The organism is Lentzea sp. NBRC 102530 (assembly GCF_030269365.1).
Taxonomy (GTDB): domain Bacteria; phylum Actinomycetota; class Actinomycetes; order Mycobacteriales; family Pseudonocardiaceae; genus Lentzea.
On the sequence record NZ_BSTF01000001.1, the window covers coordinates 567,082 to 794,466 of the forward strand.

Consider the following 227,385-nt stretch of genomic DNA (forward strand, 5'->3'; position numbering starts at 1 on the left):
GGCGTTCGGCCTAGCCTCGGAAGGGATTTCCGGGTACACGAGTGGAGAAGTGGTTGAAATCGCTGCCAGGCAGACGGCCGACAGTTCTCGTGACCGATCCGGACCGCAGTGCGCACGCGATCTTGACCACCGAGTTGGAATTGATCGGGTTCGTCGTGCTGACCGCCGGCACGGGTGCCGAAGGCGCGTACCTGGCGGCCGCGCGGTCACCGGACCTCGTCGTGCTCGCGCAGCGCCTGCCGGATCTCGGGTACCGCATCGCGCTGAGCCGGATCAGGGCCGTCCACACCGGTCCCGTGGTGCTCGCGGCGGAGGCGGTGGCGCAGGACGTGGTGGTGACGGCGTTCGAGGCGGGCGTCGACGACGTGGTCGGCAAGCCGCTGAACGTGCCCGTGGTCGTGGCCCGGATCAAAGCCCTGCTGCGCCGGGTGGCGCTCGACCGGGAGTCCGGGAACGCGCTGCGGGTCGGTTCGCTGGAGATCGACCCGAGGAGCAGGCGGGTGGTCGTGGGGGACCGCGAGGTCGAACTGACGAGGCTGGAGTTCGACCTGCTCGTCCTGCTCGCCGGCGGACGGGGCCGGGTGGTGAAGCGGGAAGCGGTCCTCAGCGCGCTGTGGGGTGAGCACGCGGACGCGGGCAAGCGGCTGGACGTCCACGTCGCCGCACTGCGCCGCAAGCTGGGTGAGAACGCGGCGCGGCCACGTTTCCTGCACACCGTGAAGCGCGTCGGGTTCCGCTTCGGAGAAGAGGTGTGAGGAGCGACTCGTTCTTTCGTGAAATCCGCGGAGGGACTTTCGTCCAGGAACCGGTCAGAGATCGGGCAATTTCAGTGAATTCCCGCCCGGGCACTTCTAGTGTTCCCGGTGTGGCGAACCGCGCCACTGCATTCCGCGCCACGGAGTGCCCGTCCCGGGTTCCGGTTCGCACCGGAACCCGGGACGGCCGTGCCGCCTGACAACGGGGAGCCAGGCAGCGGCGCGGGTGCCCGCGGCCGCAGCGCGGGCACCGTGGTCTGCCGTCAGCCGATCAACTGCCGGGGCGCCGGGCGCTCGGCTCGCCACCGCGGTCGCGACGACGGCCGGGTCGCGGCGATGATCGCGTCGAGCACGGCGCTCGCCGGGAACAGCCACCTCGACTCGGGATCCGGGGCGACGAACCACTTGCGGTGCTGCCCGAGCCGGTCGAGCAGCGGCAGTTCGACCACGCCGGGACACGTCAGGTACGAGACGCCGACCGGCATCTGGAACTGGCCGAGCACACCGCCGTCCGCCTCCGCCAGGAACACGCCGCGGACCTCGAGCGCGCTCGTCACGGTCATCACGGGCGTGCTGACGTCGTGGCGCAGCAACAGTTCGTGCACGTGGATCATCCGGTCGCCGGGCACGTCGAACGCCACCGTGCCCGACCCGAGGTGGAGGTGGACGGCGTTGTCCGCCTTCCGGGTGTCCCAGGCCATCTTCTCCCGGTACCACCGCGCGCTGCTGCGCGCCGCGATCGCGCTGTGGGTCGCCACCGTCGCCTCCTCGAGTCCCCGCCGCGGCTCCGCACGGCGCGGTACGAGGTGACGCTAGGCCGGACTTGAGGCTTCGGCGACGAACTCGGGAGGTTCGGGAAGAAATCGCTTCTTTTGGTGCAGCGGGGAAAGCCGGGCTGGTTGCAACGTGCCGAGGTCGTCGGACGAACGGGCAGCCGGCTGGTGGGGTGGCGGCGGCCGACCTACGTTCGACTCCTCGCGACAGGGGGAGGCGGCGTTGGCCGAGAACAGGAACACATCGGATCTGGACCTGAGGTCCGAGGTCCTCGCATCGGCGGCGCGCGTGCACGACCACCTGCTCGGCGGGCACCACGGTTTCGCGTTCGACCGCGAGTTCGCGCAGGCGCACTCCAGCGCGGTTCCGTTGGTACGCCGGCTGTTGCGCCTCGAACGCGACTTCCTCAACGACGCGGTGCTGATGATGTTGCGGCGTGGGATCCGCCAGTTCCTCGACCTGGGGGCGGGGCTGCCGTCGTGGGGCGGGGTGCACGACGTCGCGTCCTACCTGGAACGCGGAACCGTCGTCGTGCACGTCGACCACGACCTCGCGGCGGTCGAGCACGGCAGCCTGCTGTTGCGCGACAGCGGCTCGGGCCACTACCTGCACGCCGACCTCGTGGACGTGGACGGGGTGCTCGTCACCTGCGCGGGCAACGGCTGGCTGGACCTGGACCGGCCGGTCGGGGTGCTCGCGGTGGGCGTGCTCGACCTGCTCGGCGCCGAGGACGACGCCGAGCGGACCATGACGCGCTACGCCGCGGAACTGGCCGCGGACAGCATGTTCGCGATCACCCACCGGGCACCGGGCTTCGCCGGCCCGCACCGCGCGACGGCCGCCTCCCTGCTGACCGCAGGCAGGGGATCGTTGTGCCATCGGGAGATCGCCGGCGTCCGCGCGATGTTCGGGGGAACGACCCTCGTCAAACCCGGAGTCGTCGCCCTCCCGCACGTCTGGCCCGGTCTGCGGCCCCGTCTCGTGGACCCCGCCGTCCCCCGCGACGCGGTCCTCGCGGGTGTCTCGGTCAAGCGCCGCTGACCGTCCACAACGGAGTGTCAGGAGAGTTCCGTGTCATCGGAAGAAGAGCACGAGAACACCATCGCGTCGCTCGTGCACCGCGTCGCCCGGGAGGCGGCGGAATCGTCGGAGGACGTCGTGGCGGCCGCACGAGCCCGGCTGGCGGCGCTGCGGGAGAACCGTGGTCCGGAAGGCGGATGAGGTCGTGCGCAGGGGCACGGATCCCTGCCGTCGGTCTCCCGATGCCGCGAAAACACCGGGCGCGGCGGTGTTCACCGCTCCAATGACACGATGATCTGCTGGGATCGCTGCGGCGACGAGGTGGTCGGGTACCTGGACGAGTTCGAGGTCGAGGTGCTGCGCGGCTACGGCGAGAGCCTGCTGAAGCTGCTGGAGCACCGGGCGGGCTCCTACGAGTCGTGGTCCGGGTCGGCGTCGATCCCCTCCACCGCCACGGACGACCCGCGGATCCTCGCGATCCTGCGCTGCGAGATCGGTGCGGCGGAACCGGACTGGGTGCTGGCGTGCCAGGAGGTCCGGTGCGTCGCCGAGGCGGTCCGGCACGTGCGGGAGAAGCTCACCACGCTGCCGCACTCCGGGGGAGCGGTGCGGCTGACGACGCCCCAGGTGACGTCGTGGCTCAAGGCGCTCGGCTGGTACCTCGCGTCGATCGACGCGATGACCGACGCGAGCGGGGTCGCCGCGGGGAAAGTCGCGGAACCCACGGTCACCTGGCTGACGGGCCTCGTCTCCGGCCTTCGCGCGCAGTCGCGCACCGGGGTCGTCGCGGTGGAACAACCGCACGACCGCCAACGCTGACCGGTCGTCCACCCACGACCTGGTGCGTCGCCGAGTCGGTCGCGCGACTCGACCGGAAACCTGCGCTGCCGAGGTGCTTCCCGGCGGAGCGCCACTCAGTCGTCGAGTGCGGCGGCCGCCTGCCGGATCCGGGACCGGAGCCACTGGTGGGCAGGGGAACGTTCGCTGCGCGGGTGCCAGTACATCGTCATCGTCAGCGAGGGCAACGTCGCCGCGACCTCGACCTCCTCCAGGCCGAGCGACTCCCGCTTCTGCTCGAACAGGCGCCGCTGGATCGTCGTGACGAGATCGGTGCGGGCCACCATCTCCAGCGCCAGGGCGAACGTGCTGACGGTCGCCACCGCGGCCGGTGCCGACTCCGCGGTGATCGGGTCGAGGGTCTCCTCGGGACTGGTGATCGACGCGAGGCGCACGCTGGGCGTCGTGGCCAGGTCCTGCTCGGTCAGCGGCCGGTCGAACGACGCCATCCCCCGCGCACCGACCAGGACGAAGTCGTCGGTGAACAGGCCCGCGTGCGGAAACCTCTCCAGTTCGGGCGTCGGGAAGTGCGACGGCCAGAACAGCAGGTCGCACCGGCCGGAACGCACCTGGTCGACGTGGTCCCCCCGCGGTTGCGCGATCTTGATCCGCACCCCGGGGGCCTCCTCGATGAGCCTGGGCAGCAGCGGCGCCAGCAGGACCGCGGCCGTGTAGTCGCTCGCGACGATCGTGAAGGCGCGGCTGTCCGTCGCCGGGTCGAAGTGCTGGTTCGACATCAGCATGTCGCGTGCGGAGAACAGCAACTGCTGCACGGGAACGCGCAACGACTCGGCGAACGAGGTGAGCACGAGCTCGCGGCCGTCGCGCACGAGCAGCGGGTCGTCGAACACCCGGCGCAGCTTGGCGAGCGCCGCGCTCATCGCGGGCTGAGTGACGAAGATGCGTTCCGCGGCCTTGGTGACGTTGCGCTCGATCAGCAGTGCGTTGAGCGGGATGAAGAGGTTCAGGTCGATCCGGCCCCAGTCCGGGCCGGAGGGCTTGTCGTCTTCCGCCACTCGCCCGCCTCCAGCCGCCTGCGCCGAAGTTCACCATAGCGTGCCCGATTGATCACGCGGCGCATCCTTCGGCCATACGTGTGTCGCAGGTCACCCGGCCGTTTCGGTGGGACCACAGCAAACGACCGCATTCGTTGTCGGGCCGCCCTGAGCAGGCACATCCTTCGGCCATCGGTTCGAGACAGCCCACGCGTGGAGGTCGCATGTACAGCACGTTGATCGTCGCCCGGTTCGACCCGCGGCACCAGCCCGACATCGCGAAGTTGTTCGGGGAGTTCGACGACTCCGACATGCCGGAGCGGATGGGCACGCTGCGGCGCCAGCTCTTCGGCTACCACGACCTGTACTTCCACCTGCAGGACTTCGCTTCGGAGGACGGCAAGCAGGCCATCGAGGCGGCGCGCACGGAACCGCGCTTCCAGCAGATCAGCGCGGACATGCGCCCGTTCGTCGAGGCCTACAACCCCGAGACCTGGCGGTCGCCGGCGGACGCGATGGCGACGCGGTTCTACCACTGGGAGCGTTCCTGATGAACCGCCGCCGGGTCGTCGTCACCGGGCTCGGCGTGGTCGCGCCCGGCGGCGTCGGCGCAGACGCCTTCTGGTCCCTGTTGAGCGAGGGACGCACGGCCACGCGCCGCCTCTCGCTGTTCGACCCCGGCCCGTACCGGTCCCAGGTGGCGGCCGAGGTGGACTTCGACCCCTACGCCAACGGGTTGCGGCCACCGGAGGTCCGCCGCATGGACCGCGCCGCGCAGTTCGCCGTGGTGAGCACCCGGCAGGCGGTCGCCGACAGCGGGATCGACCTCGCGCGCACCGACCCGTACCGGGTGGCCGTGGCCTACGGCAGCGCGGTCGGCGGGTCGATCGGGCTGGAGTCGGAGTACCGGGTGCTCAGCGACGACGGTCAGCTCGACCTCGTCGACCACCGCTACGCCGCGCCGCACCTCTACAACTACGTCGTGCCGAGCTCGTTCGTGCAGGAGGTCGCGAACGACGTCGGCGCGCAGGGGCCGGGATCGCTGGTGTCCACGGGATGCACGTCCGGCATCGACGTGCTCGGGTACGCCGCGCAGCTCATCCGGGACGGGTCGGCGGACGTCGTGGTCACGGGCGCGGCCGACGCGCCGATCACCCCGATCACGTCGGCGTGCTTCGACGCGGTGAAGGCGACCAGCGTCCACAACGACTCCCCGGAGACCGCGTCCCGCCCGTACGACCGCTCTCGCAACGGTTTCGTGCTCGGCGAAGGCGGCGCGGGCCTCGTGCTCGAGGAGTACGAGAGCGCGAAACGGCGTGGCGCGAGGATCTACGCCGAGATCGGCGGGTACGCCACGTACGCCAACGCGTTCCACATGACCGGCCTCAAGGCCGACGGCGCGGAGATGGCGGCGGCGATCACGGCGGCACTCGGCGAGGCGCGGGTCAACGCGGACCAGGTCGACTACGTCAACGCCCACGGCACCGCCACCAAGCAGAACGACGTGCACGAGACGGCCGCGTTCAAGCACGCGCTGGGAGACCACGCCTACCGGACGCCGGTCAGCTCGATCAAGTCGATGATCGGCCACTCGCTGGGCGCCATCGGGTCGATCGAGGCGGTGGCCTGCCTCCTGGCCATGCAGAACGACGTCGTGCCGCCGACCGCGAACCTGCACGAGCAGGATCCCGCGCTGGACCTCGACTACGTGCCGCTGACGGCCAGGGACCGGCGCACCGACGTGGTCGTGTGCGTCGGCAGCGGGTTCGGCGGGTTCCAGAGCGCACTCGTGTTGCACGAACCCGGGAGGGCAGCCGCATGACCCCAGTGATCACGGGCCTGGGCATCACCGCGCCGACGGGCCTCGGCGTCGAGGCGTACTGGACCGCGACGCTCGCGGGCAAGAGCGGTCTCGGTCGGATCACCCGGTTCGACCCGGACGTCTACCCGGCGACGCTCGCCGGCGAGATCCACGACTTCGACCCGGCCGAGCACCTGCCGGGCAAGTTGTTGCCGCAGACCGATCTCATGACCCAGCTGGCGCTCGCCGCCGCGGACTGGGCGTTCGAGGACGCGGGCATCGTGCCGGAGCAGGCGGACTCGCTGCGCACCGGCGTGGTGACCGCCAGCTCGACCGGCGGGTTCGAGTTCGGTCAGCGGGTCATGCAGAGCATGTGGAGCCGCGGCAACAAGCACGTCAGCGCCTACCAGTCCTACGCGTGGTTCTACGCGGTCAACAGCGGCCAGATCTCGATCCGCAACGGCCTGCGCGGCGCGTGCGGTGTGGTCGTGAGCGACGCGGCCGGCGGCCTCGACGCCCTCGGCCAGGCACGACGGCAGCTGCGCAGGGACTGCTCGGCGGTGCTCGCGGGCGGCGTCGACTCGTCGATCTGCTCGTTCGGCCTGGTGTCACAGCTCGCGACCGGACGGCTGAGCACCGGCGACGACCCCGACCGCGCGTACCTGCCGTTCGACGACCGGGCGGCCGGGCACGTGTTCGGCGAGGGCGGCGCGTTGCTGGTGATGGAGACGCCCGAGAACGCGCTCGCCCGTGGCGCGCACCAGGTCTACGGCCACCTCGCCGGGTACGCGGCCACGATGGACCCGCGTCCCGGCAGCGGTCGCGAGCCCGCCCTGCGTCGTGCGGTCGAGCTCGCGCTCGACGACGCGGAGGTCTCGCCCACGGAGGTCGACGTCGTGTTCGCCGATGCCGCGGGCGTGCCCGAGCTCGACGCGATCGAGGCCCAGGTGATCAGCGACGTGTTCGGAGCGGGCCAGGTTCCCGTGACCGCGCCGAAGACCGCGACCGGACGGCTCAACGCGGGCGGCGGTTCGCTCGACGTCGCGACGGCACTGCTGTCCATCCGCGACGGTGTGGTCCCGCCGACCCCGCACGTCGAGCGCTCACCGCGGTACGACATCGAACTCGTCACCGGATCGCCGATGGTGGCCCGGTTGCGGACCGCCGTCGTGCTCGCGCGCGGCATCGGCGGGTTCAACTCGGCGGTCGTCGTGCGCGGCGGCCTGCCCACGCGCTGAGGGTGGAACCGTGCGACTGAAGACCAGACCACGACGGCACAGCGCGGTGCTCGGCATGGGCTCCTACCGGCCGCGCACCACCGTGTCGAACGAGGAGATCGGCGCGACGCTGCGCCTGGGCGCCCGGTGGATCGAATCGCGGTCGGGCATCGCCTCCCGCCGGTTCGCCGCGCCGGACGAGACCGTGCTGTCCATGGCGGTGGCGGCGGGACGGCGGGCCCTCGACCGCGCGGGCGTCCCGGCGGACCGGGTCAGCCGCGTGATCGTGGCGACCTGCTCCAACCAGGTGCGCGTGCCGGCGGTCGCCAACGCGGTGGCGCGCGACCTGGGCGTGGTCAACGCGTCCGGGTTCGACGTGAACGCCGCGTGCGCCGGCTTCTGCTACGCGCTGGCGCTCGCGAGCGACGCGGTCAGCGTCGGCGAGGCGGACCACGTGCTGGTGATCGGCGTCGAGCGGATGCGCGACATCGTCGACGAGCACGACAAGGGCACGTCGTTCCTGTTCGCGGACGGCGCCGGAGCCGCCGTCGTCGGGCCGTCCGCGGAACCCGGCATCGGTCCGTCGGTGTCCGGTTCGGACATCGACTCCGTCGAGGCCGTGCGCATGTCTTCTCTTTGGGGCGACTACGAAGAAGCCCCGCGGGAAGGCGGTGCGACGTTGCGGATGAACGGCATGCGCGTGTTCCGCTGGGCGATGGCCGACGTGCTCGACGGTGCCCGGCTCGCGCTGACCGAGGCCGGTGTCGGGGTCGGGGACCTCGCCGCGTTCGTACCGCACCAGGCCAACGAGCGGATGCTCGACATCCTGGTGGCGGAACTGGGACTCCCACCGTCCACAGTGGTCGCCCGCGACATCCGCGAGACCGGCAACACCTCGGCGGCGTCGGTGCCGCTCGCGCTGTGCCGGCTCGTCGAGGAGGGGACCGTCAGGACCGGCGACCCCGTGCTGCTGCTCGGGTTCGGCGCCGGACTCACCTACTGCGGCCAGGTCGTCCTGGCCCCCTGAAATCGGAACAGAGGACCACCATGAGCACCTTCACCCTCGACGACCTGATCGAGACCATCCACAAGTGCCTCGGCGCGGGGGAGGGCGAGGCCGTCACCGCCCGGTCCGCCGACCACGCGTTCGCCGACCTGGGCTACGACTCGCTCGCCGTCTACGAGCTGATGACCCGGCTGCAGGACGACACCGGCATCGAGATCAGCGACGACGACATCGAGACGATCGAGACGCCGCGCCAGGCGCTGGACTTCGTCAACTCGCGGCTGAAGCAGGCGAGCTAGGTGCCCGTCGAGGTCCGGGTCGACCGCGGGCGCTGCCGCGGTCTCGGGTTGTGCTCCGGCATGGCGCCGGAGCACTTCCGCGTCACGAGCAACGGTTACTCCGTCCCGCTGGTGCCGGTCGTGCGACCACCGGACGACGTGGCGCTCGTGCAGGACGTCGCCCGGTGCTGCCCGATGGAGGCCGTCGAGGTCACCGGTGTGGAACACCCCGTCGCAGGAGAGGCAGGAAGATGACCACCGAGACGCAGGAGGTGCTGGACTACCCGTTCGGTGCCGCCACCGGGCTGGAACTGGACCCGCGCTACGCCCGCGTGCGCACCGCGAAGGGCCTGACCAGGGTCCAGCCCCCGCACGGGGAGCAGGCCTGGCTCGCCACGCGCTACGAGGACGTCAAGGCGGTCCTGGGCGACCGCCGGTTCAGCCGCGCGATGGGCCGCGAACGCGACGAGCCCAGGACCACCGAGGCACCGCGCCCGGACGGCCTGCTGTCGATGGACGCCCCGCAGCACACCCGGTTGCGGGTGCTGCTCGCGCAGGCGTTCACCCCGCGCCGCGTCGAGCTGCAACGCCCCGCCGTGCGCGCGATCGCCGAGGAGCTCGTCGGCGCGATGAAGGCCAAGGGCGCGCCCGCCGAGCTGATCGAGGACTACGCCCTGCCGCTGCCGGTGCGGGTGATCTGCTCGATGCTCGGCGTGCCGCTGGAGGACCGCGAGCGGTTCGCCGTGTGGACCAACGCGATGGTGTCCATGACGCTCACCGCCGACGAGACCGCCCGGCACTTCGGCGAGATGGCCGGCTACATCACCGGCCTGATCACCCGGCGCCGCGCGGAACCGGCCGACGACCTGATGTCGTTGCTGATCCAGGCCCGCGACGACGGTGACCGGCTCAGCGAGCAGGAACTGCTGATCCTGTGCGTGCAGCTGCTGGTGGCGGGCCACGAGAGCACGTCCACGCAGATCCCGAACTTCGTGCACGTGCTGCTGGAACGCCCGGAACTGCTCGAGCGGATCGCCGCGGACCACTCGGTCATCCCGGACGCCGTCGAGGAGCTGATGCGGTTCGTGCCGCTCAACGTCGACGCGGTGTTCGCCCGCTACGCCACCGAGGACGTCGAGGTCGGCGGCACGCTCGTGCGCGCGGGGGAGCCGGTGCTGGTGGAGATCAGCTCGGCGAACCGCGACGCCGCCCGGTTCGCCGACCCGGACGAGATCAGGTTCGACCGCCCCGGCAACCAGCACGTCGGTTTCGGGCACGGCATCCACCACTGCCTGGGGGCGCAGCTCGCACGCCTGGAGCTGCAGGAGACCCTGCGCGCGATCGTCGTCCACCTGCCAGGACTGCGACTCGCGGGTGAGGTCGAGTGGAAGTCGCGGACGTTGTTGCGGGGACCGCTGAAGCTGCCCGTCGCCTGGTGAGGACACGCGAAGGAGGGGCCACCGGCCGGTGGCCCCTCCTTCGCATGTCCTCAGAGGACTTCGACGTGCAGGGAGTCGATGCGGCGCAACGCGAAGCTCTCGATGAACCGGACGTCCGCGCGGTCACCGACGAGCCGCAGGTCCGGAAAACGACGGAAGAACGCGGGCACGGCGATCTCACCCTCGAGCCTCGCCAGTGCCGCGCCCATGCAGTTGTGGATGCCGTGCCCCCAGCCCAGGTGGCGGTTGTTCTCCCGCAGCAGGTCGAGCCGGTCGGGGTCGGTGAACCTCGCCGGGTCGCGGTTCGCGGCCGCCTGGCACATGATCACCGCGTCTCCGGCCGGGATCGTGACGCCGCCGTGCGTGACGTCCTCCTTGGCCAGCCGGAACATCACGGTCGTGAACGGCGCGTCGTAGCGGACGAACTCCTCGACCGCCGCCGGCGCCAGAGAAGGGTCGGCGACCAGCAGGTCCCGCTGGCCGGGGTGGTCGATCAACGCCAGGATCGCGCTGCCGAGGAACGCCCGGATGGTGTCGCCGCCGCCCAGCGCGATGGACGCGACCATCGCGACCACCTCGTCGTCGGTGAGCCGTTCGCCGCCTTCGGTGCCGTCGAGCAGCGCCGTGGTGAGGTCGTCTCCGGGGGACAGGCGCTTCTCCGCGACGATGTCCGCCGCGTAGTCGCAGATCGCGCTGAACGCCTGGGGCACCTCGGCCTGCAGCGCCGGGTCGGCGGGGAAGCAGCGGGAGAGGTTCTCGACGAGCTCCGCGTGCCGTTCGATGCGGATGCCGAGGATCTCCGCGAGCACGGTCGAGGAGATCACGCCGGCGTAGTCGTCGAGCACGTCGATCTCGCCCTTGCGCGCGCACGCGTCGAGCGTCTCGTTCACGATCCGGCTGATGGTGTCGCGCCACGTGGCGATGCGGCGCGGGGTGAACGCGCCCATCGCGACGCGGCGCAGGCGGGTGTGGGCGGGCGCGTCGACGACCGAGATGCCGTCCTCCAGCAGGCTTCCGGTGCCCGCGGTGAGACCCAGCGCGTTGAACGCCTCGCTGCCCCACTTGCGGCCCTCGGTGCTGAACCTGGTGTCGCCCAGCAACGCGCGCACGTCGTCGTACCGCGTGACCATCCACATCCGGACGTCCCCGATGGGGAAACGGAACTCGTGGATCGGCGAGTGCTCGCGCAGCCACGCGTACACGGGGTAGGGGTTCTGCGTGTACTCGGGACCGAACAGCGCCGAGGGCGGGGAGAGCGTGGTCATGGCGTACTTCCGTTCCATTCCGTGAGTGCTGCGGGACTGAGGTCGGTGCGCACGTGCGCGACCGCGACGCCGTCGCACGCGACGACGATCTCGACGGCGTCGCGGCCCGCCCGCGCGCCGACGTCCAGGTGGACCCCGGAGCCGACGACGACGGGCTGGGTGAACACGGCCTCGAACCAGGTGAGGTCCCGGGGGACGAGGCTCAGGGCGAGGCCGGCGGTGAGCATGCCGTGCGCGATCACGCCGGGAAACCCGGCCGCACGGGCCGCGGCCGGGTCGAGGTGGATCGGGTTGTGATCACCGGAGGCGTCGGCGTAGCGCGTGACGAGGTCCTGGTCGACGAACACCCGGCCGAGCGGCACGGCCTCGGTGGCCTTGCCGGGGGCCGCCGGTGCTCCGCCCTGGACGAGCGTGGTGAGCGCCGAGCACACCACTCCGGCGTCGTCGTGCAACTCCACCGAGAAGCGGCCTATCACGTTGCCGCGGAACGAACGCACGTCCAGCGTGCGTGCCCGCACCTCCACCCGGTCCGTGCACGGGCGGAGGTGGTGGATCCGCTGGGCGCGGTGCACGATCCGGTCGTAGTCGAGGCCGAGGTCGTCGCCCCGCACCAGTTCCTCGACGGCTTCGAGCACGGGCCCGATCACGAACGTGGGCGGCACGGTGGCGCGCGTGTGCCCGATGACCTGAGCGAACTGTTCTGGCGTCACGGCGTCAGCACCACCTGACCGCAGTAGCCGAGACCGGACCCGAACCCCATCAGCAGTGCCGGTTCGCCGCTGCCGACCGCGCCTTCCTCCAGCAACGCGTGCAGTGCCAGCGGGATGGACGCGGCCGAGGTGTTGCCGCTGCGCCGCACGTCGAACGCGACCGCCGCGCCCGGCCGGAGTCCCAGCTCGGCCGCCATGATCGTGATCATCCGCGCGTTCGCCTGGTGCGGCACGAAAGCGGCGATGTCGGCGGGGGTCAGTCCGGCGGCCGCGACGGCGCGGGCGGCGGCGGGCAGCACGTCGGTCATCGACCACCGGAAGACCCGGCGCCCGTCCATGCGCAGCCACGACTCGTCCATCCGCACGGCCTCCAGCGAGTCCTGGCTCGCCCCGCGCACCGCCGGACCGATGCCCGGTTCGGCGGACCGGCCGACGACCACGGCGCCCGCGCCGTCCGCGAACAGGAACGACGTGCCGCGGTCGTGCGGGTCGACGATGTCGCGCATCCGCTCGACGCCGACCACGAGCACGTTCTCCGCCTGTCCCGAGCACACCGCGTCGCTCGCCACCGCCAGTGCGTGCCCGAAGCTCGCGCACGCGGCGTTGAGGTCGAACCCGCTCGCGGTGTGCGCGCCGACCTGTTGTGCCACAACGGTGGCGAGCGCGGGCATGTGCACCTTGTTGGACGAGGTCGCGGCGATGACGTGGTCGATCCGGTCGGCGTTCAGGCCAGCGCGCTTGATCGCCTCGGTGGCGGCCTCGGCGCCCATCATCGGCAACGTCTCGTCGGCGGCGGCGAATCCACGCGTGACGATGCCCGACCGCGTCTCGATCCACTCCTCGGTGGTGTCGATCAACGTCCGGATCTCGCTGTTGGGCACCGAACGCCGGGGCCGGTAGGCGCCGACGCCGAGCACCCGGCTGTGGGTGCGAGGGGTGACGGCGAGGGTCCGGGGACGGCCGAACCAGCGGTCCAGCACCACCGTCACGTCCTCGTCGTCACCCGGCTGCCACGCGATCTCGCCGTCGGGCCTGACCAGCGCGGTGACGTCCGACTCGACGACGACGATCCGCGGCCGGCGCGCGACCGCCTGCCGCAGCCCGTCGTCCGCGCGCACCAACGCGACGGCGGCGCCGGACGCGGTGATCGAACCGGGAGGGGACGGCCTGCCCCCGCTCAGCCCGGCGACCACCCGTGCGAGGTGCTCGCGCGCGGTCGGCAGGCCGATCAGCTCGCCGAAGACCTCCCGCAGCGGATCGATCTCGCTGCCGCCGAACAACAGGCGGGCCTGGGCGCGGACCGAGGACAGCGCGCGGACTCCGGCCGCGTGCCGTTCGTCGTGGTAGGTGTCGAGCAACGCGACGGGGGAGTGCCCGGTGACGACGGCGGCGAGCTTCCAGCCGAGGTTCGCCGCGTCGAGCAGGCCGAGGTTGAGCGACTGACCGCCGATCGGCAGCTGCCGGTGCGCGGCGTCACCGGCGAAGAGCACCCGGCCGTCGCGGTACCGGGTGACCTGGCGTGCCTCGTCGTCGAACCTGTTGACCCACAACGGGGTTCCGGCGCTGATGTCCTCACCGGTGACCCGCCGCCACACCGCGACGAGGTCGTCGAACGACGCACCGGGATCCGCGCCGAACTCGTGCACCATCAGCCGCGTGACGCCGTTGGGCAAGCGGCCCGAGGTCACCACACCCCTGGCCAGCCGGGTGAACCGGCGCGCGGGGACGTCGATCCCGTCGACGTCGGCGCGGATCATCGCCAGGGTGGCGGGGGTGCCCTCGAACGGCACTCCCGCCAGGTCCCGGACCGTGCTGTCCTCACCGTCGCACGCCACCACGTAATCCGCGTGCACCCGCAACTTGGTGCTGGTGCGCACTTCCACCGAGTCGTCGTGCCGCACGAGCTTGCGCACCCGTTCGCCGCGCCGCACGTCCGCCCCCAGCGCGACCGCCCGTTCCTCCAGCCGCCGTGCCAGGTCCGCCTGCAACACCTTCCACTGGCCGGGGTGCGCGGTCACGGGCGTCGAGAGGTCGAGCGCGATGCCGCCGTAGTGCCCGCGCGGGTCGTTGGGCACCTGCTCGCCGAGCACCCCGCGGCCCGCGAGGAAGCCGGCGCTGCGCGCGTGCAGGGTGGACGCACGGGACTCGGTCGACGGCTCGCTCCCGGCCTCCAGCACGACCACCTCGGCCCCGCCCAGCCGCAGCTCGGTGGCGAGCAGGAGGCCGACCGGTCCGGCACCGACGACCACCACCTGGCTGCGTGCGACCCGCTTCGCCATGCTCAGGCCGCCTCGGCCTGCTGCTCGACGTGCTGCTTGGCGTGCTGCAGCGTGGCCCGGCTGTTGCCGCCCAGCGCGTCGCGCACCAGCTTGCGGGCGGACGCGGCGTCGCCGTCCGGCCCGAGCACCTCGGTGATCGCGTTCCTGCTGATCACGACCGAGTGGTGCGAGGTGACCAGCACGCCGTCGCCGTCGGGCTCGAACGTCCAGCAGCCGGTGTGCGCGACGAGCGACGCGGGCAGGGTGACCTGCTTGTAGGCGATCTTGTCCGGCAGGCACACGCGGTGCGACCTGGTGGTGTGCGTGCTGCCGTCGTGCGAGCGGGTCCGCATCTCCAGCGTCTGGACGCCGTCGGGCAGTTCGGTCAGGTCGACCGACGCGACGTGCGGCAGGCGGTCCGGCCACCGCGCCGCGTCCCGGATGAACTCGCGGGCCTGGTCGGCGGAACCGTTGACGTGCAGGCTGTCCGCGAACGAGAACGTGAGGTCGCGTGCGGACACGGCGAACTCGGCCGTGGACTTGAGCGACGCCAGTTCGCTGCGGGAGTTCGCGTCCACGGCGGCGGAGATGCGGGCGAGGTCGTCGGGGTCGTCGTCGATCGCGCGGAACTCGTGCAGCAGCCGGACGCGGCACTCGTCGGCGGACAACGGTTCCACGATCCAGCCACCGCTCATGAACTCGACCGGCGCGGGAGAGACCTCCTGCCGGAACGTGATGGTGAGCGCGTCCGCGTCGAGCGTGCGACGGGACGTCCAGTCGCGCACGTCGCCGTGCGCGGTGGCCCAGATGCGCAACCGCTCGGTGCCCTCACCGCGTTCGAGTTGCTCGACGTGCACGGTCGGCGGGAACACCCTCGGCCATTCGACCGCGTTCGCGAGCAGGTCGTAGACGTCGCGCGCGTGCGCCGACACCGTGATCTCGTGTTCCACCCTGGCGGTGGCCATGGTCATCGTCTCCCTGGGGTCAGAAGTTGCCGAGCCCGCCGCAGACGTTGAGCGCCTGCGCGGTGATCGAGGCCGCCGCGTCGGAGGCGAGGTAGCCGACGAGACCGGCGACCTCCTCCGGCGTGCCGTAGCGGCCGAGCGGGATCTTGGCGGTGAACTTGGCGTGGATCTTGTCCTCGGTGGTGTCGAACGCGGTGGCGTGGTTGCGCCGGATCTTCTGCGCCATGGGGGTTTCGACGTAACCGGGGCACACGGCGTTGACGGTCACGCCGGTGGGGCCGAGCTCGTTGCCCAGCGACTTGGTGAAGCCGACGACCCCGTGCTTGGACGCGGAGTACGGCGCCGCCCACACGACACCCTGTTTCCCGGCGGTCGAGGCGATGTTGATGATCCGCCCGCGCCCGCGCTCCAGCATGCCGCCGACGCGCAGCACCGCCCTGCTCATGCGGAAGACGCTGTTGAGGTTGACGTTGACGACGTCGTCCCACACCTCGTCGGAGAGGTCCTTGGTGATGCCGCCACCGCTGCGACCGGCGTTGTTGACGAGCACGTCGATGCGGCCCCACCGGTCGTTCGCGGCCTGTGCGAACGCCAGGACCTGTGTGGCGTCTCCGACGTCCACGGTCGTGCCGTCCGCGTCGAGTCCCTCTTCCTGCAACGCTTTCACGGTGGCGGCGACGTCGTCGGCCGTGCGGGCACCGAGGAAGACGCGGTGGCCCTGCGTGCCGAGCGTGCGGGCCACCGCCAGGCCGATGCCGCTGGTCGCGCCGGTGACGACGGCGACGGGCGCGCTCACCGGCTCGCCGCCGTGGCGAGTCCCTTGTTGACCAGGGCGATCAGCTCGCGCGGGGTGTCGACCCCGGTCAGCACCGAGTCGTCGAGGTCGACGCCGAACCGCTGGCGCACCAGCACGGTGACCTCCAGCAGCTGCAGGGACTCGAAGCCGATGTCGGAGAACGCGGTGTCCAGCTGGTCCTCGGTGAGACCGCCGTCGTCGCCGGCTCCTTCTCGCAGCACCGAACGCAGGTCGTCGATCGTGAAGGCCATCGGGGGTTCCTTTCAGCGGGAGGGGCCGAACCAGCGCGTGAGCGCGGTGCGGAGGTCGTGGTGGGTGCCGGGCGCGGCCCAGGCGACGTGCCCGTCCGGCCTGATCAGCACGGCGGTGGTGGCGCCGCGGTCCGCGGAGCCGGCGGTGACGACGTCGATGCGGTTGGTCCACGGCAACGTGAGGTCGCGCAGCACGGCGTTGCCGGTGAGGTCGAGCAGGACTCCGCGTCCCGCGCGCAGCAGTTCGGTGGTGGTGCCGTCACCGACACGCCACCGCGGCATCCGCCTGCCCAGCAACGGGTTCGTGCCGGTGCCGACGTCGTAGCGGATCTCCAGGCCGCTGACCACCGCGGCCAGGTGCGCGTGCACCTCCGGCAACGTGCTCAGTTCGGCGATGACGGACCGCAGCGGCACGACCTCCGGGCCGGACAGCATCAGCTCGCCCTGGGCGCGCGTGACCTGCAGCAGCCGCGCGCCGACGGGGTGGCGCTCGTCGTGGTAGGTGTCGAGCAACTCCTCGGGAGCGCGCCCGCGCACCACCGCGGCGAGCTTCCAGCCGAGGTTCACCGAGTCCTGGATGCTCGTGTTCATGCCCTGCCCGCCCGCGGCGAGGTGGATGTGCGCGGCGTCGCCCGCGAGCAGCACGCGGCCGATCCGGTAGCGGTCCGCCTGGCGTGCGGCGTCCCCGAAAGCGCTGGCCCACAACGGTGTCGCGGCGGAGACGTCCTCGCCCGTGACGCGCAGCCACGCGTCGGCGACGTCGGAGAAGCCGGCGGCGAGGTGCCTGGGCCGGGGCCGCACGCCGTACTCGCTCACCACCAGCCGCGTCGTGCCGTCGGGCATGCGGCCCGCGAGCACCATGCCGCGTTCGAGCTTCTCCCCGGTCATGCGCGGGGCGACCTCGATGTCGCGCACGTCGGCGAGCAGCAGTTCCCGGCGCGCGTCCGTGCCGGGGAAGCCGAAGCCCGCGAGTTTCCTGACCGCGCTGCGGCCGCCGTCGCAGCCCACGACGAACCGGGCGCGCAAGGTCCGTTCACCATCCACTGTGGACACGGTGACCTCGGCGCCGTCGTCGTCCTGGGTCAGGCCGACGACCTCGTGGCCCCGGCGCAGGTCGGCTCCCAGGCCGACGGCCCACTTCTCCAGCACCAGCTCGATCTGCGACTGCGGCACGGTCTTCGCGGGTTCGTGCGCGGCGCCGAGCACCGACAGGTCGAGCGGAACACCGCCGAAGTGGCCGAAGTTCGCGGTGTCGAGCGGGCCGAACCGGCCGAGCAGGCCGCGTTCGTCGAGGATCTCCACCGTCCGCGTCGTGGCGCCGATGCCGCGTGACTGGCCGGTGCGCTCGTCCAGCCGGTCGAGCACGAGCACGCCGACCCCGGCGAGCCGCAGCTCACCGGCCAGCATCAGTCCGGCGGGCCCGGCGCCCACGACGATCACCGCAGCGTCCACAAGAGAACTCCCGTCGCTGGTGAACCCCTTGCCCGGCAAGGAGAGGAGAAGTCGCGAGGAGTGCGACGGAAGCCAGCGTCGGCAGCGGTGCGCGGGCGGGTCAAGCAGGCGGGGGCATTGCTGTGGGACCACCGCAACGTCGGTGTGTCCCAGGCCACATCGACGTGGCCGGTCCGGTCCGTGGCCTGGAACAACTGTTCTCGCCACCCCCGCCCCACCGAAGGAGTCCGGTCATGTCCTCCGACCCGCCCGACCCAGTCGCCCGTGCGGCGACGTTGCGCCCGTTGCTGGCCGAGCACGCCGCCGAGGCCGATCGCGGCAGCGTGCTGTCCCCGCAGGTGGTCGAGGCGGTGCGGGAGGCAGGCCTGTTCCGGCTGGAGGTGCCCGCGGAACTGGGCGGCTGGGGCGCGAGCATGCGCACCCAGTCCGAGGTGCTCGTGGAACTGGCGCGGGCCTGCCCGTCCACCGCCTGGCTGGTCGGGCTCAACACCAGTTCCACGCGGCTCGCGTTGCGCACGTACGGCGACGAGGTGTTCCGCGAGAACCCGGACGTGCTGCTGTCCAGCGTCGGCAACTCCCGCAGCACCGCCCGTGCGGTCGACGGCGGGTACGTGCTCACCGGCAGGGGCGGGTTCGCGTCCGGCTGCGAGATCGCCGACCGCGTCCTGTTCTGGGGCGTGCCGCTGGCGGACTCCACGACCACCCGCGTCTCCTTCTCGTTCCCCGCCAAGGAGATCACCGTCGACCGCACCTGGGACTTCGCCGGCATGCGGGGGACCGGCAGCCACACCGCGTGCGTGGACGAGCTGTTCGTACCCGACGAGTGCGCGTCGGTCGCCACGTTCGACCCGGGCGCCCGCACGTTCGCGAACATGCCCAAGCCGCAGCACGTCCTGAAGTCCATCGCGATCGCGCTACCGGTGTTCGTCGGTGCCACGCACGGCGCCCTGGACCTGGTGCGGGACCTGTTGCCCGCCAAGCCGATCAGCGACACCGTCTACCGGCAGGCGGTCGACTCGCCCTCGGCCAGGCTCTGGTTCGCCGAGGCGCAACACCTGCTCGACACCGCCTACCAGCACCTCTGGCTCGTCGCGGACGAGTGCGACGACGCACCAGAAGACGACGTGATGGCGATCGAGGACCGCGTCCGCGTCCGGCTGCACATGTCGTCGGCGATCTCGGGCTGTCGCACGGCCCTGAGCAAGATCCTCGACCTCGCCGGCGCGTCGGCGTTCGCCACCGGCAACCCGTTGCAGCGCTTCTGGCGCGACTTCGAGGTCGGCACCCGGCACGCCCGCTTCAACCCGTTCATCGCGCTGGAGGACGCGGGCCAGTTGCTGGCCGGCGGTTCCCCGGTCGCGACCATGATCTGAGAGGACCTCCCCGCATGAGCAAGCTCGCAGGAAAGACGGCACTGGTCACCGGTTCCAGCCGGGGCATCGGACGGGCCACGGCCGTGCGCCTGGCCGCGGAGGGCGCGCTCGTCGCCGTCCACTACGCCGAGAACGCCGACGGGGCCGAGCAGACCGTGAAGACGATCGAGTCCGACGGCGGCGCGGCGTTCGCGGTCCGCGCGGTGCTCGGCACGTCCGGCGGCGTGCAGGACCTGTTCCACGGCCTCGAGGAAGGCCTCAAGGAGCGCGCGGGTTCGGCCGCGCTGGACGTGCTGGTCAACAACGCCGGCACCGCGACGATGGGCACCCCGTTCGACCAGACGAGCGAGGAGGAGCTGGACCAGCTCTTCGCGGTCAACGCCCAGGCGCCGTTCCTCATCGCCCAGCGCGCGCTCGCGGTCATGCGCGACAACGGCCGGATCATCAACATCTCCTCCGGCCTGACCAGGGTCGCCACGCCCGACCAGACGGCGTACGCGATGACCAAGGGCGCGATCGAGCAGCTCACCCTGCACCTCGCGAAGCTCCTCGCCCCGCGCGGCATCACCGTCAACAGCGTCGCGCCGGGCATCACCGACAACGGCAACCCCGTCTTCGGCATCCCCGAGGTCGCCCGGCAGATGGCACAGCTCTCGGCGTTCAAGAAGGTCGGCGACGCCGCCGACGTGGCCTCCGTGATCGCGTTCCTCGCCTCGCCCGACGGCCGCTGGGTGACCGGCTCGTTCGTCGACGCGACCGGCGGGACGCTGCTCGGCTGATGGCGCACCAGACGTCCGTTCGGGCGAGCGCCGTGCTGCTGGTGGTGGCCGGCACGTTGCTGATCGACTCGCTGGTGGTGGCGCTGCTCGGCGTGGCGCTCCCGTCCATCGGGGCCGAGTTCGGCGGGAACGTGGCGGCCCAGTGGGCGCTGACCGCGTTCCCGGCCGGGTTCGCCGCCGCGTTGCTCGGCGGCGGCCCGGTCGCCCGGCGCTGGGGCCGGCGGCGGGCGTACCTCGCCGCGCTGTCCGGGTTCGCCGCCGCCGCCACGGCGGCCGCCCTCGCCCCGGCTCTGTGGGCTCTCGTCGCGGCGACGTTCGTGATGGGCGTGTGCGCGGGCATCACCGCACCGGCAGGGGGCGCGGTGATCGGGGCGACGTTCGAGGCGGGCCCGGCGCAACGGCGGGCGGCTCGCGTCTACGCGACGTTCGGCACCGCCGGGGCGACGCTGGGGCTGGTGCTGTCCGGGGTGCTCGCGGAGTGGAGCTGGCGGCTGGCCGTGCTCGCCCCAGCCCCGGCGGCCGTGGTGCTGCTCGGGATGGGGTTGCGGTGTCTGCCCGACACACCCGTGCCGCCTGCCCGGCCGGTACCGCTGCCGTCCGCCCTCGTGCGCGCCGCCCTCGGCGCGGCGTCGCTCAACGGAGCTTCGGTCGCCCTGGTCGTGGTGGCGAACTTCCTGCTCCAGCAACAGTTCGGCTGGGCGCCGTGGCAGAGCGCGTTGCTGTGCGTGCCCGCCTTCGTCACCCTCGCCCTCTCGGTGGTGCTGGCCGAGCGGTTCGGCACCACCAGGCCGATCCGGGCGGGGGCGGTGCTCGCGGTGGCGGGGTGCGCGTTGCCCGCGCTGAGCCCGACGCCGGTCGCCCTGCTGGGCGCGACCGTGCTGCTCGGTGCGGCCTACCTGCTGTCCTTCGCCCCGCTGAACGTCGCCGCCACCGCGTCGGTCGCCCCGCCGGACCGGCCCGCCGCGGGTCTCGCGGTGCAGCTGCTCGTGCAGCTCGGGGCCGTGGCGACGGTCCCGCTCGCGACCGCGTTGCTGCTGGCCGGCCCACACCCGGCGGTGTTGTTCACGACCGCCGTGGCCGTGGTCGGCCTCGGCGCGAGCCTGTCCACCCCGAACCACGCAGAGGAACAGAGATGACCACACCCCCTGTCCGGCTGGCCCTGATCGTGGGCAGCGCACGGGAGCAGTCCACCAGCGCGACGATCGCCCGCTGGTTCGCCGACGAGGTGCGCACCCGGCCGGAGTTCGAACTCGACGTGCTGCACCTGGCCGACTTCCCGCTCACCACGTCCGGCCCGAGCTGGCAGCCCGGCCAGGCCGAACGCGACGTGCTGGCCACGTCGGTGCCGCGGCTGAGCGAGGCCGAGGCGTTCGTCGTGGTGACGCCCGAGTACAACCGCAGCTTCCCGGCCGCGCTGAAGAACTTCATCGACTGGCACCTCACCGAGTGGCGCGCGAAGCCCGTCGGGTTCGTCTCCCACGGCGGCGGGATCGGCGCCGGACTGCGCGCCGTCGAGCAGTTGCGGCTGGTGTTCGCGGAACTGCGCGCCACGACCGTGCGGGAGTCGGTGAGCTTCCGCGGTGGTGCCACCGCGTTCGACGGCGACCGGCCGCGCGACGAGGCCGACGCCAAGCTCGCCGTGACCGCCCTGCTCGACGAGCTCGCCTGGTGGTCGCTCGCCCTGCGGCACGGCCGCGCCGCCCTCGCCTACCCCGCCTGACAGGAGCCCGACCATGACCTCCCTCCTCGACCACGCCGACTCCGTGTTCCTCAAGCCCACCGGGAGCACGGACGCCGCCGCCGTCCTCGACCAGGTGCGCTCCGGCCGGTGGCCCGCCGGCGTCGACAGCGTGGCCGTGCTCGTCGACGTGATCAGCGGCGCGGTGGTGCTCTACGGCCAGTCGTCCCGTGACGTCCCCGCGCCGGCCGACTGGGTCCGCTACCGGCGCCACCGCGGGACCCCGGTGCTGGGAGAGGCGCCGTACTTCGCGCTCAACACGTTCGACGCGCCGGACCACGAGAGCGCGCGGCGGTGGATCGACGCCGTGCAGGAGGTGGAGGGCGGCGCCGGTGTTCCCGCCGGGATCGTCGGCGCTCACACGAACATCAAGGACGACGGCACCGGACTGCTGAACTGCTCGGGCTGGCTCGACGGCGGCTCGCACGCCGAGTTCGTCGCGAGCGGTGTGCTCGCCGAGGCGTTCTCCCGGCTGCCACCGCCGGGTCCGGCCGGCCGGGTCAACGGTGGATTCCTCGTGCACGCGACGGTGACCGCGCCCGAGCCGCGGCCGTCCGTCTTCACCGAGGCGGAACTGGACTACCTGGACGGTCAGCGTCTCGGTAGGCTCGCGACCGTTCACCCGGATGGAACCCTTCAGGCGAATCCCGTGGACTTCCGTCACAACCCCGCCACCGACACGATCGACATCGGCGGTTACGGAATGGCACGAAGCCGCAAGTACCGCAACATCGCCGACAACGGCAGGGCCGCGTTCGTGGTCGACGACATCGCCTCCTACGAACCTTGGCGGGTGCGCTGTCTCGACCTGCGCGGACGTGCCGAGGTGATCGAGGAGCCGACGGACTCGGTGATCGGTTCCGCGATCGGCCTGGAGGGTCCGATCATCCGGTTCCACCCGTCACGCATCGTGAGCTTCGGCATCGAGGAGGCGGACACGGAGGCGCACGAGTTGACGGTGAACGCCCGCACCGTTGCTTGACGAGTGATGGTGGAAACGCTCTCATGGAGTGCGTGTCCACGGATGTGAACGGCCGCGCCTCGCTCGTCCACTCCGGACGGTGGGCGGAAGCCGACGAGGCACTGCTCGGTGAGCTCGACGGCGCGTCCGGTGCGCGGGCACTGGAACTCGTCGAGTGCCCCAGACCTCCGGCGTCCACGCCCGCTCCTGCACCGTCTCACGTGGTCGGCCTCGCGCGTTGCGCGGCGGCACGGGCCGTGGTCCTGGCGAACGCCGGGCACGACCGCGCCGCCGCCGTGCGGCACGCGGACGAGGCGTTCGCGCTGGCGGGGGAGATCGACCCGGACACCTTCTGGCACTCCATGCTGGTGCTCCTGCACGCGGAGGAACTGGACCGGGTCGAAGACGAATGCCGTGTGCTCGCGCGATCTCCGCGGCACCGGACCGTCGTTCCGCTGCTGCTGGCCCGTGTGCTCGCGCTGTCCGGTGACCTCACCAACGCGCACGGGGTGCTGTCCGGTGTCGTCGAGCGCACGGGTTCCTCGCTCGCCGTCGCCTGGCTGGTCGAGGTGATGGCCGAACTCGGCCATCCCGACCGCGCGGTGGCGTTGCTGGAGTCCCGCGGGTTGCGCGGCGCGATGAGGGGCGCCGAGCACCGGGCGCACCTGCTGGCGGCGCGGGGCGCGGCGGGGCTCGCGGCCGGCCGGTTCCGCCCCGCCCTGCAGGACCTGCTCGACGCCGGTCGCGTGCTCGCCTCGCTGGGAGTGCGCAACCCCTCGGTGGTGATGTGGCAGGCGCGGGCGGCGCTGTGCGCGTCCGCGTTGAGGCAGCCCGATCTCGCGGTGGCGCTGGCGGAGGAGCAGTACGCGGCGGCGCAGCGCTGGAACTCGCCGTGGGGCCGCGCGACGGCACTGCACGCGCTCGCCATCGCGCGCACCGACGAGCGCAGCATGCAGCGGTTGCAGCACGCGATCGAGCTGGTCGCCGCCGGCCGCGCCCAGGGCGGGCGCACGAGGATGTGTTACGACCTGGCGGTGCTGCTGCGGGAACGGCAGTCCTTCCGCGACGCCGAGTCCCTTTTGGACACCGCGATGCAGGCGGCCCGCAGTGCGGGCAACGTGACCTGGGCCGACCGGGTCGCGCGGGCGACCGAGGCCGTCGTCTCCGCGCGCACCACCGCCGGTGGGCGGTTGAGCAGTCAGGAGATCACGACGGCCCGCCTGGCCCGTTCCGGTCTCTCCAACCGGGAAATCGCCGCTCAGCTCTGTCTCACCACGCGCACGGTCGAACACCACCTGTCCGGCGTCTACCAAAAACTCGGCATCTCAGGACGGCCGGATCTCGCTTTTGCCCTGGGGGCTCTGTCTTGATTCGCGCGAACTGCTGAACCACCTTCGTCTCGTTAGGTGTTCGCGCTGCTCAACGCCCCTTGAGCAGGTCGCATCGAATCTTCTTATGCTCCGCATAACCGCTCCTGGGCTTCCGGGGCGGCACGGCCCGCCGCTAACTTCGCAATCGGTCAAGAAAACGTTCCGCAGTCGCGTGAACACGCACCGAAAGCGATTCCGCCGTGGACACAGTCATCGCGTTGAACCCTGCCCTGCCCGCGTTTCCCGCCATGCGGTTCGCGTCGGGGGAGTCCCACGCGACGTGTCACGCCGTCACCGCGCTGGCCCTGGTCCGCGCGGGAGCGGATCGACCGGCCGCCATCCACCACGCGGAGTCCGCGTTGGACGACCCCGGCTGCGCGGCCCACGTCTCGTGCACCTGGACGAGCCTGGTGACGCTGCTCGCCGCGGCGGCGCCCCACGCGCTGGACGCCCGCCTGCACGAGCTCGAACGCTCCTCGCAGCTGGCGGCGCGCGCAGGGGGTGAGACCGTGGTCGAACTGCTCCGCGCCCGCTGTGACTTCTTGCTGGGACAACAGGACCGGGCCCGTGCCGTGCTGACCCGGGTCGTCCACGACCGCGCGACCGCGCTGGACCTCCGCTGCCTGGCGCTGGCCTGGCTCACCCACGTCCTGGTGGCGGCGAGACAGCACACCGCCGCCCGTCACCTGCTGGAAACGAACGACATCGAGCGTTTGCTGGCCCGCCGCACGACCTACCGCCCGCTGCTGCTGATGGCCCGCGGGGCCGTGCACACCGGAGCCGGCCGATTCGCCCGCGGCCTCGAGGACTTCCAGGAGGCGGGCCGCGGCCTCACCGAGGCGGGCGTGCACAACCCGGCCCTCGTCACGTGGCGGCCACCCGCGGTGAAAGCCGCACTGCGGCTGGGAAACCGCGCCCTGGCCGCCGAACTCGCCACCGAGGAGCTCGCGGCGGCCCGCCGCTGGGGTTCCCCGCACGCCGTGGGGACCGCGTTGCACACCAGGAGCCTCGTGACCGGGGACAACGCGGAGCTGGAGGACTCGATCAGCCTGATGGAGCTGGGAGGCACGCACTTCCTGCTCCCCGAGGCGTTGCTGGAGCTGGGCGGCAGGCTGGCGGCCGAGGGCTCGGCCGCGGCCCGTCCACGGCTGGAACGCGCCGCGGAGGTCGCCGCCCTGATGGGGCACCACCACCAGGTGCACGAGGCGCAGCGACTGCTCGCGACCCTGTCCCGCGCGGCCGAGGTCAGGCTGAGCGACCAGGAGACCCGCGTGCTGTCCCTGGCCCAGTCGGGCTGCACCAACAAGCAGATCGCGGCGAAGCTGTGCCTGACCGTGCGCGGCGTCGAGTTCCACCTCTCGTCGTGCTACCGCAAGCTCGGCCTGTCGGGGCGGCGTGACCTCGCCGCCGTGCGCATCGCGACCTGACGCCCGCCCGTCGGTGCCGTGCGTTCGTCCAATTCGGACTCCTGAACGCACGGCGCCTCGTCGTGCGACGGACCGGGTCGTGCCGGGACGGGTCGCCGGGGAAGAGAACCCGGAAGAAAGCGCACAGCTCGATCGCAGGTACCCCACAGCGGCCGTCGACCGTGTTCATTCACCACCAGATACCCCGGATGGGCCTTGTGCCGCCCCTTGTTCATCCTCGTGGGCCGCGAGTTCCCGTTCGAACGAGCTGTTCGTGTCCGTCCTGCGATCGGAGTTGCCATGACGGTGGTGCAAGAGAGTTCCGAGTACCGGCTGGGTGCGGCGCCGGGCGGGCTGCCGCTGGTCGGCAACGCCCTGCAGATCTTCACGGATCCGCTGAACTTCCTGCCGGCGCTGCGGCACCAGGGCGACCTCGTCACGGTGCGGCTGGGCCGGGAGATCGCCTACATGGCGGTGACGCACGACGTCGTGCAGGAGGTGTTGCAGAACCCGCGCACGTTCGACAAGGGCGGGGAGTTCATCGACAAGATGCGCGTCATCCTGGGTGACGGCATCGGCACCTGCAGCTCAACCGTCCACAAGCGACAACGCTCGTTCGTGCAGCCCGCGTTCCAGAAGTCGCGGATCGCCGGGTACACGGCGGTCATGGCGTCCCACGTCGGCGAACTGGCCGGCACCTGGGAGCCGGGTACGCGGGTGAACGTGCTGGAGGAGATGAGCAGGCTCACCACGCGGGTCACCGCGCAGGCCATGTTCTCCGACGAACGGGTCAGCGGCGCGGCCATCGCGGAGGTGCAGCGGTCGTTCCCGATCGTCTGGCACGGCGTGTACCGGCGGATGTTCCTGCCGCTGCCGCTGCTCCACGAGTTGCCGCTCAAGGCGAACAGGGACTTCCGTGCCGCGTTGCAGCGCCTGGACGACGTCATCGCGGACATGGTGGCCGCTTACCGCGCGGACGACCGCGAGCGCGACGACATCCTGTCGATCCTGTTGTCCGGCAGGGACTCCGACGGCGCGGGGCTGACCGACGAGCAGATCCGCGACGAGCTGATGACGGTGCTCGCCGCCGGTGTCGAGACGCCCGCCTCGGGGCTGGCGTGGACGTTCTGGTTGCTCAGCGGGCACCCGGAGGTCGAGGCGCGGCTGCACGAGGAGGTCGACCGGGTGCTGGACGGCCGCACCGCGACGTTCGAGGACTACCAGAACCTGCCGTACACCAACAGGATCATCAACGAGGCGCTGCGGATGTACCCGCCGGTGTGGTTCATCACCCGGCGTGCGGTCGCCGACACGACGCTGGCGGGGCATCCGATCCCGGCTGGTTCGAGCATCCTGTTCAGCCCGTACGCGCTGCACCGCGATCCGGCGGTGTTCGAGAACCCGGACGAGTTCGTGCCGGACCGGTGGGAGGTCGAGCGGCTGAAGCAGCTGCCGCGCAACGCCGTGATCTCGTTCAGCGGTGGCAGCCGCAAGTGCATCGGTGACGTGCTGGCCAACCACGAGATGACCATCGCCGTCGCGTCCATCGCCGCGAAGTGGCGCCTCACCGCCGTTCCCGGCCACGAGATGAAGCCGTTCGTGAAGGCGGAGCTCACCCCCGGTGACCTGCCGCTCGTGCTCGAACGCCGCTGAACCGGCAGGAGTCGTGTCATGACCTTGTTGTCCCACCGGACCACCGAGCTGGTCCTGTCCCCGCCGCCGGGGCACCCCCTGCTGGACCTCCGGCCCGAGATCTCCCCGCTCCGCGACGTCATCGAGCAGAGCATTCTCGACTGGGCCGACGAGTTCGACCTGCTGGACGGCGAGCAGGCCCGCCGCAAGCTGGCCCGCACGCACCTCGGCGAGCTCGTCGCCCGCGCCTACCCGCGCATCGAACCGGATCGTGTGCGCGCGATCGCGGGATGGTTCACCTGGGCGTTCGTCATCGACGACTGCTACGACCGACCCGTCGGCGGGCACGCGGACGCCGTCACCCGGCTGCTGCACGTGCTGACACCGGACGGCACCGAGGCCACGACCGTGAGAACGCGACTCGACGGCGCGCTGGCACGGGTGTGGTCGGAGCTGGCACGCGACCGCAGCCCGTTGTGGCGCATGAGGTTCACGCAGCACATGGTGCAGTTCGTGGCCGCGTTCAAGTACGAGGCCCTCAACCGCGGCCACCGCCACACGCCGAGCCTGGTGAGCTACACCCAGCTCCGGCGGGCCTCCGGCGGGATCACCCCGTCGCTCGACCTGCTGGAGGCGGCGACCGGTCAGGAGGTGCCGGCGCTGCTGCACGAGTCCGAGCAGCTGCGCACGATGTTCGACCGCGCCTCCGATGTCGTCGTCTGGGTCAACGACATCGTGTCGCTGCCCAAGGAACTGCGCAACGGTGAGACCACCAACGGGGTCCTGGTGCTCGCCCAGGCCCGCGGCCTCGACCCGCAAAGCGCGGTGACCGCCGCCTACGACCTCGTCGCGCGGCAGATGGAGGAGTTCGCCGCGGCGGAACAGGACCTCGACCTCCTGGTGCGGGGCTGGCTCGGTCTGGACCGGGCCGAGCTCGACGCACTGTCGTCGTTCGTCGCGGGCATGAAGTCGTGGATGCGCGCCAACCTCGACTGGTCGAACGGCTGCGCGCGTTACCTGGTCGCGGACGGCGTCCACCTCGCCACGGACCCCGGTCTGGTCGCGCCGCTGCCCGGTGCCACCGCTCACCGGGAGCAGCCATGACCCTCGCCCGGACACCAGCGCTCGACCCGCGCGGGATCCACGCCGAGGTGGCTCGCGCGGTGCAGGACACCGTGATCCGCCTGTGCCCGGGGGTCTCCGCCATCGCCGGTTACCACGCGGGCTGGCTCACGGAGGAGGGCGCACCCGCGGTCGGCGGCCTGGGCAAGGCGTTGCGCTCCCGCCTCGCCGTGCTGGGAGGAGCAGCTGCCGGAGCCAGCACCGGCATGTGCGTGGCCGCGGGCGTCGCGGTCGAGTTCGTGCACGACTTCAGCCTGTTGCAGGACGACGTGATGGACGGCGACACCGAACGTCGCCACCGGCCCGCCGCGTGGACCGTTTTCGGTGCTCCCGCAGCACTTCTCACGAGCGACGCCCTGCTCGCGGCGGCGGCCGAGGTGCTGCTCGAAGCGGACTCGCCGCACGCCGCGTGCGCCACCCGCGTGCTGCTCAAGACGGTGCGCGCGCTGGTCCTGGGGCAGACCAGGGACCTCGCCTTCGAACAGCGCCTGGACGTCACGCCGGAGGAGTACCTGGCGATGGCGGCGGGCAAGACGGCGGCCCTGATCAGCTGTTCGGCCTCGCTCGGAGCCGTGCTGGCGGGTGCGCCCACCGAGGTCGTGATGGGCCTCGCGGAGTACGGCACGAACCTCGGACTCGCGTTCCAGCTCACCGACGACCTGCTCGGCATCTGGGGTGACGCCCAGCTCACCGGCAAGCCGGTGCTCGCGGACCTGCGCAGGCGCAAGAAGTCGGCGCCGGTGGTCGCCGCGCTGAACAGCGGTGGCCTGCACGCGCTGGAGCTCAGGGACTTCTACGAGGACCCCGGCCCGCTCAGCGAGACCGACGTGCCGCGGATGGCCCTGCTGGTCGAACAGTGCCACGGCAGGCGGTGGACCATCGACCGCATCGCGCTGCACACGGCGGAAGCCCTGCGCTGCCTGTCCGGCCTGCGCCTGCCCCAGGACGTGGCGGCCGAACTCGCCGAGATCGCCCAGTCCGTGCCGAGCAGGCGCAAGTGACGTTCCGAAACTGCGAAAGGCAGGCACCGTTGAACACGAACGACGAAGCAGGCTCCCACCCCCGTGGCCCGCGATCCGGCCCGCACGTCGTCCTGCTGGGCGTCGGCTACGTCTCGGTCTGGGCCTACCGCGCGTTGCGGCGGAGCCTGGGAGACCAGGTGCACATCACGGTCGTCGCGCCGGTCGACGCGCACTCGTACCACGGCTGGACGGGTGAGGTCCTGTCCGGCGAGCTGCCTCCGGAAGCACAGCGCAGCCCGATCGCCGAAGCTCTTCCCGCGGCGGCACATGTGCGGGGCTGGGCGCGCCGCGTGGACCGCGACCGCCGCACCGTCGAGGTGGAGTGCGCCGACGGCGCGACGGTGACGGTCACCTACGACCACCTGGTGGTCGGCATCGGGTCCACAGAGGACGTTTCGTCCGTGCCGGGCCTGCAGGAGCACGGTTTCCGCCTGCGGCACCTCGGGCAGGCCGGTGCCCTGGCGGCCCACCTCGACCAGTGCGTGGCCGAGGCCGCGCGCTCCTCGTACGACCGGTCCACGTCGCTGACCGTCGTGGTGGCGGGCGGGGGGCTGGCGGGCGTCGAGAGTTCCATCGCCGTCTCCCAGCGGCTGGCCGCGGCCACCGGTGCTCCCACCGGCTCGGCGGGAGGACCGAGGGTGGTGCTGGTGAGCTCCAGGGCGGAGCTCGCGCAGGAACTCCGCGAGGGCGGCCGCGAACTCGTCCGGCAGGCGTTGCGCCGCAACGGTGTCGAGGTCCTGACCGGCACGAGGGTGGTGGAGGTGGCGGCCGACGGCGTGAAGCTCGACGACGGCCTGTGGATCCCGGCGCACACGACCCTCGCGACCGTCGGCAACCGCGTGATGCCGCTGCCAGGCCTGGACGACCTGCCCGTGGACGACCGCGGCCGGTGGATCGCCGACCGCAACCTCCAGGTGGCGCAGGACGTGTGGGCGGCGGGTGACGCGGCGGTCGTGCCGCTGAAGTCCGGCGCGCCCGCACCCGTCGACGCGGGCTGGGCGATCGGCGAAGGCGGCTGGGTCGGCGACAACATCGCCCGCGTGATCCGCGGGAAGCAGCAGAAGCCGTTCGGGTTCAAGAGCATCGGCGTGGCCGCGGGCTTCGGGCAGAGGTCCGGTGTGCTGGAGGCGTGGGGGATCGCGTACCGCGGCCGCACGGCCTGGTTCTCCCGCATGCTGTTCTTCCTGTACTACATGCCTTCCCGGGAGCAGGCGAAGCGCGTGTACCGCATGCTGCGCGCCAAGTCCGGCGACTGACGGTGGCCCAACGTGCGAACACGACCGACATGAGTCAGCCGGCTTCCACTTCGTCGCCGGTGATCAGCTCGCCGTTCGCGGCGGCGTGGACGACCGAGGACACCGTGACGTCGCGGTCGAAGCGCAGTGCTCGGGTGCCTGAGGCGTCCGACACCGCCGCGGCGGTGCGGGTCGTGCCGAGATCGACACCCAGACCGCAGGACGTGCTGCGTCTCCACGTTCGAAGCGCCGGTGCGACTCGGGTGCTGATCGCTGTGTCCGAGATGGACTTCCGACCCGAGGGTGATCGAGCGGCGGCACCGCGTTCGAGGCGAGCCGGTTCAACCTCCCCGCTCCGGGCGCGACCGCGCCGACCACGTTGAAGTGATCTTCTGTCGGCGTTCTCCGCACGTTCGACCACGTGTCGTGGCGGTCTGCGGTGTACCTCACTCGCGCCCTGCGGCGTGGCGGAGGCCGTGGTCGATCAGGTCGATGAGCCATTCGAAGCTCTCGCCGACGTCGGTCGACCACTGGAACCCGTTGGTGGCCTCGAGGTTCGCGAAGCCGTGGAAGGTGCTGCGCAACGCCCGCAACGCGTGGGTCATCTTCTCCGGCGGGATGTCGTACCCCCGCAGGACTGCCTCGAACGGCCCGAGGCCGCGCAGGGAGGCGGTGGCGACCGGGTCGTCGGGGCCGGTCGGGGTCAGGCCGACGGTGGAGGCGTAGCGGCCGGGGTGGGTGACCACGAAGTCGCGCAGCGCGTGAGCGGCGGCGGCCAGGGCGTCGCGGCCCGCGCGGCCCTGGGTGGCCGCGCCGAGGGCGTCGGCCATCTCCGCGTAGGCGAGTGCCGCGATGCGGCGGTTGAGGTCGTCCTGGCTGGCGACGTGCTTGTACAGCGACGGGGAACGCACGCCGAGGCGTTCGGCCAGCTTGCCCATGGTCAGTTCGGTGAAGCCGATCTCGTCGGCCAGCGCGGCGCCGGCCGCCGTGATCGTGGCCGCGTCCAGGCCTGCCCTAGGCACGGACACCGGCCAGGAACGTCAGGATCGCGGCGAGGGTCTCCCCGGGGTACTGGACGTGCGGGTAGTGGCCCGCGCCGTCGATCATCGTGAGCGTGCCCAGGCCCGCCGGCAGGTCGGCGACGATCGCCTCGCCCTCTGCGCGCGGTGAGGCCCAGTCGGGGTCGTCCGTGCCCTGCACCACGAGCACCGGGCAGGTGACGTTCGCCAGCTGCTCGCCGGCGTCGGCGGGGGAGGTCTTGCCCATCGCCTGGAGGACCTTCATGCGTCCTGGCTCCTCGAGCTTCGCGGTGATCTGCGCCAGGCGGGCGTCCCAGTCCGCCGGTTTGACGCCGGGGTAGGCGATGTCGAGGTACTTGGCCCACTGGCCGGTGCTGCCGAGCAGGGCGGTGCCGAGCAGACGCGTCATGCCGCGGCGGTAGCCGGGCACCCGGAAGTCGGACAGCTTCACCTGCTGCCTGCGGGTGAACGGTGCGAGCTCGACCAGCGCGGTGACGAGCTCCGGTGCCTTGGCCGCGGCGATCGTGACCGCGCCGCCCGAGATGGAGTGGCCGATCAGCACGGCGGGCTCGCCGAGGTGCTTGACCAGGGCGATCAGGTCGCCGGCCAGGTCGGTGCGGCGGTAGGACGGCCAGTCGGCGCTGGACTCGCCGTGGCCGCGCAGGTCCGTGGTGACGACCCGGTGGCCGGCCTCGGCCAGCGCGGGGGCGAGGAAGCGGTAGGCCTCACGGCTGTCGCCCATGCCGTGCGCGAGCACGACCAGCGGTCCGGCGCCGGTGACCTCGTAGGCGATGGTGCCGCCGCCGACGTCGAGGAACTCGGTCATGTCCGCCTCCTTGGCTAATTGAATTAGCTAAAAGCTATCACGATTAGCCAAGGAGTCAACCGCGTGGTCTCACGGCGCGGCGAGCGCCTCCGTCGGGGTCAGTCGCGACGCCCGCACGGCCGGGTACACGCCGGCCACCACACCGGTCACCACGGCCGCGCCCAGCCCGGCCAGCACCACCTCCAGCGGGATCGCCGCTGGCCAGCGGTGGAAGTAGGCGTACCCGGCGGTGCCCGCCAGGCCCAGCAGCACGCCCGCCACACCGCCGAGCACGCACAGCACCACCGACTCGGTCAGGAACTGCGTCCGGATCTGGCCCCGGTGAGCTCCCAGCGCACGCCGCAGGCCGATCTCGCGTTTGCGTTCCAGCACGGAGATCACCATGGTGTTGGCGACGCCGATACCGCCGACCAGCAACGCCACGCCGGCGAGTCCGAGCATCAACGCCGAGAAGGTGGTCTCGGTGAGGCGCTTGGCCGTCAGGGCGTCGGACGGGCGGCTCACCCGCACCTGCATCGGCTTCTCCGGGTAGACGCTTTGCGGCAGCACCGCGCGCACGTCGTCGATCGCGGATTCCTGCGCCCGCAGGTAGAGGACGGTGGGGCGTTGGTCGAAACCGATGTCCCTTGCGGCGTCCCAGCCGACGAGTGCCGCGCGCTCGACTTCGGGGGCGAGCGGCAGGGGGTCGAGGATGCCGATCACGGTGAACCAGCGGTCGTTGATCCTCACCTGCGCGTCCGGGGCGGTGATGCCGAGGCGGGTCGCGGCCACGTCGCCGAGGACGACGGTCGGGAACTTCTCGGTGGCATCGCTGAAGAACGTGCCGGTGCGGACTCGTCCGTTCAAGGTCTCGAGCAGGTTGAGCTTCGTGGCCAGAACCGTCAGCCCCGACGTCTCCGAGTCCGGGATCTGATCTGAGCGGCGGATGACGGCGTGCGTGTTGGCTACAGCGCTCACGTCGCTGGCGGGGCCGATGCGGGACGCCATCGTCACCGACTCGGGCGGTAGGGAGGCGGCCTCGTCGTTGGTGCCCGGGGCGGCTTCGGCGCGCAGGAGGTTGGTGCCCAGGGCGGCGAACTCCTCCATCAGCGCCGCTCGGCTCGACGCCGGGATGCCGGTGACGACGACCAGGGTGGCGATGCCGATGGAGATGCCCAGCGCGGACAGCACGGCGCGCATCGGCCTGGTCCGCAACGGGGAGAGGCCCAGCCGCAGGAGGTCGGCGGCGCTGAGCCTGGCCGGTGTGACGTCGCGGGGATCGGCGGAGCGGGTGGGCCGGGGTGCGATGTGCACGCTCACACCGTCACCTCCGCCCGGATGCGACCGTCCCTGATCTCCACCCGGCGGGGCAGCCGGGCGGCCACCTCGCGGTCGTGGGTGATCACGGCGAGGGTGGTGCCCTCGCGGTGGAGGTCCAGCAGGAGGTCCAGGACGGCGTGGCCGGTCGCGGTGTCCAGGGCACCGGTCGGTTCGTCGGCGAGCAGCAGTGCCGGGCGGTTGACCACGGCGCGGGCGATGGCCACGCGCTGGCGTTCACCGCCGGACAGTTCGTGCGGGCGGTGCTTCAGCCGGTGGCCCAGGCCGACCCTGGTCAGGGCTTCGGTGGCCAGGGCGGTCCGCCACTTGTGCGGGGTGCCCGCGTAGAGCAGGCCGGTGGCGACGTTGTCGAGCGCGCTCAGGCCGTCGGTCAGGTGGAACTGCTGGAAGACGAAACCGATGCGGCGGCCGCGCAACGCGGAGAGCCTGCGGTCGGAGAGCGTGGCGATGTCGTGGCCGTCGAGCATCACCGTGCCGCTGGACGGGCGGTCGAGCGTGCCCAGGAGGTTGAGCAACGTCGACTTGCCCGAGCCGGACGGGCCGACGATCGCGACCGCCTCGCCCTCGTGCAGGGTCAGGGACACGCCGTCCAACGCGCGCACGCCTCCCGCGTACTCCTTGACGGCGTCGACGATCTGCAGGACCGGGGTCATGACGTCGTCACCACCTTGAGGCCCTCGGTGAGGCCGCCGCCGCTGATCTCCACCAGGCCGCCGGCGAACAGCCCGGTCTTCACGGCGACCAGGCCCGTCTCGGTCTGCACGGCGTAACCGCCCTCGCGCAACGCCAGCAGGGCGGTGACCGGGACGGCCAGAACGCCCTGGCGGGCGGTGCTGGTCACGCGCAGGCGGACCGGGCCGGAGTCGAAGTCGCCGACCTCGGTGTCGAGGCCGATGTCCACGGCGATCTTCGGGGTGTCCTCGCCGTTGCCGTTCTTCTCCGCCGTCGCCTCGGTGCTCACCGACCGGACGGTGCCGGTGGTCTCCTTGCCGTCGGGCAGGACCACGGTCACCTTCAAGTCCTTTGTGAACACCGCGGCCTCGCGCGCGTCGACGGAGGCGGCCACGGCCTTGTCGGTGGCGGTGACGGTCATCAGCGGGCCCTCGCCGGACGCCGACAGCTTCGCGGTGACCGCCTCGACCCGGACCTTGCCGGGCAGCACGACGACGTCACCGGGGTCGAGCACACCGCTCTCGTCGACCTTCTCGGCCTTCTGCCAGCGCTTGACGGCGTCGATGGTGGCCTGGGTGAACTCGTCGGGGGCGCCACCGAGTTTGTAGCCGAGAGCGCCGAGGTTGTCCTTCACGGTCTTGACGTCCGGACCCTTGAGGCCGGGCTTGTCGAGCTTGCGCCACAACGGGGTGTCGCCGAGGAACAGCCACACCGGCCGGTTGTCCACTTTGTACACGGCGTTGCCGCGGTCGACCGCGGTGCCGGGGGAGGGCAGCCAGGTGAGCGTGCCCGTGAGGCGTCCGGTCACCTGCTGGGAGGTGCCGAAGCCGAGGTTCGCCTTGAACTCGCGGACGTCGGTCAGGTCGGTCTTCACCACGGCGACCGTCCTGGGCGCCGCGGGTGGTGCGCTCTGGGCGGGGGAGCGGCGCGTCCAGGTGAGCGCGAACACGCCGGCTGCCAGCAGGAGGACGACGACCCCGGCGATGATCCACCGCTTCACTTGCGTCCCCCGCCGAAGACATCCTGCTCGCAGTCCTTCTCGATCTTGAGCCGCTGGTCCTCGGGCAGCGTCTGCACGCCGTCGTAGGTCCAGCTGCCCGGCTCGGTCTCGATGACCTTCACGCCGCGGCTGTTGAGGCACTGGACGTTCTTGTGCCAGTTGTCCTTGAACGTCGGGTTGCCGGAGTCCATCTCCCACGGCGGCAACGGCCACTTCTTCGCGCACGCCTTCCACGCCTCGTCGTTGTACCGCTGGCGCGTGCCGCTCATGTCGGTCGGACCGGCGCCGGTGCCCGTCGCGTTCGGGTCCTTCTCGGCCAGGCAGGCGGTGTGGGCGTCGTACAACCGCTGCTTGTCCCCCTCGGTCATGTCCATGCGCAGTCGCGGCTGCTCGCCGTCGGACGGCGTCGTCACGGTGGTCGAGGGCGTGCCGGCACCGGAGGACTCCAAGGACGCGACGTTCGACAACGGTGGCGCGGCCTGGCTGCACGCCGACAGCGACAGCGCGGCGGCAGCGGTCAACAGCCTGGGGTTCATGGCGGCGATGCTGCCGCGCGGTTGTGCGGAAGATGTGCGCTCAGCGTGCCGGAAGGGTGATCGTGAACGTCGTGCCGCGCCCGAGTTCGCTCTGTACGGTGATCGTGCCGTGGTGAGCGCTCACGATCGCCTGCGCGATGGCCAGGCCGAGCCCGCTGCCGCCGGTGTCGCGGGTGCGGGAGCGGTCCGCGCGCCAGAACCTGTCGAACACGTGCGGCAGGTCCTCGGCCGAGATGCCGGAGCCGGTGTCGACCACCTCGATCCGGCCGCCCGCCGAGACGATGCGGACCGTTCCGTCCGAAGGCGTGTAGCGGAACGCGTTGGTGACGAGGTTGGTCAGCACCTGCCGCAGCCGCACGGGGTCGGCGATCACGACACCGCCGCCCTCCACGACCAGGCCGGGGTGCGCGGCGGCCAGCTGCTCGAACAGGTCCCGCAGGTCGACGGGCTCGGGGTGCAGCCGCAGCTCGCCCGCCTCGGCCTGGGCCAGGTCCTGCAGGTCGTCGATCAGGCGTTGCAGCACCAGGGCCTCGTCGAGCAACGCCGTCAGCGTCGGGCGGTCCAGGTCGACCACGCCGTCGCGCGCGCCCTCGAGCCAGCTGCGGATCGTGCCGAGGGGGTTGCGCAGCTCGTGCGAGATGTCGCTGGTCATCGCCTTGCGCTGGGCGTCGGTGCGGGCCCGGTGCGCGGCCATGTCGTTGAACGCCCGCGCGAGCTGGCCGATCTCGCTGCGCGACCGGATGTCCACCTGGGCGTCGTCGCCGTGCCGCAACTGCTCGGCGGCGGCGGTGAGCGTGCGCAACGGCCTGGTCATGCGAAGTCCGACGAGCACGCTGACCCCGACCGTCAGGATCAGCACGACGGCCGCGACCAGCACGATCCGGCCGACGTCGAACCGCAGCACGGTCGCCTGGGTGGTCTTGCCGGCCGCGTCGGTGACGAACAGCAGCGCGGGCGGTGCCACGTACGGCCGCAACTGGGTGCGGCGGGCGCTGGCCGTGCACTCGGCGTTGGACGAGACGGGCCTCCACGACGCGTCCATCGTGATCTTCTCGGCGGGCAGGCCGCGCTGCTGGAGGCATTCGTTGACGAGGAGGCCGAGCTCGTTGAACGCGGCGGACTCGCCCGGTGTGAGCGTGCTCAGCCGGGTCCCCACCTCGGTGCAGACGGGGCTGGCCGGCCGGGCGGCGGTCCTGTCCACGTTGAGGATCGGGCGCCCCCACGCGGTCGTCCGCGGTGGCGTGGTCTCCGCCGCCTGCGCGGCGGACTCGCAACGGGCCGTGTACAGCTCGGCGTCCGCGTCCAGGCCCTCCTTCTCCTGCGGGGTGAGCGCGAAGGGGCCGGCGATGCGCGCGTCGATCCGGTCCTGGGGCGCGTCCTGGGCCTGGGCGAGGTCCAGTTCCAGCGGGTTGATCACGGCGGACGGCGTGGCGGGCAGCTGGGAGGGGTCGAGGTCGGCACCGGTGTCGGCGATGACCTCGCGGTCCGCGGTGGTGAGGATGAGCCGGCGGGTGCCGGACGGCAGGGTGACGCCGTTCCAGTCGCGGTGCCGCACGGCGAACGTGATCAGCTCGCGGTAGGTGGCGGCGTCGCTCTCGACCGCGTTGCCGAGTTCCTGGCGGATCGACGTCGACGTGCTCTGGGCGACGAGCCACGCGGTCGCCGTGATCGAGCAGAGCGCGACGAGCACCGACGCGGCCAGCAGCCGCGCGAGAACGCTATGCACCCGAGCCGTCCACCAGCTTGTAGCCCACGCCGTGCACGGTCAGCAGGTACGCGGGCTTGCGCGGCTGCACCTCGATCTTCTTGCGCAGGTTCATGACGTGGGCGTCGATGGTGCGGACCGTGATGTACCCGTCGAGCCCGTGCACCGCGCTGAGCAGCTGCGCGCGGCTGAACACCCGGCCGGGGCTCGCCGCCATCGTGTGCAGGATGCGGAACTCCGACGCCGTGCAGTCGGTCACCTCTCCGCGCACCCGCACCTCGTGCCGGTCGGGGGCGACGGTGAGCTCGCCCAGCGACAGGTCGTTCGTGGACGTCCGCTGCACCCGCCGCAGCAACGTGCGCACGCGCGCCACCAGTTCGCGCGGGCTGTAGGGCTTGGTGACGTAGTCGTCGGCGCCGAGGTCGAGGCCGTGCAGCAGATCGTCCTCAGTGGACTTGGCGGTGAGCATCAGCACCGGGATGTCGGTCTCGTTGCGCAACGTGCGCACGACTTCCAGCCCGTCGACCTTCGGCATCATCACGTCGAGGACGAGCAGGTCCGGCGGGTTGCGGCGGACCTCGTCGAGCGCGGCGGACCCGTCGTGCACGATCCGCACCCGGTAGCCCTCCTGGCGCAGGTACCGCCCGAGCATGTCGGCCTGCATCACGTTGTCCTCGGCCACCAGCACGCACATGCCCATACGTCGCAAGATAGTCACTCCCGGCGCCGCCGCACGGGATGAGGACCTGTTCCGCACAGGATGCTCACAACTCGCTGTCACGGTCGCTGCCATGCGGATACCCAGCGCGGTCGCGTCGCTGCTGCACGTTCGGCGGCATGACAGGATGTGCGCGGGAGCTCCCGCCAGTGGAGATCACCAGTGGGACGGAGTCCGTCATGATCACCGGCTTCGACACCGTCCTGCTCGCCGCGGGGCGCGCCGGTCCCGCTGTCGGCCGGTTCCTCGAGCAGTGGGGACGTGGGTGGCCCGACATGCGGATATCAGTCGGCGATCCGGCGCAGCCGCCGTTCGTCTCGTGGCGGGACACCCGCCCGGATGTTCCCGAGGCGTGCGGTGAGGTCCTGGTCGCCCGGGACGAGCGGATGGTCTCGGATTGGGACGACCACGGCTACGAGATACCGGGCTCGGCCGCCGGTCCTTTCGCCCTGCTGTACCAGCCGTGCCCGGCTCCGCAGTTCGAGGCACTGGTTCAGCGTGACCCCTATGCCAGGGGGCTTCCCTTCGATCCACACCCGGTCACGGTCGTGGCCACGGACCTGTCGCTGATCACCATCGTGACCCCGGACGACGACAGCGAGTTCTCCCAGAGCGTCATCAACGGCGTGATCGCCGCACTGGCACGGTGAAGACCCACGTCGGGCGGGTCGTACCCCTCGACCTGGAGCACCCGCTCCAGCGACTCACGGATGGCCGCCTCGTCATCCGCGATCATGATCCGCACCCGGCCCCGCCCCTCCGGTCGACGCTGTGGCCGCTCATCGTCCCCGACCAACCTGAGGCCACGATCAGAACGGCGCCGCTGTGCTGCCCTCAGGCCGTGTTCCGGTACGCGATGAGCTCGGTGATCGGGATTCCCGGAGTGCCGGGTGCGGCGACGGCCTGCTCGCGGCGGTTCGGTGAGCGGCGAACTGCGACGAGATGACCGCGCGGGCGGAGCACGTCGCGGTAGCCTGAGCCCTCGAATTCCAGGGATGGCGACCTCTCGCCGTGGACGCGGAGAACAGGGGCGACGCAAGGCGATGAGCCGCACCATCGTGATCTCCGGCGAGGCCGCCGGAGAGTCCTGCGTGGTGCCGGTCGACCTGCACGGGCCGGGCACCGCCGGAGCGCCGGGGCCGGTGTACCGGTGAGCCTGACCAGCCAGCTGCACCGCGGCGAGCTGGGCCGCTGGTGTGCGGTGACGTTCCCCGGCACGCCCGAGGCCGCCCGTCAGGTCGCCGCCGCCGCCAGGTCCGCCGGAAAAGGCCTGGTCCGACCTGCTGGACGCCCCGACGGACGACACTGGGCCGACATCGGGGGAGCTTTCGGTCAACGCCTGGCGGACCTGGTCGACCCCGCCCCGCCGCACGCCGCGCTGCTGGGCATGATCCGGGCCGGATGGCTGTCGTTCGCCCAGGCGCACGCGGAGGCCGCCGCGTATCCGAGCCACCAGGAGCTCGACGGTGAACACCGCGCCCGTGCACTGTCGTTGCGCCGCACCCCGGACGGCTGGCTCGACCTGGGGCGGACCGGCGACGTCCGCGGCGTCGACCAGGCCGCGAGTGCCGTGCTGCGCGAACTCCTCGCCCGCACCCGCGCCTACCAGGCCACGCACGCCCCGGTCGGGCAGTTCGGTTCGGACGGCGCCGAGGCCGGGCTGGCCCGCTCGGCCTGGGTGATCTCCGCGTGCGAGGGCATCTACCGTTCCGGCGAGGTCGACGAGCGCCTGGCCCGTGCACTGCGCACCGGTGGCCGTCCCGAGGACCTGCGTGCCCTGCCCGGCGAGCAGGCGGTGACCGAGCTGGTCGAGCTGACCCGGCACGTCCGGCACACCGCGCTCGACGAGTTCCGGCGTCTGGCCGGCAGTCCTGGTCCAGGTGTTCCCCTCGGCGTCGCCGCCCCCACGTTCGTGCCGAACTGGGCCGACGGCGACCTGCTGGTGGGCACCGGCAGCGAGACGGTGCTGGTCGACGTCAAGACGGTGATGTCGGTGGCGGACCCGGCCAGGGTCTCGCGGTGGCTGTGGCAGGTTCTGCTGTACGCGTGGCTCGACACCGATGACCTCCACCACGTCCGCGCCGTGGGGCTCTATCTCGCGCGGCACGGAGCCCTGGTCACGTGGGGTCTCGACGAGCTTGCCGAGCTGCTGCTCGCAGACACCGGCGGTGAGCACCGGGAACGGACCCGCCGCGAGTTCGAAGCGCTTGCGGCCAGGGTCGTCACCGCTGAGGGTGGACGCTTCCCGATCGGCTGAACGCCCAGGTCCGCTGTGGTGGATCGCGCGGTCGAGACCTGGAGGAGGACTTCTCCCTGCCACGTCGGGGAGTTCGTCCGCCGAGCCGGCCACGAAGCGGGTTCGCGCTGCGCTTTGCGGACCCTTCGAACAGCAGCGAGCCGCAGACGGGCGCGACGAAGTGCGTGGGGCCGTTTGGCCGTGGGGAGCGCGGGTAGTCCGGCCACGTCGGGCGACGTTGGTGGGGAGGATCGTGCTGGAGTTCCTGGCGGACGCGAGCGAGAACCTGTATCCGGCGCGGATGCAGATGGCGCTGTCGCTGGGGTGGCACATCGTGTTCGCCTGCTTCGGCATCGCGTTCCCGGCGATCGTCGTGTTCGTCGAGTGGCGGGGTCATCGGCGCGGTGACGAGGTGTTGATCGCCTTGGCGCACAAGTGGGCCAAGGCGATGGCCGTGTTGTTCGCCGCGGGTGCGGTGTCGGGCACGTTGCTGTCGTTCGAGATGGGGATTCTCTGGCCGGGGCTGATGGGCCGGTTCGGTGAGGTGTTCGGGTTCCCGTTCGTGCTGGAGGGGTTCGCGTTCTTCGTCGAGGCCATCTTCGTCGGCGTCTACCTGTTCGGCTGGAACCGGTTGTCGCCGCGGGCGCACATGTTCAGCGCGCTGCCGATGGTGGCGGCGGGCATCGTGGGGGCGTTCTGCGTGGTGTCCGCCAACGCGTGGATGAACAACCCCACCGGGTTCCGGCTGGACGAGCAGGGGAACGTGGTCGACGCGAGGCCGTGGTCGGCCATGTTCGGTCCGTCGACGTGGGCGCAGTTCGTCCACATGTGGCTGGCCGCCTTCATGGTGACGGGGTTCCTGATCGCCTCGGTGTACGCGGTGGGCATGTTGCGCGGCCGGCGGGACCGCTACCACCGGGCGGGTCTGCTCATCCCGCTGACCGTCGCGGCTCTGGCGACGCCGGTGCAGATCGGCGTGGGGGACTGGATCGCGAACGTGGTGGCCGACAACCAGCCCGCGAAGCTCGCGGCGATGGAGGGCCAGTACGAGACGACTTCGGGCGCCGGGTTGTCCCTCGGTGGCCTCTACCGGGACGACCGGTTGCACTACGCCGTCGAGATCCCGTACGGGCTGTCGTTGCTGATCCACCACGACCCGGACGGCGTCGTGCCCGGCCTGGAGGAGGTGCCGGCCGACGAACGGCCGCCGGTCAACGTCGTGCACCTCGCCTACAACGCCATGGTCGGCATCGGTGTCGCGCTGCTGCTCCTCAGCGCTTGGTACGGCCTGGTGTGGTGGCGGAGGCGGCGGCTGCCGGACACCGCGTGGTTCCTGCGCGCTGTCGCGGTGTCGGGTGCCGGGGCGGTGGTCGCGATGGAGGCCGGGTGGATCACCACCGAGGTGGGGAGGCAGCCGTGGGTGGTGTACGGCATCCTGCGCACCGCTGATGCCGTGAGTCCGGCGCCAGGGCTCGGCTGGGGCCTGGTCGCGGTGGCGGGCGTCTACACCGTGCTCACGGTCTTCACCGTGGTGGTGCTGCGCAGGCTGGCTCGCGATCGGGACACGCCGGTGCCGCAGGAGCAGCGGTGACTCTCGCGGAAGTGGTGCTCGCAGCCGCGTTCGCGGGTCTGGTGGCCTACGCGTTGTTCGGCGGCGCGGACTTCGGCGGCGGGGTGTGGGACCTGCTGGCGGGCGGCGCGGAACGCGGACACCGGGTGCGGGACCGGATCGAGCGGTCGATCGGCCCGGTCTGGGAGGCCAACCACGTGTGGCTGATCTTCGTGCTGGTGGTGCTGTGGACCGGCTTCTCCCGCGCTTTCGCCGCGGCGGTGACCACGCTGCACGTCCCGCTCACGCTGGCGGCGTTCGGCATCATCGCCAGGGGAGCGGCGTTCGCCTACCGCAAGAGCGTCAGCACGCCGGGCATGCGCCGTTTCTTCGGCGCCGCGTTCGCGTTGTCGTCGTTGCTGACGCCGTTCTTCCTCGGCGCGGTGGTCGGCGGTGTGGCCTCCGGCCGGGTCCCGCCCGGCATCGCCGAGGGCGACGTGGTGCGCAGCTGGGTCAACCCGACCTCGTTGCTGGGCGGCAGCCTCGCCGTGCTGGTCTGCGCGTACCTGGCGGCGGTGTTCCTGTGCGGCGACGCCCGCCGCGACGGTGAACACGACCTGGCCGACGCGTTCCGCCTGCGCGCCTTGGTGACGGGGGCCGTCACGGGTGCGGTGGGGCTGGCCGGGATCGCCGTCCTCCACGCCGACGCGCCGGAGTTGTTCGACGGACTCGTCGGACGCGGCCTGCCGGTCGTGGTGGCGTCCGTCGTCGCCGGGCTCGGCGCACTCGTCCTGCTGCTGACCCGCCGCTACACCCTCGCGAGGATCGCCTCCGCGCTCGCCGTCACGGCGATCCTGATCGGATGGGCGGCCGGCCAGTACCCGTACGTGCTGCTGCCGTCCCTGACCGTCGAGCAGGCCGCGACCGGCCGCAGCACTCTCCTCGCGCTGCTGGTGGCGTTGGGCGCCGGGGCCCTGATCCTGGTGCCGTCACTGACCTGTCTCTACGTGCTGTTCCAACGCCCACGCGCGGCCGGTCGCAAGTGAGGTGCTGGTCTTGGCGACGTCGCCGCCGGGACCAGCACCTCACCGCACCGCCTACGGGGCTTTGGCGAACTCCTGCACGATGCGCTCGCAGAAGGCCGGCAGGTCGTCGGGCGACCGGCTGGTGGTGATGTTGCCGTCGGTGACGACCTGCTCGTCGACCACCTCGGCCCCCGCGTTGCGCAGGTCGGTGCGCACGCTCGGCCACGAGGTCAGCCGGCGTCCGCGGGCGACGTCGGCCTCGACGAAGTTCCACGGACCGTGGCAGATCGAGGCCACCGGCTTGCCCGACTGGACGAAGTCGCGGACGAACCGCACCGCGGTGGGGTCCATCCGCAGCTTGTCCGGGTTCACCGTGCCGCCCGGCAGGAGCAACGCGTCGTAGTCGTCGACCGACACGTCGCCGACCAGCCGGTCCACCGCGAAGGTGCCGGCGTCCTCGAGGTCGTTGTTGCGCGCCTGGATCTCGCCCTCGGCGAGGGAGACCACGACAGTGCCGGCGCCGGCGTCGTCGAGCGCCTTCCTGGGCTGTTCCAGCTCGACCCGCTCCACGCCGTCGGCGGCGAGGATGGCGACCCTGCGTCCGTTCAGCTCCCCGGCCATGTCAGGCACCCGCCATCGCGGGGTGCAGGACGACCTTCGTCCAACCTTCGTCCCGCTTGTCGAAGTGCTCGTACGCCTCCGGTGCGCGGTCGAGGGGCAGCTCGTGGCTGACGATGAACGACGGTTCGGCCTTGCCTCCGGCGATCAGGTCGCGCAGCTGGCGGTTGTACTTCTTGACCGGGGCCTGGCCGCTGCCGATGTGCTGGCCCTTGAACCAGAACATGCCGTAGTCGAAGGCGAGTTTGCCCTGCTTGGCCAGCTCGTCGCTCGCGCCGGGGTCCTCGGGCACGAAGACGCCGACGTTGCCGATCTTCCCGGTGAACCGGACGGAGGCGACGAGCCGGTTCATCGTCAGGGCGGGGTCCTCCTTGCCGTCGGGATCGTGCGCCTGGTAACCGACGCACTCGCAGCCGTTGTCGGCGCCCAGCCCCAGCGTCTCGTCCAGCACCGCCTGCACCGGGTCGACCTTCGAGTCGTCGATGGCGATCGCGCCGATCGACTCGGCCAGCCGCAGCCGGTCGGGGTTCCGGTCGACGACCATCACCTTGCCCGCGCCCCGGATGGTGGCCGAGAGGGCGGCCATCAGCCCGACCGGGCCCGCGCCGTAGATGACCGTCTGGTCGCCCGGTTTCACGCCGGCCAGCTCGGTGGCGTGGTAGCCGGTGGGGAAGATGTCGGCGAGCATCACGTAGTCGGTCTGGCGTTCCTCGGCGTCCTCGCCCAGCCGCAGGCAGTTGAAGTCGCCCCACGGCACGCGCAGGAACTCGGCCTGCCCGCCCGCCCACGGGCCCATGTCGGCGAAGCCGTACGCGGCGCCCGCCATCTTCGGCTCCGGCTGGGCGGTCAGGCAGTAGTTCGTCAGCTGCCGCTCGCAGTTCTTGCAGTGCCCGCACGCGACGTTGAACGGCAGGACGACCCAGTCGCCCACCTGGACCTTGTCGACGCCGGTGCCGACCTCGACCACCTGACCCAGGTTCTCGTGCCCGAACCAGCGCCCGGTCTCGAAGTCGGTGCGGCCCTCGTACATGTGCAGGTCCGAACCGCAGATGTTCGCGGACGTGATCCGCACCAGCACGTCGGTCGGCCGCTCGATCCGCGCGTCCGGTACGTCCTCGACCCTGACATCTCGCGGTCCCTCGTACACCACTGCCTTCACGACTACCTCCTAGTCCTGGGTGACTGCCTCCTCTCAGGCAGACCCGTCAGGGCCGAATACCCTTGAGAAACCGTCCAAACCAGTTGTCCACTGTGGATGAAGTCCGCACGTTTGCCGCCCACCCGTCACAGCAGCAGGTCGAACAGGCGGAACGCCGCCTCCCAGTGCGTGGTCCGCGGGTTGGTGAGGTCCGGCTCGATGATCTTGAAGGTGTGGGCGAGCCCGAGGCTGATCCCGCCCGCGATGCGCGGCACCCAGTCCTCGGCCTCCTCGGACAGGGTGATGTCCGGTGGCCGCGGCGCCATCTCGTCGAGGACGTCCTCGAGCTCGGCGAAGACCCCTGTCGAACTCGCGGATGCGTTCCTGCAGGCCTTTGGTGATCGGGAAGTCGTAGGCCTGCACCACGTCGCGTGCGTTGGTCTTCGCCGTGACTGCGGCCATCAGGTACATGTCCTGCAGTTGCTGATCGATGAACTCGTTGTAGCGCTTGAGGTCCTCCTTGTCGACGTCGAGGCCTGCCGCGGTGCGGAAGAAGTGTTCGAACCTGGTTACGTTCATGACGGGCACGGTGAGCTCCTACGTGTTGGGGGCGTGTCATTCACTGCGTGCAGGGACGCGGTTTCACCGTCCGCTGACCAGTTCGAGACCGCGTCCGTCGCGTGTGGCCGCTCGTGCCACGACCGATCGGTAGACCGACTCGTAGCGCCGCGCCATCAGCGAGACGTCGAAGCGCCGCTCGGCGTCCGCCCGGCACCGTGCGGGACTCAGCGATCCGGCCCGGCGCAGTGCGTCCACGAGTTCGTCGTGGATGTCGCACACCCAGCCGGTCTCGCCGTGCGTCACCACTTCCGGCACGGAGCCCCGACGCAGTGCCACCACCGGTGTCCCGCATGCCAGCGCCTCCGCCATCACGAGGCCGAACGGCTCCTCCCACTGGATCGGGAACAGCAGGCACCTGGCCGCGGCGAGCAACGCGAGTTTGCGCTCGCGGTCCGCCTCGCCGAGCCACTCGACGCCGTCGCCCTCGACGAGCAACGGTTCCACCACTTCGTCGAAGTAGCGGATCTCGTCCCGTTCACGGCACTTCGCCGCGATCAGCAGGCGGACACCCGCCGCTCTGGCCGCCTTGATCGCTTCGTGATCGTCAGCGGCCTCGTGCAGGTGCTGGAGAACGGTGCAGTGGTGCGGACCCACGGGCCGGGCCGGTTCCTCGGCGAACTCGGTCTGCTGGAAGGACAACCGTCGTTCGTGACCGCCGTCGTCGCGGAGCCCGGCGAGGTCGTCCTGCTGACCGCGCACCAGCTGAACGAGCTGGTGCGCACCGATCCCGACCTCGGCGACCTGGTCCTGCGGACCTACCTGACGCGGCGGGCCGTGCTGATCGGCAGGGGCGGCGGGCTGCAGATCGTCGGCTCGTGCTTCTCCCCGGACACCAAGCGGCTGCTGGAGTTCGCCGCGCGCAACCGGATTCCGCACCGGTTGGAGGACAAGTTCGGCAACCTGCGCGCGTGGGCGGGACCGGGCCTTCCGGACCCCTATCCGAAGGTGCCCGCGCGGCGCAGGGAGGACCTGTTGCGCCGCGCCGCCCGCCTCACGTACCCGGTGCGAGAGAAGGACCGGCTGATCTCGCTGGTGAAGCCGCACCACGAGGTGCTGGGCGTGGTCGTCCTGGTCGATCCGGCGAAGTCCGCGCGCGATCAGGAGGTCTTCACGCTGGAGTACGGCACGACGGTGCTCGCGCTCGAACTGGCTCACCAGCGCAACCTCGCCGAGATGGAGCTGCGGTTGCACCGCGAGCTCCTCGACGACCTGGTAGCCGGCACCGACAACGCCAGCGCCTACGCCCGTGCCGACGCGCTGGGGCACGACCTGCGGGGAACACACCACGTGCTGGTGGTCCAGTGGGGCGCCGACCGGACCGACGCCGCGCTCTCGGACGCGCTGTTGCACGCGATGGTCGAGCTGGAGTGGAGGGCGCTGTGCACACGCCGTTCCGGCGTCATGGTGGTGCTGGTCTCCGGCCATCCGGACGGTGAGGCGCTGTTCCGGTCCGTGGCGAACCGACTGGGCACCGACACGGGAGTGGTGGCCATCGGCGGCAGCTGCGAGACGCCGGACGGGCTGCCGCGCTCGTTCACCGAGGCGGTGCGCACGCTGCGCATCCGGCAGGCCTCGGGCACTCCCCGGGGTGTGGCGTCGTTCAGCCAGCTCGGCCTCTACCGCATCCTCGACGCGGGGGAGAGCCGCGCCGAGGTCACGTCGTTCGTGCGGCAGTGGCTGGGCGCCCTGATCGACTACGACGACGCACGGGACGCGGACATGGTCCGGACGCTCTCTCACTTCCTGGAGTGCGGCGGCAGCTACGACAGGACCGCGTCCGCGCTGACGATCCACCGCAGCACGTTGCGGTACCGGCTGAGCAGGATGCGGGAGATCAGCGGGTTCGACCTCGGCGACGTGGAGACCCGGTTGAACGTCCACGTCGCGGCTCGAGCGTGGCACGTGTTGCGGGGCCAACCGCTGGAGGGCCGGTGACGACGGCCGTGTTCGACGGCGCACCGCTCGAGATGCACTCGCACCTGTGCGTGTTCCACCACGGCCCGGCCGAGCGGGACGAGCTGCTGATCCCGTTCCTGGCGGACGGCCTTCGCCGCGGCGAAGCCTGCCAGTACTTCGCCGCGGCGGGGGAGAGGGCCGGCGCGGAGCGCGAGCTGGGAGGCCCGGGTCCCCGGCTCGAGGTGAACGAGGCGGCAAGCCGTTACCGGTGCGACGACGCCCTGGACAGCGACGCGTTCATGGCGGAACTGGACGACTGGACGCGCGAACAGGGCACTCCCTGCCGCGTCGCGGGCGACATGCGCTGGGCCGGGAGGTCGCTGAGCCGGCCGGGACAGCTCGACGCGCTCTTCCAGCACGAGATGAACGCGAGCAGATGGGTGTCCACGCGCCCGGTGTACGCGTTGTGCTTCTACGACCTCGACCTGTTCGACGGTGACGTGATCGTCCCGATGGTGAACGCCCACCCGCAGATCTGGATGATCGGTGTGCTCCTCGACAACCCCTACCACCAGCGGCCGACGCCGTGACCGTGGTCAGAACGCGGTCGAGTATCCGGGTATTCGCCGGGTACTCGACGGCACATGCAGAAAACCGTTGTGCTTGGTCTGCTCGCCGATCCCGGCCTGGCGACCGACATCGTGGAGGACCTGGCCGAAGATCTGCCGCGGCGCCTGAGCCGGGACGTGGACGCCGACGTGCGTTGGCGGGTGGTGCCGGTCTGCGACCAGTTCGCCGCCGACGAGCACGGCTCGGTGCGGCACGTGGTGCAGGCGGTGCGGGACCAGGTCGTGGAGGAGCGGTGCGACCTGTGGGTGTGCCTGACCGATCTGCCGCGCAGGGACGGCACCGATCCGGTGGTGGCGGACGCCAGTGCCGACGACGGGCTGGCCGTGGCGTCGCTCCCGGCTCTCGGCGGCTGGGGGCTGCGCCGCAAGACCGGTGACGTCGTCAGCGCCGTCGTCGCGGAGCTCAGGGACCGCGAGGTCCCGATGAAACGGCTCGCCCGGCGGGTGGACTCACCGACCGACGACATCGGTGTGCGTTTCGTGGCGCCCGGCCTGCGCGGCCGGGCGCGGATGTTCGCGGGCATGGTGCGCGCGAACCGGCCGTGGCGGCTCGCGATGGGGCTGTCCAGCATGCTCGTCGCCGCCTTCGGCACGGGGGCGTACACGTTGATCAGCCCGACCATGTGGATGCTCGGCGCCCAGTCGAGCGTGGTCAGGCTGCTCGCGGCGATGCTGTTGTCGATCACCGCCATGGTCACGTGGCTGGTCGTCACCCACAAGCTGTGGGAGCGGCCGTCCGACGCGGAGGGCAAGGAGCGGGCGCGGCTGTACAACCTCACGACGGTGGTCACGCTGGTGCTGGGGATCTCCACCTTGTACGCGGCGTTGTTCCTGGTGGTGCTCGGGGCGGCGGCGCTCGCGCTCGAACCGTCCGTGATGGCACAGCAGATCGGCCACTCGCCGGCCTTGCGCGACTACCTGGGTCTGGCGTGGCTGGCCGCGTCGGTCGCGACCGTGGCGGGTGCGCTCGGTGCGCGCCTGGAGAGCGACGACGCGGTGCGCAACGCCGCCTACGGTTATCGACAGCAGGAACGCCGCGAGAACCTCCAGAAGTGACCTCGCAGGACCACAGTCCGCTGTGGAGTTCCGCCTCGCGGACCGAAGCGCCGCGCAGGCGTGGTGCGAGACCGTCTTCCTCCCGAAGAGCTGCTGGAGGTGAGCATGGTGGTTCCCGTCGCCGTCGCGAAGGTGATCAGAGTCCGTGTGAGTGGGGAGATCGACGCGTCCACCGTGGACCTGCTGGTCCGCGCGATCGAGCCCCATCTGGACATTTCGAACGCGAGGATCTTGGTGGACCTGAGCGAGGTCACGTTCCTGGGAACCGCCGGCCTGAGGGCGCTGGCACGGGCCGAGCAGTACGCGCGCAGGGTGGGATCGGAGCTGTGCCTGCTCGGTCCCACCACCGCTGTGCGGCGATCGCTCGCGCTGCTGGACCTGCTGCGTGCGTGACCTGCCGGCGCGCTTTCGGTCACCGCGGCGGGAACGGTGGCCGAAAGCGCTTTCCCGTCAGGGTTTGAGGACGACCTTCTCGCAGTCGTCCTGCTTGTTCTTGAACATCTCGAAGCCGCGCTCCGCCTCCTCGAGCGAGAGGGTGTGGGTGATGATCCGGGTCGGATCGAGCTCCCCGCGCTCGATGCGCTCCAGCAGCGGCTTCATGTAGCGCTGGACGTGGCACTGCCCGGTGCGCAGGGTCAGCGAGCGGTTCATCCACGCGCCGGCCGGGAACTTGTCGACCAGCCCGCCGTAGACGCCGATCACCGAGACGACACCGCCGCTGCGGCACGACATGATCGCCTGGCGCAGCGCGTGCGGGCGGTCGGTCTCGGACTTGACGGCCTGCTTGACCCGGTCGTAGGCGGAGATGTGCGCGCTGCCGTGCGTGGCCTCCAGCCCGACGGCGTCGATGCACTTGTCAGGTCCGCGCCCACCGGTCAGCTCGAGCAACCGGGACCGCACGTCGACCTCCTCGAAGTTCACGGGGACGTGACCGGCCCGTTCCGCCATCCGCAGCCGGTAGGGCTCCTTGTCGATGGCGATGACCTTCGCGGCGCCGAGGACCCTGGCGCTGTCCATGGCGAACTGGCCGACCGGGCCGGCACCCCAGACCGCCACCACGTCGCTGGGCTGGATGTCGCACATGTCGGCACCCATGTACCCGGTGGGCAGGATGTCGGAGAGGAACAGCACCTGCTCGTCGGTCAGGTCCGACTCGATCTTCAACGGACCGACGTCGGCGAACGGCACGCGCGCGTACTGCGCCTGCCCGCCCGCGTACCCGCCGGTCAGGTGCGAGTAGCCGAAGATCCCCGCGACCGGGTGCCCGAACATCTTCTCCGCGATCCCGGCGTTGGGATTGGTGTTCTCGCAACAGGAGTACAGCTCGGCGGCGCAGGCGGCACACGCACCGCAGGCGATGGGGAACGGCACGACGACCCGGTCGCCGACGCTCAGGCGGTCCGCGGCGACGCCGGAGCCGACCTCGACGACCTCGCCCATGAACTCGTGCCCCAGCACGTCGCCGTCCTGCATGGTCGGCACGTAGCCGTCGACCAGGTGCAGGTCCGAGCCGCAGATCGCGGTGGAGGTGATCCGGACGATGGCGTCACGGCTGTTGAGGATCTTCGGGTCCGGCACGTCGCGGACCTCGACCTTGTTGCGGCCCGCCCAGGTGTTCGCCCTCATGCGTCCGGTCCCTTCTCCCACTCGGCGTCCGACAGCGGCTGCGCGGGCCGCTGGGGGAACTCCTTGCGCGCCCGCTTGCCCCACGGCGCCCCGTCGGACCGGACGACCTCACCGGTCTCCAGCACCTGCTTGAACCGGCGCAGGTCGTCGTCGAGCTGCTGGTGTGGTTCCTCACCGAAGTACCGGGCGACCGCCTTGCCGATCGCGCCGCCCGGGATGTCGTAGACCAGTCCGACGTGGACCTCGGTGCTCTCGCCGTCCGGGGCGGGCACGAACAGGACCGTGCCGCCGTTGGGCACGTCGGCGTCCCCGGTCGAGCGCCAGGCGATCTTCTCGGCGGACACCTCTTCGGTGATCTCCGCGTCCCACTCGACGTTCTTCCCGAACGGGGCGTCGGCGACCCAGTGGCTCGTCCGTTCGCCGGTGGTGCGGACTTCCTCCAGATGTCCCATGAACGCCGGGAGGTTCCGCAGATCGCGCCAGAACGCGAACACCTCCGCCACGGGTTTGCGAACTGTGGTCGCAGCAGTCAGTTCCATGGATTCTCCTTCCCGTGCTCCGAACCGACGGAGCCGGTGGTCCTGGTTCGGTCAAAGCCGGGTCCGACCCGAACTACCCGTCGGAACTGCGCCTAACCTCCCCGGCCGATCCGAAACGCTCTGCCGGCAAAGCGGTTTCGCCGTGTAGACGCCCGGACAGCGGGAACACCCGGCACATGGACATGTCGAAGTTGCGAGACGTAGCCACGGCGCCCGGTCCGTTCGCATCGGTCTACCTCGACGCGTCGCACGACACGGAGGACGCGGCGAAGGTGGACGAACTGCGCTGGCGGGGACTTCGCGACCAGCTCGCGGACCAGGGCGCACCGGAGGAGACGCTCGCCGCCCTGGACGAGGCCGTGTCTGCGGCCGACCCGCCTGCCGGCAAGGCCGGACGCGTGCTGATCGCCTCGGGCGCGACGGTGGTGGTGGACACGCTTCTGCCGTTGCCGCCGCCCGTCGACACCACGCGGTTCTCGCCGTTGCCGGACCTGCTGCCGCTCGCCTCCTACCTGCCACCGCCCCTGCCGCACGTCGTCGTGGTCGCCGACTCGTCCGGCGCCGACCTGCACTCGTTCGACGGGCGGGTGGACCTGGTCGAGTCCGTGCGCGGCAGGCAACACCCCCTGCACAAGATCCGCGGTGGGGGATGGGCGCACAAACGGATGCAGCAGCGCGTCGAAGACACCGTCAAGCACAACGTGAAGCAGGTGGCCGAAGAGGTCGAAAGGCTCGTGCGTGAGGTACGCGCCGAACTGGTCGTGCTCGGCGGTGAGGTGCAGGCGCGCAGCGCGGTGCACAACGAGCTCGGCCTCGACGACGATCTGGTCGTGGAGGTCGAAGGCACCGGTCTGACCGCGGGCACCGATGACGAGGAGTTCGACAACGCCGTGCGCGCCCTTGTCGCACAACGCCAACAGCAGCACGACGCGGAGGCCGTCGACCGGTTCCGCGCCGAGCTGGGCAGGGACGGGCTCGCGGTCGAGGGCCTCGCCGAGGTCGCGGACGCGCTGCGACAGGCCAATGTGGACACGTTGGTGGTGAACACCGGCGTCCTCGCGGACCACCTGGTGTGGACGAGTGATCGCCCCGATCAGATCGCCGTCGGCGAGGCCGACGTTCGTCAGGGCGCTTCAGCCGAGGTGGCCCGCAACCGCGCGGACGACGCGTTGGCGCGTGCGGCGGCGGTGACCGGTGCGAACGTGGTCGTCGGTGATGACATCGAATTGAGGCAAGGTGTCGGAGCCCTCCTGCGTCACCGCCCCTGAGCGCTCCCCGTGACGGTCGCGTGGCCCGCGCTGGGACGACTCGGCTCCGGCAGGCCCGCCAGCCGTCGCGCGAGTGCGGACTCCGACATGGCCCGCAGACCCGCGGGTGGGGCGGAGCAGCGGCCGGCCAGGACGGCCCGGGCGAACGAGACGACCGCCGCCGGTTCGGTCAGCACGTCGCCCCCCAGGGACGCCGTGATCAGCAGGTCCTCGCCGCAGCCGCTCTCCACCGCGACCGACCAGCCCTGGTCGGCGGACCAGATCAGCGCGGCGTCCTGCCCGGGGTGAGCGGTCAGCGGGTGTTCCAAGGCGATGTAGGCGCTGGGCGCGTCCGCCCACTCGGACCAGACCGCCTCCGGCCCGACGTCCAGTGCGGCGGCGATCTGCAGGACGTAGCGACGCAGGCCGTGCTCGGCGAGTTCGGCCACGACCTCGTCGTTCGCGGGCAGTTCGTCGCACGAGGTGACGGGCATCGTCGCGGTGGCGTGCCCCTGGTGCCGCCGGGGAGCGGGGAGGCAGGGGTGTGAGGTGGCCAGATTCGTGATCACTCGGGTCCTCGGCGGTGCGCGTGTTCGGCATGAGCGTTCGTGGCTCATGGGCTGTCGTGCTCTGGCGATCTGGTGTCGGGGGTGGTCCCGGCTCTCCGCCGGGACCACCCGGTGGTGAACGAGGCTGCCAGCGCGGCTCGCCGGGTCACACCGCTCGGTAGGCGGTCACGGGCCTGCCGTGCAGACCTGCGGTGTCTCGGTCGTCATGGCGAGCGACCTGGCAGCACGCTCCGGTCGGGCTTCGGGTCTCAGGCGATCACCCCCTTTCCGGCGGTCCGCTGCGGTGCACCGCGTCACCTCACCGGTCAGGCTTCGATCTCCTCGCGGGTGGCCGGTTCCCGGCCGATCTGGATCCTGCGCGGCTTGGCCTGCTCCGAGACCGGGATGCGCAGGGTCAGCACGCCGGCGTCGTAACCGGCCCTGATCCGGCCGGTGTCCAGGGTGTCGCCGAGGAACAGCCGGCGGGAGAACACGCCCAGCGGGCGTTCGGCGACCTGCATCTCCACCGCGTCGGCGGACGGGGCGGGCCTGCGCTCAGCCTTGAGGGTGAGCACGTCGTGCTCGACGGTCAACTCGATCGCGTCCGGATCGACGCCGGGAAGGTCGAAGGCGACGACGAACTCGTCCCCGGCGCGGTGGGCGTCCATCGGCACCGCGGTGGGGCGCGACCAGGTTCCGGTGGCGTTGCCGGGCACCTGCTGCTTCACCCGGTCGAGATCCCGGAACGGGTCGGTGCGCATCAACATGACATCCCTCCCTGCTGTGGTCGTTGGTGTCAACGCGCGACACAGGTATAGCACGTCATCGGAATGACGACAATCATCATGTCATCGGAAAGACGACGAATCCGGTCGCTCGCGTGAGATCGGGCATCGCATGTTCACGTCGCTGAAACCAACGCGGTGCCGTTGCTGACTTAGCGTTTCGCCATCCTCGACGAGATCGATCCATTCATCGGAACGGCTGCCACCTCACTGCCCGCGGCGCAGGGGCTGGCGGCGACCTGGTGGTGGCCGAAAGCCCAGATCGGCAACACCCACCCCGGTGCGACGTCCCCGCTGGGCATGGTGTCCGCCTGCGCCTACTCCGGTGCCTATCCCACCGGGTACGGCCTCTACGCGAAGAACACCGAGGGACAGCCGGAAGAGTTGTTCGACCGGCTGCAGGCGTCCGGTTTCACCCACTTCCAGCAGTCCGGCACGGGTGCGATCCGCAAGTACTACAACTACGTGCGGGTGACGCCGATGGTGCAGCAGCTGGACGTCCTCGGCGAGGCCTGGCCACTGCACGACGAGACCGCCGAAGCCGGCTACTACGCGGCCACCCTCGACACCGGCATCCGATGCGAGGTCACCGTCGGCACCAAGGTCGCCGTGCACCGGTACGTCTTTCCCGAGCACCGCAGCGCACGGGTCGTCGTCGACCTCTCCTGCGGCGGCCTGGCCATCGACCTCGGCCGCACGGTGCCGCTGCGGGCGCACGTGGAAAGCCTCGGCAACGGTCACGCGCAGGGAACGGTCGTGGTCGAGGGCGTGCCGCTCTCGGTGTACATCAAGGTCGACAGCCCGGGCTGGCGGCAGATGCTCTGGCACGACCGCCGGCTGATCGAGGGAGGCACGCGGCTCGACTTCGACCGCATCAGGCAGACCACGCTGCGCCCGTTCGGGATGCTCTACATGGGCCCCACCACCGCCGGGCAGAGCGTCGAGATCCAGATCGGGTTCTCCCTGCGCGGCTGCGAACAGGCCAGGGAGAACCTGTACCGCGAATGCGGTCGAGGGGTGCCGGCGTTCGACCCCGTCCGGGCGCAGACCAGGGCGCGGTGGCAGGACCACCTGGGCCGGGTGGAGGTCGAGGGCGGGTCACCGGCGCGGCGGCAGGTGTTCGCGACGGCCCTGTACCACTCCCTGATCAAGCCGTGCTTCGCCGACGACGAGAGCCCGTTCTGGCCGTCCTCCGGACCGTTCGTGTTCGACATCTGCACGATGTGGGACATCTACAAGACCCAGCTGCCGTTGCTCATGGCGATCTGCCCTGACCGGGCCGTCGACCTCCTCGAGTCGCTGATCCGGGTCTGCGAGGAGGAGGGGAACTTCCCCATCGGGTACCGGATGGCTCGCGGCGCGGACAGGTTCTTCCGGCAGGCGAGCGCGTTGGTCCACACCGCGCTCGCCGACGTGCACGCCCTCCGCCTCGGCGACCTGGACTGGACCTGGGCGCTGGTGCACATGTACGACGACCTGCGCCGGATGTACGGCGAGGACTTCTACGAGCACGGCGTCGTGCACCCGATCTCGCACACGCTCGACCTCGCCTACGCCTGCCACTGCACCTCCGGCGTCGCCCGGAACCTGAACGACGTGCAGCTCGCCGACGACCTGGACGCGCGCAGCCGCCTGTGGTCCAACGCGTTCGACCCGGACACCGGGCTGCTCCTCGACTCGTCGTTCTACGAGGGCGGCAAGTGGAACTACTCGTTCCGGCTGCTGCACGACATGGCCGCGCGCATCGCGATGGTCGGCGGGAACGAGGCCTTCGTCGGCATGCTCGACGCGTTCTTCGGCTACGGCGCCCGGCGCGTGACGCAGCCCGGGAGACGGCCCGACCCGGCGGAGATGGCGGCCGGCTACCTGCTGAACCGGTTCGAGGGGCTGAACAACGAGCCGGACATGGAAGCGCCGTGGTCCTACCACTACGCGGCGCGGCCGGACCGCACAGCCGAGATCGTGCACGCGGCCCTGACGTGGCAGTTCGGCACCGGGCGCGGCGGCCTGCCCGGCAACGACGACTCGGGCGGCCTGAGCTCCTGGTACGTGTGGGCGTCGCTGGGCCTGTTCCCGGTCGCCGGGCAGAACCTGTTCCTCGTCAACGCCCCCGCCTTCAGCCACGCCACCCTGCACCTCGGGGACCGCGACTTCGTGATCGAGACGCGGGGTCACCGCGAGACGTCCATCAGTTCTGACGGGGTGGAGGAGAACCCGCCGCCGCAGTACGTGCAGTCCGCCCAGCTCAACGGCACACCGCTGGACGCGGCACACCTGCGCGCCACCGACGTCCACGCCGGTGGCCGGCTGGTCCTCGAACTCGGCCCGCGGCCCTCGGAATGGGGACGCAGGATCCTGCCGCCGTCCGTGTCCGAACCGTCCGGAAAGGGGGCTCGCCCGTGACCAGGCCACGTCGCCGTCTCGTCATCGTGGTCCGGGCCGACCCGGTCATCTGCGGTCACTCGGGAGAAGCGCGCAACCTGGCCGAGGTCGCACTCACCCGCGGCTTCGACGACGTCCGGCTGCTGACCTGGCCGATTCCCGTGCTGCAGGCGGCGGGTCTGCCGCTCAAGCCGCTGGATCGGATCCTGCCCTACAGCGAGGGCATCACCGTGGAGCGGCCAGAGCCGGTCGGTGACTACCGGGTACCCGACGGCCGGTACCTGGCCGGGCTGACCGGGCGCCTGGTGGAACTGCTCGCCGAACCGGTCCCCACCACGTGCGTGTCGATGTACCTCGCTCCCCACGACGCCGTGGTCCGCGACGCCGTCGACGCGGCCCGCGCGGCCGGCTACGCGCCGGACGTCCACACCATCGCGAAGGCGGTCGGCTCGGACGTCACCAACGTGATCCGCTCGTGCCTGCGCGAGGAGCGGTTCGGGGCGGCCGTGGTCCTGTTCACCCGGTTCCTCGCCAACGACCAGGTGATCGCCGTCTCGGAGTACACCAAGCAGGAGATCATCGCCTGCGCGGAGACCGTGGACACGCACTGCGGCACCAGGTTCGCCCGCCAGTGCGCGCGCCGGATCTCGGTCAGCTACCCGCCGATCGACACCTCGGCCTACCTGGACCTCGATCCGTCGCTGGTGGACACCGCTCTGCGACGGCGCGGCCTGGAACGGGACGGCTACGTGCTGTTCCTGTCTCGGGTGACACGGGCCAAGGGCGTCTACGACCTGGTGGAGGCCTACGCGCGGTGCCGGGCGCGGTCACGGGTGAAGCTCGTGGTCGCCGGCAACGGCCCCGAACTGGAGCACCTCCAGGCGATCACCCGGCACGACGACCGGATCCTCTTCCTCACCGACGTGGAGGACGAGGAGAAGCCGATGCTGATGAACGGCTGCGCCGCGTACGCACTGCCGACCAAGCCCGAACCGGACTTCGTCGAGACCTTCGGCATCGCGCTGACCGAGAAGATGCTCGCGGGCGGCGGGCCGGTGATCACCACCGGCACCGGAGGCGTCGGCGAAGCGGTGGGCGGGACGGCCGTCGTCGTCGAGGCGGGCAACCCCGCCCACATCGCCGCCGCGATGGACCGGGTGGTACTCGACATGACAGCCGAGGAACGGGAACTCATGGCGGACCGAGCACGCGAGCACGCCCTGTCCTTCGACCGCGTGCGGGTGTTCGACGACCTCTTCGCCACGTCCGGCACAGCGGCCGCTCTCACGGGGTGACCCCGTGCCTGCCCAGCAGACCTGACGACCCCGCCGGCGTGCGGCAGCAGCGTCCGCACCTCGCCGACGACGTCGGTGATGTGCGAGGTGGCGAGGATCTCGGTGCCCTTGGTGACGCCGTGGACGGCGGCGGTGGTGAGGCCGGAGACCACGCTCAGGCGGTGTCGTCGTCGAACTGCCGCAGACGGCTGGTCCCGCCCTTCCCGTGCGGTCAACGCGTCATCGCTGCGGGAACGTCGAGGACAGGGTGATCGTCCCGGCGGCGTCCCGGACGACGAAACCGGACGCGTTCGCGCGCAGGACCGAGCTGTTCAGGTTGCAGTGCATGACGTTCGTGCCGGTGCCGATGAACGAGCCCGCGGACACCTCGCCGCCGTCGGCGCGGGTGACGGCGACCTGGTAGGTCTGCCCGGCGGCGAACCCCTGGCCGTCGAGCTTGATCTCGACGCCCCAGGTGTGCGGGACGAGGGACGCCTCCGCGGTGACACCGGGAGCCTGCCGGTCGAGCGCGACCGGTTCGAGCGGCACGCTCGGGCTCAGGAACCACCACGTCGCGCCCGCGATCACCACGGCGGCAGCGGCCGCGAGGAGGAGCGGAGTGCGCCCGCGTCGTCCGCGCTGGGCGTCGACCCGTTGCACGACGAGCTCTTCCAGGTGCGCGGGCACGGTGACGTCGTCGGCGTCCACGCGGGCCAGCGCGCGGACGACCGGGGCGAGCTCGGCGACCGTGCGCCGGCATTCCGCGCAGTCGTCGAGGTGGTCCTGCACGGCGGCGAGTTCGGGGCCGGTGAGGTGGTTCAGGACGTAGGTGCCGAGCAGTTCGGTTCGCCGGTGGTGCACGAAGTCGTTCACAGTCGCACCCCCATCTCCTCCATCGCCAGCCGCAACGCTTTCAGGCCGAAGAAGACCCGGCTGCGCAGCGTCACCTGTGACACGCCCTGTTCGGCCGCGACGTCCGGGTAGGACCGGCCGCGCAGGTAAGTCTCCACCAGGGCCACGCGGTGGTTGTCGCTGATCCGCAGGAGTGCCTGCTCGACCAGGCGCTGGTCGAGCACCGCGTCGGCGTGGTCGGAGGCGGCTTCCGGCCGGTTCGCCGCCGCCGCGACCAGCCGCCGGTCGTGCCGGGCACGCGCCCGCAGCTCGTCGATGACGACGTTGCGCGCGATCGCGAACAACCACACGCGCGCGCTCGCCACGTCCGGATCGAACCGTTCGGCGGACCGCCACGCTCGCAGGAACACCTCCTGCACCACCTCCTCGGCCGCCTGGCGGTCCCCGAGCTGCCGCAGGGCGAACCGGTAGACCTCCGGGCCGTGCGCGGCGTACACGGTTCTGAGGTCGAGCTCCGCCCGCTTGCCGATGATCGCCATGAGCTCCCCGTCGCCACTCCTGAACCGGGTTCGGCGCCGGAGTCCGCGCGGATGGGTCTGATTTGTTCGGTTCGTGCTTCAACACCGGGCCAGGAGGCGCCGTACACACCTGTGTTCCGCGTTCACCGCACTTGGGAGAGACCATGCGCATCGTTCGCACGACCGTCATCGCCGCGGCGGCGGCACTGCTCGCCGGCGTGCTCGGCGCGGCGCCCGCCTCGGCGTCCGGCGACCAGCTCCGCGTCCACCTGCTCACCGACGACGGCGTGCTCAGCACCCGCAGCTGGTCGTCCCCGCTGTTGGACCGGCAGCGCGTCCGCGTCACCGGCCTGAAGGCGCACGACCGGCTGGTGGGCATCGACGTGCGGCCCGCCACCGGCGTCCTCTACGCGATCGGCCGCTCGGGCCAGCTCTACACCCTCGACGCCCGCACCGGCCGCGCCACCGCCGTCGGCACCCCGATCACCCTCAGCGGCAGGGCCATCGGGTTCGACTTCAACCCGACCGTCGACCGCATCCGCCTGGTCACCTCGGCCGGTCAGAACCTGCGCCTCGTTCCCGACACGGGCGCGCTCGCCGCGACGGACACCCCTCTCGCCTACGCACCGGGGGATCGGGCGGCGGGCTCCACCCCCGAGGTGTCCGCGGCCGGCTACACCAACAGCGTCGCCGGCGCCACGTCCACGACGCTCTACGACCTCGACAGCGCCAAGGACACCCTCGTCACCCAGGGCACCGCCGCCGGCGTCACCCCGGTCGTCTCGCCGAACACCGGCCAGCTGTTCACCGTCGGCAAGCTCGGCGTCGACGTCGAGAAGACCAACGGCTTCGACATCGCGACCGTCAACGGCCGCCACCACGCCCTCGCCGCCGTGGGGCAGGGCCTGCCGCTGCTGGGCGGCTCGCTGCTGGTGAAGATCAACCTGGAGACCGGGCGCGCCTCGGTCGTCGGACTCGCGGGCGGGCAGGTCGTCGGCGTGGCCTTCGCGAAGTAACCCGCGTGCCGCTGGAGTTCCTCCGCCGTCACCTCGCGAACGCCTGGCGGAGGAACTCCAGCACGACGAAACGCGCGGCCTGCGCTGGAATCGAGCCCCAGACGAGGTCGAAGCAGTGATCGGCCCGCTTGAGCGAGACCAGCGTCGGCAGCTCCGGCGCCACCATGTACGGCGTGATGGTCTCCAGCGGCACCCACTGGTCCTGCGCGCCTGTGACGACGCAGACACGCGCGGGCGCGGACTCGACGTGAGCGATGGGCGAACTCCACTCCCAGCGGTCCGCCACCTCCTGCGGCGTGCCACCGAGGAAGTCGACCAGCGGAGCCACCTCCCGGCCGACCGGGCTGACGCGCTTGTGCCGCAACGTGTCGTAGAGCGACAGCAGGTCCACCGGCCCGTACACCGACACGACGGCCCGCGGGCGCGGGTGCTCCCCGAGGCTCGCCGCGAGCAACGCGAGGTGCCCGCCCGCGGACGAACCGAACAACGCGACCCGGTCCGGGTCGACGCCGAGCGCGCCCGCGTGCGCCTCCACCCACCGCACACCGTCGATCACGTCGAACGGAGCGACGTCCCACCGCGCGGGCGGAGCCAGCCGGTAGCTGATGCAGACAGCGCGATAACCGTTGTCCGCCAACCAGTTCGCGTACGCACGCAGCTGCCGCCAGTTCCCGCCCGCCCAGCCTCCGCCGTGCACGAGCACGACAGCGGGTCCCGTCGTCGTGCGGTCCGCCGGATGCCAGACGCCGAGCGGAAGGGACACACCGTCGCGGGTGACGAGTTCGCGGGTCTCCGGTGCCCGCGCGCGAAGGAACCCCGTGAGGTCCAGGAACGCGGAAGCCAGCGAGGGCCGGACGCCCATCGCCAACGCCTGCCCCCACTGCGCTCCGGCCACGCACACCTGCGCACCCGCGGTCACCGCCGCGACGACCGCGAAGACGAGATCGCCGGCGAACACGGCCACCACGGCCAGCGCTGCGGCCAGCAGTGCCAGCGGAGGCGCGAGGCTGAGCGTCAGCGCGCGGACGACCCACAACACCGGTGCGGGGGAGGGGAGCAGCGACACCGCCGCGAGTGCGGCGATCAGGACGATGCCGGTCTGGTACAAGCGGATCGGCCTCTCCGACGGGCTCCAGCGCCGAGCCACACCGCCCAACGCCGCGGACACCGGTGATTCGGCGACTCCCGCGGCGCGGATTGGTGTGACGGCATCGCCCGCGGTCGCTGGAGCACCGTGAACTGCCGGTACGTGCGCAACACCGGTCTGGTCGCGCTCGGCGGGCACCGGTACTGGCGCCGACGGTGGTGGCGGGCCGGTCGGACTCGTCGAGGCCTCCGTGCCGAGGGCTGAGTGCGGCAGCGCGCCGGTGGAGCTGCTGGTGGGCACCGCGAGCACGGTCTTCTGGCCGGGGACTCTCGTGCGGTGGCCAAGCGTCCGGACCTCATACCGGGCACGAGCTCGACCACGAGGCCGGCCGCCTACCTGTTCACTCGAAAGTGCGACTGATTCGGTAGTTGCGGGTGGCCAGTGGTATCTGGTTTCCACCGCGACTTTCCCGGTGCTCTTCGATGCGTGCCGCGTGGCACGACGCGCGCCTCACCCGTCCGAGTGGGTGTCGGCTCCGCTCGGAGGTCGGTCAGGTGACGAAGAGGAGCAGGATGCGGGATCTGGATCAACCCCGGTCGACCCTTCCCCACGGGATCGGGGACCCGGAGGAACCCGCGGGCGCGGGTGAGTTGCTGCTGCAGGTGTCGCGGGGTGACGAGACCGCGTTCGGTCAGCTGTACGACCTGGTGTCAGGAGCTGTGTTCGGGCTCGTGCGCCGGGTGTTGCGGGACCAGGCCCAGTCGGAGGAGGTGTTCCAGGAGGTCATGCTGGAGGTGTGGCGGACGGCGAGCCGGTTCGACCCCGATCGGGGCAAGGCCATGACCTGGATCCTGACGATGGCGCACCGGCGTGCGGTCGACCGGGTGAGGTCCGCCCGGGCGGCGGCCGGCCGGGACGAGCGGGCCGCGGCGCTGGGCGTGGTGACGCCGTTCGACGAGGTCGCCGAGCAGGTCGCTGAACGCCTGGAACAGCGCAAGGTCCGACGGTGCTTGCAGTTCCTGACCCAGTTGCAGCGCGAGTCCGTGGTGATGGCCTACTACCGCGGTTACAGCTATGCGGAGGTGGCGAGCCTGCTGGACGTTCCGCTGGGCACGGTGAAGACTCGGATGCGCGACGGCCTGATCAGGCTGCGGGACTGCCTGGGGGTGGCGGTGTGACCGCGTCGGACGTGCGCCTGCCGCAGGTCGGCGCGCCTAGCCGAGGCGTTCCACCACGAACGCCGTGAGGAACCCGGCGGTGGTGCACAGCCCGGTGTAGAGGTGGGCGCGCTCGAAGGCCTCGGGGATCATGGTGTCGGCGACCATCGCGAGGATCGCGCCGGCGGCGACGGCCGTGATCACCGCGACGACCTGCGGGGAAGCACCGTCGAGCAGCACGTTGCCCAGTGCCGCCGACAGGCCGCTGGCCAGGGCGATCGCGCCCCACACGCCGAACACGTAGCCCGGCCCGCGGCCTGCCTGCTTCATGCCAGCGACGCTGGAGAGGCCCTCCGGGACGTTCGAGATCACCACAGCGGCGACCATCGCCGCGCCGACCCCTCCACCACCCAGCAACGACACCCCCAGCACGACCGACTCGGGCACTCCGTCGAGCAGCGCGCCGACCGCGATCGCCGTGCCGCTGCCCGCCTGCTCGGACTCGCTGGGCTGGTCGCTGCTGCGCTTGCGGTGCCGCGCCCCGTACCGGGCGAGCCCGACGTTGGCCAGCACGTACACGACAGCGCCACCGAGGAAGCCGGCTGTGGTCGCGAGCAGGCCGCCGGTCTTCTCCGCCTCGTCGACCAGTTCGAACGCGGCCGCCGCGATCAGCACCCCGGCGCCGAACGCCATCACGACCGCGACCACGTGCCGAGGCACCCGCGCGAACCAGGCGACGAGCGCGCCCGCCACGAGCGCGCCGCCACCGGCCAGTCCCCAGAGTCCTGCTTCCACCCACTGCGGCATGCCACTGGATGACCATGATCGCGATGGAGTACACCTCCAGGTCCTGCACGACCAGTGCCGGCACCCGGTGGGTGCCGGAGGCCCGGGAACTGCCCTCGATCTCGTTCTGCCAGGTCTGGCGCCGCCGGTCCCGCGCCAGGTCGACGGTGTTGCGCAAGGCCTGCCGAGGCGTCGATCCCCGCACGACCGGAGACGTGTCCGGCACCGGCGGCCGCAGGCCCGTCACCGCAGGATCGTCGGTTCCGTCAGCTCCTGCACCTTCTCGAACGTCACGTCCGGCGCCAGTTCGACGAGGCGGAGGCCGTCCGGGGTCACGTCGAACACGCCCAGGTCGGTGATCACGCGGTCGACGCACGCCTTGCCGGTCAACGGGAGCGTGCACTCGTCGACGAGCTTGGCGCCGCCGTCCTTGGCCGAGTGCGTCATCACGACGATCACGCGGCGCGCGCCGTGCACGAGGTCCATGGCGCCGCCGATGCCGGTGACGAGCTTGCCGGGCACCGCCCAGTTCGCCAGGTCGCCGCGCGCCGACACCTGCATCGCGCCGAGCACCGCCACGTCGACGTGGCCGCCGCGGATCATGCCGAACGACAGGGAGGAGTCGAAGAACGACGCTCCCGGCAGGACGGTCACGGTCTCCTTGCCCGCGTTGATGAGGTCGGGGTCCACGTCGGACGACGCCGGGTACGGGCCGACGCCGAGGATGCCGTTCTCGGACTCCAGCACGACCTCGACGCCGGGTGGCAGGTGGTTCGGGATCAGCGTCGGCACGCCGATGCCGAGGTTGACGTACTCGCCGTCGCGCAGCTCCAGCGCGGCGCGGGCGGCCATCTCGTCACGATTCCAGGGCATCGCTCACCGTCCTGAACTCCACGCTCTTCTCGGCGGCCTGCTCGGCCGTCAGCTCCACGACCCGCTGCACGAAGATGCCCGGCAGGTGCACCTCGTCGGGGTCGATCGCGTCCACCAACTGCTCGGCCTCGGCGATCGTCACGCGGCCCGCCATCGCGGCGAGCGGGTTGAAGTTGCGGGACGACTTCGCGAACACCAGGTTCCCGAACCGGTCCGCCTTCGCGGCCCGGACCAGCGCGAAGTCGGTGCGGATGCTCTGCTCCAGCACGTACTCGCGGCCGTCGAACTCGCGCACCTCCTTGGGCGGCGAGGCCTTCGCGACCGTGCCGTCCGGGTGGTAGCGCCACGGCAGGCCGCCGTCCGCGACGAGCGTGCCGACCCCGGCGGGCGTGTAGAACGCCGGGATGCCCGCGCCGCCCGCGCGCAGCCGTTCGGCCAGCGTTCCCTGCGGGATCAGCTCGACCTCCAGCTCGCCGGCGAGGTACTGGCGGGCGAACTCCTTGTTCTGCCCGATGTACGACCCGGTGACGCGCGCGATCCGACCGGCCGACAGCAGCACGGCGAGGCCCTGGTCCATCGCGCCGCAGTTGTTCGACACGATGCCGAGCGACCCGACTCCCTTGTCCAGCACCGCGTTGATGAGGAACTTCGGCACACCGCTCAGCCCGAAGCCGCCGACCGCGATGGTCGCGCCGTCGTCCACATCGGATACGGCGGCGGCCGCGGAGGCCACAACCTTGTTCATGACACCCTCTCGAAGACCGCGGCGAGCCCCTGCCCGCCGCCGATGCACATCGTCTCCAGCGCGTACCGGCCGTCCCGGCGTTCCAGTTCCCGCAGCATGGTCGCGAGGATCCGCGCGCCCGTCGCGCCGACCGGGTGGCCCAGCGCGATGCCGGAACCGTTGACGTTGATCCGGTCGAAGTCGGTGACGCCCCACTCGCGCGTCACCGCGAGCACCTGAGCGGCGAACGCCTCGTTCAGCTCGATCAGGTCCATGTCGTCGAGCTTCAGGCCCGCGATCCGCAACGCCCGCGCGGACGACGGCACCGGCCCGATGCCCATGCGTGCGGGCTCGACCCCGGCCGACGCCCAGGACACCAGGCGTGCCAACGGTCGCAGGCCCAGCTCGGCGGCCCGCTCCGGGTGCGTGACGACGCAGAGCGCGGCGCCGTCGTTCTGCCCGGACGCGTTGCCGGCGGTGACGGTGGCGCCCTCGACGTCCATGACCGGCTTCAGCGAGGCGAGCTTCTCGAGCGTCGACCCCGGTCGCGGGTGCTCGTCCGCGACGAAGTCGCCGACCGGCACCAGTTCGTCGGCGAACCGTCCGGACACCTGTGCCGCGACCGCGCGTTCGTGGCTGCGCAACGCCAGTTCGTCCTGTTCCTCGCGCGGGACGGAGTACTCGCGGCGCAGGTTCTCGGCCGTCTCCAGCATGCCGCCGGGCACCGGGTAGCGCACGCCACCCGCGGTCGTGCGCCCTCGCGTGAGGGCGTCGGTGCCCGCGTTCGACATGCTCTCCACGCCGCCCGCGAGCACCAGGTCCTGCGCGCCGGTCTGCACGGCCATCGCCGCGTTCAGCACGGCCTGCAACCCGGAGCCGCACCGGCGGTCGAGCTGCACGCCCGGCACGCCGACGCCGAGACCCGCGTCCAGCGCGACGACCCGGCCGATCGCGGGCGCGTCCATGGTGGGGTAGCAGTGGCCGAGAACCAGGTCATCCACTGTGGACGGATCGAGTCCGGTGCGGCGCAGCAGCTCACTGACGACGATCGCCCCGAGCTCCTGCGCCGTCCGGTCCTTCAGCGCACCGTTGTAGCGGCCCACCGGTGTGCGGATGGGCTCGCAGATGACGGCGTCACGCATGAACACTCCTCGTCAGATGTTCCGCGATCATGGTGTTCACGACCTCGGGACGTTCGGCGGTCAGCAGGTGAGCCGAGTCCGCCACGACTTCGAACCGCGCCCCGGGAATCCCGTCGGCGATCTCGCGCACCAGGCCGGGCGGCGTCGCGGGGTCGCCGGCACCCGCGATCACCAACGTCGGCGCGGTGACACGGCCCAGGTCGGCGCGCACGTCGAACGCCCCGATCGCCTCGCAACACCCCGCGTACCCCTCGGCGGACGTCGCGCGCAGCATGTCCAGCAGCCGCTGCGCCTCCTCCGGCTCACGGGCCGCGAACTCGTGCGTGAACCACGTGCCGGGCCGGGACGCCACCATCGCCTCGACGCCCTCCGAACGCACGGTCGCGGCCCGCACCGGCCACTGCGGCGGGTCGGCGAACCGCGCGGCGGACGCGCAGACGGTGAGCGTCAACACCCGTGCAGGGTAAGACAAAGCGAGCTGCTGGCCGATCGCCCCGCCGATCGACACCCCGAGGTAGTGGAACGTGCGCACGCCCAGGTCGTCGAGCAGTTCCACGACGTCGGACGCCAGGCCGGCCATCGAGTACGGGCCGGGCGCGGCCGGAGTTCCACCGTGACCGCGCAGGTCGAACCGGACCACGCGCCAGCGGTCGGCGAGCCCGGCGACCTGGGCGTCGAAGAGGCCGAGGTCGGTACCGAGGGACGGGCCGAGCACCAGGACGTCGGCGTCCGCGGGTCCGTCGACGGCGTAGTGGATCACGCGTGCTCCCATCGGGTCGCCCTGGCCGAGTCGAGGCTGAACCGGCCGTGGTCCCAGCCTTCCGCCAACGGCGTGAAGTAGTCGAAAACGACACGTTTGCGCTGGTAGCGCCACGCCGAACCCACCCGCACGAGATCGTCGTGGTACCGGCCGCCGGCCACGTGCGGAACGCCGTGCAGCACGCACGGCTGGAAGAGGAACGAGCAGACGTGCGCGCGATCGCCGTCCAGGTCGATCTCCAGGTTCGTCACGTGGTGCCAGAACGCGGTCAGTCCGCCGTCCGCCAGCCCGGCGAAGAACGACCGCAACCCGGCGTGCCCGCGCGCGGTGGACAGCCCGACGAACTCGCCGTCCGGCAGGAACAACGACACCAGCGCGTCCCACGACCCGGAGTCCAGCGAACGGCAGTACGCGGCGTCCAGCGCCCGGATCGCCTCCAGGTCCTCCAACCTCCGCACCCTGTCCACGGGCGACGAGGTCACAACCGGTCCACGAACTCGACGGCGGCGGGTCCGTCCGGCCCCTCCACCAGCACCGAGCCGGACACGATCACCCGGGCCAGCCGCCCGTCGAGCAGTCCGACGTACTGCCCGTCCGGCGGCACCGCGGTCCCGGGCAGCACCGCGAGCACACCGTCGGTCAGCACCCCTTCTATCCGGTGCGGCCGCCCCAGCACGGCGCTGGCAGCGCTCACATCGCCGAGCCGCACCAGCTCCCGCACCCGCGTCGACGAACACCCGTCCACCAGGTCGATCCCGTACGCCTCCAGCCCCAGCTCCCGCAACGTCGCCACGGTCCCGGCGCCGCGATGCCCGAACGTGAAGTTCGACCCGACCACCACGGCCTCCGCGTGCAGCCCGTCCACCAGCACGCCCGAGACGAACTCCCAGGGCGACAGAGCAGCGAACCGGCGCGTGAACGGCAACACGAGGATCGCCTCGACGCCGAGCGAGTGCCCGAGTTCGGCCCGTCGGTCGACGGTGCTCAACGCCGAGGTGTCGCGCGGCAGCCCCAGCACGGACGCCGGGTGCGGGTCGAACGTCACCAGCACCACCGGCCGGGTGCCTGCCACCGAGCGCGCGGCGGCGATCAGGTGAGCGTGCCCACGATGAACACCGTCGAACACCCCGATCGTCACCACGCACCCCGGCCAGTCCGGGGGGACGTCCGCGAGCGAACGCCACACCAGGCCTTCCCGCACCGCCGTCATGGTTGCGCCGCCAGGTCCGAGGGATGGGTCGCGAGGGGAGTCACCTGCACGTTCATGAACTCCCACAACGGTAACGACGACAGGAACGCGTGCAGCTCGTCGTGGGTGGGCACGTCGAAGACGCTGATGTTGCTGTACTGCCCGACCACCCGCCACAGGTGCGGCCACACGCCCATCTTCTGCAGCTCCAGCGCCCGTTCGCGTTCGGCGCGCACCAGTTCGGCGCGGCGCTGCGGGTCCATGTCGTGGGGCAGGGAAACGTCCATCCGCACGTGGAAGAGCATGCTCACCTCCGGGTGAAGGCCGCGACGGCCGCCGGGTCCAGCTCGATGCCGAGCCCGGGGCCGACCGGCAGGTGCAGGTCACCGCCGTCGTAGCGCAGCGGCGTGGCCAGCAGCTCCTCGCGCATGAGCAACGGCCCGAACAGCTCGCTGCCCCACGTCACCGCCGGAGAGGCGCAGGCGAGGTGCAGCGACGCCGCCGTGCCGACCGGGCTCTCGATCGAGGTGCCGCCGTGACACGGAATACCCGCCGCGGCCGCGATCGAAGCGATCGCCGCCGTCGCCCGCAGCCCACCGGACTTGGTCGTCTTCAACGAGAACACGTCCGCCGCCCGCATCCCCGCCAGTCGCAACGCGTCCGAGGGCGTGCGCAACGACTCGTCCGCCATCACCGGGATCGGCAGCGCGCGGTTGATCTCCGCCAGCCACTCGACCTCGGCGCCCGGCACCGGTTGCTCCACCAGTTCGACGCCCGCGTCGGCGAGCTGGGGCAGGTACCGCAACGACGTCAGCCGGTCCCAGCGCGCGTTGATGTCCACGCGCACACCCGCCACCCCGGCCAGCTTCTCCGCGATCACGCACACCCGCCGCACGTCGTCGGCGGGGTCCTGCGCGCCCATCTTGAGCTTGAAGCTGCGGTGCCCGAGGTCGAGCTTGGCCATCGCCTCCTCGATCACGACGGCCGCGGGTTCCGTGCCGAGCGCCCACGTCACCGGGATCGACGTGCGCGCCAGGCCGCCCAGCACCGTGTGCACCGGGACACCGAGAGACCGCGCCCACGCGTCGTGCAACGCGACCTCGACGGCGGCCTTGGCGTAGAGGTTCGCGTTCACGACGTCGTTGACGGCCTGCAGGATGCCCGCGATGTCGTCGACTCGCCGGCCCAGCAGCAGCGGGGCGATGTACTGGTCGATGACGACCTTCATCGTCTCGACCGACTCACCGCCCCACCACGGCCCGCCCGGCACGACACCCTCGCCGAGGCCGACCGCCCCGCCCGCGGTCCGGACGTGGACGAGCAGCACGGGCTGCGCGTCCATCCCGGTGCGGGCGAAGCGGTGCGGCCGGACGAGCGGGACGTCGAGCAGGACCGTGTCCACGCCGTCGATCAGCAGGTCCTTCATGCCGGCTCGAGCACGAAGTCGTACGAGACGTGCTGGTCGACCGGCGTCAGCACCAGCTCGGGCTTCACGGCCTCGGCCACGTCGTCGTCGACGTACTGCCCGCCCGCGAAGTAGAGCTGTGTGGTGATCGGCCGATGTCCGGCAGCACGCACGATGAGGTGCAGGTGCGCGGGACGCCACGGGTGCCAGCCCGCCGCGTCGATCATCCGCCCGGTCGGCCCGTCCGTCGGGATCTGGTACGGCGCGGGCTGCACGGTCGTGATCTCGAACCGGCCTTCGGCGTCGGTCACGACGACCCCGCGCAGGTTCCCGGACGGGATGTCCGGCGCGAACCCGGAGTAGTAGCCGAGCGAGTCGGCGTGCCAGATGTCGAGTTCGGCACCGGCCAGCGGCTGCCCGGCGAGGTCCGTCACGCGGCCGGAGAACACCAGTGGCGCGCCTTCCTCGTCCGCGCGCATCGGCAACGTGCACACCGCGGGCAGCGTGACCTGGTCCGGCAGGTAGTACGGCCCGAGGATGCTGCCCAAGGTGCCGTCCTGCGTGCGGGCCGCGACCTCCTCGACGACGTGCTCCACGAACACGTCCAGGAACAACGGCCACTCGCCGCCCTCGCCGAGGTCCATCAGCCACTGCTTCGCGGCCTGGAACTCGGGGTAGGTGACGTCGTGGGCGCGGATCGCCGAGTGCACGCCCTGCAGCACGGCGGTGACCACGGTGGACACCCGCTCGGGAGAGACGGTGAGCCCTTCCCGGGCGGACGAACGGAAGTGGGCGCTGGCGGAGGCGCCGGAGTCGGCGGCGGTGGGGGAGTGAACGGCAGTCATCGGGGGTGTCACCTTCCGTTCAGGACAGACGCGCCGGGGTTGAAGAGGTCGGGAACGGTCCATCCGTTCAGGTCGTACTCGGCCATGCACTGCTCGGCGAAGCCCTTCATGGCGTCAGCGGCACCGGACTGCTGGGCGGCGAACAGCATCTCCGCGCGCACGCCCTCGTGGTTGCCGGAGTAGTTGCGCTCGTACAGCTCGTGCCGGCCGCCGAACTCGCTGCCGATCGAGTCCCAGATCAGCTTCATCAGCTTCACCCGCTCGACGGCGTCCATGCCGTTCGACCCGCGCACGTACTTGTCGAGGTACGGTCGCGTCTCGTCGGACAGGAAGTCCTTGGCCGACGACGGCAGGTAGATCAGCGCGGATCCCATGTCCTGCATGATGATCTCGCGGATGCGCGGGTAGCCGACGGTCATGAACCACCGGTACGCCAGGCCGAAGTCGAGGTGCGGCAGCACGGCGCCGTCCACCCACTCGTCCGGCTTCGCGCACATCGCCTCGGACAGCGCGTGGAACAGGTTGCGCCACCCGATGACCTCGCCGACGCGGGTCTGGATGCCGCGGAAGTCCTTGACCCCGGTGGCTTCCACACCCTTGAGCAGCAGGCCGGCGATGAAGTCGAGCTTCACCGACAGCCGCGTGACGCCGTGGAACGTGAAGCGGTGCAGGAACCCGGAACCGGGGAAGAACGTGCTGGCCTTCTCGGCGTCGCCGTAGATGAAGACGTTCTCCCACGGGATCTTCACCCGGTCCAGCACGAAGATCGTGTCGTTCTCGTCGAACCGCGACGACAGCGGGTAGTCGAACGGCCCGGTGGTGCGGTCCACGTTGTACGAGTAGGAGTTGCGGCAGATCAGCTTCATGCCGGGCGCGCCCATCGGCACCGTGCACACCAGCGCGAACTCGCGCTTCTTGATCGGCAGGCCGTAGTGCGCGATGAAGTTGTAGTTCGTGATCGCCGAACCCGTGGCCACGACCTTCGCGCCGGACACGACCAGGCCGTCGTCGCGCTCCTCCTCGACGTGCATGAACACGTCGCTGACCTCGTCGGGGTTGCGGTTGCGGTCGACCGGCGGGTTGATGATCGCGTGGTTCCAGTACAGGACCTTCTCCTGCGACTCCTGGTACCAGCGCCGCGCGTTGTCCGCGAACGGGTTGTAGAAGTCCGCGTTGGCACCGAGGGTCCCGAGGAACGCGGCCTTGTAGTCGGGGCTGCGGCCCATCCAGCCGTAGGTCATCCGCGCCCACTCCGCGATGGCGGCGCGGTCGGCGTACAGATCCGCGCTGCTGCGGGGCGTGCGGAAGAACGGGTGCGTGAAGCCGCTGCTGCCGGTGTCGGTCGGCGCGGTCAGCACGGCCTGCTTGTCCGGGTCGTGCAACGCGTCGTACAACCGCGCGGTCATCCGGACGGAGTTGCGGAACGCCGGGTGCGTCGTGACGTCGCCGACCTTCTCGCCGCCGAGGAAGACCTCGCGTCCGTCCCGAATGGACTCGATGTACTCCTCGCCGGTCATCGGCCGGGTCGTGCGTTGCTGCTGCGTGGTCATGCCTAACCCTTCAGCGTTGAAGTGGTTCGCAGTGGGGCGAAGCCCGAGCCGAACCACCCGATGTCCGGGCAGTCGACGGAGCTCATCCAGTGGTCTGCGGTGCGGTCGGCGATCTCGCGGAACGCACCACCGAAGAACAGCAACGGATCGGCGTCGCTGGTGCTGAGGTGGGTGACCTCCCCGATGACGATCAGGTGGTCACCACCGTCGTACGTGCGCCACGGCAGACACGAGATGGTCGCGGCGTTGCCGAGCAGAACGGGGGCGGTCGGCCCGTCGGCCCAGCGCGGCGCGGGCCCCTGGGGGCGGCCCGCGAAGGTCCACGCCGCGTCGAGCTGGTCGGCGGCGAGGACGTTGACGGCGAACGGCTTGGCGTCGAGGAACCGGCAGGCCTTGGCCTTGCGGGTGAGCGTGACCTGGCACAGCGCCGGTTCCAGCGAGACGGCCGTGAAGGCGTTGACGGTCGCGCCGTGCGGCTCTCCGTCGTCGTTGCGGCAGGTCACGACCGTGACACCGGTGGCGAACCTGCCGAACCCGTTGCGGATTGTGCGGTGATCCAGAGTCATCTCCCGCTCCTCCTGTACGCTGTGCGTACAATGTGTACGCTTTGCGGTTACATGAGGGTGCACCGACGTTGCGGCCGTGTCAACGGGTGATGGTGCGGAAAGATGGGGCGATGACCAGCGGGGCGGACGAGCGCGACTTCATCCAGAGCATCGAGCGCGGGTTCGCCGTGCTGCTCGCGTTCGACGAGGAGAGGGTCAGCCCGAACCTCGCGGAACTGGCCGCCGCGACCAACCTGTCCCGCCCGGCGGTGCGCCGGATTCTCCTGACGCTGCAACGGTTGGGGTACGTGCGCAACGAGGGCACGCGGTGGACGCTCACTCCGCGCGTGCTGAGCATCGGGCAGCACTACTCGGCGTCCCACGCGATGATCGAGATCGCGCAGCCGCACCTGCTGGAGCTGTCCGCGAAGACCGGGGAGTCGGCGTCGCTCGCCGAGCTGGACGGACGCGACGCCGTCTACGTCGCCCGCGTGCCGGTGCGGCGGATCATGAGCATCAACGTGTCGGTCGGCACCCGCATCCCGGCGTTCGCGTCGTCGATGGGCCGCGTGCTGCTGGCGTGGGCACCGGACGCGCTGGTCGACGAGATCGTCGCCGCCGGGATGCCCGCACTCACCCGGCACACGGTCACCGACGCCGACGCGTTCCGGGCGAACCTGCGCCAGGTTCGCTCGGACGGGTGGTCGATCGTGGCGGAGGAACTGGAGATCGGGCTGCTCTCGGTGTCCGCGCCCGTCCGCGACCGCACCGGGGAGGTGGTCGCCGCGCTCGCGTCGTCGACCTCCGTGGGGCGATCATCTGTGCAGGAGGTCCGCGGCGAGGTGGTGCCGTTGCTGCTCGACGCCGCGGAACGGATCAGCGCCGACCTGGGCCACAAGAGCACCGCGCGGCGTGAGGGCTTCTACTGACGGTTGTACGAGGAGGACGGATGTCCGCTCGGCCGAGGGTCCTGGTGATCGGTACCGGGTTCGCCGGATTCCATTGCCTGCGCACGCTGGAGCGCACTCTGCCGGAGAGCGCGGCCGAGCTCGTCGCGGTCAACCCGGTGGACTACATGCTCTACATCCCGCTGCTGCCCGAGGTCGCGGGCGGCGTGCTCGACCCGCGCCGGGTCGCCGTGCCGCTGCGCAACAAGCTCAAACGCACCAGGCTCGTGCTCGGCGCCGCGACCGGCATCGACCTCGCCGGCAGGTGCGTGCGGGTCACTGACGTCGAGGGCCGCGCGCGCGAGATGGCGTTCGACCGGCTGCTGATCACGTCCGGCAGCGTCACCCGGCTGCTGTCGATCCCCGGCGTCGCCGAGCACGCGAAGGGCTTCCGGACCATCGCCGAGGCCATCCACCTGCGCGACCACGTGCTGCGGCAGCTCGAACTCGCCGACCAGTCCGACGATCCGGAAGAACGCCGCGCGCGGTGCACGTTCGTGGTGGTGGGCGCGGGCTACACGGGCACGGAGGTGCTCGCGCAGACGCAGCTGCTGACCCAGGACGCGTGGCGCCACCTGCCGGGCCTCAAGGACGTGAAACCGCGCTGGATCCTCGTCGACATCGCTCCCCGCGTACTACCCGGCCTCGATCCGCGACTGTCCGGACCGACGCACAAGGTGCTGCTCGAACGCGGAGCGGAGGTGAAGCTGGAGACGAGCTTGGAAGAGATGACCGCGACGTGCGCGCGGCTCTCCGACGGCAGCGAGATCCCGACGCGGACCGTGGTGTGGTGCGTCGGCGTGCGGCCCGACCCGCTGGTGAGCACGTTGAACAGGCCCGCGACCAACGGCCGGATCGACACCGACGCGCACCTGCGGGTCTGCGAGGACGTGTGGGCCGCGGGCGACGCCGCCGCCGTCCCCGACCTCGTCCGGCCGGGCGAGATCACGGCGATGACCGCCCAGCACGCCGAGCGCCAGGGCAGGACCGCCGCGCACAACATCGCGGCGTCGCTGGGCCACGGCACCTCGCGCGAGTACCGGCACAAGGACCTCGGGTTCGTGGTCGACCTCGGCGGCTGGCAGGCGGTCGCGAACCCGCTGGGCCTGCCGCTCACGAGCCTGCCCGCCAAGGCCGTGACCCGCAGCTACCACCTGATGGACCTGCCGTACGGGCGGTTCCGGACGGCGGCGAACTGGATCACGGAACTGGGCGCCGGCAGGCAGATCACGCACTTCGGCGTCGTCCCCGACCGCGGGGTGAGCCTCGCGCAGGCCGACCTGCCCCCGTCGGCCGCGGGGCACTGACGAGGACTTCGGGTGGAGGGTGGACGCCAGGGATTCGTCCGCCCTCCACACCCCCAGAGTTGACGATCGCTCAGTTCCATAAATCTGAGTTGATCGACCGGGGAACGATCTCACGCGTCGGAAAGCGCGGTCAAGCCGACGCGGTGTGATCGCGGTCAACTACGATGTGCCGGTGGTAGCCCAGGGGGAACCGGCCTCGCTGGCCGCACGGCTGGACCGGCTGTTCAGAACGGTGCGCCCGGCGGGCCAGCGCGAGTACACCTACGAAGAGGTGGCCGGCGCGATCCGCGAGGCGGGCATCTCGATCTCGCACACCTACGTCTGGCAGCTGCGCAAGGGCCTGCGCGACAACCCGACGAAGCGCCACCTCGAAGGCCTCGCCCAGTTCTTCGGCGTGCCCACGTCGTACTTCCTCGACGACGACACCAGCGGCATCGAGGACCAGCTGGAACTGCTGGTCGCCCTGCGCGACAGCGATGTGCGCTCGCTGGCCCTGCGCGCCAACGGCCTCTCGCCCGCGAGCATCAAGGCCGTGCTCGGCATGATCCAGCACGCGCGGTCGATCGAGGGCCTGCCGCCGGCCGAGGACGACGAGTCGCGGTGAGGAGCTGGCGCCTGCTGCGGCGGCGGTCGCGCGACGTGCTCGCCGGGTTCGAGGTGCCGCGGCCGTTCTCGCTCGACGCGCTGTGCGAGCGGGTGTCCGCCAGTCGCGGGCGCCCGCTGCACCTGCACCCGTTGCCGTACGTCGCGGCCGCCGACCTGCCGTGCGGGCTGTGGGTGTCGACCGCCTCGGCCGACCACGTCTACCACGCGCGCGGTGCGAGCAGGTTCCACCAGCAGAACATCGTCCTGCACGAGATCGGGCACGTGCTCTGCGGCCACGAACTCGGTGAGAGCGATCTCACCGAGCTGCTCGGCGACCTCGACCCTGCGGTGGTGCGGAAGGTGCTCATGCGCACCCGGTACTCGACGCCGCAGGAACAGGAGGCGGAGATGGTGGCCGCGCTGATCCGCGACCGGGCCGGCTGGACCGATCCCGCGCCGCGCCCGGACACCGGCCTGCGCTCGTTCGCCGAGAGCTTCGGGCTGCGGTGATCGCGCTCGCGGTCTGGTGTTTCGCCCTGCTGCACCTGTGGGTGACGCGCCGGTCGTCGCGGGCCAGGCCGGTCGCGCTCGCCGTGGTGTGCTTCGCCTTGTCCGCCACCGTCCCGCCGCTCTGGTGGGCGGCCGGGCTCGCGGGGGTCGGCTGCATGGTGTGGTTCGGGCTCGGGAACGCCGGCTCCGCGCTGCTGGCACCGGTGTGGCTGGGGTGCACCGGTCTGCTGGTCAGCTGGAGCGACGTGGTGGTGCGCCTGAGCTTCCTGCTCGTCGCGCTGAGCGCCGTGGTCCACGCGGCCTCCGGCACGGTGCGGTGGGCGCGCCGGGCGCACGGGCACCGGCAGCTCGGTCCGTTGTGGACGGAGCTCGTCGCGGCCGTGCCGTCGGTGGTGCTGGGTGACCCGCCGCGCTGGTGCGCGGGTCCGCTGGAACTGCGGCTGTACCGGCGAACCGTGGAGATCCGCGACGCGCAGCTGGAGGTGTCCGGCCGGGTTCCGCCGGACGTTCGCGCGTGGGCGGGGACGCGCCTGGAGGAGGCCGGCGTCACCTCCGCGCTGGCGCTGGACGCGTGCCTGCTGCGGATCGGCCTGGCCCTGCCGGAGGCGGCGCACCCGGCGGAGACCTCCGCCTGGTCCGCATCGTCCTCTTTGGACGAGGAACTGGCCGATCTGCGGGCCCTGCGACGGGAACTGCGCGATCCCGCCGTGATCGAGGTCGCACAGCGGAGCCTCACGCCCCGGTGACGCCGTCGACGCCCTCGCGCAGGAAGTCGGCGTGGCCGTTGTGCCGCGCGTACTCGTGGCACAGGTGGTTCATGACCAGTCGCAACGACACCTGCTCGCCCCAGCGCGGCTGGTAGCCCGTGACGTCGAGCGACTCGGCCTCGCGTTCGATCCGGCGCGCGTGCTCGACCTCGTGCTGCCACGCGGCGAACGCCTCGGCACGCGTGGAGTTCGAGGCGTCGTAGGCGACCTGGTAGTCGTTGTCCTCCGACCAGACGAGGGGGACCTCCTCGCCGTTGATGACCTTGCGGAACCAGGTGCGCTCGACCTCGGCCATGTGCCGCACCAGGCTCAGCAACGTGAGCGCGGACGGCGGCATCGAGCGGCGGCGCAGGTCCTCGTCGGACAGGCCGTCGCACTTCATCGCGAGGGTGGCGCGGTGGAAGTCCAGGAACGCGCGCAGGGTCTCGCGTTCGCCCGCCTGAAGCGGAGGACTGGGGCGTTCGGTGGTCACGGCCGCCAGTCTGCCTTGATCCGTTCGGGTGACGCAGGGCAACTGTCGAAGAGGTTCACGCGTGCCCTTGGCGTCAGTCGACTCTTGAGGGGGAGTTCGCGATGCGCAGACGAGCGTTCGTGGCGGCGATGGGCCTTGCCTGCTCGGCTTTGGTGGCACCGGGGGTGGCGACGGCGGCGGAGGCGCCGTGCCAGTGGGTCGTGTCGAAGATAGAGGTGCCGGACGGGTACGACGCGAGGTGGACCTTCGTCAAAGGCGCGGTGAGCGGCGGTGAGTTCGCGGGCACGTCCCGCAAACCGGGCAGCGACAAGGACGAACTGGTCCTCTGGACGGGCGGCAAGCCGCGCGTGGTGCAGGAGACCGCGCACCTGCCGTTGCTGGACGTGAAGGGCGAGAACTCGGCGGGCACCGTGCTGCTGCAGAGCCAGATCTTCGGAGAGGACCGCGCGTCGGTCTTCCTCTACTCGGGCGGCCACTGGGGTTCCGGAACGCTCACCCAGCTCTTCGCGCCGGCCGGGTACCGGCTCACGGGCGCGGTGGGTCTCAACGACCGCGGCGACGTGCTCACCGGTGCGGTCAAGACCGACGGCGGGCAGCACGTGGGCGTGTTGTTGTCCCCGTTCGCGGTGGGAGCGCGGATCATCGACTCGCCGGCCGGGCGCGTGCACGGCCTGGACGACGACGGCACCGTCCTCCTGCGACCCACCAGCCCGACCGGCGGAGCGTACTGGCGCGACGGACAGGTGACGCCGCTGGACACGGGCGGCGCGATGGTGTTCGCCGACGCGATCGGCGGCGGGACGGCGGGCGGCATGAAGATGTTCTTCGACCCGGTCGACCAGCAGGCGGTGTTGTGGGACCGCGACGGCCGCGCCACCGACGTCGAGGACGGCGGCACGGTCGTCGCCATCAACGCCCGCGGGCTCCTCGTCGGTGAGCGCAACGCCCTCAACGGTCCCCTGTCGGTGTGGCAGGGCACGAAGTTCCTCGCGGAACTGCCGATTCCCGCCGGTGCCCGGCTGGACGAGTACGACCGGTACGTCGTGAGCGACGACAACCAGGTCTTCGCTCCATCGCCCACGCACGGGCCGTTGCGCTGGAGCTGCACCGGCGTGTGAGGTGCCACATCACCGCCCTCTCCGATCGGCGCTAACGTTGCCGTGAGGAGAGGGGTGGCTGATGACCCAGCAGCTCGACGAGGCCGAGTCGGCGTTCGCGGCGGCCCGGCCGAGGCTGTTCGGCATCGCCTACCGCATGACCGGCAGCGTCGCGGACGCCGAGGACCTCGTGCAGGAGGTGTGGCTGCGCTGGCAGCTCGCGGACCGCGCGTCCGTCCGCAACGCCGAGGCGTACCTCGCGACCGCGATCACCCGGCTCGCGATCAACGAGTCGCAGACCGCGCGCGCCCGCCGGGAGACCTACGTCGGGCCGTGGCTGCCCGAGCCCGTCGACACCACCGCGGACCCGCAGGTCGGGGCCGAGCAGGGCGCGGTGCTGGAACTCGCGGTGCTGATGCTGCTGGAGAAGCTGACCCCGACCGAACGTGCCGCGTACGTGCTGCGCGAGGCGTTCGACTACCCGTACCGCGAGATCGCGGAGATCGTGCAGACCAGCGAGGTCGCGACGCGGCAGCTGGTGAGCCGGGCGCGCAAGCACCTCGCCGACGAACGCCGGGTGCCGGTCGAGCGGGCGGACCAGCGCAAGCTGCTGGAGGCGTTCGTGGCGGCGGCGCAGGCCGGTGACCTGGCCGCGCTGGAGGAGCTGTTCGCGCAGGACGTCGTGAGCTGGTCCGACAGCAACGGCGCCATCCGCGCGGCCGGGCGCCCGCTCTTCGGCGCGGAGTCCCTGGCGAAGATCATCTCGGGCTGGGCGCCGTCGTTCTGGGCGGGCGCGGAGATGTCGTTCGTCGAGGCGAACGGGCAGAGCGCGGTGCGGCTCAGCAAGGCGGGCGACACCTACGCGGTGATCACCGTGACGGCGTCCTCCGAAGGCATCGACCAGGTGTTGTGGCTGGTCAACCCCGACAAGCTGGCTGCGTTCCGGTAGGCCTGTCACAACCTCGGGGGCTGTCCTGTCTTAGCTCGTGAACGCCCGCGCTCCGGCGGGCTCACGAGAGGGACGGACCCATGAGGATCGTTGTCATCGGTGGCACCGGGTTGATCGGCAGCCAGGTCGTGCGGCGGCTCGGCGAGCACGGCCACGACGCCGTGCCCGCGTCCCCGAACAGCGGCGTCAACACGCTGACCGGTGAGGGGGTGAAGGAGGTCCTGCAGGGCGCCGACGTGCTGATCGACGTGTCGAACTCGCCGTCGTTCGCCGACGACGACGTCATGAACTTCTTCACCACCGCCACGACCAACCTGACCGAGGCCGCCGCTGCGGCAGGCGTCGGCCACTACGTCGCGTTGTCGATCGTCGGCACCGACGAGCTGCCCGAATCCGGTTACCTGCGCGCGAAGGTGGCGCAGGAGAAGCTCATCACGGAGTCGGGACTGCCGTACTCGATCGTCCGCGCCACCCAGTTCTTCGAGTTCGCGGGTGCCATCGCGAACTCCGCCGAGCTGGACGGCGCCGTGCACCTCCCGCACGGTGGCGTCCAGCCGATCGCGGCCTCCGACGTGGCCGCGGTCGTGGGCCGCACGGCCGCCGGTGCGCCGCTGAACGGCGTGCTGGAGATCGGCGGGCCCGAGGAGTTCACCATGGACGGCTGGATCCGCACGGTGCTGAAGCAGCGCAAGGACGAGCGCGAGGTCCTCGGTGACCCGCAGGCCAAGTACTTCGGCACGTTCCTGACCGGCAAGCAGCTCGTGCCCAACGAGGGTGCGCAGCTCCAGCCGACGTCGCTGCGGGAGTGGCTGGACGCCGGGAACTGACGTTCGCGCGCGGGTCCCGTGGTCCTGGCCGCGTCCGAGTGCGTGCACCCGCGCACCCGGACGCGGACTCCCGGTGGCCTCGCGGTGAACCTGGTCAGCGGACCGGTTTGTGGATACGGTGGTGCCGACCGAAACTCCTGGGGGAGCTCACATGCGTACAAGGCTGGGTTTCGTGCTGTCCGCAGCACTTCTGGCAACGGTCGTCACCGCCGCACCGGCGCAGGCGACCACGACCATCACCGAACTCGGCGGCCTTCCCGGTGGCCTCTACCACGGCGCGATGGCGATCAACGACGCCGGCGTCGCCGTGGGCAGGTCCCGCGCCGACACCGCGTACGAACGCGGCGTCAAGTACGACGGCACACCGACCGAGGTGCCCGGTCCCGCCGGCCTGACCACCCGGCTGACGTCGATCAACAGCAGCGGCACGATGTCGGGCAGCACCGGGGAACCGTTCGTGCACAGCAGCGCGACCCGGTTCCACTCGGACGGCACGTACCAGGTGCTGCAAGCCGTCGAGGGCTACCCGTTCGCCTCGGGCCAGGCGATCGACGACAGCGGCACCGTCTACGGCTCCATCGGCAACGGCAACGGGTCGCAACTGCCGGTGCGCTGGGACGCGGCCGGCGTGCCCACCGTGCTGGCGATGCCCGCCGGCATGACGTCGGCCTCGCTGACCGGCGCCGCGAACGGCTACGCCGCCGGCAGCGTCTGGGCCGCGGGCAAGGACTCGCAGGCGGTGCGGTGGAACCCCGACGGCTCGGTGACCGTCCTCACCGGACTCGCGCAGCGCGCCCCGACGTACGGCAGGGCGGTGAACCGGCACGGCGAGGTGGTCGGCGAGGCCTACACCGACGGCAGCGTCAGCGTTCTCGGTGTCCGCTGGGGTGCCGACGGCACGATCATCACCACCTACGGTGCCAACACGCATCCGCGCGGCCTCAACGACCACGGCGTCGCGGTGGGCTTCGAGACCACGACGGTGTACGACAACCTGCCGATGCGCTGGGACGCGACCGGGACCGCGCTGAACCTGGGCCGCCCGGCGGGCGCGCGCAGGGTGGAGGCGGTCGACATCAACAACAACGGTGTGATCGTCGGGTTGACCGGTGAGTCCCTGGCACCGGTGACCGCTCTGCAGTGGACGGTCAGCTGACCTGACGGAGCCTGGGCGGGGGGCTCGACGGGGACACCGCCGAGCCCCCGCCCGTCAGAACTGCGCGTCGCGGAGCTGGCGGCGCGAGGTCACGCCGACCTTGCCGAACACCTTGCGCAGGTGCCACTCCACGGTGCGCGGGCTGAGGAACAGCCGCGTGCCGATCTCCGGGTTGGAGAAGCCCTCCTTGGCGAGCTTCGCGATCTGGTACTCCTGCGCGGTCAGGTCGTCGGTCGGCTCGGCGGTGCGCTTGCGCGCCGTCTCGCCGGTCGCCTGCAACTCGCGCCACGCCCTGTCGGCGAACGTCGGCATCCCCGCCGCCGTCAGGACTTCGTGGGCGGTGCGGAGTTGCTCGCGGGCCTCCACCCGGTGGCCTTCGCGGCGCAGCCACTCGCCGTGCAGCAGGTGGGCGCGGCCGAGTTCGGTGCGCAGCGCGGTCTGTCCGAAGTGGATGATCGACTCGGCGAACCCGGCGGGGTCGCCGTTCAACGCCCGGAGCCTCGCCTTGACGCCCAGCGACCACGGCGTGTCGACCCACTGCTCCGAACGTTCGAGCGCGGCGGCGACCACGCCGGCGTCACCGGTGCGGGAGGCGGCTTCGGCGAGTTCGGACGTGATCAGGCAGCTGTAGACCAGGGTCTCGGGCACGCGCCGGGCGGCGGTGAGGGCGAGGTCGTGGCGGCCCAGTCCGTTGTGGAGGATCGCGAGCGTCCAGTCGGCGAACACGGCGAGCCTGCCCTGGCCTGACGCCAGCGCCTCGGTCCGGGCCGCGGTCGACAGGTCCTCGCCCCGGAAGGCGGCCTGCATCAGCACCGAATAGCCGACGGCCGGGGTGCCGGTGACCTCCGCGATCCGCCGGTCCTCCTCGATCAACGCCTGCGCGGCGGCGGGCTCACCGGCCATGATCTCGTTGTCCGCCAGGAAGTTCAGCGCGAACTGCAACTGCACGAGCGCCCCGGCGTCACGGGCGAGCCTGACCTGCTGGTGCGCGAACGCCCGGCGCGCCTCGAAGTCCCACAGCTCGCTCGCGATGATCCCGGCCGCCCGGTTGCCGAAGAGCCACGGCGTGCCCGTCTTGAGCGCCGCCACCTCGCCGAGCGCCCGTGTCATCGGTTCCCTGGCCGCCGCGTAGCCCTCGGTGAGCCGGATCGTCAGCGCGTCGAGCACCAGGTCCAGAGCACACGGCGGCACGCCGGGCGGGGGCGCGGTGCGGGCGGTGTGCGGCGTCCCGGCCCAGATCTCCGCCGACAACGCCTCCAGGTGCGTCTCGCGGGCCAGGCCGGCGTCGAACGGGGTGAGCCTCGCCGCGGCGCTGAACAGCAGCGGCGCGGCCTCGGCCACCCGCCGCTGGTCGAACGCGATGTGCCCGCGCAGCTGCTCGACCTGGGCGCTGCGCAGTTCGTCCGGCGGGCCCGCCTCGACGGCGCTGAGCAGCCGGAGCGAGGCGGGAAGCGATCCCGCCTCGCGCTTGGCCCTGGCGGCGGCGAGCTCGCGGTCGGCACGGCGGCCGGGGTCGGGGGTGAGGACGGCGGCCTGCTCCAGGAACGCGGCCGCGGCGAGCAGTCCGCCCCTGGCCTGCGCGCGACCGGCGGTGTTCTCGAGCGCCGCGGCGACGGTCTCGTCCGGCGCGGCGGTGCCCTGGGCGCGGTGCCACGCGCGGCGGTCGGGGTCGATGGCCTCGTCGGTCACGTCGGCGAGTGCGTTGTGGACTCTCAGCCGGTCGCTGACCTGCGCCGACCGGTAGACGGCCGAGCGCACCAGCGGGTGCCGGAACCGGACGCGGGCCCCGAACTCGACCAGCCCGGTGTTCAGCGCGGCCGCGGCGGGGTCGGCGCCCAGCCCGAGGAGCCCGGCGGCCTGCCAGAGCAGGGTGGCGTCGCCCAGCGGTTCGGCGGCGGCGGTCAGCATCAGCAGCCGGGTGTCGGTGGGCAGCTCGTCGATCTGCCGGGCGAACCCGGCCTCGATGCGGCTGGTCAGCCCTCCGGCGTCCAACCCGTCGGCCTGCTCGGCGGTGGTCCAGGCCCGCGGCAGCTCCAGCAACGCGAGCGGGTTGCCGCGCGCCTCGGCCACGATCCGGTCGCGCACCCGGCCGTCCACCGGCCCCTTGATCACCGACTCCAGCAACGCGCGGGAGTCGGCGTCGTCGAGGCCGCGCACGTGCAGCTCGGGCAGCCCGTCGAGGTAGTCGTTGCCCTCGCGCAGCACGAACAGCAGCGCGATCCGTTCGGCCAGCAACCTGCGGGCGACGAACCCGAGCACCGCCGACGACATCGAGTCGAGCCACTGCGCGTCGTCCACCAGGCACACGAGGGGCTGTTCGTCGGCGACCTCGGCCAGCAGCGTCAGGACCGCCAGGCCGACCATGAACCGGGTCGGCCGCGGGCCGGTGGCCATGCCGAACGCGGTGGCCAGCGCCTCGCGTTGCGGGGCGGGCAGGTGCTCCAGGCGGTCGAGGAACGGCACGCACAGCTGGTGCAGGCCCGCGTACGGGAACGCGCTCTCGGACTCGACGCCCGCGGCCCGGGCGACCCGGAACCCGTCGGCCCTGCTCGACACGTGGTCGAGCAGCGCGGTCTTGCCGATCCCCGCCTCGCCGCGCAGCACGAGCACCTGACCTGCGCCGGAGCGCACCTGCGTGAGCAGCCGGTCCAGCGTCTCGCCCTCGGTGCGCCTGCCCAGCAGTCCTTCGTCCGACACGGGCCCGAGCCTACGGGCCAGGGACCCACCAGGGTGTTCCACGGGTTCGAACGGGGCCCGTGCGGGAGCAGAGTCGTGTCATCGACCGAACGAGGAGATGACCACGATGGACTACAGGTTCGAGGTGACCGTCATCCCGGTCAGCGACATCGACCGGGCCGTGCACTTCTACAAGGCGCTGGGCTGGCGTTTCGACGCCGAGTTCGCGGACGACGAGGGCTACCGGCTGGTGCAGTTCACGCCCACCGGGTCGCCCGCCTCGATCATCTTCGGCACCGGCGTGTCGAACGCCGAGCCGGGCAGCGTCGAGGGGCTGCACCTGATCGTGTCCGACGTCGAGGCCGCCCGCGAGGACCTGATCGGCCGCGGTGTGGACGTCAGCGAGGTCTTCCACGACAAGACCGGGGTGTTCCACCACGCCGGTACCGAGGGACGGGTCGCCGGTGCGGACCCCGGCCGGGCCAGCTACGGGTCGTTCGCGTCGTTCAGCGACCCGGACGGCAACGGCTGGGTGCTCCAGGAGGTCACGACTCGCTTGCCGGGGCGTGTGTGATGGCCACCCGGTACGACGTGATCGTCATCGGCGGCGGGTCGCCCGGCGAGCACTTCGCCGCGGCCGTCGCCGAGGGCGGGCTGCGGGTGGCCGTGGTCGAGCGCGAGTTGCTGGGCGGGGAGTGCTCGTTCTTCGCCTGCATCCCGTCCAAGACGTTGCTGCGCGCAGGCGAGGTGCTCGCGGCGGCACGGCAGGTCCCCGGAGCGCGCGCGGCGGTGACCGGTCCGGTCGACGTCGAGGCCGTGCTGGCGTGGCGGGACTTCATGGTCTCGTCCTACGACGACACGGGCGGCGCTAAGTGGGCCGAGGGCGCCGGGATCGACGTGCTGCGCGGGCACGGCCGGATCGCCGCGCCCGGCGTGGTCGAAGTGGACGGGCAGCGCTACGAGGCCGGCCACATCGTCATCGCCACCGGCTCCGCGCCGTTCCTCCCGCCGATTCCCGGGCTGAGCGAGCTGGACGTGTGGACCAACCGGGAGGCCACCGGCGTCCGGGAGATCCCGCGGCGGTTGCTGGTGCTCGGTGGCGGGCCCGTCGGTGTCGAGATGGCGCAGGCGTTCCGGAGCTTCGGCGCCGAGGTCGCTCTGGTCGAGGGTGCGGACCGGGTGTTGCCCCGCGAACCCGAGGCGGCCGGGCGGGCGTTGACCGAGGCGCTGGCGGCGGACGGGATCGAACTGCACCTCGGGTCGCACGCCAGCAGGGCGTCGTTCGTCGGCGGCGAGTACGTGCTCGACTTCCCGGACGGCTCGCGGTTGCGCGGCGACAAGCTGCTCGTCGCCACCGGGCGGCGGCCCCGCGTCGACGACATCGGACTCGAGAACGTCGGCGTCGAAGCGGATCCGCGTGGGATCAGGACCGACGCGCGGATGAACGTGACGGACGGTGTCTGGGCCGTCGGTGACGTGACCGGGCAGTGGAACCTGACGCACGTCGGCAAGTACCAGGGGCGCGTGGCCGCCGCGAACATCCTCGGACAGCAAGCCGTCGTGAACTACGACGCGGTGCCACGAGTGGTGTTCACGACTCCCGAAGTCGCCGCCGTCGGTGCCGCTGAAGGGAAGTACACGGCTACCGCGCACCTGTCCGGTGTTGCGCGCACGGCCACTTACACCCGTGAGTACGACACACGACCTGGGTTCTTGACGCTCGTGTCCGACGGCGAGGTGCTCACCGGCGCGTACGCCGTCGGTCCGGAAGCGGGGGAGTGGCTGCAGCAGGCCACCGTCGCGATCCGGGCGAAGGTGCCGCTGGCGGTGCTGCTCGACGTGATCCAGCCGTTCCCCACCTTTTCGGAGGCGTTCCTCAACGCCCTCCGCGACCTCGCGAAGGAAGTAGCGAAGTGAAGCTCGAAGAGATCGACATGAAGCTCGAGGTCACCGCCATCGGCGTCACGGACGTCGAGCGCGCCAAGGAGTTCTACAGCCGGCTCGGGTGGCGCCAGGACGTCACGCCGCCGTGGGTCGTGCAGTACACGCCGCACGGGTCGAACGCGTCCATCCACTTCGGTGAGGGCGTGACGACGGCGGAACCCGGGTCGGGACGCCACTTCCTGATCGTCGCCGACGTCGTCGAGACGCACGAGGCGTTGCTCGCGGCCGGGATCGAGGTCGGGCCGCTCTACCACGGCGGACCGGACGGGCCCGTCGAAGGCGCGGACCCCGAGCGCCGCAGCTACGTCACGCGGGCGGAGTTCGCCGACCCGGACGGCAACCTGTGGGTCCTGCAGGAGGTCACGACCCGCCTGCCCGGCCGGGTGGACGCCGACGACACCTCGTACACGTCGATCACCGACCTCGCGGCGGCGTTGCGCAGGGCCGCGGTGGCGCACGGCGAGCACGAGAAGCGCAACGGCGGCGAGTACGACGTGAACTGGCCCGACTGGTACGCCGAGTACATGGTCAAGGAGCAGACGGGCGCGGAGCTGCCCCAGTAGGTTCTCGCGGGTGAACGTCGACAGAGCGCTGCGCGGAACGCCGACCCGGTTGGCGTTCCGCGCGCTTTGTGCCGCGGTGCCGCCGGACCCGGCGGAGATCGAGGAACGGATCGCCGGCCGGCTGGCCGGACGACGTGCGGGAGGCACCGTACTCGTGGGTCGCGGCGCTGGAGTCCGGGTTCGTGCGGCCCGGCTGGCCGCTCGTCCGGTCGTTGGAGCTGCACACCGATCAGCACGGCATGCGCCGCCTGGCCGCACCGGATCCGCGCGTGCGGCCCGAGGTGCGGGCGGTGCGACGGCTGAAGCTCGGCAGGTACGCCCTGGAGCACGCGCGGGCCAAGGTCGTCGTGACGGCCTGACCGTCGTGGCCGGGGCCCGATCCGGTGAACGGTAAATCCCTGGCGTTCCCGGCGACGGTGCGGTGACGATTCCCGGCATGGTCGAAGCACGGGTCACCGGCGGGACGGTTCGCGGCACGGTCGAGGCGGGAACGGCGGTGTTCCGCGGCATCCCGTTCGCAGCGCCTCCGTTGGGGGAGAACAGGTTCGCGGCGCCGCGTCCGGTCGTGCCGTGGGACGGCGTGCGGGAGGCGGTCTCGTTCGGGCCGCCGCCACCGCAGGCCGCGGTGTTCGGGATGGACGGCATCGGCGCGTCCGGCGACGAGTGGCTGACGGTCAACGTCTGGTCCCCCGACCTGTCCGGCGGGCTGCCGGTGATGGTGTGGATCCAGGGCGGCGGCTACACGGTCGGGATGTCCGGCCTGCCCGAGTACGACGGCACGCGGCTGGCGGCGGACGGCGTCGTCGTGGTGACGTTCAACTACCGGGTGGGCGTCGAGGGGTTCCTCCAGGTCGACGGCGCTCCGGCCAACCGCGGCCTGCTCGACCAGGTGGCCGCGCTGGAGTGGGTGAACGCCAACATCCGTGCGTTCGGCGGGGATCCGGACCGGGTGACGGTGTTCGGGCAGTCGGCGGGTGGGGGATCGGTCGCGGCGTTGCTCGCCATGCCGCGTGCCGCCGGGCTGTTCGGCCGGGCGATCGCGAGCAGCGTGCCAGGGGTGTTCTTCGCGCCGGACCTGGCCGCCGACATCGCGTCGGTGTGCGCGGCCGAACTGGGCCTGCGTGCCACCGCGGCTGATCTGTCCACTGTGGAGCCCGAGTTGCTGACGGCCGCCGGTGACGAGGTCATGGCGAAGATGACTCGGTTCCCGCGCTGGGGTCAGGCCGCGCACAAGCGGATCCCGTTCGCTCCCGTGGTCGACGGGGACGTGCTGCCGGTGACGCCGTGGGAGGCGTTGCGGGCGGGCGCCGGGCGGTCCGTCGCGTTGGTCGCCGGGCACACGCGGGACGAGCAACGCCTGCTCTCCGTGCTGGACGGGCTGGTCGGCCAGATCACGGCGGAGCAGGCGGCGCAGGCGCTGGAGGTGTTCGCGCCCGGACTGGTCTACCCCGCGCTGGCACCGGAGGAGTTGTTCGAGGCGGTGTGTTCGGACTGGCTGTTCCGGATGCCGTCGCTGCACCTCGCCGAGGCCCAGGTCGCCGGGGGCGGACGTGCCCACGTCTACGAGGTGACCTTCGCGCCCACCGAGACGTTCCGCGCGTGCCACGGCCTGGACGTGCCGCTGGTGTTCGGCAACCTCGGCCGCGGTGGGACGGCCGCGGTGCTCGGGGAGGTCACCGCGGCGACCGAGGAGGTGTCGGCGCGGATGCGGACGGCGTGGAGCGGGTTCGCGATCGGCGGCGACCCGTGGCCCGCCCACGACTCCGCGCACCGGCTGACGCGGGTGTTCGGCGTCCAGGACGAGGTCGTCGCCTATCCCGAGGAGGTGTCCCGGCAGATCTGGGAGGATCACGTCATCGACGTGATGTCCGTCCTGGGGGAGTAGAGATGCCGTCTTTGAACCGCAGATCCGTGCTGGCCGCGTTCGCGGCCGGCGCCGCGGTGCCGCTGGTGGGTTCGCAGCCCGCGCACGCCGTTGCCGCCTCGGCCGCAGCCGCGGAGGGGGACGTGGTGTCGTTCGCGCGTCAGCGGATTCCCGGCCTGGTCGCGTTCGGCGACCCGGGCTGGTTCCCGGACCCGGTGCGAGGAGCCCTCACCGTCGAGGCGTTGGCGGGCGGGCGCACCGGGGTGTCCGACTCGAAGGGCCTGCTGGCAACGCTCACGACAGGCGCCCGCACCGTGACCGTGCGGGGCCCGCGGCGGTCGTTCAGCGAGCAGAAGCGGCCGTTCGCGGACGTGTTCGCCCGCACGGTCTCCGGCGGCTGGGGCACGTCGCCGGGCGGCGGACGGTGGATCAAGACGAACGGCGAGACCGCGAACTACCGGGTCGAGCCCGGCCAGGGCGTGATCGAGCTGGCGAAGACCAACTCCAGCCACTTCATGACCTTGAACGACCCGGCGATCGGCGACTTCGACTGCGTCGCCACGGTCTCGCTGAGCGCGGCACCGGTGGGTGCGGACTCGTCGATCGCCGTGACGTTCGGCTACCAGGACTACAACCACCACTACCGCGCCCGGCTCGCGTTCAGCCCCGGCGGCTCCGTCCGGCTCAGCGTCGACCGCGAACTGGACAACGTCTCCGTGGCACTCGCCGCCGGGGTGAACGTCGGCACCGGCATCGGCCGCTGGCACGTCCGCGTGGCCCGGTCCGGCAGCACCTCGCAGGCCAAGGCGTGGCGTGACGGCACACCCGAACCCGGCTGGACGCACACCGTGCAGGACACGACGTTCGGCGCGGGCAAGCTGGGCGTGCGCGCCTTCGCGGCGACGAACAGCACCACCTCGAACCTGGCGCTGGTGCACGAGTTCGCGGCGAGCGGCACCTGGGCCCGCCCGCCGGTGGTCACGCACGACACGTGGGCGCGCCTGCTGCCCGCACCGTTCTCCGGCTGGAACGACGAGATCGACGCGCGCGTCCGGGCCTGGGCGACGGACATCTCACCCGACGTGCTGGCCTACTGCGCGATGCTGCAAACAGGTGCGGCACCGCATTTCGAGGGCGGCGTGCAGCGGCTCGGCGAGTCCGGGTACGGCCCGCTGAACCCGGACGGCACCCGCGTCGAGGGCGCGGACTTCCACGAGTACATGGGCATCGCGTGGACGTACCCCGACGGCCAGGTGCGGCCCGCGCCCGGCCCGCAGTGGCACCGCACGCTGGACTGCTCGGGCATGGTCCGGATGGTCTTCGGCTACCACCTCGGCGTGCCGATGACCTACACCGGCACCGCCGCCGGCCACCTCCCGCGCCGATCCCGCGACATCGGCCCGAACGGTCCCGGTGTGATCGTGCACGACGACGGCACCTACGCCGACGTCCGGCCCGGCGACCTGGTGGTGTTCGACGCGGACTCCGACGAGGTCGCGGGCCGGCTCGATCACGTGGGCGTGTACGTCGGCCGTGACCAGGACGGCCGGTACCGGTTCGCCTCCAGCCGCAAGACGGTGAACGGCCCCACGATGAGCGACCTCGGCGGCGCCTCCACTTTGGACGGAACGGGCACGTACGCGCAGTCGTTGCGGATCGTGCGCCGGGTCTGACACCGCATGGGGAATACCTGTGCCGCCCGCGCGTTGAACGCGAACGGAAGGGAGGTTCTCCTCATGAACGAGTTCTCCGTGCACGACAGCACGGGATTCCACGCCTACCAGCCGAACGGTGGCGTGGCGGCAGACCGCTGGGTCACGGTCCGGCACCTGTTCGACCCGGACCACGTCGAGACTCCCGCCGAGAAGTGGGAGCGCGCACAGCTGCTGTTCGAGTCCCGTGACTACATCAAGGCGGCGCAGTTGCTCGCCGAGGTGGCGGACGAGGTCCCGTTCCAGACGGACCTCCGCCTCCTGCTGGCGCGGGCGTACTACCACTCGGCGCAGCTGGGCAAGGCCGAGGCGCAGCTCCGCGTGATCGTCGACCGCGACCCGGTCGAGCACTACGCGCACCTGCTGCTGGGGCGGACGCTGGAGCGTCAGGGCCGGTCCGAGGAGGCCGCGCCGTGGCTGCGGCTCGCGGCCGCGTTCGGCGGAGACCTGGCCGAGGTCTGAGCCGCGACGGCCGCCGCGTTCAGCGGGCCCAGGGGTCAAGCGGGTGAGCGGGTGTGGGGCGGCTGGTCAGGCCGCCCCACACCCCTTCCCCCTGGCCCGGGACCAGTCGCTAGCCCACGTCCAGCTTGGCGAACCCGCGCAACAACCCCGGCGCCACCCGGCTGGCCACCCTCGCCGCCTTGGCCTCCACCGTCACCGGCACCACCGGCCGGTTCCTCCGCACGGCGCGCACGATCTCCCGCGCCACCCCCTCCGGACCGAACCCTCGCCGCGCGTAGATCCGCGAGGCGCGATCCTGCTTGCGGCGTTGCTCGTCCGCGCTCACCCCGGAGAACGTCGTGGTGGCGGTGATGTTCGTGTTCACCACACCGGGACAGATCGCGCTCACCCCGATGGCGTGCGGCGCGAGTTCGGCGCGCAGGCAGTCCGACAGCATGAACACCGCCGCCTTGCTGGTGGCGTACGCGGAGAGGATCTTCGACGGCAGGTAGGCCGCCGCTGACGACAGGTTCACGACGTGCCCGCCCTCGCCGCGTTCGATCATCAGTTCGCCGAACGCCCGGCACCCGTGCACGACGCCCCACAGGTTGACGTCCAGCACCCGCTGCCACTGCGAGGTCGAGGTCGACATGAACGACCCGGAGTGGCCGATGCCGGCGTTGTTCACGACCACATCGGGTACGCCGTGGTCGTCCGCGACCTGCCGCGCCCACGCCCGGACGGCCTCCTCGGACCGCACGTCCACCTCGTAGGCGTGGCCGTCGACCAGGTCGGCGGTCTCCTCGGCGGCCCGGAAGTCCACATCGGACACCACGACCCGCGCGCCGGTCCTGGCGAACGCGACCGCCGTGGCCCGGCCGATACCGCTGCCACCACCGGTGATCACGACGAGTTCGCGCCGGGGCGTGGAGTCGGTGACGAACTCGCTGATCATGCGGGCCAGCGGCGCGGGGTGGCTGAGCGGCGCCCAATGGCCGGCCGCGATCTTGCGCCGCGTCAGCGACGGCACCCAGCGTTCGAGGTCGAGCGGTTCGGTGCGGATGTAGCGGTCGCGGGTCGGCTGGATCACCTGCACCGGCATGGGCGCGAGCCGGTGCCGGGGTGAGCGCATCACCTGGCGGATGTTGGCCCGGTACAACGAGATCCCGCGCACGGCGTCGCGGGTGATCGTGCGGGCGGGGGTGACCTGCACGCCTTCGAGCCTGCGCAGGGCGGCACCCCAGCGCGGCCCGAGGTAGAGCCGCCAGAACAGTGGAGCGAGCACCGGCAGGTGGAAGGCGCCGATGTACCAGGAGCGGAAGAACTGCCTCAGGCGCGCCACCGAGAGGCCCTTGCGCGACCAGTGGCCCATGTGGTCGAGGCACGGCCCGGAGATCGAGGTGAACGTCGCGATCCGCGCGCCCGGCGTCGTCACGGCCTCCCACGACTGGATCGACCCCCAGTCGTGCCCGACGACGTGCACCGGCTCGTCCGGGCTGACCGCGTCGATCACCGCGAACAGGTCGGCCGCGAGCCGTTCGAGCCGGTAACCGTCCTCAGTGGACGGAGGGGTCGAGTCGCCGGCGCCGCGCACGTCGTAGGTGACGACCCGGAAGTCCTCCTCCAGCAACGCCGCCACCCGGTCCCAGACCTCGTGCGTGTCCGGATACCCGTGCACCAGGACCACCGTCGGCCCGTCGCCGCCGCGCACCTGCACGGCGAGTTCGACTTCCCCGGAACGCACCTTCACAGTTCCTCCAACACGAGTCGGTCGCCGTCGGGCCGGTCCACGCAGATCCGCACACCGCCCACGTCGCACGTGCCGCAGAACCCCTGCCGGCACGAGTAGGCGACGGACGGCCGGAAGTCCCTGATCACGTCGAGCGCCGACCGGTCGGCCGGCACGTCGAGGGTTACCCCGCTGCGCCGCAGTTCCACCGCGAACGGTTTCCCGTTCACGATCGCCGGCGGGCTGAACCGCTCGAAGTGCAGCCACCGCGACGAGAACTCGGCGCGCACCTGCTCCAGCATCGACGACGGCCCGCAGCAGTACACCGCCCCGCGGGGCTGGGCGTCCGCGAGCAACGCCCCGCCGCGTCCGATGCGCACGTCCACCGCGCCGACCGGGAGCTCGTCCAGGAACGGCATCGCCGCCCTCGACCGCCCGCGGTACACGAGCCGCCAGTCGAGCCCCGCCCGTGCCGCCGCCTGCACCATCGGCAGGATCGCGGTGATCCCGATCCCGCCCGCCACGAACACCACCGGCCCGAGTCCGGCGAACGGGAACGCGTTGCGCGGCCCGCGCACCTGGATCCGGTCACCGACCCGCAGCGCCTGCACCTCCCGCGACCCTGCGCCCACCTCGCGCACCGCGATCCGGTAGGTGCTGTCGCCGGGGTCGCCGCACAGCGAGTACTGGCGGCGCAGCCCGGACGGCAGGTGCAGGTCGACGTGGCACCCCGGCTGCCAGGCGGGCACCGGGGCGCCGCCCAATCGCAGGCTGACCACGCCGTCCGCGACCTGTGAGCGTTCGACAACGGTGAGCCACAGGGCATCCCGCGCCACGCCGGGCCGGGCCCGCCCGCCGAACCGGGTGACGGCGGCGTCGTAGAAGGTGCCGAACCGGGTCAAGCCGCCCAGCACCGGACCTCGCGCCATCAGTGCGCCTCCCGTGCCGCCGGCGAGCTCGCCAGGTATGCGATCGCCTGCGAGGTCGACCCCTCCTGCCGCGGGTGGTAGGAGGGGTGGAAGTACCGCAGGAACGCCCGGAAGATCTCCGACAGCCGCGGCAGCAACCCCCGCCGTCCCGCCCGCATCGCCTCGCGCCAGGTCAGCCGCACCCGCGTCGTCCGGTCCGCGCGCACCATGAACCGCGCACCCCGCACCCACAGCCCGAACAGCACCGGCGCGACCAGCAGCATCGTCCGCGCTCGCCGCACGTACCGGCGGTCCAGGTGGCACATCAGCTCGTACGCGACGCTGCGGTGCTCGACCTCCTCGGCCGCGTGCCAGCGCAGCAGGTCCAGCATCACCGGGTGGATGCCCGCCCGGTCCAGCGCGTCGGCGTTCAGCATCCAGTCGCCCAGGTACGCGGTGAAGTGCTCGATGGCGGCGACGATCGCGACGCGTTCGACGAGCTGCTCACGTGCCTGCTCGGGGCCGAGACCCGGCGTGGGCGCGAGGATGCGCTGGAAGACGTGCTCCATCTCGCGCGTGAACGGGCGCGGGTCCAGGCCGTTCTCGAGCAGGTGGTCGAGGACCTCGCTGTGCGCCTCGGCGTGCATCGCCTCCTGGCCGATGAAGCCGAGCACGTCCTCGCGCAGCGTGTCGTCGGTGATCAGCGGCACGGCCTGCTGGAACGTGCGCACGAACCACCGCTCGCCCTCGGGCAGCAGCAGGTGCAGGACGTTCATGACGTGCGTGGTCACCGGCTCGTCCGGGACCCAGTGCATCGGCAGGGTCGACCAGTCGAACCGCACGTCACGCGGCTGCAGAACGAGGTTGTCCGGCTCCATCGCAGTACCTCCGCCAATTACTACGGCACCGTAGCTTTGTGAAAGCTACGCCACCGTAGCAATATGGTCGCGTGAACACAACGCGTCGCAAGTACGCCCGCCGCCTGCCTCCCGAGCAGCGCCGCGAGCAGCTGCTGGACGCCGCCCTGAGCCTGATCCCGGCCGGCTTCGACACCGTCACGATGGAGTCGGTGGCGAAGCAGGCCGAGGTCACCAAGCCCGTGCTCTACGACCTGTTCGCGAACCGCGGTGAGCTCATCGGCGCACTGCTCGAACGGGAGGCGGGGCGCGCGACCGAGCAGGTCCTCGCCGCGCTGCCCACCGACTTCGCGACCCGCTCGCCCGACGACGCGTTCGCCGACGCCGTGCGCGCGTTCGTGAACGCCGTGGTGGAGGCGCCCGACCGGTGGCGGCTCGTGCTGTTGCCGCCCGAGGGCACGCCCGCCGAGTTCCGCGCGCAGGTCGAACTGGTGCGTGCCGGGGTGCTGGCGCAGATCGAGGACCTGGCGGCGCTGGGGCTCGAGGAACTCGGCCGCCTGGACGACCTCGACTCGGCGTTGCTCGGGCACGCGATGCTGGCGCTGGCGGAGATGTCCGGACGGCTCGTGCTCACCGACCCGGAGAAGTTCACGCCCGACCGGCTGGCGGCCTTCGTGACCCGGATCGCGCACGGCCTGCGCTGAGCGCGTTCCTCAGGTGGTGCAACGCCTGCCGGTCGTCCATTCCGGACGATTCGGTGGCCGGGTACGCGTGCCGCTGCGTCCGGCACGGTCTCGCGGGTGATCGCGATGAACCCGACGGCCACCACGCTCGCCGCGACCACGTTGCCGGTCTCCAGCAACTCGTCGACGTGCGCTTGCAGCAGTGCGAAGCCCTTCCGAGGTCGCCGCGCCGGAACGCCCGCCGGCCGGTCGCGTCGAGCTTCCCGGCCGGGTTCGTCAGCTTCCTGCACCGCATCGTCGACGACTCGGGCTCGTCGTCCGCACCGGCCACCGCGTCACCGGCATCGACGAACTCCGCGAGCGCTACGAGAAGGTCGTCGTCACCGCGAAACCCGCTCAGATCATCGTCGAACGGCCGGTGTACCCGAGCGCGGAGGCGGTCAGGAACGGCTGGTTCGACGAGGTGAACGCACTGCAGGGCCGCGACGGCGCGCACTTCGCCGGTGAGGTCCTGTCCGGCCCCACCGCCGAGTGCATCACCGCCTACGTGCGGGACGTCATCCCCGCCTGGTTCGGACGTGCGTGAGCAGCGCCAGCCCGGTCTGGTCGTGGCCCACCGACACGTCGTACCCCGGCAGCAGCGCGCGCACGGCGTGCTCGTCGCGTTCGATCACCTGCCACTCCATCAGATACTCGAGCGCGTAGCGGAACGGGTTGCCGCCGGTGAGGCTGGAGAAGTGGAACAGGCCGCCGGGACGGACGAGCCTCGTCAGCACGGCCTCGGTCAGCCGCACGGCCGCCCGGTCGTTGAGGTACTCGTAGAGGCCGTTGACCAGCACGAGGTCGAACGGGCCCTGCTCGGCGATCTTCGGGATCGCGCGGAACACGTTGCCGCTGAACGTGGTCGTGGCGCCGAGCAGCGGGCCGAGCCGCTGCTCGGCGAGCTCCAGCGCGTCCGGGTCGACGTCGGTGAGCACGAACCGGTCGCCGGGCCGCACGATGTTCGGCGGGATGCGCCGCAGGTCCGGCGCGGTGCCGGAGGCGATCAGCAGGATCGAGACGGGACCGCCGCGCTGCGCGGTCAGGGTGTCGCCGATCAGCCGGGTCTGGTGCAGCACGCGGTTGCGCAGCTGGTGCGTGATCGCCACGCCCTGCAGGTGCGTCTCGACGTGCCAGCCGAGCGTGCCCGGCGCTGCCTCGACGTTCTGCGCGAGGACGTGGTCGAGCAGCCGGAAGTCGCTGGGGTAGCCGCGGGCCCACTCGTTCTCGTCGCGCATGAAGGGTGAACGCGCACACGCCGACCGCGCCGGCTGCACGACCGCGGCGATGTCCTCCTCCTGGATTCCCGCGAGCAAGGCCGCGTGGATCTGCACCCCGAGCGCGTGCAGACGGCCCCCCACCAGCATGTGCGCGGACGGGTCGCTCAGGTTCAACTCCCTCTCACCGCGCAGGAAGCCGTCGACGGCGTCGCTGAGCCGGTGCAGGGCGTCGGTCGTGTGCGGGAGCACGGTCATCAAGCACTCTTCCTAGTCGCGGCAACGGTTCCAGAGCCTGTCAGGTGAGCGAGCTGATCAACAGGGTCTTTCGGGTAATACGGGGAGAACCCTGCCCTGGTTCGTCTCTCAGCGACCCGCTGCCGTTACGGTCTCGGCGATCGCCTGGTGCCCCGCGGGGGTCGGGTGCACGTCGGTGCGGTCGCAGAAGTAGGTGAGCGCGCACACCTTGGCCACGGACGCCGGGACCTGCCCGTACTTCGGGTCCTGGGTCAGCTCGGTCAGCGCGCCGTAGCCGCCGGTGGCGCTCGTGACGTCGGCGAACTTCGCGCCGAACTGGGCGTACTGGGCCGCGATCCTCGTGTTGAAGTCCTGGAACATCGTGACGGACAGCGTCGCGAGGTTCTTGCCGTTCGGGAACGACGGGTTCACCCACGCGCCGAGGAACACGTCCGGGTAGGTCAGGCCGACGATCTTCACGTCCGGCGCGGCGTCCCTCAGCTCGGAGAGCGCGCCCGCGACGTTGGTCTGGATACCGGCGACGGTCCTGGTCGCGCAGTCCAGCGGGTCCGGGGCGATCGCGCACGGCGTCAGGTCGTTGCCGCCGATCACCACCGTGACCAGGGCGGTCTTCCCGCTCTTCAGCGTCTCCACCGCGGCGTCGAGCTGTGTCCTGCCACCGGCGTCGGGTCCGCACGCGGGCTTCGCGCCGAGATCGGCCGAGGTGGCGCCGTTGCAGGCGAGGTTGACCAGCTGGAGGTCCTGCTGCTTCGCGATGATCTGCGCGAAGCTCTCACCGGTGCCGTTCGGGCTGAAGCCGGTGGCGTAGGAGTCGCCGATCGACACGTACACCTGTTCCCGCGGTGGTGGCGTGCTGGACGACGTGGGCACGGCGGTCGGCTCCGGCGGTGTCGAGGTGCACGCTCCCAGCGCCACCAGCAACGTCACGACCAGGGCGAACCTCGGCACAACTGCTCCTCTTGGGTGGGAAGCTGATGTGCCGAGGCTACGAAACCGCCCGTGTGGGTCGTGTCAGCCGGTCAGCGGAAGCCGCGCAACCGCAGGCTGTTGCTGACGACGAACACCGACGAGAACGCCATCGCCGCACCCGCGATCATCGGGTTGAGCAGGCCCAACGCCGCCAGAGGCAGCGCCGCGACGTTGTACGCGAACGCCCAGAACAGGTTGCCCTTGATCGTGGTGAGCGTGCGCCGGGCGAGCCGGATGGCGTCGACGGCGGCCCGCAGGTCACCGCGCACCAGCGTGAGGTCGCCGGCCTCGATCGCGACGTCCGTGCCGGTGCCCATCGCGAGCCCCAGGTCGGCCTGGGCGAGCGCGGCGGCGTCGTTCACACCGTCCCCGACCATCGCCACGACCCGGCCCTCGTCCTGCAGGCGCTTCACGACGTCGACCTTGTCGGCCGGCAGCACCTCGGCGATGACCTCGTCGATGCCGACCTCCGCCGCCACCGCCTCGGCCACCGCCTCGTTGTCGCCGGTCAGCAGCACCGGCCGCAGCCCGAGCTCGCGCAACCCGGCGACGGCTTCCCTCGACGTGGGCTTCACGGTGTCGGCGACGACGAGCACGCCGCGCGCCTTGCCGTCCCAGGCGACCAGCACCGCCGTGCGCCCCTGCCGTTCGGCCGCTTCCTTGGCTTCACGGAGCGTCTCGCCGAGCTGGACGCTCCAGTCGCCGAGCAGGCGTTCCCGGCCGACGAGCACCGCGCGAGCGTTCACCACGCCCTGTACACCGAGGCCCTCGACGTTGCTGAAGTCCTCGACCTCGGGCACGTCCCCGGCTGCTCGCACGATCGCGCGGGCGATCGGGTGCTCGGAGGCGTTCTCCAGCGCCCCGGCGAGCTTCAGGACCTCGTCCTCGTTCTCCCCGTCGGCGATGTGAACGCTCACCAGGCTCATCTGGCCCGTCGTCACGGTCCCGGTCTTGTCGAGCACCACGGTGTCGACGCGGCGGGTGGACTCCAGCACCTCCGGGCCCTTGATCAGGATGCCGAGCTGCGCACCGCGACCGGTGCCGACCAGCAGCGCGGTCGGCGTCGCGAGGCCCAGCGCGCACGGGCAGGCGATGATCAGCACCGCCACCGCGGCCGTGAACGCCGCCCCGGCGCCGCCACCGGTGCCGAGCCAGAACCCCAGCGTCCCGACGGCGAGCGCGATCACGATCGGCACGAACACCGCCGAGATCCGGTCGGCCAGCCGCTGCACCTCGGCCTTGCCGTTCTGCGCGTCCTCGACCAGCCGCGCCATCTGCGCGAGCTGCGTGTCCGACCCGATCCGCGTGGCCCTGACGACGAGCCGGCCGCCGGCGTTGACCGTCGCGCCGACCACGGCGTCCCCCGGCCGCACCTCGACCGGCACCGACTCGCCGGTGAGCATGCTCGCGTCGACCGCCGAGCTGCCCTCCTCGACGACGCCGTCGGTGGCGATCTTCTCGCCCGGTCGCACGACGAAGAGGTCGCCGGCCTCCAGCCGGTCGGCCGGGATCCGCGTCTCCCGGCCGTCACGGATGACCGCGACGTCCTTGGCGCCGAGCTCGAGCAACGCCTTCAGCGCCGCACCGGCCCGCCGCTTGGACCGCACCTCGAAGAACCGCCCGGCCAGGATGAACGTCGTGACGCCCGCCGCCACCTCGAGGTAGATGTTGCCGGTCCCGGCCATCCGCTCGACGGTGAACGTGAACCCGTGCGTCATGCCGGGCACACCGGCCGTGCCCAGGAACAACGCGTACAGCGACCACAGGAACGCCGCCCCGACCCCGAGCGAGATGAGCGTGTCCATCGTCGCGGCGCCGTGCTTGAGGTTCGTCCACGCGGCCTTGTGGAACGGCCACGCGGCATACGTGACGACCGGCCCGGCGAGGGCGAGCGACAACCACTGCCAGTACTCGAACTGCAGCGCCGGGACCATCGCCAGCACGACGACCGGGACCGACAGCACCGCAGAGGTGATCAGCCGTTGCCTGAGCGTCCTCGTCGGGTCCGGGGCCTCGGTTTCCGTTGCGGCGGCCGGGAGTTCCGCGGTGTAACCGGTCTCCTCGACCACCTTGACCAGGTCTGCCGGGGTGAGGTCGCCCGCGTAGCTGACCTTGGCCTTCTCGGTCGCGTAGTTGACCGAGGCCTCCACGCCTTCGAGCTTGTTGAGCTTGCGTTCGATCCGCGCGGCGCACGAGGCGCAGGTCATGCCGCCGATCGAGATCTCGATGGTGTCAGTGGCCATGACCGCCCTCCTCGTGCGTTGTGAGCGTGAACTCGGCCGTGCGGACCGTGTTGTCGTGCCGGAAGTCCAGGAACAGGCGGTACCGCCCCGCCGTCGGCACCTCCACCGCGAACCTGACCCGGTCGCCCTGCTCCGGGTGCACGTGCAGGTAGGCCAGGTCCTCGTTGCGCAAGGCCACCAGGTGTCCCTTGGCGCCCAGGTAGTCCTGCAGGTCGGTGACCTGCTTGCCGTCCTTGGTGACGGTCGCGGTGACCGTGGACGGCTCGTTCACGTCGAGCTCACCGTCGAGGGTCACCTCGTAGCCGTCGACGGTGAACGTGCGGCTGTCCTCGTGCGCTCGGGGCCGGTAGTCGCCCGGGACCTGGACGTCCGCGCCCAGGGTGGTCTTCGGACCTGCTTCTGGCTTGAAGTCGGCGAAGATCCGGTAGCTGCCCGCTGCCGGGAAGGTGAGCGGGACCGTCCAGGTGCCGTCCGGTGCCATCTCCGGATGCACGTGCTGGAAGTTCTCGCCGTCCCGGCGAACCGTGATCAGGTGCAGGCGCTTCTCGTGTTCCACGGCGAACTTCGTGACTGGTTCACCGTCCGGTCCCTCGATGTGGAACGCCAGCGACTTCGTGGTGTCGAGCCTGAGGGTGTAGCCGTTGTCCGACACGGACAGTCCCGGCGGGAGCTTCGACGGTGCCTGGTCGTGGCCGCCGTGCACGGCTTCTTCTTGGTGCGCCGCTTCTCCGCTGTGTGAGGGCGGCGTTCGGGGCGTGCCGGTGGCCGCGCCCGCTGCCCAGGTTCCGCCGAAGACGATGGCCAGCACCGCTCCGTACAGCGCGACCTTGTACCCCGTCCTCATCGCGGTGCCAGCTCGTAGCCGGCCTCGGCGACCGCGGCGCGCACGTCGTCGAGGGGGAGCGGGTGCTCGCTGGTGATCGTGACCTGGCCGGTGGGCAGGTCGACGGACACGTTCGTCACGCCGTCGAGCCTCGACACCTCCTCGGTCACGCTGCTCACGCAGTGGCCGCAGGTCATGCCGGTGACGGTGTGGACGGACTCGCTCATGGTGGTTCTCCTCGTGGGTTCAGGAGCGGACCAGGCGGGCGATGGCGTCACTGGCCTCCGCGATCTTCGCGTCGGCCGTGGAACCGCCTTCGGTGATGGCCTGGCTCACGCAGTGCTTGAGGTGCTCGTCGAGCAGCCCCAGTGAGACCGCCTGCAACGCCCTGGTCGCCGCGGAGATCTGGGTGAGCACGTCGATGCAGTACTCATCCGTTTCGATCATCCGCTGCAAGCCGCGGACCTGGCCCTCGATACGGCGGAGTCGGCGCAGGTGGGCGTCTTTCGTGTCGGCGTAGCCGTGCATGTCTCGCTCCTTCTTCCGGTCACCGCGCGGCCGGCTGGTGCTGCCGGGGGTGCGGTGGCACCCCGTCTTTATACCCTAGGGGGGTATGGGTATGTCAAAGATGTCGGTCGGCTGCGTCGTGCTGGGTTCTGCAGACCTGACGAGCGTGGTCCAGGCATCGCCGCTGCGCGACGACAGGGATTGGGGCTTGACTTCGGGTCCTTGCGAGGCGCTGGCCGGACCGGAAAGGCCGGGCTGAAAGCGCCCCGCCGATCTGCGAGGGAAAGCACCTCGCGCCCGAATTCAAGCCCCGACCCCTTCGGGTGCGTGGCTGGTTTTCGCTGGCACGTCACGGGTACCGGCTGGACGGTTCAGCCAAGACGGTCGGCTCGCCTGCGGCTTCGTCCCCCTGAAGCCATTGGCTGCTCCGCTCTCGGCTACCTGACTCCCAGCCGCTCAACGGTCGGCTGCCTGGTGCGTTCGGCCTGCCTTGTCGGCTCAGGCCCGGCGTCAGGAACGCGCAAAGATCACCCGGTTGTGCTGAGCAGGGGCCGGGGTGCGCGGTTATCTTGCGGGCAACCGGCGGTCTAGGGGGTGCTCGTGGCTGATCAGCAGGTTGCTGGGCCGTCGCGGAAGGAGCTCGCGCGCGGCACGGTGCGGTTGGCCGTCGTCGTCGGGGCGCTCGGGGTCGTGTTCGGGGACATCGGTACCAGTCCGATCTACACGATCCAGACGGTGTTCAACCCCGCTGATCCGCATCCGGTGCCGGTGAGCGTGAACAACGTGTACGGGGTCGTGTCGCTGATCTTCTGGTCGGTGATGATCGTCGTGACGGTCACCTACGTGTTGCTGGCGATGCGGGTCGACAACGACGGTGAGGGCGGGATCATGGCCCTCATCACGCTGTTGCGGCGGTGGAAGGCCAAGCAGGGGCGGAAGGCCGCGGCCACGTTGGCCGCGCTGGGGATCTTCGGTGCCGCCTTGTTCTTCGGCGACAGCATGATCACGCCGGCGATCTCGGTGCTGTCCGCCGTGGAGGGTCTCAAGGTCGTCGAGCCCGGGTTGGAACGGTTCGTGGTGCCGATCACCGCGGTGATCATCGTCGGGTTGTTCCTGGTGCAGCGGCGGGGGAGCGGGGTCGTCGGGCGGTTCTTCGGGCCCGTGATGATCCTGTGGTTCAGCGTGATCGGGCTGGCCGGGGTCGGCGGGATCGCCCACCACCCGGACATCCTCAAGGCGTTGTCGCCGACGTATGCGCTCGGGTTCTTGGTCGGGCACTTCGACCTCGCGTTCTTCGCGTTGGCCGCGGTGGTGCTGGCGGTCACCGGTGCTGAGGCGTTGTACGCGGACATGGGGCACTTCGGGCGGTCCGCGATCGCTCGTGGGTGGTTGTTCCTGGTGTTTCCGGCCTGCGTGTTGAGCTACCTGGGGCAGGGGGCGCTGATTCTGGAGGACGACGCGAACATCAGCGGGCCGTTCTTCCTGCTGGTGCCCGAGTGGGCGCGGTGGCCGATGGTGGTGCTGGCGACGGCGGCCACGGTGATCGCTTCGCAGGCGGTGATCACCGGGGCCTACTCGGTGGCGTCGCAGGCCGCGCAGCTGGGGTACCTGCCCCGGTTGCGGATCGCGCACACGTCCGAGTCGACCATCGGGCAGATCTACGTGCCGTGGATCAACTGGGTGCTGATGGTGTCGGTGCTGACGCTGGTGTTCGCGTTCCAGACTTCGGCGGCGCTGGCGTTCGCCTTCGGCATGGCGGTCACCGGGACCATCACGATCACCACGACGTTGTTCCTGTTCATCGCTCGGGTGCGGTTCGGGGCGCCTGCCTGGGCGATCGGGCTCGGGTGTGTGGTGCTGCTCGGGGTGGACCTGCTGTTCCTCGCGGCGAACCTGACGAAGTTGTCGCACGGCGCGTGGTTGCCGTTGCTGATCGGGCTCACGGCGTTCACGGTCATGACGACGTGGCAGCGCGGGCGGGCGATCGTCACGAAGGCGCGGCGGGAGGCCGAGGGGTCGTTGCAGGCGTTCGTCGAGGAACTGCACGCGCAGCAGCTGACCCGGGTGCCCGGGTGCGCGGTGTTCCTCAACCGGGGCAAGGAGACCGCGCCGCTCGCGATGCGCGCGAACGTCGAGCACAACCACGTGCTGCACGAACGCGTTGTGATCCTGTCCATCGAGACGCTGCCGGTGCCTCGGGTGGCGCGGGAGAACCGCATCGAGGTGGACGAACTCGGGCACGTGGACGACGGCATCTTCCACGTGAGCGCTCACTTCGGCTACGTGGAGACGCCGGACGTGCCCGCGGCGCTGGCGTTGCTCGACCCGGCGCAGACCGAGGGCGTGCTGAACCTCGGCGAGGCGCGCTACTTCCTGTCGAAGATCGAGCTGCAACGCGGGCCCGGCCACGCGATGGCGGGCTGGCGCAAGCGGTTGTTCATCGCCACCTCCTACATCACGGCGGACGCGGCCGAGCACTTCGGATTGCCCCGAGAGCGAACAGTGATCATGGGAGCGCACATCGATGTTTAGGTGGGGGGCATGACGAATCCCTACCTGGAGCTGGAGCCCTCGGCCGAGAGCCCGGTGGTCGTGCTGGTCGCGGGGATTCCCGGCGCTGGCAAGAGCACGCTCGCCGAGGCACTGGCCAAGAGCCTGCGCACGCCCGTCTTCTCGATGGACTGGACGCTCGGATCACTGGTGCTGGCCAGGGCGATCACCGACGAGAACGTGGACGAGGTGCTGGAACTCCAGCTCACCGCGCAGGTCGCCCGGCACGTCCAGCTCGGCATCGACGTCGTCGTGGACGCCACCGCGCACACGCGGGCGGAGCGCGCCAAGTGGCGGGAGCTCACCGAACGGCTCGGTGGCGTGTTCGCCGGAGTCGAGTGCGTCTGCTCCGACGAACGCCTGCACCGCGACCGGGTCGAGGGGCGCAGCCGGGGGATTCCCGTTTGGCACGCAACGGTTCCGTGGGAGCACGTGCAACGGATGCGCGGGCTGTGGGAGCCGTGGGACGAGGACCACCTGGTGCTCGACTCCGCCGTCGAGTCACCGGAGGGCTCGACGCGCAGGGTCGTGGAACTGGTGCGGGGCCTGCGGTCAACAGGGGAGACCGCAGACCCCGTGAACGTGGGCCGCTAGGCGCTTTCGGCGGCCGCGCCACGTCCGGCCGCGCGGCCGGAGAACAGGCAGCCGCCGAGGAACGTGCCTTCCAGCGCGCGGTAGCCGTGCACGCCACCGCCACCGAACCCGGCCACCTCGCCGGCCGCGTACAGGCCGCGGATCGGCTGGCCGTTCGAGCCGAGCACGCGGCCGGTGAGGTCGGTCTGCAGGCCGCCCAGCGTCTTGCGGGTCAGGATGTTCATCCTGATCGCGATCAACGGGCCGGAGCCCGCGTCGAGGATCTTGTGCAGCGACGCGGTACGGGCGAGGCTGTCGCCGCTGTAGGCCAGCGAGTTGCGGATGCCCATGACCTGGACGTCCTTGGTGAACGGGTTGTCGACCTGCTGGTCGCGGACGGTGATCTGGCGGCGCAGGTCGTCGAGGTTGATCAGGTTCTGCCCGGTGAGAGCGTTCATCCCGGCGACGAGGTCCGGCAGGTTGTTCTTGATGACGAAGTCGACGCCCTTGTCCATGAACGCCTTCACCGGCGGCGGCGTGCTGTTCAGCAGCCGCATCGCGAGGTAGGCGATGAGGTTCTTGGCGGTGATCTCCGGGTTCTGCTCGGAGCCGGAGAGCACGAACTCCTTGTCGATGATCTTCTTGTTGAGCACGAACCACGAGTAGTCGTAGCCGGACTTGCCGATCAGCTCCAGCGTGCCGAGCGTGTCCAGCGACGGGATGCCCGGGTTGGGGAAGCGCTTGCCGCGGGCGTCGAGCCACAGCGACGACGGCGCCGCCAGCACGCGGATGCCGTGGTCGGGCCAGATCGGCGTGTGGTTGATCATGCCCTCGGTGTAGTGCCACATGCGATCGCGGTTCACGAGCCGGCCTCCGGCCAGCTCTGTGATCGCCAACATCCGGCCGTCGACGTGCGCGGGGACGCCGGTGACCAGGCGCTGTGGCGCGGGGCCGAGACGCGCGGGCCAGTTGCGGCGCACCAGGTCGTGGTTCGCGCCGATGCCGCCGGAGGTGACGACGACCATGGGCGCGTACAGCTCGAAGTCGCCGACCTTCTTGCGGGAGCTGGGGGTGCCGCGGGCCGCGCTGCTGGCCTCCAGCAGGCTGCCGCGCACGCCGGTCACGGCGCCGTTCGACGTGATCAGGCCGTCGACCTGGTGCCGGAACTTGAAGGTGACCTTGCCGTCGCGGACGGCGTCGCGCACCTTCTTCTCGAACGGTTCCATCACGCCGGGGCCGGTGCCGAGCGTCATGTGGAAGCGCGGCACGGAGTTGCCGGGGCCGTCGGCGAGCTGCCCGCCGCGTTCGGCCCAGCCGACGATCGGGACCCAGCGCACGCCCAGGCCGTAGAGCCAGTCGCGCTTCTCGCCGGCCGCGAAGTTCAGGTAAGCCTCCGCCCACTTCGCGGCCCAGTGGTCCTCGCCGAGGGGATCGTTCACACCGCGGTCGAACCCTGCGGTGTTGAACCAGTCGGCGCGCGCCAGTTCCAGTGAGTCCTTGATGCCCGCGGTGCGTTGTTCCTGCGAGTTCACGAAGAAGAGGCCGCCGAGCGACCAGAACGCCTGCCCGCCGAGGCTCGCCTCGGGTTCCTGGTCGAGCAGCAGGACCTTGCGGCCCGCGGCGGCCAGTTCGGAGGTCGCGACGAGACCGGCGAGACCGTGGCCGATGACGATCACGTCCGCGTCCACTCTCGGCGCCGCCCCGGCGACTGCCTGCCCCAGCGTCCCGCTCGCGGCGATGGCGCCGATCGCGCCGCTCGCGGCGAGGAGGTTGCGGCGGCTGATGTTCCGGTCTGACATCCCAGGGCCTTCCTCGTTGAAGGGTGGTGCCAACGCGAATTACTCTCGCGTAAAGCAACTAACCAGTAACCGGAGAGCGGGGGATAGGGTCCCGCCACCAAACGGCGACGGCTGTGTTGTGGCCGTCACACAACGTGGGGTTTGCGAGGCGCTGTGCCGGGTATGTCCGCGATGGTCCGCCAGGTCCTCGAAGCCGTCGCCGCCGACGACAAGGTGGTCGAACGGGTCGTCGACGCGGCGCGCGGCAACTCTCCGGAGGTCGCCCGGCTGCCCACCGAGGAGAACCGGCGGCACATCGCCTTCCTGCTCACCGAGGGGATCGCCCACCTCGAACGCGGCGGCACGCCGGACGACGGCGACTTCTCCGCCGCGCTGGCACTGGGGGCCGATCGCGCCGCTCAGGGCGTGTCGATGGCGGGGTTGCTGCGCGGGGTGCACGCCGGGCGCACGGAGTTGATCAGGGCGGCCGTCGAACTCGCGCGGTCGCTCGGGGTCGACGACGGCACGATCCTGGACTTCATGATCAACCTGGATCACTACGTCGGCGCGGTGGAACGGCACATCATCAGCGGCTACCACACGGCCGAGCTGCAACTCTCGCGCACGGCCCGCGATCTGAACGCCCAGGTGCTGCGGCGGTTGCTGGTGTCCGGCGAGTTCCCGGACGCCTCCGAACTCGCGCGGGCCGGGCTGCGGCCGGACGGGCGTTATCACTGCGTGGTGTCCGGGGTGACCGATCCCAGCCACGCGCGGACGCTGGAACAACGGCTGCACGTGTCCGGCGGCGTGTACGGGCTGGTCGAGGGGCGGCTGGCCGGGCTCACGCACGTGCTGCCGTCGTGGTCGGACGATCTTCTCGTGGTGTCGCCCGCGACCGCGCTGAAGTCGTTGCGCGGCACGTACTCGTTGTGCACGCAGGCGTTGGCCGCCGCCGGTGGGGCGCTGGGCGTGCAGCTGCTGACCGACCTCGCCGGTGAGACCGCTCTCGCGGCGTTCCCGGGACTCGCGGAGACGCTGGCCGAGTCGTTGCTGGGGCAGCTGGAACCGAAGAGCACGTTCCACCACGAGATGGTGGTGACCGCGTTGTGCTACCTCGACAACGGCGGGCGGCTCAGCGCGACGGCCTCGGCGTTGCACATCCACGCGAACACCGTGCGGTACCGGCTCGACCGGCTGGTGGAGCTGACCGGTGCCGACCTGGGCGAGAACCCGGATGTCGGACGTTCACACGTGCTGGCAACGCTGCACACCTGGTGGGCGCTGCGGTCGTGGCTCGACCGCAGCGCCCGGTGACACTCTTCTAGAGGCGGTAGAAGTTCGCGTAGTGGTCCGGCGAGAAGTACACCGTGCCGGCCGTGCGGTCGACGATGATCCGGTACGCGTCCCGGGACGCGCCGCAGGCCCGCGGGTAGACGTCGAACTCCAGGTAGTTGTGCCCGGCCGGGAGCTGGCCCTCGCGGTTCTGGTGCACGCCACCGGCGTAGTTGCACTGGCCGTTCGGCCAGCCGCTCACCCAGCCGCGGGTGCTCGGGTAACCGCGCTGGCTCCACTTGGTGTTGACGTCGCGGGCGGCGGCGCACCGCGACTGCGTGCACGAGGGGTAGACGGCGGCGTCGGCGGCGGGCGCGACGACCGTGGTCACGCCGAGCACGGACGCGACGACGGCGAGCGCCGCGAAGAAGCGACGTGGTTGCAGGGATTGCACTTCAGACCTCCATCGGCAGGGAACGAGGTACGTCTGCGATCTTTTCCGTTGATCACCACGAGCTGATGAACGGCAGGGAACCATCCGCGCAACTGTGGCCGCCTCACGCTCGCACACTCCGTGACGTCCCGCGCGGCTCGAAGCCGTGACGACTCTGAACGCCCGAGTTGATCAACTCCGAACAGCCGATTGCGGACGCTGCCTCCGCCGATAGATTTGTCCAATGGCAGCACGGAAGCACTTGGTGGTGCTGTTGACCTTGTTCGTGGCCGCGTGCACGGCCCCGCAGGACGGCAGGCCCCTCCCCGCCCCGCGCGTCTCCTCCTCGGCGGACCAGGAGCCGTCCACAAAGGTGCGGGCCGTTGTGGACGGCCGCACCGTCGAACTGGCCGACGGCACCCGTGCCCGCGTCTCCCGGCTCGCCGAACCGACCCCGTGCGCGGCGGCCGCGGCCACCGACTTCGCCACGAAGACGTTGCTGGACAAGGAAGTCCGGGTGAGCAGCATCACCCCGGGCGAGATCTCGCTGGCGCTGGCCGACGGCACCGACTACGCCCTGCTGGCCGTGCAGTACGGCTTCCTGCGCACCTCCGGTGTGGACGGAGGCCCGCTGGTCGAGGCGGAAACCAAGGCCTCTCAGGCGAAACTCGGTCTGTGGGCCCAGGGAGACTGCCCGTCCTCGGCCGCCCCGCCCTCGTCGACGGCCGTCGCCCCGCCGCCCGCCTCGCCGTGCGTCGTGGTCTACCGGATCACCAGCCACTGGGCCGGCGCCTTCCAGGCCGAGGTGACCATCCGCAACGTCAGCGGCGCGCTGGTCGAGGGCTGGGCGGTGCGGTGGCGGTTCGAGGGAGGCGAGACCGTGTCGCAGCTGTGGAACGGCACGGTGTCCCAGTCCGGCGCCGAGGTGAGCGTTGCCAACGCGGCGTACAACGCGTTGATCGTCAAGGACGGCTCGGTGACCTTCGGGTTCAACGGTGCCGCGACCGGCCCGACGTCGCAGCCCACCGCGTTCAGCCTGAACGGTGCCGCCTGCACGGCCGGCTAGCGCTGACGCCGGTCAGTGCTGCTGCCACCAGGTCGTGACGATCCTGGCGTACTCGTCGGCGTTCTCCTCCCAGACGAAGTGCCCGGCGTCGATGACGTCGAGCTTGCTGTCGGGCAGCGCGCCGTGCAGGAACTCGGCGTTGGCGACCGGGACGACGGCGTCGCGCCTGCCGTTGATCAGCTGGACGGGCGTGGTGATCGTGGGCAGCAGCGCCCGCAGTTCCCGCAGTTCGGTGGGGTAGGCACGCACGTACGCCATCTGCTCGACGAACCGCTGGCCCTGATAGGCGGCGAGGTAGTCCTGGCGCACCACGTCGGGCAGTTCATAGCCCTCGATGGCGTCCATGGCGACGTTCACCACGTCCTTCGGGCCCAGTGCCCGGTACGGCGCGAGGTCCTCGTCGTGGACCCACTCGTGCAGCGGGGAGCCGAGATCCGTCGGTGACGTCGCGCCACCGCTGCCGATCACGATGCTGCGGAACCGTTCCGGTGCCTTCGCGGCGGCGAACAGGGATGCGCTGGTGCCGATGTCGGGGCCCACGAGGTGCGGCCGCTCCAGCTCGAAGGCGTCGGCGATCTGCACGATGAACTCGCCCATCCGGCTGGGGGACAACAGGTCCTCGCGCAGTTCGGAGTGCCCGAAGCCGGGCAGGTCGACCGCGATCAGACCGGCGTGCCCGGCGAGCTTCCGCCAGGTCGCGTCGTAGGCGTAGATGGTCTCGGGCCACGGGCTGAGCAGCAGGGCGGCCGGTGCGGTGTGAGCGCTCACGGCGTAGCGGACGGACAGGCCGTCGATGGTGCGGAACCTCGGGTTGATGTCGCTCATGAGTTCAATATGACCGGTCGTCTTAGATTGCGTCAAGGTGATACGGGCGATGGGTCGTGTTCGTGCGCCGGGTGGGTGGGCTCAGCGCAGGACGGTCTCGAACGCGATCGTGAAGAACGCGGCGAACGACGCCCCGTCCTTGGCGGCGCGTTCACCGACGATGGCGCCTTCCCAGGCGTTCAGCAGGAACCTGGCCAGCGTGTCCGCGTCCTGGGTGCTCGCCAGCGACCTGTCCTGCTGGGCCTCGCGGAGGGTCGCCGCGATCGCCTCGGCCCAGTGGCCGAAGGCGGCCTGGACGCCGGCGCGGATGGCGGGGATGTGGTCGGCGGCCTCGGTGCTGAAGTTGCCGAAGACGCAGCCGCGTTCGTAGCCGACGTCGGCGATGTCCTGCGCCAGCGCCTCGAAGTGGTGGCGCAGCCGGGTGAGCGGCGCGGTCTTCGGGGTGCGCAGCACGTCGAGGTGCCGGGTCTCGCCGTAGCGGTCCATGATCACGAGAGCGAGTGCTTCCTTGCTCTCGAAGTGGTTGTAGAACGAGCCCTTGGGCACGCCGGCGCTGTCGGTGATCAGCTTGACCCCGCACGCGTTGTAGCCGTGCCGGTGGAACTGCTCGAACGCGGCGTCGACGATCTGCTCTCGCACACTTGCCCTGGGCACACCTCCAATATGAGCGGTCGTCTCCGTACCGTCAAGTGAACGCCGACCTTTCCGGTGGATGGAAAGCGGCATCGACTCGGACCGGGTGGTTTGCCTAGCGTTCGATCACGTGACAGCCAGCCAGCACGAGATCAGCGACGAGATCGCGAAGATCCAGGCAGACTCACCGGAGGGTGCGCCGCTGCTGGACTTCGCGCCGTACCGCAGCACGCTCCTGCGCCACCCCACCAAGGAGCCGCGGCACGTCGACCCCGAGGGCGCCGAGCTGCTCGCGCCGGTGTTCGGTCACTCCGACGTGGCCGCCGTCGAGGCTGATCTGACCGTGCAGCGCGGCGGCGAGCCGATCGGCGAGCGGATGCGGGTGCACGGCCGCGTGCTCGACGGCGACGGCCGTCCGGTGCGCCGCCAGCTCGTGGAGATCTGGCAGGCCAACGCGGCGGGCCGCTACTCGCACCAGGGCGACCAGCACCCCGCGCCGCTCGACCCGAACTTCACCGGCGTCGGCCGCTGCCTGACCGACGACGACGGCTGGTACTCGTTCACGACGATCAAGCCGGGCCCCTACCCGTGGCGCAACCACCACAACGCCTGGCGCCCTGCGCACGTTCACTTCTCCTTGTTCGGCACGGACTTCACCCAACGGCTGATCACGCAGATGTACTTCCCCGGCGACCAGCTGCTGGCCCTGGACCCGATCGCCCAGTCCATCACCGACCCCGCCGCGCTGGCGCGGCTGATCGCGTCCTACGACCACGCGCGGTCCGAGCACGAGTGGTTGCTCGGCTACCGCTGGGACATCGTGCTGACCGGCAGCCACGCGACCTACCTGGAGCCGTCCGATGACTGACTCGACTCCCGGCCAGACCGTGGGCCCGTTCTTCCACCACGCCCTGGCGTTCCCCGGCGACTCGGAACTGGTGCCGTTCGGCTCGGCCGGGTCCGTGGTGCTGCACGGGTACGTCTTCGACGGCGCCGGTGCGGTCGTGCCGGACGCGATGATCGAGATCCGGCAGTCCGACGCGGCCGGGGTCGTGCCGCGCGTCGGCGGGTCGTTGCGCCGCCGGGGTGCCGCGTTCACCGGGTGGGGCCGGTCCTGCACCGACGGCGCCGGTCACTACTGGTTCAGCACCGTGGAGCCCGGGCTGCCGTTCTTCGCGGTGACGCTGTTCGCCCGCGGCCTGCTCGACCGGTTGTTCACGCGCATCTACCTGCCCGGTGCCGAGACCGCGGTCGACGGGCTGGTGGCGGAGCGGGAGCCGGACGGGCGGCTGCGGTTCGACGTCCACCTGCAGGGGCCGTCCGAGACGACGTTCTTCAAGTTCCCCCGGACGTGACCATGCTTCCTGGATCTCATCGTGCCTCCGGCCTCTTCGACGACGACGCCCTCGTGCGGGCGATGCTCGACGTGGAGGTCGCCTGGGCGCGTGTGCTCGGCTCCTCGTTGTCCCTGGGTGACTGGGTTCCGTCGCTGGATCCGGTGGAGGTCGAGGCGGCCGGCAACCCGGTGCTGCCGTTGGTGTCGGCGTTGCGCGCGAAGGTGTCCGATCCCGTCCACACCGGACTCACCAGCCAGGACGTCCTCGACTCCGCCTTCATGTTGTTGGCGCGCAACGCTGTGGCGCGCGTGTCGGCCGATCTGACGCGGGTGGGGACGGCTCTGGCCGCGCTGGCGGCGGAGCACCGGTCGAGCGTCATGGCGGGGCGGACGTTGACGCAGTTCGCCGTGCCGATCACCTTCGGCCTCAAGGCCGCGCGCTGGCTGGTCGCCGTGCTGGACTCCTCGGAGGAGTTGGCGACCGTGGCGCGCGGCCTGCCCGTGCAGTGCGGTGGCGCTGCCGGAACGTTGTCGCGCGTCGCGGATCCCGGTGCCGCGGCAGCGTTTGCGGCGCACCTGGGGCTGGCGTGGCCCGGAATGCCCTGGCACACCTACCGGGCGCCGGTCACGCGCCTCGGTGACGCGCTGGTGCGGGTCTGCGACGGGCTCGGGGTGCTGGCGGCGGACGTGCTGACGCTGGGGCGGCCGGAGATCGGGGAGGTGCGCGAGGGGTTCGTGGCCGGGCGTGGCGGGTCGTCGACCATGCCGCAGAAGCGCAACCCCGTGCTGTCGGTGCTGGTGAACAGCGCGGCCCTGCAGGCTCCCGGGCTCGGGGCGCAGCTGCACCTGTGCGCGGCGCGGGCGGTGGACGAGCGGCCGGACGGCGCGTGGCACGCGGAGTGGCCCGCGCTGCGGGCGTTGCTGGAGTTGGCGGTGGTGGCGTCGTCACAGGCCGCCGAACTGGTGGAAGGGCTGGAAGTGCACGCGGACGTGATGGCGCGCCGGGCTTCTGAGGCCGCCGGGGAGTTGCTGGCGGAACGGGGCGGCGGCACGGATCCGGCGGCTTACCTGGGCAGCGCGGAGGCGTTCGTGGACGACGTGGTGAAGAGGTGGCACGCGTGGAACTCAGCCTGACGAGGCTCGCCGGGGCGGAGGACTCCGAGCGGTTGCTCGTGGTCGGTCCGTCGCTCGGCACCTCGGTGGCCCGGCTGTGGCGGGCGTGCGCGCGGGTGCTCGGGCCGGAGGTCGAGGTCATCGGGTGGGACCTGCCCGGTCACGGCAACGGGAAGCCCGCCGGCACCGCGTTCACTGTGGCGGACGTCGCGGACGAGGTGAGCGCTCACACCGTCGCACTGGCAGGAGGGCGGCCCACCGGGTACGCCGGGGTGTCGTTCGGCGGTGCGGTCGGCTTCGAGCTGGCCTCGCGCGACCGGGGGCCGTTCGGCGGCGTGGTGACCATCGGGGCGGCGCGGCGCATCGGGACGCCGCAGATGTGGCGGGATCGGGCGGCGGTGGTGCGGCGGGCCGGCACACCGGTGATGGTGGACGGGTCGGCGCAGCGGTGGTTCGCGCCCGGCTTCATCGCACGTGCGCCGGACGTCGCCGGTGGGTTGTTGCGTGAGCTTGCTGAGGTGGACGACGAGTCCTACGCCCGCGCCTGCGAGGCGTTGGCGGAGTTCGAGGCTCCGGACGCGGTGATCCCCGTGCGGGTGTTGGTGGGGGAGCACGACGTGGTGGTGCCGTTGGACGGCGCCGACCTGGTGCTGGCCGGATGCGGGCACCTGCCGCCCGTGGAGGCCCCGGAACTGGTGGCGCGGGTGTTGCTGGAGGAGATGCGGTGTCTTACGACGACGGCATGAAGGTGCGGCGTGAGGTCCTGGGGGACGCGCACGTCGACCGGGCTGGTGCACCGGACGCGTTCACGCGGGACTTCCAGGAGTTCATCACGAAGTACGCGTGGGGCGAGGTGTGGACCCGCCCAGGACTGGACCGGCGGATGCGGAGTGCGATCACGTTGACGGCGTTGATCGCGCACGGGCACTGGGACGAGCTGAGGTTGCACGTCGCGGCGGCCGTGCGGAACGGGTTGAGCGAGGACGAGATCGCTGAGGTGATCTTGCAGAGTGCCGTCTACTGCGGGGTTCCCGCGGCCAATCACGCGTTCTCCGTGGCGCGGCGGGTGTTGCGGGAGGAACGTTCATGATGACGCGCACGCAGGTCGGGATCGTCGGGGCCGGCCCGGCGGGGCTGATGTTGTCGCACCTGTTGTCGCTCAACGGGATCGACAGCGTTGTGATCGACAACAGAACGCGCCTGGAGATCGAGAACACCGTCCGGGCGGGCATCCTGGAGGCGGACAGCGCGCGGCTGCTGGCGGACACCGGGGTGTCGGACCGGGTGCTGCGGGACGGGCATCCGCACGAGGGGATCGACCTGCGGTTCGGCGGCGAGAGCCACCGGATCGACTTCCGCGCGCTGGTGGGTGAGTCGGTGTGGCTGTACCCGCAGACCGACGTGTTCGTCGACCTCGCGAACGCCCGCTCACGTGACGGCGGGGACGTGCGGTTCGGTGTCCGGGACACGTGCGTGGACGTCGATGCGCCCGCGATCCGGTTCGTGGACAGCGACGGCGTGGCCCAGGAGGTCCGGTGCGACCTGCTCGTGGGGGCGGACGGCTCGCGGTCGATCTGCCGCGACCAGGTGCCGGAGGCGTTGCGCACGTTCAGCTTCCGCGAGTACCCGTTCGCCTGGTTCGGCATCATCACCCAGGCACCGCGCAGCGCCGAGGAACTGGTGTACGCGCACTCGCCGCGCGGGTTCGCGTTGATCAGCCAGCGCACGGAGACGCACCAGCGGATGTACTTCCAGTGCGGCCCGGAGACCGACGCGGCGGTGTGGTCCGACGACCGGATCTGGGAGGAGCTCCAGGCCAGGGTCGCGGGGCCGGACGGGTTCACGCTCAAGGAGGGCCCGATCACCGAACGGACCGTGCTGCGGTTCCGGTCGTTCGTCGCGGAACCCATGCGGTACGGGAACCTGCTGCTCGCCGGGGACGCCGCGCACACCGTGCCGCCGACCGGGGCGAAGGGCCTGAACCTGGCGCTCGCCGATGTGCGCGTGCTCAGCGAGGTCGTCGAACGCGCGTTGCTCAAGAACGACCGGGACGCGCTCGACGAGTACGGGCCGCGGGCGCTGGCCAGGGTGTGGAAGGCGCAGCACTTCTCCTACTGGATGACGACGATGCTGCACGCGTTGCCCGGGGCGACGGACTTCGACGTGCGCCGGCAACTCGGCGAGCTGAGGTCCGTGACCGGGTCGGAGGCGGGCTCGAGGTTCCTCGCGGAGGGCTACACCGGCTGCTGGCCCGCTTGAGCGGGACTGGAGCGCCCTCGGCCAGACTGGCCCGATGGACATCGCGGCGCTGCGCCTCGGCAACATCGGGCGGCTCCAGTCGGCGGAGGACGTCGTGCGTTCACTCGGCGCGATGCAGGGCCAGGACTACGGCCAGTCGCTGTGGGCGATCGGCCTGCGCACCGGGGCGGGGCGGCTGGCCGACGTCGAGGAGGCGTTGCAGTCCGGGCGCGTCGTCCGCACGTGGCTGATGCGCGGCACGATCCACTACGTCCTGGCCGAGGACGTCCGGTGGATGCTCGGGCTGTTCGGCGCACGTGACCTGGCCCGGCTGACGCCCAAGGCGTGGGCGTACCACCACATGACGCCCGAGCTCATGTCGTTGGCGCGCAAGACGTTCGTCGAGGCGCTGACCGGCGGCGGCTGTCTCACGCGGCGCGAGATGATCGACCTGATGGCGGGCGTCGGCATCCCGGACGACCGGCAGCAGAGCTACTTCACGTTCATCCACCTCGCCCAGGAGGGGCTGGTCGTTCCGGGGCCGCCGCGCGGCAAGGAGCAGACCTTCGTGCTGCTCGACGAATGGGCGCCACGGCAGCGCTCGCTGGAAGGCGACGAGGCGTTGGCCGTGCTGGCCGGTCGGTTCTTCGGCAGCCACGGCCCGGCGACGCTGGCGGACTTCGCGAACTGGTGCGGCATCGGCGTCCGCGAGGCGTCCCGCGGCCTGGACGCGGTGAAGTCGTCGCTGGTCTGCGAATCCTTCGACGGCAAGGAGTACTGGCTGCCCGCCGACCTCGCGCCGGGCTCGGGCGCGTACCTGCTGCCCGCCTACGACGAGCTGGTGATCGGCTACAAGGACCGCGCGGCGTTCTTCGAGCGCTACGACGAGATCCCGATCTCCACGTACAACGGCATGTTCTACGCGACCATCATCGAGGACGGCCAGATCGCCGGGCTGTGGCGGCGCGTGTTGAAGAAGACCTCGGTGGACGTCGAACTCCGCCCGTTGCCCGGCTTCGACGTGGACCGCCTCGCCGCCCACGTGGAGCGCTTCGGTGACTTCCTCGGCCTGCCGGTGCGCACCGTCGTGAAGGACGCACCGGAGGCGGGGTCGTCGAAGGTCAGCTGGCGTTCGCGGAAATGAGCTCCACCTCTCCACCTTCGTGACCGGGTGGCACGACGGCGAGCGCGTCCGCCATCGCCGCACCCCACAACGATCCCGGCCGGTCGTGTCCGACGGGGTGCGCCGTGCTGCCGTTCCTGGTGACGGGGACCAGTCGGGTGTCGCTCGGGTGAGCGCTCACATCGTTGAGGTGGGCCGTGATCGCCGGTGCGGAGGCGTGGCCGCCGAGGGCGTCGAGCAGCGGGTGCAGCAACGTGAGCACGGCGGCGTAGGCGGCGAACGGGTTGCCGGGCAGGCCCACGACGCACCTGCCGTCAGCGAGCGCTGCCAGCAGCATCGGGTGGCCGGGGCGGCAGGCGACCCCGCTGACGAGGACCTCGGCTCCGAGGTCTTGGAGCACGCCGCGCAGGTGGTCGGCCGGGCCCTGGGAGGTGGCGCCGCAGGTGATCAGGACGTCGGCGCTGTCGGCGGTGAGGGCGTCGGCGAGGGCGGCCGGGTCGTCGCGCAGGTAGGTGGTGCCGAGGAGGTCGGCCCTGCTGAGCAGGCCGGGGAGCATCGGGCCGATGGCGTCGCGGACGCGGCCAGGGGTGGGTGGGCCGCTGTGCAGGAGTTCGTCGCCGGTGACGATCACGGCGACCCTCGGGCGGCGGTGGGCCAGGACGGTGTCGTGGCCGGCGGCGGAGGCCAGGCCGAGGAGGGCGGGGGTGATGGGGGAGCCGGCGGGGACGAGTTCGTCGCCCGCTGACCAGTCCTCGCCGCGGCGGCGGATGTGCTTGCCTGGCGGGAGCGGTGGGGAGGAGGGGCGGGGAGGGCTGTGCCGAGCGGCGGGCGCCTGCCCTGAGGCTCGCGGCGCAGCCACGGCGTGGTGCAAGGAGTTGCCGTCGAGGACGCAGAGTTCCACCGGGATGACGGACGCCGTGCCTGGTGGGACCGGTGCTCCCGTGGCCACGCCGAACGCTTCTCCGGCCGGTAGAACGGCCTGCGGAACCGGCTCACCCGCCGCCACCCGCCCCACCACCGCCCAGGGCCCGGCCCCGCACACGGCGTAGCCGTCCATCGCCGAGGTGTCGCAGGTCGGCTGGCTGGCCAGCGCCCGCACCGCGGACGCCAGGGCCAGGCCGAGGGAGTCGGGCAGGGGCAGTTCGACCGCGTCCAACGGCTTCGCCGCGCGGCGTGCTGTCTGGCGGGCGAGCTTCCAGGGCATGTTCATCAGGGCTCCCGTGGTATAGCCTACCGAATACTGTATGCAATCCTCGGGACGGGGTGAAGGGCATGCCAGTCGCGACTTATGTCCGTGATCACGTCGGCAGGCTCTACCGGGTGGGGGAGTCCGACGTCGAGGTGTCGGGGCGCTCTCGCCGCACCGTGCTGTGGGCCGCCTGGGCGGCCATGCTGGCGGCCGGTGTCGGGCAGTACGGGTTCGGGGCGCTGATCCCGCAGTGGCAGGACCGGTGGAGCGTGCCGGAGTTGTTCTGGGCCCTGGCCCTGTGGACGGTGTGCCAGGCGGGCACGGCGTTCCCGGTGGCGTGGCTCAGGGAACAGAAACGGCTCACGTCCACCGGCGCCCTGTGGATCGGCGCGGTGCTGTGCGGTGCCGGGCTGGTGACGCTCGGGCAGGGGCAGCTCGTCGGGTACTCGATCCTCGGCGGCGTGGGGGCCGGGCTGGTGTACGCGACCTGCCTGAGCACCGTTGTCCGGTGGTACCCGGAGAAGGTCACGCGAAAGGTGGCGTTCGTCAGCGGTGCGTTCGCTTACGGGTCGGTGCCGTTCGTGCTGGCCGCGGGGGCCTACTTCGGCGGCGGGTTCCTGACGCAGGCCGGGGTCGTCATCGCCGTCGTCACGCTGGTGGCGGGTGCGGTGATGAAGGATCCGCCCGAGCACTGGTGGCCGCCGCACATCGCGCCGCGCGAGTGGGCGCTGGACCGCGCGAGGGTGCCGAACCGCAGTGCGCTCAAGGAGTTCCGCACGCACGAGGCCATGCGGTGCGGCACGTTCTGGTGGCTGTACGGCGGGGTGGCGTTCGCGGCGGCGGTGTCGCTGTACGACCTGGTGTACCTGCCGTTGTTCGTGGGCGACCGGACGCTCGGTGTGGTCGCGTTGGCGACGCTCGCGGCCGCCACCGGTACCGGGCGGGTGCTGGTCGGGTGGATCTCCGAACGGATCGGGCGGCGCAAGGCGCTCGTCTGGACGTTGGCGACGGGTGGGCTGGCGCAGTTCGTGTTGCTGTACTCGCAGAACGTCGTGGGCCTGATCATCGGCGCGACGCTCGCGGGCCTGGGCACGGGGTGCTGCTACTCGTTGCTGGTCGGGGTCAGCCGCGAGTACTTCGGGGAGATCAACGGGGCGCAGAACTTCGGCGTGCTCTACACGGCGAAGGCCGCGGGGGCGTTGATCGCGGCGGTCGTGCTCGCGTCGCAGGGGCCGGTGTTCGCGTTCACAGCGGCCGGTGTGCTGGGGCTCGCGGGCGCGGTGCTGAGCAGGCACCTGTCACAGCCGGGAAGGCCGCGGCTGTGAGCCGGGTGCCCCGGCTCGCCAGGGGCTGGCACCGGACGCCCGCCGACGGCTGTTGCCTGATGGAACTCACGTCGGTGCTCGCCGGTGAGGTGTGGTCGGACCGGCCCGCCTGCGTGCACCCGGTGCTGGCGTGCGTGGCGCGGTGCGTGAACGACCAGTCCACGGAGGAGGGACGGCGCAGGCTCCTCCCGTTCGCCACCAGGGTGATCGGCACGCGGGAGGCGTCCACCCACCGGCTGGTAACGCACTGCACGAGGAGGGCCGGGATCGTCGCCCTGAGGTGGTGGCCGCGCGACTGGGTGGTGGCCAGGGCGGTCAGGGCGTTGTCCGGGGACGAGGTGTTGCGGCGCCTGCTCGACGAGTGCGTCGCCATCTGCAGGGAGGCGGCCGAAAAGGAGGAAACACGTGGGACGGGTGACGAGCAGGCGGCGCGTGGTGCGGCTGGTGGACGACGCGGCCACCGCGCGGCCGGACACGCTGGCGGTCGAGGAACCGCTGGAGATTCGCGTGCGGGGCAGGTCCCTCGCCGTGACCATGCGCACGCCGGGTGACGACTTCGACCTCGCCGCCGGGTTCCTCGTCAGCGAGGGCGTGGTGCGGGCCCCGTCCGACATCGCGTCGATCCGCTACTGCGCGGGCGCGACGGCCGACGGCGGCAACACCTACAACGTCCTCGACGTCGGTCTCGGCGCGGGCGTCGCGCCGCCGGACCCGAGCATCGAGCGCAACTTCTACACCACCTCGTCATGCGGCCTGTGCGGCAAGGCGAGCCTCGACGCGGTGCGCACCACGGCGTCCTGGCAGGTGGCGAACGACCCGATCCGCCTCGACCCGAAGCTGATCACCGAGTTCCCGACGAAACTCCGCGCCGCGCAACGGGTCTTCGACCGCACCGGCGGTCTGCACGCCGCCGGGCTGTTCGACGAGAAGGGCACCCTGCTGTGCCTGCGCGAGGACGTCGGCCGGCACAACGCAGTCGACAAGGTCGTCGGCTGGGCCACCCGCAACGGACGCCTGCCGCTCACCGGCACCGTGCTGATGGTCAGCGGCAGGGCATCGTTCGAACTCGTGCAGAAGGCCGTCATGGCCGGGATCCCGGTGCTCACCGCGGTGTCCGCGCCGTCGTCGCTCGCCGCCGACCTCGCCGAGGAGATGGGCGTGACGCTGGTGGGGTTCCTCAGAGGCTCCTCGATGAACGTCTACACCGGCGGCCACCGGCTCGGAGTCACGGCCAGTGCCCGCTAGTGGATGACCAGGCCGCCGACCGGGACCGCGGCGACGTGCCCGGTCGGCGGCCTCCCCGCCGCCAGCGCCAGACCGACGTCGACGAGGGCCGCCCGGCGCAACGAGGGAACGTCCGCGAGCGGTGTCCACACAGGATCGATCGTCGCGCCGTTCGGTTCCGGTCGCGGTTCGCCGGTGATCCGGACCTGGTAGAAGACGCCGATGTTCTGGTGCACGCCCTTCTCCGGCATGTGCCGCTCCTCGGCGGGGATGACCCGCGAGTCGACGCCGAGCAGCCGTTCGACCTCGGCGGCGCACCCGGTCTCCTCCAGCACCTCCCGCACGACCGCGTCGATCGGGTCCTCGCCGTGCTCCACGGCACCACCGGGCAACGACCGGTGGCCCTCGTCGAACGCCGAGGTACAACGGACGAGCAGTACGCGGTCGTTCTGGATGCTCACCGCGTAGGCGGCCAGCCGGAAGGTCGTCATGCGCGCACGTTAGCCCGGAAGGGGTCCTCCGCGAGGATGATGCCGCGCGGCGGACGCGATCTTGAACGCCGCGCTCTACCGTTCCTCCCATGTTGACTGTCAGGGGGATCAGCCGGAGCTTCGGCGATCACAAGGTGCTGGACGAGGTGAGCTTCGACGTCCGGCCCGGCCGGATGACGGGCTTCCTGGGCGCCAACGGGTCGGGCAAGACGACCACGATGCGCATCGTGCTGGGGGTGCTCGCCGCGCACGGGGGTGCGGTGAGCTGGAACGGTCAGGAGCTCACGCCGCAGAGCAGGCCCGACTTCGGTTACATGCCGGAGGAACGCGGCCTCTACCCGAAGATGAAGGTGCGCGAGCAGATCACCTGGCTCGCGCGGTTGCACGGCGTCGACCGCGAGACCGCGCAGCGCAACACCGACGCGCTCCTGGAGGACCTGGAGCTGACCGGCCGGGCGAACGACCGGCTGGAGGAGTTGTCGCTCGGCAACCAGCAGCGCGTGCAGATCGCGGCCGCGCTGGTGCACGACCCGGCCGTGCTGATCCTCGACGAGCCGTTCTCCGGCCTCGACCCGATCGCCGTCGAGACCGTGCTGGACGTGTTGCGCAAGCGCGCCGCCGCCGGGGTTCCGGTGCTGTTCTCGAGCCACCAGCTGGCCATCGTGGAACGGCTCTGCGACGACGTCGTGATCATCTCGAAGGGGCGGATCGTGGCCAACGGGTCGCGGGAGGACCTGCGCGCCCGGCACGCGGGCAGCCGCTACGAGATCGTCGTCGCGGAGGACGCGGGCTGGGTGCGGGACGTGCCCGGCGCTCAGATCCTCGAGCTCGACGGCCCGCGCGCGGTCTTCGAGGCGGAACCCCAGCAGGTGCTGCGGGCCGCTCTCGACCGCGGCGAGGTGCGCTCGTTCACCCCGGTCGTGCCCACGCTCGACGAGATCTTCAAGGAAGTGATCTGACATGGCCCGCGCCTCCTTCGGTCAGGCGACGTGGCTCGTCGCCGAACGCGAGATGAAGACCCTGGTGACCACCAAGGGCTTCTGGATCGGCTTCGCCTTCACCATCGTCGCGTTGTTCGCGCTCACCGTGCTGCCGACCGTGTTCGGCGGGGACGACCCCAAGGTCGCCGCGGTCGGGTCGGCCGCGCAGGCGGTGCAGGGCAAGGCACTCGACGTCCAGCAGGTCGCCACCGTCGAGGAAGCGGCCGACCTGGTCAGGGCCGACGACGTCGAGGCCGCGATCGTGCCCGACGGCGCCGGCATCAAGGTCCTCGCGCTCAACGACCCGCCCAACGACGTGATCCGCCAGCTCGTCGAGTCGCCCCCGGTCGAGCTGCTCGACCCGTCGGCGGTGACCTCGGCCCAGCGTTCGGTCACGGTGATCGTGTTCGGGCTGGTGTTCCTCATGTTCGGCATGGGCGGCGCGGCCATCGCGCAGAGCACCGTGACCGAGAAGCAGACGCGGATCGTGGAGATCCTCGTGTCGACGGTCCCGGTCCGGGCGTTGCTCGCCGGCAAGATCCTCGGGCACACGATCCTCACCCTCGGCCAGGTCGTGGTGCTGGCGCTGGTGGCACCGATCGCGTTGCGGGTGGCCGATCTCGGCACCCTGCTGGGGGTGGTCGCGCCCGCGCTGGGCTGGTTCGTGCCGTTCCTGATGTTCGGGTTCGTGCTGATCTCGTCGATGTGGGCGGTCGCGGGCGCGCTGGTCAGCCGCCAGGAGGACCTCGGCTCGACCATGGGCCTCGTGATGATCGCGGTGATGGGCCCGTACTTCGGCGTGCAGTTCTTCTACGAGAACCCGACGGTGCTCAAGGTGATGTCGTTCGTGCCGTTCACGGCCGGTGTCGCGATGCCCGTCCGGCTGTTCTCCCAGCAGGCGGCGGCGTGGGAGGCGGTGCTCTCGCTGGCCGTCCTCGCCGCCACCGTCGTGGCGATGCTGCTGGTCGCGTCCCGCCTCTACACCGGCTCGCTGCTGCAGACCGGCGCACGGGTGAAGCTGTCGAAGGCGTGGGCACCGGCAGAATAGGCGCATGATCGCTGACCCGATTCGCCTCGCCGTCGTCGGCCTGGGAGCCATGGGCACCCGGATGCTGACGGCGGCGCAGGCACATCCCGAGTACACCGTGGTCGCGGGCGTCGACGTCGCACCCAAGGCGCTCGACGTCCCGGTCGTCACGAACCTCGACGACGTCCTGTCCGAAGTGGACGCCGTGTACGTCTCGACGCCGCCCGCCTCGCACGCCGGGCTGGTGCTGAAGGCGTTCGCCGCGGGCAAGGCGGTGTTCTGCGAGAAGCCCCTGGCCGTCGGCCTGGACGAGGCCCGCGCGATGGCGGACGCGGCCGCCGGACGGCCGAACGCGGTGAACTTCGCCCTGTCGGACATGGCCGCGACGGTCGAGATCGAACGCAGGCTCCCGGAGTCGGGCACGCTGCGGGGCGTCGAGATCCGGTTGCAGTTCCCGGTGTGGCCGCGTGCCTTCCAGGCCGACGCCACCTGGCTGTCCCGGTCCGAGCAGGGCGGGTTCGTGCGCGAGGTGTTGTCGCACTTCGTCTACCTCACGGATCGGGTGCTCGGGCCGCTCACGGTCGAGTCGGTGTCGTCGGACTTCCCCGGTCCCGGTGAGGCCGAGGTCGCCGCGCGAGGGGTGTTGCGGGGCAGTGGCGTGCCGGTGCACGTGTCGGCGTTCTCCGGGCTCGCCGGGCCCGAGGTCTACGAGTGGACCGCCTGGGGCACCGAGCGGTCGCTGCGCCTCGACCAGTGGGCGTTGCTGTCCACTTCGGACGGTGGCGCGTGGGAACGGGTGCCGCTGGAGCAGACCGGGTCGGACTACTCCCGGCTCACGCTCTTCGCCCAGGCGGTGAAGGGCGAGCACCCGCGGGACCTCGCGGACTTCGCGAGCGGCCTGCGCGTCGCCGAGGTGGTCGAGGCGTTCCTGCGCTGAATCGGTTGCGCGCGTTCGGCAGGATCAGGGCAATGGGGATCCTGTTCGTCACGCTCGCAGGTCATGGTCACGTCACGCCGACCCTCGCAGTCGTCGCGGAACTGGCCGCACGGGGTGCCGAGGTCGAGTACGCGACCGGCGCCGAACACGCGGAGGCGGTGACCGGAGCGGGCGCGCGGTGGGGGGAACTCCCCGCGCTGCCCGGCTTCCGGCCCGTCACCGCCAACCCGATCGACGAGTGATTTCCGCACTACTTCAAGGCGATGGCCGCGACCTACCCGGTCCTGCTCGACCACTGCCGGGCCGCGCGGCCCGACCTGGTCGTCTACGACTCCACCAACTGGCCCGCGCGGCTGATCGCGCGCGCACTGGGTGTGCAGGCTGTGCGCACGGTGCCGCACACCGCGTCCAACGCGCATTACAACCTCATGGACGCGAACGTCGCGCGCCACATCGCCGACGACCTGGCGGAGTTCGTCGCCGAACACGACGTCGACCTCGACATCCCGAGCACGATCGAGGCGCCCGAGGCGTGCAGCATCGTGTTCGTGCCACGCGAGTTCCAGCCACGTCAGGAGACGTTCGACGACTCGTTCCACTTCGTCGGCCCGGTGCTGGGGGAGCGGGCCGACGAGGAGTGGCGGCCGCGCAGGGACGACGTGCCGCTGGTGTTCGTCTCGCTCGGCTCGGTGCTGAGCGACGCCGGCTTCTACCGGGCCTGCCTCGACCAGTTCGGCGACGGCGCGTGGCAGGTGGCGATGACCGCGCGCGACGTCGAGGGGACCGGGCACGCCGACGTGCGGCCGTGGTTCCCGCAGCCCGCGGTGCTGAAGCACGCCAGGGCGTTCATCAGCCACGGCGGCATGAACTCCACGATGGAGGCGCTGCACGCGGGCGTGCCGCTGGTCGTCGTCCCGCAGACGCCGGAACAGGCCGCGAACGCCGACCGCGTCGCCGAACTCGGCCTGGGCGAACGGGTCGACGACCACGCGGACCTGCGCGCGGCCGTCGACCGGGTGGCCGCCGACGGCACGATCCGGCGGAACCTCGACCGGATGCGTGCCGCGATCCACGACAGCGGCGGCGCCGGGCGGGCCGCCGACGTCGTCCTCAGCCGAGCACCTCGCGGAGCTTGACCGCGAACTCCTCCGGCTTGCCCGCGTAGCCGAACTCGCCGCCGATGAACCCGCCGTGGTGGCTGGGGAACACGACGGCCTCCTGGCCGAGCAACCGTGCCGTGTGGACGGCCGTGCGCGCGGTGAACGCGTCACCGGTCTCCTCGCCCACGGCGATCACGATCCGCGTGGGCGCGGCGGCCAGGTCGTCGACGCGGGGGTGGTAGTCGGTGATGGCGAGCGAGGCGGTGCCGAGCAACGGGTCGTCGCGCTTGCCGTCGTCCTCCGCCGGCATGCCGAACTGCGCGGGATCGGGCAGCGGCAACGCGAAGTACTCGTCGGTGTACTCGCCCTGGTACGAGCTCATGTGGATGAACGCCGCCATGCCGGCGCCTTGGCCCTTGGCCTGGTAGGCGTCCATGAAGGCGTCACGGGCCTTGCGCGCGGCGGCCGCGTCGGGCAGCACGTCGATCAGGGGCGGTTCGTGCGCGACGAGCGTGACGACGTCGTTCGGGTAGGCCGCGACGAGTTCCAGCGCCGTGACCGCGCCGCCGCTGGACGCGAACAGGTCGACCGGTCCGCCCACGGCCTCGATCACCGCGTGCACGTCACCCGCCTGGATCTGCGGCGTGTTGTCGGTGCGACCGTCCGAACGGGTGCTGCGGCCGAGGCCGCGCGGGTCGTAGGTGATGACGGTGCGGTCGGGGAACTGGGCGCGCAGCGCGGTGAACCCGCTGGCGTCCATCGGCTGGCCGATCATCATCAGCGGACGGCCACCGGAGCCGCTCACGTCGTACGTGATGGTCGCGCCGTCTGTGTCAAGAGTGCGGGTTTCCATGTGATTCTCCCCAGCGGAGTCGGGTGTGAGCAGCCTAGTCACAGACATGAACCGGTAGGGGCTGACAAGCCGATCGACCTGCATGTGTTCCGCTGTTATGAAGGACCGCATGACGCGAACAGCAGTGGTGACCGGCGGCGGCACGGGCATCGGCAGGGCGGTGGCGGCCCGGCTCGTCGAGCAGGGCCTCGAAGTGGTGGTCACGGGACGCCGGGAGGACGTCCTGAAGGCGGCGGCGGAGGAGATCGGCGCGCGGGCGGTCGTGTTCGACGCGGCGGACCCGGATTCGGTGGAGGCGGCGCTGAGCGACCTGCCGTCCACTGTGGACGTCCTGGTGAACAACGCGGGCGGCAACATGACCCGGCGCCTGCCCGCGCCGCGGAACCTGACCGACGTGAAGAACCTGTGGCTCGCGAACTACGAGTCCAACGTGATCAGCGCGGTCCTCGTGACGACCGCGCTGGAACCGCGCCTGGCCGACAACGCCCGCGTGGTGACGCTCGGGTCGATCGCCGGGCGGCGCGGCTCGGGTGCGTACGGGGCGGCCAAGTCCGCGGTCGAGGCGTGGACGGCGGACCTCGCGTTCGCCCTGGGGGCCAGGGGGATCACGGTCAACGTCGTGTCGCCCGGTGTCGTCGAGGACACCGAGTTCTTCGGCGGGACGCTGTCGGAGGAACGGCGCAGGAAGCTCGTCGGCAACCCGGCGAACGGCCGCGCGGGCACGCCCGCCGACGTCGCCGCGGCGATCACGTTCCTGACCACGCCGGAGGCCGGGCACATCACCGCCCAGGTCATCGGTGTGAACGGCGGAGCCGGGCTCGGACGCTGAACCCGATGACCGCGAGCAGCACGACCAGCAGCGCGATCCACGAGAACTCCGCGAGGTAGTGCTCGGCGGCCTCTCCGACGAAGTAGACGGCCGCGGTCGTGCCGCCGGCCCACGCAACGCCGCCCGCTGCGTTGGCCAGCAGGAACTTCCCGTAGTGCATGCCCATCGTGGCCGCGAGCGGACCCGACAGGATCCGCAGCAACGCCACGAACCGGCCGAAGAAGACCGCCCAGGCGCCGTGCCTCTGGAACAGCGCCTGGGCCTTCTCGACCTTGTCCTGGCTGAAGTGGCCGGGGAACTTCTCACCCGCCCAGCCGAAGATCCGCTCGCCGAACCGCTTGCCCAGCGCGTACCCGGCGCTGTCGCCGATGATCGCCCCGGCCGACGCGGCGACGCCGACCCAGAGCGGTGAGATCCCGTCGTGGTGCGACGCCATCAGCGCCGCCGCGACCAGCACGACCTCGCCCGGCAGCGGGATCCCCATGCTCTCGACGCCGACCACCAGGCCTACCACCAGGTAGACCAGCAACGGCGGAACGGCGTGGAGCCACTCGGTCAGCACACCCGCGATCTTCCCCCAACCGGGCGGGAACGGCCACGAGACACGGCCGTCTCGGTGGTGCGCTGATCATCCAGGCCTGAGGGGCTGTTCTGGCGAGCCGGTTCGGGTCACTGCTGCGTCAGTGGCGGCAGCGGGCGGGGCTCGGTCAGGAGGCGGTCGCCGGGCGTGCCGGGGTGGGGTGCGCACGGTGCGCGGGCTGGAGACCGGCGAACGCTGTGATCCGCGGATGGGCACCGTGCGCGCGTTGGCCGACGCGCTGGAGCTTTCCGCTGATGAATGCGTTGAGCTGTTCTGCGCTGCCGGGCAGGACGAGACCGTTGCCGTCGAGCCGGTCCGGTTCGACCCGTTGCACGAGGCCGTCGAGGCGCTGAAGGTCGCGGTCGAGGCCCGGTGGCGGCGCGAGGAGGAGCAGCGGCAGGTCCACGCCCCGTTCCTCGCCGGGCCGGGACCCGGCGGGACGTCGGCGTTGGTGGACTCGCGGCGGGTGCCGCCGGTGCTGGAGGAGGTGCGCCGGGGCGGCGCGCAGGCCGTGCTGAAATTCGTGAAGCAGGCGCTGCCGGTGATCGGGGACAGGGCGGAGAACGGCTCGGCCGAGCTGCCCGCGGTCGCGCGTGGCACGGACCGCGAGGAGCTACCGGTCGGCTGAGCACGGCGGGTCGGGCCCTGATCCCCGGTGCCCGACCCGCCGCACTCGTCAACCGGTGCGACCCGCCGCACTCGTCAACCGGTGCGACCCGCCGTGCTCGTCAACCGGTGCCGACCCGCTGCGACACCTCAGCTGGTCAGGATCGCGCGCGCCAGGGCGGCGGTCTCGGACGGCGTCCTGCCGACCTCGATCCCCACCGCCTCCATCGCCTGCTTCTTGGCCTCCGCCGTGCCCGAGGACCCCGAGACGATCGCCCCGGCATGCCCCATCGTCTTGCCCTCGGGCGCGGTGAACCCGGCCACGTAGCCGACAACAGGCTTGGACACGTTGTCCCGCACGAACTCCGCCGCTCGTTCCTCCGCGTCACCGCCGATCTCCCCGATCATCACGATCAGCTCGGTCTCCGGGTCGGCCTCGAACGCCGCGATCGCGTCGATGTGCGTCGTGCCCACGATCGGGTCGCCGCCGATGCCGACGCACGTGGTGAAGCCGAAGTCCTTCAGCTCGTGCATCAGCTGGTACGTCAGCGTTCCCGACTTCGACACGAGCCCGATCGACCCGGGCTTGGTGATGTCCGCCGGGATGATCCCGGCGTTGGACTTGCCGGGGCTGATGATGCCGGGGCAGTTGGGGCCGATGATCCGCGTGGACGAACCGGCGGCGTGCGCCCAGAACCGGGCCGTGTCGTGGACCGGGACGCCTTCGGTGATCACCACGGCGAGCCCGATGCCCGCGTCCACCGCCTCGATCACCGCGTCACCGGTGAACGCGGGCGGCACGAAGAGCACCGACACGGTGGCTCCGGTCGCCTCCATCGCCTCGGTCACCGTGCCGAACACCGGCAGCGTCACGTCGTCGAAGTCGAGGGACGTGCCCGCCTTGCGCGCGTTCACACCGCCGACCACCCGCGTGCCTGCCGCGAGCATGCGCCGGGTGTGCTTCGTGCCCTCCGCGCCCGTCATGCCTTGGACGACCACACGGCTGTTCTCGTCGAGGAAGATCGCCATCAGGACTCCTTACCAGCGAGGGCGGCGGCACGGCCGGCCGCGTCGTCCATCGTGTGCGCCACGGTGATCAGCGGGTGCCGTGCCTCGTCGAGGATCCGGTGGCCCGCCTCGGCGTTGTTGCCGTCGAGCCTCACCACCAGCGGCTTGTCGGCGCGATCACCGAGCATCCCCAGGGCCTGCACGATCCCGTTGGCCACCGCGTCGCACGCGGTGATGCCGCCGAACACGTTCACGAACACGCTGCGGACCGACGGGTCCGAGAGGATCACGTCGAGGCCGTCGGCCATCACCTGGGCCGACGCGCCGCCGCCGATGTCGAGGAAGTTCGCGGGCGCGGCGCCCGCCAGCGCCACGACGTCCAATGTGGACATGACGAGGCCCGCGCCGTTGCCGATGACACCGACGGTGCCGTCGAGCTTGACGTAGTTCAGCCCCTTCCCGGCGGCCCGCACCTCCAGCGGGTCACCGTGCACGTCGTCCGCGCTTCGAGAGTGCCGGAACGACGCGTTGTCGTCCAGCGTCACTTTCCCGTCCAACGCGACGATTCGCCCGTCCTCGGTGCGCGCCAAAGGGTTCACCTCGACGAGAGTCGCGTCTTCGGAGACGAAGACCTTCCACAACGCGGAAGCGACGTCGTTGACCTGCAAAGCAACTTCCGGGGGAAACACTCCAGATGCGTCGAAGGACGAAGCTGGCATCCGGGTGATGGAGTCCGCCATCTCCTCGATCTCCATGCCGCCCGTCGCCGAGGCCATCCCGATGAACGTCCTGTTGGCACGGTCGAGCAGGAACGACAGGTAGTACTCCTCGGCGATCTCGCTCGCCTCGGTGACGAGCACCTTGTGCACGGTGTGGCCCTTGATGTCCATCCCCAGGATGGCCGTGGCCGCCGTGAAAGCTTCGTCGGGCGTCGAAGCGAGTTTGATGCCGCCGGCCTTGCCGCGGCCGCCGGTCTTCACCTGTGCCTTCACGACGACCGTGCCGCCGAGCCTCGTGGCTGCCTCGCGCGCGGACTCAGGAGTGTCCGCCACGAAACCACGCGGAACGGGCACCCCGTAGCGCTCGAAGAGGTCCCGCGCCTCGTGTTCGAAAAGATCCACCGTCTACGTCCTCTCGCCGAAAACTTGCGGCCATCTATGGACATCCGGTTGGTAGCGGAGTAACGATATGCCTACCTCATACGGTATGCAATCTACAGTCGAAGCGCCAAGGGGAGCTGATCGCCGATGACGAGTTCCGCGGAGCCGGAGTCGATTCCTGAGTCCATCTCTGGTGGCCACCTGGTGGCGAAGGCACTCAAAGCCGAGGGCGTCGACACCATCTTCACGCTGTGCGGCGGGCACATCATCGACATCTACGACGGCTGCGTGGACGAGGGCATCGCCGTCATCGACGTCCGGCACGAACAGGTCGCGGCGCACGCGGCCGACGGGTACGCCCGCATCACCGGCAAGCCCGGTTGTGCCGTCGTCACGGCGGGGCCGGGCACCACCGACGCCGTCACGGGCGTCGCCAACGCGTTCCGCGCGGAGAGCCCGATGCTGCTGATCGGCGGCCAGGGTGCGTTGAGCCAGCACAAGATGGGCTCACTGCAGGACCTCCCGCACGTCGACATGATGACGCCGATCACCAAGTTCTCGGCGAACGTTCCGCACACCGCCCGCATCGCGGACATGGTGTCGATGGCGTTCCGCGAGGCCAACGCCGGCGCGCCCGGACCGTCGTTCCTGGAGATCCCGCGCGACGTCCTGGACGCCAAGGTGCCCGTCTCGCAGGCACGGGTACCCCAGGCCGGCCACTACCGCGCCTCCACCCGCAGCCTCGGCGACCCCGCGGACGTCGAGAGGCTCGCGGACCTCCTGGTCAACGCGAAGAAGCCCGCGATCCTGCTGGGCAGCCAGGTGTGGACGACGCGCGCCACCGACTCGGCCATCGAGCTCGTGCGCACGCTCAACATCCCCGCCTACATGAACGGCGCGGGCCGCGGCACCCTCCCGCCCGGCGACCCGCACCACTTCCAGCTGTCGCGCCGCTACGCCTTCGACAACGCCGACGTCATCGTGATCGTCGGCACCCCGTTCGACTTCCGGATGGGCTACGGCCGAAGGCTTTCCGCGAACGCGACGGTCGTCCAGATCGACCTCGACTACCGCACCGTCGGCAAGAACCGCGACGTCGACCTCGGCATCGTCGGTGACGCCGACCTGGTCCTGTCCGCCGTCACGCAGGCCTCGTCCGGTCGCGAGGACAACGGCGCGATGGGTCGCAAGGTGTGGCTCGAGGAACTGCAGGCGGTCGAGGAGAAGGCCCGGCAGAAGCGGGCCGAGCACCTCCTGTCCGACGACCGGCCGATCCACCCGTACCGGTTGGTCAACGAGATCAACGACTTCCTCACCGAGGACTCGATCTACATCGGCGACGGAGGCGACGTCGTCACCTTCTCCGGCCAGGTCGTGCAGCCGAAGTCGCCCGGCCACTGGATGGACCCCGGTCCACTCGGGACGCTCGGCGTCGGCATCCCGTTCGTGCTGGCCGCGAAACTGGCCAGGCCGGACAAGGAGGTCGTCGCGCTCTTCGGTGACGGCGCGTTCTCCCTCACCGGCTGGGACTTCGAGACGCTGGTCCGCTACGACCTGCCGTTCGTCGGCATCGTCGGCAACAACTCGTCGATGAACCAGATCCGCTACGGCCAGGCGGCCAAGTACGGGCTGGAACGCGAGCGCGTCGGCAACACGCTCGGCGACGTCAAGTACGACCAGTTCGCCAAGATGCTCGGCGGCTACGGCGAGGAAGTCCGCGACCCCGAGGACATCGGGCCCGCCCTGCGGCGCGCCCGGGAGTCCGGCAAGCCGTCGCTGATCAACGTGTGGATCGACCCCGACGTGTACGCGCCCGGGACCATGAACCAGACGATGTACAAGTAGGTGAGCTGAGATGGCCAAGGCCCTGGAGGGCGTCAAAGTCCTCGACATGACGCACGTCCAATCCGGACCGTCCTCGACCCAGCTGCTCGCCTGGCTGGGCGCGGACGTCATCAAGCTGGAGACGCCCGGCAAGGGTGACATCACCCGCGGGCAGCTGCGCGATCTGCCCGAAGTGGACAGTCTCTACTTCACGATGCTCAACTGCAACAAGCGGAGCATCACGCTCAACATGAAGTCTCCCGAGGGCAAGGAGGTCTTCGAGAAGCTCATCGCCGACGTCGACGTCCTCGTCGAGAACTTCGGCCCCGGCGTCGTCGAGCGGTTCGGCTACCCGTGGGAGAAGCTCCAGGAGCTCAACGACCGGCTCGTCTACGCGTCGATCAAGGGTTTCGGGCCCGGCCGCTACGCCGACTTCAAGGCGTACGAGGTGATCGCGCAGGCGATGGGCGGCTCGATGAGCACCACCGGGTTCGAGGAGGGGCCGCCGCTCGCCACGGGCGCGCAGATCGGTGACTCGGGCACCGGCATCCACCTGGTGGCCGCGATCCTGGCCGCTCTGTACCAGAGGACGAACACCGGGCGCGGCCAGCGCGTCCAGGTGGCGATGCAGGACGCCGTCCTCAACCTGTGCCGGGTGAAGCTGCGCGACCAGCAGCGGCTCACCCACGGGCCGCTGGGGGAGTACCCGAACGAGCAGTTCGGGGACGAGGTGCCCCGCTCCGGCAACGCATCCGGTGGTGGCCAGCCCGGCTGGGCGGTGCGCTGTGCCCCCGGCGGCCCCAACGACTACATCTACGTGATCATCCAGCCCGTCGGCTGGGCCCCGCTGACCGAGCTGATCGGCAGGCCCGAGCTCGCCGACGACCCGGCCTGGGCCACCCCGGAGGTCCGGCTGTCCAAACTGGACAAGGCGTTCGCGCTGATCGAGGAGTGGACGGAGAAGCACACCAAGTGGGAGGTGATGGACCAGCTCAACGCCCACAACATCCCGTGCGGACCCATCCTGTCCACCAAGGAGATCATCGAGGACGAGACGCTCGCCGAGCTGGGCACCGTCGTCGAGGTCGAGCACCCCGAGCGCGGCACGTTCAAGACGGTCGGCAACCCGCTCAAGCTCTCCGACAACGACGTGCCGGTCCAGCGCCCGCCGTTGCTCGGTGAGCACAACGACGAGGTCCTCGGAGCACTCGGCTACAGCGCGGACCGCCTCGCGGGACTGCGCGCCGCCGGCGTCATCTAATCCTTGAGGGAGAAGAAATCCATGCCGGACAACGGCTACGACCGCGCCGCGGTCGAGAACGTACTCGCGAAGGTGCGGGCCGAGGGACGGTCGTCCCTCACCGCACCGGAGGGCAAGCGGGTCTGCGACGCCTACGGCATCGCGACCCCGGCCGAGGCGCTGGCGAAGTCGTCGGAGGGCGCCGTCGCGTTCGCCGAGGAGATCGGCTACCCGGTCGTGCTGAAGATCGTCTCGCCGGACATCCTGCACAAGACCGAGGCCGGCGGCGTGCTGGTGGGCCTGCGGAACGCGGCCGAGGTCGCCGAGGGCTACCGGACGATCATCCACAACGCCGGGAACCACAAGGCGGATGCGGACATCACCGGTGTCCAGGTCCAGCAGCAGCTCCCGACCGGCAACGAGGTCCACGAGGTCATCGTGGGCGCCACCACCGACGAGACGTTCGGCAAGATCGTCGCGTTCGGCCTCGGCGGCATCCTCGTGGAGGTGCTCAAGGACGTCACCTTCCGGCTGGCGCCCACCAGCGCCGCGGAAGCGCTCTCCATGGTGAACGGCATCGCGGCCGCCGAGATCCTCAAGGGCGTCCGCGGTGCCGAGGGAGTCGACGCGGGCAAGCTCGCCGACCTCATCCACCGCGTCTCCGACCTGGTGAGCGACTTCCCGCAACTCGCCGAGGTCGACCTCAACCCGGTGCTCGCCACGCCGTCGGGCGCCACGGCGGTCGACGTCCGCATCCTGGTGGACGAGAACGCCGCCAAGGAACCGGTCCGGTTCACGCAGGAGGAGATCCTCGCGTCGATGAACCGGATCATGAAGCCGTCCGCGATCGCCGTGATCGGTGCCTCGAACGAAGAGGGCAAGATCGGCAACTCGGTGATGAAGAACCTCGTCAACGGCGGCTACGGGGGCACGATCTACCCGATCAACCCCAAGGCGGACGAGATCCTCGACATCAAGGCGTTCGCGAGCATCGGCGACGTGCCGGGAGACGTCGACGTCGCGGTGTTCGCCATCCCGGCCAAGTTCGTGCCCGCCGCTCTCGAAGAGGTCGGCCGCAAGGGCGTCGGCGGCGCGATCATGATCCCGTCCGGCTTCGGCGAGACGGGCAACGTCGAGCTGCAGAACGAGATCGTGGAGATCGCGCGCAAGCACGGCGTCCGCATCCTCGGCCCGAACATCTACGGTTACTACTACACGCCGGAGAACCTGAGCGCGACGTTCTGCACGCCGTACGACGTCAAGGGCGGTGTCGCCCTCACGTCGCAAAGTGGCGGAATCGGCATGGCGATCCTCGGGTTCAGCCGTTCCGCGGGTATGGGCGTCTCGTCCATCGTGGGGGTGGGCAACAAGGCCGACATCGACGAGGACGACCTGCTGACGTTCTTCGAGTCCGACCCGAACACCCAGCTCGTCGCGATGCACCTGGAAGACCTCAAGGACGGTCGTTCCTTCGCGGAAACGGCGAAACGCGTCTCGGCGAAGAAGCCGGTCGTCGTGCTGAAGGCCGGCCGGACCGACCAGGGTGCCAAGGCCGCGAGCTCGCACACCGGCGCGCTCGCCGGCAACGACCGGGTCTACGACGACATCCTCAGGCAGAGCGGCGTGATCCGCGCCCCCGGCCTGAACGACCTGCTGGAGTACGCGCGCGGCATCCCGCTGCTCGCGACGCCGAAGGGCGAGAACGTCGTCATCATCACCGGCGCGGGCGGCTCGGGCGTGCTGCTCTCGGATGCCTGCGTGGACAACGGACTCAGCCTGATGACCATCCCGGACGACCTGGACGCGGCGTTCCGGGAGTTCATCCCGCCCTTCGGCGCGGCGGGCAACCCCGTCGACATCACCGGCGGGGAACCGCCCTCGACGTACCGGAACACGATCGCGCTCGGTCTGGCCGACGAGCGGATCCACTCGTTGATCCTGGGCTACTGGCACACCATCGTCACGCCTCCGATGGTGTTCGCGAAGCTCGTGGTCGACGTCGTGGAGGAGTACCGGGCGAACGGGATCCACAAGCCGGTCGTCGCCTCCCTCGCGGGCGACGTGCAGGTGGAGGAGGCCAGTGAGTACCTGTACCGGAACGGAGTGGTTGCGTATCCGTACACAACGGAGAAGCCTGTCGCAGTACTGGGTGCCAAGTACCGCTGGGCTCGTGCTGCCGGCTTGCTGTAGATGAGTCGTGGGTGGTCGTGGTCTTGGGAGAGACCGCGACCACCCCGGCATGCAAGGAGAGATGGCCCGTCCGCGACCTTGACACGCCCACGGTCGCGAACCCGCCAGGGAGGTCAACGAAGACAGCCGGTCCTCTGGAGGTCGTTACCCGTGGATGATCCAAATCTGGCAGCCCGCACGGAAACCAGTTCCCCTCCCGAAAAGGAGCGGGTCTGGGCCGCGGGCAAGCTGGAAGCGATGCCCATCAGGAAACTCCCCGACGCACCACCGTCGATCCACCTGCTCGGTCCCACGGTGTTCCTGGTGGCCCTCGGCGTGGGCATGGGCGAGGCCTACATGTGGCCTCGGCTGGTGTTGTTGTTCGGGCCGGACATCCGATGGCTCTTCTTGATCGGCGTGACCCTGCAGGCCGTCGTGATGCTGGAGATGGCCCGCTACGCCATGGCGACGGGCGAGAGCATCTTCTTCGGCGCGGCCCGCGTGTTCAAACCGATCATGTGGTTCTTCTTCGTCGTCGCCATGGCCGTCTACATCTGGCCCGGTCACCTCTCCGCGGGTGCGGCGGCGCTGGAACGGATCACCGGCATACCCTGGACGGTCTCGGCCGTCGTGGGCCTGATCCTCGTCGGCGTGCTGTTCAGTCTGGCGAAGGTCATCTACAACCTGCTGGAAAACCTGCTGTCCATCCTCATCGGCGTGCTCGTGGTGAGCACGGCCGTCGTGGCGGCGATGGTGGGTACGTGGAACGACCTGGTCTCCACCGTGGTCGGCATGTTCCAGTTCGGCTACATGCCGGCGGACGCCCTGTCCGCCACCTGGTTCCCGGTGATCGTCGGCTCGATCGCGTTCGCGGGACCGTCCGGCATGCAGCAGATGTGGTACACGCTGCACCTGCGCGACAGCGGCGCCGGCATGGGCGCGCACATCCCCAAGGTGCGCGGTCTGCGGCACGCGGGCCAGGAAGAGGAAATGCCCAGCCGGGGCTTCATGTTCGACACCTCGGACCCCGCCGAGATGCAGAAGTGGAAGGGCTGGCGGCGCTGGGTCACGTTCGACGCGCTGTTGTTGTTCTGGGGCATCACGATGCTCGTGACGATCTCGTTCACCGTGCTCGCGCAGGCGGCGAACCGGGAGAGCCCGAACGTGAAGGCCCTGATCGAGGCGGGCGAACGGGAAGCGGCGCTCAACGGCATGTCGGACGCCTTCGCGTCTGCGGGTGGACCAGTGCTCGGAGCGGTCTTCCTCGGCTTCATCGCGTTGATCGGTCTCAACGCGACGCTGGGCCTGTTCGACTCCTTCTCGCGCGGTCAGGCCGACATGGCCTACCACTTCGTGCCCGGCGCGAAGCGGTTCCGCATGTCGCACCTCTACGCGGGATTCCTCTGGTGCGTCATCACGTTCGGCATCATCATCCTGCTGTGGGGACCCGCTGACGGACCGGGCGCGATCCTCGACGTGCTCGCGTTCCTGTCGACGTTCGCGATGGGCGCCTACTGCGTGGTGTTGCTGCTCGTGAACAACCGGATGCTGCCGAAACCCATCCGTCCCAAGCTGATCACGAACATCATCGTGGGACTCGGCGCCGTCTTCTACCTCGGCATGCTGTTCTACAGCCTGATCCGGTTCGGAGTCGTGGTGGACTGATGGACGTTCGAGAAGCAGTCCCCGGTGCGGCGGTGGGTCTCGCCGCCGGAGTGGTCGCGGGCGGGCTGGCGGCCCTGGTCGGCCAGCCCTTCTCGTGGGCACTCGTCACGATGTGCGCGCTCGGTGTGCCGCTGGCGCTGCTCGGCGGCGGACTCGGCGTGCTCATGGCGTCAGGCCGGCTGCCGCGCGGGCGGTTCGCTCCTGTCGCGCTGTTCTGGCTGGTGGGCTTCCCGCTCGCGAGGCTGGTGCACGAGATCTCCGTGAGCCTGGTGCTCACCGGCCAGGTCCGCCTGCCCGCGGATCTGGCCGGTTTCCTCGCCTACCAGGGACTCGTGAGCCTCGGCTGGGCGATCGGGTTCCTGTGGCTGCACGAACGGATCGCGCTGCGCATGCGCACGCGTGCCGCGCCCGTTGCCGCCACGACGTCCCGCTGACCTTCCGCCGGAGGAGCGAGAATGCTGGATCTTCCCGTCTGGGTGTGGATCGCGACGATGGGTGGCATCGCCGCCATCATCGCGTTCGACTTCTACCTCGTCGTCCGCAAACCGCACGAGCCGTCGTTCCGCGAATCGCTTTACTGGGTGCTCTTCTACGTCGGCCTGGCCGTCCTGTTCGGACTCGGCGTCACGATCTTCGCCGGGCCCGGTCACGGCGGTGAGTTCTTCGCCGGCTGGATCACCGAGTACTCGCTGAGCGTCGACAACCTGTTCGTGTTCGTGATCATCATGGCCCGGTTCGCGGTGCCCCGCGAGTACCGCCAGAAGGTGCTCATCGTCGGCATCATCCTGGCCTTGCTGTTGCGAGCCGTCTTCATCGCCGCTGGAGCACAGGCGATCGCACGGTTCGACTGGCTGTTCTACTTCTTCGGCGCGTTCCTCATCTTCACCGCGTGGAAGCTGGTGAAGCAGGACGAGGCCGAGGAGGCCGACGTTCCGGAGAACGCCGCACTGCGCGCGGTGAAGAGGTTCCTGCCGGCCACGAACGTCTACCACGGTGCGTCGTTGACGACGCGCGTCGACGGAAAACGCGTCGTGACACCGATGCTGGTCGTCATGGTCGCGGTGGGCACGACCGACCTGTTGTTCGCCGTCGACTCCATCCCGGCGATCTTCGGACTCACCAAGGAGCCGTACCTGGTGCTGACCGCCAACGCGTTCGCGTTGATGGGCCTGCGTCAGCTCTTCTTCCTGGTGGGCGGTCTCCTGGATCGCCTGGTGCACCTGAGCAAGGGTCTCGCGGTGGTGCTCGCGTTCATCGGGTTCAAACTCATCTTCGAGGCGCTGCACCACCACGGTGTCTCGTGGGCCCCGGAGATCCCGATCGTGGTGTCCCTCGGGGTCATCGTCGTGACGCTCGCCGTCACGACGGTGTGGAGCCTGCATTCCTCACGCCGGGCAGCTCAGTCCGCCGTGGAGGATGCCGAGAGTGCGCGCAGGAGCGAAGAAGACGCTCCTGTGAAGGACTCTCAGCCGTGAATCGTGTGGCCCTCGGCGTCCTTGCGGAGCGTCTTGGCCACAGCCGCCTGGGCCTCGGCGTCCTTGCGCTGCTCCGTCAGCGCGGTGGACAGTCCGAGGCCCAGCGCGCGGCCGTCCGCGGAGGAACCCTCCCGGGGCTGGGTGAGGGAGCGCGCGAAGTTCTTGAAGCGGGACATGGCTTTCCTTCTTTCAACCTCGATGGTGGTTCCCGGCGCGCCCGGAACGAGGGCGCGCGGCAGCCGGACGGGCAGCAGCCTGACCGGCGCCGTCGCACGGGAACGTCAGGGTTGCGGCCGGGGGCATGTCCACCGGGTACCCGTTTCTCGAGCACTCGGTGGGAGTCCTCTCGCGGGTCTCCGGTGACCCCGTCCCTGACGCGATTCAGCATACTGCGTTTTGTATGCAATCGGCCGCCATCGTGTCGCGGATCACCCGTACGGTACCAAATGACCGATGTGGGTGATCCGAGAGTGACGACTCAGTCGCTGTCCGTGGAGCTTTCGGACGTCTTGCGGTCGTGATAGGTCTGGCGGGTCTGCTCCGCGTGGTTGTGCATGACCTCGCCGGCCCGCTCCACGTCTCCCTCGGCGATGGCCGCGACCAGTTCGGCGTGCTCGTTCCAGGAGTCGCGGCTGCGCGGGCGGGCGATCGGGGTGTAGTACCAGCGCACCCGGCGGTCGACCAGCCCGATCATCTCGGACAGGACCTTGTTGCGGCCGATCGCCGCGACGGCCGCGTGCAGGTCGGCGTTCGCCTTGACCAGGCGCTCGACGTTCGCGGCCACCAGGGCCTCCTCGCCCGCCTTCTGCAGCTTCCTGAGAAGCTTCACGTCGGCGGCGGTGGCGTGCTCGGCGGCGAGCTTCGCCGAGTAGGTCTCCAGCACGCTGCGCACGGCGAGCAGCTGGTCGGCTTCTTCTTCGGTCGGGGTGTGCACGAAAGCGCCCTGGGCGGGCCGGAGATCGACCCAGCCGTCGGTCTGCAGGCGCTGCAGGGCTTCGCGCACCGGCTGCCTGCTCACGCCCAGGTACTCGGCGAGCTCGGCCTCGACCAGGTGCTGGCCGGGGGCGAGGGTGCGGTTGACGATGAGTTCCAGCAAGGCGTCGTAGACGGCCTGTCGCAGTGGTGCGGGCCGTTCGACCCGGCGGGTCGCGGCGGCGCTGAGGGAGCCGCGCGGTGCCCGGCGGCCACTGGGCAAAGAGGTCATGTCAGACAGACTACAGCTTTTCGTATGCAAAAAGCACTTCTGGAACAAGGTGAGTGTCGTACGTATACTGTATGCAATCTTGCCGTGTCGGCAGAGCGGGGCGTGCCATGAAGATCGCTGTTCTCGGAGCCGGAGCGATCGGTGCCTACGTCGGAGCGGCCTTGCACCGGGCCGGCGTGGAAGTCCACCTGATCGCGCGAGGAGCCCATCTCGCCGCAATGCGGGAGCACGGCGTGCGGGTGCTGAGTCCGCGCGGTGATTTCACCGCGCGTCCACATGCGACCTCCGATCCCGCCGAGGTGGGCGAGGTCGACTACGTTTTCCTCGGTCTGAAGGCGTACTCCTACGCGTCGTCAGGCGATCTGCTGGCCCCGTTGACGGGGCCGGGCACCGCGGTGATCGCCGCGCAGAACGGGATCCCGTGGTGGTACTTCCACGGCATGACCGGACATCCCCTGGAGGGACGCCGGATCGAGGCCGTGGACCCCGGCGGGTCCGTCACCGCCGTGCTGCCGATGGAACGCGCGATCGGCTGCGTCGTCTACTGCTCCACGGAGATCGAGGAACCGGGCGTGATCCGGCACCTCGAGGGCACCCGGTTCTCGATCGGCGAACCGGACCGGTCGATCTCCCCGCGGTGCGTCGCGCTGAGCGAGGCGATGATCGCGGGCGGGCTGAAGTGCCCGGTGGAGTCCGACGTCCGCGAGGACATCTGGATCAAGCTCATGGGCAACGTGGCGTTCAACCCGTTGAGCGCACTGACCCGCGCGACGATGGCCGAGATCTGCGAGCACGACGACAGCCGCGACCTGGTGGCGCAGATGATGGCGGAGACCCTGACCATCGCGCGGGCGGCGGGCTGCGACCCGCAGATCTCGATCGACAAGCGCATCGACGGCGCCCGCCGGGTCGGGCACCACAAGACGTCGATGCTGCAGGACCTGGAGGCGGGCAAGCGCCTCGAGCACGACGCGATCATCGCCGCGGTGGTGGAGATCGCCGAGCTCACCCGCGTGCCGGCACCGACGCTGCGGCACGTCTACGCGGCGATCGACCTGCTCTCCCGCACGTCGCTGGTGACCTGAGTTGCTGCTGCGACAGCTGGAGTACCTGGTCGCCCTGGCCCGTGAACGCCACTTCGCGCGAGCCGCCGCGGCCTGTCACGTGTCCCAGCCGTCGTTGTCGGCGGCGATCGGGAACGGGTCCTGCTGTGGGCGCACCGCATGCTCGCCGACCGCGACGCGCTGCGGCAGGACCTGTCCCGCATGAGGGAGTCGCTGTCGGGAATCCTCCGGATCGGAGCCATCCCGATGTTCGGCACGCCGGAAGGGATGCGGGTGGTGCGCATCGAGGATCCCCGGCTGGTGCCGCAGATCGGGCCCGTGGTGGGGGACCGGGAACCGGTGTCGCTGCCGGCACGGGCGATGTTCGGGCTCACCCCCGGGCTGGACGTGCGCGGCGAACTGGACCGCGTGCTGCACGAGCACCTCGACCGGACCGACGTCTGACGGAGGCCCGGCCGATTCCGTTCGCCAAGGCCGTTACAGCTGCGGTCTATGAGGCGATAGTCCTGTTCTCTCAACGCGGTTCGTCGTCAAGAAACCGCAACAGGGACTAGCGCGCACAGAAGATTGCATACAGTATGTGGGGAGGAGGTGCAGACGATGAGCAGGCGGAAGAAGACCGAGCCCTACGTGCGGCTCACCCAGCCCCTGGTGCGTGACGCGGGAGTTCTGCGGCCGGCGAGCTGGGACGAGGCGCTGGACTCCGCAGCGGAGGGCTTCCGCAGGAACGTCGCGCTCGGCGGCCCCGACGCGTTCGGGATGTTCTCCTGTGCGCGGGCCACCAACGAGATGAACTACATGGCCCAGAAGTTCACCAGGGCCGTCATCGGGACGAACAACGTCGACTCGTGCAACCGCACGTGTCACGCGCCGAGCGTGGCGGGTCTGGCCAAGGTGTTCGGCAGCGGCGGTGGAACCTCCTCCTACCAGGAGATCGAGGACGCCGACCTGATCGTGCTCTGGGGGTCGAACGCCCGCGAGGCGCACCCGATCTTCTTCCAGCACGTGCTGAAGGCCGTGCACAAGGGTGCGAAGCTCTACGTCGTCGACCCGCGGCTGACCAGTACCGGCAAGTGGGCGCACAAGTGGTTGCGGCTCAGAGTCGGCACGGACATCCCGCTGGCGCACGCGATCGCGCGCGAGATCATCGCGTCGAACCTGACGAACACGTCGTTCGTCGAGCGCGCCACCGAGGGCTTCCCGGAGTTCGTGAAGGCCGTCGAGCCGTGGACGTTGCCGGTCGCCGAACTGGAGACCGGAGTGCCCGCCGAGCTGATCCGCGAACTCGCGCACGCCTACGCCAAGGCGGACCGCGGCCAGCTCAGCTGGACGCTCGGCATCACCGAACACCACAACGGCACCGACAACGTGCTGAGCCTGATCAACCTGTCGCTGCTGACCGGCCAGGTCGGCCGCTACGGCGCGGGGCTGAACCCGTTGCGCGGGCAGAACAACGTGCAGGGCGGCGGCGACATGGGCGCCATCCCCGACCGGCTGCCCGGCTTCCAGGACATCACCGACCCGGGCGTCGCCAAGAAGTTCAACGACGCGTGGGGCTCGAACTTCAAGGCCGCCAAGGGCTGGAACCTCACCCAGATGCTCGAGGCGATGGAACGCGGTGACATGACCACCGTGTACATCATCGGCGAGAACCCGGTGCAGTCCGAGGCCGACTGCGAGCACACGATCAAGCGACTGTCCAACCTGGACCACGTGGTGGTGCAGGACATCTTCCTCACCAAGACCGCGCAGCTCGCCCACGTCGTGCTGCCCGCCGCGGCCGCCTGGTGCGAGACCGACGGCACGTTCACCAACAGCGAGCGCCGGGTGCAGCGCGTCCGCAAGGCGTTGACGCCACCGGAAGGTGCCCGCGACGACATCGAGATCATGGGCGAGATCGCGACGCGGCTCGGCGCGCACTGGCAGCACAAGACCGGCGAGGACGTGTGGGACGAGCTGCGCAGCCTGTCGCCGATCCACACCGGCATGACCTACGACCGGCTCGAGAAGCTCGGTGGCATCCAGTGGCCGTGCCCGGACGAGAACTCCCTCGAACCCAGCTTCCTGCACGGCAGGCTCTGGGAGGAGGACCCGGTGAAGCGCGGCATGCCCGCGACGTTCTCCCCGGTGCCGCACAGCCCGCCCGTCGACGAGCTGACGAGTGAGTTCCCGTTCCGGCTCACCACCGGACGCCGGCTCGACTCCTACAACACCGGGGTGCAGTCGAACGGCTTCGAGTCGCCGTTGCGCATCGGCGAGACGCTCGACCTGTGCCCGGAGGACGCCCGCGTGCTCGGCGTCGAGGCGGGCGAGGAGGTGTCGATCACGAGCAGGCGCGGCCAGATCCAGGCGCCGGTGCGGATCGACGAGGGGCTGACGCCGGGGCTCGTCTTCATGACGTTCCACTTCCCGGACGAGATCGACGTCAACGTCCTGACGATCGAGGCGACCTGCCCGATCGCCGGCACCGCCGAGTACAAGGCCGCGGCCGTCCGCATCGACAAGCTTCCGGTGAAGGTGGGCTGAGTGGATCTCAAACTGCTCGACGTCGAACCGTCCGAGGCCGAACGCGTCGTCGTCGACCTGTTTGCGGGGATGGGCAGGGACCAGCTCCTGCCCGCCCTGCACGCGGTCAACGACAGGGTCGGCTGGATCAGCCGGGGCGCGCTGAACCACATCTGCCGCGTCCTGCACGTCCCGCCCGCCGAGGCGTACGGGGTGGCGAGCTTCTACTCGTTGTTCTCGCTGACCGAACGCCCGGCGAAGGTCACGCACGTGTGCGTCGACCTGGCCTGCCAGGTCAACGGCGCGAAAGCGTTGTGCGACCGGCTGACCAGCGAGCTCGGACCGGCCGGGGCGAAGAGTGGTTGGGTGCGCAGCCCGTGTCTCGGGGTGTGCGAGAAGGCCCCGGTGGCGCTCGCGTTCGAGGCGGGGGAGGTGGCGGCGGAGCAGCTCCTGGCGCCTGCCACCGCCGAGGAGGTGATCGCGGTGGCGGCCGCCGGTCCCTCCCACGTGGACGGTGGGCGCGCCGAGGTGCCGCAGGCCGGTGACCCCGGTCTGCGGCTGCTCAAACGGGTTGGCGTCGTCGACCCGGAGTCGCTCGACGACTACCGGGCGACGGGCGGCTACGCGGCGTTGCGGACGGCGCTGCACCTGGGGCCGTCCGGGGTGATTCGCGAGGTCACCGACGCGAAGCTGATGGGCCGCGGCGGTGCGGCGTTCCCGACGGGACGCAAGTGGGACGCGACCGCCCGCCAACCCGTGCGGCCGCACTACCTGGTGTGCAACGCGGACGAGAGCGAGCCCGGCACGTTCAAGGACCGCCTGCTGATGGAGGGCGACCCGTACGCGGTGATCGAGTCGATGACGATCGCCGGGTTCGCGGCCGGCTGCTCGCGCGGCTACCTCTACCTGCGCGGCGAGTACCCGCGGGCGTTGCACCTGCTGCGCAACGCGATCGCCAGGGCGAAGGAGCGCAACTTCCTCGGCGAGAACATCATGGGTCACCGGGGTTTCTCGTTCGACATCGAGATCCGCCGCGGCGCGGGCGCCTACATCTGCGGCGAGGAAACGGCGATCTTCAACTCTATCGAGGGCTTCCGCGGCGAGCCGCGCTCGAAGCCGCCGTTCCCGGTGGAGTCGGGCCTGTTCGGCAAGCCGACGGTGGTCAACAACGTGGAGACACTGGTCAACGTGCCGGTGATCCTCACGGAGGGGTGTGAGGCCTACACCGCCATCGGCACCCCCGGCTCGGCGGGACCGAAGCTGTTCTGCCTGTCGGGCAACGTCAGTCGTCCGGGCGTGTACGAGGTGCCGTTCGGCACCACGCTCGGGGAACTCCTCGATCTGGCGGGTGGCGTGCCGCCAGGCCGGGAGCTGCGAGCGGTACTGCTCGGCGGGGCGGCAGGCGGGTTCGTCCGCCCGGACGAGCTCGACCTGCCGCTCACCATGGAGGACGCGCGGGCCGCGAACACCACGCTCGGTTCCGGTGTCGTGCTGGTCCTCGACGACACGGCCGACCTGGGCGCCTTCCTGTTGCGCATCGCCGCGTTCTTCCGCGACGAGTCGTGCGGCCAGTGCGTGCCGTGCCGGATCGGCACCGTGCGCCAGGAGGAGGCGATGGCGCGGCTGGTGGGCAGACGCCCGCTGAGCACGTCGGCCGAGGACCTCCAGCTGCTGAAGGAGGTCGGGCAGGTCATGCGCGACTCGTCCATCTGCGGTCTGGGCCAGACCGCCTGGAACGCCATCGAATCAGCCCTGTACCGGCTGGGGTACGCAGAGGAGGCGGCGTCATGACCATCGTCGAAATCGGCCTGCCGAAGCGTCTGGTCGAGCTGACGCTGGACGGGGAGCCGGTGCGCGTGCCCGAGGGCGCGACGATCCTGGACGCCTGTACGGCACAAGGGAAATCCATCCCGACGCTGTGCTACGGCGACACGCTCGAACCCGCAAACGCTTGCCGCGTCTGCATGGTCGAGGTCGAGGGATCGCGCACGCTCGTGCCGTCGTGCTCGCGCAAGGCAGAGCCCGGCATGGTCGTGCACACCGACTCCGAACGCACCAAGCACAGCCGCAAGCTGGTGCTCGAACTCCTCGGGTCCGCCACGGACCTCTCCACCACGCCGCACGTGGACGAGTGGATGTCCGCGTGCGGTGCCGACCCCTCCCGCTTCGGCCCGCCGGCACCGCCGTCGACCGATCGGGACGACCGCCGCCCCGGCGAGCACGAGGAGCCGGACGGCCAGACGGCCGCGACCGTGCGGCAACCGACCAAAGTGGACAATCCGCTGTACGTCCGCGATCTGGGCAAGTGCATCATGTGTTACAAGTGCGTGGACGCGTGCGGCGACCAGTGGCAGAACACCTTCGCGATCTCGGTGGCCGGCCGGGGTTTCGACTCGCGGATCTCCACGGAGTTCGCCACGCCGCTGCCCGAAAGCGCTTGCGTGTACTGCGGCAACTGCATCGAGGTCTGCCCCACGGGTGCGCTGAGCTTCAAGCGCGAGCACGACAAGCGCGAGGACGGCACCTGGGACGAAGAGGCCCAGACGCAGACCACGACCATCTGCACGTTCTGCGGTGTCGGGTGCAACCTCACCCTGCACGTGCAGGACAACGAGATCGTGAAGGTCACGTCTCCGCACGAAAGCACTGTCACGCACGGAAACCTGTGCATCAAGGGGCGTTTCGGCTGGCAGCACGTGCAAAACCGCTGATCAAAGCACTGGAGGGCGCTCCGATGTCGTTGATCCTCAAGCCCGGGACCTCCTGGAACGACGTGTACTCGCGGTGCGTGTCCGTCGCACCGGAGGCGTTCCACGAAGACCGGCTGCTCAACCACTTCGGCGGCGAGTGGAGTCGTTCCGGCGAACCGATGCCCGCCACCAGCCCCGTCGACGGCTCCACCACCGCGGGCCCGCCGTTCCTCGACTTCGACGTCGCGGGACGGGCGGTCGTCGCGGCCGTCGACCAGCACCTCGAGTGGCGCAACGTCACCCTGGCCGAGCGCAAGGCCAGGGTGACCGAAGCCCTCGCCGCCCTCACCGAGCACCGCGACCTGTTGTCGTTGCTGCTGGTGTGGGAGATCGGCAAGCCGTGGCGGCTCGCCACGGCGGACGTCGACCGGTGCGTCGAGGGGGTGCGCTGGTACGTCGAGGAGATCGACTCGATGCTGGCCGGCCGGACGCCGTTGAACGGCCCGGTCAGCAACATCGCGTCGTGGAACTACCCGATGAGCGTGCTGATGCACGCGATGCTGGTGCAGGCGCTGGCGGGCAACGCCGTCATCGCCAAGGCGCCGACCGACGGCGGCGTGAGCTGCCTGACTTTGGCCACCGCGCTCGCTGTTCGTGCGGGGCTGCCGTTGACGCTCGTGTCCGGCAGCGGGTCGGAACTCGCGCCGGTGCTGGTCGGGTCGTCGTTCCTGGGTTGTGTGTCCTTCGTGGGCGGTCGTGACGTCGGCAGCGCCATCGCGGCGCGCCTGGTCGACTCGAACCGCCGGCACGTCCTGGAGCAGGAGGGCCTGAACTGCTGGGGGGTCTGGGAGACCGACTCCTGGGACATGCTCGGCACGCAGATCCGCAAGGCGTTCGACTACGGCAAGCAGCGGTGCACCGCCTATCCGCGGTACGTCGTGCAGCGGTCGTTGTTCGACAAGTTCCTCAGCGTCTACCTGCCCGCGGTGCGGGACGTGAAGTTCGGGCACCCGCTCGCCGTCGCCTCGCCCGATGACGAGCTGCCCTCGCTGGACTTCGGGCCGTTGATCAACGACGCGAAGGCCAAGGAGCTGGGGGACGTCGTCGCGGAGGCCGTGCGGGCGGGCGGCGTGCCGTTGTACCGGGGAACGCTGGAAGGCGGCCACTTCCTGCCGGGCCAGCAGACCGCCGCGTACCTGGCGCCGGTGGCGATCCTCGACCCGCCGCGGTCGTCGCCGTTGCACCACGCGGAGCCGTTCGGGCCGGTCGACACGATCGTCCTGGTCGACACCGAGGCCGAGTTGCTGGCCGCGATGAACGCCTCGAACGGTGCCCTGGTGGCGTCGCTGGCCTGTGACGACGAGGCCACGGCTCGCCGGTTGAGCGAGGACGTCCAGGCGTTCAAGGTCGGCATCAACAAGCCCCGTTCGCGGGGTGACCGGGACGAGGTGTTCGGCGGTCGCGGTGCTTCGTGGCGCGGGGCGTTCGTCGGCGGTTCGTTGCTGGTGCACGCCGTGACGGAGGGGCCGCCCGACGAACGGCCGTACGGCAACTTCCCCTCCTATTCGCTCTACCCGCCCACGTGACCTACCGGGCGGACCTGCTCCGCATCGTGCAGACCGTGGTGGCGCCGAACGCCGCGGAGGTCGATCAGCACTCCAGGTTCCCGCGCGCGGCGTTGAACGCGTTGGGTGCCAAGGGGTTGCTGGGCATGACGATCTCCCGGACGGTCGGCGGGGGAGGCCAGGACGTGCGCTCGGCCGGCCGGGTGGTCGAGCAGGTCGCCAGGGTGTGTGCCGCGACCGCTTCCGTGTTGCGGTCGCACTACTCGGCGGCGGCGGTGCTCGACCGGTCCGGGCCGCACTGGTTGCGGGCCGAGATCGCGGCGGGCCGGCACCTGTCGACACTGGCGGCCTTCGGTTCGGCCGGCGAGGCGTCGTCGCACGGTGACGTGGTGCAGGTGCGGGCGCGCAAGAACTGGGTGATCGCGGCCGGGGAGGCGGACAGCTACGTCTGGTCGTGCGGCACGGGTCTGTGGCTCGTGCCCGCCGAGGCACCGGGGTTGCTGGTACCCGCCGACCACGCCGGGATGGGACTGCGGGGGACCGTCGCCACGTGCGTGCGGGCGGATCCCGTGCGGGTACCGGCGTCGAACCGGCTCTGGTCCGAGGAACTGGCGTTCCCTTGGTTCATGGTGCTCGGGGCGGCGGTGTCGCTCGGCCTGATGGAGGGGGCGCTGGCGGCGGCGATCGGGGTGCTGGGTCGTTACGATCCGCGGACGCGCCCGGACCTGGCCCGGATGCGGTTGCGGACCGACTCGGTCAGGGTGCTGTACAACGACACCCTGTCCGCGGTGACCTGGCACCCGGACCGGTCCGCGGACCGCGTGCGGCTGCTGGCGGTCACCGCGACCGAGGCCGCCGTGGCCGTCACGGACCTGGCGATAAAGGTGTGCGGGGACGCGGCTTTCCGCCGTGACCTCGGCATCGAACGCCGGTTCCGGGACGCGCGGGCGGCGGCCGCGATCGAGCCGGCCGTCGACGTGCTGCTGGACTCAGTCGAGATCTGAGGCCAGCGGCAGGAAGTAGACGAGTGCGTCGTCCACGCCGTCGAGCCCGATGACGTCGTGGGCGATGTCGTCGTAGAACCCGCCGACCAGTCCCGTCCTGATGCCGAGGTTCGCGGCCGTGACGGTGAGGTTCTGCGCCAGGTGCCCGGCCTCGGTGAACGCGAACCGCAGCGCCCTCAGGCCGTAGGTCTGGCGGAGGCTGCCGAGCCTGATGTAGAGGGCGAGGACGGCGGGGGTGCCGGCGAGTTCCGTGGTGCCGGGGCCGAACCACATCGACGTCGCTTCGAGGTCCTCGACGGACGGTGCCTCGCCGAACCAGGTGAGCGCGCGTTCGACCTCGTTGACCTCGTAACGGCCCCGGCGCAGGCCGTCGACGTTGAGTGCGATGAGCCTGATCCTGGCGCAGTACTGGGCTCCGGCGCTCGGGTACGGCCACCTGCCGTCCTTGGGGGACATGGCGTTCCAGAGCAGGGTGCCGAGCTGTTCCGCGGTCAGGTCACCGGTCAGGTCGCGGCTGGTCCTCCTCGCCCTGAGCGTGTCGGTGTCCACTGTGGAGGGCAGGGCGGTGGTGGCGGGCCAGGACTGCCTCGGTGCGGCCGCCCTGCGGGGGAGCTGGTCGGTGAATCCCGGCAGGAACTTGCTCGCCTCCAGGTAACGGCGGTCCGGTGCGGTCTCGCCGTCGTCGTGGAAGTCGGTGAGCCCGGTGGGGGACAGGGCGGCGGCCGCGGTGGTCCAGCAGATCATGCGCTCTTCGTTGGGGGTGATGCCCATGCGGTTGAGCAGCATGTGCAGCTGGGACGCCCAGACGTACGGCAGCCAGGTCTCCAGCTTCCCGCTCGCCTCGTTGATCGTGGCGCGCCAGTGGGCGATCGCGCCGCGCGGGTCGCGGTGCCATCGGGCGGCGAGGTCGCGGCCGCGCTTGGCGAGGAGCTGGTTCGCGGCGTGCTGCGATCCGATGGTGGGGGCCGGTGCCTGCTCCTGGACGTTGCGCCAGCCGGAACCGAGGCTGCGCAACCACCCCGCGGCCTGGGGCAGGGTGAGGTCGAGCGCCCTGGCCGTGGCGATGGTGAGGTCGATGGCGGCCGTCAGCCGTGCGCTGTCGGTGTGGGTGGCCTTCAGAACGGCGATCGCCACCTGCGTGCTGTGGCAGAACACCTCCTCGGCGATCGGGAGCGCTCGGGGTCCGCCGTACCGTTCGGTCTCCGGGACGTACTCGACCTCTCGCACGTCGCCGTGGGGGAGCCAGCCGGGTTCGTCCTCGGCTTGCTCGAAGGCCTGGTCGGCGATGAGCTTCTCGAGCGTTTCCCGCAGCTGTTCGGTGTCGGCGTTTCTGAAGCGGACGCGCAGGTGCGGGCCGGTCTCCCAGTAGCGCAGGAAGTACCACTCGTGGCCCGCCATCGCGGGGGCGAGCGACTCGGCGATGAAGGTGTCGAGGTCCGCGCGGTTCCAGTTCACCCTGCAGTGCAGGCCGGTCCAGGTCACAGCTTTCCCTCCTCAGGGGAACGGATGGGGGTGCGTCTGCCTGAGGACGAGCCGGGGAAGCCCCTTGGTCCTGCGGTGGCCGAACGTCATGGGCAGCGCGCCGGGCACGACGACCTTGGCCGCGTGCAGGCCGAGCGTGTTCACCGTGTGCGGGTCCGACTGGTCGACGGCGATCACCTCGAGTTTCATCGCTGCGACGTGGTGTGCGAGCAGGTGCTTGAGGTCGGTGTGGGTTCTTCGGTCGTCGAGGTGTCGAGGTGCTTCGTCGCCGACGAGGAACGCGTACCGCTCCTTCGCCTCTTCGAGGGTGTTGACCGCGACGTGGTCGTCCATCGACCTGACCAGGTCCGGGTTCGCGAGCAGGGCCTTCAGGCGTTCCGGTTCGTAGTCCTCCGGCTTGGACCTCACCCGGTCGGCGAAGCCCTCGACGTCCACCGCCACCTCGACCGCGGCCGACCGCATGGCCCTGACGGGGTCGGGGCTGGCGCCCGCCGCGAAGAACGCCTGCGGCAGCCCGGGATGTCTCGCCCTGGCCAGCGTCATGACCGCCGGGATCTTCAGGTCGTTGGTGGCGTTGAGGAAGAGGAGTTCGTAGCCGAGTTCTTCGAGCCTGTCGGTGAGGTGGTGCAGCAACGGGTCGTCCGGCAGCTTGATCCTCCTCAGCGGCGTCCTGCCGTACCAGGCCATCAGGAACGCGTCCCGTTCCGCGACCTCGAACAGACCGTGCAGCACCGCTTCCGTCAGGCTGTTGCCGAGGCCGCACCCGTTCGACGTCTCGTGCACGAACCTCTCACCCGGCACGCCCCAGTACGCGATCTGCTCCGGCACCAGGACCTTCCTGCTCCTCGTGTACGACCAGCCCTCGACCCAGCGCATCTTCAGGCTCGGGTCGTAGGTGTCGGTCTCGTCGTCGAGGCCGAGTGTTCGCGGGTCGACCGCTTGTGCCGGCCCGAGTTCGTCGAACGAGGCTTCCGTCGCTGCTGTCGTGCGGGGCCGCATGCCGTTGAGGCGTTCGACCAGCTCGAAGATCGCCGTCCGTTCCGCCTCCTCGAACGACGTCGTGCGCCCGTAGCCGACCGTGTGCGCGTCCAGTTCCGCCGTGACCGTGGCCAACGGCAGGTGCCCGGTCTTGAACAGCGCCGTCACCGGTCCGTGCCGGAAGTCGACCAAGGCTTCTTTCAGCGCCTTGGCGGTGGTCCTCGGGTTGGGCACGCGGAGCTCACCGTTGGGCGTCGCCGTGTCCTCGGTGCTGTCCTGCACCGGTTCGCAACACGTGCCCGGCTTGAGCCGATGCGTGGACACCAGCCCGAGGTCGCTCCGAATCGCGGTGACCGTGCTGGTCCGGTGGTGCTGGAGTTCCGCTATCAGCGGTGCGAACGCGGGTGCCGTGATCCCCTTGAGGTCGAGCGTTTGCCTTGGTGCCTGGGCGAGCCGCGCGTTCTCGGCACACCTCGTGCAGACGTCTGCGGTGGGACCGACGAGCGTCAGCGCGCCGTCCGCCCGGACGACCGGCGGGTCCTGGGACGTGTAATTGATCATCGGTACGCCCTGAGGCCGGCGGCTCGGAGTTCGGGGTCGAGTTCCACGGGGTGGATGTCGACGCCCGGCAGGTTCGCGATCGCCTGCTGGAGTTGCTCTTCGTGGTCTCGGACGTGTGCGGGCCAATGCCACTGCTTCGTGACCCACGCGGGGTTCTCGGTGACTTTCGCGGGTGCGGCCCCGTTGAGGTGCGCGGTCCCGGTGCGTCCGGCCTGCGCGTGTCCGGTGGCGGCGAGCGCGGCGAACGCCACCGCGTCCGCAGCCGTCGCTTCGACCGCCCACGCGAGGACCCCGTGCTTGTCCCGGACCTCCGCCTTGTGGACGCCGTCCGCGAGCCGCTCGACCCTGACCACCGCGGGCACCCCGAACCGCGCGGTCAACGCCTTCCACCACCGGTGAGCGGTGGGATCGCCGGTCCACCCCGCGGGGTCCGCGGGCTCGCCCCGGAGGTGCCGTGCCTTGCGGCGCAACGCGGCCCCGCGCGCGTGGACGTCGTCGATGCCGATGACGCCGTCGACCTTGAGGGCGTTGAGGGCGGCGTTCACCCGTGCGGCGTCGGCCGTGGTGCCGATGCCCAGCGCCGTGCCGGAGGTGGCGAGGTTGGCCGGGACCTGGGGGAGCGCGCCGAACTCCGGGGTGTCGACGGGGCCGAGTTCGGTGTCGGTCAGGGCGTCGAGGGCCCGCCACGGGTCCGCGGGCGGCGGGCCCTGCAGGACCGGGTGGTAGGTGGCGGTGAGCGGGGAGGCGTGCGCGACCAACGCCATCGGGTGGACGGCTTCGGGGGTGGGGTCGGGTAGGCCGGCGACGGCGCAGACGAGGCGGTGCACGGCGGCGGATCCGATCAGGGTCGGCAGGATCCCGGCCGGTTCACCGGTGAGGCCGATCCTGGCGCGGATTCGCATAGTGACTTCAGTGTTGAATGAAGGAGATGTCTCGGTGGTGGGTGGCAGGACGTAGCCGACCTCCGTGCCGCACTCCGCCACGACGGTGAGACCGGCGGCGGAAAGGAAGAGTTCGCCGGGGGAGTCGCAGAGGTCGGTGGCAGGGAGGGGGAAGCCGCCGGCCGAGTGGCAGAGGTCGCTGGTGGGGAGGGAGAAGCCGCCGGCCGAGGCGGGTTCCGCCTTCCACCGCGTCCCCGCGGCCTGCTGGACGTCCACGCTCTTCGAGGCCGCCGAGCCCGCGAACTCCGTTGCTTCCGCGACTGCCAGCCCCACCGCCTCTGCCGCCCGCCTCGCCGCGTCCGCCAGCACCTCGTTGCCCGCCACCACCACCGTGACCCCGCGCAACCGTCCCCAAGCGGCCACCGGCTCCACCGCCGCCGACTCCAGCCAGGCCGCCACCTCGGGTGAAGGTGCGTCCGCACCCCAGCCGGGCGTCTCCACGAGCATGTCGTGCTCCCACAACTGCTCCACGATCAACGTCACCGCCGCCCGCACCCCGGGTGCCGCGTCGGCCGGCGCCTCCAGGTCGGCCCGCGGCACCCCGTCGACGAGCTGGGGTGCGAGGCGTTGCCACACCTTCCACAGGCCGCGGCCACCGGAGAGCGTGCAGCTCGACGTCCAGCCCCGCAGGTGCAGGCCGTCGGGGGTCGGGGTGGCCTGGACGACCGGGCGCAGCCGCACGAGCACGGGCGTCACCCCGTCTTCCTGAGTGCGGCGAACTGGTCGGACCAGGTGGTGCCGAGGACCTGTTGGGCCGCCTGGGACAGGAGGTGGGCCGCCGCGTAGCGCTCCATCGGCGTCACGTCGCAGAGGGCCAGCAGTTGGTAGAGGACGTTGGTGCCGAGCCGGTAGACGGTCATCGCGCGGGCCACGTCAGGCGCGGAGAGGTCCACCGTCCACATTGCTGTGTGGTAGTCGGTGAACTGGGTTCGTTCGCCGTAGTTGTAGCGGCGGATGGCGTCCGGATCGCCGACCTCGTAGGCGCGTTCGCCGTGGCGCGGGTTGGGGTCGGGGCTGAGGTCGCCCGCGTCGTAGCTCTCCTCTGCGGCGAGGCGGAGGGCGATGGTCCAGTTCTGCCAGGCCGCTTCCAGATGGGTGGTGGGGTGACCGAGGGCGACCCGGGAGACGACGGCGCAGGCGGTGGAAGCGTTTGCGGCCCAGATTTTGTCCAATCTGGACCGAACCGCGCCGTCGGGGTCGCTCGCCAGCAGGAAGTCTTCTACATGGGAGAGGAACGAGTGGTAGCCGTACTGGAGGCCGCCGGGGTAGCGGCCGGCGTGCACGGCCATCGCGGTCAGGGCCAGCAGCGGGCGGGAGACGCCGAGCGACGGGCGCAGGACCGGTACGCCCAGGCGGAGGCCGTGGGCGCGCAGAGCCACGTGGGCCGGTGGGAGGAACGCGGCGGCACGGGAGGTGTCGGTCGGTTCGACGCGCACCGAGTTGTTGGGGTGGAACGGGGTGAACGGCGGCAGCAGCAGTTCGGCCACGGCGGCGGACTCGGCGTGGGCCAGCAGTTCGGAAGCCGAAAGCTCCACGGCAGAAGGCGACGAAGCCAAGTAGGAACGCAGCTGTGCGGCTACCAGCAAGGCCGCTGAGGAACACGACGGGCCGGAGAGGACGACCCGCAGGTGCGGGCCGTGCAGCCAGTGGCGTTCGACGTGCCCGGCCACGTCCGGGAACGCCGAGGACGCTGCGGCCAGAGCGGGCAGGACCCCGTCGCGCAGGAGCGTTGCCTTGACGGGGTCGTGGTAGTAGCAGACGACGTCGGTCATCCGGCCCTCCGGTAGGTCTCCGCCACCACTTCGAGCACCTGGCCGGACGGCACGGGGAGCGCCTCGGTCAGGCGGACGTGCGGGCCGTAGCGGGGCACGAGGCGCGGGAGGCAGCGCAGGTGCAGGGCGTTCAGCAGGTCGACGTACTGCGGTTTCGGGCCGTTCACACGGGCCTCGAAGTCCTCGCGGGACGTGATCACCCCGCCCATGCCCGCGAACAGCGACGAGGGCAGGCCGAAACGCGCACGCAGAGCCGTGGCGCCCAGTACCGAACCGAACGCCTCGGCCAAAGCCGCAGCAGGGAAGTCCCAGTGACGGCGGCCCAGCACCACGTCGCGGTACCGCAGGCGCGAGGCCACCCGGACGTCACCCTCCAGCGACACCGGTTGCAACGGGGTGAGGTCTGCCGCGCCGCACGAGAGGTCGGTGTGCAGGGCGGCGGCGCGGTCCGGTAGGGAGATCGGCATCAGGTAGCCGAGGTACAGCACGTCGAGGAGCGCGCCGTTGTCGCGGCGGCGCAGGCGGAGTTCGTCGTTCTCCTGGTCGTGGAAGACCTCCAGCGCGTCGGGGGTGTGGTCGGCCCAGCGCGGGTCCTCGCCGACCTCCGCCCGGCCGAGCAGGGGGTGCAGGTTCGGGTTGAAGCCCTGCACCGGGCGGTACTCCAGGAAACCGCGCGGGAACACACCGTCCAAAGTGGCCCGGACGGTCGCGTACGCCTCGGGCGGCAGCAGGTCGAGGAACCGGCCAGGGAAACGGCCGAAGCCGTCGTAGACGTGGTTCACCACCAGGCCGTCGGGGGACGGCTGGGCGAAGAACGAGTAGGAGACGGGCCGGGTCTTCATCCACGAGGGCAGCAGGTCCGCGGCGGCGTCCACGACCTCGTCGGTGATCACGCCGTCCTGCACCAGGTCCGCCACCTGGGCCCGGCTCGCGCCCAGGCCGCCGGTCGGCGCGCCGGACATCGCCTCGTGCATCAACGGCGCGCACTCGGCGAGCCGGGCGGTACCGCCGCGCCCGAACGCCGACACGAAGAGGTCCCGTGAGTGGCGGCGGATCGCGAGGTGCCGGTCGAACAGCATCAGCAACGGCGTCAGACCGGCCAGCTGCCGCGCCCCGTCGTACCCGTGCGACCGGCCGAGCCGCACCGGTTGCGGCAGCACGACGTCCTCGCTCAACGGCGTGACGTCCCCCAGTTCGACGCCGACGAGCGACCCCAGCGACTCCCACGCGGAGAACAACGCGGCCAGTGCGGCAGGTCGGGCGGAAGCCTCCAGCGAAGCGAACTCCACCGTGTCGCGGAAAACGGACGACAACTGATCGGCCAACGCCGGACGCCCGGTGTCGCGCAACCACGACGCCAGCGCGGGACAAGCCGCCGGGTCCTGCGGATCGACCGGCAGCACGGGCACCAGGAGCTTGATGTCCAGCAGCAACGCGACGTAGTGCTGCGCGCGGTCGGACTCGCCGTCGGGCAACCGGGTCGCCAGCGCGCTGGCGAGCTCGGCCGGGCTGATCCCCTTGGGATTCGCGCCGGTCAGCCCGACCAGGAACTGCAGCGGCGCGCTCGACGCCAGTTCGACGTCCTCCTGGATGCCGACGTACGCGCGCAACGGCCCACGAGCGGGCACATCGCGGCGGAACTTCACCTGCCCGCCCTCGAAGTGCACGTCGGGCGCGAGCCGGTGCGGGTGGTCGAAGAGCTGCGCGCGGTCCGCCAGCAGCGCCGCGATCAGCCGCGACAGCAACACCTGGTTCACCCGCGTCACCGCGACCGGCGTCCCGAAGTCGGGCTCCGGCGCGTCGGGCGACCACGTGCCCCAGCCGACCGCCGCGTACCAGGACAGGGGACTGGTCTTGGACGTCGCGCGCAGGGCGTAGCGCAGCACCGTCGGCTCTGCCTTGCGGGCACGCTTGTCGGCGGAACCGGCGCGCGCGAGCCCCTGCCAGAGGTCACGGCCGCTGAACACGGCGGCCTTGCGCACGGACTCGTCACCGCACACGGAAGCGAGCACGGCGCGTTCGGCGTCGAGCGCCTCGGGCAGCAGCCGCTCGACCTCGGCCGCGGCCGCCGCCCGCGAGTCCATCGCGGACAGCCAGGAGCCGAGCAGGGGAAGCCGCGAGACCAGCTCGGCGGCCTGGGCACGGAGAGCCGGGCGCGGCATCCGTCCGTTGTGGACGTCGCGGCGCAACGGCAGCACGACTGCGCGGTGGTAGGCGTCGGGGTGCGTGCCGGCGCTGTCGTGCAACAGGTCCGACAGCGGACCCGTCAGCGACAGCAGCGTGGCTTCGAGCGCCGCCAACGTCTCCACCGCCCGCCGGAACGGCGCTGCCGTCGCAGCGCCGTCCAGGTGCGGCAGGGCCGCCAGGCGCACGAGTGCGTATGGCGCTGTTTCTCCCTGCGCGCGTTCGCTCATGCGTTCTGGGCGGGAAGCTGGGGCTGGGTGCAGCTGCTGCACGACGAGCTGCCGCACGAGCACGACGAGGCACCTCCGGAGGCACCGGACTCCGGCAACGCGACCGAGTCGCGCAGGGAGGTGACCGCGAGGTCGCCGAGCTCCAGGTCGTCAGGGTCGAAAGAGAGATCCTTCATGCCGTGTCCTCACGTCTTCAGTTGTTGTCACCAAGCCCCAGAAGGGCAGTGACCTCAGGCTGGAGAAGCGCGATACGGCACGGATCGCGCTTTGCTTGATCGGCCGGTCAAAGCCGGGCGCGGACCTCTTCGGCCTTGGGCTCGCCCAGTTCCTCGAACACGGTCGCGGACTCCAGCCAGCACTTCTCCGCGCCCCGCCGGTCACCGAGCCCGTCGAGCGCGAGCCCGAGGTTGTCGAGCGACTCGGCCTGCCCGTACAGGTCGCCGATCGCGCGGAACGTCTCCAGCGCCCGTTCGACGTACGCGACGGCCTGCGGGAAGTCGAGCAGTCCCCGGTACACCTCGCCGACGTTGTTGAGCAGGATCCCCTCGCTGTACGGGTCCTTGACCTCCTGCCGGATCTCCAACGCCCGCAGGTACCGCGCCAGGGCCATGTCGAACCGGCCGGCGTTCGCGTGCATCAACCCGATGTTGTTCAGCAGCACGGCCGCCGTGTGCAGATCACCGAGTTCGCTCGCGATCTCCGCCGACTGCTCGAAGCACGCCAGCGCCTCCTCGGACCGGCCCTCCGCCATGTGGACGATGCCGATGTTGTTCAACGTCGGTACCTGGCGCGACCTGTCCCCGGTGGCGCGGAAGATCGCGAGCGCCTGCTGGTGGCAGTCGATCGCCTCGTCGTGCCGCCGCACCTCGCGCAACGCGATGCCGAGCGTGATCAGCATCCTGCCCTCGGCCGACCGGTCACCGGCCGAGCGCGCGGCCGCCAGCGCGACGCCGTGCGTGTCGAGCCAGTCCGCCCAGTGCTTGCGCAGGTTGAAGAAGTCCCACAGGCATTGAGCGAGGCTCCACGAGTGCTCCGGCAGGTCGTGTTCGGCGGCGTCGCGGACCGCGGCCACGAGGTTCGCGCGTTCGGTGTCGCACCACAGCAGGGCCGCGTCCCGGTCGGCGAACGACCTGGGGTGCACGGCCGGGTCCGCGGGGCTGATCTCCAGCTGTCGCTGGGGGTTGAGCTGCTGCGCGCTGCGCCACGACGTGTGCACGTACCAGTCGAGGACGCGACGCCGGGCCAGCGTCCGCGCGGGCGGTGGTTCGGCGGCCGTCACCTGCTCGACGGCGTAGGCGCGCAACAGGTCGTGCAGGCCGTAGCGGTCCGGGGTGTGCTGCTGCACCAGGTGTTCGTCGAGCAGGGTCTCCAGCAGGTCGCCGGCCTCGTGCGCGGTCAGCCCGGCGAGGGCGGCGGCGGAGTCGGCGGTGACGTCCTCGCCGGGGTGGAGTCCGAGGAGGCGAAACAGACGCCTCTGGTTCTCCGGCAGCGCCTGGTACGAGAGGTCGAACACGCCCCGAGCACCGAGACCGCCTCCCCGCTCGAGCCGGTCCACGAGGTCCCGCATGGTCCACTGTGGACGACGGGCCAGTCGTTTCGCGGCCAGCGCCACGGCGATCGGCAGGTGGCCGCACAGCTCGGCGATCCGCTGCGCCGCCTCGCGGTCGGCCGCGACCCGGTCCTGCCCGGCGATCCGGGACAGCAGCGCCAGCGCCTCGGACGGCGTGAAAACGTCCAGGAACAGCGACCGCACCCCGTCGAGCCGCAACAGCGTGCGGCGGCTCGTGATCAGCACCACGCACGTCCCGCTGCCCGGCAGCAACGGCCGCACCTGGTCCTCGCCGGCGGCGTTGTCCAGCAGCACCAACGCCCGCTTGCCGGCCAGCCGGTCGCGGTAGAGCGCCGCGCGGTCGTCCAGCGACTCGGGGATCTGCCCGCCCGGCACGCCCAGCAGCCGCAGGAAGCTCTCCAGCACGGCGGACGGGTCGGCGGGCAGCTCGTCCGCGTCGAAACCGTGCAGATCGGCCCACAGTTGCACATCCGGGAAACGCTCGACGAGCCGGTGGGCCGCGCGGACGGCCAGCTTCGTCTTGCCGACCCCGGCCATGCCCTCGATCGCGGAGATCACGATCGTGGTCTCCGGTCCCGGATCGAGCAGCTTCTGCAGTTCGGACTCGCGCCCGGTGAACTCGGCGATGTCCATCGGCAGCTGCCGGTGCGCGCTCAGCGCCGCGGGCGACGGCACCCGGCTCTCCAGGATCACCTGCTGCAACTGGCGCAGCCGCGCGCCCGGCTCGACCCCGAGCTGCTCGACCATGTGCTTGCGGGCCGTCGCATAGGTTTCCAATGCCTCGCCCCGGCGTCCGGAGCGGTCCTGCGCGAGCATCAGCAACGCCCAGAGCTCCTCGCGCAGCGGGTGCAGCGCCGTCTCGCGGCGCAGGCGGTCGATCACGTCGTCGAACCGGCCGAGCTCCAGCGCCGCCTTCGCGAACCGCTCGACGGCCGTGAGCCTGCGCTCCTGGAGCCGGGTGAACTCCGCGCGCAGCAGCGGCCCCGCGTTGAGCTCGGCCGTCGGGACGCCGTGCCACTTGGAGAGCGCCTGCCCGAAGAGGTCGGCGGCCGCTTCGGGGTCCTTCTCGGTGAGAGCGTTCTCGCCGTCGCGCACCAACTGGTCGAACGCGTCGAGGTCCAGTTCGCCCGGCTGCACGACGAGCTGGTAGCCGTGGCCGGTCCTGGTGACCAGCCGGTCGCCGAGCACCTTGCGCAGCCCGGCGACGTACGTGCGCAGGTTCGACTCGGGCGCGACCGGCGGGGAGTCCCACACCGCGTCGGTCAGCTGGGCGAAGCTGACCGCTTCGTTGGCGTGCAACAACAGCATCGTGAGCACCGCGCGCTGCCGGGGTCCTCCCAGCTCCAGCAGTGTGCCCGTCCGCCGTACCGCCAGCGAGCCGAGCAGCAGGAACTCCACAGGTAGATCGCTCCTCGATGATCAGGATCCGGGTGCACCCCCATACTCGCGCACAATCTCGCGGTCTGTGCACGGCCTGGGCGAAATCTGTGCAGGGCCCCTGTCATCTTTGTGTCCAGATCCGGTACCTGCGCCGCCAGGCCCGACACCTGGGAATGGGGGTCGGCGCAGTTGCCGGGTTCGGTTCCCCCAAGAACCCGGCCGGCGTGTGAAAGTCACCGCGCACGTCGGCCACCTACCGCAAGACCGGTGGCCCGGACGGGTCCCCCAGACTGAACCGGGCCACCACCTTGCGTTTCGCTCAGCGACCCCAGCGTGCGCGCAGGGTTGCGACGAACACCTCGAACTCGGCCGTCATGGACACCTCGTCCGGCTCCAGCAACCACTGCTGTTGCAGCCCGTCGACCACCGCGATCGTGGTGCGGACGATCGCGGTGGTCGGCGCGCCCTGCGCGATCTCACCCTGCTGCTGACCTGTCCGCACGGCATCGGTCAGCCACCGCCTGAGGCCGCGGTAGTGCCGGTGGACCCACTGGTGGGCGGGATGGCCCGGTTCGGTCGCCTCGGCGGCGAGCCGCACGAACAGGCCCACCAGGTGCGGCCGGGTCGAGTTGCGGGCCACCAGGGCGGCCAGCGCGTCGAACGCCGCCCAGCCCAGCGGCGGGCCCGAGCCGCCGGCCAGGAAGTCGCCGTCCTGCCGGTCGCGTTCCTCCAGCACGGCGGTGAGCAGCGCCGCCTTGCTGGGGAAGTGGTGCAGCAGACCGGACTGCGAGAGCCCGGTCCTCGCCGCGACGGCCGCCACCGAAGTTCCTTTGAACCCTGTGAGCGCGAACAGTTCGGTAGCGACGGCCACGGCCTTCGCGCGTGACTCCTCGCCGGAGACGTCCCCGCGCGACCTGGCCCGATACCTCGGCGGGACGGACACCGCGTCACCTCACTCCACGATCAGCGGGCAGGGTGACGCGGACGTCGCCCAGGCCGCGCGCGATCAGCACATCGCCGGTGATCGGCTGCCAGCCACCGGACCACCGGCGCTGGGCGCGAGCGTCGCAGAGGACCTCGACCCGCACGGTCTCGCCGGGCCGGACGTGGACACCGGCGAACCCGATCAGCCGAACCGGCTCGTCCGACGGCCGCAGGTACACCTGCACGACCTCGCGCCCCGGCCGTGACCCCGTGTTGGTGACCTCGGCCGACACCGAGCCGATCACCCCGTCCGCGCCGGTCGCCGCAGCGTCGCCGTACTCCCAGGTCGTGTACCCGAGCCCGTGCCCGAACCAGAACAACGGATCCGTCGCACCCCGGTACCCGACGGCCGTCCCCTCCGAATAGGCCAGCTCGCCGTCGACCGGCACCAGCGGCACCACGTCGGCGTCGGCCCGCGGGAACGTGGTGACCAGGCGCCCGGCCGGTTCGATCTCGCCGAGCAGCGCCGCCGCCACCGCGTCCCCGGCCTCCTGCCCCGGCAACCCGGCCCACAGCACCGCGTCGACCTGCGCGAGCCACGGCATCAACACCGGCGTCGCGGCGTTCACCACCACGACCGTGCGCCGCGCGGCCGCCGCCACCGCCGCGACCAGCGCGTCCTGCTCGCCCGGCAACGCCAGCGTCGTCTTGTCGAAGCCCTCGGTCTCCTGCTCCTCGGTGAGCCCCACGACCACGACCGCCACGTCCGCCTCGCGCGCGGCCCGCACCGCGGCACCGATGGCGTCGGCGGGAGCGCGCGGCACGGGCTGGGTGATCAGGCCGGCCAGCGCGACCGCCCCGCGGACACGGGCCGTGATCCGGTCGCCGGGGGAGAGCAGCACCTCGGCCGTCCAGTGCGGCGGCTTGAGCAGCGCCTCCTCGACGATCCCGGCTCCCCTGGCCAGCACCGCGGCGTGCCGGCGTCCCGCCACGTCGATCGTCCACTCGCCGAACCCGCGCACGCCGATCAGCATCCGCGCCGGCTCGTCCAGCACGACCTCGCCGGACACCTCGATCGACGCGGCCCCCTGCGCCCAGCCGCCGTACGCGGCCAGTTCGGCGATCTCCATGTCCCGCGACGCCAGCACCTCGCCGTCGGCGTCGTACGTCGTGGCGCGGATGTCCTTCAGCACACCAGGTGCCGGCGCGGCGTACCGCAGCCGCACCTCGACACCGTCCACAACGGACAGCGATGAACCGAGTCGCGAGGTCAGGCCGTCGGCGATGCTGATCACGTGCGGTGGCCGCACCCCGGCCGATCCGCCGCCCTGGGCGACGGTCGCGACCGCGTGCCGTCCGACCAGAGCAACCGAAGACTCCTGCAACGGCAGCACACCGGAGTTCTTCAGCACGGTCATGCCGCCCGCCGCGAACCTCCGCAGCTGCTCCCGCCGCACCTCGCTGTCGGGGGCGGGCAGGTCCGCGGGCCACGAACGCTCAGCACCGAACGCGCCCGTCCGCGACGCCAGCAGCAGCAACCGGGCCACGTGGTCGTCGATGACGGACTCGGCGACCTCACCGGCCTGCACGGCCGCCACCAGCTTGTCCTCCCACGGCCCGCCGGGACCGGGCATCGCGAGGTCGAGGCCGCCGTTCGCGCTCGCCGCCGTCGACTTCGTGGCGAACCAGTCGGACATCAGCAGGCCGTCGAACCCCCACTCGCCCTTCAGCACGCCCTCGACCAGCTCGGTGTGCTCGGTGGCGGGCACGCCGTTGACGTTGTTGTAGGCCGCCATGATCGCCCACGGCGCGGAGTCCGCGACCACGATCTCGAACGGCAGCAGGTAGACCTCGCGCAACGTCTTCTCGTCGAGCACCATGCTCGCCGTGCGCCGCTCGGTCTCGGACTCGTTGGCCACGTAGTGCTTCGGTGTCGCCGCGATGCCCTTGTCCTGCAGGCCCCGCACGTACGCGGCCGCGATCACCCCCGTGAGCAGCGGGTCCTCGCTGTAGGCCTCGAACAGCCGGCCGCCGAGCGCCGTGCGGTGCAGGTTGATCGTCGGGCCCAGCACGACGTGGACCTGCTGTGCCGCCGCCTCGTCCGCCAGCACCTCGCCGACCTCGCGGGCGAGTGCGACGTCCCAGTGCTGGGCGAGCAACGTGGCGTTCGGCAGCACGCAGGCGATCGTGCCGCCGCGCAGTTCGGCACCGCGGACACCGGTCGGGCCGTCGGACAGCTTCAGCGACACCAGGCCGATCTCGGGCTCCGGGTGCAGCGCGAACAGCGCGGACCCGGTCAGCAGCCGGACCTTCCGCGCCAGGTCGAGACGTGCGATGGCCTTCTCGATGTCCATGGATCGAGCACACCAGAACCACCGACTGAGTGGTCGGTCGGTATATCCGCCTGTGACCTTTTGGTGATCGGGCGGTGATGTGACACCGCGCGGCACACCCGTGGCACGCCTTCAGTGGTGTCCAAGGGGAGGGGAATGGTGATGAAGGTCGAGGTGCGGCTGCTCGGGCCGCTCGAAGTCCGCGGCCCGAACGGCCCGGTGCACTTCACCGGCGCGCGGCGGCGTGCCGTGTTCGCGTTGCTGGCGTTGCGGACCGGGCGGCTCGTGTCGAGCTCGGCGCTGGTCGACGGCCTGTGGGGCGAGGACGTGCCGCCGACGGCGACCAAGACGTTGCAGGGGCACGTCGCGAAGGTCCGCCGGGCGCTCGAACTCGCGGGCGCCGACGGGGTCGTGCTGACCCGCGAACCCGGCTACCTGCTCGACGTCACGCAGGTCGTGGCCGACGTCGAGGAGTTCGACGAGCACCTGCGCCGCGGCAGGTACGCGGAGGCGTTGAGGCTGTACAGAGGTGAGCCGCTCGCGGACTGCCCGCTCGAGGGCTGGGCCGGGGCGGAGATCGTGCGGCTGCGCGAGGCGGTGGCGTTCGCGGAGGAGAACCACGCGGCGGCGCTGTGCGTGGCCGGCCGGCACGCGGAGGCGATCACGCAGCTCGAACGGCTCGTCGCGCTCTACCCGTTGCGGGAGTCGTTGTGGGAGCTGCTGATGGAGGCCCAGCACCGGGCGGGCCGCGCGGGTGACGCGCTGCGGACGTACCGGCGGGTGCGGGCGCTGCTGGTCGAGGAGTTCGGCATGGAACCCGGGATCGCGTTGCGCCGCAGGGAAGCCGCGGTTCTGGCCGGTTAGCAGGGGCGCCGCCGGCGGCGGGTCGGGCGGTGGCCGGCCCGGCGGCCCGTGTCGGGGGATGCGGGCCGCCGGGCCGGCGCCGTGGTCCGTGCTGGGGGACGAACCACGGCGCCTGCCTTCATCCGGGCGATGCCGCCCCCTCGGCGGCACCGATCGGCTTTAGAACGGGCTGTGCAGTTCCTTCGACTTGTACGTCTTGGTCGACGTGCGGGTGTCGAAGAGGCGGGCGCGGGCGTAGAGCTCGTCGCCGCCGTCCGAGTCCTCGTCCAGGGCGTTGTACGGGACCTGGATGTAGAACTGCGCGCTCAGCCCGTTGTCCGTCGCCCGGACCCAGGAGATCGGGATCCGGAACTCGGCGTTGTCGAACCAGTCGGCGCCCATCGCCCACGCGTCGACGGGGTCACCGGGCTGGTCGATGATGTTCTGCGCGTCCGCGCGGGACATCTTGGCGTCGAGGCCGACGCTCACGTCGTAGGTGTCGGAACCCACCTTGGTGATCGTGAAGCAGATGGTGTGGTTCGTGCCCGTCGAGCACGTCTGCTTCGCCTCGGCCGCCCCCGCCGTGACGGTCATGATGCCGAGGGCCGCGAGCCCCATCACGCCGAACCGCGTGAGGCGCTGCAGCACTCCTTGCTTGTCCATCGTTCTCCTTGTGCGGTGTGTGGCGCCCCACCGGCGCCCCCCGTGCACAAGAGAGTGCTCGTCGTCGGTGGCGAGCCGACGGCCGTGCGGTGGTCAAGATCAGGTGGGCTTGTAGGAACAGCGGTAGCCCGTCGTCACGGCGTCGCGCAAGGCGTCCGCTGTGGACTGTTCGCTCGTCGCGATCGTGTCTATGGCCCGCCGGATCGCTTTGCGCACAGCGGTTCTGGCGCGTTCGGCCGGTCCAGCGAAGTTCCGGCCGCGCCCGCCCATGCCGGTCTCGCGTTCGAGGTGGCTGAGCAACGCCTCCAGCTCGGCCTCGACCCGCGGCGACGGGGTGTCGTCCAGCTGGGCCCGCAGGTCGCGGATGCGGGTGAGATAGGCCGCGCGGGCCACGGGATCGAGCAACGGCTGGTTGCCGCTGTCCTGCCCGCCCACGAGTTCCAGCGCCGGGATCTCGATGCCCGGATCGGCGACGAGCCGGGCGAGGTACCGCATACCGACGAGGTCCTCGACCCGCGTTTCCCTGCCGTGGTGGGACACCACCCACCACACGTTCTCCTTGCGGATCACCACCCGGTCGGTGAGTCCGTCCCGGTGCCGCGCCCACATGGCCGCCCGCGCGGTCATGCCGATCGCGTCGGCGTCGTCGATCGCGACGTCGAACAACGCCTTCGCGCGCTCGCCCTTCACCGTCTGCGCGAGGGTGGCGCGGGCGTAGGCCGTCATCGGCAGGTTGCCGAGCCGGATGTTGGTGGTGACGGCCCGTTCCAGGTGCTCGACGGCCTTGACCGGCTCGCCGAACGTCACCGCGGCGATGCCCAGCAGCAGTTCGGTCGAACCGAAGCAGACGATCGCGGTGGCCGGCACCACGGGCTGGTCGGCGAACGGCGCCAGCAGCTCGTAGGCCTCGCGCGCGATGCCTGCCTCGTTCAGCGCCGCGGCCACGTGCACGACGCAGAACATGCAGGTGATCCACGTGCTCGACAACGGCACGGCCGCGAGTCCGTTGATGGTCAACCGGTGCAACGCCGACCGCGCCCGATCCCGTTGCCCCGCTTCGAGGGCCAGCAACGCGAGCGCGGCCTCGAAGCTGAACTCCAGGTCCGGCAACGTGGGGGAGTGCGTGACCTGCTCGGCCAGGTCGACCAGTTCGCCGCCGCGTCCCTGCAGCCAGCGGATCGCGAAGAGGTGCGTGCTGTGGAACGTCTCCGCGTCCACGTCACCGGCTTCAAGCCCCAGTTCGGCGCAGGCCAGCGACTTCTGCTCGGCCTCCTCGAACCGGCCCGCCCGGATCGTGCGCATGACGTCCATCGCGGCGTGGAAGAACATCAGGCCGGGGTGGTGCGCGGCTCTGCGGGCGAGTTCGGCCTGCGAGCGTTCGGCGTGCGGGTCACCCAGGCAGAACAGGTCCATCGTGCGGCGGCACAACCCGCTGAGCGCCAACAGGTCCAGGCCCGCGGCGGAGGCGACGGTGATCAGCTCGTCGGCGAGTTCGCGGCGGTGGGCGTTGTGGGGCGGGGACCACAGGGCGTGGTGGGTCAGCGACAACGCCTCGGCCAACGTCAACTGGTCACCGGTCGCCCTGGCCTCGTCGAGGGCTTTCAGGACGCTCTCGGTCTCCCGCCGGTCGTAGGCGTGCTCGGCGGTGAGCCTGGTGCTCAGCCGGGTGCGCAGGGGTTCGGCCGGGCCGCGGTCCAGGGCCTCGTGCAGGCGGGCGATGGCGAGGGCGCGGTCGGCCCTGGCGCGGAACTTGTTGACCCACATGCCGGGCAGGCCCAGCGCCGCTTCGGGATCGCCGTCGCGGGCGGCCTGGTCGAGCAGGTCGCGGGCCTCGGTGATGCGGCCGGCGGCGAGGGCGGCGTGCGCCTGGTCGACGAGCCGCACCGGCTCGCCGAGGCCCGCGGGCCGGGCCGAGGTGACGACGATGACCACGGGCAGCCGGTGCACCTGCCCCGCCACCGCCTCCAGCAGCCTGACCGTCTCCTCACCCGCGAGGTCGATGTCGTCGACCAGGACCATCGCGGGCCCGGCGGCCAGCACGGCCACGACCTTCCGCGCGCACTCTGCCGGCTCGGCGTCGAGCGCGGCGGCGTCCCCGCCCAGGCTCGCCAGCACCGCGTGCCACGGCCAGTACGGCGGCGCCTGCTCCCGGCACGTCGTCCACACCACGGCGAACCCGCGCGCCTGAGCCCGTTCGACTGCGCCGACCAGGTGCCGTGTTCGTTCGGCGCCCGGTGGCGACGTCACCGCGAGGAGGTGACCGGACCCCAGTTTCGCCTGTTCGAACGCCGACTCCGGCAACCGCACAGCTTCACCCTCGAATGCACTTTCTCAGCCAGGACTGGGGAAACCTAGCGGAGGGCGGCGCCGCGCACGTACGCGGTCAACACGCATTTAAGGGCGAAGCGACGCGAACGGCGGATCGGTGTACTCCGTGCCGCGCCAGGCCGGCGGCGTCGCTCGTCCGCGTGCGGCGCACCGGGCGGGCGAAGACGGTGGCGAGGATCTGCATCATCAGGTCGGAGCGGGAGCCGCCGCCGGAGACGACCGGTTCGGGGAACTCGCGGTCCAGCACCTGCGCCAGGGGTTGCCGTCGCGGCCAGGAGGTGAGCAGTCGATGAACGCGCCGATGAGTTTGGCGCGCACCCGGAGTCGGTATTGCTGAAGATCCCGGATCGAGGAGGTTCAGCGATGAGGTTCGTGACGATCGGCTACGGGGAGCGCTCGGGGTATGACAGGACGGACCCGGTCATCCGCGACGAGGCGCACGCCCACGACGAACGGCTGCGGGCGGCCGGAGCGGAGATGGGCATCGCCGGCGCGCCCGTGCAGGTGCGCAATCCCGGCGCCACCGGCACGACGGTCGACAAGGGTGCGTTCATGACCTCCGCGCTGCCGATCGCCGGGTTCGCGCTCATCGAGGCCGACTCGCTGGAGGAGGCCGTCGACATGGTCGCCAAAACGCCGTGCGCGGTGGCGCACGGCGTTGTAGAGGTGTGGCCCTTGCAGGACTAACGACGACGCAACCGCTTGTCCTGGATGACCGGCGTGAGGATGAAGGCGTCTTTCTGCCGCACGTTCGTGCCGGGGTGGACGATCTCGTCGATCCGGTCGAGCACGTCCTCGGTGAGCCGGAAGCCGGAGTGCTCGATCAGGCTCGCGAGGTGCTGCGGCTTGCTCACGCCGAGCAGCACCGACGTCACCGCCGGGTGGTTGAGCACGAACGCCGTGGCGAGCGTCGGCAACGGCACCCCGGCCTCGGCGGCGAGCTCGGCGAACTGTTCGACGGCCGCGAGCTTCGCCTGGTTGTCGCGGTCCTCCCGGTCGAACATGCCGCCCCAGGCCGCCCGCGTGGCGCTGCCGGCGGCCGGGTCGACGCGGCCCGACAGCCACCCGCCGGCGAGCGGGCTCCAGGTCAGCACGCCCATGCCGTGCCGGTGCACGGTCGGCAGCACGTCGGCCTCGATCGCGCGGTCGAGCAGCGAGTACTGCGGCTGCTCGGTGCGGAACCGCTGGTGGCCGCGCTTCTCGGCCACCCACTGCGCCTCGACGATCTCGCTCGCCGGGAACGCCGACGAGCCGATGCTGCGGACCTTGCCCGCCCGCACCAGGTCGGTGAGCGCCGCCAGGGTGTCGTCGATGTCGGTGTGCTGGTCGGGCCGGTGCATCTGGTAGAGGTCGATGTGGTCGACGTCCAGGCGCCGCAGGCTGTCCTCGACCGCCCGCTTGACCCAGCGTGCCGCGCCGCCACGGGTGTTCGGGTCGTCGCCCACGGGAAGGCCGAACTTCGTCGCGAGCACCACGTCGTCGCGGCGGCCCTTGATCGCCTTGCCGACGATCACCTCCGACTCGCCCTGCGAGTAGATGTCCGCGGTGTCGATGAAGTTGATGCCCGCGTCGAGCGCGGTGTGGATCATGCGCACCGACTCGTCGTGGTCGCCGATCGAGAAGCTGCCGAACGTCATCGCGCCGAGCGCGTACGAGCTGACCGTGATGCCGGTCGTACCGAGAACCCTCTGTTCCATGTCTCCACTAGAACCCCGTCCGGGGTCGCGTGACAGGGCCTGCCAGTACCCCGCACGTCGTCGCGAACCGCCCTACGCTGATGTGGTGAACACCGAACTCCGCGAGTTCCTCCGCTCCCGCCGGGCCAAGGTCACGCCCGAGGAGGCGGGGCTGCCCGCGCTGCCCGGCACGCGCCGCGTTCCCGGGCTGCGCAGGGAAGAGGTCGCCCAGCTCGCCGGGGTGAGCGTCGACTACTACGTGCGGCTGGAACGCGGCCGGGACGTGAACGTCTCCGAGTCCGTTCTGGACGCGCTGGCGCGGGCGTTGCGGTTGAACGAGGTCGAGCGCGCCCATCTGTGCACAGTGGCCAGACCGACCCGCAGAACCCGGGCGCTGCCGCCACAACGCGTCCGGCCGGGCCTGCTCAGGGCGCTGGACTCGATGGCCGACGTCCCCGCGATGCTGCTCGGCCGCCGTTCGGACGTGCTCGCGACGAACGCCCTGGCGAAAGCGCTCTACCTCGACTTCGGGGGAGGGGAGCCGAAGGACCGCAACGCCGTCCGGTTCATGTTCCTGAACCCGGCGGCCCGCGAGCTCTACGACGACTGGGAGGCCAACGCCCGGCTCGCCGTCGCGCACCTGCACATGTACGCCGGACGCCACCCGCACGACCCGAAGCTCGCCGCCCTCGTCGGCGAACTCTCGGTGCGCGACCCCGACTTCCGCCGCTGGTGGGCCGACAACGACGTGCACCTGCACGCGCACGGCACGAAAACCCTGCACCACCCGGTGGTCGGCGAGATCACCGTCGCCTACGAGTCGCTGACGGTGGACGGCGACCCGGAGATGTCCATCGCGCTGCACACGGTGGAGCCGGGATCGCCGTCCGAGCAGAACCTGCGCCTGCTGGCCAGCTGGGACCTAACCGAGCAGCGCAGCGACGTCGCGCACTAGCGCGTGCCGCCAGCCCGCCCGGTCGTGCCCGGCGGGGGAGCGGTGCACGTGCACGGTCGCCCCCGCCCGCGCGGCCAGCTCCTCGACGGCCTCGCAGTGCCGGTGCATGCGGGACTCGTGCTCGCCGACGTCGAACGCGACCTCCAGCCCGGACAGGTCCGGTTGCTCGCGCAGCCGTTCCGCGATGTCACCGCCGGCCGGTCCGTCGAGCGAGAGACCGTGCTGCGGCAGGTCTCGCGCCCACCAGAACGACCCGGACTGGCACGCCACCTTCGTGACGAGGCCGGGGAAGTCCAGGGCGGCCCGGAACGCGCTGAGCCCGCCCAGGCTCTGCCCGGCCACCACGAACCTCGCCAGGTCGACCGGCACGCCGTTGTCCGCGAGCAACGGCAGCAGCTCGTCGCGGATCGCCCGCCACAGCTCGGGGGAGTTGTACTCGGCGTCACGATCCCGGGGCGTGGGCAGGAAGACGAGCGTCGCGGCGGGCATCTCGCCGTTCTTCACCGCCGACTCGAACGCCGCGACGGCCGGGTGCACGTACATCCAGTCGTCGCCGTCGAGCAGCAGCACGACCGGCTCGCCGCCCTGGTGCACGCGCACCGTCTTGCGCCCCAACGACCCGTTCCACCGGATGCGCAGCGCCGGCACGTCGTGCACCTCGTCCGGCCCGGCGACCGGCCAGTGCGGCTGCGGCTCCAGGTCCGGCGTCGCGAAGATCGACCGGTTCGGCCCTGCGGCCTCGGGGTTGCGCGGGTCGGCGTGCTCCTCGCCGTCGGCGTCCACGAAGTGGTAGGTCACCCGCAGCCGTGCGGGCAGCTCGACCTCGGCCGCCCAGACGTCGCCCTCCTGCTGGAGTTCGACCGGCTCCAGCACGTCCTCGAAGCGGAGGGTGGCCGGTCCGCGCCACTCGAACCGGGTCATCGGGCCACCGCCAGCTGGTAGGAGGAGTCGCGGCCGAGCAGTTCGCGGTGCGTGCCGACGGACGTCACGGCGCCCTCGTCCAGCACGACCACCCGGTCCGCGACGTCGAGCAGCGCCGGGCTGCTGGTGATCACGACGGTGGTCCGGCCCCGGCGGAGTTCGACGAGGTTGCGGGCGATGAGCTGCTCGGTCACCGCGTCCACGGCCGTCGTCGGGTCGTGCAGCACCAGGATCTCGGGGTTCGCCGCCAGCGCGCGGGCGAGCGAGAGGCGTTGCCGCTGCCCGCCGGACAGGTTCGCGCCCCGGTCGCGCACGGCGTGGTCGAGGCCGTCGGAATGCAGGGCGACGACGTCGGTCAGCATCGCGGCGGACACGGCCTCGTCGACCAGCGTGCTGGTGCCGGACGGATCGACGTTCTCCCGCAACGTTCCCGCGAACACCTCGTGGTGCGACGGGTTGACCAGCAGGTGGGTGCGCACGCTCTCGATGCTCAACGCCGCGAGGTCGTGCTCGCCGACGCGCACCACGCCGTCGTACGAGGCCGGCGGGACCTCGACGGACAGCACGGACGCCAGTTCGGCGGCGGCCTGCGGCTGGTAGGCGGCGATCGCCACGAACTCACCGGGCCGCACCGCGAAGTGCAGGTCCCGCAACGTTCCGTGCGTGACGCCGACGAGTTCGAGGCCGCTCTCCGGCGCGGGTTCCTTCGTGCCGGGCGTCATGCGCGGCGGTGCGGCGAGCACCAACGCCATCCGGTCGGCGGAGGCGCGCGCGATCATCACGTACTTCGGCATCTCGGAGAACAGCTTCAGCGGTTCGATCAGGAACTGCGCGAGGCCGACCACCACGACGAGCTCGCCGACGCTGATCGCGCCCTGGAACGTCAGCACACCCGCCCAGAGCGTGACCGCGGCCGCCAGCAACGAGTTGAGCGCCAGCCCCAGTCCCGCGTAGACGCCGTTGACCCGCGCCACGACGATCGACTGCTTCTTCGCCTCGGTGCTCACCCGCCGGTACGCCTGGAACGCCGCGTAGCTGCCGCCGAACCCGTGCAGCGGCCGCAGTCCCGCGATCAGGTCCGACACCTTCGCGCCGGCCCGCGCGACCTTCGCCTGCTGCACCTGGGTGCTCGCGCCGATCCGCCGGGACATCACGCTCAGCACGGAGAGGATCGCCGCCGTGCCGGCGAACACCAGCACGCCCAGCGGCACGCTGATCACCGCCAGCACCACGCCGGTGATCACCACCGACACCAGCGAGCTGATCAGCAGCGGCACCACCTCGATGATGTCCGCCGTCTGGTCGGCGTCCTCGGTGGCGATGGTGAGGACCTCGCCGGACTTCAGGTCGACCTCGCGCGCCACCGGCTGCAGGCCGCGGTCGGCGACGGCGACGCGCCACCGGTGCGCCTCCGTGGTGTTCGCCTTCTGCAGGATCCGCATGCCGAACCGCCACGAGTACGACACCGTCGCCATGACGAGCCCGAGCGCGAGCAGCGCCAGCCCGAGCGAGCTGAGCCGCCCGCCGCGCAGGGCGTACTCGACGATCACGCCGAGCAGGATCGGGACGGCGGTCTCGGCGGCCTGGTAGGACCCCATGAGCAGGGTTCCACCGGTCATGGCTCCGCGGTTGCGGCGCAGGGCGATCCGCAGGATCTCCTTGCCGGTGCGGACTTCAGTGTTCGTCAACGTGGCGCGCAATCGCTTCGGGGGTGGAGAGGGACATCAGGTCGCGGATCGTGACGACGGGGCCGAACTCGCGGCGCAGCAGGCCGATCAGCCGCACCGCGAGCATCGAGTGCCCGCCCAGTTCGGTGAAGCCGTTCGTCATGCCCACCTCGTCCTCGTCGAGATCGAGCGCCTCCGCGAACAGCTCGCGGACGACGGTCTCGGTCCCGGTCAGCTCGCGGTCCTCGACCTTGGTCATCAGCGTGCCCAGCGGACGCGCCTCGGGCAAGGCCGAGGTGTCCGCCTTGCCGTTGACCGTGAGCGGGATCGCGTCGACCTGGGCGAAGTGCGTGGGGCGCAGGTAGTCCGGCAGGCCGGCGCCGACCTCGGCCGCGATCGACGGGATGTCGGCGCCGTCGTCGAGCACCAGGTACGCGGCGAGCCGGTACGCGCCGTCGACCTGGGGGTCGGCCTGCGCGACGGCGGCGACGAACCGGACGCTGCCGTGGGCGGCGAACCGCGCCTCGACCTCGCCGAGTTCGACGCGGTGGCCGCGGATCTTGACCTGCTTGTCGGTACGGCCGAGGTAGAGCAGGTTGCCGTCCGCGCGCCTGATCACGAGGTCACCCGTCCGGTACATCCGCTGCCCCGGGACCCACGGGCAGGCGACGAACCGTTCGGCGGACTGCCCGGGCTGTCCGAGGTAGCCGCGCGCGATGCCGACACCCGACACGTACAGCTCGCCGGGAACGCCGTCCGGCACGTGCCGCAGCCACGGGTCGAGCACGTAGACGTCGGTGTTGTCGATCGCCACGCCGACCACCGGGTCGACGCAGTCGAACGTGCCGACGCCCAGCGTGTTGATCGTGTACTCGGTCGGGCCGTAGAGGTTGTAGCCGATCGTGCCGGGGGTGTCGGCGAGCTGCTGCCACAGCGCCGGTGTGACCGCCTCACCGCCCAGCAGCACCAGTGCGGGCTTGTGCTCCTCGTTCGCCAGCAGGCCTTCCGCGACGAGCTGCTGCGCGTAGGTCGGCGTCACGTTGATGACGTCGATCTCGTGTGCCAGGCAGTACTCGACCAGGCCGGTCGCGTCGCGGCGCAGTTCCTCGTCGCAGATGTGCACCTCGTGGCCGTCGGCGAGCCAGAGCAACTCCTCCCACGACATGTCGAACGCGAACGACACGGTGTGCGCGATCCGGAACGTCCGGTGCCCGTGCTCGGCCAGCACCGGTTCGAAGATCCGGCGCTGGTGGTTGACGAGCATGTTGGTCAGGCCCGCGTACTCGGTGACGACGCCCTTCGGCTTGCCGGTGCTGCCGGAGGTGTAGATCGTGTAGGCGGCGTGCTTGAGCCGGTTGGGGTCGTTCTCGTTGAAGGTGATGTGCGGTTCGGCGTCCGGCCACGGCTCGTCGAGCACGAACGTCTCACCCTGGATGCGCGGGGCGACCTTCGAGGTCGTGATGATCAGCTTCGGCCGGGCGTCGTCGATGATCGCGGCGATGCGCTCGTCCGGGTGGTCGAGCTCCAGCGGCACGTAGGCGGCGCCGCAGCGCAGGATGCCGAACAACGCGACGACCCAGTCGAGCGACCTCGGCACCGCGATGGCGACCGGCGTCTCCGTGCCGATGCCGCGGGTTTTCAGGACTCCCGCGAGGTGGCGGCTGCGGTCCCGGAGTTCCGCGAACGTCATCGTCTTCCCGTGCGCGACGAGAGCGGTCCGGTCCGGGTTGCGGTCCGCCGCCTGGTCGAACAGGTCGACCACGGTGAGGTCGCCGAAGTCGGTGGCGGGGTTGAGTTCCGGCTCCGGTCCGGTGCCGGCGACCGCGCCGAGCGCTTCGGCGTGCGTGAGGTCGCCGAGGATCCTGACGTACTCGTCGAACAACCGGTGCGCCTGCTCGGGTTCGGTGACCTCGGGCCGGTACTCGAGCTTGACCGTGAGCTGCCTGCCCGGCGTGACCACCCAGGTGAACGGGTAGTGCGTCGAGTCCTCCGACTCGTGCTCGACGATCCCGTTCCGTGCGTTCAGCTCGTCGAACGTGCTGTCGTCCAGGAAGTTCTGCAACACGAACAGGGTGTCGAACAGCTGGTCGGCGCCGCTCGCCCGCTGGATCTCGCCGAGCCCGACGTGTTCGTGCTCCATGGCGTCGACCCGCGAGGCCTGCACGTTCTCGAGGAAGGCCCGGGTCGTGTCCTGCGGCTGAGCCGAGATCCGCATCGGCACGGTGTTGAGCAGCACGCCGACGATGCCCTCGGTGCCCTCCTCCTCGCGGCCGGAGACCGTGACGCCGAAGACCGCGTCACCCCGTCCCGTCTCGCTGCCGAGCAGGAGGCCGAGCGCGCCCGTGACGACGGAGTTGAGCGTGACCCCGTTGCGGCTCGCGGTGGCGCGGATCCGGTCCGAGTCCTCTTCGGACAGCGTGCGCACGATCTTCGTCGGCAATGTGTCCGAAGTGGACCCGTCGCCCAGCAGCGTCGGCCCCGGCAGGTCGGCGAGGTAGTCGGCCCAGAACCGTTCCGCGGCCTGCTGGTCCTTGCGCGCCAGCTGCCGGCAGTGGTTCTCGAAGCTCGGCGCCGCCTCGGTCGTCGGCGCCTGCCCGGTCAGCAACGCCTGGTAGGCCCCGAACAGGTCGCGCAACACGATCTCGCGCGACCAGCCGTCCCACAGCAGCAGGTGGTAGCTGAACAGCAACGCGTCCCGGCCGTCCGGCAGCCTGAGCACGGTGAGCCGGACGAGCGGCGGCCGTTCGAGGTCGAAGCCCGTGGCCCGGTCCTCGGTGCGCAGCGACGCGACGGCGTCCTGGTTGAGCACGTCGACCGTGCGCACCTCGACCTTGCCGGCGCGGTTGAGCACCTGGACCGGCGTGCCGTCCTCGTCCGCGAACCCGGCTCCCACCACCGGATGCCTCGCGATGACGTGCTCCAGCGCCTTGCCGAGCTTCTCGGCGTCGAGCCTGCGGTCGAACGCGAAGTAGCTCTGCGCCACGTAGTGCCCGGCCGCGCTGAGCGCCTGGAAGTACAGCCCGCGCTGCAACGGCGACAACGGCGCCGTCCTGGTCGCCGTGGTGCTGGCGTCCGCGATCCTCTCGAGCGCCAGCAACCAGCGCGCCGCGACCTCGTCCGACACGTCCTCGGTGAGCGCGAACGTCGCCTTCAGGCTGTTCGTGGTGGTGTCGACCCAGCAGTTGACCTCGACGGCGTACGGACTCGGCTGCGCCCCCGTGTCGAGGTGCAACGCCTGCGCCTCACTGCCGCGCCCGAGGTAGTTGAACAACACCTGCGGCCGTGGCAGCGCGGCGAGCACCGGCGCCGTCTGCGGGTTGAGGTACCGGAGCTGCCCGTAGCCGACGTGGCTCGCCTCGTCCGGCTGGTTGTCCGTGAGCTCGCGCGCGGCCTCGACGGGGTCGGTGTGCGGGCTCAGCCGGACCGGCGCGATGGACGTGAACCACCCGACGGTGCGCGTGTAGTCGTGGTGCTCCTCGACGGGCACGCGGCCGTGGCGTTCCAGTTCGATCACCAGGTCCGTGGGGGTCGCCTGGATCTCGGTGAGGGCGGTGCGGAGCGCGCCTGCCAGGAGTTCGGTGAGGCCGAGGTCCAGGGCCTGGGGTGCGGTGTGGACGACCCGGTCGGTGATCTCGGCCGACAGCGTGACGGCGACCTCGCGCTGGTCACCGACGTGCGGGGTGAGCGACGGGGTGTCGAGCACCTCGATCCAGCGGCGCAGGCCGGTGGTGTGCTGGGCCTGCAGGGTGAGGGCGCTGGTGTAGGTGCCGAACGGGGTCGTCGTGGGGGCCAGGGGCTTGTCCTGGAGGGCGGTTTCGGCGTCGTCGAGGAGGATCAGCCAGGAAACGGCGTCGACGGCCAGGTGGTGGACGACGATGACCAGGGTCTGGGCGGCTTCGAGGTAGGTGAAGGCGGCCATGACACCGGACTCGGGGTCGAGGCGGCGGGCGGCCTCGTCGGCGGCGGCGTCGAGGTCGTCGGTGGAGGCCACCACGACCAGGCCGGACTCAAGATCGCCAGAACTGTCGGACCCGCTTGAGACGATGGGAGTGGGGACCCGATCCCCCCAGGGGGCCCGCGAGTCGGGATCGATTCCGAACGACCACGCGCCGTCCGTCACCGTGAGGCGCATGCGGAGGGCCGCGTGCGCCGACACCAGCGCCCCTGCCACCCGCCGGGCCTGCGCCAAGCTGCCGCACGCCACCTGCCGAGCCTGAGCGAACAGCCGCAGCTCCCCACCCAGCTCCCGCTGGCGCAGCACGATCGGCGTCGGCACCACCGGCAGGTCCACGACCTCGGTGACCACGGCAGGCGCCGGAGCAACCGCGAACCGGTCCGCCAGCGCCCGAGGCGTCTTGTGCAGGAACAGGTCCCGGGGCGCCATCTGCACCCCGGCCGCGCGGGCCCGGTTCACCACCCCGATCGCAATGATGCTGTCCCCACCGGCCACGAAGAAGTCCGTGTCGGCGTCGACGGCCACACCCGGCAGCACGTCGGCGAAGATCGACACCAGCGAGTCGACCGCGGCGGTGTCCGCGGAGGCGAGCGCCGGCGCGTCGTCCGCGACGAGCGCCTGCTCCTCCAACGCGCGCCGGTCCAGCTTCCCGTTGACCGTCAAGGGCAACGCCGCCAGCGAAAGCACCCGAGCGGGCACCATGTGCGCCGGCAACGAAGACCCCAACGCGACCGCGAGGTCCGTTGAAGGCGTGCCCACGACGTGCGCCACCAGGTGGTCGGCGGTGGCGGCGACCGTCACGGCCACGTCCACCACACCGGGCACGGCCCGGATCGCCGACTCCACCTCGCCCAGCTCGATCCGGAACCCCTTGAGCTGCACCTGGTCGTCGGCACGCCCGACGAACTCCAACGAGCCGTCCAGCGTCCGGCGCGCCAGGTCGCCCGAGTTGTACATCAGCGAACCGTCCGCGGCGAACGGGTCCGCCACGAAGCGCGACGAGGTCAGCCCGGGCCGGTTGTGGTAGCCGAGGGAAAGCTGCGCGCCGGCGACGTAGATCGCGCCCACCTGTCCGGGAGCGACCGCACGCAACGAAGCGTCCAGCAGGTACGTGCGCAGACCGGGGATCGGACCACCGATCGGCGAGACCTCACGGCCGGACGCGAAGTCCGCGTCGTCGAGCACGCGGTGCGTCACGTGGACCGTGGTCTCGGTGATGCCGTACATGTTCACGAGCTCGGGACGACCGACGCCGTAGCGCGACACCCACGGGCGCAGCCGCGACAGTTCCAGGGCCTCGCCGCCGAAGATCACCCGGCGCAGCGCGGGCAACGGCTCGGCCAGCCGGTCCGCCTCGATGAACTGGTAGAAGGCCGAAGGCGTCTGGTTGAGCACGGTCACACCCCGCGACCGCACCAGGGCGTGGAAGTCGACCGGCGAGCGGGTCAGGCCGTGGTCGGGGACGAGCAGTTCGCCACCGTGGACCAGCGCGCCCCAGAGTTCCCAGACGGCGAAGTCGAACGAGTACGAGTGGAACTGCGTCCACACGTCGGACGGGCCGAAGTCCATGTCCGGCTGGGTGTTCGCCAGCAGCGACACGACGCTGGAGTGCGGGACGACGACGCCCTTGGGCTTGCCGGTCGAGCCCGACGTGTAGATCACGTACGCCGGGGTGCGCCAGTCGAACGCGGGCAGCCGCGCCTCGCCGGGCACCTCCTCGCCGTACACGAGCACGCGCGCCGGGACACCCGCGGCGGCCAGCAGACCTTCGAAGCGGGCGCGCTGTTCACGTTCGACGAGCACGACCTGGGGTGCCGAGTCGGCGAGGACGTACTGCAGGCGTTCGTCCGGGTACGCGAGGTCCAGCGGCACGTAGGCGGCGCCGGCCGACACGATGCCGACCAGGGCCACGACCTGGTGCAGCGAACGACCGATCGCCACGGCCACCCGGTCGCGCGGCGAGACACCGGCGTTGACCAGGGTGCGGGCCAGGCGGTTCTTGGCGTCGGCCAGCATGCCGTAGGACAGGCCCTCGGCGCTGCCGTCGAGGTGGCACATCGTGACGGCACGAGCGGACGGGTCGCGCCGAGCAGCGGCGTCGAACAGCTCCGCCAGCGTGGCCGGGACGACCTCCGCAGCCGGACGCGCCGTTCCCAGCGACACCGCGGGGATGTTCTCCAGCCGCAGCAACGAGTCCAGGGCAGAGGAGAACGCCTCGACGATCGCGCGCGCCACCTCCGTGCGCACCACGGTCGTGTCGTGGATGAGGTTGAACCGCAACGCGCCGTCCAGGCCGCGCTCGACCACCAGTGTCAACGGGTAGTGCGAGGCGCCCTCGTTCACGACCGACTCGATCTGGAACGGGCCTTCCAGCGCCGTCACGTCGGTGGCCACGTCGAACACCACCAGCGTGTCGAACGCCGACCCGTGCGGGGCCTGGCGGCCGATGCGGGTCAGCGACACGTGCTGGTGCGGCAGCACCGCGGTCTGGTGTGAACGCACCGCATCGAGCAACGACCGGGCGGACGAACCGGCGGACCACCCCACCCGCACCGGGATCGTGTTGATGAACAGGCCGACCATCTCGTCGATGCCGGGCACGTCCGCGTCCCGGCCGGATACCGTCGAGCCGAACACCACGTCCTGGCTGCCCAGCAACGATCCCAGCGTCACGCCCCACGCGCTGTGCACGGCCACGCTCAGCGACACCCCGGCCGACCGCACGGCCGCGTCCAGCCCGGCGGGAGCGTCGACCACCATGTCCGCGAACAGCTCGGAGGGTTCGTGCCCCTCCGCCACGAACGACGGCCCGGGCAGCCCGGCGAGTTCCGCCGCCCACACCCGGTCGCTCTCCGCCACATCGGAACCGACCAGCCACCGCACGTAGTCGGCGTAACTGCCGCGCGGGTGCACCGAACCAGGAGCGGCGTACTCGGCCATCAACGCGCGCAGCATCGGCGGCACCGACCAGCCGTCCGCGATGATGTGGTGCACGGTCTGCACGAGCACGAACCGCTGCGGCGCCACGCGGATCAGCGTGTAGCGCATCAACGGGCCGCGGGCGAGGTCGAACCCGGCCACGCGGTCGCGTTCGGCGTACTCCCGGATCTCCTCGTCGGTCATGCCCTGACCGTCCACGGTGGAGAAGGCGGGACGGACCCCCGACTCCAGCACCGAGACCACGCGCCCGTCGTCCAGCCCGACGAACCGGGCCGCGAGGTTCGGGAACAGCTCCAGCACCCGAGTGGCCGCCGCTTCCAACGCCCGCGCGTCGACCGGCCCGGTCAGGGTCAGCAACTGCTGCTCGACGTACCGGTGCGCCGACGAGTCGTCGAACACCGAGTGGAAGTACAGACCCTCCTGCAACGGCGTCAGCGGCAGGACGTCCCGCAACGACGGGGAATCCAGCGAGTCCACATCGGACTGGGACAGCGGGACGAGGTCGAAGTCGCTGGGGGAGTGGCCGCCGGACGTCAGCGCGGCCAGCCCTTCCAGCGCCTGCACGAAGTACGAGCCGATCACCGAGACGTCGTCGTCGGAGAACACCCCGTCGGGCCACGAGATCACGGTGACCAGCTCGACGCCACCATCGGCACCGGGCTCGGCGGAGGCGTTGAACTCCAGCGCGCGCGGCAGCCGCATCGCCGGGTCGCGCTTCTCGCCGAGCTGCCCGGCGTTCTCCGCGAGCTGCCAGTCACCGGTCGCACCCCCGGCGAACCGGCCGAGGTAGTTGAACAGCACCTGCGGCCGCGACGCGTCGAACCGCGCGTCACCCAGGTACTTCAGCGCGCCGTACGAAACACCGTTGCTCGGCACCCGGGCGAGGTCTTCCTTCACCCGCTTCAACGCCGAGCCGAGATCGCCGGTGCCGGGGTCGACCACGACCGGGAACAACGTCGTGAACCAGCCGACCGTGCGCGACAGGTCGGGGTCGAGCGGCACGAACCGGCCTTCCCGGCCGTGGCCCTCCAACTCGACGTGCGCGAACGTCTGGTCCTGGCCGAGGTCGCGCCGCCATCGGGCCAGCGCCACCGCGAGCCCGGTCAGCAGGACGTCGTTGACCTTCGCGTGGAACGACGCCGGCACGTCGCCGAGCAGCGCGGCGGTGGCCGAGGAACCCACTGTGAACGTGCGCATCCGTTCGCCCGCGACGACATCGGCGTCGGACAGCGCGCGACGGCCGATCAGCTGGTCGACACCGGGGAGCTCCCGCGAGTAGTAGGAGCGGTCCGCGTCGAACGAGGCCTGCTCCAGCAGCTGGGTCCAGCGCCGGAACGACGTGCCCACCGGCCGCAGCTCGATCGGGGCACCGGACGACACCTGCTGCCACGCCAGCGCCAGGTCGTCGAACAGGATCCGCCACGACACGCCGTCGATCACGACGTGGTGGATCACGATCACCAGCTGCCGGGCGGCGGGACGCCACACCGCGCGCAGCATGATCCCGGCGTCCGGGTCCAGCCCCTCGGTGGCGGCGGCGACGCACTCCTCCAGCGGAGCGTCGCTCTGCTCCCACGAGGCGGGCCCGTCCGCGGGGATGTCGAACGACCAGGCGGCACCCCGGACGAGCTTGGCGCGCAACATGTCGTGCCGCGCGACGACCGCGTCCAGGATCGCGGTCAACGACTCAGCTGTGAGCTCGGCGGGCGTGTTGAGCACGACCGACTGCACGAACCCGTCGATCGCGTCGGTGGTCTCCCCGAGCCACTGCACGATCGGCAGGCCGGCGACCGGCCCGGTCGGCACGTCGTCGTGGTCGACGGCGGCGGCACCGTCCCGCGACGCGACGGCGGCCAGCGCCCGCGGGGTGCGGTTCACGAAGATCTGGGTGGCGGTGACGAACACGCCCTCCGCACGCAACGCCGACAGCAGCGAGATCGCGAGGATGCTGTCGCCACCCAGTTCGAAGAAGTCCTGGTCGGCGCCGACCTGCTCGACCCGCAGCACCGACGCCACGGCCGCGCAGATCACGGCCTCGTCGTCGGTCTCGGCGGCGGTCACCGGGCCGGTCTCGACGACGGGTTCGGGCAACGCGCGCCGGTCGAGCTTCCCGTTGGCGGTCAAGGGGAATTCGCTCAGCACCACGACGTGCGCCGGAACCATGTACTCGACGAGGTTCTCGACCGCCCACTGCTTCACGGCATCCGAGGTCAGCGACTCGTCCGACGGCACCACGTACCCGACGAGGTAGTTGCCGCCCGCCGAGTTCTTCCGCACCACGACGCAGGTGTGCCGCACCCGCGGGTGCTCGGCCAGCGCGACCTCGACGTCCTCCAGTTCGAGGCGCATGCCGCGGATCTTGACCTGGTTGTCGACGCGGCCGAGGAAGTCGAGCGACCCGTCCGGAGCGAACCGCGCCAGGTCACCGGTCCGGTACAACCGGGAGCCGTCGGACGCGAACGGGTTCGCGACGAACCGCGACGCCGTCAGCCCGGGAGCGTTCACATACCCGCGCCCCAGCAGGAACCCGCCGATGTACAGCTCGCCGCCGACGCCGACCGGGCACGGCCGCAGCTCGTCGTCCAGCACGTACAGGTCGGTGTTCGGGTTGGCCTTGCCGATGGACGTCGACAGCCGCTCGGCCTCGCCCCGGTAGATCACGTGCGAGACGCCGATCGTGGCCTCGGCCGGGCCGTAGCCGTGGTACATCGGGATGTCGAGCTGCGTGCGGAACCGGTCGTACAGCTCGGGGGTGAGCACCTCGCCGCCGCACCACACGTGCCGCAGGCTCGCCAGCTCGCCGTCGCCCGCGATGTTCAGCAGCACGTCCAGCATCGACGACACCAGGTACACGAACGTCACGCGGTGCCGGTCGATCGTCGCCAGCAGGTGGTGCGGGTCGCGCTCACCACCGGAGCGCACGACCACGGTCCGGCCGCCGCACACCAGCGGCAGGAAGATCTCGTTGATCGAGATGTCGAACGACAGCGGCGCCTTGAACAGCGACGCGTCGGAGTGTCCGAAGTGGAGGATCTGGTGCACCTGCCACAGCAGGCGCTCGCTGATCGCCTCGTGCCGGATCATCGCGCCCTTGGGGCGGCCGGTCGAGCCGGACGTGAACATCACGTACGCGAGCTGCGCGCCCTGGATCGCGACATCGGCCGGCTCACCGGAGTACGACGAGAACCCCCAGTCCGCCAGGTCCACCGCGACGGCCGGCGGCTCACCCTCCTGGCCGGACCCGAGGAGCAGGACGACCTGCGCGTCGGTGATCACGGACTCGCGCCGGGACGCCGGCCACTGCGGGTCCAGCGGCACGAACGCGCCCCCGGCCTGCAGCACCGCGAGCAGGCCGACCACCATCTCGGCGGAGCGGTCGAGCGAGATGCCGACGACCTGCTCGGTCCGCAGCCCGAGCGCCAGCAGGTGCCGCGCGAGCTGGTTGGACCTGGCCAGCACCTCGCCGTAGGTGAACGCGCGGTCCCCGTCGTTGATCGCGACGGCGTCCGGGCGTTCGGAGGCCTGGGTGCGGAACAGGGAGACGATGCTCGGCCGTTCGCGCGGGAACTCGTTGTCGTTCCAGCGAACGAGCTCCGCGAGGCGTTCGTCGAGCGTCTGCGACGTCAGCGAACCGAGCGCGCGGTTCGGGAACTCGGCGAGGTCGTCCAGCACGCGCTGGGCCTCACCCGGGTCGACCCCGTCCGGGACGGGAACGGCCCAGCCGCCGGGACGTTCGAGCACGTCCCACGCCTGGCCCTTGTCGGCCCACACGAGCAGGTCGCTGAACAACGACGAGGGCGTGAGGTCGAAGCCTTCGACCACCAGTCCGGGGTTCGCCCAGAACGACAGCGCTACGCCGCTCGCCACGGCGATGGTCCGCTGCGGGTACTCACCGGCACGGCGCCGGATGGAGGCGATCCGGGCGGTCGAAAGAAGTACGTCACGGTCGGCCATCTGTTCCATCGACGACTCAGCCATCCCTTCACGATCGGTGAAGGTAGCCTAACCTAAGTATTTGCGCTTCCGAATCGCCAAGCGGCCCAAAGTGCCGCGTAACGCCCGTCACGCGCCACGAGTTCTTCGTGAGTTCCCTGTTCCAGCACACGACCCGCGTCGAGCACGGCGATCCGGTCCGCCGCGATGGCCTGGGTCAGGCGGTGCGCGACCAGGAGTGTGGTGCGGCCCCGGCAGGCCGCGAGCGCGGCGCGTTCCAGCGCGGCGGCACCCTGGCTGCCCGCCTCCGCCGTCGACTCGTCCAGCACGACGACGGGGGAACGGCCGAGCACCAGGCGCGCCAACGCGATCTGCGCGACCTTGGTCACGTCGAGGCGTTCGCCGCCCTCGCCGACGTCGGTCTGCAACCCGGACGGCAACGCCGAGACCCACGCGTCCGCGCCGACCGTCCGCAACGCGTCCATCAACTCGTCGTCGGTCGCGTCCGGCGCCGCGAGCCGCAGGTCCTCGGCCAGCGGACCGGCGAAGACGTGCGCCTCCTGCGTCAGGATGCTGACCAGCGCGCGGGAACCGGCCTCGTCCAGCGAGGCGAGATCGGACGACCCGATGTGCACGGATCCGGTCAGCGGCGTGCCCGTCCCGGCCACCAGCGCGGCCAGGGTGGTCTTGCCCGCGCCCGTCGCGCCCACCAGGGCGAGCGAGGTTCCCGCGGGGATCTCCAGGTCGACGCCGGACAGTACGTCGTGCTCGGAATCGGGGTAGCGGAAGGAAAGCCCGCGCACCGACACCGGCAACGGCCGCGCGTCCGCGTCGACGGCCACCGCGCTGCGCACGAGGTCGTCGCCGCCGGACTCGCTGAGCACGCCCACCAGCCGCGTCAGCCCGGCGCCGGACTTCTGCGCCTCGTCGAAGAACGCCATGATCAGGCCGAGCGGGACGAACAGCTTGTGGAACAGCAGCGCCGCCACGGAGACCTGGCCCAGCGACGACTGCCCGTTCGTCACCAGGAAGTAGCCGACGACGATGATCAGGCCGAGACCGATGAACTCGGCGCGGTTCTCCCGCCCGATGAACCGGCCGAAGAAGCGGAACACCTCGATGCCGATGTCGCGCACCCGCCACGACTCCGCGGTCACCCGGTCGCGGAAGGCGTTCTCCAGGCGGTAGGCGCGGACGGTCTCGATGCCGTCCAGGCCGCTGATCAACGCCTGCGCGCGGTCGGCCTGCGCCTCGGACCGGGCGCGGTAGAGCGGTTGCGAGCGCGGCAGGTACCAGCGCAGCGCGAGCCAGTACGCGGGCAGCGCGCACGCACCGGCGAGGCCGAGCCGCCAGTCGAGGCCGAACATGCCCGCGGTCGCGATCACGACCAGCACGACCGCCGAGAAGATCGTCGGGATGGCCGTGCGGAAACCCTTGGAGATGACGGCGACGTCGTCACCGACGCGCGAGAGCACGTCACCGCGGCCGACCTCCTCGATCCGCGCGCTCGGCATCCCGAGCACCGCGCGGACCGCGCCTTCCCGCAGGCGCGCCAGCATCTCCGCGCCCACCCGGCCGACGAGGTAGGTCGACACGGCCGTCATCACCGCGCCCGCGAGGGCCGAGACGACGGTCGCGATGCCGATCGTCCAGAGGATCGACGCGTCGCGGCCCTGCACGACGCCGTCCACCACGGTGCCCAGCAGGAACACCGGGACGATCTGCAGCACCGCCCCCACCACCGTCGCCAGCACGGTGGCGATCGGCAGGACGGGGGCGCCGCGGCAGTGCTCGTACACCCAGCGGGAGGCCTCCCGCCCGGACGCCGTGCGCAGGATCTTCGCCGGGGCGCCGGGCAGACTCGTGGTCACGAGGGGAGGCCTCTCACTGGAACTGTTGTGTCAGAACGAGGATCAGCTGACGGACTTGGCGGCCTTGACGAGCTCGTCCACCGCGTACGGCATGGACGCGAGGGTGGCCTGCGAGATCGCGGCACCGATGGCCGCGCCCTCGCTGTCGAGGATGTAGTGGACCTTGCCGGCCTTCACCGCGGGCAGGTTGTTGAAGAGCTCGAAGTTCTTGAGCGCCTTCGTGTCCGCCTCGTCGTTGATGATGAAGATGCGGTCCACGTTCATCACGTCGATGCGCTCGGGGGACAGCGACACGAAGAACTTGCCACCCGCGAGCTCGTCGACCTTGGTGTTGCCCTTGAAGCCGATGCCGGTGATGACCTGGCCGCGCACGTCGGTCGTCGCGAACGGGCCGATGGCGTCCTTGTACCAGGACGCGACGACGGCGGTCTCGTTCGCCCACGCCGGGTTCGCCTTCTTGGCCTCGGCGAGCTTGTCGTCGATCGCCTTGATGGCCTTCGCGCCCTCGTCACCCTTGCCGATCGCCTTCGCGACCTGCAACGCGTTGTCCTGCCACTTGGCGGAGAAGGGCTCCTTCTCCTCCTTGGTGCGGCCGACGGTGGGGGCGATCTTGGTGAGCTTGTCGTACCACTCCTGGGTCGCCTCGGAGTAGACGGCGACGATCAGGTCGGGGCGCAGCTCGGCGATCTTCTCGAAGTTCGGCTCGGTGTCGCCGTTCTTCATGATGACCTCGGGCTTGGTCGAGCCCCACTTGTCCTTCACCCACGGCCACTGGGTGTTGATGTCGGGCGACTTGCCCTCGGGGTTCGGGTACTGGTCGACCATGCCGACCGGGACGACGCCGAGCGCGAGGAGCGTCTGGTCGTCGGTGTAGCCGAGGGAGACGACGCGCTTGGGCGCTTCCTTGATCTCCGTCGTGCCGAAGAAGTGCTCGACCTTGGTCGGGAACGTGCCACCGGCGGCGGTGTTCGTGTCGGGAGTCGTCGCAGGCGTGGAAGAACCGCACCCGGCGAGGAGGCCGGCACCGACCAGCGCGGCTGCTGCCACGGCGGTCAGCCGCTTCCAGGTCATGGTCGTTCTCTGGCCCATTCGGCACCTCGTTCTTCGCTGCCCACGCGGCGGGGGAAATTAGGACAGCCGAACCTTATCACCCGGTTAGGGCAGGCTAACCAAGGTCTTGGTCACTCTTCGATACCACGTGGGTCCGGCCGATGGGGACGATCAACGGCCGTTCGCTCACCGGGTCGTCGATCACCTTGGCCTGCAGGCCGAACGTGTCCAGCAGCAGCTCGCTGGTGATCACTTCGCTCGGATGTCCCTGCGCGACGATCGATCCCGACTTCATCACGATCAGGTTGTCGCTGTACCGCACGGCGAGGTTCAGGTCGTGCAGCACCATGACGATCGTGCAGCCGCCCTCGTGCAGGTCGTCGACGAGGTCGATCACGTCGATCGCGTGCGCGAGGTCCAGGTAGGTCGTCGGCTCGTCCAGCAGCAGGAGATCGGTGCCCTGGGCGAGCGTCATGGAGATCCACACGCGTTGCCGTTGCCCGCCGGACAGCGAATCGACCGGGCGGTGCGCGAGATCGGCCACCCCGGTCATGTGCAACGCCTTCGCGACCACCTCGGCGTCGTCGCTCGACCACTGCCGCACCCAGCTCTGGTGCGGGTGCCGGCCGCGCGCCACCAGGTCGGAGACCGTCAGGCCCTCCGGCGCGATCGGGGTCTGCGGCAGCAGGCCCATCCGCTTCGCGACGTCCTTGGTCCGCAGTCGCGCGATGTCGTGGCCGTCGAGCAGCACCGTGCCCTGGCGCGGTTTGAGCAACCTCGACAGCGTCCGCAGCAGCGTCGACTTGCCGCAGCCGTTCGGCCCGATCACCGTGGTGATCACCCCGGTCGGGATCGCGACGTCCAGGTTGTCGAGCACGACCCGATCGGCGTACCCGACCGTGACGCCCTCGGCACCCAGTCGGGCGGCATCGTTGCGCAACGCGGTCATAGGGCAACCTTACTTAATGCAGGCTTGCCTCAGACAGCGCGCTTCGTGTTGGCCCGGACGAGCAGGTACACGAGGAACGGACCACCGATGATCGCCGTCACGATGCCGACGGGCAGTTCGTAGGGCAGCACGACCCGTGCGATCAGGTCCGAGCCGAGCAGCAGCAACGACCCGAACAGCCCGGACGCGATCAACGGCGGCACCGGCGAGCGCAGCAACCGCATGGTGATCTGCGGCGCGACCAGGGCCACGAACGGCACCGGGCCCGCCGCGCTCACCGCGACACCGGCCAGCAGCACCGCGCACAGCAGCAGAACCGCGCGCACCGCCGAGTACCGGACGCCGAGACCGGCCGCGACGTCGTCACCGAAGTGCATGGGCTGCATCTGGAACGACGTGACGAGGACCACGAGGACCAGCGCCAGCGTGATCCACAGCGAGCTCCACACCTGCGGCCACGACCGCGAGTCGAGCGACCCGACCAGCCACACCTGGGCGCGCGCGACGTCGCGGATGTCCGCCAGCACCAGCAGCCACGTCGTGAGCGCCTGCATGACCGCGTTGACCGAGACGCCGATGAGGATCAGCCGGAACCCGTCGATGCCCTTCTTCCATGCCAGGAAGTAGACGAGGAACCCGGTCAGCAGACCGCCGGTGAGCGCCGCCGCCGGCAGGCCGATCGCACCGCCCAGCGCCGCGCCACCGCCGGCCGTCACGACGAACACCGCCGTCGCGCTCGCGCCGCCGGTGATGCCGAGGACGTCCGGGCTGGCCAGCGCGTTGCGGGCGATCGACTGGGTCAGCGCGCCGGAGATGCCGAGCGCCGCGCCGACGATCAGGCCGATCAACGAGCGCGGCAGGCGCAGGTCCATGATCACGAACTCGTCGACCCGCTCGCCCTGCCCGATCAGCGTGCGGAACACCGCGGGCAGTTCGATGGTGAAGTCGCCGACCGCGATCGAAATGCAGAAGACGAGGAACGTGAGCGCGGCCAGCGCGACCGTGACCAGCACGATCCACGGCCGCCAGACCCAGGACCAGCCGCCGACGCGGACGCCGCGGTGCAGGGCGGGAGCTTCGTCGATCATGCCTGCCTGAACTTCCCGAGCCAGACCAGCACCGCGAAGAACGGGGCGCCGATGAGGGAGATGACGATGCCCGCCTGCAGTTCGGCCGGTCGCACGACCAGCCGTCCCGCGATGTCGCCGAGCAGCAGCACGGCAGCGCCGAGCAACCCCGCGTACGGAACGAGCCAGCGGTAGTCGGGGCCGGTGAACCACCTCGCGAGGTGCGCGACCATCAGCCCGAGGAACGCGATCGGGCCGCACGCCGCCGTGGCCGCGCCCGCGAGCAACGTGACGGCGAGGACGCCGACGGTCCGTCCCGCCACGATGTTCACGCCGAGGCCGCGCGCGACGTCGTCACCGAGGTTGAGCAGGTTGATCACCGGCAGGTTCACCAGCGCCAGCACCAGGCCGACCCCGATGAACGCCGCCGCCACCCAGATGACGTCGAACCCGACGCCCTGCACCGACCCGGCGTTCCAGAACCGCAGCACGAACAGCGCCTGCGTGTCCTTGAGCGCGACGGCGGTCGTCATGGCCGCGAGGAAGATCGTGACGCCCTGGCCCGCGAGCGCGAGGGTCAGCGGGTTGCCGGCGCCGCGGCCGAGGCTCGCGAGGCCGAACACGACCACACCCGCCGCGCCGGCGCCGAGGATCGCGAACCACAGGTACTGCAACGGGTTCTGCAACCCGAACAGGAAGATCGAGAACACCACGGCGAACGACGCCCCGGCGTTGACGCCGAGCAGACCGGTGTCCGCGATGGGGTTGCGGGTGTGGCCCTGGATCAACGCGCCCGCGACGCCGAGCGCGAGCCCGGCGACGAGCGCGAGCACCGTGCGCGGCACCCGCAGCGTCTGCACGATCAGCGTGATCTCGGTGAGCCGCTGGTCTCCGGCGGGATCACCGAACAGGCCCTGCCACACCTCGGCCGGCGTGAGCGACCGCGTGCCGACCACCAGGGACAGCACCGCCGCGCCGGCCAGCAGCACCAGCAGCCCGGCCAGCCCGAGTCGGCGGCGCCGGTGCGGGTTCCCCGGCGCCGGGGCGGGGTCGAGCCCGCGTTGTTCCACGACCATGCTCACGACGGGCTACGTTAGCTCCCGCCCGCCGCGGGGACCTAGGGCACCCTTACCTAAGTGCTGCGCCGGCTGGCGTTCCCCACTCGGTGGAGGCGGGCTAACCGCGGGCCTCGATCGCCCGCACCGTCTTCTCCAGCGCGCCGCCCAGCACCTTCTGCCCGAGCAGGCCGAGCGAGAGCCCGAGCAGCTTTCCCTTGAAGTTCTTGCCTTCCCGCACGACCTCGGCGTGCACGAGCGTCCCGTCCTGGGTCTTCGTGAACGTGTAGGTGTGGCCGGACCGTCCGCCCCAGACGTTGGAGTCGACGGTGGTCAGCACGATCCTGGTGGGGTCGGACCAGTCGTAGTGCAGGCGCTCCCAGATGCCGCCGGACCCCTCGGTGACGTCGGCGAACGTGTCACCGCGCTCGTGCACCCGCAGGTCGGCGTCGGCGCTGTTGGGGAAGAGGTCCGCGCGGCCGGGGCCGAAGTCGGTGAGCCCGGCGACGAACTGCTCCGGCGTCGCGGTGGTGTGCTGGGTCAGGGTGATGCTCGGCATGTCCGCTCCTCGGTGGGTCTTCGTTCAGGAGCCAGACTTCCGCGGCCAGGGGGTCGTTCGCGCCCGTGAGTCACCCTGGTCCGGCGGACCCCGGTCGATCACGCACGCGGGCGGCGGCGTCCTCGCGGTCCTGGTGTTCGAGCATCGCGAGCGCCCGTCGCCACGCGGCCGCTGCCGTCGTCACCCTCCTCTTGGAACAGCTCCAGGAGATCGCCGCCAGCGGTTCGGGGCACTGGCCGAGGCCGAGGCGGGCGTCGGCGAGGTCCAACTCGGCCCCGGTGCGTTCGCGGACGAGCAGGTCGCGCGTGGTGTCCGCCCAGCCGCCCGCGACGCCGGTGAGCGGTTCGCCACCGCTTCCTCGCGCAGCTTCCTGAACCGCATCAGGTCCACAGAGGACTCTTCGGCGGCCGGCACGTACCCGGCGGGGTCGCGGTGAGCGTGACGCCCAGGGCGTGCCGCGGCCGGGACAGGCAGCTGTGCGGGGTGGCCCTGGACCGCGCGGGCGGGTCGGCGCCCCAGACCCGTGCGCTCACCTCATCGAGCAGGGTGATCTCGACGGTCACCGCCTGCCGCTCAGCCGTCCTTCTTCGCCGTGAGCAGCGAGACGACGGCCAGCCCCGTGTTGACCGCGGAGATGATCGTGGTCAGCTTCGCCGCCTTGGCCGGGAGTTCGCCGCGCCTGCCCGCGTACACGGCGGCCGCGGTGTCCGTGGCGTGGATGAGCACGGCCTGCCGGAGCACGCGGCGGGCGTTCGCGTCGGTGCTCTTGAGGGTCAGCAGGTCGACGCCGAGCACGAGGGTGCGGATGCCGAACATGCGGGCGGGGTAGACGAACCGCTTGTCGTCGCCCAGTTCGTCGCCGAGGCTCTTCGCCATGCGGTCCGCGGCGAACAGCCCCAGCGCGCCGTTGAAGATCCGCACGCACGCCAGCGTGGTCCGCGTGACATCGCCCAGCTCCATCGTTCCGCCACCTCGTCGTCGATCGCCGGTCCCGCTGCGGAGTCTAGGAGAGCAGTGCCGACAGCCACCGCTCAACGTCCTCGCGCGCGGCCCTGGCCATACCGGTGTCGCGGCGGGTGAAGCCGTGCCGCGACTCGGGGTAGACCTTGAGCTCGACCTCACCACCCGCGCTCAGGACGCGTGCCGCCATCGCGAGGTTGTCGTCGAGCAGCACGTCCTGGTCACCGACGACGATCAGCAGTGGCGGGAGTCCGCGCAGGTCGGCGTAGACGGGGGAGATGTCCGGGTGCGTGCGGTCCGGCGCGTGGCCCGCATACGCCTCGATGAAGAACTCGTCGGCGATCTTGCGACCGGCCGGGGTCAGGCCGCTCAGGTCGTAGGTGCCGAACTGCAGGGCTGCCCCGGCGAACACCCCGGGGTCGCCCTGGTCGCGCAGCCGCAGCAGCGTCGTGACGGCGAGCGTCGCGCCGGCCGAGAAGCCGCCGATGACCATCCTCGACGTGCCGAACTCCCGTTCGGCGTTCTCGGCCAGCCACAGCGCGGCCGTCTCGGCGTCGTCGGGAGCGGCGGGCCACGGGTGCTCGGGTGCGAGCCGGTAGTGAACGCTCACCACGACCGCCTGCAGGGCGTTCGCGAGCTGCCGGTTGCGGGCGTCGTCGTCGGCCGCCGACCCCAGGTAGAAGCCACCGCCGTGGAAGTCCAGGTAGACACCCCTCGCCTGCCCGGACGGCCGGTGGACGCGGACGGGCACCTGCCTGCCGGCGGCGCTGACCAGCGTGTTGTCGTCGGGTTCGGGCGTCCTGAGCACGCTCACCTCGGCCAGGCTGCCCGGCCCTCTGCGGAGCCCGCGCTCGGCGTTCGACGCGCGCGCCTCCTCGACGTGCGCGGCGAGCCCGGGACCGGTGAAGTTCTGCAGGCGCATGGTCGAGTTCTATCGTGTGCGGCATGGGCCGGGGCAGGGTGGAAGCGGTGTTGCGCAGGAAGTTCGACAACACCTTCAGCTGGGTGGTGTCGGTGGCGGCGCTCGCCGTGACGGCGTACGTGCTGCTCAACCCGTTCCCCGGCAACGGGTTCGGCGAGCAGGCCGAGTTCGTCGCGATCATGGCGCCGCTCATCTGGTTCATGTGGATGGTCGGCGCGCACGCCGTCGTGAAGGTCCACGAGTCCGGGGTGCTGGTGGTGAACTGGTTCCGCGCGTACTGGGTGCCGTGGGCTTCGCTCGCGACGGTCGAGGCGACCCGCGAGGTCACCCTGGTCACCACCGACGGGGAGCGGATCAACGTCGTCGTGGGCGCCCTGTCCGCGGCCAGTTCGCTGCGGGGCAACCGGCTGCAGGCCGAGATCCGCGAGGAGATCGAGAAGCACCGTCCCGCGGCCCCGTCCGGCGGTGGTGGCGTGCGCAAGTGGGTCGACCTGGCGCCGTGGCACTTCCTGGCCGTTGTCACTTTCCTCCTCATGATCGGCCTCGTCGGTCTCTGGCTGTAACGAAGCGGTGCGCGGCCGAGACAAAGCCGGACATGACGACTGGCGGTAGTGGTCACTGGAAGTGGATCTCCGCTGCTCTCGGGGTCGCGCTGGCGGGCGGGACAGCCGTGCTGATCAGCGAGCTGAGGGACACCGGCGAGCCCCCGGCGACCGAGGTGCTCCCGGCCACGCTGCCGACGAGCACGCCGCCCGGCGAGCAGTGGTACGACCTCACCGCGCACGAGCCCGTCGAGTCCGGCGGCGGCCAGGAGGTCCTGCCGACGGTCGGCATCGGCAAGCAGTCCTACCCGCGCGGTCTGCGGGGGTCCGGCGTCGCGCCGGACAACTACCGGAGCTGGCTCGTCAAGGGCAGGTGCTCGCGCCTGTCCGTCTGGGTCGGCAAGGACGCCACCTCGACCGCCGGGGGCGGTGCCGGGCAGTTCGTGATCAAGACCGACGGCGTCGAGATCGCCACCCGGCAGGCGAGCGCGGGGGACGCGCCGCAGCACGTCGAGATCGCCCTCGCCGACGTCGACCTGCTGACCTTGCAGGACGTGCGCGGTGCCCGCGACGCCGACAACGCCTGGGGAAGCCCGCGGGTGTACTGTGCCGCCGCGCCCGGCGAGTAACGCGCTGATCACTTCTGCCGACAGACCAGCAGCGGGAGGTCGCTGTCGTCCGGTGTGGACGGCGGCGGTAAGTCGTTTCGTGCCAAGCAACTCGATGGCGATCGGCGGACCCGCGGGACGTGTCGGGTGGACGGTCGGGGGCGGAAGTGGCGCGCGGGCACCTGCTGGTGATGTTGTTGCTGCTCACGGCGTGCACCGCCGAACCCGCCGCGGAGGAACCACGACCGGTGCCGACGCCGTCGTTCACGGCGCCGACGCTGGTAGGCAAGGTCGTGCCGCCGCAGAACGTGCTCACCGTGGTCCGGGACGTGATCGACGCCAGGACCGTCGAGTTCGTCGACGGCACGAGGGTGCAGATCTCCCTGCTGGCCGAGCCCAAGGAGTGCTTCGCGAAGGCCTCGCTCGACTTCGCCAGGAAGACTCTGCTCGCGACCTCCGTCCGGTACACCGTGCTGACGGTCGGCGAGGTGAACCTGGAACTGGAGGACGGCACCGACTACGCGGTGCTGTCCGTGCAACAGGGCGCCCTGCGGCCGGACGGCGTGGACGGCGGCCCGCTGATCGCCGCACAGGAAGAGGCGAAGGCGGCGAAACGAGGGCTGTGGGGCCCGCCGTGCGAGGGGTCGGACACGTCCAAGCCCGTTCCGACGACGACCACGCCACCGCCACCCACCACGACGACCACCCCACCGCCACCGCCTCCGCCCGCGCGGGCGTGCGCCGTCTCCTACCGCGTCACCGGCCAGTGGCAGGGCGGCTTCCAGGCGAGTGTGACCGTGCGCAACACCGGCAGCGAGAAGGTGAACGGCTGGTCGCTGCTGTGGGCGTTCCCGAACGGCGAGAGCGTGCGCGAGGCGTGGGACGCGTCCGCGCGGCAGTACGGCTCGTACGTCAGCGCGACGAACCTGAGCTACAACCGGCAGATCGCGGCGGGCGGGTCGGTCCAGTTCGGGTTCAACGGCAACTCGCGCGGCACCCACCGGCCCCCGACGGCGTTCGCGCTCAACAACGTGAAGTGCGCGGTCGAGTAGAGATCAGCTCACGGTCGTACGCCGCGATCGTCCTTCAGGACGACTCGGGATGACTCCGAACGGCCGTAGGGTCTTCGCATGCTCACTTCGTTCGCCCTGTCCGACCAGAACGCGGGATGGCTCGAGGGAGGCCTCCTCGTCCTCGTGGCGCTCGGTGCCGTGGCCCTCCTGGTGTTCTGGATCGCCGCGTTGTTCAGCGTGCTGGGCGCGCCGATCGGGTGCGGCGCGAAGATCCTCTGGCTGCTCGTCGTGTTCGCGCTGCCGTTCCTGGGCAGCCTGCTCTGGTTCGTCGTCGGACGCCGGATGACACCGGTGGCTTAGAAGTCCGCAAAGGACGGTGTGGCCCGCTCGACGTCCTCTGGTCGAATTCGAGTCGAAACCGAAGTGCCACAAGGCATTCGACTCGTTCGACGCTAGCGTTGCGGCATGAAACGTTTCAATTCTGCAGTGCTGGCAATGGTTCTGGTGTCGGGCGGCGTCCCGGCGTTCGCGGACGAGCCGCCTGAACGCGGGCTCGTCAGCATCAGGTCGGTGCACGGCAACGGGAACTTCGTGTCGTGGCGGCTGCTCGGCTCCGATCCGGCGGACCTGGGGTTCAACGTCTACCGCGACGGCGTGCTGGTCAACCGCACGCCTCTGCGGACGGCGACGAGCTTCCTCGACGAGGGTGCTCCCGCGACCGCGTCCTACTCGGTGCGTGCGGTGGGCGGAGGCGTGGAACCGGCGGCGGCCACGCGGTCCGTCGGCACGCTCGCGACGAGCAGGGACGTACCGCTGCAGATCCCCTCGGGCGGGACCACCCCGTCCGGCGAGTCGTACACCTACGTGGCCAACGACGTGTCCGTCGGTGACCTGGACGGTGACGGCGAGCAGGACCTCGTGCTGAAGTGGGATCCCACCAACGCCAAGGACAACTCGCAGTCCGGCTACACCGGCAACGTCCACCTGGACGCGTACCGGTTGAACGGCACCAGGTTGTGGCGGATCGACCTCGGTCGCAACATCCGCGCGGGAGCGCACTACACGCAGTTCCAGGTGTTCGACTACGACGGGGACGGCCGGGCCGAGGTGGCGGTGAAGACCGCGGACGGCACCCGGTCGGGCACGGGCCAGGTGATCGGCAACGCGAGCGCCGACCACCGCAACAGCAGCGGGTACGTGCTGGCCGGACCCGAGTACCTGTCGGTGTTCCGGGGCACGGACGGCGCGGTGCTCGACACCGAGAACTACGTGCCGCCGCGCGGCACCGTGTCGTCGTGGGGCGACGACTACGGCAACCGGGTCGACCGCTTCCTCGCCGGAACGGCCTACGTGGACGGTTCCCGGCCGAGCATCGTCATGGCCCGCGGCTACTACACCCGCAGCGTGATCTCGGTGTGGGACTTCCGGGGCGGCCAGCTGACGCAGCGGTGGACGTTCGACTCGGCCTCCCAGTCGAACCGCTCCGCCTGGGAGGGCAAGGGCAACCACCAGCTGTCGGTGGCCGATGTGGACGGTGACGGCCGGGACGAGATCGTTTACGGCTCGATGGCGATCGACGACAACGGCCGCGGTCTCTGGCAGAACGGCACCCGGCACGGCGACGCGTTGCACGTCGGCGACTTCATCCCGTCGCGCGCGGGCCTGGAGGTCTTCAAACCGTCGGAGTCCACGACGGACCTCTCGCACTGGATGGGCGACGCGCGGACCGGTCAGATCATCTGGAGCGCGCCGTCGTGCGGCTGCGACAACGGCAGGGCAGTGGCGGCCGACGTCTGGGCGGGCAACCCCGGTGCGGAGGCGTGGTCGGCCTCGGTGGGCGGGCTGCGCAGCGCCACCACGGGCGCCCAGGTCGCCGCGCGCAAGCCGGGGTCGACCAACTTCGTGATCTGGTGGGACGGCGACGCGCAGCGCGAGCTGTTGAACGGCACCACGATCGACGAATACGGCCCCGACGGCGACACGCGGCTGCTCACCGGGTCCGGCGTGGCGTCGAACAACGGCACCAAGTCCACGCCCGCGCTGTCGGCCGACATCCTGGGCGACTGGCGCGAGGAGGTCGTCTGGCGCACGTCCGACAACCGGGCGCTGCGCATCTACTCGACCACCGAGCCGACCTCGATCCGGCGGGTGTCGCTGTTGCAGGACCGGCAGTACCGGCTGGCCGTGGCGTTCCAGAACACCGCCTACAACCAGCCGCCGCACCCGAGCTTCGCCTCGCCGTGAGGACGACGGGCCCCGCGCCCGGTGAGCGCGGGGCCACCCGGTCAGGCCGGCGTGAAGATCACGCCGAGCCGGTCGACCTCGTCACCCGAGCGGCCGGTGAACCCGGCGATCCGCCACCCGGCGGGTGCGGTGAAGGTGGTCGTCTCACCGGTCGGTTGCCCGGCGGAGAGCACGCGACCCGTGGTCGTGGTCAGCGTGGCCGAGAAGACGCGCGTCCGGCCGTTGTGCTTGCCCTGGCTGAGCTTCGCCGACACGAAGTGCTCACCGGGAGCGAGCGTGAGGCTGGTCGCGGTGCCGCCTGTGCCACCGTGCGTCAGTGTCGCGCCGTCGGCGTAGGAGGCGGAGATCTGGTCCAGCCGGCTGCCTCCGCGCAGGCCCACCGTCCTCAGTGGACCCCGGTCGACGGCCGCGACGTCGGTGAACGGCGTGCCGTGCGGCCCGCCCGCCTCCGCGCTGAGCCGGAGGTCCTCGTCCGCCGTCCAGTCGAACCGGGTGGCGATCGGGTGGTGGTCGGACAGGGGCTTGCCCGCGGCGTCGAGGAACGCCGCGTTGTCGTTGCGGTAGTCGCGTGCCGTCAGGGTGACCTGGCGGTTGCCCCGGTAGAGGATCTTGTCGACGACCTCGCAGGAGTCGGTGACCGCGGCCGGGTCGCACACGAGCGCGGGGCTGCCGGCGGCCGGTGCCTGGCCGCCGCGTTCGAGCTGGACCCACGCGTCGGTGAGACCGTTGGCGGTGACCAGGTCGCGGATGTTGTCGTCCGCGCGGGTGTAGCGGGTGTTCGTGTCGCCCAGGACGATCACCGCCTGGCCGGCCGAGTGCGTGGCGATGCGGCGGGACAGCTGGGTGATGTTCGCCCGGCGCGCGGCGAGGTCCGCGGGTTCGGTGCCCGCGTTGGGGTGCAGGTTGTAGACGTCGACGGACACGCCTTCCGCCAGCACGATCCGCTGGTGGGTGAAACCCTTCGGAGTGAGGCAGTCGGTGCCGTTGCAGGAGGTCCACTTCGTCCGTTCGAGGTCGAGGTAGGGCCGGTGCGACAGCGTGTTGAGGCCGCTGCCGAACGGCACGCCGCCACTCGTGGGCGTGCGGTGGGCGTGGTCGTCGCCCGCGTACAGGGCCGCGTGGTAGTTGAAGTCCTCCTGGACGGCCACGACGTCGTACGCGGAGAGGCGCGGGCTGATCAACGGGGTGTTGACGGCGGGGTTGCCGGACGACAGCGGCTCCGGGAGGCCGGCCACGTTGTAGGTCAGGACCTCGAAGCTGCCGCCGGCGCCGGGTTGCGCGTGGGCGACGGCGGGCAGGGCGCTCAGGGCGAGGGCCAGGACGAGCGTGCGGGTGAACGTCGACATCGCGGCTCTTGGCTCACTTTCCACGGTGCAGGGGGGTGTGGGAGAGCGCTGCGATCTTCCGGCCGGGAACGACGTCGGTCAACGGTTCGACCGCAGCCGGCGCGATGTTCGACGCGGCGTTCGACAGGTTCGACGCCCGCGGAAATGTTGTCCTGCAGGACAAGCCCGACGTCAGCAGGTCAGCGGGGTTGCGGTGGGCCGGTCGGCGGTACGTCGCCGATCCGTCCGCTGACTACCGTTTCGAAATCTGGGAGCGCTCCCAGATTTCCTCGGAACCCAGGAGGTCGTGGTGACCTTGAGACTTCTCCGAGCGGTGGTGACCGGGCTGCTGCTCGCGGCCTGCGTGGTCATCGCTCCCGGCGCCGCGAGCGCCGCCGCCCCCACCCGGATCATGGCGCTCGGTGACTCGATCACCGGCTCCCCGGGCTGCTGGCGGGCGTTGCTCTGGAAACACCTGCAGGACACCGGGCACACGAACGTCGACTTCGTCGGCACGGTGCCGGGGGACGGCTGCGGGTTCGCCCACGACGGCGAGCACGAGGGTCATGGGGGGTTCCTCGCGACGAACATCGTGCGGGACAACCAGCTCCCGGGCTGGCTCTCGTCCGCCCGGCCGGACGTCGTCCTGATGCACCTGGGCACCAACGACGTGTGGAGCAACGTTCCCGCCGGCTCGATCCTGGGCGCCTACACGACGTTGCTCGGCCAGATGCGGGCGAGCAACCCGGCGATCAAGCTGGTCGTCGCCCAGATCCTGCCGATGACCCCGGCGAACTGCTCGGCGTGCGCCCAGCGGGTGGTCGACCTGAACAACGCGATTCCCGGGTGGGCACGTGCTCAGAGCACCTCGGCGTCACCGATCACCGTGGTCGACCAGTGGACCGGGTTCGACACGGCAGCCGACACGTCCGACGGCGTGCACCCGAACAGCTCCACCGGCATCCAGAAGATCGAGAGCCGCTGGTACCCGGCGGTGGTCGCGGCGCTGGGGACCCGACCGGCGGCGGTGGGTCTGCACGTCGAGGGCACGCGGGTCGTCGAGGCGAACGGGTCGGCGTTCGTGATGCGCGGGGTGAACAACGCGCACGTCTGGTACCAGAACCAGACCCGCGCGTTCGCGGACATCAAGTCCTTCGGCGCCAACACCGTGCGCGTCGTGCTCGGCAGCGGCCAGCGCTGGGGACCGACGCCCGCCTCGGAGGTGTCGAGCGTGATCTCGCTGTGCAGGCAGTCGAGGCTGATCTGCGTGCTGGAGGTGCACGACACCACCGGGTACGGCGAGCAGAGCGGTGCCGCCTCGCTGGACCAGGCCGCGACCTACTGGATCAGCGTCGCCTCGGCGTTGCAGGGCCAGGAGAACCACGTCGTCATCAACCTCGGCAACGAGCCGTTCGGCAACAACGCGCAGGTCAGTGCCACGTGGGCGAGTGCGACGAGCGGCGCGATCAGTCGCCTGCGCGGCGCCGGGCTCCAGCACCTGCTGATGGCTGACGCGCCGATGTGGGGCCAGGACTGGGGCGGCATCATGCGCGACGGCGCGGCGTCCGTGCTGGCCGCCGATCCGTTGCGCAACACGGTGTTCTCCGTCCACATGTACGGCGTCTACAACACGGCGGACAAGGTCAACGCGTACTTCGACGCGTTCCGGACCGCAGGGCTGCCGCTGGTGGTCGGGGAGTTCGGGCACAACCACAGCGACGGCGACCCGGACGAGGACACGATCCTGGCCCAGGCGCAGGCCCGCGGCCTCGGGTACCTGGGCTGGTCGTGGAGCGGCAACAGCAGCGACGTCGGCTACCTCGACATGGTCGACTCGTTCAACCCGGCGAGCCTCACCTCCTGGGGTGAGCGCTTCCTGAACGGTGCCAACGGAGTCCGGCAGACGTCCCGCGAGGCCACGATCTACGGCGGGGCGGCCGACACGCAGGCACCGTCCACCCCGGGCACTCCGGTGGCGTCCTCCGTCACGTCCTCGGGGCTGGCGCTGAACTGGACGGCGTCGACGGACAACGTCGGCGTGACCGGGTACGACGTGCTGCGCGCGGTGGGCAGCGGCTCGTTCACCCAGGTCGGCTCCTCGGCGACGGCGTCGTTCGCCGACTCCGGTCTGACGCCGTCGACCACCTACCGGTACCAGGTGCGGGCTCGCGACGCCGCAGGCAACGCGTCCACGGCGTCGGGCATCGTGTCGGCGACCACGAGCACCGGCGGCGGTGGCGGCGGGTGCAAGGTCGGCTACTCGGCCCAGAACTGGGGCGGTGGCAACGGTTTCACCGCCAGCGTCACCATCACCAACACCGGTGTGAGCGCTGTCAACGGCTGGACGCTGGCCTTCAGCTACGCGAACGGCCAGAAGGTGACCCCGCCGGGGTGGGGAGCGACGTTCGCGCAGTCCGGCGCGGCTGTGAGCGCTACCAACCTGACGTGGAACGGCACGCTCGCCCCGAACGCGTCGACGAACATCGGGTTCAACGGCACCCACAGCGGCTCGAACCCGGCGCCGACCTCGTTCAGCCTCAACGGCAGCACCTGCACCACCGGTTGACATTTAAACGATACAACCAGGCTGTCCATTTCCGGACAGCCTGGTTCACTCTGCCTTGACACGGTCGTGGCTCGCCCAACACCCTGGCTGTCGCCTCAGGAATTGAAACGTTTCATCCAGCGACGAAGGTGGAGATGACGTGCGGCGACGGACGTTCCTGAAGACATCGGCGGCCGGGCTCTCGATGACCGCGCTCCCGCCGGGGGTGGCGGCGGCCGAGCCGGACGGCAAGGCCGGCGGGGTGAGGGTCGAGCGCACGACCGTCGAGTACGCGGACACGCTGCTGGGCACCGACGTGGCGGCACCCCGGCTGGCCTGGGTGCTGGCCGCGGACGGCACCGGTGCACGCCAGACCGCGTACCAGATCGAGGTGGGCACGGCCCCCGGACGTGCCGACGTCTGGCGGTCCGGCCGGGTCACCTCCGACCACACCACCGGAATTCCCTTCGGCGGCGGGGAGTTGAAGCCGCGCACCCGCTACCACTGGCGCGTCCGCGTGTGGGACGGCGCGGGCCGCCCGTCGCCGTGGAGCACGACCTCCTGGTGGGAGACCGCCCTGCTCGGCACACCGTGGCAGGCGCGCTGGATCGGCGCGACCGACACGGCGATCGACTTCACCGGCGCCCGCTGGATCTGGTCGCAGACGACGCCAGCCGAAACCAGGTGGTTCCGCGCCGCGCTTGACCTCCCCGCCGATGCGGTGCGGGCCCGTCTGGTCGCGACCGCCGACGACGACTTCACGTTGTACGTCAACGGAACCGAGGTCGTGCACGTCCCCGAACAGGTCGACGTCTGGAAGGTCGGCCAACGCGCCGACGTCACCCACCTGGCCGGCCGCCGCGTCGTCCTGGCCGCACGGGCCACCAACCGCTCGGCAGGCCCGGCGGGTCTACTGCTGCGCCTGGTCGCAGACCTGCCCGACGGTCAACGCGAGATCGTGACCGGCCCTGGCTGGAAGGTGGCCGACACCGAACAACCGGGGTGGCAGACCCCGGCGTTCGACGACACGTCCTGGACCCCGGCCACCGTGCTAGACCCGTACGGCCAGGGCCCGTGGGGAGCGAACGTGACGGTGAAGGAACAACCCGCACCGTTGCTGCGCCGGGAGTTCACGCTCACCAAGCCCGTCACCCGGGCCAGGCTCTACCTCAGCGGCCTCGCCTACCACGAGACCGAGATCAACGGCCGCCGCGTGGGCGACCGCGTGCTGGACCCGGGCTTCACCGACTACGACAACACCGTCCTGTACGCGACGCACGACGTGACGAGCCTGGTCCGTCGCGGCGCCAACGCGATCGGCGTGACGCTGGGCCGCGGCTTCTACGGCATGAAGACCCCGAACGTCTGGCGCTGGGAACGCCCGCCGTGGCACGACGAGCCGAAACTCCTGGCCCAGCTGGAGATCGAGCACCCGGACGGCACCCGCACCACCATCGCCTCCGACGACCAGTGGCGCCTCACCGACGGCCCCACGATCTCGAACTCCCTCTACACCGGCGAAACCTACGACGCCCGCCAGGCCCCGCGGGACTGGACGAAGCCCGGTTTCGACGACAGCTTGTGGCAGCGCACGACTCTCCGGCCCGCGCCCCGTGGTGTGCTGAAAGCCCAGGAGCACGAACCGATCCGCGTGATCGAGTCCGTCACCCCGACCGTCACCCGACTACGGCCCGGCGTGTTCGTCGCCGACATGGGCCGCACGATGTCCGGCTGGACCCAGCTCACCGTCACCGCGCCGGCCGGTACCGTCGTCCGCCTCAAGCACGGCGAGACCCTGAACTCCGATGGCAGCGTTCACATGGACAACGGCCACGTGAGCGGCGGCCGCATCCAGCTGGACGAGTACGTCTGCGCGGACGGCACGGGCACGTGGGAACCGAAGTTCTCCTACAAGGGCTTCCGCTACGTGGAGGTCACGGGTCTGGCGGCGGCGCCTCGCCTGGTCGGCCGCCTGGTCCACTCCGACGTGCCCAGGGCCAGCACCTTCCGCTGCTCGGAACCGCTCTTCGAGCAGTACGACGCCGCCATGCGCCGCACCGTCGCCAACAACCTGCACGGCATCCCAACCGACACCCCGACGTACGAGAAGAACGGCTGGACGGGCGACGCCCAGGTGGGCGCCCCCTCGATGCTGGCAGAGTTCGGCATGGCCCGCTTCTTCACCAAGTGGCTGGCCGACCTCGCCGACAGCCAGGACACCGCGGGCCAGCTCCCGGTGATCGTTCCCTCCGGCGGCTGGGGCTACCGGGAACTGGCGCCCGCTCCCGAGTGGACCACCGTCTACCCGTTCGTGCTGCGCGAGATGTACCGCGTCTACGGCGACTCCCGCCTGCCCGAACAGCACTGGCCGGTGCTCACCAGGTACCTGGACTGGGAGATCGCGAGACTGCGCGACGGCCTGGCCGTCACCGCGCTGGGCGACTTCCTCCCGCCGGGCTCCGGTGGCATTCCACCGGAGGACACCCGCCTGACCGCGACCGCGTACCTCTACCGCGCGCTGCTGCACACCGCCGAGCTCGGCGACGTGATCGGCAAGCCGGTGCCGCGCTACCGCGAGGTGGCCGCGTCCTTGCTGGCGACGTTCAACAGGACGTTCCTCGACGGCTACTACCGCACCTCCCGCGACCCCGGCTACCGCCAGACCTCGAACGCGATCCCGCTGGCGTTCGGCATGGTGCCCGCCGGTTCCGTCCAGACCGTCGCCGACAAGCTCGCCGCCGAGATCCGCGCCAACGGCAACCACGTCAACGTCGGCTGCCTGGGTGCGAGCGTTCTGTTGCAGGCGTTGAGCGACAACGGCCACGCGGACGTCGCGCACTCAATGGCCGTGGAGCGTTCGTACCCGAGCTGGGGTCACTGGTTCTCCAACGGCGCCGACACCATGTGGGAGATGTGGGACACCGGCACCCGGTCCCGCAACCACTACTTCAAGGGCACCGTCGTCCAGTGGCTGTACGAGCACGTCGCCGGGCTGCGGCCGGGCGACGCAGGGTTCCGGACGTTCGTGGTGCGGCCGACCGCGACCTCGATCTCGTGGGCGCGGCTGGAGTTCGAGAGCGTGCGCGGCCGCATCGTCGTGGCGTGGGCGAAGATCGACGGCAAGGTGCGCCTGACCGTCGAGGTCCCGGTGGGCGCCACGGCCGAGGTGCACGTGCCAGGTGGTGGCGTTCGGACCGTCCACCACGGACGGTGGACCTTCACCGGCTGAGCCGTCGTGCCAGCCAGTCCGCGACCTCGGTGAGCAGCTCGGGGTCCACCGGCCGGCGCAGCAACCGCGCGTAGGACGTGAGCGCGGGCGATCCGGGATCGCGGCGCAGCACGTGGGTCAGGCCGGGAACGCGGCGGACCTCCGCGCCGGGCACGAGGGAGGCGATGACCTCCAGGTCGGCGGGATCGACCTGGAGGTCCTTCTCACCGGTGATCGCGAGCGTCGGCGCGGTGATGCCGGGCAGGTCCGCGCGCGGGTCGTGGGCCAGCTGCTCACGCCACCACCGGGCGTTGAGCCGCACGCCACCGACCCGGGCGACGTCCGTGGTCGTCTTCTCCAGCCTGGCCACCAGCCGCGCGGCGAGCAGGCCCGGCAGCGGCCGGACGATCTTCGGCAACGTGCCCGCGACCCGTTCCGCCTGCCACCGCAACGCCTCTCCGCCCGGACGCGCGTAGCCGGCGAGCAGGACGACGGCGTCGGGACGTTCGTGGGCGCCCAGCCACATCGCGTGCACCGCCCCCTCGCTGTGCCCGAGGACGCCGACCCCGCCGATCTCCGGCCGGTCGCGCAACGTCCGCAGGGCGAGCGCGGCATCGGCGCGGTTGTCCAGGAACCCCGCCGCACGCCAGTCACCGGGCGAGGCACCGACGCCACGCCGGTCGTACCGCAGCGACGCGATCCCGTTGCGCGCCAAGGCCTGCGAGAGTGGAACACCCAGCTCCACCCGCATCCGCCCGGCGTTGGAGTCGCGGTCGACCTTTCCTGATCCGGGTAAGCAGAGCACGGCCGGGTGCGGGCCGGGCCCTGGCGGGAGGGTGAGCGTGCCGGGCAGCGCGTGGCCGTCCGCGGTGATGGTGATCTCGACGTCGCGCCCGGTGCCGTTCATTGCTTGCTCCATTCTCATTTTTGAGAACAGTATCACCGATGAGATCGTGGTGGACATGGCGACCTCGGACCTCCTGCTGCACCCCGTCCGCATGCGGATCGTGCAGGCGCTGCTCGACGGGCGCCCCAGCACGACCACCCAGCTGCGGCAGCGGTTGCCCGAGATCGCGCCCGCGACGATGTACCGCCACGTGGCCGTCCTCGCCGACGCGGGCGTCCTCGAGGTGCTGGAGGAGAAGCGGGTGCGCGGCATCATGGAACGCACCTACCGCCTGCACGCGGACCGCGCCCGCCTCACCGTCGCCGACCGCGCCGCCATGACGCCCGACGACCACCGCCAGGCCTTCACGACGTTCGCTGGCAGCCTGCTGTCCGACTTCGGCCGCTACCTGGAGAGGCCGTCGCCCGATCCGGCAGGCGACGGTGTGACGTACCAGCAGGCCGCGCTGTGGCTGACGGACGAGGAGCACGAGGCGTTGCTGGCCGAGGTGCGGGCGGCGATCACCGCGCGGGCCGGTGGGGGACCGGGGGAGGGGCGCACGCGCCGGGTGGTGAGCCTGGTGGCGATGCCGGCCGACGAGGAGTGACCCGCTACGCCTGCGGAACCCTGTAGGCATACTGGGTCGGGGTGAGATGGGCGTCCCTGATGCCCCACGGCCAGAGTAGACGTGCGTGCCCTCCTGAACATCGCACGCCGTTCGTGCGGTCGAGCGTGATCTGCGAGACGACGTACAGCGCGTGGGCGGCGTCGCAGGCCTCAGCACCCTGGACGTGGCGCACCTCGTTGGGCGTCAGGATCACTTCCTCGCCCAACGTCTGGGTGCCTTTGACCTCGACGTGCAAAGATTCTTCATCCCGCGTGCAGTCGAGGTCGTAGCCGAGTTTGAGGTGACCAACTCGCTCCACGGTCCAGCCGGACGTCTCGAAGTGCCATACGGCGAGGTTCTCCGCGTGGAGCTCGATGGCTTTCCGCGCCGCCGAGTCCAACTGCCGGCCTTGAGCACGGGAAACGGCTTTGCGGGCCTTCGCGGCGGGTTCTTCGGCGGTCGGCGTCAGGACCACCGTGGGAAGCTCACCAGGGCTCACCGGCGTTCCGTAGAGCTCGGCGAGCAGCGGAAGCATGTCGGCGAGGTCCTGAACCAGCTGCTCGTGTGAAGGGATCTTCTTGGTCTCGTACTCGTACGCGAAGAGGTTGCCGTCCTCGTAGTTCCGCATCCGCCGCTTGCTCTCGGCGCCCACCGACGTGACAGAGGCCCAGGCGAGGTCGATCGTCACCTGGCCGTTGTGGATGACGGGCGAGTCCGCGAAGTCGGCGAGCACGGCGCGAGCTTCGGCCGCTCGTCCCCGCAGCACACCGCTGTCGTTGATCGGCCGCATCGCGCCGGAACGCCACTCGCTGGTCCCCTGGTTGAGCGACAGGTAGACCCGGCTCCCGTCCGCAGCGAACAGGTAGACGACGTAAAAACCTTCCAATGCCCTGGGCGAGCACTTCTCCGAGAACACCCGCACCCACGGGACCGGGCTGTAGTTGGTCTGCCTCCCGCCACGCTTGGCGTTGAAGTCGAGGTCGCCCAGGCCGAAGACCTCGATCATCGGGACGAGTGCGTCCCGCAGACCGGCGGCGAGCTCTTCGGTCGCCTCGTCGCGTTCGCTCATCTCAGGCGTCTTGTCCTTGGAGAAGGACGCCGCCAGATCGAGCACCCGCTGCATGGGGCCGGACAACGGATGAGCGGGGACGTTCGAGTTCGGAGCAGACACACGCACACCGTCGCACACAACGCCGCCGCGCAGCACTCGTTTGAGAACGATCTATCCGATGATCGTGTCGCGGAGTGAGTAGCGCTGTCCCCCGTGCGAGCTACCCGCGGGTGTCCTCCCCAGCGGGATTCCCCGAAGCGCCCGGCTCCCTAGCTTTTGAGGTGTCCACAGGCCACCTCAGGAAGTCGGAGTCATGGAGCTCAGTGCCTTTCGGTTGCGCAGGTTCAGGTTCCCGGTCCTCTTCGCCGTGCTGTTCGCCGTGATGCTGGCGGTCGTCGGCATCGACACCCTCGTCGCGCCGGTGCCACTGCTGGCGTTGCCGGTCGGCATCGGGCTCGCCGCGCTCGGGATCGCCTGCTACCGCTGGCTTTCGCGGTTCGTGGAGGGGCGCGGGGAGCTGCCGGAGCTGGCGGGGGACCGGTGGCGCGGGCTCGGCAAGGGGGCGGCGCTCGGGTTCGGGCTGTTCTGCGCGCTGATGGTGCTGATCGCGGTGTTCGGTGGGCTGGACGGCGTGGGGTGGCACTCGTTCCCGGGGTTCCTCGGGCTGGCCGGGATGATGTTCAGCGTCGCGACGATGGAGGAGCTGCTGTTTCGCGGCGTGCTGTTCCGGATTCTCGAGGAGCGGGCCGGGACGGTGGTGTCGCTGGTCGTGTCGTCGTTGCTGTTCGGGATGACGCACCTGGTCAACGTCAACGCCACGTTCTGGGGCGCGCTGTCGATCGGGCTCACGGGTGGCGCGATGCTGGCGGCCGCTTACGTGCTGACCCGGTCGTTGTGGTTCCCCATCGGGGTGCACTTCGCCTGGAACTTCGCGCACGCCGGGGTGTTCGGCATCGCGGTGTCCGGGTCGGAGGACGTGCCGGACGGGCTGTTGCGCACGACGCTGAACGGGCCGACTGTGCTGACCGGTGGCTCGTTCGGGCCGGAGGCGAGTCTGTTCGCGCTGCTCGTGTGCTCGGTGGCCACCGTACTGATGCTGCGCCGGGCCGTGCGGGGCGGGCAGGTGTTGCGCCGGAGCGCAAAGGCTCGGTGAGGTGCGGGTCGGGGTGGAATCCTGGCGCGTGACGGTCATCGCGGGAGGTAGTGGCGGAGCGGGTGGGATTCCCGCACCAGTTTCCTGAGGTCTGTCAGCGTGCCGTTTGCTGCCCCTGCGGCACGGGCCTGCACGAGGACGTTGCCCAGCGCGGTCGCTTCCGCCGGGCCGGCGACCACGGGCAGGCCGCACGCGTCGGCGGTGAGCTGGCACAGCAGTTCGTTGTGCGAGCCACCGCCGACGACGTGCACCACCTCGACCTCCTTGCCGGACAGGCGTTGGGCGTCGGCGACGGCGTCCCGGTGGGCCAGCGCGAGGCTGTCCAGAACGGACCGGACGACCTGCGGGCGGGTGAGGGATCGGCCGCACGCCCGTTCGATCCTCGACGGCATGTCGCCCGGCGGGAGGAACGCCGGGTCGTTGGCGTCGAACACCGTGCCCGTCGCGGTCGCGGCTTCTCGCAGCAGCGGGCCCAGGTCGGCGTTCCAGGTGCGCAGGCACTCCTGGAGGAGCCAGAGGCCCATCACGTTGCGGAGGTAGCGGATCGTGCCGTCCACGCCGCCCTCGTTGGTGAAGTTCGCGGCCCGGCTCGCCTCGCTGAGGACGGGGGAGTCCAGTTCCACGCCCACCAGGGACCAGGTGCCGCAGGAGATGTAGGCGAAGCGGTCGTTCGCGGCCGGGACGGCCACCACCGCGGAGGCGGTGTCGTGCGAACCCACCGCGGTGACCGGGGTGCCCTTGAAGGTGCCGGCGGGGTCTCCCGGGCGGCGCAGGGGCGGGAGCAGGTCTGACGGGAGGGCTTCGGTGAGGCGTGGTGACCACCGTCCTGTCCGGACGTCGATCAGGCCCGTCGTGGTGGCGTTGGTGTATTCGGTGCCGCACCGGCCGGTCAGCCAGTAGGAGAGCAGGTCGGGGATCAGCAGCAGGCGGGACGCCTGGGGGAGCAGGGGTTCGGCCATGAGCTGGAACATGGTGTTGAACGGCTGGAACTGCAGGCCGTTGATCCCGTAGAGGCCGTCGGGCGGGGTGATGGCGTCGGTGCGGGAGTCGCGGTACGCGACGGGGTTGGCGAGGAGTTCGCCGGACTCGCCCAGCAGGCCGTAGTCGACCGCCCAGCTGTCGATGCCGATGCTCGTGACGGGCCCTGCGCGTCTCAGGCCGGTCAGCACCTCGTGGTAGAGCGCGGGCAGGTCCCAGCGCAGGTGGCCGTCGCGGTGCACCGGGCCGTTGGGGAACCGGTGCACCTCCTCGATGTGAACGTTGCCATCGGCCACGGTGCCGCGCACCACCCGGCCGCTGGAGGCGCCCAGGTCCACCGCGGCGAACGTGCTCATCGCAGGAACGCCGCTGCCACGCCGGCGTCGACCGGGACGTGCAGGCCGGTGGTCAACGACAGGTCGCCCGCGGTCAGCGCGAACACCGCTGCCGCCACGTGGGAGGGCAGCACCTCGCGCTTGAGCAGGGTGCGCTGGGCGTAGAACGCGCCGAGTTCGTCCTCGGGCACGCCGTAGACGGCGGCGCGCTGGGCTCCCCAGCCCCCGGCGAAGATGCCGGAGCCGCGGACGACGCCGTCGGGGTTGATGCCGTTGACGCGGATGCCGTCCGCGCCCAGTTCGGCCGCCAGCAGGCGGACCTGGTGGGCCTGGTCCGCCTTGGCCGCGCCGTAGGCGACGTTGTTCGGGCCGGCGAAGACCGCGTTCTTGCTGGAGATGTAGACGATGTCGCCGCCCATGCCCTGGTCGCGCATGACCTTGGCGGCGCGCTGCGAGACCAGGAACGAGCCCTTGGCCATCACGTCGTGCTGGAGGTCCCAGTCGGCCTCGGTGGTCTCGGCCAGCGGCTTGGAGATCGACAGGCCCGCGTTGTTGACCACCAGGTCCACGCCGCCGAACGCCAGCACCGCTGCTTGGAACGCCTCCAAGATGCCGTCGGCCGAGGTGACGTCCACGGTCACCGGCACCGCCACGTCCGCGGACCCGATGCCTTCGGCCACCTCGCGGGCGCTGTCGGCGTTGCGGTCGGCCACCACCACGCACGCGCCCTCGGCCGCCAGGCGTTCGGCCACGGCCCTGCCGATGCCCGAGCCGCCGCCGGTGACGAGGGCGACGCGGGTGGCGAGCGGCTTGGGCTTCGGCATGCGCTGGAGCTTGGCCTCCTCCAGCGACCAGTACTCGATGCGGAACTTCTCGCGCTCGTCGATCGGCGCGTACCGGGAGACCGATTCGGCGCCCCGCATCACGTTGACGGCGTTCACGTAGAACTCGCCGGCCACCCGCGCGGTCTGCTTGTCGCGGCCGAAGCTGAACATGCCGACGCCCGGGACGAGCACGATCGCCGGGTCCGCACCGCGCATCGGCGGGCTGTCCGGGCCCGCGTGCCGTTCGTAGTAGGAGCCGTAGTCCTCGCGGTACGCCTCATGGAGCTGCTCCAAGCGCGTGACGACGTCCGCCAGGGGAGCGGTCGGTGGCAGGTCGAGCACGAGCGGCCGGACCTTGGTGCGCAGGAAGTGGTCGGGACACGACGTGCCGAGCGCGGCGAGTTCCGGATGCCGTTGCCGGGACAGGAAGTCCAGCACCACGTCCGAGTCGGTGAAGTGGCCGACCTGCGGGCTGTCGGTGGAGGCCAGACCGCGGATCACCGGCGCCAGTGCGGCGGCCCGCACCCGCCGTTCGCTCTCGGGCAACGGCTCGTGCACCACCGGGCCGAACGGCTCGGCGCGACCGTGCTCGTCCAGATACCGCTGCGCGGTTTGGATGATCTCCAACGAGTGCGCCTCGCACTCCTCGCTGGACGCGCCCCACGCCGTGATGCCGTGCCCGCCGAGGATCACGCCGATGGCCTCGGGGTGGTCACGACGGATCGCCGCGATGTCCAGGCCCAGCTGGAAACCAGGACGCCGCCACGGCACCCACGCCACGCGGTCGCCGAAGCACGCCTTGGTCAGCGCCTCGCCGTCCGCCGCTGTCGCGAACGCGATGCCCGCGTCCGGGTGCAGGTGGTCGACGTGCGGAGCGTCGACCAGCCCGTGCATGGCCGTGTCGATCGAAGGCGCGGCGCCTCCCCTGCCGTGCAGGCAGAAGTCGAACGCGGCGACGATCTCGTCCTCGCGCTCGACCCCCGGATACACGTCCACCAGCGCATGGAGCCGGTCCAGGCGCAGCACCGCCAGTCCGGACTCCTTCAACGTGCCCAGGTCACCGCCGGAGCCCTTGACCCACATCAGGTCCACGGGCCGCCCGGTCACCGGGTCGGTCGAGGACCCCTTGGCCGAGGTGTTGCCGCCCGCGTAGTTCGTGTTGCGCGGATCGGCACCGAGCCGGTTGCTCCGCCCCAGCAACGCTTGGACCTGCTCCATCACGCACCCCACCCGGCGGCCTCGCCGCCGACTCGTTCCGCCACGATCCGCTCCGCGTACCCGGACCGCCGGTACGCGCCCGTCGGGTCGGGATCGAGGCCCATGTCCTCCCGCAGTTCCCGCAGGAGCGGCCGCACATCGGTGTTGTAGGCGTCCATCAGGACGGCGTTGGCCTCCAGCACGTCACCGGCGCGTTGGGCTGCGTCCAAGGCGCTGCGGTCGACCAGCAACGCCTTCGCGGTGGCCTCCTGGACGTTGAGCACCGACCGGATGATCGCCGGGATCTTGGGCTCCAGGTTGTGGCACTGGTCGAGCATGAACGCGATCCCTGCGGCCGGCCGCAGAGCGTCCGCCAGCACGATCTCGTGCATGATCCGGAACAGCTGGAACGGGTCGGCCGCGCCCACCATCAGGTCGTCGTCGGCGTAGAAGCGGGAGTTGAAGTCGAACGCGCCCAGCTTCCCGGCCCGCAGCAGGAACGACACGATGAACTCGATGTTCGTGCCGGGAGCGTGGTGCCCGGTGTCGATCACGACCTGTGCCTTCTCGCCCAGCTGTGAACAGTGCGCGAACGCCGTCCCCCAGTCCGGCACGTCGGTCACGTAGAACGCGGGCTCGAACAGCTTGTACTCCAGCAACATCCGCTGGTCCGGACCGAGCCGGGAGTACGTCTGCGCCAACGCCTCGGCGAGCCGGTCCTGCCGGGCGCGGATGTCGTCCTGCCCGGGGTAGTTCAACCCGTCCGCGAACCACAGCTTGAGGTCGCGCGACCCGGTGGCGTCCATGATGTCGACGCACTCGAGCAGGTGCCCGAGAGCCTTGCGCCGCACCGCCGCGTCCGGGTGGCAGACGCTGCCGAGCTTGTAGTCGTCGTCCTGGAACACGTTGGAGTTGATGGCCCCCAACGCCACCCCGCGGTCCCGCGCGTACGAGGCGAGCTCGCCGTAGTCCTCGACCCGGTCCCACGGGATGTGCAACGCGACCGTCGGCGCGACACCGGTGAGCTTGTGCACCACCGCCGCGTCATCGATCTTCTCGTACGGCGTGCGCGGAACTCCCTGCTGCGCGAACACCTTGAAGCGGGTGCCCGAGTTGCCGTACGCCCACGACGGCGTCTCGATCCGCTGCTCGCGCAGCGCGTCCTTCACGCTCATGTCGTTCTCCCCAAAACTCAGTCGAGGTGGAAGACCTCGTCGAGGGGCCGCATCCGTTCGTCGGCGTTGCCGTCACCGACGAAGAACTCCGCCATCTCGTGCTGCCAGCGCGCGTTCACCTCGGTGCGGGCCATCTCCGCGAGCGCCGCGTCGAAGTCGTCGCACTCGAGGTAGCCGACCAGCAGACCGTCCCCGGCGAGGAAGAGTGAGTAGTTGTGCCAACCCGCCTCGCTGAGGGCAGCCCGCATCTCCGGCCACACCTCGCGGTGCCGCGCCCGGTACTCGTCAAGACGATCGGCGCGGACCCGCAAGGTGAAGCAGACGCGCATGATCAGAAGTCGAACTGGTCGATGTTGTCCTTCGTGAACACCGTCGGCGGGCCGAGCACGACCTCGCCCTTGGCGCCGATCGTGTAGTCACCGAGGTCGCCCGCCTTGTACTTCTCGCCCTCGGCGCCGGTGATCTGCCCGGACGCGAGCGCGGCGGCGGTGTAGGTGGCGAGGTAGCCGAGCTTGCTCGGGTCCCACAGCGCGAACGACTTCACCGTGCCGTCCTGCACGAACTTGCGCATCTGGTTCGGCGTGCCCAGGCCGGTGAGCTGGACCTTGCCCTTGTACTCGCTGGAGCTGAGGTACCGGGCGGCCGCCGCGACACCCACGGTGGTCGGCGAGATGATGCCCTTGAGGTTCGGGTGCGCCTGCAGCAGGCCCTGCGTCTTCTGGAACGACGTCTGGTCGTCGTCGTTGCCGTACGCGGTCTCCACCAGCTTCAGCCCGGAGTACTCGGGCTTCGCCAGCTCGGACTTCATGACCTCGATCCACGCGTTCTGGTTGGTGGCGTTGGGGGTCGCGGACAGGATCGCGATCTCACCGGAACCGCCGACCGCCTCGGAGATCAGCTTGACCTGCCCGGCCGCGATCTCGTTCGACGTCGCCTGGTTGATGAACACGTCGCGGGCGTCCGGCGCCGCGTCCGAGTCGAACGTGACGACCTTGAGGCCTTGTGAACGCGCACTCTTCAACGCGGGCGCCACGGCGTTGGCGTCGTTGGCCGAGATCACCAGCGCGTCCTGCTTCTGCTGCGCGGCGGTGTTGATGTAGGTGACCTGGGAGCTCGCGGCCGCGTCGGACGGCCCGGTGGACTTGACCTCGGCCTTGATCGCCGTTCCCGCCTGCTCCGCGCCCTTCTGCGCCACGGTGAAGTACGGGTTGTTGACCTGCTTGGGCAGGAACGTGATCTTCAGGCCGTCCTTGAGGGGCGCGTCGGGGTCGCCCTTCGCGGCGTTCGTAGTGCCGCCGGTGTCGTTGTTGGCGCTCTCTTTCGTGGTGCCACCACAGGCGGTGAGCGCGACGGCCCCGGACATCACCAGGGCGAGCACTAAGCGTGTGTTCATGGTGTTGCCTTCCTTAGGTTTCCGACGCGTCGGGTGATCGAGGGGGCGAGAACGCTCACGAGCAGCAGCAGGCCGGTGACGATGGTGAGGACCTCGGTCGAGGTGTCCCGCAGGATCAGGAGGTTGCGCAGACCGCCGAGCAGCAACACGCCCGCGAGCACGCCGAACAGAGTTCCCCTGCCGCCGAAGATGGACACGCCACCGAGCAGCACGGCGGCGACGACGGCCAGTTCGAGGCCGAGGCCGTTGTCCGCGCGGGCGCTGGAGAAGCGGAACGTGTAGACGATGCCGGCGATCGCGGCCACCGCTCCGGCGAGCACGAACAGCGTCAGCTTCACGCGCTTGACCCGGATGCCGGAGAAGCGCGCGCCCTCCTCGTTCGCACCGATCGCGTAGACGGACCGGCCGAACGAACTCGCGTGCAGCGTGACGCCGAACAGGATCGCGAGCACCACCGCCAGCACGATCGGGTACGGGATGTCGGTGCCCGGCAACGGTGTCGTGCCGAACGACGTGTAGCTGGCCGGGAAGTCGGCGACGGCGGTGTCGCCCAGGACGACCAGGGCCAGGCCGCGGTAGAGGGCGAGCGTGCCGATCGTGACCGCGAGGCTGGGCAGGCCGAGCCGGGTGACCAGCAGGCCGTTGAACGCTCCGGCCAGCGCGCCCACGACGATCACGGTCGGCAGGATGGTCTCGAGCGGCCAGCCCGCGTTCCACAGCCAGCCGATCAACGCGCTGGACAGGCCCAGCACCGACGCGACGGACAGGTCGATCTCGCCCGCCACGATCACCAGCGTCAGCGGCAGGGCGATCAACGCGATCTCGCCGATGTCGAGGCCGAGGTAGAAGAGGTTGCCGCCGGACAGGAACGACCCGTCGGTGCTCACCTGGCCGGTCAGCGCCACCACGACGAGCAGGAACACCAGTGCGGTCTCCCACCGCAGGAGGCTACGCATGGCTCGTCCCTTCCGTGCGGCGCAGGGCTTTCGCCAGCCGGAGCGCGAGGAGCCGGTCGACGGTGATGGCGCTCAGCAGCAACGCGCCCGCGATGGCCTGCTGCCAGAACGCGGGGATCTGCAACACCACCAGGCAACTGGTGATCGTGGCCAGCAGCAACGCCCCGAGCGCCGCGCCGGTGACCGTGCCCGAGCCGCCGAAGATCGCGACGCCACCGACCACGACGGCGGCGACGACCTGGAGTTCGAGGCCGGTGCCCGCCGCCGCGTCGACCGTGCCGTAGCGGGCGACCCAGAGCGCGCCGGCCAGCCCGGCGACCAGTCCGGAGAGGACGAACGTGGTGAGCGTGCGCTGGGCGACGGGGATGCCGGCGAGCGTGGCGGCCTCCGGGTTCGAGCCGATGGCGTAGAGCTCGCGGCCTGACCGGTAGGAGCGCAGGTGGACGGCGGCGACCGCGATGACCACGACGGTGATCAGCACGAGGATCGGGATGCCCGCGACCCTCGCGCTGCCGAGGTCCAGCAGGGCGTCGGGGAGGTTGGAGGCGTTGACCTGTTCGCCCTGGGCCAGCGCGAAGTCCACGCCGCGGAACACGTAGAGCGTGCCGAGCGTGACGACGAGGCTGGGGACGTTGCCGAGCGCCACCAGCAGGCCGTTGAGCAGGCCGCACGCCAGACCGACCGCGACGCCGAAGCCGATGCCCAGCAGGAGCGGGGTGCCGGGGTGGTCGGCGAAGTGCTGGGCGGTGAGGAACGCGGACAGGCCGAGGACCGAGCCGACGGACAGGTCGACGTTGCGGGTGACGACCACGAGGGTCTGGCCCACGGCGAGGAGGGCGACGATCGAGGCGTTGAGGAGGAGGTCGCGCAGGCTCTGGGGCTGGATGAAGCGCGGGTTGACGATCGCCGTCGGGATGACGACGAGCGCCAGGGCGACGACGATGCCGAGTTCGCGGACGCGGCCGACCCGGGTGGAGAGGCGGCGGGCGGCCGTGCGGCGGGAAGTGGGTGCAGTGGTGGCCGGCGTGAGCTGGGGGGTCATCGAACCCCCTCCGCCCAGTTGAGGAACGCGAGGTGTGCCGTCATCGGGCCACCGCCTGTCCGGCCGCCGCCAGCGCGACCCGTTCCTCGGTCGCGTCGGCCCGGTCGATCTCCTCGACCAGGCGGCCCTCGTGCATCACCAGCACGCGGTCGGCCATGCCGAGCACCTCCGGCAGCTCCGACGAGATCATCAGCACCGCCACGCCCTGGCCCGCGAGGTCCGACAGCAGGCGGTGCACCTCGGCCTTGGTGCCGACGTCGATGCCGCGCGTCGGTTCGTCGACGATGAGGACGGATGGGGTGCGCGCCAGCCACTTCGCCAGCACGACCTTCTGCTGGTTGCCGCCGGACAGGACACCGACCGGGTCGCTCAGGCGCGCGAACTTCAGGCGCAGCTTCACCGCCCAGTCCTGGGCTAGGGTGGTCTCCGCGCGGCGGCGCAGCAGGCCGAACGTCGACAGGCGCCCGAGCGAGGCCAGGGCGGTGTTGCGTTCGATGGACGCGTCCATGACGAGCCCCTGCTGGCGGCGGTCCTCCGGCACGAAGCCGATGCCCGCGGCCATCGCGGCGGTGGGGGAGCCGTACTTCAGGCGGCGGCCGTGCACGTGCACGTCACCGGCATCGGGGCGGTCGATGCCGAAGACCGCGCGGGCCACCTCGCTGCGGCCCGCGCCGACCAGGCCGGACAGTGCGACGATCTCACCGGCCCTGACGTCGAACGACACGTCGGTGAACACGCCCTCGCGGGTGAGCCGCCGCACGGACAGTGCGACCTCGCCCGCCGCGGCGGACTCCTTCGGGTAGAGCTGGGAGAGTTCGCGGCCGACCATGCGGCGCACCAACGAGTCCGGGGTCTCGCCTTCGAGGACGCCGGACCAGACGAACTCGCCGTCGCGCAGGACGGTGGCGCGCTGGCAGAGTTCGAAGACCTCGTTCAGGCGGTGCGAGACGAACAGGACGGCGGCGTCCTGCGCGCGCAGTGCCTGCACGACACCGAACAGGCGCTGGACCTCGTGGGCGGAGAGGGCGGCGGTGGGCTCGTCCATGACGATCACGCGCGCGTCGAACGACAGCGCCTTGGCGATCTCGACGAGTTGTTGGTCCGCGATGGACAGTCCGCGCGCCGGACGGGCCGGGTCGAGGCGGACCCCGAGCCGGGAGAACAGGTCCGACGTGCGGGAGTGCATCCCGGCCACGTCGATGCGGCGGCCGAAGCCGAGGGGCTGGCGTCCCATGTGGACGTTCTCGGCCACCGAGAGGTCGCCGAACAGCGTGGGTTCCTGGTAGATGATCGCGATGCCGGCGGCGAGGGCGTCGGCGGGGCCGGTGAACCGGTGCGGCACGTCGTCGACGAGCACCTGGCCCGCGTCGGGGCGGTGAACGCCGGCCAAGGTCTTGATCAGGGTCGACTTGCCCGCGCCGTTCTCGCCCAGCAGGGCGTGGGCCTCGCCGGGCAGCAGTCGCAGCGACACCCCAGCCAGCGCGCGGACGGCGCCGAAGGACTTGCTCACCTCGTCCAGTGCCACCACGGGAGGTCGGTCCACGTCCGTGTCTCCTCGATGTTGAAACGTTTTAACACCTGAGTTACGTGCACTCTGGGTGCGGCGGGACGGCATGTCAAGATGCAGGGAGTACGATTCGTTGTCACGTTTCAACAAAGGAGCCGCCCGTGAAGCCGTCAGTGGGCATCCGCGAGGTCGCGCAGCACGCCGGGGTCTCCAACGCGACCGTGTCGAACGTGCTCAACCGGCCTGACGTCGTCGCTCCCGCCACACGGCAACGGGTGCTGGCAGCGATCGAGGAGCTCGGGTTCGTGCGCAACGAGTCGGCGCGCCAGCTCCGGGCCGGGCGCAGCCGCGTGCTCGCCTATGTCGTGCTCGACGCCGCGAACCCGTTCTTCACCGACGTGGCGCGCGGGGTGGAGGACGCGGCACGGGAGGCGGGCTTCGCGTTGTTCCTGTGCAACAGCGCCTCGGACGAGGGACGCGAACGCGAGTACTTGGAGCTGCTCCAAGAACAACGGGTCGAGGGCATCCTGATCACCCCCGTCGACGCCGACAACGCCCGGCTCGCCGAACGCGGCACGCCCGTCGTGCTGGTCGACCGGGAGGCGACGGACGGTGCCAGGTGCTCGGTCGCGGTCGACGACGTCCTCGGTGGCGAACTCGCGGTGACCCACCTGATCGAGAACGGCCACACCCGCATCGCGATGGTCGGCGGCCCGCTCTCCATCCAGCAGGTGCGCGACCGGCGTGAGGGCGCGATGCGAGCGCTCACCAACGCCGGACTGCCCGAGGAGGCGCTGACGTTCCTCGACACCCGCGGGCTGCAGGTCGCGGAAGGCCGGGGTGCGGGGGAGCGGCTCGTCGGGCTGCCCGCGTCACGACGGCCCACGGCGGCGTTCTGCGCGAACGACCTGCTGGCGCTCGGCCTGCTGCAGTCGATGACCCAGCAGGGCCTGCGCGTGCCGGACGACCTGGCCGTCGTGGGCTACGACGACATCGAGTTCGCCGCGGCCGCCGCCGTGCCGCTCACGTCGGTGCGCCAGCCGCGTGACCAGCTCGGTCGCACGGCCGCGCAGCTGCTGCTCGCCGAGAACGAGCCGGACCACGAGCACCGGCACGTGAAGTTCCAGCCGGAGCTCGTGGTCCGCGCGTCCACCGCGATCAGGCGTTAACGGACCAACACCATTTCCCGATTCTCTTCGACGGAATTCGAACTGTCCGGCGCGAGAAACACGGTCAACGCGGCGGAAGTGAACGCGACGCCCGGCCGAAATGCTTTCGTGCGGGATACCACGGTCACGTCGACCCTGTGGTGATCGCCGGTGCACGGAACGCTCGGCGTGTACTTGTCACCGACCGCCAGCTCACCCCGCACGTTCTGGGTGACCTGCACCCACAACGACCCGGTAGCGCCGTTCGCGCACATCACACGGGTCGGCACGACCACCGCGACCCCGCGCGCCTCCAGCCTGGCGGACGGCTGCAACGCCACCGCGGCCTCGACGGAAGCCGCCGACGCCGGCACCGCGGTGGCCAGCAACGCGCTCGCGGCCAGGACGATCGCGGAAATTGCACGCACGATTCTTCACCTCGTTCTCGTGGAAGGGCGGATGCGGCCGCAAACCGACATTAACGAGGGCGGCGGAAAAGTTGCGAGGGGCCATTGGCCGAGGAAGATCCAGGTTCCACGATTGGAGCAGCGGTGAGATGGGCACCCCTGTGCGGTCCAGCCCGAACCGAAAGGTCCAAGCCCATGCCGACGGACAGTGATCTGCTCGCCGACCGGTACCGGCTCGGCGAACTGCTCGGCGAGGGCGGGTTCGCCGAGGTGCGCCGCGCCCAGGACGTGCTGCTGGCGCGCGACGTCGCGGTGAAGCTCTTCCGGCCGGGGGACGGCCGCGCGGACGCCCGCAGGATCGACGCCGAGATCTGCGCACTCGCCGGCCTCTCCCACCCCGGCCTGGTGAAGGTCTTCGACGCCGACCCCGGCGGTGAGACGCCGTACGTGGTGCTGGAACTCGTCGAGGGCAGGACCCTGCGCGACCGGATCACGGACGGGCCGATGTCCGTCGACGAGGTGCGGCGGCTCGGTTCAGCGCTGGCCGACGCCCTTGCGCACGTTCACGAACGAGGCTTCGTCCACCGCGACGTGAAGCCCGCCAACATCCTGCTCGACGACGACAACCTGCCGCGCCTGACCGACTTCGGCCTGGCGCGCGCGACGGACATCGCCGGGATCACCAAGACCGGCCAGGTCGTCGGCACCGCCGCCTACCTCGCGCCGGAACAGGTGCGCGGCCAGGCGATCACCTCGGCCGTCGACGTCTACGCGCTCGGCCTGGTCCTGCTGGAGTGCCTGACCGGCCGCCGCGAGTACGAGGGCGCGGACGTCGAGTGCGCCGTCGCCCGGCTGCACCGGCCCCCGGCCGTTCCCGACGACCTGCCGTTCGACCTCGTGCTGCTGCTGACGAGGATGACGTCGCTCAGCGTGGCCCGCCGCCCGACCGCTCACGAGTGCGCCTCCGCGCTGCGGCAGCCGACGGGGGACGCTCCCACCGTCGTGGTGCCCGTGCCGCGCCGGCCACTCCGGTCACGGGCTCTGCTCGGCGTCGCGTCCGCGGTCGTGTTGTGCTCGGCGATCGGCACCGGCATGAGCACCTGGAACAGCGTCACGGACACGGGCTCGGAGCCGCCCGCCACCACCGCCCCCGGTACGACCCAGCCGCAGGTGGCACCCGTCGTGGTGCAGCCGGCGGCCGCGCAGGTCGACACGCCGGCGCCCGTCCAGGTCGTGGACCAGGGCAGGCCGGTGAACCACGAGAAGAAGCCGGCGGACAGGAGCGGCCCCGGCAAGGGCGGGCCCAAGGAGCCCAAGGGCAAGCAGGGCGTGAAAAAGCCCTAACGCTGCTCGTCCTTGCGGGAACCCCGCAACGAACCGGGGTGGGCCTTGACCGACGGGTCGTTGCGCGTCTTGACGAGGCTCGCGACCGTCACGACGACCAGGATGCCGATGATCACGCCGAGGCTGAGCGGCGTCGGGACTTCGGGAACCGAGGCCGAGATGTCCACGTGCGCCCAGTGCAGGATCAGCTTCACGCCGATGAACGCGAGGATCACCGCGAGCCCGGCCGACAGGTACACGAGCCGGTCGAGCAGACCCTTGACGAGGAAGAACAACGCCCGCAGGCCGAGCAGCGCGAACGCGTTGGCGGTGAAGACGATGTAGGGCTCCTCGGTCACGCCGAACACCGCGGGGATCGAGTCGAGCGCGAACAGCAGGTCGACGCCGCCGATGGCCACCAGCACCACGAACAACGGCGTGGCGAGCCGCCGGCCGTCCACCCGCGTGAAGATCTTGCCACCGACGTAGTCGTCGGTGACCGGGATGATCTTGCGCGCGGTCTTCACGACGACGTTGTTCTCGACGTCGGGATCTTCGTTTCGGTGCCGGAACAGCTGCACGGCCGTGAAGATCAGCAACAGTCCGAACAGCAGGAACATGAACGTGAACAACGACAGCAGCGTCGCGCCGACCGCGATGAAGATGCCGCGCATGATCAACGCCAGCACGATGCCGAACGTCAGCACCTTGTGCTGGTGCTCCTCGGGCACCAGGAACGTCGTCATGATGATCACGAAGACGAACAGGTTGTCGACCGACAGGCTCTTCTCGACGATGTAGCCCGCGAAGTACTCGGCACCGAACCCGCCGCCGTGGACGCTCGCGAACCACACGCCGAAGCCGATGGCGACGAGGATGTAGAACACCGACCAGAGCGTCGCCTCGCGGAACCCGATCCGGTGCGGCCGCCACGCCGCCAGCACGAGGTCGACCGCCAGCAGCGCGACGATCACCCCGATCGTCAGAGCCCACGTCAGTCCGCTGATCTCCAGCACCACGAACACCCCTCCGGCGGCCCGATCCGTCCGCAGTGGACGCTACCGGGCCGGGACCGGGGAAGTGGCTAGGCCCCGTCCTGCGAGTCTCGTCGGTGAGAGCGGCGGACGAGGGCCCCGGAGGGACTCTCGCCCGCGCCTCTCACCTGGCGAACCCGCAGGACACGGCCTGTGCACTCGACCGGAAGTCCTGTCCGTGGTCGCGCCGTTTCACGAGCGCGTTTCACGTTGCCGGAGTGCACGCGGGGAGCTTTCGTTCGCGTGGACCGCACGCGAGGGCCCCGCGTGCGGCAGGAGAACGTGAGAAGGGCTCGGGTGGTGCGGACGGGACTGGCGGGCGGTTGCTCAGGAGAACTCGGGTGTCGTCACCCGATCGAACCCGACCCGCCGCGCGGGTCCGGTCATCGAGAGCTTCAGCGCGGTGTGGATCGTCGCGCTCGACGTGCCGACGTGCAGTTCGACGTCACCGGGATCGACCTGGCGGTGACCCGCGCGGCCGGTGTAGGAGGTGAGGTCGGCGTGCAGCCGGGCCGTGACCGTCCTGGTCTGACCGGGTTCGAGGTCCACCTTCAGGGCGCCGATCAGCTGCCGGACCGGCCGCGCGACCTCCGCCACCGGGTCGTGCAGGTAGATCTGGACGACCTCGGAAGTCGCGACGTCCATGTCGTTGCGCAGGACCACGTGCACGCGGGCGAAGCCGTCGGTCGGCCACTCGCGTTCCTCACAACCGGCGGTCACCCAGGTGGCCGGCGCGTAGGACAGCCCGTGCCCGAACGGGAACAGCGGCGTCGGGTCCACCGAGCTGACCTCGGTGCGCGCGGCCAGCGGGGCCGCGAGGTACGTCGAGGGCTGGCTCGACCCGGTGCCGGGGAAGCTGACCGGCAGCCGGCCCGACGGGTTGACCCGTCCACTGAGGACATCCGCGAGCGCCCGCCCGCCCTCCTGGCCGGGGTAGAAGCCGCAGACGACGGCGGCGAGGCGGTCGATCTGCCGGGACAGGTCGTAGGGCCTGCCCGAGAGCAGCACGAGCACGACCGGCATGCCGGTGCCGAGCACCGCGTCGAGCAGTTCCTCCTGCCGGCCGGGCAGCGTCAGGTCCGCCACGTCGCAGCCCTCGCCGGACGTGCCGTTGCCGAACAGGCCCGCCTGGTCGCCGAGCACGACCACGCAGACGTCCGCCTGGCGGGCCGCCTCGACGGCCTCGGCGATCTCGTCGTCGGTGCCGCCGACCACGGGACAGCCGCGTGCGAATACCACGTCGTGGTCCTCGCGCAACGCCTCCAGCACGGTGGTGACCTCGATGCCCATCTCGACGTCCGGGTGGTGCACGCCGACGTGCAGCGGGAACGAGTAGCAGCCCATCATCGCGCCGGGCTCGTTCGCGCGCGGGCCCACGACGGCCAGCCTGCGCCCGGACATCGGCAGCACGCCGTCGTTGTGCAGCAACACGATCGAACGTTCCGCGACCTCGCGGGCGAGCGCGCGGGACTCGGCGTCGTCCAAATCGAGGTCCGCGGCGGGCGCGGGGGAGTAGTCGGGGTCGAGCAGGCCCAGTTCGACCTTCTGGGTCAGCACGCGGATCAGCGCCCGGTCGACCAGCGCCGCGTCCACGCGGTCGAAGTACATGCCCTCCAGCAGCGGTTCACCGAAGCAGTCCACAGTGGGCAGCTCGACGTCGATCCCCGCCGTCAGCGCCAGCGCGGCCGCGTCCTCGCGACCGGCCGCGACGTTGTGCAGCTTGTGCAGGAACGCCACCGAGAAGTAGTCCGACACCACGGTCCCGGTGAAGCCGTACTCGTCGCGCAGCCGGTCCGTGAGCAGGGAGGTGTCGGCGGCGGCGGGTACGCCGTCGTTGTCGGCGTAGGAGTTCATGACCGAGCGCGCACCGGCCCGCAGCGCCATCTCGAACGGCGGCAGGACGACGTCAGCGAACTCGCGCGGCCCGATCGAGACGGGCGCGTGGTTGCGCCCGGCCCGGGAGGCCGAGTAGCCCGCGAAGTGCTTGAGCGTGGAGACGATCCCCGCCGACTCGAGACCCGTCACGTAGGCGGCGCCGATCGTGCCGACCAGGTGCGGGTCCTCGCCGATGGTCTCCTCGACCCGGCCCCACCGCAGGTCGCGGGTGACGTCGAGGACAGGGGCCAGGCCCTGGTGGATGCCGAGCCGCCGCATCGAGCCGCCGAACCGCTCGGCCATGCGCCGCACCAGGTCCGGTTCGAACGTCGCGCCCCAGCACAACGGTGACGGGTAGACGGTCGCCTGCCAGGCGGCCAGCCCCGTGAGGCACTCCTCGTGCGCGATCGCGGGAATCCCGAACCGGCTCGACTCGATGATCTGCCGCTGAGTGCGGGCGAGCGTGCGCGCGCCGACCTCCGGTGCGATCGGCCGGGTGCCGAAGACGCGGGTGAGCTGGCCGAGGCCGTGCCGGGTCAGCTCGTCGAAGTCCTGCGGTGCCACCGCGAACTCGTGCTGGTGCGGTGCCATCTCACCGGCGGCGTCGATGCCTGCCCAGATCCCTTGCAGCTGGGCGATCTTCTCCTGCGGCGTCATGCGCGCGACGAGGTCGCGCACTCGATCGGCCACGGGGGCGTGCGGGTTGCGCCAGACCTCGTCCGGCGTGGTGGCTTCTGTCGTCACAGGAACAACCTCAGGGTGTCGGTGGACGTGTCGACTGCCGGACGACCAGTTCGGTGCCCAGGGTGATGTGGGTGTCGGCGGGTTCCTCGCCGTTGATGAGCCGCACCAGCAACTCGAGCGCCTGGTGGCCCATCTCGCGTATCGGCTGCTGCACCGTCGTGATCGGCGGTGTGCACAGCGCGGACTCGGGGATGTTGTCGAAACCGACCACCGACAGGTCCTCCGGCACCCGCAGGCCGAGCTCGCGGGCGGCCTCGATGGCCGCGATGGCGGTGGTGTCGTTGGCGGCGAAGATCGCGGTCGGGCGGTCGGGACCGGCCAGCAGTTCCCTGGCGGACGCGGCGGCCACGCCGGCGTCGTAGTCACCCCTGCGGACCAGGTCCTCGTCGACCGCGACACCCGCGCTGGCGAGCGCGCCGCGGTAGCCGGTCTCGCGTTGCTGCGCGGACTTCAGGTCCGCGCGACCGGTCAGCATCGCGATCCTGCGGTGCCCCAGCGCGAGCAGGTGCTCGGTCGCGAGCCGGCCGCCGTGGAGGTTGTCGGAGTCGACCGTCGGCAGTGCCGCGCGGCCGGTGTGCGGGTCGACGGCCACGACCGGGGTGCCGGGAATGCCCTCGAGGTCGACCGCGGGCGTCACCAGCACGGCGCCGTCGACCAGCGTGCCGCTCAACCTGGTGAGGTAGCGCAGTTCCCAGCCCGTCGGATCACCGGTCCTGCCTCCCGCCGAGTACACGACGAGTTCGAACCCGGTGCCGCGGATGGCGTCCGCCGCGCCCTTGAGCAGTTCGGTGCTGAACGGCTCGATGTCGGCGACGAGGATCCCGATGACGTTCGTGCGGCGGTTGCGCAGGCTCTGCGCGACGAGGCTCGCCTCGTACCCCAGATCCTTGATCACGGCCGTGACCCGCGCGAACGTGTCGGGCGAGACGCCGTAACGGTTGTTGAGGACCTTGGACACGGTGGCTACCGAGACGCCTGCCTGAGCGGCGACGTCCCTGATCGTGACGCGAGAACGAGGGGGCACCCGGCCAGGCTAGCCGTGTAAAACGTTATCGACAACGATTGACACGAGGTGGGTTCACGCGGGAGTCTCTGGCCCCAACACAGGCAGTCCAACTCGGCCGACGTCGTCAGGAGTGGACCCCCATGCGTTCCAGAAAGCCCCTTGCTCTGTTCGCCGCCGCGGCGTTCGTGCTGGCCGGGTGCAGCGGCGGCGGCGGTGACGCCTCCACCGACGGACCCGTCACGCTCACGTGGTGGCACAACCGGACCACCGAACCGATGAAGTCGAAGTGGCAGCAGATCGCCGACGACTTCACCAAGAGCCACCCGAACACGAAGTTCACGATCGAACCGCTGCAGAACGAGCAGTTCCAGACGAAGGTGCCGCTCGCGTTGCAGGGCAACACCCCGCCGGACCTCTTCCAGCAGTGGGGTGGCGGCGCTCTCGCCGACCAGATCAAGTCCGGGAAGATCGCCGACATCAGTCAGGCCTCCTCCGGCTGGATCGGCCCGCTGGCCAAGAACGCCGACGGCTGGAAGGTCGGCGGCAAGCAGTACGGTGCCCCGTACCTGATGCACGCGGTCGGGTTCTGGTACCGCAAGGACGTGTTCGCCAACGCCGGAATCACCACGCCACCGACCACTGTGGACGAACTGAACGCGGCGGTGACCAAGCTGAAGACCGCTGGTGTCACACCGATCGCCCTCGGCGGCAAGGACCGCTGGCCGGACGCGTTCTACTGGGCGTACTTCGCGGTGCGCCAGTGCTCGGTCGACACGCTGAAGAAGGCGGTCGAGAAGACCGAGCTCACCGACCCGTGCTTCCTCAAGGCGGGCGAGAACCTCAAGAGCTTCCTGGACACGAAACCGTTCCAGGACGGGTTCGTCGGGACGCCCGCTCAGCAGGGGGCGGGCAGCTCGGCGGGCCTGGTGGCCAACGGCAAGGCCGCCATGGAACTGCAGGGCGACTGGAACCCGGACGTCATGCAGGCGCTGACCGAGGACAAGGAACTCGGCTCGAAGATCGGCTGGTTCCCGTTCCCGAGCGTTCCGGGCGGTCAGGGCGATCCGAGCGTGCTGCTCGGTGGCGGTGACGGCTTCTCCTGCACCACCCGCGCGGCCACGGCGTGCGCGGAGTTCCTCGGCCACCTGGTCGGCGACGACGTGCAGAAGATCCTCGCCGAGACCAACTCCGGTCTGCCGGTGACCCCGGCGGGCGTGGCCGCGCTCAAGAGCGAACCGCACAAGGCGATCGCCGAGGTCATGACCAAGGCGTCGCACGTCCAGCTCTACTTCGACACCGCCTTCCCGACGAAGGTCGGTCAGGCCCTGAACGACGCCATCGCGAACTTCTTCGCGGGCCAGGGCGGACCGGACACGATCGTGAAATCGGTGAGTGAAGCAGCTGCCGGGAACAAGTGATGAGTGCCGCGATCACCACGCGGCCGCCGACCGCCCCCGTGCCGCACGCGCCAGCGGCCGGGGGCACCCGGCGGCGGTCCCGCCTGCGCACCCGACTCGAACTCGCCTTGCTGCTGGTACCGGCACTGGTGCTGTTCGCCGGGTTCGTGCTCATCCCCATCGGCGTCGCCGGCTACTACAGCCTCTACTCGTGGAACGGCTTCGGCCCGATCACGGACTTCGTGGGGCTGGACAACTACGTCGACGCCTTCTCCGGTGAGGTCTTCCAGGGTGCCATCGGGCACAACCTGATCATCGCGGTGCTGTCCATCGTCGTGCAGCTGCCGTTGAGCATCGGCCTCGCGTTGCTGCTCAACAGGAAGCTGCGCGGCCGGACGTTCCTGCGCATGGTCGTCTTCGCACCGTACGTGCTGTCCGAGGCCGTGACCGCGGTGATCTGGCTGCTGATGCTGCAACCCGGCGGGTTCGTCGACGAGGTGCTGCGCGGCGTCGGTCTCGGCGGTCTGGTGCAGCTGTGGCTCGCCGACCAGTCGATCGTGCTCTACACGTTGTTCCTCGTGATCACGTGGAAGTACATCGGGTTCGGCGTGATCCTGCTGCTCGCCGGTCTGCAGGGCGTGCCGCCGGAGCTGCGCGAGGCCGCGGCGCTGGACGGCGCGAGCGCCTGGCAGATCACCCGGCACGTCGTGCTCCCGTTGCTGGGACCGACGATCCGGGTGTGGATCTTCCTGTCGGTGATCGGGTCGTTGCAGCTGTTCGACCTGGTCTGGATCATGACCCTGGGCGGGCCGGCCAACGCCTCGACGACGATGGCGACCTACCTGGTCGACCACGGATTCAAGCGCTACGAGTTCGGCTTCGGCAGCGCGGTCGCGGTGATCCTGTTCATCATCTGCTTCCTGTTCGCGTTGCTGTACCAGAGGTTCGCTCTGCGTCGCGACACCGAGGGCGCGTTGACGGGGGTGCGCTGAGATGTCACGTCGTAACGCTGTCGGCTACCTCGCCGCGTTCGCCGTCATCGGTGTGACGGTGGTGCCGCTGCTGTTCGTGGTGCTGGGCGGTTTCCGGACCACGGCGCAGATCAACGCCTCACCGGCCGGGTTGCCCGGCCCGTTCGTGTGGGACAACTACGCGGAGGTGGCGGGCTCGCCGGTGTTCTGGCGGCTGCTGGGCAACAGCGCGCTGATCGCGGTGATCGCGACGACCTTGGCGGTCGTGCTGGGCGCGATGGCGGCGTTCGCGTTGTCCCGCTACCGGTTCTGGGGGCGTGAGGGGGTCTACACCCTGTTCACGCTCGGCCTGCTGTTCCCGCTGGGCGTGGCGACGCTGCCGCTGTACCTGTGGCTGCGTCAGCTGGGGTTGCTGGAGAACCCGCTCGGCGTCGCGATCCCGGAGGCGGCGTTCTCGCTGCCGGTGACGATCGTGATCCTGCGGCCGTTCATGAACGCGATCCCCGGCGAGCTGGAGGACGCGGCGTTGCTCGACGGCGCCGCCAAACTCGGGTTCTTCTGGCGGATCCTGCTGCCGCTCTCGCGGCCGGCGCTGATCACGGTGTCCGTGCTCGCGTTCGTGACCAGCTGGAACTTCTACCTGTTGCCGTTGCTGGTGTTCAACGACTCCACCAACTTCACCCTCCCGCTCGGGGTGGCGATGTTCCAGTCCGAGCACACCCAGGACACCGCGAAGGTGCTCGCCTTCACGGCGTTGTCCATGATTCCCGCGCTCGCGTTCTTCGTGCTCGCCGAACGCCGGATGGTCGGCGGACTGACCGGCTCCGTGAAGGGATGAGACCGTGCGAACCCGATTAGCCGTTGGTCTTGCGCTGCTCGTGGTGCTGGTGCAGTCGGCGCCCGCGTCGGCCGCGCGTCCGTTGAAGGACGTGACGAAGAGGTACGTGGGCAGCGCGGTGGCCGTCCAGCACCTCGAGGCCGAGGCCGACTACCGGAAGGTGCTGACGCGGGAGTTCGACAGCGTCACGCCCGAGAACGAGATGAAGTGGGGCACCGTCGAGGCGGTGCGCGGCCAGTACGACTGGTCCGGCGCCGACGCGATCGTCGACTACGCCCGGCGGACCGGCAAGTCCGTGCGCGGCCACACGCTGGTGTGGCACAGCCAGTTGCCCGACTGGGTCGCCGGGCTCGAGGCGGCCGAACTGCGGAAAGTCGTCAAGAACCACGTCTTCACCGAGGCCGGCCGGTACCGCGGCAAGATCCGCGCGTGGGACGTCGTGAACGAGGCGTTCAACGAGGACGGCACGCGGCGGCCGACGGTGTTCCAGGAGAAGCTCGGCGACGACTACATCGCCGACGCGTTCCGCTGGGCGCACCGGGCCGACCCGAAGGCCAAGCTGTACATCAACGACTACAACATCGAGGGGCTCAACCCCAAGAGCGACGCGACGTACGAGTTGGTGCGCAAGCTGAAGAAGCAGGGCGTGCCGATCCACGGCGTCGGCATCCAGGGGCACCTGTCGTTGCTGTACGGGTTCCCGTCCGGGATGAAGGAGAACATCGCCCGGTTCGCGGCGCTCGGCGTGGACGTGGCGATCACCGAGGCCGACGTGCGCATCCCGGTGCCGGTGACGCCGGAGAAGCTGGAAGCGCAGGCCGACTACTTCGAGCAGGTCTGGGACGCGTGCCACGCCGTGCGGCGGTGCGTCGAGTTCACCACCTGGGGCTTCACCGACCGGCACTCGTGGGTGCCCGGCGTGTTCCCCGGTGAGGACGCGGCCTGCCTGTTCGACGTGGACCTCCGCCCCAAGCCCGCCTACACCCGGCTCAACCCGTAACGGAGAGCGTCCACTTGGGACAGTTTCGGAACCCGGTCCTGCCCGGCTCGCACCCCGATCCGTCGGTGTGCCGGGCGGGATCGGACTACTACCTGGTCACGTCGACGTTCGAGTACTTTCCGGGGTTGCCGCTCTACCACAGCCGCGACCTCGTGCACTGGCGCCTGCTCGGGCACGTGCTGGACCGGCCCTCGCAGCTGCCGTTGCAGGGCGTGCGGCCGTCCGGAGGCCTGTACGCGCCGACCATCCGGCACCACGACGGGACGTTCTACGTGGTGTGCACGCTGGTCGACGGCGTGCAGCGCAGCGGCAACTTCGTGGTGACGGCTCAGGACCCGGCCGGTCCGTGGTCGGAACCGCACTGGCTGCCCGAGGCGGACGGCTTCGACCCGTCGCTGTTCTTCGACGACGGCCGTGCGTGGTGGACCGCGACGCGCGAGGTGCCCGGCGGGTCGCCCGGGCAGACCGAGGTGTGGCTGCGCGAGTTCGACCCGGTGGGGTTGCGGCTGGTCGGCGACGAGCACGTGCTGTGGACCGGTGCGATGCGCGACTCGGTGTGGCTCGAAGCCCCGCACCTGTACGAAGTGGACGGACGCTACGTGCTGCTGTGCGCGGAGGGCGGCACGGACTTCGAGCACTCGGTGGTCGTGGCGACCGCGGACGCGGTCACCGGCCCGTACCGGAGCTCACCGCTGAACCCGGTGCTGACCCACCGCCACCTCGGCCGCGACCACCCGATCGCCGCCGCCGGGCACGCCGACCTCGTCCGGACGCAACGCGGGGAGTGGTTCGCCGTCCTGCTCGCGACCCGGCCGTACGGCGGGTACGTCTACAACCTGGGGCGCGAGACGTTCCTCGTGCCGGTGAGGTGGGAGGCGGGCGGACCGGTCTTCAGCCCCGGCACCGGTCGCGTCGAGATGACCTACGACCTGCCGGACCTGCCGCCGTACCCGTGGCCGGACCCCGGCGACGACTTCAGCGCGCTCGACCCCGCGTGGATGGTCCTGCGCACGCCGGACGAGAGGTTCTGGTCCGTCGTCGACGGCCGCCTCCGGATGCGGCTGCGCCCGGACTCGATCACGGGTCTGGGCACGCCGAGCGCGGTCTTCCGGCGGCAGCAGCACCAGAGCTTCCGCGTGTCCTGCTCGGTGGACTTCGCGCCTGCGGGCCCGTCCGAGGTGGCGGGACTGGTGTTGTGGCAGAACAACGACCACCACGTGCGGCTCCTGCTCGGTGCCGGGCGTGAGGTCAGCCTGGTGCGGCGCTCGGCCGGACGTGAAGAGGTGCTCGCCGCCGTCACGGTGGGGGAGGGCCTGGTGCGGCTGTGCTTCGAGGCTTCGGGGCAGGAGCACCGGGCGTTCGCGGCCACCGGTGACGGCGAGTGGCAGCAGGTGGGGGAGTCGTTCGACGGCCGGATGCTCAGCACCCAGGCGGCGGGCGGGTTCACCGGCGTCCACATCGGACTGCTCGCGTCCGGCGAGGGGGTCGAGAGCTCGTCCACCGCGGACTTCGTCAGCTTCGTGTATCGCGGTCAGGAGGGGTGACCGCGGGTGGAGGTGGTCCCGGGCGCGGGATCACCTCCACCACTCGACCTACCCGGCGCGCCGGAACTGGAGGTTCGTGGCCTGGACGACGTCGGGCCGCACCGGGAGGGCGTCGACGACCAGGCGTTCGCCGTGGACGTCGGTGATCGCGATCGGCCCGCCGCACCCGGCACCGTCCTCGGCGAGGAAGTAGTTGTACTCGGCGCGTCCGAGCCGCCGCCACTGCCCGCCCACCAGCACCTCGAGCCGTACCACGGGGTTGCGGTGGTCGAGTACCTGGACGGCGCACCAGTACCGGCTCGACCCCGACTTGTAGCGCAGCGCGATC

211 protein-coding genes and 2 pseudogenes (1 of these 213 only partly in view) are annotated in these 227,385 nt (G+C 70.9%); 107 read left to right on the plus strand and 106 right to left on the minus strand.

The window, feature by feature from the left end; genetic code table 11:
* Positions 1-89: 89 nt before the first annotated feature.
* Positions 90-755 (plus strand): response regulator transcription factor, encoded by a 666-nt coding sequence (locus QSK25_RS02445; protein WP_285631866.1) that lies wholly within the window; start codon positions 90-92, stop codon positions 753-755.
* Positions 756-1,018: 263 nt separating this feature from the next.
* Here QSK25_RS02445 and QSK25_RS02450 read toward each other — a convergent pair whose 3' ends face one another.
* Positions 1,019-1,513 carry a hypothetical protein gene (locus QSK25_RS02450; protein WP_285631869.1) on the minus strand — a complete coding sequence of 165 codons (495 nt, stop codon included), beginning with the start codon at positions 1,511-1,513 and terminating at the stop codon, positions 1,019-1,021.
* 238 nt (positions 1,514-1,751) lie between these two features.
* Between QSK25_RS02450 and QSK25_RS02455 the strand changes: the two genes are divergently transcribed.
* The 3 genes from QSK25_RS02455 (at position 1,752) to QSK25_RS02465 (ending at position 3,368) form a co-directional block, all read left to right on the plus strand.
* Positions 1,752-2,570: an SAM-dependent methyltransferase gene (locus QSK25_RS02455; RefSeq protein WP_285631873.1), complete on the plus strand. Its 819-nt coding sequence runs from the start codon at positions 1,752-1,754 to the stop codon at positions 2,568-2,570.
* Between the two features lie 30 nt (positions 2,571-2,600).
* Positions 2,601-2,750 (plus strand): hypothetical protein, encoded by a 150-nt coding sequence (locus QSK25_RS02460; RefSeq protein WP_285631876.1) that lies wholly within the window; start codon positions 2,601-2,603, stop codon positions 2,748-2,750.
* A gap of 90 nt (positions 2,751-2,840) precedes the next feature.
* Entirely contained in the window at positions 2,841-3,368 is a 528-nt protein-coding gene (locus QSK25_RS02465; RefSeq protein ID WP_285631879.1) for a DUF2017 family protein, read from the plus strand.
* A gap of 95 nt (positions 3,369-3,463) precedes the next feature.
* On the opposite strand, the gene QSK25_RS02470 is transcribed toward QSK25_RS02465, so the two are convergent.
* Positions 3,464-4,402 (minus strand): LysR family transcriptional regulator, encoded by a 939-nt coding sequence (locus tag QSK25_RS02470; RefSeq protein WP_285631882.1) that lies wholly within the window; start codon positions 4,400-4,402, stop codon positions 3,464-3,466.
* A 203-nt stretch (positions 4,403-4,605) separates the two neighbouring features.
* On the opposite strand from QSK25_RS02470, the gene QSK25_RS02475 reads away from it, so the two are divergent.
* Genes QSK25_RS02475 through QSK25_RS02505 form a run of 7 tightly spaced genes read left to right on the plus strand, consistent with a single transcriptional unit; the run spans position 4,606 to position 10,122 of the window.
* Positions 4,606-4,932 carry a TcmI family type II polyketide cyclase gene (locus QSK25_RS02475; RefSeq protein WP_285631885.1) on the plus strand — a complete coding sequence of 109 codons (327 nt, stop codon included), beginning with the start codon at positions 4,606-4,608 and terminating at the stop codon, positions 4,930-4,932.
* Positions 4,932-6,203 (plus strand): beta-ketoacyl-[acyl-carrier-protein] synthase family protein, encoded by a 1,272-nt coding sequence (locus QSK25_RS02480; protein ID WP_285631889.1) that lies wholly within the window; start codon positions 4,932-4,934, stop codon positions 6,201-6,203. Before QSK25_RS02475 ends, QSK25_RS02480 begins: the two co-directional genes overlap by 1 nt.
* The gene (locus QSK25_RS02485; protein ID WP_285631892.1) at positions 6,200-7,420 is read left to right on the plus strand and encodes a ketosynthase chain-length factor; all 1,221 of its coding nucleotides are present in this window, start codon (positions 6,200-6,202) and stop codon (positions 7,418-7,420) included. Before QSK25_RS02480 ends, QSK25_RS02485 begins: the two co-directional genes overlap by 4 nt.
* 10 nt (positions 7,421-7,430) lie before the next feature.
* Positions 7,431-8,426 carry a 3-oxoacyl-ACP synthase III family protein gene (locus QSK25_RS02490; RefSeq protein WP_285631895.1) on the plus strand — a complete coding sequence of 332 codons (996 nt, stop codon included), beginning with the start codon at positions 7,431-7,433 and terminating at the stop codon, positions 8,424-8,426.
* Between the two features lie 20 nt (positions 8,427-8,446).
* A complete protein-coding gene (locus tag QSK25_RS02495; protein WP_285631897.1) occupies positions 8,447-8,704 on the plus strand; it encodes a phosphopantetheine-binding protein in 258 nt (85 codons plus the stop codon).
* Positions 8,705-8,938, plus strand: coding sequence for a ferredoxin (locus tag QSK25_RS02500; protein ID WP_285631901.1), 234 nt, complete (start codon positions 8,705-8,707; stop codon positions 8,936-8,938).
* A complete protein-coding gene (locus QSK25_RS02505; RefSeq protein WP_285631903.1) occupies positions 8,935-10,122 on the plus strand; it encodes a cytochrome P450 in 1,188 nt (395 codons plus the stop codon). The genes QSK25_RS02500 and QSK25_RS02505 overlap by 4 nt, the downstream gene beginning before the upstream one ends.
* 50 nt (positions 10,123-10,172) lie before the next feature.
* On the opposite strand, the gene QSK25_RS02510 is transcribed toward QSK25_RS02505, so the two are convergent.
* The 7 genes from QSK25_RS02510 to QSK25_RS02540 are packed head-to-tail and all read right to left on the minus strand — an operon-like array spanning position 10,173 to position 17,819.
* Positions 10,173-11,387 carry a cytochrome P450 family protein gene (locus tag QSK25_RS02510; RefSeq protein ID WP_285631905.1) on the minus strand — a complete coding sequence of 405 codons (1,215 nt, stop codon included), beginning with the start codon at positions 11,385-11,387 and terminating at the stop codon, positions 10,173-10,175.
* Positions 11,384-12,097 (minus strand): MaoC family dehydratase, encoded by a 714-nt coding sequence (locus tag QSK25_RS02515; RefSeq protein ID WP_285631908.1) that lies wholly within the window; start codon positions 12,095-12,097, stop codon positions 11,384-11,386. Before QSK25_RS02515 ends, QSK25_RS02510 begins: the two co-directional genes overlap by 4 nt.
* Positions 12,094-14,376 (minus strand): beta-ketoacyl-ACP synthase 3, encoded by a 2,283-nt coding sequence (locus tag QSK25_RS02520; RefSeq protein ID WP_285631911.1) that lies wholly within the window; start codon positions 14,374-14,376, stop codon positions 12,094-12,096. The genes QSK25_RS02515 and QSK25_RS02520 overlap by 4 nt, the downstream gene beginning before the upstream one ends.
* Before the next feature lie 2 nt (positions 14,377-14,378).
* Positions 14,379-15,320, minus strand: a complete 942-nt coding sequence (locus QSK25_RS02525; RefSeq protein ID WP_285631914.1) for an aromatase/cyclase — start codon at positions 15,318-15,320, stop codon at positions 14,379-14,381.
* 19 nt (positions 15,321-15,339) lie between these two features.
* Positions 15,340-16,116 (minus strand): 3-oxoacyl-ACP reductase FabG, encoded by a 777-nt coding sequence (gene fabG, locus QSK25_RS02530; RefSeq protein ID WP_285631917.1) that lies wholly within the window; start codon positions 16,114-16,116, stop codon positions 15,340-15,342.
* Positions 16,113-16,367 (minus strand): acyl carrier protein, encoded by a 255-nt coding sequence (locus tag QSK25_RS02535; protein ID WP_285631920.1) that lies wholly within the window; start codon positions 16,365-16,367, stop codon positions 16,113-16,115. Before QSK25_RS02535 ends, fabG begins: the two co-directional genes overlap by 4 nt.
* Positions 16,368-16,379: 12 nt before the next feature.
* The gene (locus QSK25_RS02540; protein WP_285631923.1) at positions 16,380-17,819 is read right to left on the minus strand and encodes an FAD-dependent monooxygenase; all 1,440 of its coding nucleotides are present in this window, start codon (positions 17,817-17,819) and stop codon (positions 16,380-16,382) included.
* Positions 17,820-18,052: 233 nt separating this feature from the next.
* Here QSK25_RS02540 and QSK25_RS02545 point away from each other — a divergent pair, with 233 nt between their 5' ends.
* The 11 genes from QSK25_RS02545 to QSK25_RS02595 all read left to right on the plus strand — a co-directional run bounded on the left by QSK25_RS02545 (position 18,053) and on the right by QSK25_RS02595 (position 30,478).
* Positions 18,053-19,192 (plus strand): acyl-CoA dehydrogenase family protein, encoded by a 1,140-nt coding sequence (locus tag QSK25_RS02545; RefSeq protein WP_285631926.1) that lies wholly within the window; start codon positions 18,053-18,055, stop codon positions 19,190-19,192.
* A gap of 14 nt (positions 19,193-19,206) precedes the next feature.
* Complete coding sequence (locus QSK25_RS02550; RefSeq protein ID WP_285631929.1) at positions 19,207-19,971, plus strand: SDR family oxidoreductase; 765 nt, start codon at positions 19,207-19,209, stop codon at positions 19,969-19,971.
* Entirely contained in the window at positions 19,971-21,107 is a 1,137-nt protein-coding gene (locus QSK25_RS02555) for an MFS transporter (RefSeq protein ID WP_285631932.1), read from the plus strand. Before QSK25_RS02550 ends, QSK25_RS02555 begins: the two co-directional genes overlap by 1 nt.
* Positions 21,104-21,691: an NADPH-dependent FMN reductase gene (locus tag QSK25_RS02560; RefSeq protein WP_285631935.1), complete on the plus strand. Its 588-nt coding sequence runs from the start codon at positions 21,104-21,106 to the stop codon at positions 21,689-21,691. Before QSK25_RS02555 ends, QSK25_RS02560 begins: the two co-directional genes overlap by 4 nt.
* Before the next feature lie 13 nt (positions 21,692-21,704).
* On the plus strand, positions 21,705-22,691 hold the full coding sequence (locus tag QSK25_RS45340; RefSeq protein ID WP_352235702.1) for a PPOX class F420-dependent oxidoreductase: 987 nt from the start codon (positions 21,705-21,707) through the stop codon (positions 22,689-22,691).
* Positions 22,692-22,723: 32 nt separating this feature from the next.
* Complete coding sequence (locus QSK25_RS02570; RefSeq protein ID WP_285631938.1) at positions 22,724-24,040, plus strand: helix-turn-helix transcriptional regulator; 1,317 nt, start codon at positions 22,724-22,726, stop codon at positions 24,038-24,040.
* Positions 24,041-24,240: 200 nt separating this feature from the next.
* Entirely contained in the window at positions 24,241-25,467 is a 1,227-nt protein-coding gene (locus tag QSK25_RS02575) for a helix-turn-helix transcriptional regulator (protein ID WP_285631941.1), read from the plus strand.
* A 279-nt stretch (positions 25,468-25,746) separates the two neighbouring features.
* Entirely contained in the window at positions 25,747-27,099 is a 1,353-nt protein-coding gene (locus QSK25_RS02580; protein ID WP_285631944.1) for a cytochrome P450, read from the plus strand.
* Positions 27,100-27,117: 18 nt separating this feature from the next.
* On the plus strand, positions 27,118-28,182 hold the full coding sequence (locus tag QSK25_RS02585) for a terpene synthase family protein (protein WP_285631947.1): 1,065 nt from the start codon (positions 27,118-27,120) through the stop codon (positions 28,180-28,182).
* Positions 28,179-29,201, plus strand: coding sequence for a polyprenyl synthetase family protein (locus QSK25_RS02590; protein WP_285631949.1), 1,023 nt, complete (start codon positions 28,179-28,181; stop codon positions 29,199-29,201). Before QSK25_RS02585 ends, QSK25_RS02590 begins: the two co-directional genes overlap by 4 nt.
* Before the next feature lie 29 nt (positions 29,202-29,230).
* Entirely contained in the window at positions 29,231-30,478 is a 1,248-nt protein-coding gene (locus QSK25_RS02595) for an NAD(P)/FAD-dependent oxidoreductase (RefSeq protein ID WP_285631952.1), read from the plus strand.
* 425 nt (positions 30,479-30,903) lie between these two features.
* Here QSK25_RS02595 and QSK25_RS02600 read toward each other — a convergent pair whose 3' ends face one another.
* The 8 genes from QSK25_RS02600 to QSK25_RS02635 all read right to left on the minus strand — a co-directional run bounded on the left by QSK25_RS02600 (position 30,904) and on the right by QSK25_RS02635 (position 38,226).
* The gene (locus tag QSK25_RS02600) at positions 30,904-31,485 is read right to left on the minus strand and encodes a TetR/AcrR family transcriptional regulator (RefSeq protein ID WP_285631955.1); all 582 of its coding nucleotides are present in this window, start codon (positions 31,483-31,485) and stop codon (positions 30,904-30,906) included.
* Positions 31,472-32,302: an alpha/beta fold hydrolase gene (locus tag QSK25_RS02605; RefSeq protein ID WP_285631957.1), complete on the minus strand. Its 831-nt coding sequence runs from the start codon at positions 32,300-32,302 to the stop codon at positions 31,472-31,474. The genes QSK25_RS02600 and QSK25_RS02605 overlap by 14 nt, the downstream gene beginning before the upstream one ends.
* Positions 32,303-32,371: 69 nt before the next feature.
* Positions 32,372-33,595 (minus strand): ABC transporter permease, encoded by a 1,224-nt coding sequence (locus QSK25_RS02610; protein ID WP_502881801.1) that lies wholly within the window; start codon positions 33,593-33,595, stop codon positions 32,372-32,374.
* A gap of 2 nt (positions 33,596-33,597) precedes the next feature.
* Positions 33,598-34,272: an ABC transporter ATP-binding protein gene (locus QSK25_RS02615; RefSeq protein WP_285631963.1), complete on the minus strand. Its 675-nt coding sequence runs from the start codon at positions 34,270-34,272 to the stop codon at positions 33,598-33,600.
* Positions 34,269-35,291, minus strand: coding sequence for a peptidoglycan-binding protein (locus QSK25_RS02620; protein WP_285631966.1), 1,023 nt, complete (start codon positions 35,289-35,291; stop codon positions 34,269-34,271). The genes QSK25_RS02615 and QSK25_RS02620 overlap by 4 nt, the downstream gene beginning before the upstream one ends.
* On the minus strand, positions 35,288-35,827 hold the full coding sequence (locus QSK25_RS02625; protein WP_285631969.1) for a hypothetical protein: 540 nt from the start codon (positions 35,825-35,827) through the stop codon (positions 35,288-35,290). The genes QSK25_RS02620 and QSK25_RS02625 overlap by 4 nt, the downstream gene beginning before the upstream one ends.
* Before the next feature lie 40 nt (positions 35,828-35,867).
* Positions 35,868-37,553, minus strand: a complete 1,686-nt coding sequence (locus QSK25_RS02630) for a sensor histidine kinase (protein WP_285631972.1) — start codon at positions 37,551-37,553, stop codon at positions 35,868-35,870.
* A complete protein-coding gene (locus QSK25_RS02635; RefSeq protein WP_285632967.1) occupies positions 37,546-38,226 on the minus strand; it encodes a response regulator transcription factor in 681 nt (226 codons plus the stop codon). The genes QSK25_RS02630 and QSK25_RS02635 overlap by 8 nt, the downstream gene beginning before the upstream one ends.
* A gap of 203 nt (positions 38,227-38,429) precedes the next feature.
* Between QSK25_RS02635 and QSK25_RS02640 the strand changes: the two genes are divergently transcribed.
* Complete coding sequence (locus QSK25_RS02640; protein ID WP_285631974.1) at positions 38,430-38,900, plus strand: hypothetical protein; 471 nt, start codon at positions 38,430-38,432, stop codon at positions 38,898-38,900.
* Positions 38,901-39,084: 184 nt separating this feature from the next.
* Here the strand turns inward: QSK25_RS02640 and QSK25_RS02645 are convergent, their stop codons facing one another.
* Entirely contained in the window at positions 39,085-39,213 is a 129-nt protein-coding gene (locus tag QSK25_RS02645) for a hypothetical protein (RefSeq protein WP_285631979.1), read from the minus strand.
* A 187-nt stretch (positions 39,214-39,400) separates the two neighbouring features.
* On the opposite strand from QSK25_RS02645, the gene QSK25_RS02650 reads away from it, so the two are divergent.
* From QSK25_RS02650 to QSK25_RS02660, 3 genes are all read left to right on the plus strand, one after another.
* Positions 39,401-40,507 (plus strand): hypothetical protein, encoded by a 1,107-nt coding sequence (locus tag QSK25_RS02650; RefSeq protein WP_285631982.1) that lies wholly within the window; start codon positions 39,401-39,403, stop codon positions 40,505-40,507.
* A 232-nt stretch (positions 40,508-40,739) separates the two neighbouring features.
* A complete protein-coding gene (locus QSK25_RS02655; RefSeq protein WP_285631985.1) occupies positions 40,740-42,077 on the plus strand; it encodes a cytochrome ubiquinol oxidase subunit I in 1,338 nt (445 codons plus the stop codon).
* Entirely contained in the window at positions 42,074-43,081 is a 1,008-nt protein-coding gene (locus QSK25_RS02660; protein ID WP_285631988.1) for a cytochrome d ubiquinol oxidase subunit II, read from the plus strand. Before QSK25_RS02655 ends, QSK25_RS02660 begins: the two co-directional genes overlap by 4 nt.
* A gap of 51 nt (positions 43,082-43,132) precedes the next feature.
* Here QSK25_RS02660 and QSK25_RS02665 read toward each other — a convergent pair whose 3' ends face one another.
* The 5 genes and pseudogenes from QSK25_RS02665 to QSK25_RS02685 form a co-directional block, all read right to left on the minus strand.
* A complete protein-coding gene (locus QSK25_RS02665; protein ID WP_285631991.1) occupies positions 43,133-43,681 on the minus strand; it encodes a type 1 glutamine amidotransferase domain-containing protein in 549 nt (182 codons plus the stop codon).
* Between the two features lies 1 nt (position 43,682).
* Positions 43,683-44,837 carry a glutathione-independent formaldehyde dehydrogenase gene (locus tag QSK25_RS02670; protein ID WP_285631994.1) on the minus strand — a complete coding sequence of 385 codons (1,155 nt, stop codon included), beginning with the start codon at positions 44,835-44,837 and terminating at the stop codon, positions 43,683-43,685.
* 125 nt (positions 44,838-44,962) lie between these two features.
* Positions 44,963-45,142, minus strand: a complete 180-nt coding sequence (locus QSK25_RS02675) for a DUF1931 family protein (protein WP_285631996.1) — start codon at positions 45,140-45,142, stop codon at positions 44,963-44,965.
* A 94-nt stretch (positions 45,143-45,236) separates the two neighbouring features.
* Positions 45,237-45,395 (minus strand): annotated as a pseudogene (locus QSK25_RS02680) (DUF1931 family protein); the annotation flags it as partial.
* Between the two features lie 63 nt (positions 45,396-45,458).
* Positions 45,459-45,974, minus strand: a pseudogene (locus tag QSK25_RS02685) (glycosyltransferase); the annotation flags it as partial.
* Between the two features lie 45 nt (positions 45,975-46,019).
* Between QSK25_RS02685 and QSK25_RS02690 the strand changes: the two are divergent.
* From QSK25_RS02690 to QSK25_RS02705, 4 genes are all read left to right on the plus strand, one after another.
* Positions 46,020-47,372 (plus strand): helix-turn-helix domain-containing protein, encoded by a 1,353-nt coding sequence (locus QSK25_RS02690; protein ID WP_285631999.1) that lies wholly within the window; start codon positions 46,020-46,022, stop codon positions 47,370-47,372.
* A complete protein-coding gene (locus QSK25_RS02695; RefSeq protein ID WP_285632001.1) occupies positions 47,369-47,923 on the plus strand; it encodes an MEDS domain-containing protein in 555 nt (184 codons plus the stop codon). Before QSK25_RS02690 ends, QSK25_RS02695 begins: the two co-directional genes overlap by 4 nt.
* 54 nt (positions 47,924-47,977) lie before the next feature.
* Complete coding sequence (locus tag QSK25_RS02700) at positions 47,978-49,018, plus strand: hypothetical protein (protein ID WP_285632003.1); 1,041 nt, start codon at positions 47,978-47,980, stop codon at positions 49,016-49,018.
* Between the two features lie 105 nt (positions 49,019-49,123).
* Complete coding sequence (locus QSK25_RS02705) at positions 49,124-49,411, plus strand: STAS domain-containing protein (protein ID WP_285632005.1); 288 nt, start codon at positions 49,124-49,126, stop codon at positions 49,409-49,411.
* 57 nt (positions 49,412-49,468) lie between these two features.
* Here the strand turns inward: QSK25_RS02705 and QSK25_RS02710 are convergent, their stop codons facing one another.
* A complete protein-coding gene (locus QSK25_RS02710) occupies positions 49,469-50,644 on the minus strand; it encodes a zinc-dependent alcohol dehydrogenase (protein ID WP_285632011.1) in 1,176 nt (391 codons plus the stop codon).
* A complete protein-coding gene (locus tag QSK25_RS02715) occupies positions 50,641-51,183 on the minus strand; it encodes an SRPBCC family protein (RefSeq protein ID WP_285632012.1) in 543 nt (180 codons plus the stop codon). The genes QSK25_RS02710 and QSK25_RS02715 overlap by 4 nt, the downstream gene beginning before the upstream one ends.
* 182 nt (positions 51,184-51,365) lie before the next feature.
* Here QSK25_RS02715 and QSK25_RS02720 point away from each other — a divergent pair, with 182 nt between their 5' ends.
* Positions 51,366-52,451, plus strand: a complete 1,086-nt coding sequence (locus QSK25_RS02720) for an Rv2629 family ribosome hibernation factor (protein ID WP_285632013.1) — start codon at positions 51,366-51,368, stop codon at positions 52,449-52,451.
* Here QSK25_RS02720 and QSK25_RS02725 read toward each other — a convergent pair.
* Together QSK25_RS02725 and QSK25_RS02730 are read right to left on the minus strand one after the other, a co-directional pair.
* Positions 52,439-52,999, minus strand: a complete 561-nt coding sequence (locus QSK25_RS02725) for a DUF6292 family protein (protein WP_285632016.1) — start codon at positions 52,997-52,999, stop codon at positions 52,439-52,441. The two genes, QSK25_RS02720 and QSK25_RS02725, sit on opposite strands and share 13 nt — an antisense overlap.
* 305 nt (positions 53,000-53,304) lie before the next feature.
* Positions 53,305-53,745, minus strand: a complete 441-nt coding sequence (locus tag QSK25_RS02730) for an Hsp20/alpha crystallin family protein (protein ID WP_285632020.1) — start codon at positions 53,743-53,745, stop codon at positions 53,305-53,307.
* Positions 53,746-53,952: 207 nt separating this feature from the next.
* Between QSK25_RS02730 and QSK25_RS02735 the strand changes: the two genes are divergently transcribed.
* Positions 53,953-56,166: a glycoside hydrolase domain-containing protein gene (locus QSK25_RS02735; RefSeq protein WP_285632970.1), complete on the plus strand. Its 2,214-nt coding sequence runs from the start codon at positions 53,953-53,955 to the stop codon at positions 56,164-56,166.
* Positions 56,163-57,440 carry a glycosyltransferase gene (locus QSK25_RS02740; protein WP_285632022.1) on the plus strand — a complete coding sequence of 426 codons (1,278 nt, stop codon included), beginning with the start codon at positions 56,163-56,165 and terminating at the stop codon, positions 57,438-57,440. The genes QSK25_RS02735 and QSK25_RS02740 overlap by 4 nt, the downstream gene beginning before the upstream one ends.
* Positions 57,441-57,659: 219 nt before the next feature.
* On the opposite strand, the gene QSK25_RS02745 is transcribed toward QSK25_RS02740, so the two are convergent.
* Both QSK25_RS02745 and QSK25_RS02750 read right to left on the minus strand, forming a co-directional pair.
* Positions 57,660-58,292, minus strand: coding sequence for an anti-sigma factor (locus QSK25_RS02745; protein WP_285632024.1), 633 nt, complete (start codon positions 58,290-58,292; stop codon positions 57,660-57,662).
* Positions 58,289-58,810, minus strand: coding sequence for a sigma-70 family RNA polymerase sigma factor (locus tag QSK25_RS02750; protein WP_285632026.1), 522 nt, complete (start codon positions 58,808-58,810; stop codon positions 58,289-58,291). Before QSK25_RS02750 ends, QSK25_RS02745 begins: the two co-directional genes overlap by 4 nt.
* 143 nt (positions 58,811-58,953) lie before the next feature.
* On the opposite strand from QSK25_RS02750, the gene QSK25_RS02755 reads away from it, so the two are divergent.
* Positions 58,954-59,805: a DUF4394 domain-containing protein gene (locus QSK25_RS02755; RefSeq protein ID WP_285632027.1), complete on the plus strand. Its 852-nt coding sequence runs from the start codon at positions 58,954-58,956 to the stop codon at positions 59,803-59,805.
* A 28-nt stretch (positions 59,806-59,833) separates the two neighbouring features.
* On the opposite strand, the gene QSK25_RS02760 is transcribed toward QSK25_RS02755, so the two are convergent.
* Positions 59,834-60,973: an alpha/beta hydrolase gene (locus QSK25_RS02760; RefSeq protein WP_285632028.1), complete on the minus strand. Its 1,140-nt coding sequence runs from the start codon at positions 60,971-60,973 to the stop codon at positions 59,834-59,836.
* Positions 60,974-61,464: 491 nt separating this feature from the next.
* On the opposite strand from QSK25_RS02760, the gene sigK reads away from it, so the two are divergent.
* Positions 61,465-62,070, plus strand: coding sequence for an ECF RNA polymerase sigma factor SigK (gene sigK / locus QSK25_RS02765; RefSeq protein WP_285632030.1), 606 nt, complete (start codon positions 61,465-61,467; stop codon positions 62,068-62,070).
* Positions 62,071-62,106: 36 nt separating this feature from the next.
* On the opposite strand, the gene QSK25_RS02770 is transcribed toward sigK, so the two are convergent.
* From QSK25_RS02770 to QSK25_RS02825, 12 genes are all read right to left on the minus strand, one after another.
* The gene (locus QSK25_RS02770) at positions 62,107-62,856 is read right to left on the minus strand and encodes a ZIP family metal transporter (protein WP_285632033.1); all 750 of its coding nucleotides are present in this window, start codon (positions 62,854-62,856) and stop codon (positions 62,107-62,109) included.
* 222 nt (positions 62,857-63,078) lie between these two features.
* Complete coding sequence (locus QSK25_RS02775) at positions 63,079-63,708, minus strand: CoA transferase subunit B (protein WP_285632036.1); 630 nt, start codon at positions 63,706-63,708, stop codon at positions 63,079-63,081.
* Positions 63,692-64,453 carry a CoA transferase subunit A gene (locus QSK25_RS02780; protein WP_285632039.1) on the minus strand — a complete coding sequence of 254 codons (762 nt, stop codon included), beginning with the start codon at positions 64,451-64,453 and terminating at the stop codon, positions 63,692-63,694. The genes QSK25_RS02775 and QSK25_RS02780 overlap by 17 nt, the downstream gene beginning before the upstream one ends.
* The gene (locus QSK25_RS02785; protein ID WP_285632042.1) at positions 64,450-65,574 is read right to left on the minus strand and encodes an acetyl-CoA C-acetyltransferase; all 1,125 of its coding nucleotides are present in this window, start codon (positions 65,572-65,574) and stop codon (positions 64,450-64,452) included. Before QSK25_RS02785 ends, QSK25_RS02780 begins: the two co-directional genes overlap by 4 nt.
* Positions 65,567-66,346 carry a 3-oxoadipate enol-lactonase gene (gene pcaD / locus QSK25_RS02790; RefSeq protein ID WP_285632045.1) on the minus strand — a complete coding sequence of 260 codons (780 nt, stop codon included), beginning with the start codon at positions 66,344-66,346 and terminating at the stop codon, positions 65,567-65,569. Before pcaD ends, QSK25_RS02785 begins: the two co-directional genes overlap by 8 nt.
* A complete protein-coding gene (locus QSK25_RS02795; RefSeq protein WP_285632973.1) occupies positions 66,331-66,792 on the minus strand; it encodes a nuclear transport factor 2 family protein in 462 nt (153 codons plus the stop codon). The genes pcaD and QSK25_RS02795 overlap by 16 nt, the downstream gene beginning before the upstream one ends.
* Positions 66,793-66,812: 20 nt before the next feature.
* Positions 66,813-67,535: a cytidyltransferase gene (locus QSK25_RS02800; protein ID WP_285632047.1), complete on the minus strand. Its 723-nt coding sequence runs from the start codon at positions 67,533-67,535 to the stop codon at positions 66,813-66,815.
* A 5-nt stretch (positions 67,536-67,540) separates the two neighbouring features.
* Positions 67,541-67,828, minus strand: a complete 288-nt coding sequence (catC, locus tag QSK25_RS02805; RefSeq protein ID WP_285632050.1) for a muconolactone Delta-isomerase — start codon at positions 67,826-67,828, stop codon at positions 67,541-67,543.
* Positions 67,829-67,830: 2 nt separating this feature from the next.
* Positions 67,831-68,949, minus strand: a complete 1,119-nt coding sequence (locus QSK25_RS02810) for a muconate/chloromuconate family cycloisomerase (protein WP_285632053.1) — start codon at positions 68,947-68,949, stop codon at positions 67,831-67,833.
* Entirely contained in the window at positions 68,946-69,773 is an 828-nt protein-coding gene (locus QSK25_RS02815; RefSeq protein ID WP_285632055.1) for a dioxygenase family protein, read from the minus strand. Before QSK25_RS02815 ends, QSK25_RS02810 begins: the two co-directional genes overlap by 4 nt.
* An 8-nt stretch (positions 69,774-69,781) precedes the next feature.
* The gene (locus QSK25_RS02820; protein ID WP_285632058.1) at positions 69,782-71,323 is read right to left on the minus strand and encodes a 4-hydroxyphenylacetate 3-hydroxylase family protein; all 1,542 of its coding nucleotides are present in this window, start codon (positions 71,321-71,323) and stop codon (positions 69,782-69,784) included.
* A gap of 2 nt (positions 71,324-71,325) precedes the next feature.
* Complete coding sequence (locus QSK25_RS02825) at positions 71,326-71,889, minus strand: flavin reductase family protein (protein WP_285632061.1); 564 nt, start codon at positions 71,887-71,889, stop codon at positions 71,326-71,328.
* Between the two features lie 110 nt (positions 71,890-71,999).
* On the opposite strand from QSK25_RS02825, the gene QSK25_RS02830 reads away from it, so the two are divergent.
* The 5 genes from QSK25_RS02830 (at position 72,000) to QSK25_RS02850 (ending at position 75,963) form a co-directional block, all read left to right on the plus strand.
* On the plus strand, positions 72,000-72,797 hold the full coding sequence (locus tag QSK25_RS02830) for an IclR family transcriptional regulator domain-containing protein (RefSeq protein ID WP_285632064.1): 798 nt from the start codon (positions 72,000-72,002) through the stop codon (positions 72,795-72,797).
* Positions 72,798-72,817: 20 nt separating this feature from the next.
* Positions 72,818-74,122, plus strand: coding sequence for an NAD(P)/FAD-dependent oxidoreductase (locus QSK25_RS02835; RefSeq protein WP_285632067.1), 1,305 nt, complete (start codon positions 72,818-72,820; stop codon positions 74,120-74,122).
* A 172-nt stretch (positions 74,123-74,294) separates the two neighbouring features.
* Entirely contained in the window at positions 74,295-74,726 is a 432-nt protein-coding gene (locus tag QSK25_RS02840; RefSeq protein ID WP_285632070.1) for an XRE family transcriptional regulator, read from the plus strand.
* Complete coding sequence (locus tag QSK25_RS02845; RefSeq protein ID WP_285632073.1) at positions 74,723-75,217, plus strand: hypothetical protein; 495 nt, start codon at positions 74,723-74,725, stop codon at positions 75,215-75,217. The genes QSK25_RS02840 and QSK25_RS02845 overlap by 4 nt, the downstream gene beginning before the upstream one ends.
* Positions 75,214-75,963 (plus strand): DUF6545 domain-containing protein, encoded by a 750-nt coding sequence (locus QSK25_RS02850; protein WP_285632076.1) that lies wholly within the window; start codon positions 75,214-75,216, stop codon positions 75,961-75,963. The genes QSK25_RS02845 and QSK25_RS02850 overlap by 4 nt, the downstream gene beginning before the upstream one ends.
* Here QSK25_RS02850 and QSK25_RS02855 read toward each other — a convergent pair.
* Complete coding sequence (locus QSK25_RS02855) at positions 75,950-76,456, minus strand: DinB family protein (protein WP_285632079.1); 507 nt, start codon at positions 76,454-76,456, stop codon at positions 75,950-75,952. The genes QSK25_RS02850 and QSK25_RS02855 overlap by 14 nt on opposite strands.
* Positions 76,457-76,557: 101 nt before the next feature.
* On the opposite strand from QSK25_RS02855, the gene QSK25_RS02860 reads away from it, so the two are divergent.
* From QSK25_RS02860 to QSK25_RS02875, 4 genes are all read left to right on the plus strand, one after another.
* Positions 76,558-77,574 (plus strand): hypothetical protein, encoded by a 1,017-nt coding sequence (locus QSK25_RS02860; protein ID WP_285632082.1) that lies wholly within the window; start codon positions 76,558-76,560, stop codon positions 77,572-77,574.
* 61 nt (positions 77,575-77,635) lie between these two features.
* Positions 77,636-78,502 carry an RNA polymerase sigma-70 factor gene (locus QSK25_RS02865; protein ID WP_285632085.1) on the plus strand — a complete coding sequence of 289 codons (867 nt, stop codon included), beginning with the start codon at positions 77,636-77,638 and terminating at the stop codon, positions 78,500-78,502.
* 80 nt (positions 78,503-78,582) lie between these two features.
* Positions 78,583-79,329 carry an SDR family oxidoreductase gene (locus tag QSK25_RS02870; RefSeq protein ID WP_285632088.1) on the plus strand — a complete coding sequence of 249 codons (747 nt, stop codon included), beginning with the start codon at positions 78,583-78,585 and terminating at the stop codon, positions 79,327-79,329.
* Positions 79,330-79,480: 151 nt separating this feature from the next.
* Entirely contained in the window at positions 79,481-80,485 is a 1,005-nt protein-coding gene (locus tag QSK25_RS02875; RefSeq protein ID WP_285632091.1) for a hypothetical protein, read from the plus strand.
* 54 nt (positions 80,486-80,539) lie between these two features.
* Here the strand turns inward: QSK25_RS02875 and QSK25_RS02880 are convergent, their stop codons facing one another.
* The gene (locus QSK25_RS02880; protein WP_285632094.1) at positions 80,540-83,182 is read right to left on the minus strand and encodes a helix-turn-helix transcriptional regulator; all 2,643 of its coding nucleotides are present in this window, start codon (positions 83,180-83,182) and stop codon (positions 80,540-80,542) included.
* Between the two features lie 106 nt (positions 83,183-83,288).
* Between QSK25_RS02880 and QSK25_RS02885 the strand changes: the two genes are divergently transcribed.
* From QSK25_RS02885 to QSK25_RS02915, 7 genes are all read left to right on the plus strand, one after another.
* Positions 83,289-83,735, plus strand: a complete 447-nt coding sequence (locus QSK25_RS02885) for a VOC family protein (protein ID WP_285632097.1) — start codon at positions 83,289-83,291, stop codon at positions 83,733-83,735.
* Positions 83,735-85,078, plus strand: a complete 1,344-nt coding sequence (locus QSK25_RS02890) for a dihydrolipoyl dehydrogenase family protein (RefSeq protein WP_285632100.1) — start codon at positions 83,735-83,737, stop codon at positions 85,076-85,078. The genes QSK25_RS02885 and QSK25_RS02890 overlap by 1 nt, the downstream gene beginning before the upstream one ends.
* A complete protein-coding gene (locus QSK25_RS02895) occupies positions 85,075-85,668 on the plus strand; it encodes a VOC family protein (protein ID WP_285632103.1) in 594 nt (197 codons plus the stop codon). The genes QSK25_RS02890 and QSK25_RS02895 overlap by 4 nt, the downstream gene beginning before the upstream one ends.
* 134 nt (positions 85,669-85,802) lie before the next feature.
* The gene (locus QSK25_RS02900) at positions 85,803-86,027 is read left to right on the plus strand and encodes a hypothetical protein (protein ID WP_285632105.1); all 225 of its coding nucleotides are present in this window, start codon (positions 85,803-85,805) and stop codon (positions 86,025-86,027) included.
* A 77-nt stretch (positions 86,028-86,104) separates the two neighbouring features.
* A complete protein-coding gene (locus QSK25_RS02905) occupies positions 86,105-87,553 on the plus strand; it encodes a carboxylesterase/lipase family protein (RefSeq protein WP_285632107.1) in 1,449 nt (482 codons plus the stop codon).
* 2 nt (positions 87,554-87,555) lie between these two features.
* Positions 87,556-89,205, plus strand: a complete 1,650-nt coding sequence (locus QSK25_RS02910) for an NlpC/P60 family protein (RefSeq protein WP_285632109.1) — start codon at positions 87,556-87,558, stop codon at positions 89,203-89,205.
* A gap of 63 nt (positions 89,206-89,268) precedes the next feature.
* On the plus strand, positions 89,269-89,706 hold the full coding sequence (locus QSK25_RS02915; RefSeq protein ID WP_285632112.1) for a tetratricopeptide repeat protein: 438 nt from the start codon (positions 89,269-89,271) through the stop codon (positions 89,704-89,706).
* A gap of 109 nt (positions 89,707-89,815) precedes the next feature.
* On the opposite strand, the gene QSK25_RS02920 is transcribed toward QSK25_RS02915, so the two are convergent.
* From QSK25_RS02920 to QSK25_RS02930, 3 genes are read right to left on the minus strand one after another with little or no spacing between them, the layout of a single operon-like run.
* Positions 89,816-91,429, minus strand: coding sequence for an SDR family oxidoreductase (locus QSK25_RS02920; RefSeq protein ID WP_285632115.1), 1,614 nt, complete (start codon positions 91,427-91,429; stop codon positions 89,816-89,818).
* A 2-nt stretch (positions 91,430-91,431) separates the two neighbouring features.
* Positions 91,432-92,343 (minus strand): PDR/VanB family oxidoreductase, encoded by a 912-nt coding sequence (locus QSK25_RS02925; RefSeq protein WP_285632118.1) that lies wholly within the window; start codon positions 92,341-92,343, stop codon positions 91,432-91,434.
* Positions 92,343-93,200, minus strand: coding sequence for a metal-dependent hydrolase (locus tag QSK25_RS02930; protein WP_285632120.1), 858 nt, complete (start codon positions 93,198-93,200; stop codon positions 92,343-92,345). Before QSK25_RS02930 ends, QSK25_RS02925 begins: the two co-directional genes overlap by 1 nt.
* 71 nt (positions 93,201-93,271) lie before the next feature.
* On the opposite strand from QSK25_RS02930, the gene QSK25_RS02935 reads away from it, so the two are divergent.
* Both QSK25_RS02935 and QSK25_RS02940 read left to right on the plus strand, forming a co-directional pair.
* Positions 93,272-93,883: a TetR/AcrR family transcriptional regulator gene (locus QSK25_RS02935; RefSeq protein WP_285632123.1), complete on the plus strand. Its 612-nt coding sequence runs from the start codon at positions 93,272-93,274 to the stop codon at positions 93,881-93,883.
* Between the two features lie 181 nt (positions 93,884-94,064).
* Entirely contained in the window at positions 94,065-94,448 is a 384-nt protein-coding gene (locus QSK25_RS02940) for a hypothetical protein (protein WP_285632126.1), read from the plus strand.
* Here the strand turns inward: QSK25_RS02940 and QSK25_RS02945 are convergent.
* The 6 genes from QSK25_RS02945 to QSK25_RS02970 all read right to left on the minus strand — a co-directional run bounded on the left by QSK25_RS02945 (position 94,420) and on the right by QSK25_RS02970 (position 99,939).
* Entirely contained in the window at positions 94,420-95,376 is a 957-nt protein-coding gene (locus tag QSK25_RS02945; protein ID WP_285632129.1) for a class I SAM-dependent methyltransferase, read from the minus strand. The two genes, QSK25_RS02940 and QSK25_RS02945, sit on opposite strands and share 29 nt — an antisense overlap.
* Before the next feature lie 108 nt (positions 95,377-95,484).
* Positions 95,485-96,324 carry an SGNH/GDSL hydrolase family protein gene (locus tag QSK25_RS02950; protein ID WP_285632132.1) on the minus strand — a complete coding sequence of 280 codons (840 nt, stop codon included), beginning with the start codon at positions 96,322-96,324 and terminating at the stop codon, positions 95,485-95,487.
* 71 nt (positions 96,325-96,395) lie between these two features.
* Positions 96,396-98,588 (minus strand): heavy metal translocating P-type ATPase, encoded by a 2,193-nt coding sequence (locus QSK25_RS02955; protein ID WP_285632134.1) that lies wholly within the window; start codon positions 98,586-98,588, stop codon positions 96,396-96,398.
* A complete protein-coding gene (locus QSK25_RS02960) occupies positions 98,578-99,432 on the minus strand; it encodes a DUF8832 domain-containing protein (protein ID WP_285632137.1) in 855 nt (284 codons plus the stop codon). Before QSK25_RS02960 ends, QSK25_RS02955 begins: the two co-directional genes overlap by 11 nt.
* Positions 99,429-99,638, minus strand: coding sequence for a heavy-metal-associated domain-containing protein (locus QSK25_RS02965; protein ID WP_285632139.1), 210 nt, complete (start codon positions 99,636-99,638; stop codon positions 99,429-99,431). Before QSK25_RS02965 ends, QSK25_RS02960 begins: the two co-directional genes overlap by 4 nt.
* A gap of 19 nt (positions 99,639-99,657) precedes the next feature.
* Positions 99,658-99,939 carry a metal-sensitive transcriptional regulator gene (locus QSK25_RS02970; protein ID WP_285632141.1) on the minus strand — a complete coding sequence of 94 codons (282 nt, stop codon included), beginning with the start codon at positions 99,937-99,939 and terminating at the stop codon, positions 99,658-99,660.
* A gap of 579 nt (positions 99,940-100,518) precedes the next feature.
* Between QSK25_RS02970 and QSK25_RS02975 the strand changes: the two genes are divergently transcribed.
* Both QSK25_RS02975 and QSK25_RS02980 read left to right on the plus strand, forming a co-directional pair.
* Positions 100,519-102,450 (plus strand): potassium transporter Kup, encoded by a 1,932-nt coding sequence (locus QSK25_RS02975; protein ID WP_285632144.1) that lies wholly within the window; start codon positions 100,519-100,521, stop codon positions 102,448-102,450.
* A 9-nt stretch (positions 102,451-102,459) separates the two neighbouring features.
* Positions 102,460-103,062, plus strand: a complete 603-nt coding sequence (locus QSK25_RS02980; protein WP_285632147.1) for a P-loop nucleotide/nucleoside kinase family protein — start codon at positions 102,460-102,462, stop codon at positions 103,060-103,062.
* Here QSK25_RS02980 and QSK25_RS02985 read toward each other — a convergent pair.
* Positions 103,059-104,840, minus strand: a complete 1,782-nt coding sequence (locus QSK25_RS02985) for an FAD-binding dehydrogenase (protein ID WP_285632151.1) — start codon at positions 104,838-104,840, stop codon at positions 103,059-103,061. The two genes, QSK25_RS02980 and QSK25_RS02985, sit on opposite strands and share 4 nt — an antisense overlap.
* Before the next feature lie 162 nt (positions 104,841-105,002).
* On the opposite strand from QSK25_RS02985, the gene QSK25_RS02990 reads away from it, so the two are divergent.
* Positions 105,003-106,133, plus strand: a complete 1,131-nt coding sequence (locus tag QSK25_RS02990) for an RsbRD N-terminal domain-containing protein (protein ID WP_285632154.1) — start codon at positions 105,003-105,005, stop codon at positions 106,131-106,133.
* 7 nt (positions 106,134-106,140) lie between these two features.
* Here QSK25_RS02990 and QSK25_RS02995 read toward each other — a convergent pair whose 3' ends face one another.
* The gene (locus QSK25_RS02995) at positions 106,141-106,545 is read right to left on the minus strand and encodes a ribonuclease domain-containing protein (protein ID WP_285632157.1); all 405 of its coding nucleotides are present in this window, start codon (positions 106,543-106,545) and stop codon (positions 106,141-106,143) included.
* A 223-nt stretch (positions 106,546-106,768) separates the two neighbouring features.
* On the opposite strand from QSK25_RS02995, the gene QSK25_RS03000 reads away from it, so the two are divergent.
* Positions 106,769-107,590 (plus strand): cellulose binding domain-containing protein, encoded by an 822-nt coding sequence (locus tag QSK25_RS03000; protein WP_285632160.1) that lies wholly within the window; start codon positions 106,769-106,771, stop codon positions 107,588-107,590.
* Positions 107,591-107,602: 12 nt separating this feature from the next.
* Here QSK25_RS03000 and QSK25_RS03005 read toward each other — a convergent pair whose 3' ends face one another.
* Positions 107,603-108,415, minus strand: coding sequence for an alpha/beta fold hydrolase (locus QSK25_RS03005; RefSeq protein WP_285632163.1), 813 nt, complete (start codon positions 108,413-108,415; stop codon positions 107,603-107,605).
* An 81-nt stretch (positions 108,416-108,496) separates the two neighbouring features.
* On the minus strand, positions 108,497-109,054 hold the full coding sequence (locus tag QSK25_RS03010; protein ID WP_285632165.1) for a TetR/AcrR family transcriptional regulator: 558 nt from the start codon (positions 109,052-109,054) through the stop codon (positions 108,497-108,499).
* Between the two features lie 124 nt (positions 109,055-109,178).
* Between QSK25_RS03010 and pcaH the strand changes: the two genes are divergently transcribed.
* The 7 genes from pcaH to QSK25_RS03045 are packed head-to-tail and all read left to right on the plus strand — an operon-like array spanning position 109,179 to position 114,879.
* On the plus strand, positions 109,179-109,916 hold the full coding sequence (gene pcaH / locus QSK25_RS03015) for a protocatechuate 3,4-dioxygenase subunit beta (RefSeq protein WP_502881796.1): 738 nt from the start codon (positions 109,179-109,181) through the stop codon (positions 109,914-109,916).
* On the plus strand, positions 109,909-110,403 hold the full coding sequence (locus QSK25_RS03020) for a peptidase associated/transthyretin-like domain-containing protein (protein WP_285632168.1): 495 nt from the start codon (positions 109,909-109,911) through the stop codon (positions 110,401-110,403). Before pcaH ends, QSK25_RS03020 begins: the two co-directional genes overlap by 8 nt.
* A gap of 2 nt (positions 110,404-110,405) precedes the next feature.
* Entirely contained in the window at positions 110,406-111,518 is a 1,113-nt protein-coding gene (locus QSK25_RS03025; RefSeq protein ID WP_285632979.1) for a lyase family protein, read from the plus strand.
* Positions 111,503-112,243 (plus strand): alpha/beta fold hydrolase, encoded by a 741-nt coding sequence (locus tag QSK25_RS03030; RefSeq protein WP_285632171.1) that lies wholly within the window; start codon positions 111,503-111,505, stop codon positions 112,241-112,243. The genes QSK25_RS03025 and QSK25_RS03030 overlap by 16 nt, the downstream gene beginning before the upstream one ends.
* Positions 112,240-112,587, plus strand: coding sequence for a carboxymuconolactone decarboxylase family protein (locus tag QSK25_RS03035; protein ID WP_285632982.1), 348 nt, complete (start codon positions 112,240-112,242; stop codon positions 112,585-112,587). The genes QSK25_RS03030 and QSK25_RS03035 overlap by 4 nt, the downstream gene beginning before the upstream one ends.
* A complete protein-coding gene (locus QSK25_RS03040; RefSeq protein WP_285632174.1) occupies positions 112,584-113,756 on the plus strand; it encodes a 4-hydroxybenzoate 3-monooxygenase in 1,173 nt (390 codons plus the stop codon). The genes QSK25_RS03035 and QSK25_RS03040 overlap by 4 nt, the downstream gene beginning before the upstream one ends.
* Before the next feature lie 34 nt (positions 113,757-113,790).
* Positions 113,791-114,879: a winged helix DNA-binding domain-containing protein gene (locus tag QSK25_RS03045; RefSeq protein ID WP_285632177.1), complete on the plus strand. Its 1,089-nt coding sequence runs from the start codon at positions 113,791-113,793 to the stop codon at positions 114,877-114,879.
* Here the strand turns inward: QSK25_RS03045 and QSK25_RS03050 are convergent.
* Positions 114,857-116,068 carry a molybdopterin molybdotransferase MoeA gene (locus tag QSK25_RS03050; protein WP_285632180.1) on the minus strand — a complete coding sequence of 404 codons (1,212 nt, stop codon included), beginning with the start codon at positions 116,066-116,068 and terminating at the stop codon, positions 114,857-114,859. The genes QSK25_RS03045 and QSK25_RS03050 overlap by 23 nt on opposite strands.
* A 62-nt stretch (positions 116,069-116,130) precedes the next feature.
* Here QSK25_RS03050 and QSK25_RS03055 point away from each other — a divergent pair, with 62 nt between their 5' ends.
* Positions 116,131-117,372, plus strand: a complete 1,242-nt coding sequence (locus QSK25_RS03055) for an MFS transporter (protein ID WP_285632183.1) — start codon at positions 116,131-116,133, stop codon at positions 117,370-117,372.
* A 405-nt stretch (positions 117,373-117,777) separates the two neighbouring features.
* On the plus strand, positions 117,778-118,617 hold the full coding sequence (gene fdhD, locus QSK25_RS03060) for a formate dehydrogenase accessory sulfurtransferase FdhD (protein WP_285632185.1): 840 nt from the start codon (positions 117,778-117,780) through the stop codon (positions 118,615-118,617).
* Here the strand turns inward: fdhD and QSK25_RS03065 are convergent.
* Positions 118,614-119,087, minus strand: coding sequence for an NUDIX hydrolase (locus QSK25_RS03065; RefSeq protein ID WP_285632187.1), 474 nt, complete (start codon positions 119,085-119,087; stop codon positions 118,614-118,616). The genes fdhD and QSK25_RS03065 overlap by 4 nt on opposite strands.
* Before the next feature lie 89 nt (positions 119,088-119,176).
* Between QSK25_RS03065 and QSK25_RS03070 the strand changes: the two genes are divergently transcribed.
* From QSK25_RS03070 to QSK25_RS03090, 5 genes are read left to right on the plus strand one after another with little or no spacing between them, the layout of a single operon-like run.
* A complete protein-coding gene (locus QSK25_RS03070; protein WP_285632189.1) occupies positions 119,177-120,046 on the plus strand; it encodes an ABC transporter ATP-binding protein in 870 nt (289 codons plus the stop codon).
* Position 120,047: 1 nt separating this feature from the next.
* Positions 120,048-121,115, plus strand: a complete 1,068-nt coding sequence (locus tag QSK25_RS03075; protein ID WP_285632192.1) for an ABC transporter permease — start codon at positions 120,048-120,050, stop codon at positions 121,113-121,115.
* A 4-nt stretch (positions 121,116-121,119) separates the two neighbouring features.
* Complete coding sequence (locus QSK25_RS03080; RefSeq protein ID WP_285632196.1) at positions 121,120-122,031, plus strand: Gfo/Idh/MocA family protein; 912 nt, start codon at positions 121,120-121,122, stop codon at positions 122,029-122,031.
* 32 nt (positions 122,032-122,063) lie between these two features.
* The gene (locus tag QSK25_RS03085; RefSeq protein WP_285632199.1) at positions 122,064-122,273 is read left to right on the plus strand and encodes a hypothetical protein; all 210 of its coding nucleotides are present in this window, start codon (positions 122,064-122,066) and stop codon (positions 122,271-122,273) included.
* Between the two features lie 21 nt (positions 122,274-122,294).
* The gene (locus QSK25_RS03090; protein WP_285632202.1) at positions 122,295-123,167 is read left to right on the plus strand and encodes a nucleotide disphospho-sugar-binding domain-containing protein; all 873 of its coding nucleotides are present in this window, start codon (positions 122,295-122,297) and stop codon (positions 123,165-123,167) included.
* Here QSK25_RS03090 and QSK25_RS03095 read toward each other — a convergent pair.
* A complete protein-coding gene (locus QSK25_RS03095) occupies positions 123,142-123,984 on the minus strand; it encodes an alpha/beta fold hydrolase (protein WP_285632205.1) in 843 nt (280 codons plus the stop codon). The two genes, QSK25_RS03090 and QSK25_RS03095, sit on opposite strands and share 26 nt — an antisense overlap.
* Before the next feature lie 109 nt (positions 123,985-124,093).
* Here QSK25_RS03095 and QSK25_RS03100 point away from each other — a divergent pair, with 109 nt between their 5' ends.
* Positions 124,094-124,813, plus strand: coding sequence for an SDR family NAD(P)-dependent oxidoreductase (locus QSK25_RS03100; RefSeq protein WP_285632208.1), 720 nt, complete (start codon positions 124,094-124,096; stop codon positions 124,811-124,813).
* Here the strand turns inward: QSK25_RS03100 and QSK25_RS03105 are convergent.
* Complete coding sequence (locus QSK25_RS03105; protein WP_285632212.1) at positions 124,776-125,375, minus strand: DedA family protein; 600 nt, start codon at positions 125,373-125,375, stop codon at positions 124,776-124,778. The two genes, QSK25_RS03100 and QSK25_RS03105, sit on opposite strands and share 38 nt — an antisense overlap.
* A 178-nt stretch (positions 125,376-125,553) precedes the next feature.
* Here QSK25_RS03105 and QSK25_RS03110 point away from each other — a divergent pair, with 178 nt between their 5' ends.
* On the plus strand, positions 125,554-126,021 hold the full coding sequence (locus QSK25_RS03110) for a hypothetical protein (protein ID WP_285632215.1): 468 nt from the start codon (positions 125,554-125,556) through the stop codon (positions 126,019-126,021).
* Positions 126,022-126,149: 128 nt separating this feature from the next.
* On the opposite strand, the gene sucD is transcribed toward QSK25_RS03110, so the two are convergent.
* Positions 126,150-127,028, minus strand: a complete 879-nt coding sequence (gene sucD, locus QSK25_RS03115; protein WP_285632219.1) for a succinate--CoA ligase subunit alpha — start codon at positions 127,026-127,028, stop codon at positions 126,150-126,152.
* Positions 127,028-128,128, minus strand: a complete 1,101-nt coding sequence (gene sucC, locus QSK25_RS03120; RefSeq protein WP_285632222.1) for an ADP-forming succinate--CoA ligase subunit beta — start codon at positions 128,126-128,128, stop codon at positions 127,028-127,030. Before sucC ends, sucD begins: the two co-directional genes overlap by 1 nt.
* A 126-nt stretch (positions 128,129-128,254) precedes the next feature.
* On the opposite strand from sucC, the gene QSK25_RS03125 reads away from it, so the two are divergent.
* From QSK25_RS03125 to QSK25_RS03150, 6 genes are all read left to right on the plus strand, one after another.
* A complete protein-coding gene (locus QSK25_RS03125) occupies positions 128,255-129,952 on the plus strand; it encodes a thiamine pyrophosphate-binding protein (protein WP_285632225.1) in 1,698 nt (565 codons plus the stop codon).
* A gap of 10 nt (positions 129,953-129,962) precedes the next feature.
* Positions 129,963-131,192 (plus strand): formyl-CoA transferase, encoded by a 1,230-nt coding sequence (gene frc, locus QSK25_RS03130; protein WP_285632228.1) that lies wholly within the window; start codon positions 129,963-129,965, stop codon positions 131,190-131,192.
* Between the two features lie 21 nt (positions 131,193-131,213).
* Complete coding sequence (locus tag QSK25_RS03135) at positions 131,214-133,361, plus strand: acetate--CoA ligase family protein (protein ID WP_285632986.1); 2,148 nt, start codon at positions 131,214-131,216, stop codon at positions 133,359-133,361.
* Between the two features lie 237 nt (positions 133,362-133,598).
* Entirely contained in the window at positions 133,599-135,005 is a 1,407-nt protein-coding gene (locus QSK25_RS03140; RefSeq protein WP_285632231.1) for an Nramp family divalent metal transporter, read from the plus strand.
* On the plus strand, positions 135,005-135,439 hold the full coding sequence (locus QSK25_RS03145; protein WP_285632234.1) for a hypothetical protein: 435 nt from the start codon (positions 135,005-135,007) through the stop codon (positions 135,437-135,439). The genes QSK25_RS03140 and QSK25_RS03145 overlap by 1 nt, the downstream gene beginning before the upstream one ends.
* A 24-nt stretch (positions 135,440-135,463) precedes the next feature.
* Positions 135,464-136,480 (plus strand): TerC family protein, encoded by a 1,017-nt coding sequence (locus QSK25_RS03150; protein WP_285632989.1) that lies wholly within the window; start codon positions 135,464-135,466, stop codon positions 136,478-136,480.
* Here the strand turns inward: QSK25_RS03150 and QSK25_RS03155 are convergent.
* A complete protein-coding gene (locus QSK25_RS03155; RefSeq protein WP_285632237.1) occupies positions 136,471-136,656 on the minus strand; it encodes a hypothetical protein in 186 nt (61 codons plus the stop codon). The genes QSK25_RS03150 and QSK25_RS03155 overlap by 10 nt on opposite strands.
* Positions 136,657-136,958: 302 nt before the next feature.
* A complete protein-coding gene (locus QSK25_RS03160; protein WP_285632240.1) occupies positions 136,959-137,684 on the minus strand; it encodes a GntR family transcriptional regulator in 726 nt (241 codons plus the stop codon).
* Positions 137,685-137,791: 107 nt separating this feature from the next.
* On the opposite strand from QSK25_RS03160, the gene QSK25_RS03165 reads away from it, so the two are divergent.
* The 8 genes from QSK25_RS03165 to QSK25_RS03200 all read left to right on the plus strand — a co-directional run bounded on the left by QSK25_RS03165 (position 137,792) and on the right by QSK25_RS03200 (position 146,512).
* Entirely contained in the window at positions 137,792-138,769 is a 978-nt protein-coding gene (locus tag QSK25_RS03165; protein ID WP_285632243.1) for a 2-dehydropantoate 2-reductase, read from the plus strand.
* 1 nt (position 138,770) lies between these two features.
* Positions 138,771-138,953, plus strand: a complete 183-nt coding sequence (locus QSK25_RS45565) for a LysR family transcriptional regulator (RefSeq protein ID WP_502881797.1) — start codon at positions 138,771-138,773, stop codon at positions 138,951-138,953.
* On the plus strand, positions 138,908-139,192 hold the full coding sequence (locus tag QSK25_RS03175) for a hypothetical protein (RefSeq protein WP_285632246.1): 285 nt from the start codon (positions 138,908-138,910) through the stop codon (positions 139,190-139,192). The genes QSK25_RS45565 and QSK25_RS03175 overlap by 46 nt, the downstream gene beginning before the upstream one ends.
* A 156-nt stretch (positions 139,193-139,348) precedes the next feature.
* Positions 139,349-141,274, plus strand: coding sequence for a molybdopterin oxidoreductase family protein (locus QSK25_RS03180; RefSeq protein WP_285632249.1), 1,926 nt, complete (start codon positions 139,349-139,351; stop codon positions 141,272-141,274).
* Positions 141,275-143,044, plus strand: a complete 1,770-nt coding sequence (locus QSK25_RS03185) for an NAD(P)H-dependent oxidoreductase subunit E (RefSeq protein ID WP_285632251.1) — start codon at positions 141,275-141,277, stop codon at positions 143,042-143,044.
* Positions 143,041-143,964, plus strand: a complete 924-nt coding sequence (locus QSK25_RS03190) for a 2Fe-2S iron-sulfur cluster-binding protein (protein WP_285632263.1) — start codon at positions 143,041-143,043, stop codon at positions 143,962-143,964. Before QSK25_RS03185 ends, QSK25_RS03190 begins: the two co-directional genes overlap by 4 nt.
* A 23-nt stretch (positions 143,965-143,987) precedes the next feature.
* Positions 143,988-145,529, plus strand: coding sequence for an aldehyde dehydrogenase family protein (locus QSK25_RS03195; protein ID WP_285632266.1), 1,542 nt, complete (start codon positions 143,988-143,990; stop codon positions 145,527-145,529).
* Positions 145,526-146,512 (plus strand): acyl-CoA dehydrogenase family protein, encoded by a 987-nt coding sequence (locus tag QSK25_RS03200; RefSeq protein WP_285632269.1) that lies wholly within the window; start codon positions 145,526-145,528, stop codon positions 146,510-146,512. The genes QSK25_RS03195 and QSK25_RS03200 overlap by 4 nt, the downstream gene beginning before the upstream one ends.
* Here the strand turns inward: QSK25_RS03200 and QSK25_RS03205 are convergent.
* The 9 genes from QSK25_RS03205 to QSK25_RS03245 form a co-directional block, all read right to left on the minus strand.
* Positions 146,498-147,994 (minus strand): thiopeptide-type bacteriocin biosynthesis protein, encoded by a 1,497-nt coding sequence (locus tag QSK25_RS03205; protein ID WP_285632272.1) that lies wholly within the window; start codon positions 147,992-147,994, stop codon positions 146,498-146,500. The genes QSK25_RS03200 and QSK25_RS03205 overlap by 15 nt on opposite strands.
* Before the next feature lie 12 nt (positions 147,995-148,006).
* The gene (locus QSK25_RS03210) at positions 148,007-149,533 is read right to left on the minus strand and encodes a YcaO-like family protein (RefSeq protein WP_285632275.1); all 1,527 of its coding nucleotides are present in this window, start codon (positions 149,531-149,533) and stop codon (positions 148,007-148,009) included.
* Positions 149,530-151,170, minus strand: a complete 1,641-nt coding sequence (locus QSK25_RS03215) for a hypothetical protein (protein ID WP_285632278.1) — start codon at positions 151,168-151,170, stop codon at positions 149,530-149,532. Before QSK25_RS03215 ends, QSK25_RS03210 begins: the two co-directional genes overlap by 4 nt.
* A complete protein-coding gene (locus QSK25_RS03220) occupies positions 151,167-152,246 on the minus strand; it encodes a hypothetical protein (protein ID WP_285632281.1) in 1,080 nt (359 codons plus the stop codon). The genes QSK25_RS03215 and QSK25_RS03220 overlap by 4 nt, the downstream gene beginning before the upstream one ends.
* A complete protein-coding gene (locus tag QSK25_RS03225) occupies positions 152,243-154,618 on the minus strand; it encodes a lantibiotic dehydratase (protein ID WP_285632283.1) in 2,376 nt (791 codons plus the stop codon). The genes QSK25_RS03220 and QSK25_RS03225 overlap by 4 nt, the downstream gene beginning before the upstream one ends.
* A 38-nt stretch (positions 154,619-154,656) precedes the next feature.
* Positions 154,657-154,836 (minus strand): thiazolylpeptide-type bacteriocin, encoded by a 180-nt coding sequence (locus QSK25_RS03230; RefSeq protein WP_266040363.1) that lies wholly within the window; start codon positions 154,834-154,836, stop codon positions 154,657-154,659.
* A 107-nt stretch (positions 154,837-154,943) separates the two neighbouring features.
* Entirely contained in the window at positions 154,944-157,628 is a 2,685-nt protein-coding gene (locus QSK25_RS03235) for an AfsR/SARP family transcriptional regulator (protein WP_285632300.1), read from the minus strand.
* A 301-nt stretch (positions 157,629-157,929) separates the two neighbouring features.
* A complete protein-coding gene (locus QSK25_RS03240; RefSeq protein ID WP_285632311.1) occupies positions 157,930-158,553 on the minus strand; it encodes a TetR/AcrR family transcriptional regulator in 624 nt (207 codons plus the stop codon).
* Positions 158,554-158,557: 4 nt separating this feature from the next.
* Complete coding sequence (locus QSK25_RS03245; protein ID WP_285632321.1) at positions 158,558-160,888, minus strand: glycoside hydrolase family 3 protein; 2,331 nt, start codon at positions 160,886-160,888, stop codon at positions 158,558-158,560.
* Between the two features lie 135 nt (positions 160,889-161,023).
* Here QSK25_RS03245 and QSK25_RS03250 point away from each other — a divergent pair, with 135 nt between their 5' ends.
* Positions 161,024-161,731, plus strand: a complete 708-nt coding sequence (locus tag QSK25_RS03250) for an AfsR/SARP family transcriptional regulator (RefSeq protein WP_285632334.1) — start codon at positions 161,024-161,026, stop codon at positions 161,729-161,731.
* A gap of 159 nt (positions 161,732-161,890) precedes the next feature.
* On the opposite strand, the gene QSK25_RS03255 is transcribed toward QSK25_RS03250, so the two are convergent.
* Entirely contained in the window at positions 161,891-162,373 is a 483-nt protein-coding gene (locus QSK25_RS03255) for a hypothetical protein (RefSeq protein WP_285632339.1), read from the minus strand.
* A 99-nt stretch (positions 162,374-162,472) separates the two neighbouring features.
* The gene (locus QSK25_RS03260; RefSeq protein ID WP_285632342.1) at positions 162,473-164,680 is read right to left on the minus strand and encodes a hypothetical protein; all 2,208 of its coding nucleotides are present in this window, start codon (positions 164,678-164,680) and stop codon (positions 162,473-162,475) included.
* A gap of 384 nt (positions 164,681-165,064) precedes the next feature.
* On the opposite strand from QSK25_RS03260, the gene QSK25_RS03265 reads away from it, so the two are divergent.
* On the plus strand, positions 165,065-165,388 hold the full coding sequence (locus QSK25_RS03265; RefSeq protein WP_285632345.1) for a YciI family protein: 324 nt from the start codon (positions 165,065-165,067) through the stop codon (positions 165,386-165,388).
* Here the strand turns inward: QSK25_RS03265 and QSK25_RS03270 are convergent.
* Positions 165,385-166,398 carry an aldo/keto reductase gene (locus QSK25_RS03270; RefSeq protein ID WP_285632348.1) on the minus strand — a complete coding sequence of 338 codons (1,014 nt, stop codon included), beginning with the start codon at positions 166,396-166,398 and terminating at the stop codon, positions 165,385-165,387. The two genes, QSK25_RS03265 and QSK25_RS03270, sit on opposite strands and share 4 nt — an antisense overlap.
* 85 nt (positions 166,399-166,483) lie before the next feature.
* Between QSK25_RS03270 and QSK25_RS03275 the strand changes: the two genes are divergently transcribed.
* Complete coding sequence (locus tag QSK25_RS03275; RefSeq protein ID WP_352235703.1) at positions 166,484-167,332, plus strand: helix-turn-helix transcriptional regulator; 849 nt, start codon at positions 166,484-166,486, stop codon at positions 167,330-167,332.
* Here QSK25_RS03275 and QSK25_RS03280 read toward each other — a convergent pair.
* From QSK25_RS03280 to QSK25_RS03340, 13 genes are all read right to left on the minus strand, one after another.
* A complete protein-coding gene (locus QSK25_RS03280; RefSeq protein ID WP_285632351.1) occupies positions 167,300-168,253 on the minus strand; it encodes an alpha/beta hydrolase-fold protein in 954 nt (317 codons plus the stop codon). The genes QSK25_RS03275 and QSK25_RS03280 overlap by 33 nt on opposite strands.
* The gene (locus tag QSK25_RS03285) at positions 168,250-169,941 is read right to left on the minus strand and encodes an ABC transporter ATP-binding protein (RefSeq protein ID WP_285632354.1); all 1,692 of its coding nucleotides are present in this window, start codon (positions 169,939-169,941) and stop codon (positions 168,250-168,252) included. The genes QSK25_RS03280 and QSK25_RS03285 overlap by 4 nt, the downstream gene beginning before the upstream one ends.
* On the minus strand, positions 169,928-180,793 hold the full coding sequence (locus QSK25_RS03290; RefSeq protein WP_285632356.1) for a non-ribosomal peptide synthetase: 10,866 nt from the start codon (positions 180,791-180,793) through the stop codon (positions 169,928-169,930). The genes QSK25_RS03285 and QSK25_RS03290 overlap by 14 nt, the downstream gene beginning before the upstream one ends.
* 29 nt (positions 180,794-180,822) lie before the next feature.
* Positions 180,823-182,619, minus strand: a complete 1,797-nt coding sequence (locus QSK25_RS03295) for an ABC transporter ATP-binding protein (RefSeq protein WP_285632359.1) — start codon at positions 182,617-182,619, stop codon at positions 180,823-180,825.
* Between the two features lie 42 nt (positions 182,620-182,661).
* The gene (locus QSK25_RS03300) at positions 182,662-183,708 is read right to left on the minus strand and encodes an iron-siderophore ABC transporter substrate-binding protein (RefSeq protein ID WP_285632362.1); all 1,047 of its coding nucleotides are present in this window, start codon (positions 183,706-183,708) and stop codon (positions 182,662-182,664) included.
* Between the two features lie 76 nt (positions 183,709-183,784).
* Positions 183,785-184,618: an ABC transporter ATP-binding protein gene (locus QSK25_RS03305; protein WP_285632365.1), complete on the minus strand. Its 834-nt coding sequence runs from the start codon at positions 184,616-184,618 to the stop codon at positions 183,785-183,787.
* 29 nt (positions 184,619-184,647) lie between these two features.
* Positions 184,648-185,706 (minus strand): FecCD family ABC transporter permease, encoded by a 1,059-nt coding sequence (locus QSK25_RS03310; RefSeq protein WP_285632368.1) that lies wholly within the window; start codon positions 185,704-185,706, stop codon positions 184,648-184,650.
* Entirely contained in the window at positions 185,703-186,761 is a 1,059-nt protein-coding gene (locus QSK25_RS03315) for a FecCD family ABC transporter permease (protein ID WP_285632996.1), read from the minus strand. Before QSK25_RS03315 ends, QSK25_RS03310 begins: the two co-directional genes overlap by 4 nt.
* A gap of 100 nt (positions 186,762-186,861) precedes the next feature.
* Positions 186,862-187,299 carry an SRPBCC family protein gene (locus tag QSK25_RS03320; RefSeq protein WP_285632371.1) on the minus strand — a complete coding sequence of 146 codons (438 nt, stop codon included), beginning with the start codon at positions 187,297-187,299 and terminating at the stop codon, positions 186,862-186,864.
* A 70-nt stretch (positions 187,300-187,369) separates the two neighbouring features.
* On the minus strand, positions 187,370-187,567 hold the full coding sequence (locus tag QSK25_RS03325; protein ID WP_285632374.1) for a hypothetical protein: 198 nt from the start codon (positions 187,565-187,567) through the stop codon (positions 187,370-187,372).
* Between the two features lie 112 nt (positions 187,568-187,679).
* Positions 187,680-187,862, minus strand: a complete 183-nt coding sequence (locus QSK25_RS03330; RefSeq protein WP_285632377.1) for a hypothetical protein — start codon at positions 187,860-187,862, stop codon at positions 187,680-187,682.
* Positions 187,863-187,872: 10 nt separating this feature from the next.
* Positions 187,873-188,259: a hypothetical protein gene (locus QSK25_RS03335; protein WP_285632380.1), complete on the minus strand. Its 387-nt coding sequence runs from the start codon at positions 188,257-188,259 to the stop codon at positions 187,873-187,875.
* Positions 188,260-188,302: 43 nt separating this feature from the next.
* Positions 188,303-189,181: an alpha/beta hydrolase gene (locus tag QSK25_RS03340; protein WP_285632383.1), complete on the minus strand. Its 879-nt coding sequence runs from the start codon at positions 189,179-189,181 to the stop codon at positions 188,303-188,305.
* Positions 189,182-189,204: 23 nt separating this feature from the next.
* Between QSK25_RS03340 and QSK25_RS03345 the strand changes: the two genes are divergently transcribed.
* The 5 genes from QSK25_RS03345 to QSK25_RS03365 all read left to right on the plus strand — a co-directional run bounded on the left by QSK25_RS03345 (position 189,205) and on the right by QSK25_RS03365 (position 193,588).
* Positions 189,205-189,744 (plus strand): PH domain-containing protein, encoded by a 540-nt coding sequence (locus QSK25_RS03345; RefSeq protein WP_285632385.1) that lies wholly within the window; start codon positions 189,205-189,207, stop codon positions 189,742-189,744.
* A 32-nt stretch (positions 189,745-189,776) separates the two neighbouring features.
* The gene (locus QSK25_RS03350) at positions 189,777-190,352 is read left to right on the plus strand and encodes an NPCBM/NEW2 domain-containing protein (RefSeq protein ID WP_285632388.1); all 576 of its coding nucleotides are present in this window, start codon (positions 189,777-189,779) and stop codon (positions 190,350-190,352) included.
* A gap of 146 nt (positions 190,353-190,498) precedes the next feature.
* Positions 190,499-191,383 (plus strand): cellulose-binding domain-containing protein, encoded by an 885-nt coding sequence (locus QSK25_RS03355; protein ID WP_285632391.1) that lies wholly within the window; start codon positions 190,499-190,501, stop codon positions 191,381-191,383.
* Positions 191,384-191,461: 78 nt separating this feature from the next.
* Positions 191,462-191,704 (plus strand): PLD nuclease N-terminal domain-containing protein, encoded by a 243-nt coding sequence (locus QSK25_RS03360; RefSeq protein WP_285632394.1) that lies wholly within the window; start codon positions 191,462-191,464, stop codon positions 191,702-191,704.
* Positions 191,705-191,839: 135 nt separating this feature from the next.
* The gene (locus QSK25_RS03365) at positions 191,840-193,588 is read left to right on the plus strand and encodes a rhamnogalacturonan lyase (protein ID WP_285632999.1); all 1,749 of its coding nucleotides are present in this window, start codon (positions 191,840-191,842) and stop codon (positions 193,586-193,588) included.
* Positions 193,589-193,629: 41 nt separating this feature from the next.
* Here QSK25_RS03365 and QSK25_RS03370 read toward each other — a convergent pair whose 3' ends face one another.
* Positions 193,630-194,934: a jacalin-like lectin gene (locus tag QSK25_RS03370; protein ID WP_285632397.1), complete on the minus strand. Its 1,305-nt coding sequence runs from the start codon at positions 194,932-194,934 to the stop codon at positions 193,630-193,632.
* 35 nt (positions 194,935-194,969) lie between these two features.
* Between QSK25_RS03370 and QSK25_RS03375 the strand changes: the two genes are divergently transcribed.
* The 3 genes from QSK25_RS03375 (at position 194,970) to QSK25_RS03385 (ending at position 200,687) form a co-directional block, all read left to right on the plus strand.
* Positions 194,970-195,227, plus strand: coding sequence for a hypothetical protein (locus QSK25_RS03375; RefSeq protein WP_285632400.1), 258 nt, complete (start codon positions 194,970-194,972; stop codon positions 195,225-195,227).
* Positions 195,224-197,479, plus strand: a complete 2,256-nt coding sequence (locus QSK25_RS03380) for a cellulase family glycosylhydrolase (RefSeq protein WP_285632403.1) — start codon at positions 195,224-195,226, stop codon at positions 197,477-197,479. Before QSK25_RS03375 ends, QSK25_RS03380 begins: the two co-directional genes overlap by 4 nt.
* Before the next feature lie 139 nt (positions 197,480-197,618).
* Entirely contained in the window at positions 197,619-200,687 is a 3,069-nt protein-coding gene (locus QSK25_RS03385) for a family 78 glycoside hydrolase catalytic domain (RefSeq protein ID WP_285632406.1), read from the plus strand.
* On the opposite strand, the gene QSK25_RS03390 is transcribed toward QSK25_RS03385, so the two are convergent.
* A complete protein-coding gene (locus tag QSK25_RS03390) occupies positions 200,677-201,573 on the minus strand; it encodes an alpha/beta hydrolase family protein (RefSeq protein ID WP_285632409.1) in 897 nt (298 codons plus the stop codon). The genes QSK25_RS03385 and QSK25_RS03390 overlap by 11 nt on opposite strands.
* Before the next feature lie 55 nt (positions 201,574-201,628).
* Here QSK25_RS03390 and QSK25_RS03395 point away from each other — a divergent pair, with 55 nt between their 5' ends.
* Positions 201,629-202,159 (plus strand): helix-turn-helix domain-containing protein, encoded by a 531-nt coding sequence (locus QSK25_RS03395; protein WP_285632412.1) that lies wholly within the window; start codon positions 201,629-201,631, stop codon positions 202,157-202,159.
* A gap of 4 nt (positions 202,160-202,163) precedes the next feature.
* Here the strand turns inward: QSK25_RS03395 and QSK25_RS03400 are convergent, their stop codons facing one another.
* Positions 202,164-203,330 (minus strand): MrcB family domain-containing protein, encoded by a 1,167-nt coding sequence (locus QSK25_RS03400; protein WP_285632415.1) that lies wholly within the window; start codon positions 203,328-203,330, stop codon positions 202,164-202,166.
* 193 nt (positions 203,331-203,523) lie between these two features.
* Here QSK25_RS03400 and QSK25_RS03405 point away from each other — a divergent pair, with 193 nt between their 5' ends.
* Positions 203,524-204,363, plus strand: coding sequence for a CPBP family intramembrane glutamic endopeptidase (locus QSK25_RS03405; RefSeq protein WP_285632418.1), 840 nt, complete (start codon positions 203,524-203,526; stop codon positions 204,361-204,363).
* A gap of 35 nt (positions 204,364-204,398) precedes the next feature.
* Here QSK25_RS03405 and QSK25_RS03410 read toward each other — a convergent pair whose 3' ends face one another.
* From QSK25_RS03410 to QSK25_RS03445, 8 genes are read right to left on the minus strand one after another with little or no spacing between them, the layout of a single operon-like run.
* Complete coding sequence (locus QSK25_RS03410) at positions 204,399-205,697, minus strand: rhamnulokinase (protein ID WP_285632421.1); 1,299 nt, start codon at positions 205,695-205,697, stop codon at positions 204,399-204,401.
* The gene (locus QSK25_RS03415) at positions 205,694-207,718 is read right to left on the minus strand and encodes a bifunctional aldolase/short-chain dehydrogenase (protein ID WP_285632424.1); all 2,025 of its coding nucleotides are present in this window, start codon (positions 207,716-207,718) and stop codon (positions 205,694-205,696) included. Before QSK25_RS03415 ends, QSK25_RS03410 begins: the two co-directional genes overlap by 4 nt.
* Entirely contained in the window at positions 207,718-208,872 is a 1,155-nt protein-coding gene (rhaI, locus tag QSK25_RS03420) for an L-rhamnose isomerase (RefSeq protein ID WP_285632427.1), read from the minus strand. Before rhaI ends, QSK25_RS03415 begins: the two co-directional genes overlap by 1 nt.
* Positions 208,873-208,889: 17 nt before the next feature.
* A complete protein-coding gene (locus QSK25_RS03425) occupies positions 208,890-209,201 on the minus strand; it encodes an L-rhamnose mutarotase (RefSeq protein WP_502881798.1) in 312 nt (103 codons plus the stop codon).
* 2 nt (positions 209,202-209,203) lie between these two features.
* Positions 209,204-210,265: a rhamnose ABC transporter substrate-binding protein gene (rhaS, locus tag QSK25_RS03430; protein ID WP_285632430.1), complete on the minus strand. Its 1,062-nt coding sequence runs from the start codon at positions 210,263-210,265 to the stop codon at positions 209,204-209,206.
* Positions 210,262-211,221: an ABC transporter permease gene (locus QSK25_RS03435; RefSeq protein WP_285632433.1), complete on the minus strand. Its 960-nt coding sequence runs from the start codon at positions 211,219-211,221 to the stop codon at positions 210,262-210,264. The genes rhaS and QSK25_RS03435 overlap by 4 nt, the downstream gene beginning before the upstream one ends.
* Entirely contained in the window at positions 211,214-212,263 is a 1,050-nt protein-coding gene (locus tag QSK25_RS03440; protein ID WP_285632437.1) for an ABC transporter permease, read from the minus strand. Before QSK25_RS03440 ends, QSK25_RS03435 begins: the two co-directional genes overlap by 8 nt.
* A 40-nt stretch (positions 212,264-212,303) precedes the next feature.
* Positions 212,304-213,806 carry a sugar ABC transporter ATP-binding protein gene (locus tag QSK25_RS03445; protein WP_285632440.1) on the minus strand — a complete coding sequence of 501 codons (1,503 nt, stop codon included), beginning with the start codon at positions 213,804-213,806 and terminating at the stop codon, positions 212,304-212,306.
* Between the two features lie 125 nt (positions 213,807-213,931).
* Between QSK25_RS03445 and QSK25_RS03450 the strand changes: the two genes are divergently transcribed.
* A complete protein-coding gene (locus tag QSK25_RS03450) occupies positions 213,932-214,939 on the plus strand; it encodes a LacI family DNA-binding transcriptional regulator (protein ID WP_285632443.1) in 1,008 nt (335 codons plus the stop codon).
* On the opposite strand, the gene QSK25_RS03455 is transcribed toward QSK25_RS03450, so the two are convergent.
* Positions 214,936-215,346: a hypothetical protein gene (locus tag QSK25_RS03455; protein ID WP_285632446.1), complete on the minus strand. Its 411-nt coding sequence runs from the start codon at positions 215,344-215,346 to the stop codon at positions 214,936-214,938. The genes QSK25_RS03450 and QSK25_RS03455 overlap by 4 nt on opposite strands.
* A gap of 174 nt (positions 215,347-215,520) precedes the next feature.
* On the opposite strand from QSK25_RS03455, the gene QSK25_RS03460 reads away from it, so the two are divergent.
* A complete protein-coding gene (locus tag QSK25_RS03460; RefSeq protein WP_285632448.1) occupies positions 215,521-216,669 on the plus strand; it encodes a serine/threonine-protein kinase in 1,149 nt (382 codons plus the stop codon).
* On the opposite strand, the gene QSK25_RS03465 is transcribed toward QSK25_RS03460, so the two are convergent.
* From QSK25_RS03465 to QSK25_RS03475, 3 genes are all read right to left on the minus strand, one after another.
* A complete protein-coding gene (locus QSK25_RS03465; RefSeq protein ID WP_285632451.1) occupies positions 216,666-217,664 on the minus strand; it encodes a TerC family protein in 999 nt (332 codons plus the stop codon). The genes QSK25_RS03460 and QSK25_RS03465 overlap by 4 nt on opposite strands.
* Before the next feature lie 345 nt (positions 217,665-218,009).
* Positions 218,010-220,301 (minus strand): beta-xylosidase/alpha-l-arabinosidase, encoded by a 2,292-nt coding sequence (locus tag QSK25_RS03470; RefSeq protein WP_285632455.1) that lies wholly within the window; start codon positions 220,299-220,301, stop codon positions 218,010-218,012.
* A gap of 10 nt (positions 220,302-220,311) precedes the next feature.
* On the minus strand, positions 220,312-221,325 hold the full coding sequence (locus QSK25_RS03475; protein WP_285632458.1) for a LacI family DNA-binding transcriptional regulator: 1,014 nt from the start codon (positions 221,323-221,325) through the stop codon (positions 220,312-220,314).
* Positions 221,326-221,447: 122 nt separating this feature from the next.
* Between QSK25_RS03475 and QSK25_RS03480 the strand changes: the two genes are divergently transcribed.
* The 5 genes from QSK25_RS03480 to QSK25_RS03500 are packed head-to-tail and all read left to right on the plus strand — an operon-like array spanning position 221,448 to position 227,057.
* Positions 221,448-222,725 carry an extracellular solute-binding protein gene (locus QSK25_RS03480; RefSeq protein WP_285632461.1) on the plus strand — a complete coding sequence of 426 codons (1,278 nt, stop codon included), beginning with the start codon at positions 221,448-221,450 and terminating at the stop codon, positions 222,723-222,725.
* On the plus strand, positions 222,725-223,696 hold the full coding sequence (locus QSK25_RS03485; RefSeq protein ID WP_285632464.1) for a carbohydrate ABC transporter permease: 972 nt from the start codon (positions 222,725-222,727) through the stop codon (positions 223,694-223,696). Before QSK25_RS03480 ends, QSK25_RS03485 begins: the two co-directional genes overlap by 1 nt.
* 1 nt (position 223,697) lies before the next feature.
* Positions 223,698-224,513 (plus strand): carbohydrate ABC transporter permease, encoded by an 816-nt coding sequence (locus QSK25_RS03490; RefSeq protein WP_285632467.1) that lies wholly within the window; start codon positions 223,698-223,700, stop codon positions 224,511-224,513.
* A gap of 4 nt (positions 224,514-224,517) precedes the next feature.
* On the plus strand, positions 224,518-225,513 hold the full coding sequence (locus QSK25_RS03495) for an endo-1,4-beta-xylanase (protein WP_285632470.1): 996 nt from the start codon (positions 224,518-224,520) through the stop codon (positions 225,511-225,513).
* A 14-nt stretch (positions 225,514-225,527) separates the two neighbouring features.
* A complete protein-coding gene (locus tag QSK25_RS03500) occupies positions 225,528-227,057 on the plus strand; it encodes a glycoside hydrolase family 43 protein (RefSeq protein ID WP_285632473.1) in 1,530 nt (509 codons plus the stop codon).
* A 48-nt stretch (positions 227,058-227,105) separates the two neighbouring features.
* Here QSK25_RS03500 and QSK25_RS03505 read toward each other — a convergent pair whose 3' ends face one another.
* On the minus strand, positions 227,106-227,385 hold the 3' end of the coding sequence (locus tag QSK25_RS03505; RefSeq protein WP_285632476.1) for an expansin EXLX1 family cellulose-binding protein. It continues 542 nt past the right edge of the window; the window shows 280 of its 822 coding nt (coding positions 543-822); its start codon lies off the right edge, out of view; its stop codon occupies positions 227,106-227,108.

Coding starts and splice junctions, on each gene's coding strand:
- QSK25_RS02590 (WP_285631949.1), top strand. CDS start 28,179: ATGACCCTCGCCCGGACACCAGCGCTCGACCCGCGCGGGATCCACGCC.
- QSK25_RS02785 (WP_285632042.1), bottom strand. CDS start 65,574: ATGCGTGACGCCGTCATCTGCGAGCCCATCCGCACACCGGTGGGCCGC.
- QSK25_RS03480 (WP_285632461.1), top strand. CDS start 221,448: ATGCGTTCCAGAAAGCCCCTTGCTCTGTTCGCCGCCGCGGCGTTCGTG.
- QSK25_RS02665 (WP_285631991.1), bottom strand. CDS start 43,681: ATGGCCGGGGAGCTGAACGGACGCAGGGTCGCCATCCTCGCCGCCGAC.
- rhaS (WP_285632430.1), bottom strand. CDS start 210,265: ATGAACACACGCTTAGTGCTCGCCCTGGTGATGTCCGGGGCCGTCGCG.
- QSK25_RS03190 (WP_285632263.1), top strand. CDS start 143,041: ATGACCATCGTCGAAATCGGCCTGCCGAAGCGTCTGGTCGAGCTGACG.
- QSK25_RS03160 (WP_285632240.1), bottom strand. CDS start 137,684: ATGACCTCTTTGCCCAGTGGCCGCCGGGCACCGCGCGGCTCCCTCAGC.
- QSK25_RS02560 (WP_285631935.1), top strand. CDS start 21,104: ATGACCACACCCCCTGTCCGGCTGGCCCTGATCGTGGGCAGCGCACGG.
- QSK25_RS03305 (WP_285632365.1), bottom strand. CDS start 184,618: ATGACCGCGTTGCGCAACGATGCCGCCCGACTGGGTGCCGAGGGCGTC.
- QSK25_RS02810 (WP_285632053.1), bottom strand. CDS start 68,949: ATGAAGGACCTGCTGATCGACGGCGTGGACACGGTCCTGCTCGACGTC.
- QSK25_RS03280 (WP_285632351.1), bottom strand. CDS start 168,253: ATGACCCGGTTCGAGTGGCGCGGACCGGCCACCCTCCGCTTCGAGGAC.
- QSK25_RS03075 (WP_285632192.1), top strand. CDS start 120,048: ATGGCCCGCGCCTCCTTCGGTCAGGCGACGTGGCTCGTCGCCGAACGC.
- QSK25_RS02815 (WP_285632055.1), bottom strand. CDS start 69,773: ATGACTGCCGTTCACTCCCCCACCGCCGCCGACTCCGGCGCCTCCGCC.
- QSK25_RS03055 (WP_285632183.1), top strand. CDS start 116,131: ATGCCAGTCGCGACTTATGTCCGTGATCACGTCGGCAGGCTCTACCGG.
- QSK25_RS03000 (WP_285632160.1), top strand. CDS start 106,769: ATGGCAGCACGGAAGCACTTGGTGGTGCTGTTGACCTTGTTCGTGGCC.
- QSK25_RS02555 (WP_285631932.1), top strand. CDS start 19,971: ATGGCGCACCAGACGTCCGTTCGGGCGAGCGCCGTGCTGCTGGTGGTG.
- QSK25_RS02860 (WP_285632082.1), top strand. CDS start 76,558: ATGCGCAGACGAGCGTTCGTGGCGGCGATGGGCCTTGCCTGCTCGGCT.
- sucD (WP_285632219.1), bottom strand. CDS start 127,028: ATGGCGATCTTCCTCGACGAGAACAGCCGTGTGGTCGTCCAAGGCATG.
- QSK25_RS02465 (WP_285631879.1), top strand. CDS start 2,841: ATGATCTGCTGGGATCGCTGCGGCGACGAGGTGGTCGGGTACCTGGAC.
- QSK25_RS02615 (WP_285631963.1), bottom strand. CDS start 34,272: ATGACCCCGGTCCTGCAGATCGTCGACGCCGTCAAGGAGTACGCGGGA.
- rhaI (WP_285632427.1), bottom strand. CDS start 208,872: ATGAGCGTGAAGGACGCGCTGCGCGAGCAGCGGATCGAGACGCCGTCG.
- frc (WP_285632228.1), top strand. CDS start 129,963: ATGGCCAAGGCCCTGGAGGGCGTCAAAGTCCTCGACATGACGCACGTC.
- QSK25_RS03485 (WP_285632464.1), top strand. CDS start 222,725: ATGAGTGCCGCGATCACCACGCGGCCGCCGACCGCCCCCGTGCCGCAC.
- QSK25_RS03425 (WP_502881798.1), bottom strand. CDS start 209,201: ATGCGCGTCTGCTTCACCTTGCGGGTCCGCGCCGATCGTCTTGACGAG.
- QSK25_RS02915 (WP_285632112.1), top strand. CDS start 89,269: ATGAACGAGTTCTCCGTGCACGACAGCACGGGATTCCACGCCTACCAG.
- QSK25_RS02505 (WP_285631903.1), top strand. CDS start 8,935: ATGACCACCGAGACGCAGGAGGTGCTGGACTACCCGTTCGGTGCCGCC.
- QSK25_RS03255 (WP_285632339.1), bottom strand. CDS start 162,373: ATGGACAAGCAAGGAGTGCTGCAGCGCCTCACGCGGTTCGGCGTGATG.
- QSK25_RS03340 (WP_285632383.1), bottom strand. CDS start 189,181: ATGCGCCTGCAGAACTTCACCGGTCCCGGGCTCGCCGCGCACGTCGAG.
- QSK25_RS02870 (WP_285632088.1), top strand. CDS start 78,583: ATGAGGATCGTTGTCATCGGTGGCACCGGGTTGATCGGCAGCCAGGTC.
- QSK25_RS03220 (WP_285632281.1), bottom strand. CDS start 152,246: ATGACCGACGTCGTCTGCTACTACCACGACCCCGTCAAGGCAACGCTC.
- QSK25_RS02510 (WP_285631905.1), bottom strand. CDS start 11,387: ATGACCACGCTCTCCCCGCCCTCGGCGCTGTTCGGTCCCGAGTACACG.
- QSK25_RS02955 (WP_285632134.1), bottom strand. CDS start 98,588: ATGGCCACTGACACCATCGAGATCTCGATCGGCGGCATGACCTGCGCC.
- pcaD (WP_285632045.1), bottom strand. CDS start 66,346: ATGGGAGCACGCGTGATCCACTACGCCGTCGACGGACCCGCGGACGCC.
- QSK25_RS03310 (WP_285632368.1), bottom strand. CDS start 185,706: ATGATCGACGAAGCTCCCGCCCTGCACCGCGGCGTCCGCGTCGGCGGC.
- QSK25_RS03300 (WP_285632362.1), bottom strand. CDS start 183,708: ATGGGCCAGAGAACGACCATGACCTGGAAGCGGCTGACCGCCGTGGCA.
- QSK25_RS03090 (WP_285632202.1), top strand. CDS start 122,295: ATGGCCGCGACCTACCCGGTCCTGCTCGACCACTGCCGGGCCGCGCGG.
- QSK25_RS03180 (WP_285632249.1), top strand. CDS start 139,349: ATGAGCAGGCGGAAGAAGACCGAGCCCTACGTGCGGCTCACCCAGCCC.
- QSK25_RS02545 (WP_285631926.1), top strand. CDS start 18,053: ATGTCCTCCGACCCGCCCGACCCAGTCGCCCGTGCGGCGACGTTGCGC.
- QSK25_RS02710 (WP_285632011.1), bottom strand. CDS start 50,644: ATGAGGGCGAACACCTGGGCGGGCCGCAACAAGGTCGAGGTCCGCGAC.
- QSK25_RS02700 (WP_285632003.1), top strand. CDS start 47,978: ATGCAGAAAACCGTTGTGCTTGGTCTGCTCGCCGATCCCGGCCTGGCG.
- QSK25_RS03020 (WP_285632168.1), top strand. CDS start 109,909: ATGACTGACTCGACTCCCGGCCAGACCGTGGGCCCGTTCTTCCACCAC.
- QSK25_RS03415 (WP_285632424.1), bottom strand. CDS start 207,718: ATGGAGCAGGTCCAAGCGTTGCTGGGGCGGAGCAACCGGCTCGGTGCC.
- QSK25_RS02580 (WP_285631944.1), top strand. CDS start 25,747: ATGACGGTGGTGCAAGAGAGTTCCGAGTACCGGCTGGGTGCGGCGCCG.
- QSK25_RS02990 (WP_285632154.1), top strand. CDS start 105,003: ATGTCCGCGATGGTCCGCCAGGTCCTCGAAGCCGTCGCCGCCGACGAC.
- catC (WP_285632050.1), bottom strand. CDS start 67,828: ATGCTCTTCCACGTGCGGATGGACGTTTCCCTGCCCCACGACATGGAC.
- QSK25_RS02970 (WP_285632141.1), bottom strand. CDS start 99,939: ATGCACGGCTACGCCGACACGAAAGACGCCCACCTGCGCCGACTCCGC.
- QSK25_RS03195 (WP_285632266.1), top strand. CDS start 143,988: ATGTCGTTGATCCTCAAGCCCGGGACCTCCTGGAACGACGTGTACTCG.
- QSK25_RS03395 (WP_285632412.1), top strand. CDS start 201,629: ATGGCGACCTCGGACCTCCTGCTGCACCCCGTCCGCATGCGGATCGTG.
- QSK25_RS03100 (WP_285632208.1), top strand. CDS start 124,094: ATGACGCGAACAGCAGTGGTGACCGGCGGCGGCACGGGCATCGGCAGG.
- QSK25_RS02890 (WP_285632100.1), top strand. CDS start 83,735: ATGGCCACCCGGTACGACGTGATCGTCATCGGCGGCGGGTCGCCCGGC.
- QSK25_RS03335 (WP_285632380.1), bottom strand. CDS start 188,259: ATGGAGCTGGGCGATGTCACGCGGACCACGCTGGCGTGCGTGCGGATC.
- QSK25_RS03165 (WP_285632243.1), top strand. CDS start 137,792: ATGAAGATCGCTGTTCTCGGAGCCGGAGCGATCGGTGCCTACGTCGGA.
- QSK25_RS03095 (WP_285632205.1), bottom strand. CDS start 123,984: ATGGAAACCCGCACTCTTGACACAGACGGCGCGACCATCACGTACGAC.
- QSK25_RS03155 (WP_285632237.1), bottom strand. CDS start 136,656: ATGTCCCGCTTCAAGAACTTCGCGCGCTCCCTCACCCAGCCCCGGGAG.
- QSK25_RS03315 (WP_285632996.1), bottom strand. CDS start 186,761: ATGGTCGTGGAACAACGCGGGCTCGACCCCGCCCCGGCGCCGGGGAAC.
- QSK25_RS02980 (WP_285632147.1), top strand. CDS start 102,460: ATGACGAATCCCTACCTGGAGCTGGAGCCCTCGGCCGAGAGCCCGGTG.
- QSK25_RS03365 (WP_285632999.1), top strand. CDS start 191,840: ATGGTTCTGGTGTCGGGCGGCGTCCCGGCGTTCGCGGACGAGCCGCCT.
- QSK25_RS03345 (WP_285632385.1), top strand. CDS start 189,205: ATGGGCCGGGGCAGGGTGGAAGCGGTGTTGCGCAGGAAGTTCGACAAC.
- QSK25_RS02635 (WP_285632967.1), bottom strand. CDS start 38,226: ATGTGCGTGCTGGTGGCCGAGGACAACGTGATGCAGGCCGACATGCTC.
- QSK25_RS02825 (WP_285632061.1), bottom strand. CDS start 71,889: ATGACTCTGGATCACCGCACAATCCGCAACGGGTTCGGCAGGTTCGCC.
- QSK25_RS03085 (WP_285632199.1), top strand. CDS start 122,064: ATGGGGATCCTGTTCGTCACGCTCGCAGGTCATGGTCACGTCACGCCG.
- QSK25_RS03040 (WP_285632174.1), top strand. CDS start 112,584: ATGATGACGCGCACGCAGGTCGGGATCGTCGGGGCCGGCCCGGCGGGG.
- QSK25_RS02550 (WP_285631929.1), top strand. CDS start 19,207: ATGAGCAAGCTCGCAGGAAAGACGGCACTGGTCACCGGTTCCAGCCGG.
- QSK25_RS03230 (WP_266040363.1), bottom strand. CDS start 154,836: ATGAAGGATCTCTCTTTCGACCCTGACGACCTGGAGCTCGGCGACCTC.
- QSK25_RS03025 (WP_285632979.1), top strand. CDS start 110,406: ATGCTTCCTGGATCTCATCGTGCCTCCGGCCTCTTCGACGACGACGCC.
- QSK25_RS02910 (WP_285632109.1), top strand. CDS start 87,556: ATGCCGTCTTTGAACCGCAGATCCGTGCTGGCCGCGTTCGCGGCCGGC.
- QSK25_RS03265 (WP_285632345.1), top strand. CDS start 165,065: ATGAGGTTCGTGACGATCGGCTACGGGGAGCGCTCGGGGTATGACAGG.
- QSK25_RS02675 (WP_285631996.1), bottom strand. CDS start 45,142: ATGGCGCCGCGGCCACCGGACATCACCCTGTCCGAGGAGGCCGAGGAC.
- QSK25_RS02720 (WP_285632013.1), top strand. CDS start 51,366: ATGTCGAAGTTGCGAGACGTAGCCACGGCGCCCGGTCCGTTCGCATCG.
- QSK25_RS03320 (WP_285632371.1), bottom strand. CDS start 187,299: ATGCCGAGCATCACCCTGACCCAGCACACCACCGCGACGCCGGAGCAG.
- QSK25_RS02830 (WP_285632064.1), top strand. CDS start 72,000: ATGACCAGCGGGGCGGACGAGCGCGACTTCATCCAGAGCATCGAGCGC.
- QSK25_RS03045 (WP_285632177.1), top strand. CDS start 113,791: ATGGACATCGCGGCGCTGCGCCTCGGCAACATCGGGCGGCTCCAGTCG.
- QSK25_RS03405 (WP_285632418.1), top strand. CDS start 203,524: ATGGAGCTCAGTGCCTTTCGGTTGCGCAGGTTCAGGTTCCCGGTCCTC.
- QSK25_RS45340 (WP_352235702.1), top strand. CDS start 21,705: ATGACCTCCCTCCTCGACCACGCCGACTCCGTGTTCCTCAAGCCCACC.
- QSK25_RS02960 (WP_285632137.1), bottom strand. CDS start 99,432: ATGAGGACGGGGTACAAGGTCGCGCTGTACGGAGCGGTGCTGGCCATC.
- QSK25_RS02585 (WP_285631947.1), top strand. CDS start 27,118: ATGACCTTGTTGTCCCACCGGACCACCGAGCTGGTCCTGTCCCCGCCG.
- QSK25_RS02750 (WP_285632026.1), bottom strand. CDS start 58,810: ATGGCGATCATCGGCAAGCGGGCGGAGCTCGACCTCAGAACCGTGTAC.
- QSK25_RS02625 (WP_285631969.1), bottom strand. CDS start 35,827: ATGAACCCCAGGCTGTTGACCGCTGCCGCCGCGCTGTCGCTGTCGGCG.
- QSK25_RS02885 (WP_285632097.1), top strand. CDS start 83,289: ATGGACTACAGGTTCGAGGTGACCGTCATCCCGGTCAGCGACATCGAC.
- QSK25_RS02945 (WP_285632129.1), bottom strand. CDS start 95,376: ATGACCGTGCTCCCGCACACGACCGACGCCCTGCACCGGCTCAGCGAC.
- QSK25_RS03125 (WP_285632225.1), top strand. CDS start 128,255: ATGACGAGTTCCGCGGAGCCGGAGTCGATTCCTGAGTCCATCTCTGGT.
- QSK25_RS03410 (WP_285632421.1), bottom strand. CDS start 205,697: ATGAGCACGTTCGCCGCGGTGGACCTGGGCGCCTCCAGCGGCCGGGTG.
- QSK25_RS03210 (WP_285632275.1), bottom strand. CDS start 149,533: ATGATCAATTACACGTCCCAGGACCCGCCGGTCGTCCGGGCGGACGGC.
- QSK25_RS03490 (WP_285632467.1), top strand. CDS start 223,698: ATGTCACGTCGTAACGCTGTCGGCTACCTCGCCGCGTTCGCCGTCATC.
- QSK25_RS02755 (WP_285632027.1), top strand. CDS start 58,954: ATGCGCATCGTTCGCACGACCGTCATCGCCGCGGCGGCGGCACTGCTC.
- QSK25_RS03070 (WP_285632189.1), top strand. CDS start 119,177: ATGTTGACTGTCAGGGGGATCAGCCGGAGCTTCGGCGATCACAAGGTG.
- QSK25_RS03270 (WP_285632348.1), bottom strand. CDS start 166,398: ATGGAACAGAGGGTTCTCGGTACGACCGGCATCACGGTCAGCTCGTAC.
- QSK25_RS03135 (WP_285632986.1), top strand. CDS start 131,214: ATGCCGGACAACGGCTACGACCGCGCCGCGGTCGAGAACGTACTCGCG.
- QSK25_RS02905 (WP_285632107.1), top strand. CDS start 86,105: ATGGTCGAAGCACGGGTCACCGGCGGGACGGTTCGCGGCACGGTCGAG.
- QSK25_RS03440 (WP_285632437.1), bottom strand. CDS start 212,263: ATGACCCCCCAGCTCACGCCGGCCACCACTGCACCCACTTCCCGCCGC.
- QSK25_RS03290 (WP_285632356.1), bottom strand. CDS start 180,793: ATGGCTGAGTCGTCGATGGAACAGATGGCCGACCGTGACGTACTTCTT.
- QSK25_RS03360 (WP_285632394.1), top strand. CDS start 191,462: ATGCTCACTTCGTTCGCCCTGTCCGACCAGAACGCGGGATGGCTCGAG.
- QSK25_RS03050 (WP_285632180.1), bottom strand. CDS start 116,068: ATGAACATGCCCTGGAAGCTCGCCCGCCAGACAGCACGCCGCGCGGCG.
- QSK25_RS02775 (WP_285632036.1), bottom strand. CDS start 63,708: ATGCCCTGGAATCGTGACGAGATGGCCGCCCGCGCCGCGCTGGAGCTG.
- QSK25_RS02875 (WP_285632091.1), top strand. CDS start 79,481: ATGCGTACAAGGCTGGGTTTCGTGCTGTCCGCAGCACTTCTGGCAACG.
- QSK25_RS03250 (WP_285632334.1), top strand. CDS start 161,024: ATGGTGATGAAGGTCGAGGTGCGGCTGCTCGGGCCGCTCGAAGTCCGC.
- QSK25_RS02780 (WP_285632039.1), bottom strand. CDS start 64,453: ATGAACAAGGTTGTGGCCTCCGCGGCCGCCGCCGTATCCGATGTGGAC.
- QSK25_RS02605 (WP_285631957.1), bottom strand. CDS start 32,302: ATGACCGAGTTCCTCGACGTCGGCGGCGGCACCATCGCCTACGAGGTC.
- QSK25_RS03390 (WP_285632409.1), bottom strand. CDS start 201,573: ATGAACGGCACCGGGCGCGACGTCGAGATCACCATCACCGCGGACGGC.
- QSK25_RS03080 (WP_285632196.1), top strand. CDS start 121,120: ATGATCGCTGACCCGATTCGCCTCGCCGTCGTCGGCCTGGGAGCCATG.
- QSK25_RS02715 (WP_285632012.1), bottom strand. CDS start 51,183: ATGGAACTGACTGCTGCGACCACAGTTCGCAAACCCGTGGCGGAGGTG.
- QSK25_RS03035 (WP_285632982.1), top strand. CDS start 112,240: ATGAAGGTGCGGCGTGAGGTCCTGGGGGACGCGCACGTCGACCGGGCT.
- QSK25_RS03145 (WP_285632234.1), top strand. CDS start 135,005: ATGGACGTTCGAGAAGCAGTCCCCGGTGCGGCGGTGGGTCTCGCCGCC.
- QSK25_RS02985 (WP_285632151.1), bottom strand. CDS start 104,840: ATGTCAGACCGGAACATCAGCCGCCGCAACCTCCTCGCCGCGAGCGGC.
- QSK25_RS03175 (WP_285632246.1), top strand. CDS start 138,908: ATGCTCGCCGACCGCGACGCGCTGCGGCAGGACCTGTCCCGCATGAGG.
- QSK25_RS02495 (WP_285631897.1), top strand. CDS start 8,447: ATGAGCACCTTCACCCTCGACGACCTGATCGAGACCATCCACAAGTGC.
- QSK25_RS02730 (WP_285632020.1), bottom strand. CDS start 53,745: ATGTTGATGCGCACCGACCCGTTCCGGGATCTCGACCGGGTGAAGCAG.
- QSK25_RS03245 (WP_285632321.1), bottom strand. CDS start 160,888: ATGGACATCGAGAAGGCCATCGCACGTCTCGACCTGGCGCGGAAGGTC.
- QSK25_RS02965 (WP_285632139.1), bottom strand. CDS start 99,638: ATGAGCGAGTCCGTCCACACCGTCACCGGCATGACCTGCGGCCACTGC.
- QSK25_RS03460 (WP_285632448.1), top strand. CDS start 215,521: ATGCCGACGGACAGTGATCTGCTCGCCGACCGGTACCGGCTCGGCGAA.
- QSK25_RS02525 (WP_285631914.1), bottom strand. CDS start 15,320: ATGGCCACCGCCAGGGTGGAACACGAGATCACGGTGTCGGCGCACGCG.
- QSK25_RS03005 (WP_285632163.1), bottom strand. CDS start 108,415: ATGAGCGACATCAACCCGAGGTTCCGCACCATCGACGGCCTGTCCGTC.
- QSK25_RS02820 (WP_285632058.1), bottom strand. CDS start 71,323: ATGACCACGCAGCAGCAACGCACGACCCGGCCGATGACCGGCGAGGAG.
- QSK25_RS02705 (WP_285632005.1), top strand. CDS start 49,124: ATGGTGGTTCCCGTCGCCGTCGCGAAGGTGATCAGAGTCCGTGTGAGT.
- QSK25_RS03350 (WP_285632388.1), top strand. CDS start 189,777: ATGACGACTGGCGGTAGTGGTCACTGGAAGTGGATCTCCGCTGCTCTC.
- QSK25_RS02485 (WP_285631892.1), top strand. CDS start 6,200: ATGACCCCAGTGATCACGGGCCTGGGCATCACCGCGCCGACGGGCCTC.
- QSK25_RS02930 (WP_285632120.1), bottom strand. CDS start 93,200: ATGGAGCCGGACAACCTCGTTCTGCAGCCGCGTGACGTGCGGTTCGAC.
- QSK25_RS02520 (WP_285631911.1), bottom strand. CDS start 14,376: ATGGCGAAGCGGGTCGCACGCAGCCAGGTGGTGGTCGTCGGTGCCGGA.
- QSK25_RS02480 (WP_285631889.1), top strand. CDS start 4,932: ATGAACCGCCGCCGGGTCGTCGTCACCGGGCTCGGCGTGGTCGCGCCC.
- QSK25_RS02865 (WP_285632085.1), top strand. CDS start 77,636: ATGACCCAGCAGCTCGACGAGGCCGAGTCGGCGTTCGCGGCGGCCCGG.
- sigK (WP_285632030.1), top strand. CDS start 61,465: ATGCGGGATCTGGATCAACCCCGGTCGACCCTTCCCCACGGGATCGGG.
- QSK25_RS03140 (WP_285632231.1), top strand. CDS start 133,599: ATGCCCATCAGGAAACTCCCCGACGCACCACCGTCGATCCACCTGCTC.
- QSK25_RS02925 (WP_285632118.1), bottom strand. CDS start 92,343: ATGGCGCGAGGTCCGGTGCTGGGCGGCTTGACCCGGTTCGGCACCTTC.
- QSK25_RS02535 (WP_285631920.1), bottom strand. CDS start 16,367: ATGGCCTTCACGATCGACGACCTGCGTTCGGTGCTGCGAGAAGGAGCC.
- QSK25_RS02475 (WP_285631885.1), top strand. CDS start 4,606: ATGTACAGCACGTTGATCGTCGCCCGGTTCGACCCGCGGCACCAGCCC.
- QSK25_RS02640 (WP_285631974.1), top strand. CDS start 38,430: ATGATCACCGGCTTCGACACCGTCCTGCTCGCCGCGGGGCGCGCCGGT.
- QSK25_RS02835 (WP_285632067.1), top strand. CDS start 72,818: ATGTCCGCTCGGCCGAGGGTCCTGGTGATCGGTACCGGGTTCGCCGGA.
- QSK25_RS03435 (WP_285632433.1), bottom strand. CDS start 211,221: ATGCGTAGCCTCCTGCGGTGGGAGACCGCACTGGTGTTCCTGCTCGTC.
- QSK25_RS03370 (WP_285632397.1), bottom strand. CDS start 194,934: ATGTCGACGTTCACCCGCACGCTCGTCCTGGCCCTCGCCCTGAGCGCC.
- QSK25_RS03065 (WP_285632187.1), bottom strand. CDS start 119,087: ATGACGACCTTCCGGCTGGCCGCCTACGCGGTGAGCATCCAGAACGAC.
- QSK25_RS02770 (WP_285632033.1), bottom strand. CDS start 62,856: ATGCCGCAGTGGGTGGAAGCAGGACTCTGGGGACTGGCCGGTGGCGGC.